At 70.8% G+C, this 230,686-nt stretch carries 184 protein-coding genes and 4 pseudogenes (1 of these 188 cut by a window edge); 91 read left to right on the top strand and 97 right to left on the bottom strand.

The annotated features are described in order from the left end of the window. Positions 1-1,641, top strand: partial view of a glycosyltransferase gene (locus LX12_RS04565; RefSeq protein ID WP_253653348.1) — the 3' portion only. 813 nt of this gene lie to the left of the window's left edge; the window shows 1,641 of its 2,454 coding nt (coding positions 814-2,454); its start codon lies beyond the left edge, outside the window; its stop codon occupies positions 1,639-1,641. Between the two features lies 1 nt (position 1,642). Further along, positions 1,643-2,419, top strand: coding sequence for a glycosyltransferase family protein (locus tag LX12_RS04560; protein WP_253653347.1), 777 nt, complete (start codon positions 1,643-1,645; stop codon positions 2,417-2,419). 6 nt (positions 2,420-2,425) lie between these two features. On the opposite strand, the gene LX12_RS04555 is transcribed toward LX12_RS04560, so the two are convergent. The 6 genes from LX12_RS04555 to LX12_RS04530 all read right to left on the bottom strand — a co-directional run bounded on the left by LX12_RS04555 (position 2,426) and on the right by LX12_RS04530 (position 16,309). Then, a complete protein-coding gene (locus LX12_RS04555) occupies positions 2,426-4,300 on the bottom strand; it encodes an ABC transporter ATP-binding protein (RefSeq protein WP_253653346.1) in 1,875 nt (624 codons plus the stop codon). Positions 4,301-4,368: 68 nt separating this feature from the next. Further along, positions 4,369-5,322, bottom strand: coding sequence for a cytochrome c oxidase assembly protein (locus LX12_RS04550; RefSeq protein WP_253653345.1), 954 nt, complete (start codon positions 5,320-5,322; stop codon positions 4,369-4,371). A 28-nt stretch (positions 5,323-5,350) separates the two neighbouring features. Then, a complete protein-coding gene (locus tag LX12_RS04545; protein ID WP_253653344.1) occupies positions 5,351-6,061 on the bottom strand; it encodes a hypothetical protein in 711 nt (236 codons plus the stop codon). Positions 6,062-6,167: 106 nt separating this feature from the next. Continuing rightward, positions 6,168-9,545 carry an arabinosyltransferase domain-containing protein gene (locus LX12_RS04540; RefSeq protein ID WP_253653343.1) on the bottom strand — a complete coding sequence of 1,126 codons (3,378 nt, stop codon included), beginning with the start codon at positions 9,543-9,545 and terminating at the stop codon, positions 6,168-6,170. Further along, positions 9,542-12,883 carry an arabinosyltransferase domain-containing protein gene (locus LX12_RS04535; protein ID WP_253653342.1) on the bottom strand — a complete coding sequence of 1,114 codons (3,342 nt, stop codon included), beginning with the start codon at positions 12,881-12,883 and terminating at the stop codon, positions 9,542-9,544. The genes LX12_RS04540 and LX12_RS04535 overlap by 4 nt, the downstream gene beginning before the upstream one ends. A gap of 33 nt (positions 12,884-12,916) precedes the next feature. Further along, the gene (locus LX12_RS04530; protein WP_253653341.1) at positions 12,917-16,309 is read right to left on the bottom strand and encodes an arabinosyltransferase domain-containing protein; all 3,393 of its coding nucleotides are present in this window, start codon (positions 16,307-16,309) and stop codon (positions 12,917-12,919) included. An 85-nt stretch (positions 16,310-16,394) separates the two neighbouring features. Between LX12_RS04530 and aroQ the strand changes: the two genes are divergently transcribed. The 3 genes from aroQ to LX12_RS04515 all read left to right on the top strand — a co-directional run bounded on the left by aroQ (position 16,395) and on the right by LX12_RS04515 (position 19,651). Continuing rightward, positions 16,395-16,841, top strand: a complete 447-nt coding sequence (gene aroQ, locus LX12_RS04525; protein ID WP_253653340.1) for a type II 3-dehydroquinate dehydratase — start codon at positions 16,395-16,397, stop codon at positions 16,839-16,841. A 162-nt stretch (positions 16,842-17,003) separates the two neighbouring features. After that, positions 17,004-18,029, top strand: a complete 1,026-nt coding sequence (locus LX12_RS04520) for a phosphatase PAP2 family protein (RefSeq protein ID WP_253653339.1) — start codon at positions 17,004-17,006, stop codon at positions 18,027-18,029. Next, positions 18,026-19,651: a hypothetical protein gene (locus tag LX12_RS04515; protein WP_253653338.1), complete on the top strand. Its 1,626-nt coding sequence runs from the start codon at positions 18,026-18,028 to the stop codon at positions 19,649-19,651. Before LX12_RS04520 ends, LX12_RS04515 begins: the two co-directional genes overlap by 4 nt. A 91-nt stretch (positions 19,652-19,742) precedes the next feature. Here LX12_RS04515 and LX12_RS04510 read toward each other — a convergent pair whose 3' ends face one another. From LX12_RS04510 to dprE1, 5 genes are all read right to left on the bottom strand, one after another. Further along, positions 19,743-21,029, bottom strand: a complete 1,287-nt coding sequence (locus tag LX12_RS04510; RefSeq protein WP_253653337.1) for an HNH endonuclease — start codon at positions 21,027-21,029, stop codon at positions 19,743-19,745. A 94-nt stretch (positions 21,030-21,123) separates the two neighbouring features. Beyond that, complete coding sequence (locus LX12_RS04505) at positions 21,124-21,876, bottom strand: MBL fold metallo-hydrolase (protein WP_253653336.1); 753 nt, start codon at positions 21,874-21,876, stop codon at positions 21,124-21,126. After that, positions 21,873-23,813 carry a galactan 5-O-arabinofuranosyltransferase gene (locus LX12_RS04500; protein WP_372504925.1) on the bottom strand — a complete coding sequence of 647 codons (1,941 nt, stop codon included), beginning with the start codon at positions 23,811-23,813 and terminating at the stop codon, positions 21,873-21,875. Before LX12_RS04500 ends, LX12_RS04505 begins: the two co-directional genes overlap by 4 nt. A gap of 8 nt (positions 23,814-23,821) precedes the next feature. Next, on the bottom strand, positions 23,822-24,583 hold the full coding sequence (gene dprE2 / locus LX12_RS04495) for a decaprenylphospho-beta-D-erythro-pentofuranosid-2-ulose 2-reductase (RefSeq protein ID WP_253653335.1): 762 nt from the start codon (positions 24,581-24,583) through the stop codon (positions 23,822-23,824). A 47-nt stretch (positions 24,584-24,630) separates the two neighbouring features. Then, the gene (gene dprE1, locus LX12_RS04490) at positions 24,631-26,052 is read right to left on the bottom strand and encodes a decaprenylphosphoryl-beta-D-ribose oxidase (RefSeq protein ID WP_253653334.1); all 1,422 of its coding nucleotides are present in this window, start codon (positions 26,050-26,052) and stop codon (positions 24,631-24,633) included. Positions 26,053-26,116: 64 nt separating this feature from the next. Between dprE1 and LX12_RS04485 the strand changes: the two genes are divergently transcribed. Both LX12_RS04485 and LX12_RS04480 read left to right on the top strand, forming a co-directional pair. Further along, positions 26,117-26,917, top strand: coding sequence for an SDR family oxidoreductase (locus tag LX12_RS04485; protein ID WP_253653333.1), 801 nt, complete (start codon positions 26,117-26,119; stop codon positions 26,915-26,917). Then, a complete protein-coding gene (locus LX12_RS04480; RefSeq protein ID WP_253653332.1) occupies positions 26,907-27,335 on the top strand; it encodes an NUDIX hydrolase in 429 nt (142 codons plus the stop codon). The genes LX12_RS04485 and LX12_RS04480 overlap by 11 nt, the downstream gene beginning before the upstream one ends. A 166-nt stretch (positions 27,336-27,501) precedes the next feature. Here LX12_RS04480 and LX12_RS04475 read toward each other — a convergent pair whose 3' ends face one another. Then, positions 27,502-29,028 (bottom strand): phytoene desaturase family protein, encoded by a 1,527-nt coding sequence (locus LX12_RS04475; protein ID WP_253653331.1) that lies wholly within the window; start codon positions 29,026-29,028, stop codon positions 27,502-27,504. A 20-nt stretch (positions 29,029-29,048) separates the two neighbouring features. Beyond that, positions 29,049-29,734: pseudogene (locus LX12_RS04470) on the bottom strand (ZIP family metal transporter). A 34-nt stretch (positions 29,735-29,768) separates the two neighbouring features. Here LX12_RS04470 and LX12_RS04465 point away from each other — a divergent pair. Continuing rightward, positions 29,769-30,770, top strand: coding sequence for an acrylyl-CoA reductase family protein (locus LX12_RS04465; protein WP_253653330.1), 1,002 nt, complete (start codon positions 29,769-29,771; stop codon positions 30,768-30,770). 3 nt (positions 30,771-30,773) lie between these two features. On the opposite strand, the gene LX12_RS04460 is transcribed toward LX12_RS04465, so the two are convergent. Further along, positions 30,774-31,829 carry a 2,3-butanediol dehydrogenase gene (locus tag LX12_RS04460; RefSeq protein WP_253653329.1) on the bottom strand — a complete coding sequence of 352 codons (1,056 nt, stop codon included), beginning with the start codon at positions 31,827-31,829 and terminating at the stop codon, positions 30,774-30,776. A 121-nt stretch (positions 31,830-31,950) separates the two neighbouring features. Between LX12_RS04460 and LX12_RS04455 the strand changes: the two genes are divergently transcribed. The 4 genes from LX12_RS04455 to LX12_RS04440 all read left to right on the top strand — a co-directional run bounded on the left by LX12_RS04455 (position 31,951) and on the right by LX12_RS04440 (position 36,467). Next, the gene (locus LX12_RS04455; RefSeq protein ID WP_308213966.1) at positions 31,951-33,483 is read left to right on the top strand and encodes a protein adenylyltransferase SelO; all 1,533 of its coding nucleotides are present in this window, start codon (positions 31,951-31,953) and stop codon (positions 33,481-33,483) included. A gap of 90 nt (positions 33,484-33,573) precedes the next feature. Further along, positions 33,574-34,230, top strand: a complete 657-nt coding sequence (locus LX12_RS04450) for a TetR/AcrR family transcriptional regulator (RefSeq protein ID WP_253653328.1) — start codon at positions 33,574-33,576, stop codon at positions 34,228-34,230. 3 nt (positions 34,231-34,233) lie between these two features. After that, positions 34,234-35,448 carry an acyl-CoA dehydrogenase family protein gene (locus LX12_RS04445; RefSeq protein WP_253653327.1) on the top strand — a complete coding sequence of 405 codons (1,215 nt, stop codon included), beginning with the start codon at positions 34,234-34,236 and terminating at the stop codon, positions 35,446-35,448. 23 nt (positions 35,449-35,471) lie between these two features. Then, a complete protein-coding gene (locus LX12_RS04440; protein WP_253653858.1) occupies positions 35,472-36,467 on the top strand; it encodes a phosphotransferase family protein in 996 nt (331 codons plus the stop codon). Positions 36,468-36,747: 280 nt separating this feature from the next. On the opposite strand, the gene LX12_RS04435 is transcribed toward LX12_RS04440, so the two are convergent. The 4 genes from LX12_RS04435 to LX12_RS04420 all read right to left on the bottom strand — a co-directional run bounded on the left by LX12_RS04435 (position 36,748) and on the right by LX12_RS04420 (position 40,080). Then, positions 36,748-37,365, bottom strand: a complete 618-nt coding sequence (locus tag LX12_RS04435; protein WP_253653326.1) for a dihydrofolate reductase family protein — start codon at positions 37,363-37,365, stop codon at positions 36,748-36,750. Between the two features lie 60 nt (positions 37,366-37,425). Next, the gene (locus LX12_RS04430; protein ID WP_253653857.1) at positions 37,426-37,824 is read right to left on the bottom strand and encodes a PaaI family thioesterase; all 399 of its coding nucleotides are present in this window, start codon (positions 37,822-37,824) and stop codon (positions 37,426-37,428) included. Between the two features lie 77 nt (positions 37,825-37,901). Next, complete coding sequence (locus LX12_RS04425; RefSeq protein WP_253653325.1) at positions 37,902-38,576, bottom strand: histidine phosphatase family protein; 675 nt, start codon at positions 38,574-38,576, stop codon at positions 37,902-37,904. A 7-nt stretch (positions 38,577-38,583) separates the two neighbouring features. Further along, positions 38,584-40,080 carry an MFS transporter gene (locus tag LX12_RS04420; RefSeq protein ID WP_253653324.1) on the bottom strand — a complete coding sequence of 499 codons (1,497 nt, stop codon included), beginning with the start codon at positions 40,078-40,080 and terminating at the stop codon, positions 38,584-38,586. Positions 40,081-40,175: 95 nt separating this feature from the next. On the opposite strand from LX12_RS04420, the gene LX12_RS04415 reads away from it, so the two are divergent. The 3 genes from LX12_RS04415 (at position 40,176) to LX12_RS04410 (ending at position 41,649) form a co-directional block, all read left to right on the top strand. Continuing rightward, positions 40,176-40,934, top strand: a complete 759-nt coding sequence (locus LX12_RS04415) for a TetR/AcrR family transcriptional regulator (protein ID WP_253653323.1) — start codon at positions 40,176-40,178, stop codon at positions 40,932-40,934. 115 nt (positions 40,935-41,049) lie between these two features. After that, positions 41,050-41,181 (top strand): hypothetical protein, encoded by a 132-nt coding sequence (locus LX12_RS21895; RefSeq protein WP_301284189.1) that lies wholly within the window; start codon positions 41,050-41,052, stop codon positions 41,179-41,181. Positions 41,182-41,316: 135 nt separating this feature from the next. Further along, positions 41,317-41,649 (top strand): helix-turn-helix domain-containing protein, encoded by a 333-nt coding sequence (locus LX12_RS04410; protein ID WP_253653322.1) that lies wholly within the window; start codon positions 41,317-41,319, stop codon positions 41,647-41,649. Here the strand turns inward: LX12_RS04410 and LX12_RS04405 are convergent, their stop codons facing one another. Together LX12_RS04405 and LX12_RS04400 are read right to left on the bottom strand one after the other, a co-directional pair. After that, complete coding sequence (locus LX12_RS04405; protein ID WP_308213965.1) at positions 41,650-42,312, bottom strand: response regulator; 663 nt, start codon at positions 42,310-42,312, stop codon at positions 41,650-41,652. It lies immediately after the preceding gene. Then, positions 42,309-43,565, bottom strand: coding sequence for a sensor histidine kinase (locus tag LX12_RS04400; RefSeq protein WP_253653321.1), 1,257 nt, complete (start codon positions 43,563-43,565; stop codon positions 42,309-42,311). Before LX12_RS04400 ends, LX12_RS04405 begins: the two co-directional genes overlap by 4 nt. Positions 43,566-43,691: 126 nt before the next feature. Here LX12_RS04400 and LX12_RS04395 point away from each other — a divergent pair, with 126 nt between their 5' ends. Continuing rightward, positions 43,692-44,102 carry a VOC family protein gene (locus tag LX12_RS04395; protein ID WP_253653320.1) on the top strand — a complete coding sequence of 137 codons (411 nt, stop codon included), beginning with the start codon at positions 43,692-43,694 and terminating at the stop codon, positions 44,100-44,102. A 4-nt stretch (positions 44,103-44,106) separates the two neighbouring features. On the opposite strand, the gene LX12_RS04390 is transcribed toward LX12_RS04395, so the two are convergent. The 4 genes from LX12_RS04390 to LX12_RS04375 form a co-directional block, all read right to left on the bottom strand. Further along, positions 44,107-45,132: a sigma-70 family RNA polymerase sigma factor gene (locus LX12_RS04390; RefSeq protein ID WP_253653319.1), complete on the bottom strand. Its 1,026-nt coding sequence runs from the start codon at positions 45,130-45,132 to the stop codon at positions 44,107-44,109. A gap of 61 nt (positions 45,133-45,193) precedes the next feature. Beyond that, positions 45,194-45,850: a hypothetical protein gene (locus tag LX12_RS21890; protein ID WP_301284188.1), complete on the bottom strand. Its 657-nt coding sequence runs from the start codon at positions 45,848-45,850 to the stop codon at positions 45,194-45,196. Between the two features lies 1 nt (position 45,851). Next, complete coding sequence (sfnG, locus tag LX12_RS04380) at positions 45,852-46,958, bottom strand: dimethylsulfone monooxygenase SfnG (RefSeq protein ID WP_253653318.1); 1,107 nt, start codon at positions 46,956-46,958, stop codon at positions 45,852-45,854. A 34-nt stretch (positions 46,959-46,992) separates the two neighbouring features. Further along, positions 46,993-48,174: an LLM class flavin-dependent oxidoreductase gene (locus LX12_RS04375; RefSeq protein ID WP_253653317.1), complete on the bottom strand. Its 1,182-nt coding sequence runs from the start codon at positions 48,172-48,174 to the stop codon at positions 46,993-46,995. Positions 48,175-48,682: 508 nt separating this feature from the next. Between LX12_RS04375 and LX12_RS04370 the strand changes: the two genes are divergently transcribed. Then, entirely contained in the window at positions 48,683-49,861 is a 1,179-nt protein-coding gene (locus tag LX12_RS04370; protein WP_253653855.1) for an ROK family transcriptional regulator, read from the top strand. A 19-nt stretch (positions 49,862-49,880) separates the two neighbouring features. On the opposite strand, the gene LX12_RS04365 is transcribed toward LX12_RS04370, so the two are convergent. The 5 genes from LX12_RS04365 to LX12_RS04345 form a co-directional block, all read right to left on the bottom strand. After that, positions 49,881-51,149: an MFS transporter gene (locus tag LX12_RS04365; RefSeq protein WP_253653316.1), complete on the bottom strand. Its 1,269-nt coding sequence runs from the start codon at positions 51,147-51,149 to the stop codon at positions 49,881-49,883. 81 nt (positions 51,150-51,230) lie between these two features. Continuing rightward, entirely contained in the window at positions 51,231-52,079 is an 849-nt protein-coding gene (locus LX12_RS04360; protein WP_253653315.1) for an ABC transporter permease, read from the bottom strand. Continuing rightward, positions 52,076-53,071 (bottom strand): ATP-binding cassette domain-containing protein, encoded by a 996-nt coding sequence (locus tag LX12_RS04355; RefSeq protein ID WP_253653314.1) that lies wholly within the window; start codon positions 53,069-53,071, stop codon positions 52,076-52,078. Before LX12_RS04355 ends, LX12_RS04360 begins: the two co-directional genes overlap by 4 nt. A gap of 165 nt (positions 53,072-53,236) precedes the next feature. Beyond that, positions 53,237-53,521: a hypothetical protein gene (locus LX12_RS04350; protein WP_253653313.1), complete on the bottom strand. Its 285-nt coding sequence runs from the start codon at positions 53,519-53,521 to the stop codon at positions 53,237-53,239. A 10-nt stretch (positions 53,522-53,531) separates the two neighbouring features. After that, a complete protein-coding gene (locus tag LX12_RS04345) occupies positions 53,532-54,227 on the bottom strand; it encodes a hypothetical protein (protein ID WP_253653312.1) in 696 nt (231 codons plus the stop codon). A gap of 129 nt (positions 54,228-54,356) precedes the next feature. On the opposite strand from LX12_RS04345, the gene LX12_RS04340 reads away from it, so the two are divergent. After that, entirely contained in the window at positions 54,357-56,363 is a 2,007-nt protein-coding gene (locus tag LX12_RS04340; protein ID WP_253653311.1) for an SDR family oxidoreductase, read from the top strand. Here the strand turns inward: LX12_RS04340 and surE are convergent. Continuing rightward, on the bottom strand, positions 56,354-57,151 hold the full coding sequence (gene surE, locus LX12_RS04335) for a 5'/3'-nucleotidase SurE (protein WP_253653310.1): 798 nt from the start codon (positions 57,149-57,151) through the stop codon (positions 56,354-56,356). The genes LX12_RS04340 and surE overlap by 10 nt on opposite strands. A gap of 61 nt (positions 57,152-57,212) precedes the next feature. On the opposite strand from surE, the gene LX12_RS04330 reads away from it, so the two are divergent. Beyond that, on the top strand, positions 57,213-58,037 hold the full coding sequence (locus LX12_RS04330; protein ID WP_253653309.1) for a DNA-formamidopyrimidine glycosylase family protein: 825 nt from the start codon (positions 57,213-57,215) through the stop codon (positions 58,035-58,037). Between the two features lie 83 nt (positions 58,038-58,120). Here LX12_RS04330 and LX12_RS04325 read toward each other — a convergent pair. Next, a pseudogene (locus LX12_RS04325) lies at positions 58,121-58,927 on the bottom strand (enoyl-CoA hydratase). 115 nt (positions 58,928-59,042) lie between these two features. Here LX12_RS04325 and LX12_RS04320 point away from each other — a divergent pair. Genes LX12_RS04320 through LX12_RS04305 form a run of 4 tightly spaced genes read left to right on the top strand, consistent with a single transcriptional unit; the run spans position 59,043 to position 62,128 of the window. Further along, a complete protein-coding gene (locus LX12_RS04320; protein WP_253653308.1) occupies positions 59,043-59,468 on the top strand; it encodes a TOBE domain-containing protein in 426 nt (141 codons plus the stop codon). Further along, positions 59,465-60,250 (top strand): molybdate ABC transporter substrate-binding protein, encoded by a 786-nt coding sequence (gene modA, locus LX12_RS04315; RefSeq protein ID WP_253653307.1) that lies wholly within the window; start codon positions 59,465-59,467, stop codon positions 60,248-60,250. Before LX12_RS04320 ends, modA begins: the two co-directional genes overlap by 4 nt. 22 nt (positions 60,251-60,272) lie before the next feature. Further along, positions 60,273-61,067, top strand: a complete 795-nt coding sequence (locus LX12_RS04310) for an ABC transporter permease (RefSeq protein ID WP_253653306.1) — start codon at positions 60,273-60,275, stop codon at positions 61,065-61,067. Further along, positions 61,064-62,128, top strand: coding sequence for a sulfate/molybdate ABC transporter ATP-binding protein (locus LX12_RS04305; protein WP_253653305.1), 1,065 nt, complete (start codon positions 61,064-61,066; stop codon positions 62,126-62,128). Before LX12_RS04310 ends, LX12_RS04305 begins: the two co-directional genes overlap by 4 nt. 3 nt (positions 62,129-62,131) lie before the next feature. Here the strand turns inward: LX12_RS04305 and LX12_RS04300 are convergent, their stop codons facing one another. The 3 genes from LX12_RS04300 to LX12_RS04290 form a co-directional block, all read right to left on the bottom strand. Continuing rightward, positions 62,132-62,701, bottom strand: a complete 570-nt coding sequence (locus LX12_RS04300) for a dihydrofolate reductase family protein (protein ID WP_253653304.1) — start codon at positions 62,699-62,701, stop codon at positions 62,132-62,134. 63 nt (positions 62,702-62,764) lie between these two features. After that, entirely contained in the window at positions 62,765-63,727 is a 963-nt protein-coding gene (locus LX12_RS04295; RefSeq protein WP_253653303.1) for an adenylate/guanylate cyclase domain-containing protein, read from the bottom strand. Continuing rightward, positions 63,724-64,905 carry a TetR/AcrR family transcriptional regulator gene (locus LX12_RS04290; protein WP_253653302.1) on the bottom strand — a complete coding sequence of 394 codons (1,182 nt, stop codon included), beginning with the start codon at positions 64,903-64,905 and terminating at the stop codon, positions 63,724-63,726. The genes LX12_RS04295 and LX12_RS04290 overlap by 4 nt, the downstream gene beginning before the upstream one ends. A gap of 113 nt (positions 64,906-65,018) precedes the next feature. Here LX12_RS04290 and LX12_RS04285 point away from each other — a divergent pair, with 113 nt between their 5' ends. From LX12_RS04285 to LX12_RS04275, 3 genes are all read left to right on the top strand, one after another. Beyond that, entirely contained in the window at positions 65,019-66,227 is a 1,209-nt protein-coding gene (locus LX12_RS04285; protein WP_253653301.1) for an acetyl-CoA C-acetyltransferase, read from the top strand. 31 nt (positions 66,228-66,258) lie between these two features. Continuing rightward, complete coding sequence (locus LX12_RS04280) at positions 66,259-68,433, top strand: 3-hydroxyacyl-CoA dehydrogenase NAD-binding domain-containing protein (protein WP_253653300.1); 2,175 nt, start codon at positions 66,259-66,261, stop codon at positions 68,431-68,433. Between the two features lie 334 nt (positions 68,434-68,767). Continuing rightward, positions 68,768-70,294 carry a flavin-containing monooxygenase gene (locus tag LX12_RS04275; RefSeq protein ID WP_253653299.1) on the top strand — a complete coding sequence of 509 codons (1,527 nt, stop codon included), beginning with the start codon at positions 68,768-68,770 and terminating at the stop codon, positions 70,292-70,294. Between the two features lie 181 nt (positions 70,295-70,475). Here the strand turns inward: LX12_RS04275 and LX12_RS04270 are convergent, their stop codons facing one another. Both LX12_RS04270 and LX12_RS04265 read right to left on the bottom strand, forming a co-directional pair. After that, on the bottom strand, positions 70,476-71,060 hold the full coding sequence (locus LX12_RS04270; RefSeq protein ID WP_372504924.1) for a GNAT family N-acetyltransferase: 585 nt from the start codon (positions 71,058-71,060) through the stop codon (positions 70,476-70,478). Beyond that, positions 71,057-72,043: a beta-carotene 15,15'-dioxygenase, Brp/Blh family gene (locus tag LX12_RS04265; RefSeq protein WP_253653298.1), complete on the bottom strand. Its 987-nt coding sequence runs from the start codon at positions 72,041-72,043 to the stop codon at positions 71,057-71,059. Before LX12_RS04265 ends, LX12_RS04270 begins: the two co-directional genes overlap by 4 nt. A gap of 217 nt (positions 72,044-72,260) precedes the next feature. Between LX12_RS04265 and LX12_RS04260 the strand changes: the two genes are divergently transcribed. Then, complete coding sequence (locus LX12_RS04260) at positions 72,261-73,076, top strand: bacteriorhodopsin-like (protein WP_253653297.1); 816 nt, start codon at positions 72,261-72,263, stop codon at positions 73,074-73,076. Positions 73,077-73,133: 57 nt separating this feature from the next. After that, complete coding sequence (locus tag LX12_RS04255) at positions 73,134-73,991, top strand: alpha/beta fold hydrolase (RefSeq protein WP_253653296.1); 858 nt, start codon at positions 73,134-73,136, stop codon at positions 73,989-73,991. Between the two features lie 7 nt (positions 73,992-73,998). Here LX12_RS04255 and LX12_RS04250 read toward each other — a convergent pair whose 3' ends face one another. The 3 genes from LX12_RS04250 to LX12_RS04240 form a co-directional block, all read right to left on the bottom strand. Next, a complete protein-coding gene (locus tag LX12_RS04250) occupies positions 73,999-74,655 on the bottom strand; it encodes a GAF and ANTAR domain-containing protein (RefSeq protein ID WP_253653853.1) in 657 nt (218 codons plus the stop codon). A gap of 310 nt (positions 74,656-74,965) precedes the next feature. Further along, on the bottom strand, positions 74,966-75,223 hold the full coding sequence (locus LX12_RS04245; protein WP_253653295.1) for a DoxX-related protein: 258 nt from the start codon (positions 75,221-75,223) through the stop codon (positions 74,966-74,968). A gap of 68 nt (positions 75,224-75,291) precedes the next feature. Then, positions 75,292-77,286 (bottom strand): M13 family metallopeptidase, encoded by a 1,995-nt coding sequence (locus LX12_RS04240; RefSeq protein ID WP_253653294.1) that lies wholly within the window; start codon positions 77,284-77,286, stop codon positions 75,292-75,294. A gap of 214 nt (positions 77,287-77,500) precedes the next feature. Between LX12_RS04240 and LX12_RS04235 the strand changes: the two genes are divergently transcribed. Further along, positions 77,501-79,123 carry an NTF2-like N-terminal transpeptidase domain-containing protein gene (locus tag LX12_RS04235; RefSeq protein ID WP_253653293.1) on the top strand — a complete coding sequence of 541 codons (1,623 nt, stop codon included), beginning with the start codon at positions 77,501-77,503 and terminating at the stop codon, positions 79,121-79,123. A gap of 255 nt (positions 79,124-79,378) precedes the next feature. On the opposite strand, the gene LX12_RS22165 is transcribed toward LX12_RS04235, so the two are convergent. The 3 genes from LX12_RS22165 to LX12_RS04220 are packed head-to-tail and all read right to left on the bottom strand — an operon-like array spanning position 79,379 to position 82,576. Beyond that, a complete protein-coding gene (locus tag LX12_RS22165; RefSeq protein ID WP_253653292.1) occupies positions 79,379-80,947 on the bottom strand; it encodes an ABC-F family ATP-binding cassette domain-containing protein in 1,569 nt (522 codons plus the stop codon). Positions 80,948-81,002: 55 nt separating this feature from the next. Further along, positions 81,003-81,422, bottom strand: coding sequence for a DUF3054 domain-containing protein (locus LX12_RS04225; RefSeq protein ID WP_253653291.1), 420 nt, complete (start codon positions 81,420-81,422; stop codon positions 81,003-81,005). Beyond that, positions 81,419-82,576 carry a lysylphosphatidylglycerol synthase transmembrane domain-containing protein gene (locus LX12_RS04220; protein ID WP_253653290.1) on the bottom strand — a complete coding sequence of 386 codons (1,158 nt, stop codon included), beginning with the start codon at positions 82,574-82,576 and terminating at the stop codon, positions 81,419-81,421. Before LX12_RS04220 ends, LX12_RS04225 begins: the two co-directional genes overlap by 4 nt. A 115-nt stretch (positions 82,577-82,691) precedes the next feature. Between LX12_RS04220 and LX12_RS04215 the strand changes: the two genes are divergently transcribed. From LX12_RS04215 to LX12_RS04195, 5 genes are all read left to right on the top strand, one after another. Next, positions 82,692-83,906: a PE-PPE domain-containing protein gene (locus LX12_RS04215; RefSeq protein ID WP_253653289.1), complete on the top strand. Its 1,215-nt coding sequence runs from the start codon at positions 82,692-82,694 to the stop codon at positions 83,904-83,906. Positions 83,907-83,968: 62 nt separating this feature from the next. Next, positions 83,969-85,195 carry an AI-2E family transporter gene (locus tag LX12_RS04210; protein ID WP_253653852.1) on the top strand — a complete coding sequence of 409 codons (1,227 nt, stop codon included), beginning with the start codon at positions 83,969-83,971 and terminating at the stop codon, positions 85,193-85,195. Beyond that, positions 85,192-86,364 (top strand): MacS family sensor histidine kinase, encoded by a 1,173-nt coding sequence (macS, locus tag LX12_RS04205; RefSeq protein ID WP_253653288.1) that lies wholly within the window; start codon positions 85,192-85,194, stop codon positions 86,362-86,364. The genes LX12_RS04210 and macS overlap by 4 nt, the downstream gene beginning before the upstream one ends. Next, on the top strand, positions 86,361-86,999 hold the full coding sequence (locus LX12_RS04200; RefSeq protein ID WP_253653287.1) for a response regulator: 639 nt from the start codon (positions 86,361-86,363) through the stop codon (positions 86,997-86,999). Before macS ends, LX12_RS04200 begins: the two co-directional genes overlap by 4 nt. Before the next feature lie 63 nt (positions 87,000-87,062). Continuing rightward, the gene (locus LX12_RS04195; RefSeq protein ID WP_253653286.1) at positions 87,063-88,769 is read left to right on the top strand and encodes a DUF2339 domain-containing protein; all 1,707 of its coding nucleotides are present in this window, start codon (positions 87,063-87,065) and stop codon (positions 88,767-88,769) included. A 3-nt stretch (positions 88,770-88,772) separates the two neighbouring features. On the opposite strand, the gene LX12_RS04190 is transcribed toward LX12_RS04195, so the two are convergent. The 3 genes from LX12_RS04190 to trmB are packed head-to-tail and all read right to left on the bottom strand — an operon-like array spanning position 88,773 to position 93,300. Then, positions 88,773-91,763, bottom strand: coding sequence for an MMPL family transporter (locus tag LX12_RS04190; protein WP_253653285.1), 2,991 nt, complete (start codon positions 91,761-91,763; stop codon positions 88,773-88,775). Between the two features lie 59 nt (positions 91,764-91,822). After that, on the bottom strand, positions 91,823-92,506 hold the full coding sequence (locus tag LX12_RS04185; RefSeq protein ID WP_253653284.1) for an NYN domain-containing protein: 684 nt from the start codon (positions 92,504-92,506) through the stop codon (positions 91,823-91,825). After that, positions 92,503-93,300: a tRNA (guanosine(46)-N7)-methyltransferase TrmB gene (gene trmB / locus LX12_RS04180; protein ID WP_372504923.1), complete on the bottom strand. Its 798-nt coding sequence runs from the start codon at positions 93,298-93,300 to the stop codon at positions 92,503-92,505. The genes LX12_RS04185 and trmB overlap by 4 nt, the downstream gene beginning before the upstream one ends. A 20-nt stretch (positions 93,301-93,320) precedes the next feature. On the opposite strand from trmB, the gene LX12_RS04175 reads away from it, so the two are divergent. The 8 genes from LX12_RS04175 to LX12_RS04140 all read left to right on the top strand — a co-directional run bounded on the left by LX12_RS04175 (position 93,321) and on the right by LX12_RS04140 (position 103,281). Further along, on the top strand, positions 93,321-94,127 hold the full coding sequence (locus tag LX12_RS04175; protein ID WP_253653282.1) for a hypothetical protein: 807 nt from the start codon (positions 93,321-93,323) through the stop codon (positions 94,125-94,127). Next, on the top strand, positions 94,124-95,407 hold the full coding sequence (locus LX12_RS04170; RefSeq protein ID WP_253653281.1) for a hypothetical protein: 1,284 nt from the start codon (positions 94,124-94,126) through the stop codon (positions 95,405-95,407). Before LX12_RS04175 ends, LX12_RS04170 begins: the two co-directional genes overlap by 4 nt. Next, positions 95,407-95,763, top strand: a complete 357-nt coding sequence (locus LX12_RS04165) for a DUF6802 family protein (protein WP_253653280.1) — start codon at positions 95,407-95,409, stop codon at positions 95,761-95,763. The genes LX12_RS04170 and LX12_RS04165 overlap by 1 nt, the downstream gene beginning before the upstream one ends. A gap of 157 nt (positions 95,764-95,920) precedes the next feature. Then, complete coding sequence (locus tag LX12_RS04160; RefSeq protein WP_253653279.1) at positions 95,921-97,744, top strand: phosphoenolpyruvate carboxykinase (GTP); 1,824 nt, start codon at positions 95,921-95,923, stop codon at positions 97,742-97,744. An 81-nt stretch (positions 97,745-97,825) separates the two neighbouring features. Beyond that, positions 97,826-98,908: an esterase-like activity of phytase family protein gene (locus LX12_RS04155; RefSeq protein WP_253653278.1), complete on the top strand. Its 1,083-nt coding sequence runs from the start codon at positions 97,826-97,828 to the stop codon at positions 98,906-98,908. 130 nt (positions 98,909-99,038) lie between these two features. Next, the gene (locus LX12_RS04150) at positions 99,039-99,824 is read left to right on the top strand and encodes an ABC transporter ATP-binding protein (RefSeq protein WP_253653277.1); all 786 of its coding nucleotides are present in this window, start codon (positions 99,039-99,041) and stop codon (positions 99,822-99,824) included. After that, positions 99,824-102,367, top strand: a complete 2,544-nt coding sequence (locus LX12_RS04145; RefSeq protein WP_253653276.1) for an ABC transporter permease — start codon at positions 99,824-99,826, stop codon at positions 102,365-102,367. Before LX12_RS04150 ends, LX12_RS04145 begins: the two co-directional genes overlap by 1 nt. Before the next feature lie 68 nt (positions 102,368-102,435). After that, positions 102,436-103,281 carry a flagellar basal body-associated FliL family protein gene (locus tag LX12_RS04140; protein ID WP_253653275.1) on the top strand — a complete coding sequence of 282 codons (846 nt, stop codon included), beginning with the start codon at positions 102,436-102,438 and terminating at the stop codon, positions 103,279-103,281. 6 nt (positions 103,282-103,287) lie between these two features. Here the strand turns inward: LX12_RS04140 and LX12_RS04135 are convergent, their stop codons facing one another. From LX12_RS04135 to LX12_RS04125, 3 genes are all read right to left on the bottom strand, one after another. Continuing rightward, entirely contained in the window at positions 103,288-104,136 is an 849-nt protein-coding gene (locus LX12_RS04135; protein WP_253653274.1) for an SDR family oxidoreductase, read from the bottom strand. A gap of 37 nt (positions 104,137-104,173) precedes the next feature. Then, positions 104,174-105,817 (bottom strand): HNH endonuclease signature motif containing protein, encoded by a 1,644-nt coding sequence (locus LX12_RS04130; protein WP_253653273.1) that lies wholly within the window; start codon positions 105,815-105,817, stop codon positions 104,174-104,176. Between the two features lie 247 nt (positions 105,818-106,064). Next, positions 106,065-106,829, bottom strand: a complete 765-nt coding sequence (locus tag LX12_RS04125) for a class I SAM-dependent methyltransferase (RefSeq protein WP_253653272.1) — start codon at positions 106,827-106,829, stop codon at positions 106,065-106,067. Positions 106,830-106,852: 23 nt separating this feature from the next. Between LX12_RS04125 and LX12_RS04120 the strand changes: the two genes are divergently transcribed. Next, a complete protein-coding gene (locus tag LX12_RS04120; protein WP_253653271.1) occupies positions 106,853-108,061 on the top strand; it encodes a glycosyltransferase family 4 protein in 1,209 nt (402 codons plus the stop codon). On the opposite strand, the pseudogene LX12_RS04115 reads toward LX12_RS04120, so the two are convergent. Together LX12_RS04115 and LX12_RS04110 are read right to left on the bottom strand one after the other, a co-directional pair. Next, positions 107,998-108,471 (bottom strand): annotated as a pseudogene (locus LX12_RS04115) (nuclear transport factor 2 family protein); the annotation flags it as partial. The gene LX12_RS04120 and the pseudogene LX12_RS04115 overlap by 64 nt on opposite strands. Next, on the bottom strand, positions 108,458-110,215 hold the full coding sequence (locus tag LX12_RS04110) for an MmpA family trehalose lipid delivery protein (RefSeq protein WP_253653270.1): 1,758 nt from the start codon (positions 110,213-110,215) through the stop codon (positions 108,458-108,460). The gene LX12_RS04110 and the pseudogene LX12_RS04115, both read right to left, overlap by 14 nt. A 38-nt stretch (positions 110,216-110,253) precedes the next feature. Between LX12_RS04110 and LX12_RS04105 the strand changes: the two genes are divergently transcribed. Next, the gene (locus tag LX12_RS04105) at positions 110,254-111,471 is read left to right on the top strand and encodes a lipopolysaccharide biosynthesis protein (RefSeq protein ID WP_253653269.1); all 1,218 of its coding nucleotides are present in this window, start codon (positions 110,254-110,256) and stop codon (positions 111,469-111,471) included. Here LX12_RS04105 and LX12_RS04100 read toward each other — a convergent pair. Continuing rightward, the gene (locus tag LX12_RS04100; protein WP_253653268.1) at positions 111,458-112,288 is read right to left on the bottom strand and encodes a helix-turn-helix transcriptional regulator; all 831 of its coding nucleotides are present in this window, start codon (positions 112,286-112,288) and stop codon (positions 111,458-111,460) included. The two genes, LX12_RS04105 and LX12_RS04100, sit on opposite strands and share 14 nt — an antisense overlap. A gap of 167 nt (positions 112,289-112,455) precedes the next feature. On the opposite strand from LX12_RS04100, the gene LX12_RS04095 reads away from it, so the two are divergent. Genes LX12_RS04095 through LX12_RS04085 form a run of 3 tightly spaced genes read left to right on the top strand, consistent with a single transcriptional unit; the run spans position 112,456 to position 114,916 of the window. Then, positions 112,456-113,196 carry an SDR family oxidoreductase gene (locus LX12_RS04095; RefSeq protein ID WP_253653267.1) on the top strand — a complete coding sequence of 247 codons (741 nt, stop codon included), beginning with the start codon at positions 112,456-112,458 and terminating at the stop codon, positions 113,194-113,196. Between the two features lie 26 nt (positions 113,197-113,222). Continuing rightward, entirely contained in the window at positions 113,223-114,203 is a 981-nt protein-coding gene (locus LX12_RS04090; protein WP_253653266.1) for an LLM class F420-dependent oxidoreductase, read from the top strand. Positions 114,204-114,211: 8 nt separating this feature from the next. Continuing rightward, entirely contained in the window at positions 114,212-114,916 is a 705-nt protein-coding gene (locus LX12_RS04085) for a M24 family metallopeptidase (RefSeq protein ID WP_253653851.1), read from the top strand. A gap of 93 nt (positions 114,917-115,009) precedes the next feature. On the opposite strand, the gene LX12_RS04080 is transcribed toward LX12_RS04085, so the two are convergent. From LX12_RS04080 to pgfA, 6 genes are all read right to left on the bottom strand, one after another. Further along, positions 115,010-115,705: a hypothetical protein gene (locus LX12_RS04080; RefSeq protein ID WP_253653265.1), complete on the bottom strand. Its 696-nt coding sequence runs from the start codon at positions 115,703-115,705 to the stop codon at positions 115,010-115,012. A gap of 189 nt (positions 115,706-115,894) precedes the next feature. Further along, positions 115,895-117,109: an NAD(P)/FAD-dependent oxidoreductase gene (locus LX12_RS04075; RefSeq protein WP_253653264.1), complete on the bottom strand. Its 1,215-nt coding sequence runs from the start codon at positions 117,107-117,109 to the stop codon at positions 115,895-115,897. Positions 117,110-117,117: 8 nt separating this feature from the next. Further along, a complete protein-coding gene (locus LX12_RS04070) occupies positions 117,118-117,579 on the bottom strand; it encodes an SRPBCC family protein (RefSeq protein WP_253653263.1) in 462 nt (153 codons plus the stop codon). Positions 117,580-117,688: 109 nt separating this feature from the next. Beyond that, positions 117,689-118,315, bottom strand: coding sequence for a TetR/AcrR family transcriptional regulator (locus LX12_RS04065; protein WP_253653262.1), 627 nt, complete (start codon positions 118,313-118,315; stop codon positions 117,689-117,691). Positions 118,316-118,321: 6 nt separating this feature from the next. Further along, complete coding sequence (locus LX12_RS04060) at positions 118,322-120,541, bottom strand: MMPL family transporter (RefSeq protein WP_253653261.1); 2,220 nt, start codon at positions 120,539-120,541, stop codon at positions 118,322-118,324. Positions 120,542-120,717: 176 nt separating this feature from the next. After that, on the bottom strand, positions 120,718-122,211 hold the full coding sequence (gene pgfA, locus LX12_RS04055; RefSeq protein ID WP_253653260.1) for a cell envelope lipid trafficking protein PgfA: 1,494 nt from the start codon (positions 122,209-122,211) through the stop codon (positions 120,718-120,720). A 103-nt stretch (positions 122,212-122,314) separates the two neighbouring features. Here pgfA and LX12_RS04050 point away from each other — a divergent pair, with 103 nt between their 5' ends. Further along, positions 122,315-123,583 carry an acyltransferase family protein gene (locus LX12_RS04050; RefSeq protein ID WP_372504922.1) on the top strand — a complete coding sequence of 423 codons (1,269 nt, stop codon included), beginning with the start codon at positions 122,315-122,317 and terminating at the stop codon, positions 123,581-123,583. 824 nt (positions 123,584-124,407) lie between these two features. Here LX12_RS04050 and LX12_RS22380 read toward each other — a convergent pair. From LX12_RS22380 to LX12_RS04035, 3 genes and pseudogenes are all read right to left on the bottom strand, one after another. After that, positions 124,408-127,653 (bottom strand): annotated as a pseudogene (locus LX12_RS22380) (alpha-(1->3)-arabinofuranosyltransferase domain-containing protein); the annotation flags it as partial. 114 nt (positions 127,654-127,767) lie between these two features. Next, on the bottom strand, positions 127,768-127,968 hold the full coding sequence (locus tag LX12_RS04040) for a DUF2613 domain-containing protein (protein ID WP_253646884.1): 201 nt from the start codon (positions 127,966-127,968) through the stop codon (positions 127,768-127,770). Beyond that, entirely contained in the window at positions 127,965-128,501 is a 537-nt protein-coding gene (locus LX12_RS04035; RefSeq protein ID WP_253653258.1) for a universal stress protein, read from the bottom strand. Before LX12_RS04035 ends, LX12_RS04040 begins: the two co-directional genes overlap by 4 nt. Before the next feature lie 94 nt (positions 128,502-128,595). On the opposite strand from LX12_RS04035, the gene LX12_RS04030 reads away from it, so the two are divergent. The 3 genes from LX12_RS04030 (at position 128,596) to LX12_RS04020 (ending at position 131,507) form a co-directional block, all read left to right on the top strand. Beyond that, positions 128,596-129,786 carry a glycoside hydrolase family 3 N-terminal domain-containing protein gene (locus LX12_RS04030; protein ID WP_253653257.1) on the top strand — a complete coding sequence of 397 codons (1,191 nt, stop codon included), beginning with the start codon at positions 128,596-128,598 and terminating at the stop codon, positions 129,784-129,786. Positions 129,787-130,178: 392 nt separating this feature from the next. Then, positions 130,179-130,796 carry a TetR/AcrR family transcriptional regulator gene (locus LX12_RS04025; RefSeq protein ID WP_253653256.1) on the top strand — a complete coding sequence of 206 codons (618 nt, stop codon included), beginning with the start codon at positions 130,179-130,181 and terminating at the stop codon, positions 130,794-130,796. Between the two features lie 93 nt (positions 130,797-130,889). Then, positions 130,890-131,507, top strand: coding sequence for a TetR/AcrR family transcriptional regulator (locus LX12_RS04020; RefSeq protein ID WP_253653255.1), 618 nt, complete (start codon positions 130,890-130,892; stop codon positions 131,505-131,507). Positions 131,508-131,516: 9 nt separating this feature from the next. On the opposite strand, the gene LX12_RS04015 is transcribed toward LX12_RS04020, so the two are convergent. Both LX12_RS04015 and LX12_RS04010 read right to left on the bottom strand, forming a co-directional pair. Further along, positions 131,517-132,329, bottom strand: coding sequence for an SDR family oxidoreductase (locus LX12_RS04015; protein WP_253653254.1), 813 nt, complete (start codon positions 132,327-132,329; stop codon positions 131,517-131,519). 5 nt (positions 132,330-132,334) lie between these two features. After that, complete coding sequence (locus LX12_RS04010; RefSeq protein ID WP_253653253.1) at positions 132,335-134,434, bottom strand: MMPL family transporter; 2,100 nt, start codon at positions 134,432-134,434, stop codon at positions 132,335-132,337. Between the two features lie 97 nt (positions 134,435-134,531). Between LX12_RS04010 and LX12_RS04005 the strand changes: the two genes are divergently transcribed. Then, positions 134,532-134,972 carry a MarR family winged helix-turn-helix transcriptional regulator gene (locus LX12_RS04005; RefSeq protein ID WP_253653850.1) on the top strand — a complete coding sequence of 147 codons (441 nt, stop codon included), beginning with the start codon at positions 134,532-134,534 and terminating at the stop codon, positions 134,970-134,972. A gap of 13 nt (positions 134,973-134,985) precedes the next feature. Here LX12_RS04005 and LX12_RS04000 read toward each other — a convergent pair whose 3' ends face one another. From LX12_RS04000 to LX12_RS03975, 6 genes are all read right to left on the bottom strand, one after another. Then, complete coding sequence (locus LX12_RS04000) at positions 134,986-135,396, bottom strand: VOC family protein (RefSeq protein WP_253653252.1); 411 nt, start codon at positions 135,394-135,396, stop codon at positions 134,986-134,988. Positions 135,397-135,406: 10 nt separating this feature from the next. Continuing rightward, positions 135,407-135,835, bottom strand: a complete 429-nt coding sequence (locus LX12_RS03995) for a helix-turn-helix transcriptional regulator (RefSeq protein WP_253653251.1) — start codon at positions 135,833-135,835, stop codon at positions 135,407-135,409. Beyond that, on the bottom strand, positions 135,828-136,736 hold the full coding sequence (locus LX12_RS03990) for a glycosyltransferase family 2 protein (protein WP_253653250.1): 909 nt from the start codon (positions 136,734-136,736) through the stop codon (positions 135,828-135,830). The genes LX12_RS03995 and LX12_RS03990 overlap by 8 nt, the downstream gene beginning before the upstream one ends. 90 nt (positions 136,737-136,826) lie before the next feature. Continuing rightward, a complete protein-coding gene (locus LX12_RS22160; RefSeq protein ID WP_308213964.1) occupies positions 136,827-137,390 on the bottom strand; it encodes a hypothetical protein in 564 nt (187 codons plus the stop codon). 390 nt (positions 137,391-137,780) lie between these two features. Beyond that, positions 137,781-138,659, bottom strand: a complete 879-nt coding sequence (locus LX12_RS03980; RefSeq protein WP_253653249.1) for a MaoC family dehydratase — start codon at positions 138,657-138,659, stop codon at positions 137,781-137,783. A gap of 1 nt (position 138,660) precedes the next feature. Continuing rightward, the gene (locus LX12_RS03975; protein ID WP_253653248.1) at positions 138,661-140,019 is read right to left on the bottom strand and encodes a 3-oxoacyl-ACP reductase; all 1,359 of its coding nucleotides are present in this window, start codon (positions 140,017-140,019) and stop codon (positions 138,661-138,663) included. 142 nt (positions 140,020-140,161) lie between these two features. On the opposite strand from LX12_RS03975, the gene LX12_RS03970 reads away from it, so the two are divergent. From LX12_RS03970 to sigJ, 8 genes are all read left to right on the top strand, one after another. Continuing rightward, positions 140,162-141,526 (top strand): acetyl-CoA C-acetyltransferase, encoded by a 1,365-nt coding sequence (locus LX12_RS03970; protein WP_308213963.1) that lies wholly within the window; start codon positions 140,162-140,164, stop codon positions 141,524-141,526. 201 nt (positions 141,527-141,727) lie between these two features. Further along, entirely contained in the window at positions 141,728-142,606 is an 879-nt protein-coding gene (locus LX12_RS03965) for a siderophore-interacting protein (RefSeq protein WP_253653247.1), read from the top strand. A 14-nt stretch (positions 142,607-142,620) separates the two neighbouring features. Further along, the gene (locus tag LX12_RS03960; protein ID WP_253653246.1) at positions 142,621-143,682 is read left to right on the top strand and encodes a FecCD family ABC transporter permease; all 1,062 of its coding nucleotides are present in this window, start codon (positions 142,621-142,623) and stop codon (positions 143,680-143,682) included. Then, a complete protein-coding gene (locus tag LX12_RS03955; protein ID WP_372504921.1) occupies positions 143,679-144,776 on the top strand; it encodes a FecCD family ABC transporter permease in 1,098 nt (365 codons plus the stop codon). Before LX12_RS03960 ends, LX12_RS03955 begins: the two co-directional genes overlap by 4 nt. Next, positions 144,773-145,567: an ABC transporter ATP-binding protein gene (locus LX12_RS03950; RefSeq protein WP_253653245.1), complete on the top strand. Its 795-nt coding sequence runs from the start codon at positions 144,773-144,775 to the stop codon at positions 145,565-145,567. The genes LX12_RS03955 and LX12_RS03950 overlap by 4 nt, the downstream gene beginning before the upstream one ends. A gap of 44 nt (positions 145,568-145,611) precedes the next feature. Further along, positions 145,612-145,959, top strand: coding sequence for a TraR/DksA family transcriptional regulator (locus LX12_RS03945; protein ID WP_253653244.1), 348 nt, complete (start codon positions 145,612-145,614; stop codon positions 145,957-145,959). Between the two features lie 71 nt (positions 145,960-146,030). Continuing rightward, entirely contained in the window at positions 146,031-146,771 is a 741-nt protein-coding gene (locus tag LX12_RS03940; protein ID WP_253653243.1) for an SDR family oxidoreductase, read from the top strand. Beyond that, a complete protein-coding gene (gene sigJ, locus LX12_RS03935) occupies positions 146,747-147,646 on the top strand; it encodes an RNA polymerase sigma factor SigJ (protein ID WP_253653242.1) in 900 nt (299 codons plus the stop codon). Before LX12_RS03940 ends, sigJ begins: the two co-directional genes overlap by 25 nt. 24 nt (positions 147,647-147,670) lie before the next feature. Here sigJ and LX12_RS03930 read toward each other — a convergent pair whose 3' ends face one another. Together LX12_RS03930 and LX12_RS03925 are read right to left on the bottom strand one after the other, a co-directional pair. After that, positions 147,671-149,143, bottom strand: coding sequence for an MFS transporter (locus tag LX12_RS03930; RefSeq protein ID WP_253653241.1), 1,473 nt, complete (start codon positions 149,141-149,143; stop codon positions 147,671-147,673). Next, entirely contained in the window at positions 149,136-149,777 is a 642-nt protein-coding gene (locus LX12_RS03925; protein ID WP_253653240.1) for a TetR/AcrR family transcriptional regulator, read from the bottom strand. The genes LX12_RS03930 and LX12_RS03925 overlap by 8 nt, the downstream gene beginning before the upstream one ends. A gap of 106 nt (positions 149,778-149,883) precedes the next feature. Between LX12_RS03925 and LX12_RS03920 the strand changes: the two genes are divergently transcribed. From LX12_RS03920 to LX12_RS03910, 3 genes are all read left to right on the top strand, one after another. Further along, positions 149,884-150,213 (top strand): PLDc N-terminal domain-containing protein, encoded by a 330-nt coding sequence (locus LX12_RS03920; RefSeq protein ID WP_253653239.1) that lies wholly within the window; start codon positions 149,884-149,886, stop codon positions 150,211-150,213. 589 nt (positions 150,214-150,802) lie between these two features. Then, on the top strand, positions 150,803-151,183 hold the full coding sequence (locus LX12_RS03915) for a PLDc N-terminal domain-containing protein (protein ID WP_253653238.1): 381 nt from the start codon (positions 150,803-150,805) through the stop codon (positions 151,181-151,183). Then, entirely contained in the window at positions 151,180-151,602 is a 423-nt protein-coding gene (locus LX12_RS03910; protein WP_253653237.1) for a hypothetical protein, read from the top strand. Before LX12_RS03915 ends, LX12_RS03910 begins: the two co-directional genes overlap by 4 nt. Here the strand turns inward: LX12_RS03910 and LX12_RS03905 are convergent. Further along, positions 151,586-152,530 carry a methionyl-tRNA formyltransferase gene (locus LX12_RS03905; RefSeq protein ID WP_253653236.1) on the bottom strand — a complete coding sequence of 315 codons (945 nt, stop codon included), beginning with the start codon at positions 152,528-152,530 and terminating at the stop codon, positions 151,586-151,588. The two genes, LX12_RS03910 and LX12_RS03905, sit on opposite strands and share 17 nt — an antisense overlap. Before the next feature lie 129 nt (positions 152,531-152,659). On the opposite strand from LX12_RS03905, the gene LX12_RS03900 reads away from it, so the two are divergent. From LX12_RS03900 to LX12_RS03885, 4 genes are read left to right on the top strand one after another with little or no spacing between them, the layout of a single operon-like run. After that, complete coding sequence (locus LX12_RS03900; RefSeq protein WP_253653235.1) at positions 152,660-152,881, top strand: MbtH family protein; 222 nt, start codon at positions 152,660-152,662, stop codon at positions 152,879-152,881. Continuing rightward, on the top strand, positions 152,878-154,629 hold the full coding sequence (locus tag LX12_RS03895) for an ABC transporter transmembrane domain-containing protein (RefSeq protein ID WP_253653234.1): 1,752 nt from the start codon (positions 152,878-152,880) through the stop codon (positions 154,627-154,629). Before LX12_RS03900 ends, LX12_RS03895 begins: the two co-directional genes overlap by 4 nt. Next, the gene (locus tag LX12_RS03890; protein WP_253653233.1) at positions 154,626-156,401 is read left to right on the top strand and encodes an ABC transporter ATP-binding protein; all 1,776 of its coding nucleotides are present in this window, start codon (positions 154,626-154,628) and stop codon (positions 156,399-156,401) included. The genes LX12_RS03895 and LX12_RS03890 overlap by 4 nt, the downstream gene beginning before the upstream one ends. A gap of 20 nt (positions 156,402-156,421) precedes the next feature. Further along, positions 156,422-179,164 carry a non-ribosomal peptide synthetase gene (locus tag LX12_RS03885; RefSeq protein WP_253653232.1) on the top strand — a complete coding sequence of 7,581 codons (22,743 nt, stop codon included), beginning with the start codon at positions 156,422-156,424 and terminating at the stop codon, positions 179,162-179,164. A 67-nt stretch (positions 179,165-179,231) separates the two neighbouring features. Here LX12_RS03885 and LX12_RS03880 read toward each other — a convergent pair whose 3' ends face one another. After that, positions 179,232-180,248 (bottom strand): ABC transporter substrate-binding protein, encoded by a 1,017-nt coding sequence (locus LX12_RS03880; RefSeq protein ID WP_253653231.1) that lies wholly within the window; start codon positions 180,246-180,248, stop codon positions 179,232-179,234. Between the two features lie 104 nt (positions 180,249-180,352). Between LX12_RS03880 and panD the strand changes: the two genes are divergently transcribed. Together panD and LX12_RS03870 are read left to right on the top strand one after the other, a co-directional pair. Beyond that, complete coding sequence (gene panD / locus LX12_RS03875; RefSeq protein ID WP_253653230.1) at positions 180,353-180,799, top strand: aspartate 1-decarboxylase; 447 nt, start codon at positions 180,353-180,355, stop codon at positions 180,797-180,799. Then, positions 180,796-182,124 (top strand): lysine N(6)-hydroxylase/L-ornithine N(5)-oxygenase family protein, encoded by a 1,329-nt coding sequence (locus tag LX12_RS03870; protein WP_253653229.1) that lies wholly within the window; start codon positions 180,796-180,798, stop codon positions 182,122-182,124. The genes panD and LX12_RS03870 overlap by 4 nt, the downstream gene beginning before the upstream one ends. 16 nt (positions 182,125-182,140) lie before the next feature. On the opposite strand, the gene LX12_RS03865 is transcribed toward LX12_RS03870, so the two are convergent. Both LX12_RS03865 and LX12_RS03860 read right to left on the bottom strand, forming a co-directional pair. Continuing rightward, positions 182,141-182,785, bottom strand: a complete 645-nt coding sequence (locus tag LX12_RS03865; protein WP_253653228.1) for a vWA domain-containing protein — start codon at positions 182,783-182,785, stop codon at positions 182,141-182,143. Between the two features lie 87 nt (positions 182,786-182,872). After that, the gene (locus LX12_RS03860; protein WP_253653227.1) at positions 182,873-184,747 is read right to left on the bottom strand and encodes a glycosyltransferase; all 1,875 of its coding nucleotides are present in this window, start codon (positions 184,745-184,747) and stop codon (positions 182,873-182,875) included. A gap of 55 nt (positions 184,748-184,802) precedes the next feature. Here LX12_RS03860 and LX12_RS03855 point away from each other — a divergent pair, with 55 nt between their 5' ends. Next, on the top strand, positions 184,803-185,687 hold the full coding sequence (locus tag LX12_RS03855; protein WP_253653226.1) for a polysaccharide deacetylase family protein: 885 nt from the start codon (positions 184,803-184,805) through the stop codon (positions 185,685-185,687). Between the two features lie 7 nt (positions 185,688-185,694). Here LX12_RS03855 and LX12_RS03850 read toward each other — a convergent pair whose 3' ends face one another. After that, a complete protein-coding gene (locus tag LX12_RS03850) occupies positions 185,695-185,910 on the bottom strand; it encodes a hypothetical protein (RefSeq protein ID WP_253653225.1) in 216 nt (71 codons plus the stop codon). Between the two features lie 74 nt (positions 185,911-185,984). Between LX12_RS03850 and LX12_RS03845 the strand changes: the two genes are divergently transcribed. Both LX12_RS03845 and LX12_RS03840 read left to right on the top strand, forming a co-directional pair. Further along, positions 185,985-186,815 (top strand): S-methyl-5'-thioadenosine phosphorylase, encoded by an 831-nt coding sequence (locus tag LX12_RS03845; RefSeq protein ID WP_253653224.1) that lies wholly within the window; start codon positions 185,985-185,987, stop codon positions 186,813-186,815. Then, the gene (locus tag LX12_RS03840; protein ID WP_253653223.1) at positions 186,815-187,840 is read left to right on the top strand and encodes an NAD-dependent epimerase/dehydratase family protein; all 1,026 of its coding nucleotides are present in this window, start codon (positions 186,815-186,817) and stop codon (positions 187,838-187,840) included. The genes LX12_RS03845 and LX12_RS03840 overlap by 1 nt, the downstream gene beginning before the upstream one ends. A 6-nt stretch (positions 187,841-187,846) precedes the next feature. Here the strand turns inward: LX12_RS03840 and LX12_RS03835 are convergent, their stop codons facing one another. After that, positions 187,847-189,202 (bottom strand): hypothetical protein, encoded by a 1,356-nt coding sequence (locus tag LX12_RS03835; protein WP_372504942.1) that lies wholly within the window; start codon positions 189,200-189,202, stop codon positions 187,847-187,849. Between the two features lie 172 nt (positions 189,203-189,374). Between LX12_RS03835 and LX12_RS03830 the strand changes: the two genes are divergently transcribed. The 5 genes from LX12_RS03830 to LX12_RS03810 all read left to right on the top strand — a co-directional run bounded on the left by LX12_RS03830 (position 189,375) and on the right by LX12_RS03810 (position 192,738). After that, positions 189,375-190,043, top strand: coding sequence for a glycosyltransferase family 2 protein (locus LX12_RS03830; RefSeq protein WP_253653221.1), 669 nt, complete (start codon positions 189,375-189,377; stop codon positions 190,041-190,043). Continuing rightward, on the top strand, positions 190,040-190,720 hold the full coding sequence (locus tag LX12_RS03825) for a TIGR04282 family arsenosugar biosynthesis glycosyltransferase (RefSeq protein ID WP_253653220.1): 681 nt from the start codon (positions 190,040-190,042) through the stop codon (positions 190,718-190,720). The genes LX12_RS03830 and LX12_RS03825 overlap by 4 nt, the downstream gene beginning before the upstream one ends. Beyond that, positions 190,717-191,406: a class I SAM-dependent methyltransferase gene (locus tag LX12_RS03820; protein WP_253653219.1), complete on the top strand. Its 690-nt coding sequence runs from the start codon at positions 190,717-190,719 to the stop codon at positions 191,404-191,406. The genes LX12_RS03825 and LX12_RS03820 overlap by 4 nt, the downstream gene beginning before the upstream one ends. 66 nt (positions 191,407-191,472) lie before the next feature. After that, positions 191,473-192,249: an SDR family NAD(P)-dependent oxidoreductase gene (locus LX12_RS03815; RefSeq protein ID WP_253653218.1), complete on the top strand. Its 777-nt coding sequence runs from the start codon at positions 191,473-191,475 to the stop codon at positions 192,247-192,249. 114 nt (positions 192,250-192,363) lie between these two features. Further along, complete coding sequence (locus tag LX12_RS03810; RefSeq protein ID WP_253653217.1) at positions 192,364-192,738, top strand: DUF1330 domain-containing protein; 375 nt, start codon at positions 192,364-192,366, stop codon at positions 192,736-192,738. Between the two features lie 34 nt (positions 192,739-192,772). On the opposite strand, the gene LX12_RS03805 is transcribed toward LX12_RS03810, so the two are convergent. The 5 genes from LX12_RS03805 to feoB all read right to left on the bottom strand — a co-directional run bounded on the left by LX12_RS03805 (position 192,773) and on the right by feoB (position 198,748). Next, positions 192,773-193,162 carry a PPOX class F420-dependent oxidoreductase gene (locus tag LX12_RS03805; RefSeq protein WP_253653216.1) on the bottom strand — a complete coding sequence of 130 codons (390 nt, stop codon included), beginning with the start codon at positions 193,160-193,162 and terminating at the stop codon, positions 192,773-192,775. Positions 193,163-193,212: 50 nt separating this feature from the next. Continuing rightward, on the bottom strand, positions 193,213-194,004 hold the full coding sequence (locus LX12_RS03800) for an alpha/beta fold hydrolase (RefSeq protein WP_253653215.1): 792 nt from the start codon (positions 194,002-194,004) through the stop codon (positions 193,213-193,215). A 167-nt stretch (positions 194,005-194,171) separates the two neighbouring features. Next, on the bottom strand, positions 194,172-196,004 hold the full coding sequence (locus LX12_RS03795; RefSeq protein ID WP_253653214.1) for an acyl-CoA dehydrogenase: 1,833 nt from the start codon (positions 196,002-196,004) through the stop codon (positions 194,172-194,174). A gap of 201 nt (positions 196,005-196,205) precedes the next feature. Next, positions 196,206-196,781, bottom strand: coding sequence for a NifU family protein (locus tag LX12_RS03790; RefSeq protein WP_253653213.1), 576 nt, complete (start codon positions 196,779-196,781; stop codon positions 196,206-196,208). Positions 196,782-196,783: 2 nt separating this feature from the next. Further along, the gene (gene feoB, locus LX12_RS03785) at positions 196,784-198,748 is read right to left on the bottom strand and encodes a ferrous iron transporter B (RefSeq protein WP_253653212.1); all 1,965 of its coding nucleotides are present in this window, start codon (positions 198,746-198,748) and stop codon (positions 196,784-196,786) included. A gap of 168 nt (positions 198,749-198,916) precedes the next feature. Here feoB and LX12_RS03780 point away from each other — a divergent pair, with 168 nt between their 5' ends. After that, complete coding sequence (locus tag LX12_RS03780; RefSeq protein WP_253653211.1) at positions 198,917-199,987, top strand: metallophosphoesterase; 1,071 nt, start codon at positions 198,917-198,919, stop codon at positions 199,985-199,987. A 9-nt stretch (positions 199,988-199,996) separates the two neighbouring features. Here LX12_RS03780 and LX12_RS03775 read toward each other — a convergent pair whose 3' ends face one another. Both LX12_RS03775 and LX12_RS03770 read right to left on the bottom strand, forming a co-directional pair. Beyond that, on the bottom strand, positions 199,997-200,287 hold the full coding sequence (locus tag LX12_RS03775; RefSeq protein ID WP_253653210.1) for a FeoA family protein: 291 nt from the start codon (positions 200,285-200,287) through the stop codon (positions 199,997-199,999). 99 nt (positions 200,288-200,386) lie between these two features. Beyond that, positions 200,387-201,163 (bottom strand): deoxyribonuclease IV, encoded by a 777-nt coding sequence (locus tag LX12_RS03770; protein WP_253653209.1) that lies wholly within the window; start codon positions 201,161-201,163, stop codon positions 200,387-200,389. Positions 201,164-201,278: 115 nt separating this feature from the next. On the opposite strand from LX12_RS03770, the gene LX12_RS03765 reads away from it, so the two are divergent. Beyond that, on the top strand, positions 201,279-202,685 hold the full coding sequence (locus LX12_RS03765) for a WS/DGAT/MGAT family O-acyltransferase (RefSeq protein ID WP_253653208.1): 1,407 nt from the start codon (positions 201,279-201,281) through the stop codon (positions 202,683-202,685). A 99-nt stretch (positions 202,686-202,784) separates the two neighbouring features. Beyond that, complete coding sequence (locus LX12_RS03760) at positions 202,785-205,232, top strand: cytochrome P450/oxidoreductase (protein WP_253653207.1); 2,448 nt, start codon at positions 202,785-202,787, stop codon at positions 205,230-205,232. A gap of 17 nt (positions 205,233-205,249) precedes the next feature. Here LX12_RS03760 and LX12_RS03755 read toward each other — a convergent pair whose 3' ends face one another. From LX12_RS03755 to LX12_RS03745, 3 genes are read right to left on the bottom strand one after another with little or no spacing between them, the layout of a single operon-like run. After that, positions 205,250-205,807, bottom strand: a complete 558-nt coding sequence (locus LX12_RS03755) for a TetR/AcrR family transcriptional regulator (protein ID WP_253653206.1) — start codon at positions 205,805-205,807, stop codon at positions 205,250-205,252. 58 nt (positions 205,808-205,865) lie between these two features. After that, positions 205,866-207,476: a GMC family oxidoreductase gene (locus tag LX12_RS03750; protein WP_253653205.1), complete on the bottom strand. Its 1,611-nt coding sequence runs from the start codon at positions 207,474-207,476 to the stop codon at positions 205,866-205,868. 10 nt (positions 207,477-207,486) lie between these two features. Then, on the bottom strand, positions 207,487-208,425 hold the full coding sequence (locus LX12_RS03745) for an alpha/beta fold hydrolase (protein ID WP_253653204.1): 939 nt from the start codon (positions 208,423-208,425) through the stop codon (positions 207,487-207,489). Positions 208,426-208,550: 125 nt separating this feature from the next. Here LX12_RS03745 and LX12_RS03740 point away from each other — a divergent pair, with 125 nt between their 5' ends. Next, positions 208,551-209,684 carry a phosphatase PAP2 family protein gene (locus LX12_RS03740; RefSeq protein ID WP_372504917.1) on the top strand — a complete coding sequence of 378 codons (1,134 nt, stop codon included), beginning with the start codon at positions 208,551-208,553 and terminating at the stop codon, positions 209,682-209,684. On the opposite strand, the gene LX12_RS03735 is transcribed toward LX12_RS03740, so the two are convergent. Together LX12_RS03735 and LX12_RS03730 are read right to left on the bottom strand one after the other, a co-directional pair. Continuing rightward, positions 209,639-210,718: a glycoside hydrolase family 183 protein gene (locus LX12_RS03735; RefSeq protein ID WP_253653203.1), complete on the bottom strand. Its 1,080-nt coding sequence runs from the start codon at positions 210,716-210,718 to the stop codon at positions 209,639-209,641. The genes LX12_RS03740 and LX12_RS03735 overlap by 46 nt on opposite strands. A 153-nt stretch (positions 210,719-210,871) precedes the next feature. Next, positions 210,872-211,900 carry a DMT family transporter gene (locus LX12_RS03730; protein ID WP_253653202.1) on the bottom strand — a complete coding sequence of 343 codons (1,029 nt, stop codon included), beginning with the start codon at positions 211,898-211,900 and terminating at the stop codon, positions 210,872-210,874. A 137-nt stretch (positions 211,901-212,037) separates the two neighbouring features. On the opposite strand from LX12_RS03730, the gene LX12_RS03725 reads away from it, so the two are divergent. After that, positions 212,038-213,210: an ATP-grasp domain-containing protein gene (locus LX12_RS03725; protein WP_253653201.1), complete on the top strand. Its 1,173-nt coding sequence runs from the start codon at positions 212,038-212,040 to the stop codon at positions 213,208-213,210. Positions 213,211-213,435: 225 nt separating this feature from the next. Here LX12_RS03725 and LX12_RS03720 read toward each other — a convergent pair whose 3' ends face one another. The 3 genes from LX12_RS03720 to LX12_RS03710 are packed head-to-tail and all read right to left on the bottom strand — an operon-like array spanning position 213,436 to position 216,337. After that, the gene (locus LX12_RS03720) at positions 213,436-214,281 is read right to left on the bottom strand and encodes an alpha/beta fold hydrolase (RefSeq protein WP_253653200.1); all 846 of its coding nucleotides are present in this window, start codon (positions 214,279-214,281) and stop codon (positions 213,436-213,438) included. Then, positions 214,278-215,069 (bottom strand): acyl-CoA thioesterase domain-containing protein, encoded by a 792-nt coding sequence (locus LX12_RS03715; RefSeq protein WP_253653199.1) that lies wholly within the window; start codon positions 215,067-215,069, stop codon positions 214,278-214,280. Before LX12_RS03715 ends, LX12_RS03720 begins: the two co-directional genes overlap by 4 nt. Then, positions 215,066-216,337 (bottom strand): MFS transporter, encoded by a 1,272-nt coding sequence (locus tag LX12_RS03710; protein WP_425581013.1) that lies wholly within the window; start codon positions 216,335-216,337, stop codon positions 215,066-215,068. The genes LX12_RS03715 and LX12_RS03710 overlap by 4 nt, the downstream gene beginning before the upstream one ends. A 74-nt stretch (positions 216,338-216,411) precedes the next feature. Between LX12_RS03710 and LX12_RS03705 the strand changes: the two genes are divergently transcribed. Next, positions 216,412-216,849 carry a GNAT family N-acetyltransferase gene (locus tag LX12_RS03705; RefSeq protein WP_253653198.1) on the top strand — a complete coding sequence of 146 codons (438 nt, stop codon included), beginning with the start codon at positions 216,412-216,414 and terminating at the stop codon, positions 216,847-216,849. A 6-nt stretch (positions 216,850-216,855) separates the two neighbouring features. Here LX12_RS03705 and LX12_RS03700 read toward each other — a convergent pair whose 3' ends face one another. Continuing rightward, on the bottom strand, positions 216,856-217,383 hold the full coding sequence (locus tag LX12_RS03700; RefSeq protein WP_253653197.1) for a hypothetical protein: 528 nt from the start codon (positions 217,381-217,383) through the stop codon (positions 216,856-216,858). A 182-nt stretch (positions 217,384-217,565) separates the two neighbouring features. Here LX12_RS03700 and LX12_RS03695 point away from each other — a divergent pair, with 182 nt between their 5' ends. Beyond that, on the top strand, positions 217,566-218,891 hold the full coding sequence (locus tag LX12_RS03695) for a YibE/F family protein (protein WP_253653845.1): 1,326 nt from the start codon (positions 217,566-217,568) through the stop codon (positions 218,889-218,891). Between the two features lie 79 nt (positions 218,892-218,970). Here the strand turns inward: LX12_RS03695 and LX12_RS03690 are convergent, their stop codons facing one another. Together LX12_RS03690 and LX12_RS03685 are read right to left on the bottom strand one after the other, a co-directional pair. Next, positions 218,971-219,387 (bottom strand): PPOX class F420-dependent oxidoreductase, encoded by a 417-nt coding sequence (locus tag LX12_RS03690; RefSeq protein ID WP_253653196.1) that lies wholly within the window; start codon positions 219,385-219,387, stop codon positions 218,971-218,973. A gap of 11 nt (positions 219,388-219,398) precedes the next feature. Then, a complete protein-coding gene (locus LX12_RS03685; RefSeq protein WP_253653195.1) occupies positions 219,399-219,602 on the bottom strand; it encodes a hypervirulence associated TUDOR domain-containing protein in 204 nt (67 codons plus the stop codon). A 42-nt stretch (positions 219,603-219,644) separates the two neighbouring features. Here LX12_RS03685 and LX12_RS03680 point away from each other — a divergent pair, with 42 nt between their 5' ends. From LX12_RS03680 to LX12_RS03665, 4 genes are read left to right on the top strand one after another with little or no spacing between them, the layout of a single operon-like run. Then, complete coding sequence (locus LX12_RS03680) at positions 219,645-220,538, top strand: aldo/keto reductase (RefSeq protein ID WP_253653194.1); 894 nt, start codon at positions 219,645-219,647, stop codon at positions 220,536-220,538. Continuing rightward, entirely contained in the window at positions 220,538-221,074 is a 537-nt protein-coding gene (locus tag LX12_RS03675) for an SRPBCC family protein (RefSeq protein WP_253653193.1), read from the top strand. Before LX12_RS03680 ends, LX12_RS03675 begins: the two co-directional genes overlap by 1 nt. A gap of 10 nt (positions 221,075-221,084) precedes the next feature. Beyond that, positions 221,085-221,642 (top strand): HdeD family acid-resistance protein, encoded by a 558-nt coding sequence (locus LX12_RS03670; protein WP_253653192.1) that lies wholly within the window; start codon positions 221,085-221,087, stop codon positions 221,640-221,642. 7 nt (positions 221,643-221,649) lie between these two features. Beyond that, on the top strand, positions 221,650-221,979 hold the full coding sequence (locus LX12_RS03665) for a YnfA family protein (RefSeq protein ID WP_253653191.1): 330 nt from the start codon (positions 221,650-221,652) through the stop codon (positions 221,977-221,979). A 4-nt stretch (positions 221,980-221,983) separates the two neighbouring features. On the opposite strand, the gene LX12_RS03660 is transcribed toward LX12_RS03665, so the two are convergent. Beyond that, a complete protein-coding gene (locus tag LX12_RS03660; RefSeq protein ID WP_253653190.1) occupies positions 221,984-223,015 on the bottom strand; it encodes an alpha/beta hydrolase in 1,032 nt (343 codons plus the stop codon). Between the two features lie 425 nt (positions 223,016-223,440). Between LX12_RS03660 and LX12_RS03655 the strand changes: the two genes are divergently transcribed. Beyond that, a complete protein-coding gene (locus LX12_RS03655) occupies positions 223,441-225,102 on the top strand; it encodes a beta-galactosidase (protein WP_253653189.1) in 1,662 nt (553 codons plus the stop codon). 139 nt (positions 225,103-225,241) lie between these two features. On the opposite strand, the gene LX12_RS03650 is transcribed toward LX12_RS03655, so the two are convergent. Further along, positions 225,242-226,621 (bottom strand): cation:dicarboxylate symporter family transporter, encoded by a 1,380-nt coding sequence (locus LX12_RS03650; RefSeq protein WP_253653188.1) that lies wholly within the window; start codon positions 226,619-226,621, stop codon positions 225,242-225,244. Positions 226,622-226,723: 102 nt separating this feature from the next. On the opposite strand from LX12_RS03650, the gene LX12_RS03645 reads away from it, so the two are divergent. Continuing rightward, on the top strand, positions 226,724-228,328 hold the full coding sequence (locus tag LX12_RS03645; protein WP_253653187.1) for a sensor histidine kinase: 1,605 nt from the start codon (positions 226,724-226,726) through the stop codon (positions 228,326-228,328). Beyond that, positions 228,325-229,032 carry a response regulator gene (locus tag LX12_RS03640; protein ID WP_253653186.1) on the top strand — a complete coding sequence of 236 codons (708 nt, stop codon included), beginning with the start codon at positions 228,325-228,327 and terminating at the stop codon, positions 229,030-229,032. Before LX12_RS03645 ends, LX12_RS03640 begins: the two co-directional genes overlap by 4 nt. 128 nt (positions 229,033-229,160) lie before the next feature. On the opposite strand, the gene LX12_RS03635 is transcribed toward LX12_RS03640, so the two are convergent. After that, positions 229,161-230,450, bottom strand: coding sequence for a lipase family protein (locus LX12_RS03635; RefSeq protein WP_253653185.1), 1,290 nt, complete (start codon positions 230,448-230,450; stop codon positions 229,161-229,163). Between the last annotated feature and the right edge of the window lie 236 nt (positions 230,451-230,686).

The following is a 230,686-nucleotide window of genomic DNA, read 5'->3' as shown; positions in this document are numbered from 1 at the left end:
CCGGGTGAACGGGTCGTGGCCCACATCCCGAAGGTGCTCTATCACTGGCGGACCGCCGCCGGGTCGACCGCGGCGGTGTTCGAGGACAAGCCGTACGTCCGGGAGGCGGGGCGGCGCGCCCTCGAGCGCGCCCTCGACGAGCGGGGCATGGTCGGCCAGGTCCGGCCGATCGAGGGGATGCCCGGTTGGTACGACGTCACGCCGGGCCTGCGGACCGCGACCACCGCGCTCCTCGTCGTGGTCGGCGACCGGGCCGACGAGAGGGCGACGGCGCTGCTTCGCGCCACCGACACCTCGCCGTTCCGGACGGTCACGCCGGTCGGGGTCGGTGCGGACGACGAGATCGACGCTCACGTGAGCGGACTGGACCCGTACGACGTCGTCGCCGTGGTCCGTCGCGACGTCGTCCCCGACGACCCGTCGTGGCTGCAGGTGCTCGCCGGGGCGGCCCAGATGGAGGACGTCCGCGCGGTGGCACCGAAGATCGTCGGCGCGAGCGGGCGTGTGGAGGACATGGGCGTCGTCGAGGACGCCGAGGGGCGGCGACACCGGCTGTTCGAGGGCGCTCGCACCGACGCCTACGCCGACCACGGCAGCGCCGCCTGGATCAGGGATGTCGACGCGCTGTCCGGTGCCGTGACCGTGTCGACGGTCGGTCGGCGGAGCGAGACGGCGACCGGGTACGACGTGGTGTGGTCGCCGGTGACCGTGACCGCCCGCGACCGCGAAGACCGGCCGCGACTCTCGGTCTGTGTCCCCCTCTACCGCAACGCCTCGACCGTCGAGCGCTGTCTGCGGAGCATCCTCGACCAGGACCTCGACGACGCGGAGGTCGTCGTCGTGGACGACGCGTCGGACGACGAGGGGGCGTCCCGCGCGCAGGCCATGCTGCGGCCCGGTGACCGGGTCGTGGTGAACCCCGTTCGTCTGGGCGCCGCCGGGAACCACAACCGCTGCCTCGACCTGGCACGGGGCGAGTTCGTCCAGTTCGTCCACGGGGACGACGAGCTCCTCCCCGGCGCGCTCACCGACCTCGTCTCCGCCTTCGACGACGACACCGGCATGGTGTTCGCCCGTCGTCGGGTGGTCGACGCCAGCGGCGAGGCGGTCGACGGCGCCGACGTGCACACCGGTTTCCGTGCCCTGTCCGCGGAGAACGCCGGCGACGACCTCGTCGAGGACATGGTGTTCCGCGGCGTGATGCGCAACTGGTTCGGCGAGCCGTCGAACGTGATGATCCGGCTGTCGGATGCTCGCGACGTGGGTGGGTTCCGGCCCGAACTGGCGCAGACCTTCGACCTCGACCTGTGGCTGCGGCTCAGCGTCGGGCGGCGCGTGGCGTTCGTCGACCGCGAGGTCTGTGTACGCCACGACGACGGCAACACGCTCTCGGCGCACAATGAGAGGTCCGGGCGCGGATGGCTGGACCACACGCGTCTGATGTGGGGCCTGGCGGTCGACCCGCGCGTGACCACGCGGGCTCGTCGTCACGCCGCGGCGTGGCTCCTCCTCGCCCAGCCGCCGACCGTCGGCCGCGCCGTCCGGGGCACATCGCGCTGGTCCCGGCTGCTCGACGTGGTGGCGCTGCCGTTCACCGAGATCGAGCGCACCAAGCGCATCACCCGTACCGGAGGTCGCTGACATGTCCATGCTGGTCGGAGTACCCGTCTACGGGCAGCAGGAGCTCACCCACGACGTCGTCCACGACCTGACGCGCGAGCGGATGGACTTCGTCATCGTCGACAACCGCGGCGACTACGAACCGGTCGGTGACGAGAAGGTGGTCACGCCGCCCCGGAACCTGGGGTGGGCGGGCGGTTCCAATCTCGCTCTGCGCCTGGCGTTCGCGGAGGGCTACGACTGGGCGATGACCCTGAACAACGACGTCCGCCTGTCCCGGGGATTCGTCGACGGGGTGCTGCCCGAGGGACTCCCGGACGACGCCGGTGTCGTCGCCCCTGTCTACGACGACCGCGCCCACCTCGCCGTGCTCAGCGACTACGCCGGCCCGGCGGAGGAGTACACGCCCCGCGACGTGTACCGCGTGACGCCGATCGTCGACGGCACGGCGATGGCCATCAGCCGCGACGCGTGGCGGGACGTCGGGGAGCTCGACGAGCGGAGCTTCGGGTCCTATGCGTGGGGCGCGAACCTGGACCTGTGCCTGCGCGCCCAGGACGCGGGATACGGGGTGTACGGCACCGAGACGAGCTTCATCAACCATCTCGGCCGTCGGACGGTCCGCGAGATGGACGGGAGATACGTTCGGCGGGCGATGAAGTCGATGACCCGGGCGATGAAGACGCTCTACGGCCGCAACTGGCGGTCACGAGCCTTCCCCCCGGTCATCGAGCGGCGCGAGCTCGGCACGCACCGCGTCGTCGACACGTTGGTGCGGACCCCCGACCAACACGGCTGACCCGGGTCAGTTCTCCCCGTGGGCGACGCGTCGGTGCCGTCCCAGCCGGTGGGGGACATCGACCGGCGTCAGCCGGGCGACGGACCCGTCGCCGGACTCCGTCGGGATCCGCAACGCCGACAACAGATCCCGGTACAGCGGGCTGGAGTCGAGCAGTTCGTCGTGGGTGCCCTGGGCGATCAGGTGGCCGTCCTGCAGGACGACGATCATGTCGGCGTCCACCACGGTCGACAGTCGGTGGGCGATCGTGATGACGAGCCCGGTGCGGGCGTGGTCGACGATGGCGTCGTGGATCGCGTTCTCGGTCAACGCATCCACCTGGGCCGTGGCCTCGTCGAGGAGCAGGACCGGGCGGTGCGCGAGCAGGGCGCGGGCCACCGCGACGCGCTGACGCTGTCCCCCCGACAGCGACGTCGAGGAGATCTCGGCGTCCAGGCCGCCGGGGAGGTCTCGGACCATGCCGCTCAACGAGAGACGGTCGAGCACCTCGTACATCTCGGCGTCCGTCGCCTCGGTGTTGATGAGCCGCAGGTTCTCCCGCAGCGTGCCGGGGATCAGGGGTGATTCCTGCTCCACGTAGGCGAAGTGGTTCCTGGTGCTGGACGCGGGGACCTCGTGGTACGCGGTCGTCCCCAGCCGCAGCTCACCGCTGTCCGGGTCGAGGAAGCGCAGCAGCAGCGACAGCAGCGTCGTCTTGCCCGCGCCCGACGGGCCGATGAGGGCGACGTGCCCCCGGTTGGGCATGCGCAGGTCGATCCCGTTGAGGACCGGGTCGCCGCCCGGGTACGCGGCGTGCACGCCCCGCAGCAGCATCCCGGAGCCGTCCCCGACCGGATGGTCCGCATCGTTCATCGACGGGACCTGCGGACCGAGCGCGGTGGGTCGCTCCGACTCCGAGGGGATCGCGTCGATCTGGCGGATCCGCCGGGCCGCGGCGAGACCGGCCTGCAGGCCGGTCAGGCTGGTGCTGAGCTGTCCGATGGGGTCGCCGATCTGGAAGGCGTAGAGCAGGAAGGCGACGAGCGTCGAGACCGTCATCGCGCCGTCGGCCACGCGGACGGCGCCGACGGCGAGGATCACCAGAACTGCGGCCTGCACCCCCGTCCACGAGGTCGTGATGGCGAGAGCCTGGCGACGGACCGCCTTCATGTTGAGATCCCTGGACCGCTCGGCGATCTCGTCGAGACGCGACCGCACGCGCTCCTCGGCGGTCGCGGCCTTGATGGACTTGATGGCACGCAGGCTGCCGTCGAGCTCGGCGCCGAGCTCACCGACCGCGGCCTGGGCCTGCTCCTGCGACTGCGCGATCGCCGGGAGCAGCAGGCCGAACAGGATGACCACCACGATGACCGCACCGATGGTGACCGCGACCAGCGTCAGGTCGAGGATCGCCATCATCACCAGTGCGCCGAACAGCATCACGATCCCGTTCACGCCGCCGACGATGCTCGACGAGGCGGCGTCGCGGAGCAGCAGCGAATCGGAGGTGACGCGGGTGACGAGCTCGCCGACGGGGCTCTTCTGCAGCGGGGTGAGCCGCGCGTAGAGGAACCGCAGGTTCATCCGGCGGCGGGCGTCGTAGACGACGCCTTCGGAGAGACGGCCGAGCGTCACCATCTGCCACCACTGCGCGACGGCACCGACCGCGACCAGTGCGACGAGGATGCTCAGCGGTCCGGTCATGGTCGCCTTGCCGTTGACCGAGTCGAGGATGTGCTTGGTGGCGAGCGGGGTGCCGAGGCGGGCCCCGGTGGCGATCAGTCCGGCCAGCGTCGCCAGTGCGAACAGCGGGAGGCGGGGCCGGATGAGTTCCCAGAGCAGGCGCGTGCGGGGCTCGTCGGAGTCCGGTGCCGCAGCCTTTCCCGTGGTTCCCCTGCCCATGACTCGACAGTGTTCCAGACGCCGTGGGCAGCGGCTCGGTGCGTGGCGTGGGCCACGATCGGTCGCGGTCAGCCTCGACGGTCGAGACCGTGCAGTTCGCGCAGACGGGCGTTGTACGCGGCGAGCGCGGCCTCGTCGTCGTCGAGATCGGAGTCCGGACCGCCGGAACCGTCACCGATCGTGGCCTCGCGCCGGGCGCTGTCGAGCCACGAGGTGCGTCGTGGCTCCGACGGGTCCCGCGTGCGGTCGCTGCGGATCCACTGGGCCGCGACGACGAGGAGCAGACACATCATCAGACCGTCGCCGCCGAACCACATGATGGCGCCGGCCAGCGACTGGTCGGCGAGCGGATCAGGACCCCAGCCCATCCGCGACGCGGCGTACGCGGGGGCGATCTCGGTGCCGGTCAGCATCAGCACCACGCCGACGAGCGTGTCGGGACCCATCGCGATCAGCAGGGTGACGAAGCGGACCGGGTGCGACAGCTCGTGGCCGCTGATCTCGGTGCCGATGCAGGGCAGGAGGAACAGGTACCCGGACACCAGGTAGAGGACCGTCTCCGCCTCGTGGACGGCCATGTTCTCGCTCATCAGCTGCTGGAAGCCGGTGAGGTGGGTGCCGACGAGGACCGCGGCGTACAGCGGGACGGTGAACGCCGGGGAGGTGAGGAACCGGGTCACCGGGAAGCCCAGGACGGCGCGAATCCGACGGGCACCGGCCTCCGACGAGGCCTCCACCGCGAGTCGGATGGGCTGCGCGAGCACCAACAGCAGCGGGATCACCATGATCAGCAGCAGGTGCACGATCATGTGGACCGAGAACAGGTGGTGGGCGAACGCCGCGACGGGCGAGTTCAGCACGACCACCAGCAGGACGACCGCGGCCGCGAGCGCTGCGATGCGCCCGACCGGCCAGCGGCGCACCCGGACGACTCCGACGGCGTACCCGACCACGGCGACCGCGATGACGGCCCACCACACCCAGGTGACGGTCCAGTCCGTGAGGAGGTCGGGGCGCTGCATCGACATCACGCTCCCAGTATGCGCCCGCTCAGGGTGTGTCTGATCCGCCCGTTTCGCCGGATTGCGCTGCGCCGGAACCGGTCTGGTCGACCGCGGGCGGGGTGTCCGGGGTGACCGGCGGGGTGGGGGTGGTCGGCGACGGCTCGACCGGTGTCGGGACGGCCGGGTCGGTCGTGGGGACGGGCACCGGCGGCGGGGTCGATGCCGGCGTCGTCGTCCGTGGTGGGGGTGGGGTGGCGGCCGGACCACCGCCGGACCGCGCCGGTGCCGGCGCCGCAACCACCGGTGCCGGGCTGACGTTCTCGGCCGGAGCCACGGTCTGCCACGTCTCGGGTCCACCCCGGGCGGTCGGTGTGTCGACGACGACGCTGCCGCCGACGGTTGTCGTGCTCACCGGGCCGACCACGACCTGCACCCATCCGCCGCCGGGCGCCGGCACCGTCACCAGCTGTATCGGCCCCACGGTGGCCAGTGCCGGGAGTGAACCCGGCCTGGGGGCTGCAGGCCCGCTGACAGATCGCGCATCCGACGTGATGGCGGTCGATCGCACCGAACCGCCCGCCGCCGCCCACCAGGAGCCGACGACGACAGCGCTCGCTACGGCCGCGAGCGCCGCGGTGGTCGCGACACGGTGACGCAGCAGAACCGCGCCTGCGGGCGTCCGCGGGGTGGTCGAGCGGCGGGCCACCTGCTCCCGCAGTGCCGCGCGGGCGGTCTCGAAATCCCAGTCGTCCGCCATCTCCACCTCACTTCCGACGAACCGATGTCTCGATTCGATCACGGAAGATAGCAGACAGCTGATCGTGAGTGGTGGTCATTACCGCAGGTCACAGGTGGTGCGTGCGTCAATATCCGATCGATCGCATGGGGGCGGGGTCCCACAGACCGGACCGTGTGGCCGTCCCCAGGTCGAGCCGGGCCGTCGACGCCGGCTCGATCTGCGAGAAGCGCTGCAACGAGCCCCAGTCGTTGCCCCAGTTGTTGCGGAGGTAGGTCGCGAGCAGCTGCGGACGCAGCATCGCCTCGGTCAGGCCGAGAGGACCGCCGGCCTTGCCCGACATCCACGTCTGGCTGTTCTGCCGCGTGGCCCCGGCGTCGGGGAGGATGCGCCACAGCGGTACCTGCGCGACACCGTCGTGGACCCCCATCGGCTTCTGGCACGGGAAGACGAACGCCGGGACCCAGTCGATGAGGACGGGGTCGGTGCGTCCGACGACCTTCTCCAGCGTCGTCAGCGTGCTGATCCGGGGCGGGGTGACCGCGACCCACTGGTCGGTGCCGCCCCCGGCGTCGGCGACGACGAGGCGCGCCACCGAGGCGCCGGCCGGTGCGTCAGACAGCGGGAACCGCAGGTTCCGCCATGTCGGGGCCTCGCCGACGTCGATCGGGGTGCGCTGCCCGATCGGGACGACGGTGCCGTCGGCGTCGACGCGCCCGTACTGGACGCGGACCGTCTGCCCCGCCGAGGTGATGCCGAGCCCGTTGACCGCCTGGACCGATCCGGCGACCGACACCGTCAGCAGCGGGGCGTCGGAGGTGCGCGGCGGCATCTGGTACCAGTCGGTGGAGAACGACCCGCCCGGTCCGCCGTAGCTGCCCAAGACGGGCGTGCGGTCGGGCGACAACCCGAACGGCAACCGCACCGTCGACCCGTTCACGCCGCGGGCGCCCTGGCCGCCACCGGTTCCCGCCTCGCTGGACTCGTCGGCACCGGAGTCCGACGACCCGGCCGAGCCCGCGGTGGTGTTCGTGGAGCTGCTCGTCGTCGAGCCGGTGCTGTCGCTGCTCTGGGTGGTGTCGACCGACAGGTCGTTCGGCACGCCGTTCGGGGTGAACCCCGACGCGCCGGACCCGGCGAGCGCGTCGCCGGGGGACGTCGTCGGTGACTGGCCGGCGACGCGTGCCGGGGACAACAACCCGGCGTTCGGGTCGGTCTCGACGAGGACGTCGTCGGCCATGCCGCAGATGTCACCGGTCAGCGCGCGGGCGTTGGAGCTGGCCCAGGAGAAGCTGTCCCGTTGCGCGACGGCGCCCTTCACCATCGTCAGCACCTCGAAGATCACGACGAGCCCGATGAGCGTGGGGATTACCGCGCCCGCGAGGCGGGTCCGCGTCGTCGAGCCGGCGTCGCCTGTGCGGACGGCGTCGGCGACGTGGTCGTCGCGCAGGTGTCGCCAGAGGCCGACGAGCGCGGCCACCACCGAGAGCGCGAGCAGGACCCAGTAGAGGCGGATGCCCGCGATGGCCGGTGGGCGGTCACGCCACGGCACCCCGTAGGTGCCGACGAACCACCAGCCGTTGATCCCGGCGAACGCGATGCCCATGACGAAGAACAACCCCGCGACGAGGAACGCCCGGTTGCGACGGCGTCGCAGGACCGCGGGGGCGGCCATCGCGCCCGCCGCGGCGGCCAGGCCGGCCGCGATGCCGGCGTAGACGCCGAGGTGGTGGGTCCATTTCGTGGGGGTGAACGAGATGATGAAGACGGTGCCGAGGATGACCGCGATGAGGCGCCATACGGGTCCTCGCGCGATGCCCTTCGGCGACCGCCGACGCAGCATCATCAGCATCACGAACACCAGCAGCAGGAACATCGTCAGGATGCCGAACCGGCGGGCGAGTGAGGCGTCGACCTGGTTGGGCAGCAGCAGGTAGTAGTAGCGGACCGGTTCCTGCCACCACTCGAGGGTCGGGCCGACCGCGCTCGCGACCTTCGAGCTCGTGATGACGCCCGACAGCGTGTTGTCGGCGAATATCTCGAACAGGACCGCCGTCCCGGCGGCAAGGATCGGCGCGAGGATGGGCAGCAGGCCGTCGCGGCGGCGTCGGCGGGCGAGCCGTTTCACCAGCGGTCGGATGCCGGCGACCAGTGCCGCGACGGCCATGAGACCACCGGGCGCGATGGCGAGGGTGAACGCGGCGATGACCGTCGCGGTGGCCAGCGGCAGGAAGCGTCCGGTCGCGATCGCCCGGTCCACCGCGCACCAGGTGAGCAGGGCGCCGACGGCCAGCGCGGGTTCGGGACGGAGACCGTTGTTGAACGGCAGCCAGATGGCCAGGAACACCGCGGCGCAGGTCCACACCGCCGGCGTCGAGTGCCGCACGGTCCGACCCAGGCGGGGGATGACCTCGCGGCTGAGCAGCCACCAGCCGAGGAGGCCGAGGAGGAAGGCGGGCAGTCGCATCCACGGCGCGGCCAGGCTGACGTGAGTCATGGCCCGGATCACCTGATAGTGCCAGCCGAACGGGTCCTGCGGCACGCCGAAGTAGCGGTAGTAGTTGATCGGGTAGCCGGCCTCGTCCGCGACGCGGCCGACGGTGAAGTTGTAGCCGTCGTCGGAGGTGTTGCCGCCGAGGAACCACCACAGGGCCAGCGTCACCACGACGACACCGTCGACGGGTCGCAGCGTCCACCACCCGGCGGGCAGGAAGCGGCGGTGCCGGCGTCCGTCGCCGGCGTCGAGGATGCCCAGCGAGATCAGCGACACCAGCGTCATGGCGATGCCGAGCACGATCGCGGTGAACTTCAGCGTGGTCGGCGTCGTGACGAATCGCGTGTCGATGGTGGCGCGCACCGACAGTCCGGTCGTCGGGGTCGACTGGGGCAGGTCGGTGTAGATGCCGACGATCTGCGGGCGCAGGTTCGGGTCGCCGACGGAGAAGGTCAGCTGCCCCTGCGCCGAGTCGGGGAGACCGACGATCTGCGCGCGGGTGCCGGTGCCCGTCAGCTGCATCTCGATCCGGCAGTCCGGGTTCGACTGCGCGGCGGCGCGCGGCGTGTTGACCAGCACGACGTTGCGGTCGGTGACCTGTATCTGGTCGGAGGTCACGGACACGAACAGGCCGCGGGCGTAGGCGTCGGAGCCGGCCGGCGGGATGGTCGACAGCAGGTTGCCGCCGTACGACGGCAGACGCGATGCCGTCGAGCAGGGGACCGCCACCTCGGCGTCTATGGGCACGAACGACACCAGCGGTGCGGCGACGGCGTTCACGCCCTGCTGCGGCCAGGTGAGCTGGGCGGTGGTCTGGTTGACCGGCAACAGCGGTGTCGCGATCGCGAGCAACGCCCCGAGCAGACCCGTCACCACCGCGACGAGACGCACGATGCGCAGACGTCGCGCGGACGTCGGCGGCGCCGGCGGTCTCTCGGTGGTGGTCACAGTGCGTCCCTCGGTGTTCTCAGGGGTGGTCGCGGCGTCGCCGTCGGGCTCGGGGGTGCTCATGAGTCGTCGGACCTCACGACACGCAGCGATCCCTCGCGCGTCCAGCCCCACCGGTTCTGCTCACCGAGGGTGGGCACGGCGGTCGGGGCGTCGGGTGCGAGCGGGGTGAGTCGTTCCAGCGACCCCCAGTCGCGGTACCAGTCGTCCCGCAGGTAGGTCGGCACCGTCGTCGGGGTGGTGGTCCCCTCCGAGATGCCCAGCACGCCACCGTCGTCGGACGACATCCACGTCTTCGACTGGGAGAGCGCGGTGATGCGGTCCGGCAGGATGCGCCAGCGCGGCACCTGGGTGATGCCGTGCCGTGACTCGATCGGCCGCTGGCACGGGAACTGCTGGGCGACGGTGAAGTCGACGAGAGTCGGGGTGTTGCTGCCCACCACGTCCTGCAGCGTCCGCAGCTGGGCGGCACGCGGCGGGGTGATCGCCAGCCACTGGTCCGAGGTGAGGTTGTCGTCGACGGCGACCAGTCGCATCACGTCGGCCCGGGGCGGGATGACCGCGGTGGGCACGCGCAGGTTGCGCCAGGGGCGATTCGGCGGTTCGGGTCCGGGGTCGATCGGCATGAACGGGGCGCCCACCTGCGTGAACTGCCCGTCGGGTCCGGTGGTGCCGAACTGGACCTGCAGCGACCGGCCGAACTCGCCGACGCCGTCGACGTCGACAGACGCGATGGCGCCGGCCGCGGTCACGACGATGAGCGGCGTGCTGCCGCGGGCGGGCAGTCGGTACCAGTCGGTGGTGAGCGAGGCCTTGCCCGAGTCGAAGCCGAAGCTGCCGAGCACGGGTGTGCGCGCCGGGTCGAGACCGAACGGGAGCGCGGCCGTCGACCCGTTCACCGTGCGCGGACCGTTGCCGCCGAGCGTCCCCGGCGATCCGCCGAGCACCGTGTAAGGGTTCTGCACGATGCCCGCGACGTTCATCTGTCCCGGCCGCGACTGCGATCCCTCGGGCGAGAGGTCGGAGGCGACCCCGTTCGGGGTGAAGCCGACCGGGTCGGTGCCGGCGAGTGCCTGCGACGCCGACCGGCCGTCGGCGGGCACGAGGGTGCCGGCGTTCGCGTCGGGCTCGACGAGCACGTCGTCGGCCATCGCGCAGGTGTTGCCGCGCAGCGCGTCGAGGTTGGCGGAGACGACGGTGAAGGACGGCCGGGCGACAGCGGCCTTCGCGAAGACGGCGAGCTCGGCGACGACCATGACGATCGCGATCACGGCGATGGGCGACGACGCGAGGACCAGACGACGGCGGTCGGCGCGCGAGGCGGTGTCGACCGGGGCGTCCACCGTGGACGAGGAGTCGTGGACCATGCCGCGATGCGTGGTGAAGTCGAGCCGGAGGTGCAGGTAGACGGCCACGGCCGATGCGACCACGGCGAGCACCAGCAGGATGCTCGAGACCTGGATGCCGGCGAGGACGGGTGCGCGGTCGAACCAGGAGATCCCGAAGTCGTACGCCCACGGCCATGCGTTCTTGCCCGCCATCGACGCGGCCAGCGCGAAGAGGAGACCGGCGACCAGCGCCATCAGGTTGCGCGACGACCGCGCAGCCGACTGGGCGATCGCGACGGTCGCGACGGCGGCCAGCGCCGCGGCGATCCCGGCGAAGATGCCGAACTGGATGGTCCACTTCGTCGGCGTGAACACCCAGAGGATCAGCGTCACCCCGACGGCGCCGATGCCGCGCCACACCGGGCCCGGGTCGATCCCACGGATCCGCCTGCGGCGCAACATGACCGCCAGGACGATGAACAGCGAGGCCAGCAGCAGCAGGACGGGGACGCGGCGGGTCAGCGCCCCGTCGTCGGTGCTCACCGTGAGGAAGAAGTAGCGGAAGTACTCCTCGTGCCAGCTCAGCGACGGTCCGACGGTGAACCGGATGCGCACGGCGTCGTACACGGTGGCCAGGGTCTGGTCGCGGAACACGACGACGAGGGTGAGCAGGCCGGCGGCCACGATCGGGAAGACCAGTGCGGCCCAGCCGACCTCGCGCCGGCGGCGCAGCACCACCGACACCATGGGTCGCGCGCCGACGATCAGGACGGCGACCGCGATCACGCCGTGCGGGGCGAGCGCGAGTGTGAGTCCCGCGGCGAAGGTCGCCAGCGCGGCGGGCAGCAGCCGTCGGGTGCCGATGGCCTGCTCCACGCCCCACCAGGTCAGCAGGGAGCCCGTCACGATGATCGGTTCGCTGCGCAGGCCGCTGTCGAAGGGCAGCCAGAACGCGACGAACAGCGCCGCGGCGGCCCAGATGGCCCAGCCGCTGCGGCGGACCGCGGCTCCCATGCGCGGGAGCAGCACCCGGCTGAGCACGAACCACGACACGAGCGCGGCGATCAACTGCGGCAGGTGCATCCACAGCCCGGCGGTCGAGACCGACGACCAGTGACCGAGGAAGCTGTAGTACCAGTCGAACGGCGCCTCGGGGATGTCGAACCAGCGGTAGTAGTCGCCGAGGTAGCCGGCGGCGCCCGCGGTGCGGCCCATCGTCAGGATGTAGCCGTCGTCGGGCGTCCCGGCCCCGAGGAACAGCCACACGATCATGACGGCGGTGACGGCCATGTCGCTGGCGCGCGGCGCGAGCACCCGCCGCCAGGACCGTAGACCGACGCGTCGGTGGTGGCCGCCGAGCCAGTCGAGGCGGGCGAGCGCGATCGACGCCAGGGCGACCGCGACGATCCCGACGATCATCACCAGGAGCTTGAGGACCGTCGGCGTGCTCGCGAAGCGGCTGTCGACGCCGACGTCGACGCGGAGACCCTGGGCGACGGCGGCCTGCACGCGGGGCGTGCTCAGCGTGGAGTAGATGCCCGAGACCTGCGGACGCTTGTCCGGGGTGACGGTGGTCGCCGGCCCCAGCCCGACGAACTGTGCGCCGGTACGGGTGGGGGACACGACAATCTGCAGCGATCGGCACTGCGGGCTCGCGATCGCGGCGCGGGACGCCGACGCGGCGACCTCACCGCGGAAGGAGACCGTCGCCGTCTGCGCGGTCGCCGACACGACGAGCGACTTCTGCGCCGCGCCGTCCGCGCCCGTCGGCATGGTGGCCAGCAGCGTGCCCGACGAGCCCAGGGACGAGAACAGCGAGCACGGGATGGTCGCGGTGAGTGTCTGCGGGGTCTGTGCGGTGAGCGGTGCGACGACCGACGGGGTGTCGGCGGCGAGCTGCTGACCCTGCGGCCACGAGATCGACGAGGTGGTCGTGGTGACCGGCAGCAGCGGCGTCAGTGCGCAGGCGACGATGCCGACGAGTCCGGCAACCACCGCCACCAGGCGTGCGGTGCGCGCGGAACGGATCCCGCCCGTGCTGGGGGACCCGTCGTCGGACGGTCGGGCGGTCATCGGCACGAGGACCGATGGTAGGCGACAGGGTTCTCAGTACCGGATGGGTGCAGGGCTCCACAGCCCGCTCCGTGTCGCGGTACCCAGTTCCAGCCGAGCCGGTTCGACCGATTCGTCGTACGGCGTGTAGCGGATGAGCGCTCCCCAGTCCCGGCCGATGTCGTCCTGCAGGTAGGACGGGACGGTCGTCGAGTCGAGGGTGACCTCGATCCACCCGAGCGGGCCGCCGCCGGAGGCGTCCATCCATGCCGAGACCGCCGCGGAGAGGTCGGAACCGGGCATGATGCGCCACTTCGGGACCTCGGCGACACCGTCGCGGTGGTCGAACGGACGCTGGCACGGGAACGCCAGGCCCGAGGTCCAGTCGATCTGGACCGGGTCGCGGCTGCCGACGTAGGACTGCAGGGTCTGCACACGCGGCGCCCGGGGCGGGCTGAACACCATGAAGCTGTCGCTGGCGAGGTTGTCGTCGACGGCCACGATGCGGATCGCGGTCGCGTCGGCGGGCAGCGAGCTGCGGTAGATGCGCAGGTTGCGCCACGACGGGCTGGGCCCGGGGTCGATCATGCCGACCGATCCAGCGGCGACGAGGTCGCCGTCGCGGCTGCCGGTGCTGCGCGTGTACTGCAGTTCCATCTTCGTGATGTCGAACGACCCGGCGACGGCCATCGCGATGAACGGCCGGTCGGGGCTCTTCGCGGGCAGTCGGTACCAGGCCGACGTCAGCGAGGCCGGAGCCTGGTCGTTCTGGCTGTAGCTGCCGAGCACCGGGGTGCGGTCGGGGTCGAGCCCGAAGGGCAGCTTGGCGAACGAGCCGTTGACGCCGGGCTTCTCCATCTCGCCGCCGCCGGTGCCGCCGGAGCTGCTGGTGAGGACGTCCGACGACGCCGTCACGTTGGTGGCGAGCACACCCAGCGACTGCTCGCTGGCCTCGGAGTCCAGGGACATGGGGAGTCCGTTGGGCGTGAAGTTCGTCGTCACCGACGGCTGGGGCTTGTCCGAGCCGTCCTCCTCGTCGGTGCCGGACCCGCCGGTGACGGTCCCCGAACCGGCCAGGGGGTTGCGCAGTGTCGGGTCGACCGGCGTCAGCAGGTTCGCGCTCGGGTCGGGCTCGACCATCACCTTGTCAGCCATCGCACACGGCTTGCCGAGCAGCGCGTCGACGTTCGACGACGGCACCGAGAACGAGCCGCTCTGGTTGACGCCGGACAGCACCGCGGTGACGAGTTCGAACGTGACGATCGCGGTGGCGATCACGAGGATCGGCGCACCCCCCGCACGGCGGGCCGCGGTGGTACCCACGCGAATCACCGTGCGGGGCTTGCGCGTCGACGTGGGCGCATCCGCATCTGCATCTGCATCCGGTTGCGCGGTCGCGGAACAGGGTGCCCGCAGGTGGAACCAGCCGGCGACCGCCAGGGCGGCGAAACTGAGGTAGAGGAGGAGGTTGCCGAGGTCGAGGACGACCTTCACCGTGTGCGTGCCGTACGGCATCCCCCAGTTGGAGATGTAGTAGTAGGCGTTGGGGCCGGTGAAGGACAGGCCGGTCACGAAGAGCACCAGAGCGGTGACGAGCATGCGGTTGCGCGGCGAGCGCATCGCCCTCCCGGTCACCGCGATCGCCGCGATGGCGGCCAACGCCGCAGCGAGCCCGGCGAAGACGCCGAAGTGGTGCGTCCACTTGGTCGGCGTGAACATGAGGAACACCAACGAGGCGAACGTGATCCCGACGATGCGTCGTGTCGGTCCCATCGCGGTGCCGGGGATCCTGCTCTTGCGGAACAACATCGCCCCGGACACCACTAGCCCGACGAGCATGAGCAGCACCGCGAAGCGGCGGCCGATCGAACCGTCGGCGGAGAACGCGAACAGCGACGAGTAGCGGTTGATCTCGTTGTACCAGTGCAGCGACGGCCCCAGTGCGGTCTTCATCTTCGACGACTGCAGGAACGCGGTCAGCGTCAGATTGGAGAAGACGACGTAGATGACGAACGTCCCTGCGGCGAGGATCGGTGCCACCATCGCCAGCAGCGCGACCGAGCGCCGTCCGTCGCCGCGGATCACCCGCGACCGCTTCAGGATCGACATGATCATCGGCCGACCGCCGGCCACGAGCGCGGCGACGGCCAGCAGACCGGTGGGTCCGGCGGCGAGGCTGAACGCGCCCAGGGTGCAGGCGACCGCGGCGGGGAGTGTGCGGCCGGTGGCGATGGCGCGTTCCACCGAGCACCACGTGAGCAGGGCGCCCAGGCAGATGATCGGTTCCGGTCGGAGGCCGTTGTCGAACGGGAACCACGAGGCCAGGAACACCACCGCCGCGGTCCACGGGACGACGCGGTTGGTGATGGCGGCGCGGCCGAGGCGGGGCAGGATCTCGTGGGACACGATGAGCCACACAGCGATCCCGCAGACCAGCGCGGGCAGACGCACCAGGGGACTGGCCGTGCTGATGTGCGCCAGCCAGCCGAAGACGCTGTAGTACCAACCGAACGGCGCCTCGGGCGCCCCGAACCACCGGTAGTAGTTGGCGGTGTAGTGCGCATGTTCGGCCACCCGCGACATGGTCAGGAGGTAGCCGTCGTCGGAGGTGTTCGCGCCGACCACGTGCCACACCAGGAGTCCTGCGATGACAACCCCGTCGCGCGGGTTCAACCGCCACCAGCGGGCGGGGAAGATGCGGCGGTGCCGGCGGCCGTCGGTGCCGTCGAGCACGGCGAGCGCGACGAGCGACACCAGCGTCATGACGACGCCGACACCGATCGCGGTCCACTTCAGCGCGGTCGACGCCGTCGAGTAGCGGGAGTCGATGGTGGCGTGGACCGTCAGGCCGTCGAGCTGAGAGCGGGGTGCGGTGAGATCGGTGTAGACGCCGGTCAACTGGGGGCGTTGGTCCCCGTCGGAAGTGCTGCCCTCCAACGGTTGTCCGTCGCTGCCGGTCATGCCGACGAACTGGGCGGTCACCTCGTCGGACGTCGCGCGGACCTCGATCGACCGGCAGCCCTGCTCGCGCATCTGGGCGATCGTCGCGCTCACCAGCGGGTTGTTGCGGACGACGACCTCGACCGTGCGGGAGTCGAGCGCGTCGCTGCTGCGGCCCGAGAGCCGTACGAAGAGGCCGCGTTCCACGGCTTTGTCCGCCGCCTTGGGTGTCGTCGAGACCAGGACGGACTGTCCCTGTGCGCCGAGGAGGGTCGCGGCCGAGCACGGCACCGATATCTCGATGTCGACGGGCACGTAGCTGACCAACGGTGCGACGACCGACCGAACCGGGTCGTTCGCGGCGGTCGCCGCGGACTGCGACGACTGTGAGGTCTGCGGCCAGTCGATCTGCGCGGTCGTCTGTCGGACCGGGAGCAGCGGGGTGGCGAGCGCGAGTACGAAACCGAGCAGCCCGGCGACCACGGCGACGACCTTGGCGATCCTCACGCGGTCGCCCGTCGGTCGTCGAGATGGGCGGTCATCAGGCACAAGAGGTGATCGTAACCAGACGGCGGGGCCCTACAGTTGTGCCATGTCCGCACCGACCGTCCTGCTGCTGAACGGGCCGAACCTCAACATGCTCGGCACGCGTCAACCGGAGGTCTACGGCACCGCGACGCTGGCGGACGCGGTGGCCGTCGCCGAGCGCGCCGCCCGCGACGTCGGTGTGGAGCTCACCGCACGCCAGACCAACCACGAGGGCCAGATGATCGACTGGGTCCACGAGGCCCGGGGGACGGTCGCGGGGATCGTGGTGAACCCGGGCGGGTGGACCCACACCTCGGTGGCGCTCGCCGACGCCCTGGTGATCCCGGAGGTGCCCGTCGTCGAGGTCCACCTGTCGAACGTCGCCGCGCGCGAGCCGTTCCGGCACCACTCGTACGTGTCGCCCATCGCCACCGCGGTCATCGCCGGATGCGGGATCCTCGGGTACGACTTCGCGATCCGGACTCTGGCCGAGCGCCTTTCGAACCGGTGACGTAGATCACAGGTCGTCGCCGTCGCGGCTGGCCTGACCTGTGTTCGCGCAGCCGTGCCGCTCTCGTTCACCCGCTGTACCCCTGCGCGTGGGGGATGGGACGCCCCTGCGCCTCCGTTAGTATTCCTCGCAATGTTCACAGGGTCGCGACGGAGGGACGCCATGTCGGGTGCACGTCCCTCCCGCGACAAGCGCAGCACGCGTGATGTTGCGGAGCCCGTCGACGACCGCCTGCACGATGTCGAGGCGTCGTTGACCCGTTCCCGGTTCCGCGTCCTCTCCGCGCTCCTGACCTACTTCTCCCGCCCGCGGTGGTGGGTGGAGATCGCCGTCATCGGCGCGCTGTACGCCATCTACTCAGCGATCCGGAACAGCGTGGGCGAGGTCGCTGCCACGGCCTATCGCAACGCCGGCTCCATCCTCGCCTTCGAGGACCGGTGGCACGCCGCGATCGAGCGGCCGCTCAACGACTGGGTCCACAAGACCCCGGTCGTGGCCGACGTCGTCGCACTGCAGTACGCCTCCCTGCACTTCATCGTCACGCCCGCGGTGCTGGTCTGGCTGTTCTTCCGGCGCTCGGCGTACTACCGGCGCGTCAGTGCGGTTCTGATCCTCACCACCTGCCTGGCCCTGATCGGCTTCTACTGGTATCCGACTGCGCCGCCGCGGCTGCTGCGTCACGAGGGCTTCGTCGACGTCATGAGTCAGACGTCGTCGTGGGGGTGGTGGCCTGAGTCGGGTGCTCCCGGGTCCGACGCGATCTCCAACCAGTTCGCGGCCATGCCGTCGCTGCACTGCGCGTGGGCTGCCTGGTGTGGGCTCGCGCTCGTCTTCCTCGCCCGTCGTCGCTGGGTGAAGGTGCTCGGCGGCATCTACCCGTTCACGACGTTCTTCGTCGTGATGGGGTCGGGGAACCACTTCGTCCTCGACGTTCTCGCGGGCCTCGGCACGCTGGCGATCGCGGCCGGGATCGTGTTCGGCGTGCGCCGTCTGTGGGCGGCGCGGGTCAGCGGTCGACTCGCCGCGCTGCGGGAGGAGGCCGGTCTGCCGACCGAACCCGCCCCCGTCGAGACCACCGGCACCGATACCCTCGACGCGTGCGCCCCGCAGGACCCGTCGGATCGACTCGACGGAACACCCCGCCCGGTGCCGGCGACCCCGACGGTCCCGCCGACGCAGCTCGGATGACGACCGGGGGCACGATCCCCCGTCGAACGCTGTCCGACCCCCCGGCCTGGACGCGCGCGCTGCCGTTCCTCGTGGCCGTCGTCGCGGCCGTCGCTCTCGTCGTGGTGCGACCGACCCTCGGCGACCTGCAGGCCGCGATCGCGCGTGAGGAGGCGGCGCGTTCCGGTGTCGGCCTCGGCTACTGGTTCGGCTGGTACGGCGGCGTCAGCCCCGGTAGCTATTCGCTGATCGTCCCCGCCCTGTCGGCGCTGGTGGGATCACTGGCCCTGTTGGCCATCGCGACGCTGGTGATCGCCCTGCTCGCGCACCCGATCGCCCACCTCCGACCCGGTGCGACCTCCGCGGCCCTGTCCGCCCGCCCGACGATGACGACGTGGGCCATCGTGGTCGCCGCGATCCTCAACATGATGTCGGGTCGCGTGGCCTTCTCGGTGGGCGCCGCGATCGCGCTGGCCGCGGTGCTCGCGTACGGGCACGGCCGGAGCCTGCTCGCCGCGGTCCTGCTGGTGGTGGCAGGCCTGGCGAGTCCGCTCGCGCCCGCGTTCGTCGGGCTCGCAGCGGTGGCGTTCCTCCTCGGCCCCGACCGCCGGTCCCGCGACCTGTGGTCACTGCTCGTCGGCGCGGGCCTCGGTGTGCTGGTGCCGTTCGCGCTCTTCGGCGCGCCCGGCGCCCAGGGTTTCCCGTGGACGACGCTGTTCTGGGTCGTGCTGATCGGTGTCGGCAGCGGCATCGCCCTCACCGCGACGCCGCACCGCTACATCGCGCCCATCGCGATCGCCGTGGCGGTCGTCGTGTTCGCGATCCCGAACGGCGTCGGCTCCAACCTCAGTCGGTTCTTCTGTCTCGTGCTGCCCTGCCTGGTCTTGTTCTTCTCGCGACGATCGCTGGTGATCGTCCTCGTGGCGCTCGTGCCGGCGGTGTCGTACGCGGGTTTCGTCGCCGTCGCCGATCAGGTCGCCGTCGCCGACTCGGGCGACTCCGAGAGCGACTACGCCCCGCTGCGGCTCGCGCTGCTTCAGCGACCCGGCCTCATCAACCACCGGGTCGAGCTGATCGACGCCGGCACCCACGCCGGTTCTCACGAGCTCGGGTCCCTGGTGAAACTGGCACGCGGATGGGAGAACCAGAGCGACGCCCGCTTCAACCCCATTTTCTACGCCGAGGGTGCGTTGACCCCGCTGTCGTACCGACAGTGGTTGACGGAGAACGCGGTGTCGTGGGTCGCGGTGTCCGACAAGCCATTACGGCAGGCCGAGAAGGAAGCGGCGCTGGTCCGCCGTGGTCTGCCCTACCTGTCGGAGACCTGGAGGGGCGACGGCTGGACGCTCTACCGCGTGGCGAACGCGGCGTCGGTGGTGCCGGCCCCGTTGCGCCTGATCACCGAGACCCCCTCGGAGATGGTGGTCGACGTGCCCGACACCGGGACGCATCCCATCCAGATCCGGCCCAATCGCTACCTGGTGGCCCGTAGCGTCGAGGACCCCACGCGCACAGCGTGTCTGGCGTCGACGTCGGACGAGTGGGTGACCATCCGTGCGTCCGAGCCCGGTCGCTACACCCTGCAGGGAGCGCTGTCCGTCCGGGGCGTGCTCGCCGAACTGTCCCCCAGCTGTACCTCGTGACCGCGGCGGTCCACTCTGTGGAGTTGTCAAAGTACTGATGCGGTCCTGACGTTCGGTCAGGTGCGGAAAATGTAGTGTCGCTGAGTCGTTGTCAGGCGGCCATGGTGTCGAGGCGCAGTGTTCGCCGACTGTAGGCGGGTTGCAGTTCGCGTCGGGGGTCGACGGTGGCTGGTGGCCGGATCCAGGGGTGGCGGTCGGGTCCCATGACGATCTCCCAGCCGTGCTGGTGGACCGCGACGTGGCAGGTGCGGCACAGCAGGCACCCGTTGTCACAGGTCGTCGCCCCGCCCTGCGAGAACGGCAGAATGTGGTGGACATCGGTCCACGAGGCGGGGTTGCCGCACATCACGCACGACTGGTCACGGGCGACGATGGCTTTGCGGGTGCGCCCGGTGAACAACCTGGCCTTCGGGGAGATGTCGATCGGCGCGGCGTCGACATCCACAGCGATGCGGGTGACCGAGGCATCGCACGACAGCAACGACACCGCCTCGTCGGAGACGCTGCCCATCCACTGCAGATGCGCCGGACCCGCCGGGGTGACCCCGCAGCACTCGTCGTGGGTGGCGGGCACGGTCAGCAGGATCTCGGTCTTCGCCGACCCGACCAGCCCATCGACCCCGAGGGCGCGGGACGCCGCCTCGACAACTTGCACGAACGCATCCGCCCGCCGCTGATTCGCCGACCGCGGATCGGGTGTCCCGTCCGGTAGCGGCCGCGGCCGTGACGCGGTGTCGATGCAGGAGATCAGTCGTTCGCCGGCGACGACGTCGAGGTCGAACGACCCCGCCAGCCGACCGTCGTCGCGCTGCGCCCACGACACCTCGTTCAGAGCGGTGTCTTCAGCAATCGGAGTCGCCGCCTCCTCGTCGTGCACCTCGGGTTGGCGCTGAAGCGCGATTGCCCGCGCCCGGTCGTCGATCTCCACCGGCGACCGCCCGGCCAGGGCGTGCCCAATCAGCACCGTTTCGGTCTCGGTCGCGAGTTCCGACCCGAGCGGTGACCTGGTGCGCGTGCGTACGTGGCGGACTCCGCGGGCGACGGCGTCGGCGTACTCGCCCGACATCGACCCATCCCGCAGATGCCTTGCCAGCGCCGGCAGGTGCGCGACCGCACGCCCGAGCCGGATCGCCCGGGATGCCACCGCAGGCACACATCCGTGTCGGCGCAACAGCTCCCGCACTGACATCCCCACCCGCTTCGCCGTCCCGTGGCACTCGATCTCCCCGGTCACCCGGGCCAGCAACCCGTCCGCAGCGTTCCGGGCAGCGACCGCGGCCCGTAGCCCTGCCAGCAGCGCGTCATCGTCCGCGGGCGGTTCGCACTCGCGGACGGCATCGGCGAGACGATCAGCCGCCTCGACAACCTTCTCGAACATGTGTGCGATGTTATCGGCGCTGCCCGACAGCCGCAGCCGCGGTCAGGCAGGGACCCCCGCAACTTGTGGAACCGGCGAGATCTGTGGACAACCCCTACGCGAGGGCCGTCGCCACCGCGTCCGCGATCGGCCCGTGGAAGGCGGGTCCGTGTCCGGGCAGGATCACATCGACGTCGAGTGCGGCGAGGGCCTGCACCGAGGCACGGTTCGTGGCCAGGTCGTGGTGGAAGGCCTTGTGCAGGCACTGCGGTCCGTGCAGGGCAGTGGTGCCGTGAGCCGTGATGAGCGCGTCGCCGGACACCAGCACGTGCCCGTCGCCGACCAGATAGGTGCTGTGGCCACTGGTGTGGCCGGGACACGCCACCGGTCGCGGGCGTCCCGGCAAGGGCAATTCTCCCGCGGTCGGGAACGCCTGTGCGTCATCGATCCCGCTGCGGTCGAGTACGCCCAACCGGGAGACCTCGAGAAGCCACAGCGCGACGCGTGGGCGCCATGCGAGCGGCGCGAGGTCGGCGGGACCCGCCTGTTCGAGGTACTCACGTCGGACGTGGTGGACCTCCACGGGATCGGCGTAGACGGGGAACCCGTGGCGCTCGGCGAGCACCCGGAGGCCCCCGATGTGGTCGACGTGGGCGTGGGTGACCAGGGCGCCGCGGATGTCCGCCGGCGACGCGCCGACCTCCCGAAGCGAGGCCTCCACCGCGTCGACCTGTTTCGGATAGCCGCCGTCGATCAGCGTGACGCCCGAATGGTCCTGCAGCACGACCCAGTTCACGTGGTCGGTGTGGACGAAGTGGACGTGGCCGCCCCGTCCGTCGTCGAGGGTCTCGATCGTGGAACCGGTCATCGTCGCACCACCAGGACGAACGGGCCGACCTCGGTCACGGTGAACCGGGGGTCGGCGAATGCGGCGGCCGCGAACGTGACGGTGTACCGCTTCACGTTCGGGTCGTTGGGGTAGACGTCCGCGGCGAGACGCAGTGCGTAACCGTCGGCGCTGTAGCGGAACAGGAACACCGTGGGCGGGTCCCACGGGGAGGCGTCGAGTGCCGCGATCATCTCCTGCGGCGTCGAGATCTTCGACCACCGTTCGATGGTCTGCGCACGCTTGTCGAACTCCGCCAGGGGGTTCGCGTAGTGCGAGGTCAGGCCCTGGAATCCCCAGTAGGGATAGATCGACAGGAAGCCGTAGTCGGCGGTGAGGACGACGGTGTCGTCCCGCGGGCGCCCGGTCTGCTGCCGGACCAGCTCGTCGATACGGGGGAAGTACGACTCCGCGCCCGGTGGCCGCTTGTCGGCGCGGACCCCGTACCCGTCGGTGTCGGTGTAGGCGGTGGTGATCTCGTTCGACAGGTGCGACGGGATCCCCTGCGCGAGCCCGATCGCGCCGACGGCCCCGAGGACGGCGATCCCGAGGCGCACGTCGCCGAGGCGGTCGACCACGAGGTGGGCGAGTTCGATCACGCCGAACACGCCTGCGGCACCCAGGATCACCGCGAGCACCGGCTCGAGACGGAACGCGAGCAGCGTCGTCCCGATCGCGGTGACCGCCATCGACAGCAGGCAGAACAGATAGATGGCGACGGTGGTGATCCCCAGCGCCAGAGCGACGCTGCGGGTACGGACCCGGAGGACCATCCACACCAGGCCGACGGCGCACAGCAGTCCGATGAGGTTCAGCTGCAGCATCGGCGCGGGCAGCGTCGCGCCGCCACTGGGCAGATAGTGCTCGGCGGTGCCACCGCTGGCCGGCTCGGATCGCAGACGCGCCAGCAGATACGGCGCCCACACGAGCAGGGCGACCAGTCCGGACAACACCCCCATGCCGACCAGACGCGCCACGACAGCGAGCGTCGTGCGGACGCGGTCGCGGCGGATCTCCGTCGGTGCGACGGCCGCGTTCGACGACGATCGCAGCGCGTCCAGGATCAGCCAGGCCGCCATCAGAACGGCTGCGAGGGCGAACAATCCGGTGAAGAGCGTGTAGAACGTCGCGCTGACGCCGAGGAACAGTCCACCCGCCACGAGCGCGGGGACGCTGCCCGACCGCAGCGCGTGCAGGATCACGACGAGCATCGGTGCGCCGACCAGGATGAGTACGGCCGCATAGGGTTCCGGGCCCGCGTAGTAGATCGTGAGAGCGGTCGTCGCGAGGGTGACGGCGATCGCGAGGTCGGTACGGATCATCCGCGACCACAGGGCGAGGGCGATCGCCGCGGCGACCGCGATCGTCAGGATCGACCAGGGCTTGAAGGCCTCCCACGCGGGCTGCCCGACGGCGTTGGCGTAGCGGCCACCCAGCCAGAACCATCCGGCGGGGTAGTAGGGCGCCAGGCCCCGGTAGGTCATGTCCGCCAACCCATGGGTGTCGGTCAGCCGGGTGAGGTACTCGGTGCGGAACTGCTGGTCGACGGAGATCCCGAACAGGTACAACTTCGTCGCCCCGAGCGGCATCGCGAGCGTCACCGTCGCGAACCCCGAGATCCCGACCCACCCCAGCAACGGCACGAGGCGACCGGCCCGCCCCGCCCGCCACAGCAGCGCCGCCACCAGAAGCAGCACGACGGCGACCGTCTGGCCCAGCGTGGTCAGCGCGCCGGTGACGTTGGAGGAGTTGAAGGCCGGCCACTGGACCTGTCCGATCGCGACCAGGGCGACGGACGCGACGACGGCCGCGGTGACTGCGGCACCGGCGATCGCAGCGGCACCACGCAGATGCGCAGCCCGAGGACGGCGCGGTCCGCCCGGCACGACGGTGGGGCGACGGGTGTCCGCGACGGTCACGGCGCGACTCAGATGGGGAGGCGGCGGAAGATCGGCCGCGGGACGTGCCGCAGCGCCATCATGATGAACCGGAACGGCGGCGGCGCCCAGACGATCTCCTTGCCGGCGTCGGCGGCGCGGACGGCGAGCTGGGCCACGTCCTCCTTGTTCACCGTCAGCGGGGCCTCCTCGACGTGCGCCGAGAGCCGGGTGCGGACCTGTCCGGGGCGGATGACGAGAACGCGGACCCCGTACTCGCGCAACGCCTCCCCGAGTCCGAGGTAGAAGCCGTCGAGACCGGCCTTGGTGGAGCCGTAGACGAAGTTCGACCGGCGGACGCGCTCGCCGGCGACCGAGCTCATCGCGATGATCTGGCCGTGCCGTTGTTCCCGGAGCTTCTCGCCGACGAGGACGCCGACGGACACCGCTGCGGTGTAGTTGATCTGGGCGGTGAAGACGGCCTTGCGCTGGTCCTGCCACAGCTCCTCGTCGACACCCTGCACGCCGAACGCGACGATTGCGACGTCGATGTCGCGCTCCGAGAACGCGTCGTCGATCACCGCGGCGTGGGTCTCGGGCTTCAGGGCGTCGAAGTCGATGCGCCGCACCGACGCGGCACCGGCGGCCGTCATCTTCTCGATGGCCGCGTCGCCTGCCGGGTCGCCGGGCACGGTGGCGAGCACGACGTGCATCGGTCCCTTGCGGAGGTACTCCTCGCAGATGGCGAGACCGATCTCCGACGAGCCACCGAGCAGCAGCAGCGATTGCGGGACGCCGACGGCGTTGATCATGGGGTCCTCTCCCGGGAGCGGTGGTGTGTGGCGAGCGTCGGTGCGGCTCAGCCGAGTTCGAGGCGGCGCGCCATGTCCGACATGAAGACGCCGTCGGGGTCGATCCGACGGCGGACGGCGATCCACTCGTCGATCTTCGGGTACATCGAGTGGAACGACTCCGCGCTGGTGCGGGAGTCCTTGGCGGTGTATAGACGCCCACCCATGGCCATCACCCGACGGTCGAGGTCGTCGAGGAACTCGGCGAGACCACGTTTGACGGGGAAGTCGAGGCAGACGTTCCAGCCCTTGAAGGGGAACGAGAGTGGCGCCTGGTTGCCCTCACCGAACAGCTTGATGACGTTGAGGAAGCTGACGTGCCCCGACGCCTGGACGAATTCGATCGTCCGGGTGAACTCCGCCTCGTTCCCGGTCGGGACGATGAACTGGTACTGGCAGAACCCGCCGCCGCGTCCGTAGGCGTTGTTCCAGTCACCGAACACGTCGAGCATGTGATAGAAGCCGGCGAGGTTCTTGACCTTGCCCTCGCTGGGCGGACCGATGCGGTAGTACGCCTCACCGACAAGCGAGAAGCTCGCCTTGTTGGCCAGGCCGCGCGGGAAGATGTCGGGGAACCGGACCAGCGGCTTGTTGTTGAACGACAGCGGGTCCTTCTGCAGCTTCTCCGGCAGCTCGTCGACGCGGGCGAGGTTGCCGCGCGAGAAGGTGCCGCGGCCGAGCTTCGGCGGTGCGCTGATGGAGTCGAACCAGCCCGACGCGTACTCGTACCCGTCCTCGAAGCCGTCGGCGAGGTGCAGGTCGATGGTCTCCTGCAGGGAGTTGGTCCGCGCGGTGTCGGCGATGAAGTAGGCGCTCTCGGTCCGCTTCATCTGGATCTTGGCCCGCAGGATGATGCCGGTGAGGCCGATGCCCGCGACGGTGGCCCAGAAGATCGAGCCGTCGGGGTCGTCGGGCGTGCCGGTGGGCGTCAGCGTGAGGACGCGGCCGTCGGCGACGAGCAGGGTCATCTCGACCACGTGGTTGCCGAAACTGCCCTGGCTGTGGTGGTTCTTGCCGTGGATGTCGTGGGCGATCGCCCCGCCGATGGTGACCTGACGGGTACCCGGCAGCACGGGGACCCACAGTCCGAACGGCAGCGCGACCTGCATCAGCGCGTCGAGGCTGACGCCCGCGTCCACGTCGACGATGCCCGTCGCCTCGTCGATCGAGTGGATCCTGCGGATCCGGGTCATGTCGACGGTGAGGCCACCCGAGTTCTGGCCCGACTCGTTGTAGGACCGGCCCAGCCCGCGCGCGATGACGCCGCGCCGCAGGTAGGAGGGCTTGTCGGCCTGGTCGTCGGCGACGCGCGCGACCGCTTGCGCGACCACCTCGACGTCGGGGGTGGAGAGGACGTCACCCAGGATGGGGGTGGTCCGGCTCCAGCCGACGAGTCGACGGCTCTCGATGGGCAGATCGGTGGTGGACATCGCCGCACAGCCTAACGCGCGCACACCTTGGCATCTGACACGCGCTCGTGTGAGAATGCGGCGCATGGCCTCGACGAAGAGCGTGTTCATCACCGGTGCGGCGGCGGGTATCGGCCGTAAGACGGCCCTCTCCTTCGCGAAGAAGGGCTACACCGTCGGCGGCTACGACATCGACGAGGTGGGTCTGAAGTCGCTCAAGGACGAGATCGAGGACCTCGGTGCGACCGCGGTCGTCGGTCACCTCGATGTCACCGACTTCGACGAGTTCTCCGAGCGCCTGAAGGAGTTCACCGACACCACCGGTGGTCGGCTCGACGTGATGCTCAACAACGCGGGCATCCTCATCGCCGGCAAGTTCGAGGAGATCAAGGTGTCGACCCTCCACAAGGAGATCGACATCAACTGCAAGGGCGTGGTGAACGGCCTGCACGCGGCGTTCCCGTACCTGAAGGCGACGAAGAACTCGGTCGCGATCAACCTCGCGTCGGCGTCGGCGATCTACGGCCAGGCCGAGCTCGCGAACTACAGCTCGACCAAGCACTTCGTCCGGTCGATCACCGAGGCACTGGACATCGAGTGGGGTGGCCACGGCATCCGTGTCGTCGCCATCTGGCCGCTGTACGTGCAGACCGCGATGACCGCCAACATCAAGACCGGCACCACCGACCGCCTGGGCATCAAGCTCGGACCCCAGGACGTGGCCGACCGCATCCTCGAGGCGGCCGAGCCCAACCTCTTCAGCAAGCTGATCCACCAGGTGCACTACACGGTGGGCACGCAGACCCGCGTCCTGCAGGCCGGGTCGCGGTTCTCGCCGATCTTCCTGACCCGCCTGGTGAACAAAAACCTCGCCGGTGGCCACTGATCCCATCGTCGTCAGCGCCGCGATCATCCGCGACGCGACGGGACGGATCCTGCTCGTCCGCAAGCGGGGGACCAGCCGGTACATGATGCCGGGCGGCAAGCCCGAGTCCGGTGAGACCCCGCTCGACACCGTGGTCCGCGAGATCGACGAAGAGGTCGGGATCGTGCTGGACCCCGGGTCGCTGACCCCGTGGGGTCGCATCGAGACGGCCGCGGCCAACGAGGCCGACACCGTGCTGCTGGCCGACGTCTTCGACTGCGGGACGGTGGACGGGGACGGATCACACGTCAGGGTCGCCGCGGAGATCGACGAACTGCGCTGGCACGACGTCACCGACGACGACCGCGACGACCTCGCGCCGCTCTTCGTCGACCACGTCCTACCGGTCCTGCGGCGCCACACCGGCGGCTCTTCCTGACCCGACCGTCTGTTGGGCGGTTGGAACCGTCTGGTGGGCGTCCGGCGCACCTCGCGAGGTCCCAACCGCCCAACGAACGGCTCCTACCGCCCAACGAACGGCTCCGGCTGCCCAACGAACGGCTCCTACCGCCCAACGAACGGCTCAAACTGCCCGACGAACGGGGTCACTGCAGGGCCCAGCGGGCGGAGTTGTGGCCGGGGATGCCGCTGACCCCTCCGCCACGGCGGGCGCCCGCCCCGGCGATGCTCACCCGCGGATGACGTGTCTCGACGCCCCATGTCCCGATCTCGTCGTCGGACTCGGCCCACGGCCACTGCAGCGAGCGGTGGAAGATGTGGCCGCCCGGCAGGCCCGGCGACTGCTCGAGGTCCCGCGGGGTGCGCACCTCGATGCACGGGTTGCCGGCACCGTCGCGCGCGACGACCTCCATCACCGGCTCGGCGAGCACGGAGTCGAGTGATCGCAGCGTCGCGGCGAGGGCCTCGTCCCTCGCGTCTGTCCGGTCGAACAGTTCGGGCGGCATGTGCAGCCCGAAGAGCGTGAGCGTCTGCATCCCGTCCGTGCCCGGACCGAGGATGCTGCGGTCGGACAGGGTGTGGCAGTAGATCTCGCACGGAGGCACGTCGGGGACACGCCCCTGCGACGCCCGCGTCCACGCGGTGTGGAGCTGGTCGAAACCCTCGTTGACGTGGAAGGTGCCGGAGAATGCGGCGACCGGGTCGACGGTGGGGTCGGCGAGGCGGGGGAGTCGCGTCAGCACCAGGTTCACCTTGAGCTGCGCACCCCGCGGATCCGGTTCCGTGGCAACGGGTTCGTCGAGCATCGTGTTCAGCACCGCGGGCGCGCAGGCAGCGTGGATGCACGGCGCACGCGCCTCGTCACCGCCGGCGGTCGTCCGCCAGGACACGCTGCCGTCGGCGGGATCCACGCCGACGACCTCGGCGCCGGTGAGGATCTCGGCCCCGGCGTCGAGCGCCGCCCGGGCCATCGCCCCCGTCACCGCACCCATGCCCCCGACAGGCACGTCCCAGTCGCCCGTGCCGTTGCCGATCAGGTGGTAGAGCAGGCAGATGTTCTGCCGCAGCGACGGGTCGTCGAGATCCGCGAAGGTGCCGATCAGGGCGTCGGTCGCGACGATCCCGCGCACGGTGTCGTCGGCGAACTCCCGCCGGAGCCAGTCGCCGAGTGGCCGTTCGACGAGGTCGGCCCAGACGTCGCCGACGAGGTCGCGTGCCGTGGACAGCGACGGCAGGGGCTGCGTCATCGTCGGGAACAGGCGCTGCGCCACCTCGCCCATCGCGGTGTAGAACCGTTGCCACGCATCGTGATCGGCGTCGGAGCCGGTGACCGATCGGAACGCGGCGCGCGTCGCTTCCTCGTCCCCGCCGTCGACGAGGATCCCGCGTTCCGGGGCGCCGGGCACCGGCGTGTAGGACGAGAACCGTCGTCGCACCAGCCGGAGGTCGAGGTCGAGGTCGCTGATGACGTGCCGCGGCAGCAGCGACACCAGGTAGGAGTACCGCGACAGTCGTGCTGCGACACCGGGGAACACGTCGGCCGAGATCGCCGCGCCACCGACGTGATCCGACCGCTCGAGCACCACCACGCGACGTCCGGCGCGCGCGAGGTAGGCGGCCGCGGTGAGCCCGTTGTGGCCGGCGCCGATCACGATGTCGTCGTAGCTGCGCACAAGGCGACGGTAGCCCTCCCTCACCCCAGGACGAAGGCGACGAGGAACCCCCCGGCCGTGCAGATGCCCACCCACCAGCCGCCGTCGCGATACGCCTCGGGCATCAGCGAGTCGGCGAGCACCGCGAGGGTCGCGCCGCCGGCGAACGCCTGCACGAGGCTGATGCCGGTCTGCGGGATGACATCGGACAGGGCGTAGCCGGCGACGGTGACCGCGACGAGGACGGCTGCCGTCACCGACCACAGGGTCATGGCCCGCGCGGCGGTGAACCGGTGGGCCGTACGCATCAGCGCGGCTCCGCTGACGGCCTCGGGCACGTTGCCGACCGCCACCGCGACGACCAGGACCAGACCCCCACCGGTCGTGAGGGACACACCCAGCGCCGTGTTCTCGGGTACCCGTCGAGGATCGACCCCAGCATCAGCGCCGGACCGATCGCGGCGGGGCCCAGGCGCTGCTCGATGAGACGGTTGGCGACGACGTAGAGGGCGGCGCCCGCGAACAACGCGGCACCGGCGATGGTCGGACCCGCCTGCCGGAAGGCGGGTTCGAACAACTCCGACGACACCGCGGCGATCATGGTCCCGGCGCCGAAGGCCATGAGGCCGGCCAGCAACCACCGGGGAAGCGTCCAGCGCAGCCCGATCGCCGCCCCGGCCGCCAACGGCAGAGCGGTCGCGAGTCCGTAGAGCACCGCGGTGATCACACCGTCGCTGTACCCGTGATTACGCTCGGCAACCGTGAGCACCTTCTCCGCGCGCGTGGCCCGCGAATCCGACGGCGACATCACCCTGCACACCGAGACCGTCGACGACGACTTCCTGCCCGAGGGTGGGGTCCGCATCGACGTGACCCACTCGTCGGTCAACTACAAGGACGCCCTGGCGATCACGCCGAAGGGCGGTGTCGTGCGGAACTACCCGATCGTCCCCGGCATCGACCTCGCCGGCACGGTCGCGTCCAGCGACGACCCGTCGTTCTCGCCGGGCGACCCGGTCCTGCTGCACGGATACGAGACCGGGGTGTCCCGGCACGGTGGCTACGCCGAGCGGGCTGCCGGCCCCGCCGACCAGATCGTCCCGCTCGGTGACGGACTGAGCCCCGCCGAGGCCGCGACGATCGGCACCGCCGGGTTCACCGCGGCGATGAGCGTCGCCGCCCTCGTCGACCGCGGCCTGCGACCGGAGGACGGCAAGGTCCTCGTGACCGGCGCGTCCGGCGGCGTCGGGATCGTGGCGGTCGACCTCCTCGCGGGACTCGGCTACGAGGTCGTGGCCTCCAGCGGCAAGGAGCACGCCCGCGACCTGCTGAGCGAACTCGGCGCCGCCGAGGTGATCGGCCGTGTCCCGGAGGACCCCGACGCGAAGATCAAGCCCCTGGGCAGCGAGACGTGGGCGGCGGCCGTCGACTGCGTCGGCGGACCCACGCTCGCCTGGGTGCTGTCGACCATCCGCTACGGCGGGGCCGTCGCGGCCAGTGGCCTCACCGGCGGCGCAGGCCTGCCGACGACGGTGATGCCGTTCATCCTGCGCGGGGTCGCGCTCCTCGGCATCGACTCGGTCCAGGCGCCCATCGACACCCGCCGCGCCCTGTGGGCCCGGCTCGCCGACGACCTCCGCCCGCCCCACCTCGATCGCATCACCACCGAGGTGGCGGTCGGCGACGTCGACTCCGCGCTGGCGGAGATCACGCGGGGCGAGCGCATCGGCCGCACCCTCGTGCGTGTCGCCGGCGGCTTATGAGGACTACGCCGACGGGCTGACGAGGATCTTCACCGCGGTGTCGGTGTGGTCGATGAGGGTGTGCAGACCCTCGTCGACGAGATCGTCGAGGGCGATGCGCCCGGTGATGAACGGCGCGAGGTCGACGGTCCCGTCCTGGACGAGGGCGATCGCCGCCGCGTGGTCGCGCACGTAGGCGATCGTCCCGCGCAGGTCGATCTCCTTGAGCACCAGCTTCTGCATGTCGACGGTCGCCGGTGCACCCCAGATCGACACGTTCACGACGACTCCGGCCGGGCGGACCGCGTCGAGCACGTCGTCGAGGACCGCGTTCACGCCGGCGCACTCGAAGCCCAGGTCGGCGCCGAGGCCGTCGGTCAGCTCGCGCACCCGGTCACCGATGGACCCGTCGCGCGGGTTGAGGACGTGATCGGCGACGGCCTGCGCGCGCTCGATCCGCGCCGAACTGACCTCGGACACGATCACCGTCACCCCCATGCCGCGCAGCACCGCCGCGACGAGCAGGCCGATCGGGCCGGACCCGCCCACGATCGCCGTCTGGCCGGACCGTGCGCCGCTGCGCTCGACGGCGTGGTGCGCCACCGACAGCGGCTCGATGAGCGCCGCCTGGTCGAGCGGCATGTCGCCGACGGGATGCACCCAGCGCCGGGGCACGACGACCTTCTCGCTCAGCCCACCGCCGCCCCCGGCGAGACCGATGAACCCCATCCGGGTGCACAGGTGGTAGTTGCCCTCGCGGCACGGCGGGCACTCGTCGCAGACGACATAGGGCTCGACCACGACGCCGTCCCCGACGGCGAGGTCGTCGACACCCTCGCCGACCGCCGACACGGTCCCCGAGAACTCGTGGCCCATCGTGACCGGGGTGTCCTCACCGGTCAGCGGATGCGGGTGGCCGTGGGCGGGGATGAAGATCGGGCCCTCGAGGTACTCGTGCAGATCGGTGCCGCAGATGCCGCACCACGCGACGTCGATCGCGACCGTGCCCGGACGCAGTTCGGGCTCGGCCACGTCCTCGATGCGGATGTCCTTGCGGCCGTGGAAACGCGCTGCCCTCATCAGTCCTCCTGCGGTGGTGGTGTGAGCGGACCGTAGGCGCGGCGAGAACGGGATCGACAGCGTTGCACGGCGTTGCAGCGGTGCGGTTTCGTCGCAGGTCGTGGTGGCTACCCTGGTCAAGGTGAGTGCACCCACCGCCCTCCGCGGGCTCGTCGATCTCGACACGAGCTTCGTGCGCGACCTCGAGGGCATGTACGTGCCGTGGTCCGGCGACGTCGTCCCCGATCCCGAGATCGTCGTCCTCAACGAGCCGCTCGCACGGGAACTCGGACTCGACCCCGAGCGGCTGCGCAGCGCCGACGGAGCCGCCCTGCTGGCCGGATCGGCACCTCCCGCCGACACCACCACCGTCGCGATGGCGTACTCGGGCCACCAGTTCGGCAACTTTTCGCCGCTCCTCGGCGACGGCCGGGCGCTGCTCCTCGGGGAGCTCGTCGCCCCCGACGGCACCCGACGCGACCTGCATCTCAAGGGATCCGGGCGTACGCCGTTCGCGCGCGGTGGCGACGGCAAGGCCGTCCTCGGACCGATGCTGCGCGAGTACCTGGTGTCCGAGGCGATGCACGCGCTGGGGATCCCGACGACGCGATCGCTGGCCGTGACGTCGACGGGACAGTCGGTGCAGCGCGAGCAGCCCGAGCCGGGCGCGGTGCTCGCGCGCATCGCGTCGAGCCATCTCCGGGTCGGCAGCTTCGAGTTCGCGGTCCGTCGTGGCCCGCTCGTCGTCGACCTGACCCACTACGCCATCGCGCGCCATCACCCCGACCTGCTGGAGATCGACGACGTGCCCGATCGCGTCGTCGCCTTCTTCGAACGCGTCCTCGACGCGCAGGCGTCGCTGATCGCGCAGTACATGGGCGTCGGATTCATCCACGGCGTGCTCAACACCGACAACACCACGATCTCCGGAGAGAGCATCGACTACGGGCCGTGCGCCTTCCTCGACGCCCACGACCCGACGACGGTGTTCAGTTCCATCGACACCATCGGGCGCTACGCGTTCGGCAACCAGCCGGCCGTCATCGGCTGGAACCTGGCCCGTCTCGCGGAGGCGCTCATCCCGCTCGTCGGCGCTCGGGACGACGGGGAGGTCGACGCCGATGCGGCGATCGCCCGCTTGACGGACTCGCTGTCGACCTATGCGGCGCGGTACGAGCATCACCAGGCCGCGGTGACCGCGCGCAAGATCGGACTGCGCGGCGCAGGCGATCCCTCGCCGCTCGACGACGACGAGTCGTCCCTCCTCACCGATCTCGAGACGGTGATGCGCGAGCAGCGGGTCGACCACACCGGGTTCTTCCGCGCACTCTCGGTGGATCTGTGGGCGCACGCCTCCGGACACGAGCCGACGGAGACCGCGGCCCTCGCCCCGAACCCCGGCACCCGGGAATGGCTCGAGCGCTGGTTCGCCGTCCTGGGCGATCGCGCCACCACCGCGACCGCGGACGGGATGGACGCCGTGAACCCGGTCGTCGTCCCGCGCAACCACCTCGTGGACGAGGCGCTGCGCGCCGGCGAGGCGGGTGACATGGGCCCCTTCCATGCACTGTTCGCCGCGGTGACGCACCCGTTCGACGCTCCCTCGGACCCGCGGTTCGCACTCCCTGCGCCCGACGGCTTCTCCGACGGGTTCCGGACCTTCTGCGGAACCTGACGCGCAGGTCACGCGCGTGACCGCGCTCCCGTCCGAACGCTCGGTAGGGTGCATGATCGTGAAGGAACGGTGCGGGGCTAGGTTGAAGCCATGACCGACGAGCCGCGCACGACCGTGACGGAGCCGTGGCGGGACTACGAGCGGTCGGAGTTGTCGGCCCCACTGACCGCCGCGCTCGCCGCCTTCGAGGAGCAGGGCTATCACGGGACGTCGGTCCGGGAGATCGCCGGTCGGGCGGGCCTGTCGGTGCCGGGGCTCTATCACCACTACCCGTCGAAGCAGTCACTCCTGCAGGGGCTGCTCGAGATGACGATGAACGACCTCACCTGGCGGACCGAGAGCGCGCTCGCCGCGACCGGTGACGATCCGGTCGACCGCTACGACGCCGTCGTCGAGGTGCTGCTGCAGTTCCACATCCACCGTCGCGCGCAGGCGTTCATCGGGTCGTCGGAGATCCGCAGCCTGGAGCCCGACTACCGGCCCGTCTACACGCAGAAGCGACGCAAGTTGCAGGGCATCGTCGACGACCTCATCCGCGACGGCGTCCGTGCCGGGGTGTTCCACACCGGTGACCCGAAGGACACGGGCCGGGCGATCACGACGATGTGCGTGGGCGTGTCGACCTGGTACCGCCCGGACGGTCGGCTCTCCGCCGACGAGATCGTGGCCCGGTTCGGACGGATCGCCCGCGCGGCCGTCGGATACACCGGCGACGCCGACACATCACCCGCCGACGAAGGGATCTGACCCATGGCAGTGGACTTGCGCTACGACGACGAGGTGCAGAAGACGATCGCCGCGACGGAGGCGTTCGTCGCCGACGTCGTCCTGCCGCTGGAGGACGAGTTCGCGGGCGACTTCGAGAAGGCCGGCGGGGAGCACCTGCGGATCGAACTGCAGGAGAAGGCCAAGGCCGCAGGCGTGTTCGCGCCGCACGCCCCGGTCGAGTACGGCGGCCTCGGACTGAACATGTCCGATCGCGCGCCGGTCTTCGAGGCCGGGGGACGGTCGGTGTTCGGTCCGATCGCGCTGAACATCGGTGCGCCCGACGAGGGCAACGTGCACATGCTCGCCCACATCGCGTCGCCGGCGCAGAAGGAGCAGTTCCTGGCCCCGCTGGCGCACGGTGACGTGCGGTCGGCGTTCGCGATGACCGAGCCGGAACCCGGTGCGGGATCGGATCCGTCGGCCCTGACGACGGCGGCCACGCGGGTTCCCGGTGGGTGGTCGATAACGGGCCACAAGTGGTTCATCACCGGCGCGGACGGTGCGGGGTTCTTCATCATCATGGCGCGCACGTCGGGCTCGCCCGGTGAGAGCGGCGGAGCCACGATGTTCCTCGCGCCGGCGCCCGACGACGGCATCGAGATCGTGCGGCACATGGGGACCACCGACCGTGCGGGACTGGGCGGTCACTGCGAGATCCGGTTCCGTGAGCTGTTCGTTCCCGACGAGAACGTCCTGGGCGAGGTCGACGAGGGCTTCCGGTACGCGCAGGTCCGGCTCGGACCGGCGCGCATGACGCACGTCATGCGGTGGTTGGGTGTCGCGGTCCGCGCGCACGAGGTCGCCGTCGACTACGTCGCGCGTCGTCGGGCGTTCGGCGGCCGGCTCGGCGATCTCGGCATGATCCAGCAGATGGTGGCCGACAACGAGATCGACCTCGCCGCATCGAGGGCACTGCTCGTGAAGGCCTGCCACGAACTGGATCTCGGCCGCCACGCCAGCAACGAGACGTCGATCGCGAAGACTTTCGCCGCCGAGGCGTACTCGCGCGTCGTCGATCGCGCCATCCAGATGTGCGGTGGTTCGGGCGTCACCGACGACCTGCCGCTCGCGCGTCTGCAGGCCGAGCTCAGGCCGTTCCGCATCTACGACGGCGCCTCCGAGGTGCATCGCTGGGCGATCGCCAAGCGTGCCGTGGGGCGGGCGGCGAAGAAGCAGCAGTCGCAGGCGGCGCAGTGACCTCCACGACGTCGCTGCCGGGCATGGATCCGGTTGCGCTGCGGTCGTTCCTGGCGGATTCGGGCGTCGAGGTCGCGGGTGATCTCGACGTCCACCTCATCTCCGGTGGCCGGTCGAACCTCACGTTCGGAGTCACCGACGGCGCGACGAAGTGGGTCGTGCGTCGTCCGCCGACGTCGGGTCTGACGCCGTCTGCGCACGACATGAACCGGGAGTGGACGGTGACCCGGGCGTTGCAGGGCACAGCTGTACCGGTGGCGCGGACGGTCGCGTTCGACGCCGAGGGCACCGTCCTCGGTGCGCCGTGCACCGTCGTCGAGTTCGTCGAGGGCACGGTGATCCGCAGTGCGTCGGAGCTCGACGCCCTCGACGACGCCGCCGTGGACCGCAACGTCGACGCGTTGATCCGGACCCTGGCCGATCTGCACGCCGTGGATCACGAGGCGGTCGGGCTCGGCGAGTTCGGTCGGCCGGAGGGATTCGTCGCACGCCAGGTGAAGACGTGGACGCGGCAGTGGGGGATCGTGAAGACCCGCGAGCTGCCGGACGTGGAGAAGCTCGCTGGTCTGCTGGCCGACAACATCCCGACCGATTCCGCGAACGCGATCGTGCACGGGGACTTCCGCGTGGACAACACGATCCTCGACGCCGACGACCCGGGAGTCGTTCGTGCCGTGGTGGACTGGGAGATGTCGACCCTGGGTGACCCGATCACCGACGTCGCCCTCATGTGCGTCTACCGCCAGCCCATCTTCGACCGGGTGCTCGGCCTGTCGGCCGCGTGGACCAGCGACCGCTACCCCGACACCGACGACCTCGCGCAGCGCTACGCGACCGCGGCCGGGGTCGAGATGGCGCACTGGGGTTTCTACCTCGCGCTCGCGAACTTCAAGCTCGGCGTGATCGGTGAGGGCATCGCCTACCGCGCGCTGCAGGGGTCGTCGTCGGGTGAGGGTGCGGAGAAGGCCGCCGAGGCGACCCAGGAGTTCATGGCCGCCGGCCTGCGCGCCCTGAGCTAGATGTAATGACCCGAGACCCGTTCGTTGGGCAGCAGAAACCGTTCGTTGGGCAGCAGGAACCGTTCGTTGGGCAGCCGGGGCACCACATTCGTCCCAACCGCCCAACCGATGGTCCCAACCGCCCAACCGATGGTCCCGACCGCCCAACCGATGGTCCCGACCGCCCAACCGATGGTCCCGACCGCCCAACCGATGGTCCCAACCGCCCAACCGACGGTCCCAACCGCCCAACCGACGGTCCCAACCGCCCAACCGATGGTCCCGACCGCCCAACCGACGGTCAGCGAACTACGCGGTAGCGGAGATGGACCGTGTTCGGTGGTGCCTCGAGAACCCGGGTGAGCTCGAGTCGCGGTGTGCCCGGGGCGAAGCCGTCGAACAGGCGCTCGCCGCCGCCGAGGATCTCGCCGCTCACCTGCAGGTCGATCTCGTCGACGATGCCGGCCGCGATGGCCTGCCGCGCACACGACGCCCCGCCCGCGATGGAGATCGACTGCCCGTCGGCGGCGTCGACGGCCCGGCGGTACGCGGACTCGATGCCGTCGGTGACGAAGTGGAAGGTGGTGCCGCCCGACATCTCGATCGGGTCGTGCGCGAAGTGGGTCAGGACGAACACGGGACAGTGGTACGGCGGCTCGTCACCCCACCACCCTCGCCAGTCCGAGTCGCCCCAGTCGCCGCGGACCGGGCCGAACATGTTGCGACCCATGATGGTCGCGCCCATCCCGTCGAGCATGTCCGACATGACCTGCCTGTTCACGGGGTGGTCGGCGTCGGGTCCGATGTGCCAGCGGTGCAGCGCCGGCCCGCCCACCCCGAGCGGGTTGTCCGCGCTCTGGTCGGGGCCGGCGACGTAGCCGTCCGCCGAGATGGACATCGACAGGTTCGTCCTGCTCATGAGGTCACTCCCGTTCGCGGTGATGGTGTCGGAGATACGGACCGTCGACGGCCGCGGAACTCATCGCCCGGCGGCCTTCTCGCCCCGCAGGGTGAGGACGGTGCTGGTCGCCGTCGCGACCGTCTTGCCGTCGTCGCGCGTGATGTCGCAGGCGTAGTGCTGCACCGTCGACCCGATGTGCGTGGGGTGTGCCCGAGCCGTCAGCGTGCCGGCCCACATCGGGCGGAGGAACGTGATGCGCAGGTCGATGCTCGTGAACGACTCGCCCTGCGCGATCGTCGTCGACCGCGCGGTCCCGATCGCCGCGTCGGCGAGTTCGCTGATGAACCCGCCGTGCACGGTGCCCTGTTGATTGCTGTGCAGCTCGGGGTCGGTGACGACGGTCAGGGTGGCGGTCCCCGCGTCGACCTCGGTGATCTCGAACCCGAGGAGTCGGGAGATCGCGGTGGGGTAGCGCAGGAAGGTGCGGTCGTCGGGACCGAGCGTTCCCGCCACGTGCCGCCGCAGGTACTCGAGGACCGGCAGTGTGGTGTCGCTCATCGGAACGTCATCACGTCCCGGTCGTCGACGAGGTCGACGTGGGCGTGGTCGTTCACCGACACGACCGACAACCCGGTGCGGCCGGCGATCAGCTTTGTGACGGAGGTGTTGATCATCGTCCGTGCGACGGTCAACCATCGCTCGTCGTCCAGGCCCCACAGCGTCGCGAGGACGGCGGCGATGGTGCCCGCCGACGACACCGCCACCACGGTCCGGCCCGACCCGGCCCGGGCCGCGAGGTCGCGCGCCGCCGATTCCGCCCGGTCCCGGTAATCGCGGTAGGACTCGCTGCCGACCGACGTCCCGGCGACCCAGCGCCGGAGGTCGTCGTCGAGCTCCGCCTGGAAGCCTGCGCCGTGGACGTTCTTCCCGGCCTCGCCCCCGGTCGCGATCGCACCCAGGTCGTACTCGTCCCATCGGGCGTCGGTCTCGGGCTCGGGCGCCCCGTCGACCGCGTCGAGGACGTGTCGCAGCGTCTGCTGCTGACGCGCCAGCGATCCCGCGACGGCATGGTCGATTCGACCGGCTCGCCTCGCCAGCGCGATCCCGGCTCGGCGGGCCTGGTCGTGTCCGAGCTCGGTCAGACCGCCGGCCTCGGACTGTGCCTCGGCGAGCGACCCGTAGGCCTGCGCGTGCGCCTGTCCGTGACGGACGAGGTAGACGACTCCCATGCGCCCATCATGGCCGAGAGTCCACCGGTTCCGACGTCCGCTCGCGGACCGCAAGGGTGAGGAGTGCGGTGACGAGCAGCAGTGCGGCCGCGCATGTCGCCGCGACGTGCAGTCCGTCGACGTAGGCGACGCGTGCGGCGTCGAGCACCGCGCGCCCCGCGTCGCCGCCGAGTCGAGACGCCGCCGCGACCGCCCCGCCGAGCCCGACGGCGGCGGGACCGGAGACGCCGGGCACCGATGTGTCGACGGACGCGCGGTAGACCGCGGTCAGAACGCTGCCGAGCACCGCGATCCCGATTCCGCCCCCGAGCTCGCTGCTGGTCTCGAGCATTCCTGCGGCGGCACCGGCACGGCCGGTCGGAGCCACGCCGACGACATGGTCGGCGACGACGGTCGCGACGGCGACGAGGCCGCCGGCGATCAGGGTGCTCGCGGCGAGCATCGGCCACAGTGACGACACGCCGGCCGCCCACGTCGACGCGAAACCGCCTGCTGCGACGACGAGTCCGGCCGCCATCACCGCCGGGCCACCCCACCGGGCTGCGAGCGTCGTCGACATCGGCGCGACCGCGGCGACGACCACCGTCGGTGCCAGACTCCACAGGGCTGCGGCCAATGGGTCATAGCCGAGCACCGACTGCAGATACTGCGTGACGAGGATCGCGTTGCCGACGATGCCGACCATGGCGACGAGGTTCACCGCGACGGACACGGCGAGCCGGCTGTCGGAGAACAGGCGCAGATCCATCAGCGGATGGGTCAGGGACACCTGCCGCTGGACGAACACGACGCCCAGGGCGACGCCTGCGGTGAGGACGGCCAGCGCTGTGGGGGTGAGGCCGTCGGTGCCCATCGCCTTGATGGCGCCGACCGTCGGCAACACCGCGCCCAACGCCAGGGCGGCGCTGACGACGTCTATCCGTCGCGTCCGGTCACCCGTTCCGCCGGGGAGTAGAGCAGGTGCGGCGACCAGGAGCGCGATCATCACCGGGACGTTGATCAGGAAGACCGATCCCCACCAGAAGTGCTCCAGCAGAGCCCCGCTCACGATCGGTCCGACGGCGACACCGCCCGCCATCACCGCCGACCAGGCGCCGATCGCCTTCGCCCGCGCGGCATCGTCGGTGAACATGTGCCGGATGAGCGCGAGCGTCGACGGCATCAGGGTCGCTCCCGCCACCGCGAGCACGGCCCGCGCGCCGATCAGCATCTCGGCGCTCGTCGAGAACGCGGCCAGCACCGACGCGGCCGAGAAGGTGGCCGCGCCGATCAGGAGCACTCGCCTGTGCCCGACGCGATCGGCCACCGCCCCCATCGTCAGCAGCAGACCGGCGAGGACGAGGCCGTAGACGTCGAAGATCCAGAGTTGCTGGGCGGGCGAGGGGTGGAGATCGGCCGCGATGTCCGGGACGGCGAAGAAGAGCACCGACACGTCCATCGAGACGATCAGCATCGGCAGGCACAGGACCAGGAGACCCCACCAGGGGGAACGTGTGGTGTGCATCGGTGGTCCCATCTGTGTACGTAGCAGACTGTTTATACCGTACGCACATTAGGGATGAACTGCGTACCGCGCAAGCAGTTTGTTACGCTGGCCCGGTGAGCAGCGACGACGCGACGATGCCCCGGTATCTCGCCGCGCTGTGGGAGCGTCCGTCCGGGACGCGTCGCGGCCCGAAACCCGCAGTCGGGATCCGCGACATCGGCGGCGCCGGAGTGCGGGTCGCCGACCGCGGCGGGGCGGACGCCATCTCGATGAAGGCGGTCGCGACCGAACTCGGGATGACGACCATGTCGCTGTACCGGTACGTCGACAGCAAGGACGAGTTGCTCGCCGTCGTGCTGGACGAGGCCTACGGCCCGTGCCGGCCGGGCACCGTGCGCGGAGGTACGTGGCGGGAGCGCGTCGAGTCGTGGACACGAGCGATCGCCGCGGCGCTCACGCGACGGTCGTGGATCGTCGACATACCGCTGGCTTCTCCGCCCGCCACCCCGAACGTGCTCGGCTGGACCGACGCGGGCGTCGCCGCGTTCGACGGGACGGGTCTGCCCGCACGGTCGGTGCTCAGCTCGCTGCTCGTCCTCGACGGATTCGTGCGCAACCACGTCCGTCAGTCGACGCAGCTCGGCGCTCTGCGGCCCGACGGGGGCCCGGCGCCCGACGACCGGTCCTACGAGAGCGGGATCCTGGATCTCGTGGGGGACACCGGACGGCTCCCGGCGCTGGCCGCCGCGGCGGCCGAGATCGCCCGCGGCGAGGCGTCGGACTTCTACACCGACGAGCTCGACTACGGGATCGCGGTGCTGCTCGACGGGCTCGCCCACCGCGTGGAGGCGGCGCAGTCCGCGGCGCTGTGAACGCACAGGCCGAGCGGTGCCTGCTACGTCGAATCGGTTGTCGAGCAACCGGATCACCGGGATAATCGGGCGTGATTCTCGGATGTCGGCCCGGAGCGTTGTCAGAGGAGGAGTCATGTCACGGGTGAAGTCGTTGGCCCGTAGTCGGGTGGCGCTGTGGTCCGCCGGATGGGTCGGCCTGTACATCGGGTGCACGGCCTTCGCCTTCATCCGGCTCGCCGCGGACGAGCGGTCTCAGTCGACCTGACGTCGTGCCCGTCGCCCGTCGCGCTCCGCTGTGAGCGAAACGCGGTGTCGCGCGCGGCGCAGCCCGGGTGCGCACCACTACGGTGGCGGGAAGGTCCCTGCTCGGGACGGACGCGCACGGGAGAAGGAGGCACCGATGACCGACCTGCATGTGGTCCCCGCGGACGAGGACGTCGCACCGGTCGCCGCCCCGCTGCTCCGCGAGCTCCTCGGTGCCACCCTCCGCGCGGCGCGACAGCGTCAGCAGCGCACCCTCAAGGACGTCGCCGACCGCGCGGGTGTGTCGATGACCTACCTCTCCGAGGTCGAACGCGGTCGCAAGGAGGCCTCGTCGGAGGTCGTCGGGGCCGTCACCCGTGCCCTCGGTGGCGAACTGGTCGACCTGCTCACGGAGATGGCCGGCGCCGTGGCCCGGCCCGCGCCCGCTGCCGCGCCGGCGCGCACGACGGCGATCCGCGCCGTCGCCTGATCACCGGTCGGTCGCGTCGCGGCCGGCGTCGTGGACCACCAGCGCGATCTGCACCCGGTTGCTGAGCTGCAGCTTCTCCAGGATGTGCGAGATGTGGCTCTTCACCGTCGCCACGGTGACGAACAGTTCCCGGGCGATGTCCGCGTTCGACAGTCCCTGAGCGAGCGCCCGCGCGACGCGCAGCTCCCCGGCGGTCAACGCGGCGAGCTGCTCGCGCGCGGTCGCCGCCCGCTCGTCCCGCTCGGGGCCCGTCACCCGGTCGATGAGGCGACGGGTGACCGTGGGGGACAGGATGGGGTCGCCTGCGTGCACCGCACGGATCGCGGCGATCAGATCCGCGGGCGGCGTGTCCTTCACCAGGAAGCCGGATGCACCGGCGCGCAGCGCCCGCACGACGAGGTCGTCGGCGTCGAAGGTCGTCAGGACGACGACATGCGGTGCATCCGGGACCGCACGCAGCGCAGCGGTCGCGTCGATCCCGTTCACGTGCGGCATCCGCAGGTCCATGAGCACGACGTCGGCGCGGGTCTCCCCGACGAGGTCGACGACGCCTGATCCGTCGGCGGCTTCTCCGACCACCTCGATGTCCGGCTCGGCGCCGAGCATGGTGCGGATCCCGGCGCGGACCAACCACTCGTCGTCGACGAGGAGCACACGGATCACGAGAGGGCCCCGGTCTGCCACGGCAGCCGCGCGTCGAGGACGAAGCGGTGTTCGACCACACCGTGCGTCAACGCACCGCCGGCGAGCGTCACCCGTTCCTCGAGCCCGGTCAGTCCCGTCCCCGTCCCGGGGATCGGTCGGTGGTCGGCGGACCGGTTGAGGGGTTGGCTCACGGTCACGCGCAGGCCGCGTCCGGGCCCGCCGACGACGTCGACGGACACGGGGACCGGCCCGGCGTGCTTGCGCGCGTTGGTCAGACCCTCCTGGACCACGCGGTAGGCGGCGCGGCCGACGACGCCCGGGATGCGGCCCGGCTCGTCGATCTCGATGTGCGGCGTGATCGTGGCGCCGGAACCGCGGCACTCGGCGAGAAGGTCCTCGACGTCGGCGAGGGACTGCGGCTCCGCCACCAGGTCGTCGGTCTCCCGGAGCATCGTGATCACGTCGCGGAGGTCCTCCAGCATCTGATGGACCCCACCGCGGATCACGCCCGCCGCCCGGGCGATGTCCTCCGGGGGTGCGTCCGGCCGGTACTCCAGCGCGCCCGCGTGTACCGACAGCAGGCTCATCCGATGCGCGAGGACGTCGTGCATCTCGCGGGCGAGGCGCTCACGCTCGGCGGCCCGCGCCGCGGCCAGTCGTTCCCGCTGCTCCGACTCGGCGCGATTCGCCCTCTCCGCCAGCGAGATCAACAGCTGTCGACGACTGCGGACCGACGTGCCCCACCCGATAGCGCCGCCGGTCAGGAGGACGCTGAACGCCAGCGTGATCCAGAACTGCGTCCCGTCGATGTCGGCGACGAGCACCAGGTTGAGCTGTGCGGCGACGAGCCCGAGCACGCCGACGGGGATCGCGTACCGGAGCGGGCGGTGCACGGCGAGCGAGAACGAGGCGAGATAGGCAGCCCCGGCCACGGCGGTGAAGGGGATGCAGATGAGGTTGGTGACGACCGCGATGGGCACGGGCCACCGCCGCCGCCACACGAGGGCCGCGCAGGACAGGGCCCCGACGACGAGGTCGGGCCACAGCGAGAGGGTGCTGCCGCCCACCCCGGGGACCGCCGCGAGCACACCGATCGTCGCGGCGAGGACGACCACGAGTGCGTCGACGAGGATGTCGCGGGCGGTCCGACGACCGTGCAGCGGTCGCGGATCGCCGTCGAGTTCCGCCTGCACGGCGCCCGGCAACCAGGGACGGCGCACGCGGACGGGGTCCGGCGCCGGGGTGCTCGGATAGGGCAGCGGCAGGGTCATGACCCGGCCATCGTCGCCCATCCCGGCCGCCCCGCGCATCAGGCGGAAGTCGGAGGTCGCGATGAGTTCCGGGCACGGCGGGTGTCAGTACGGGCGACCGCACCACTCACCGCAAGGAGAACCCCGATGTGCCGCATGCTGTTCGTCAACCTCCCCGTCGCCGACGTCACCGCGTCGCGGACGTTCTTCACCGGACTCGGGTTCGAGATCAACGAGACCTTCTCCGACGAGACCACGATCAGTGTCGTCATCAACGACCAGACGACGGTGATGATGCTGCAGACCGAGCGCTTCCGGTCGTTCCTCACCCGGGGCGGGATCGCCGACACCTCCACCGGCCGTGAGGCGCTCTTCGCACTGTCGGCCGATTCCCGCGAGGAGGCGGACTCGTTCGTGGACGCGGCACTCGCGGCCGGCGGGTCGCACTGGGACGAACCCCAGGACCACGGGTTCATGTACGGACGCAGCTTCGTCGACCTCGACGGTCACGCCTGGGAGGTCGTCTGGATGGACCCGGCGCAGATGCCGGGGCAGTGACCCCTCAGGCCTGCATGGTCGCCGACGCCGGCGGCCGTGCGGGCAGGCCGAAGCGCGCGAACAGTGCCTCGGTGTCGTCGTCGAAGAAGACCACCGCGTGGTCGACGGTGCGGCCGTCGGCGGACAGCTCGAGGACCTGCAGCTGGAACGGCAGGTGTTCGCCGGAGTCCTTGTCGAGCATGTAGAGCCCGAACGCCTGCTGGCCGTTGGCGACGGTCGGCAGCAGGATCTGGTCGCCGGCCTTCTCCGCGGGGCAGTTCTTCCGGATGAGGGTGCCGATGGCCTCCCCGCCCTCGTACCAGCCGGTGAACGGGGGCATCTCCCAGATGGACCTCGCCGTGAACATCTCGACGATCGCGTCGACGTCGTAGTCCTGGAACGCGGCGACGTAGCGCGCGAGCGTCTCCCGCTGGATCGTGTCGTCGGGCTCGCGCGTGGAATCCCTCTGCGGTGCCGTGTCTTTGACCTGCTGGCGCGCGCGTTGGAGCAGGCTGTTGACGGTGGCGACTGTCAGGTCGAGCGTCGACGCGACCTCGGCGGCGCGCCACTGCAGCACGTCGCGCAGGATCAGCACGGCCCGTTGGCGTTCCGGCAGGTGCTGCAGTGCCGCGATGAACGCGAGCCGGATGGACTCACGCGAGTCGACGACGGTCGCCGGGTCGGCCGTGTCCGCCGGCGACACCTCATCGGTGCCGGCCCACGGTTCGAGCCACGGCACCTCCTTGTCGACGACGAGGGTGTCGCTCGGGTCGTCGGCGTCGCCACCGAGTCCCGACGGCAGCGGCCGCTTCTTCTTGCTCTCCAGGGCGGTGAGACAGGTGTTGGTGGCGATCTTGTGCAACCACGTGCGGACCGACGCGCGCTGGTCGTACCCGGCGTAACCCCGCCAGGCGCGGATGTACGTCTCCTGGACAAGGTCCTCGGCGTCGTGGTGACTGCCCATCATCCGGTAGCAGTGCGCCATGATCTCGCGCCGATAGGGCTCGGTGATCTGCAGGAACTCGGCATCGGTCGACATCGAGGTCGTCATGCCTGAGGAGCCTAGAACAGGGATCGGACATCCGGCAGGGTTCGCGACCCGGCCGCCCCGGTCAGGGCGAGATACGACCGGTGAGGGCCAACCCGCCGAGGACGTCGAGGTCGGTGTCGGCGTCGGAGACGCCGGACGCACCGAGGTCGACGAGGGCGTGCGAGGTGTCGGCCGCGGCGCGGGAGGCCAGGACCGAGGCCGTGGACACGGCGGCGACGGCCTCGTCGCGCAACAGCGCGGGCTCGTCGGCGCAGGTGCGCACGGCGTCGACGGCGGATCCCGCGGCGGCCAGGGTGGCCTCGGCGGCGGACACCGCCACCGACAGCTCGCCGAGGCGGCGCCGGGCAGAGCTGTCACGACGACCGTCCCGGACGGTGGCGACGGCACCGTGGAGCGCCGCGGCGGCGGATCCCGCCTCGAGCGCGATGTCGAGCAGACGGGCGACGAGGTCGTCGCCGACGGCGTGGTCGTTGGCGAGCAGCGACCGCCGCACCCGGCGGGCGAGGTCGAGATGGGACACCGCGACGACGCGGACCACCTCGGCGGCCGTCGACGGCGCGATGCCCCCGTCGGCCGGCAGCACCGTCAGGTCGAGCAGTCCCGACTCCTGCAGCCGCACCGACGCCCCGGGACCACGACACCCGCCGAGGACGCGCGCGACGTCCACGGGCTCCAGGGGTGCGTCGGTCCGGGTCGTCGGTGCGGCTGCGAGAATCATGTCAGGCCGGGACCTTCTGCGAGGCCTCGATCTCGCGGACGAGCGGCAGGACCTTCTCGCCGAAGTACTCGATCTCCTCCTGGAAGTGCAGGAAGCCACCGAGGATGAGGTCGACGCCGAGACGCTTGTAGGCGACGATCCGCTCGGCGATCTGCTCCGGGGTGCCGATCAGCTGCGTCTTGAAACCGTCGTTGTACTGGACGAGGTCCTCGAACTTCGAGTCCGCCCACATGCCCTTGCCGTCCGAGGTCGACTTGCCGGCCTGCTGCACCGAGTCCCGGAAGCCCTCCACCGCAGGCTTGTTCGCCTTCTCGATGATCTCGCGCAGGGTGTCGTGGGCTTCCTTCTCGGTGTCGCGGGCGATGATGAAGCCGTTGAGACCGAACTTCGTCGAGCGGTTGTGCGCCTGCGCGACCGACCGCAGGTCCTCGATCTGCTCGGTGACGCCGTCGAAGTCCTTGCCATTGGAGAAGTACCAGTCCGCGAACTGCCCACCGTTGCGGCGGGCCGCGGTCGAGTTGCCGCCCTGGAACAGCTCGGGGTTCGGACGCTCGGGCGTGTTCAGCGGCTTCGGCTTCAGCGTGAAGTCCCGGATCCGGTAGAAGTCGCCGGCGAACTCGACGTTGTCCTCGGTCCAGATCTTGCGGATCACCTCGAGGAACTCCGCGCTGCGGCGGTAGCGCTCGTCGTGCTCGAGCCACGGCTCGCCGAGGGCCTTGAACTCACCGGAGAACCAGCCGGAGACGACGTTGATGGCGAAGCGCCCGTTGGACAGGTGGTCGGCGGTGGCGCCGAACTTCGCGAGGACGGCCGGGTGCCACAGGCCGGGGTGGATGGCCGCGATCACCTTCAGCTTCTCGGTCGCCATCAGCAGCGCCAGCGAGAACGACGTCGACTCGTGCTGGAACTCCGCGCCGTAGGAGGCCATGTAGCGCACCTGCGAGAGCGCGTACTCGAACCCGACGCGCTCGGCCGTCTGAGCGAGCTTCTTGTTGTACTCGAACTCCCAGTTGGTCCGCTGCTCGATGTCGCTGGTGACCAGCCCACCGCTCACGTTGGGAACCCAATAGGCGAACTTGATCTCGTCGGCGATGCCATCGGTGCTCATGTGTGTCTTCCTTGTCGGTGATTCGGAACGGGTCTCAGGACGCGCTCGCGGGCTCCAGGGACGAGAGGAAAGCCGTTCCCGTGCGCCCGGTCTCGGGGGCGGGGTCGTCGTCGAGTAGTCCCCGTCGGGCCAGTGCCGGTCGGACACCCTCCCCGACGTGGTACGCCTCCTCCAGGTGGGGGTATCCCGAGAGGATGAAGTGGTCGAGACCGAGAGCCGCGTATTCGGCGATGCTGTCGGCGACCTCATCGTACGAGCCGACCAGCGCGGTTCCCGCTCCGCCGCGGACCAGGCCGACCCCCGACCACAGGCCCGGGTGGATCTCGAGCGACCGCGCGTCGCGGGACGTCACGAAGTCGTCGCCACCGCCGTGCAGTTCCCGCATCCGACGCTGGCCCTCGGATTCCGAACGGGCCAGCGACGCCTGCGCCTGCCGCACGACCGCGGGGTCGAGGGCGTGGAGGAGCCGATCGGCCTCGGCCCACGCCGCCTCCGACGTCTCCCGCGCGATCACGTGCAGACGGATGCCGAACGTCGGGGAGCGACCGACCTCGTGTGCGAGGTCGCGGATCCAGCCGATCTTGGCGGCGACCGCGGCCGGCGGCTCACCCCACGTGAGGTAGGTGTCGGCGTGACGCGCCGCGACAACGCCGGCGGCGGGTGACGAGCCACCGAAGAAGATGGGCGGCGCCGGGTCGGGGCGGCGCGGGATGTCGGCGTTCTCGACGCGGATGTGGTTGCCGTTCAGCGTGACCGGCTCGGAACCGGTCCACAGTCGGTGCAGCACCTCGAGGAACTCGCCGGTCCTCTCGTACCGGGCGTCCTTGGTCAGGAAGTCGCCGTAGGCACGCTGCTCCGAGCTCTCGCCGCCGGTGACGACGTTGATCAGCAGGCGCCCCTTCGACTGCCACTGCAGCGTCGCGGCCATCTGCGCGGTCAGCGTGGGGCTGACGAGTCCGGGGCGCGCGGCGACCAGGAACTTCAGCGTGTCCGTGGCGTCGGCGAGCAGTGCCGCGGTCAGCCACGCGTCCTCGCACCACTGACCGGTCGGGATCAGGACAGAGGAGAAGCCGTTGATCTCGGCCGCGCCGGCCAGTTGTTTGAGGTACTTCAGGTCGGCCGGGCGGTCGCCGCGCATGCCGCTGCCGTGGCCGCCGGCGATGAGGTCGCGGGAGTCCCCATAGGTCGGCAGGAACCAGTGCAGGTCCACGGGCACGCGGCATCCTTCCGTCGTCGGGTCGAGGTCGCCGTCCAGTGTGGCGTGCGGCTTCTCGCAGATGCCGACTTTTACGCGCCGTGAGCGAAACCCCACCGCGCTGACCTGCGACATCCCGCCTTTGCCGCCCCTGGTTCGCCTTGCTAGATTCAGCGACATGCCGAGCACGACGTCGTCCATCCCGGAGGTCACCTACGTGATCACCGCGCTGGGCTGCCGTCTGCCGTTCGCACGTCTTCTCTGTCGCACGAATCTCTGAACCCGCCCCGGTCCGTCCGCATCCCGCGTGACGCCGGTTGTCAGACATTCGCGTTCACATCCCTGCACGTCGCGCAGGATGTGGCACATTCGACAGGACATCTCCATGACCGCATCGCTCGACCACGTCACCACCCGCCGCCGGCCCGCCGGCCCCCGTCCGCTCTACGCCGGAGCGCGGACGCGACCGGGATCCCGACCACTGGCCATCGGCGCGGCCGGGGGCCCGCTGACGACGAGGACACCGGTCATCCACATCGCGACGCCACAGCTGCAGCTGTCGACGAAACCGTCGGCGGTCGTCCTGCGCATCGCCCGTCTGCAGGGCCCGATCTTCCGCGACGACGCCGCGGCCCAGTCCGGGTTGTCCATCTCGACGGTGAACCGGCAGGTCAGCGCATTGCTGAAGGCGGGCATCGTCCGTGAGCGCGCCGACCTCGCGCCGGCCGGCGCCATCGGCCGTCCGCGACTGCCGTTCGAGGTCAACACGATCGACTTCCTCACCGTGGGCATCCACATCGGACTGAAGGTCACCGCGATCACCACCCACGACCTGCAGCACCGCGTGGTCGGGGCCATCCAGATCCCCACCCCGGTCGGTGACACCCCGGAGCAGACCCTGACGGCGATCGGGCTGTCGGCGCGACGGTTCGCGTCGCGGTGGCCGTCGCAGCGCGTGCTGTGGACCGGTGTCGCCATCGGCGGTCGCGTCGCCGAGGGCGGCCTCGTCGACCATCCCCGGCTGGGCTGGTCGGGCGCGCCGGTCGGTCCCGTGCTGTCGCAGACCATCGGCCTGCCCGTGTCGGTGGCCTCGCACGTGGAGGCGATGGCCGCGGCCGAACTGCTCGTCAACCCCGAATCCCTCTCCGACGGGGACGGTCCGGGCAGCTTCCTGTACTTCTACGCCCGCGAGATGGTCGGCATCGCGTTCACCGTCGGCGGCACCGTCTACACCCCGACCGCCGGCCCGCCGGTCATCGGACACTTCCCGATCGGCGCGACCACCTGGCTCGACCCGGACAAGACCGGGCGCCTCGAGCCCGCGGTCAGCGACACCGGCATCGTCGACGCCGCCCGCGCGGCCGGACTGGCGGCCGAGCAGGTCGAGGACGTGCACGCCGCGGCGGCGTCGGGCAACGAGGCCGCGTCGGCGATCCTCCTGGAGCGTGCCGAGGTCCTCGGCCGCACCGTGTCGCTGATCGCCGACATGTTCAACCCCGACCACGTCATCCTCGGCGGGCAGGCGTTCACCGACGCTCCGTCGACGCTGCCCGCGGTGGCCAAGGCCGTCCGGTCGACGCCCGCGGCGGCCAACCGGGACGTCCGTGTCACCCGCGCCGGTGCGTCGGTGCAGCAGCAGGCGGCCGGGGCGGTGTCGCTCGACGCGGTGTACAGCGACCCGCTCGCCGCCCTCGCGCTGACCGCCTGATCGGGCGGAGACGGGCGCGTCAGACCAGGTCGGGTGCGCGTTCCGACGTGGCGGCGGTGAAATCGACGGCGGTGGCCTGCGATCCCACCGCCGTCAGCACCGCCACCGCGACGGCAGCGAGGGCCACGGTGGTCGCGAGTGCGGCCGGATAACCCCAGGTCGACGAGAGCTGCTGTTGCAGTGGCAGGTTCAGCGCTGCGATCACGTTGCCGAGCTGGTAGGTCACCCCGGGGTAGAACCCGCGGATGGCGTTCGGCGACATCTCCGACAGGTGCGCCGGCACCGCGGCCCACGCGCCTTGCGTCGTCGCCTGGACGAGGAACGCGCCGAGACACAGCATCCCGGCCGACCGGGAGTAGGCGAAGACCGGGATGATCGGCAACGTCAGGAGCGCGCCGACGATGATGGCGCCCTTGCGCCCGATGCGGTCGGACGCCCATCCGAGGATCAGGCCTCCGATGATCGCGCCGACGTTGTAGATCACGGCGATCCACGTGGCCGTCGTCGCGTCGAAGCCCGCACCACGGTTCTCCGTCGACTTGAGGAATGTCGGATAGATGTCCTGGGTGCCGTGGGAGAGGAAGTTGAACGCGGCCATGAGGATGACGAGGTAGACGAACCGCCGGAGGATCGTCGGGTCGAGGAAGACCGTCCGGACCGACGTGTTGTGGCGGGCGAGGGTCTCCTTCGTGGTCACCCACACCTCCGACTCGGACACGCCGAGCCGGATGATCAGGCTGACCAGCGCGGGCAGCAGGGAGAAGGCGAAGATCCACCGCCAGCTGAGGTCCAGCCAGGAGTGCACGAGCAGGTAGGCCAGGGACGCGAGGAGGTATCCGCCCGCGTACCCGCCCTGCAGCACACCGGAGAAGAACCCGCGGCGGTGCGCCGGCACCTTCTCCATCGACAGCGCCGCGCCCAGTCCCCACTCGCCGCCCATCCCGATGCCGTAGAGCAGTCGCAGCACGAACAGGAACCAGTAGTTCGGCGCGAACGCGCAGAGGAACCCGACGACGGAGTAGAAGCAGACGTCGACGATGAGCGGTGTCCTGCGACCGATCTTGTCGGCCCAGATGCCGAAGAGGTACGCACCCACCGGGCGCATCACGAGGGTGACCGTCGTCAGGAACGCCATCTTCTCCAGGGAGACCCCGAAGTCGTCGGCGATCTCCTTGTAGACGAGGACGAGGATGAAGTAGTCGAACGCGTCCATCGTCCAACCGAGGTAGCTGGCGGCGAACGCGGACCGCTGATCCCTGTCGAGCTTGTCGCCTGCCGTGGCCCGCATCAGACGGGCTTACCGCACGAAACCCGGTGCACACCAGCGTGTGCACCGGGTTCGTCCGCTATGCGCGGATTGTCGCGACGGTCAGTCCGAGGTGCGCTTGGTGTACGCGCGCAACGCGAACGGGGCGATGACGAGGGTGAGGGCGACCGACCACAGGACGGTCGCCAGCACCGGGTGGTGCAGCGGCAGCGCGGCGCCGGGTGCGGCGTCGGGGCCGTTGCCCCACAGCACCCGCAGGGCCTGCACGAGCGACGAGATCGGGTTCCATTCCGCGATGGTGCGCAGCCAGGTCGGCATCGGCCCGGTGGGGACGAAGGTGTTGGCCACGAACGTGATCGGGAACAGGATCGTGAACATCACCCCGTTGACGGCCTCGACCGAGCGCATCAGCGAGCCGACGAAGATGCCCCACCAGATCATCGCGAACCCGAACACCACGATGAGCGCGAAGGCCAGGATCGCCTCGCCGACGTTGCCGCGGATGCGCCACCCGATGAGCAGACCCGTCAGCGCCATGACGGCGATGCCGATGGACGAGTGGAGCAGCCCGGCGATGCTGCGTCCGATGAGCACCGACGACCGGTTGATGGGCAGCGACCGGAAGCGGTCGATGATGCCCTTCTCCAGGTCCCCGCAGATGCCGGTCGCGACGATGAACGCCGAGAACACGATGGTCTGGCCCATGATGCCGGGGAGCAGGAACTCCTTGTAGTCGACGCCACCGGTCTGGGTGATCGACGCGCCGAACACGTAGGCGAACAGCACGACGAACATGATCGGCTGCACCGTCACGTCGGCGAGCATCTCCGGCATGCGCTTGGTGTGGATCAGGTTGCGCTTGACCATGATCCAGGACTGCTGGAGCACGGTGGTGCGACGGATCTCGGGCGCGGCGAGGGACAACGCGGGGGGTGTGACGGTGGCGGTCATGCCGGGACCTCCTGCTGGGCGTCGGTGGTGGGTTCGGCACGGTGACCGGTGAGGGAGAGGAACACGTCGTCGAGGCTGGGTCGCGACAGCCCGATGTCGTCGACGGCGATGCCGCTGTCGGTGAACCAGCCGATGACACGGTTCATGTCGGCGAGACCGTCGGCCGGTGCGGTGAGACGACGAGCCCCGGTGTCGACGAAGACGTCGCCGCCGGTCTTGCGCAGCAACGCCTCCGCGGCCGGGATGTCGTCGGCATGCGACACGGTGAGCACGAGGCTCGCCTTGCCGGCCTGCTCCTTGAGGTGCAGCGGGGAGCCCTGCGCGATGACCTTGCCCTTGTTGATGACGACGATGTCGTCGGCGAGCTGGTCGGCCTCCTCGAGGTACTGCGTGGTGAGCAGCAGCGTGGTGCCCTGCGCGACGAGGCCGCGGAGCACGTCCCACAGCTCGGAGCGGCTGCGCGGGTCGAGGCCGGTGGTCGGCTCGTCGAGGAAGAGGACCGGCGGGGCGGTGAGCAGGCTGACGGCCAGGTCGATGCGGCGGCGCATGCCCCCGGAGTACGACTTCACCGGTCGGTCGGCGGCGTCGCTGAGCGAGAACTGCTCGAGGAGCTGGTCGGAGATGCGGCGCAGGTCGCGACGCCGGATCCCGTAGAGGCCGCCGATCATCGACAGGTTCTCGCGGCCGGTGAGCAGTTCGTCGACGGTGGCGGCCTGGCCGGTGAGACCCATGGTGCGGCGGACCGCGTGGGGCTCGGCGACGACGTCGTGGCCGGCGATGCGGGCGGTCCCCGACGTCGGTGCCGTGAGGGTGGTCATCATGCGGACGGTCGTGGTCTTGCCGGCGCCGTTGGGGCCGAGCAGGCCCAGCACGCTGCCCCGCGGCACGGAGAAGCTGACGTCGTCGACGGCGACGGCGTCACCGAACTTCTTGACCAGGCCGATCGCCTCGATGGCGGGGGTGTCGGTCGCGGTCGGGGCAGGGGTCGACATGGCGGTCAGGGTATCGACGGAGTCGGACAAATCGCCATCGGTTTTCGTGCGGGGTGGGGTCATCGGGAACCTCTCGGACTTCGCGGGCGTCACGGGTTCTGACCGGTGCCGGGATCGGAACTCATCGGTGATGTCGTCGCGGGTGTCCGATTTCCGTCGGTCCGCTCAGCGGTCGAGGTAGAACTGCGCGATCTCGGTGCCGACGGCCGCGACGTCGGCCGCGGTCGTCGCGTCGACGCCGTCTCGTTCGATGAGTGCCGCGGCCAGCTCGTCCCCGCGGATCCCGTCCTCGCGGATGAGGCCCCACGCCCGCTCCATCAGCCGCACCGATGTCGGGTGGTCCAGGTCGGGCCGGGTGGACCGCAGGGCGGTCGCGGCCCAGTCGGCGTCGAAGGTCCCCCGAGGCGGCCCGAACACCCGCTCACCCGAGGAGTAGCTCTGCGGTTCCACCCTGTCGACGCTAGCGGGTCGAGGGACCCGCCGGCGATCGCAGCATCAGCACGCCGAGCGCGAGGACCGCGACGCCGCGGGGTGCCTCGTAGACGAACCCGGACAGGAACTGGGTGGCCGGGATCGGGAGGAAGAAGCCGAGCATCCCGAGGGTCGTCAGCACACCGATCCAGCGCGGGACGATCCGCGACCGCAGCAGTCCGACACCGAACGCGGCCATCCCCGCGAGCATCACGACCCCGCCGACCCCGTTGACCGCGCCAAAGGCGGAGGTGCCGAGCATGGAGTCGTCGTCGGCGATGAGCCCGGCGGTCGCCGGATCGGCGGCGAGGGGGTGCGCGACGAACACCTCGACGACGAGGTGAGCCCCCGCGGACACCAGGTTCCCCAGCAGGTAGGCGACGAGCCCGACCGATCCGAGACGACCGATGCGGCCGGACAGCCAGGCGTGCAGCACCGGTAGTCCGAGGATCAGCAGGACCGTCCCGACGGCCAGCAGCACCTGGGCGCCGGGGGACAGCGGGGCGGTGAGGGCGTCGACGGAGTGGGACCGCCCGTCGACGATGGGGTGAAGTGTCCCGCCGGCGATGCAGAGGGCGCCGCCCGCGATCAGCGCTGCGCCGCCGGCGCGGACGCGGGTCGTCGGGTGGAACCCCTGGCGGTCCGGGAGGTCGGTGGTCACGACAGCCTGTGCGATCGATGTCATGTCCGGAGTCTCACCAGGATCACTGGGAAGCCGCTGGGACGGCGCCCCGATCTCGGCAACCGCCTGTGAGCGGGGTGTCGGGTGGGCGACGATGGAGGGCAACTGATGCCCGCACGACACGGAGGTGTGATGTCCACCTACATAGTCACCGGCGCGACGGGGTTCCTGGGTCGACGGGTCGTGGCCCGCCTGCTGGAACGGGAACCCGACGCGACGATCCACGCCCTGGTCCGCGCCTCGTCGGTCCCGCGCATCGAGCGTATGGCGGCGGACTGGATCGGTGGCGATCGCGTGACACCGCTGGTGGGTGACCTGACGCAACCGGAGCTCGGACTCGGTGACGACGCACCCGAGGCCGACCACGTCGTGCACCTGGGCGCGGTGTACGACATGACGGCCAGCGCCGCCGAGTCGGAGGCCGCCAACGTCGCCGGCACGAGTGCCGTCATCGACCTCGCCCGTCGACTCGACGCGACGCTGCATCACATCTCGTCGGTCGCGGTCGCCGGCGATCACCGCGGCCGGTTCACCGAGGACGACTTCGATCTCGGCCAGGGACTGCCGTCGCCGTACCACGAGACGAAGTTCATGGCGGAGAAGATGGTCCGCGAGGCGGTCGGGCTGCGGTGGCGCGTCTATCGGCCTGCGATCGTCGTCGGCGACTCCGAGACCGGCGAGATGGACAAGATCGACGGCCCGTACTACTTCTTCACCGCGCTGCGGCTCTTGGCCCAGCTGCCTCATCTGCTGCCGACGCTCGTCCCGAACATCGGCGACACCAACATCGTGCCGGTCGACTACGTGGCCGGCGCCATGGTCGAGCTGATCCACGGTTCCTCCGATCTCGACGGTCGCGCCTTCCACCTGGTGAACCCGCGGCCACAACCGGCGACGGAGATCTTCGGTGCGCTCGCCCGGGCCGCGGGTGCGCCGACGGTCGTCGGGGCCATCCCCGAGGCCATCTCCACGCGTGCGCTCGCGGCGACCGAGCTGCCCGGGATCAAGATCGCCCGTGATCTCTTCCTGGACCAGATCGGCATCCCGCCGGTGATCCTCGAGCACATGGCGTTCCCGTCGGTGTTCGACTCGTCGGCGACGCAGCGCGAGCTGGCCGGGACGGGGCTGACGGTGCCGGAGTTCTCCACCTACGCCGACGTGCTGTGGGACTACTGGTTGCACCACCTCGACCCGAACCGCGCCCGTCGTCCCAGCGCCGAGGGTGAGCTCGCGGGACGGCGCGTGATGATCACGGGCGGGTCGTCGGGCATCGGTCTGGCGACAGCGCACAAGGCCGCGCGGCGCGGTGCGCGTGTCATCCTGATCGCCCGGGGCGCCGAGGATCTCGAGGCCGCGGTCGAGGAGATCCGGAAGGCCGGAGGCGACGCGTACGGCTACCCGTGCGACATCACCGACGACGAGTCCGTCGACATCACCGTCAAGCGTGTGCTCGACGAGCACGACCACGTCGACTTCCTCGTCAACAACGCGGGCCGGTCCATCCGCCGTGGCGTGGTGCACTCGACCGAGCGCATGCACGACTTCGAACGGACCATGAGCGTCAACTACTTCGGGGCGGTGCGCCTCGTGCTCGCGCTGTTGCCGAGCATGCGCGAGCGACGGTTCGGACACATCGTCAACGTGTCGTCGATCGGCGTGCAGACGAAGGTCCCGCGGTTCTCGGCCTACGTCGCCAGCAAGGCCGCGCTCGACGCGTTCAGCGACGTGATCTCCTCGGAGCTGCACGACGACGGCATCACCTTCACCTCGATCAAGATGCCGCTGGTGCGGACCCCGATGATCGCGCCGACCACGATCTATCAGTCGCTGCCGACGTCGTCCCCGGACGACGCGGCGGACATGGTGATCCGTGCGCTCGAGAAGCGGCCGGTCCGCATCGAGACCCCGGTCGGCACGATCGCCGAGTTCACCGGCATCTTCGCCCCGCGCTTCAAGAACCTGCTGCTGCACCAGGCCTACCGGCTGTTCCCGGAGTCGGCCGCGGCGAAGGGGGAGAAGCCGCCGGTCGAGAGCGCACCGTCGAAGAAGGGGTCCCGCCCGCCGGTGCCGGTGCCGAACGCGACCCTCCCGGAGTCGGCGAAGCGGATCGCGCGCTTGATCCCGGGTGTCTACTGGTGAGCGGCGATCCGGTCGGTGAGATCGGTCGCGACCGCGGCGAGATGGTCTGCGGCTGAGGGTGTCCCGACAACCGGGACCACCGACAGGCTGATCCGTCCCGAGCGCAGGACCGCGGTGTCGGTGCCGGGTGCGGGCTCGGGTCCCGGCTCGAACGCGAGCTGGTACTCGGGGCCGTCGCCGGCGTAGCCCATCCGTCCCATCGGCAGGTGGTCGGCGCGCGCCGCGGCGGCGGTGAGCGGTCGCGGCGCGTCGGCGTCGGGGATGTTGATGTTCAGCACCGCCCCGTCGGGGACGACGTCGGCCGGCGTCCGACCGTGGAGCAGGGCGACCACGGCGACGACCGTGTCGTCGAAGAGTTCGGTCGTGGGCGTGGTGTCCCACGCCATCAGGGTCGACACCGCGATCGCCGGTGTGCCGAACCCGGTGGCGCACACCGCGGCCCCGACGGTCCCGGAGAAGTGCACGGCCTGACCGGCGTTCGCCCCGGCGTTCGCGCCGGAGACCACGAGGTCGGGGCGTCCGCCCAGCGTGGTCTCGAAGACGTGAGTGAGACCGAAGATCACGGAGTCCGCCGGTGAGCCGCCCACCGCCCACACCGGGTCGTCACCGCGCGGGCGGGTGACGGTGAGCTTCCCGGTCGGCGAGATCCGGGCGCTCGCCCCGCTCTGGTTGTCCGCGGGGGCGACCACGACGACCTCGTGACCCGCGGCGCGCAGACCGTCGGCCATCGCCGAGATGCCGGGCGCCTCCCAGCCGTCGTCGTTGGTCAGCAGGATGCGCAGGCTCATGTGCTCGACGCTATCGGGCGGTCGGGGGCGTCGCTGGCCTCGGGGCGGGCACGATGGTGACGTGCCCGAAGGTGACAGCGTCTACGTCGCCGCCCGCAAGCTCGACGTCCTCGTCGGCCGGACGGTGACCCGCGGAGAGCTCCGCGTCCCCGCGCACGCCACCGCGGACCTCTCGGATCACACGGTCCTCGGCCTCGACACCCACGGCAAGCACCTGCTGACTCGGTTCTCCGACGGGCTGACGCTGCACACCCACATGCTCATGACCGGCAGTTGGACCGTGTCGCGCCAGGGCAAGTGGTTGCCGCGGGACATGATGCTCGACGTCCGCGTGCTCCTGCGGACCGCGGGACCGGGCGGTCGCGACGGCCCGGCGGCCTACGGGGTGACGATGCCGATCGTCGAGCTCATCCGCACCGCCGACGAGCACACCGTCATCGGGTACCTCGGGCCCGACCCGCTGCGTGCGGACTGGGATCCCGACGAGGCCGTGCGGAGGATGACCGCCGAGCCCGACCGTGCCGTGTCTGCGGTCCTGCTCGACCAGCGGTGCGTCGCCGGGTTCGGCAATCTCTGGGTCAACGAGCTGTGCTTCCTGCGGGGACTCAACCCGTGGACGCCGATCGGCGACGTGGACGTCCCCGCGCTGCTGCGTCTGGGCCGCAAGGCCATCCACCACTCGGCGACGGTCCCCGGGGCGTACCAGGTCACGACGGGCAACACCCGTCGCGGAGAACAACACTGGGTCGCGGGCCGTAAGGCGAAACCCTGCCTGCGCTGCGGCACGCCGATCCGTGTCGTCGACGAGGTCCCGAACGATCCCGAACGCCGTCGCACCTGGTGGTGTCCGCACTGTCAGCCGGGACCGGACGGACCGCCCGGCTGATCGTCAACTCGTCAGAAACGTCTGACATACGTGGCTGGAGGGCATATTGCCCTCTGCTCGCCTCATGCGGACGTTTGTGACGGTCAGTCCTGGAAGACCGCCGGACGCTTCTGTTTCCGCGCCTTGACGGCCTCCTGGAAGTTCCCGGTGAGCAGTCGGATGAACAGCTGGCCGACGCCCTCGGCGTGCATGTGCGAGGTGAGCGACGAGGCGTCGAGACCGGCCCACAACGTCTTCTTGGTGAGCTCGATGCCCGGGCGGCTCCAGCCGGCGATGGTCTGTCCCTAACCGACGGCTTCGGCGACGACGTCCGCCTCGTCGACGACCCGGGACACGAGCCCGATGCGGTCGGCCTCGGCGGCGTCGACGTCTCGGCCGGTCAGCATGATCTCGAACGCCCGTGACGATCCGATCGCACGCGGCAGCAGGTAGCTCAACCCGAGCTCGGATGCGCTGAGCCCATTGTTGATGCCGGCGGCGCGAAAGTACGCACCGGTGGCCGCGACGCGGATGTCGCACGCCAGCGCGAGACACAGCCCACCGCCGATCGCCGCGCCGTTCACGGCCGCGATCACCGGCTGGTGCATCCCCCGCAGCGTGGTGACCAGGTCGTCGAGGAGTTCCATCATCCGCAGGGCGATCGTCGGCGTGGTGAGGCCGCCGATGTGCGGGACGTCCGGGACGTCGCCACTCTGGTCGGCGCCGGAACAGAAGCCCTTCCCGGCGCCGGTGAGGACCACCGCGCGGACCGACGTGTCGTCGCTGAGGCTCCGCAGGGTGTCGCGCAGCGGGATCATCACCTCGAACGCCATCGAGTTCATCCGCTCGGGGCGGTTCAGAGTCACCACGGCGACGTCCGGGACGGGGCGGCCGACGAGCACGAAGTCCATGCCCAATGAGAACACGTTCTCGTTTTGGCGGGAACGTTTGATCTCGCCAACGGTCAGTAGACCGCATCTGCGGATCGATACGGTTTGTGTACCCGCATCTGCGTAGGATCTCTTTGTGGCACCCATTCGCGTCCGACGCGCAGCCGAGCTGCTCGGCGTCAGCGACGACACACTGCGCCGGTGGATCGCGCACGGTGACGTCGCGTCGGACACCGACGACGCGGGAAGGACCGTCGTCGACGGCGCCGACCTCGCCCGGTTGGCGAGCCGCCGGGCGCCCGAGCCGCCGACGGACGGCACCGGCGTGGGGCGATCGGCGCGCAACCGGTTCGTCGGCCTCGTCACCGACGTCCGGTCCGACACGGTGATGTCGCAGGTGACCATGCAGTGCGGTCCGTTCGAGGTGACGTCGCTGATGAGCACCGACGCCGTGCGCGACCTGCGTCTCGAGATCGGTGTCGTCGCCACCGCCGTCGTCAAGGCCACCACCGTCATCGTCGAACGACCCGAACCCATCCGCCCCGGCGAAGAGGACTCATGATCACTCGCTCCACCTCCCGCATCGCCGCCGCGATGGCTGTCGTCGCGCTCGGCGCGGGCGCCTGCTCGTCGGGCGGTTCAGAGCCGGCGGCGACCTCGTCGTCGGCGGACGCGCCGGTGACCCTCACGGTGTTCGCGGCCGCGTCGCTGAAGAAGGGCTTCACCGAGATCGCCGCCGACTTCCAGAAAGCGCACCCGAACGTCACGGTGAAGACCACCTTCGACGGCTCCTCGGCCCTGGTCACCCAGATCAAGCAGGGGGCGACCGCCGACGTGATCGCGACTGCCGACGAGAAGACGATGGCCTCGCTCGGCGACACCGCCCTGAACCCGACGACGTTCACCCGCAACGTCCTCACGATCATCACCGCATCGGGCAACCCGAAGCGCATCGAGTCGGTCCGGGACCTCGCCCGGTCCGGGGTGACGACCGTCCTCTGCGCACCCCAGGTCCCCTGCGGCAACGCCGCGGCCACCGTCGAGCGCAACACCGGCGTCGACATCCGCCCGGCCAGCGAGGAGACGTCGGTCTCCGGTGTCGTCACCAAGGTGACCACCGGCCAGGCCGACGCCGGACTCGTCTACACCTCCGATGCGAAGGCGGCCGGATCCGCGGTCACCGCTGTGAACGACCCCGCGTTCGCCGCGGTGGTCAACGAGTACCCGATCGCGACGGTCAAGGGATCGCAGCACGCAGGCGAAGCCCGCCAGTTCATCGACCTGGTCACCGGGAGCACCGGTCAAGACGTGTTGCGAGAGTTGGGCTTTGGCGGAGGGCGGTGACGCGTCACCGGGGCGCGGCGCGGTGAGGCCGGCGCGCGGCGTCCCGGGATGGCTGTACCTGCCGGCGCTCGTGGGATTCGCGCTCGTCGTGATCCCGCCGATCGCTCTGACGCAGCGGCTGCCGTGGCGTGACTTCTGGTCGTCGATCACCTCCGAGTCGTCGCTGCAGGCGCTCGAGCTGAGTCTGCGGACCGCCGTGATCAGCACGGTGCTCTGCCTGCTGATCGGTGTACCGATGGCGATCGTGTTCGCGCGCAGCGACGGCGTCGCGCTGCGCGTGGTGCGCGCGCTCGTCCTCCTGCCCCTGGTCCTGCCGCCCGTCGTCGGCGGCATCGCGCTGCTCTACGCGTTCGGCCGTCGCGGGCTGATCGGTGAGCACCTGACCGTCCTCGGTGTCGACATCGCCTTCTCGACGACCGCGGTGGTCCTCGCGCAGACGTTCGTGGCGCTGCCGTTCCTCGTGATCAGTGTCGAAGGCGCACTGCGGGTCTCGGGGTCCTCCTATGAGCAGGTCGCGGCGACGCTGGGTGCGGGGCCGACACGGACACTGGTCCGCGTCACCATCCCCCTCGTGGCCCCGGCATTGCTCAGTGGCCTGGTCCTCGCGTTCGCGCGGGCGATGGGGGAGTTCGGCGCGACGATCACGTTCGCGGGCAACGCACCCGGGGTCACGCAGACCGCGCCGCTGAAGATCTACGTCGACGAGATCAACGACCCGCAGCAGGCGCTGCCCCTGTCGTTCGTCCTCATCGTCGTCGCGCTGGTCGTGGTGGTCGCCGTGCACCTGCGCCGCCCCGGACGACAGCCCGTCCTGTGACCGGACTGTCCGTCCGGGCGACGATGGTCGCGCCCGACCTCGACGTCGACGTCTCGGTGCCGGACGGGACGACGGTCGCCGTGCTCGGACGCAACGGGGCGGGCAAGAGCAGTCTGTTGCATGTGGTCGCCGGGCTCCTCCGGCCGACCTCCGGGCGGGTCGCCGTCGGGGAGAGGGTCCTCGTCGACGCGTCGACGTTCGTCGCGCCCCACCGACGGTCGGTCGCGCTCCTCGGGCAGCAGCCGAGACTGTTCCCGCACATGACCGTCGCCCAGAACATCGCGTTCGCACCGGCCGCCGCCCACCGACCGCGGGCCGAGGTCCGTCGCCGCGTCGCGGAGTGGGCGGAGGCCGTCGACGTCGCAGACCTCCTGCGGCGCAGACCCCATCAGCTCTCGGGCGGACAGGCGCAACGGGTCGCCGTCGCGCGGGCTCTCGCCGCCGACCCCGACGTCCTCCTCCTCGACGAGCCGTTCGCCGCGCTGGACGTCGACGTCGCCGCGCGGCTGCGCGCGCTGGTGGGCCGTGTCCTCGCCGACCGCGGGCGGGTGGCGCTCCTCGTCACCCACGACCTCGTCGACGCGGTCACGCTCGCCGACGAGGCCCTCGTGCTCACGGACGGCCGGGTGACCGCACACGGGCCGGTTCGGGAGGTGTTGTCCAGGCCCACGGACGATTTCGCGGCACGTCTGGCCGGACTGAACCTGGTGTCGGGCACCTGGGACGGCGAGGCCGCTGTCGACGGTGACGTGCGCGTCGTCGGCACGCCGGAGGACACGGTGCGGGCCGGGGCCCCGGTCGTCGCCGTCTTCGACCCGTCGGCGGTCGCGGTCTACACCGAGCGCCCCGGCGTCGGCAGCCCCCGCACGGTGCTCGCCGCACGCGTCGTCGAGGTCGCGCCGGTGGGGTCGCGGGTGGCGGTTCGCTGCGCTGTCGCCGACCGTGAGATCACCGCCGAGGTGACCTGGGGTGCGGTCGCCGAACTCGGTCTCGCGGCCGGCGCCGCGGTGTGGGTGACGGTGAAAGCCGGTGAGGTGCAGGTGCACCCGACCGCACGATGATCCTCAGTCCGCGTGGACGACGTCGAACACCTGCTTCTGCACGCCGTTGCCGTAGACGGCGTGCTCGACGAGCGTCAGGCGCTCCATGTCCTTGTCGGCCGAACTGAACAGTCGCTTGCCCACACCGAGCAGAACCGGGAACACCAGCAGGTGGTAGCGGTCGACGAGGCCGGCGTCGGCCAGCGAGGCACCCAGGGTCGCGCTGCCCTGCACCAGGATCGGTCCGCCGTCGGTGTCCTTGAGGCGGGCGACGTCGTCGAGCGAGCGCAGGATGGTCGCCGGCCAGCCGTCGTCGTCGGTCTCGAGGGTCGTCGAGACCACGTACCGGGGCAGGGTGTTCATGTGGGCGAAGTCGTCGATGGTCGGCCACACCGGGGCGAACGCCTCGTAGGACGTGCGCCCGAACAGCAGGATCTCCGCCTCCTGCTGTTCACGGCCCTTGATCTCGTAGGCGGCCGGGTCGAACTCGACGGACTGCATCGTCCACCCCGAGTTGCGGTAGCCGGGTTCACCGCCGGGCGCCTCCATGACGCCGTCGAGCGAGACGAACGCGGTGACGATGAGCTGTCGCATGGGAACTCCTCCGAAGAGCCGGGTGTGTCTGTCAGTGGAGTAGACCGGGTCCGGCGGGAGAACTCATCGCGTGGTGTCGGCGGGTACGTGGTCGCGGTTGAACTCGATCACGCGGGCCTTGAGGTGCCGGTAGCCGCGGACGCTCAGCGTGCCGATCGACTTGAAGAAGAACCGGTCGTCCTCGACGACGTCGGCCAGGGCGGCATCACACAGCGACGTCCCGGGGCGCGCGGACCCGGTGAGCCGCGCCGCGATGTTGACCGGTTCGCCGAACACGTCGCCGAACCGCGTGAGCACCCGCCCGTAGGCGAGACCCACACGCAACGGCGGGATGTCGTCGATCTCGGAGATGCTGTGCAGTTCGAGTCCGATCTCGACCGCGGAGGCCGCGTCGTCGACGGCGAACATCACGGCGTCGCCCAGGGTCTTGATCACCTGGCCGCCGTGCTCGGTGACGATCTCGCTGGCCTTCACCTCGAACGTCTCGAGGAGGGTGTTCAGCTCCTCCATGCCGATCTTCCGCGACAGGCTCGTGTAGCCGACGATGTCGCAGAATCCGATGGTGAGGTCGTGGCGTTCGTCGCCGTTCGCGCCGCGGTCGGCGGAGAGGTTGCGCAGCGCGGCCGCCAGGTGACGTCGCCAGATGAGGGTCTGCACGCGTCCCATGGCTCGGGCCATCTGCGGCATGCTGATGTCGTTGTCCGGGTCGTTCGCGAGCTCGTGCAGGCGGTAGGCCTGCCAGTCGGCGAGGCGGGACATGGTCTGTCCGATCGACCGCGCCGCGGCGACGGTGGTGCCCTCCGGGGCCGACGCGTAGGCCGCGATCACAGTGCCCATCGCGGCGAGGTCGTCCTCGGTGAAGATGGCCTCGTCCCGGTCGTCGTGGGCGAACCCGAAGGCCCGCCAGAGCTCGTGGGCGAAGTCGGCGTCGACACCCAGTTCGCCGATCGCCTGGTCCCGGGTGAACACCGGTGGTCCGCCGAGCAGTGCCTCCTCGATGTCGGAGAACGATTCGCCCACGCTCACAGTCCCAGGACACCTCTCATCAGACAGGCGAGCTGCGCGGGCAGCTCGGGCCGCATCCGACCGCGGCGCATCCGCACGGCATCGTTGACGATGCTGAGCGCGGCGTGCACGGTGACCGCGGCCTCCGCCGGGGCGAGACCGGGCTCGATCTCCGTCACCAGCGTGACCCAGCGTCGCACGTAGTGGTGCTGCACCGCGAGGAGATCCTGCGCGTCGGTCTCCCGCAGGACGGGACCGTTGTTGAACGCCACGGACAGGTCCGGCGTCTGACCGATCACCGTCACATAGGACTCGACCAGGGCGCCCAGGAACTCCGCCGGCGTCTCCGTGACCGCCCGTGCCGCCATCGCGCCCGCCTCGAGCCGCGCCGCGCTGCGTCGACCGATGTCGACGAGGATCGCGACCTTGCTCGGGAAGTGCTTGTAGACACTCGGACCGGTGATGCCGACGGCCTCGCCGATCTCGTCGACGCCGACATGGCCGTAACCACGGCGCTCGAACAGATCCGACGCGGCGTCGAGGATCTCCTCCCGACGGCTGTCGGCGGGGGTCCCGGGCAGTGTGGTGTGGGTGAGCGCCGGCGCGTCGCCCAGCGGCACCGCGACGGTGCGCCGGACCAACTCGACCAGGCGCGCCTGCGCCCGACCGACGGGGATCCGTGTGCTGTGCGCCGACGTGCTTCCGACGATCGACAGCACCGCCCACGCGATGAGGCGGGTCGCCCGGGCGTCGAGATCGTCGCGGTCGAACGTGAGGGCGGCGGCCCAGCGGTCGAGGATCTCCCCGGTCCGTCGACGGACGTGGGCGTTCTGTTCGTCGGAGAGGAACACGCCGTTCCAGCGCCAGAGGATCGCGGCGTCGGGCCGGTGCAGGCCCATCCGACAGGCCGCCTCGATCAGTGCGTCCCGCTGCGCCTGCGGATCCGTCGCCGGCACCGACAGGGCGCCGTCGGTGCAGGCCTGCAGGTCGTCGACGCGCGCCATCACCGTCTCGGCCAGCAACGCCTGCTTGTCGGCGAAGTGGCGGTAGACGCCGGGGGCGGTCACACCCGCCGCGCGGGCGACGTCGGCCACCGACACCCGCGCGTAGCCGCGCTCGGCGAACAGCGCCGCCGCCGCGTCCAACAGGACGCGGCGGCGGTCGGGGTGTCGGCGTGACCGAGCGGGCGCGGCAGTCATGGTGAACCGACACTAGCGCACGGCGAACAGTCGGCGAACCTTGTGAGCACCGGCTATGGCGGCGTAAGTTATCGCGCGTTAGCCTACGGGCACCGATGTGAAAGGACCCGTCCATGAGTGACGCATTCATCTACGAGGCGATCCGTACGCCCCGTGGCAAGCAGCGCGGTGGTTCGCTGCACGGCACCAAGCCCGTCGACCTCGTCGTCGGACTGATCAAGGAACTCCGGACCCGCTTCCCCGACATGGACCCGGCCGACATCGACGACGTCGTGCTCGGTGTCGTGTCGCCCGTCGGCGAGCAGGGCGCTGTCATCTCCCGCACCGCGGCGCTTGTCGCGGGCCTGCCGGACACCGTTCCCGGCACCCAGATCAACCGCTTCTGCGCCTCCGGTCTCGAGGCCAGCAACCTCGCCGCCCAGAAGGTCGCCTCCGGCTGGGACCAGCTGGTCATCGCCGGTGGTGTCGAGTCCATGTCGCGCGTCCCGATGGGCTCCGACGGCGGCGCGATGTTCCAGGACCCGGCCACCGCCTACGACCTGTACATCGCCCCGCAGGGCATCGGCGCCGACCTGATCGCCACCCTCGAGGGCTTCAGCCGCGACGACGTCGACGCCTACGCCGTCGAGTCGCAGAACCGCGCCGAGGCCGCCTGGTCCGCCGGGTACTTCGCCAAGTCGGTCGTGCCCGTGCGCGACATGAACGGCGTCCTCGTGCTCGACCACGACGAGCACCGTCGTCCGGGCACCACGGTCGAGCAGCTCGCCAAGCTCAAGCCCGCGTTCGCGGGGATCGCCGAGATGGCCGGGTTCGACGAGGTCGCGAAGCAGAAGTACTACAGCGTCGAGAAGGTCAACCACGTCCACACCGGTGGCAACAGCTCCGGCATCGTCGACGGCGCCGGCCTGGTCCTCATCGGCAGCGAGGAGGCGGGCAAGCGTGCCGGCCTGACCCCGCGCGCCCGCGTCGTCGCGACCGCCCAGACGGGCAGCGACGCGACCATCATGCTCACCGGGCCCACCCCGGCCACCGAGATCGTGCTGAAGAAGGCCGGCCTGACCGTCGACGACATCGACGTGTTCGAGCTGAACGAGGCCTTCGCGTCCGTCGTCCTCAAGTGGATGAAGGACCTGAAGATCCCGCACGAGAAGACCAACGTCAACGGTGGCGCGATCGCGATGGGTCACCCGCTCGGGGCGACCGGCGCGATGATCCTCGGCACCGTCGTCGACGAGCTCGAGCGCACCGGCGGCCGCTACGGCCTCATCACCCTCTGCATCGGTGGCGGCATGGGCGTCGCGACCATCATCGAGCGCGTCTGACGCACGGCCACACAGGAGAATCCGAGAACACATGAGTGACAACATGATCGCGTGGGAGAAGGACGCCGACGGCGTCGTCGTACTCACCATGGACGACCCCAACCAGGGCGCCAACACCATGAACGACCTCTTCCAGAGCTCGCTCAAGGCCACCGTCGAGCGCCTCGAGGCCGAGAAGGACGACATCACCGGTGTCGTGCTCACCTCCGCGAAGAAGACCTTCTTCGCCGGCGGCGACCTCAAGGACATGACCAGCGGCCGCGGTGACAAGGACAAGGTCGAGATCGCGACCGAGATCACCAACCGCACCAACGAGCTGAAGTCGTACCTGCGCCGGCTGGAGACCTTCGGCAAGCCTGTCGTCTCGGCCATCAACGGCGCGGCGCTCGGCGGCGGTCTCGAGCTGACCCTCGCCACGCAGCACCGCATCGCCGCCGACGTGAAGGGTGCCTCGATCGGCCTGCCCGAGGTCACCCTCGGTCTGCTCCCCGGTGGTGGCGGCGTCGCCCGCACCGTGCGCCTGCTGGGCATCCAGAACGCCCTGATGAACGTGCTGCTGCAGGGCCCGCGGATGAAGCCGGCCCAGGCCCTGGAGACCGGCCTGATCCACGAGGTCGTCGGATCGGTGGAGGAGCTCCTCCCCGCCGCGAAGAAGTGGCTCGCCGAGAACCCCGAGGCCGTGCAGCCGTGGGACGAGAAGGGCTACAAGATCCCCGGCGGCTCGCCGTCGAGTCCCGCTGTCGCGCAGTTCCTCCCGGCCATGCCGGCCATCCTGCGTCGTCAGCTCAAGGGTGCCCCGATGCCCGCGCCGCGCGCGATCCTCGCGGCCGCCGTCGAGGGCGCGATGGTCGACATCGACACCGCCACGCAGATCGAGACCCGCTACTTCGTGTCGCTGGTGACCGGTCAGGTCGCGCAGAACATGATCAAGGCGTTCTTCTTCGACCTGCAGCACATCAACGGTGGCGGTTCGCGTCCCGAGGGCTACGACAAGTACACCGCCAAGAAGGTCGGCGTCATCGGCGCCGGCATGATGGGTGCGGCCATCGCGTACGTCTCGGCCAAGGCCGGGATGGACGTCGTCCTCAAGGACATCGACATCGAGGCGGCCAAGCGCGGCAAGAACTACTCGGAGAAGCTCGAGGAGAAGGCGCTCAAGCGGGGCAAGACCACGCAGGAGAAGTCCGACGAGCTGCTCGCGCGCATCCACCCGACCGTCGACCCGCAGGACTTCGCCGGGGTCGACCTCGTCATCGAGGCCGCGTTCGAGTCGGTCGAGGTGAAGCACAAGGTGTTCCAGGAGATCGAGGACATCGTCGAGCCCGACGCGGTCCTGGGTTCGAACACCTCGACCCTGCCGATCACCTCGCTCGCCGAGGGCGTGAAGCGGGCCGACGACTTCATCGGCATCCACTTCTTCTCGCCGGTCGACAAGATGCCGCTGGTGGAGATCATCCGCGGCGCCAAGACCTCGGATGCGGTGCTGGCGAAGGTCATCGACTACACCCTCGCGATCAAGAAGACCCCGATCGTCGTCAACGACAGCCGCGGCTTCTTCACCTCGCGTGTCATCGGCACGTTCATCAACGAGGCGATCGCCGCTGTCGGTGAGGGTGTCGAGCCGGCGTTCATCGAGCAGGCCGGTCAGCAGGCCGGCTACCCCGCTGCGCCGCTGCAGCTCTCGGACGAGCTGAAGCTCGGCCTGATGCAGAAGATCCGCAACGAGACCGCTGCCGCGGCGAAGGCCGAGGGCAAGGACTACCCCGACCACGGGTCGTTCGCGGTCGTCGACTGGCTGCTCGAGCAGGGCCGTGACGGCAAGACCGCCGGCAAGGGCTTCTACGAGTACGACGAGAACGGCAAGCGTGCCGGTCTCTGGCAGGGCCTGCGTGACCAGTACAAGTCGGGCAGCACGCAGATCCCGTTCCAGGACATGGTGGAGCGCATGCTCTTCGCCGAGGCCCTGGAGACGGTGAAGTGCTTCGACGAGGGCGTCATCACCTCGGTGCCCGACGCCAACATCGGCTCCATCTTCGGGATCGGCTTCCCGGCGTGGACCGGTGGTGTCGTGCAGTACATCAACCAGTACGAGGGTGGCCTGCAGGGCTTCGTCGACCGCGCCCGCGACCTGGCGTCGAAGTACGGCAAGCACTTCGAGCCGCCGCAGTCGCTGGTCGACAAGGCCGCGAAGGGTGAGAAGTACTGATCTGAGCTGACCTCAGACCAGCTGAGCGGCCCGGTTCCCGATGGGAGCCGGGCCGCTTCTGACTGTTGAGCGCAACCGCAGTGCTGACTGGGTGGAAACGACCGTCGAGTGTGCTCGCAGCGAGGGGTGAGATCTGTTGGCGGCTGCGCACACTCGATGTGGCGTTTCCGCCCTGTCAGCGGCTTGTGCCCATGGCCTGTGTTCTGGAGCCGCCGACAGTGCGGAAGCCCGTCGCCGAGTGTGCGTCGTTCGTCTGTCGTGTCGCGAGGCGCCGTCAGCACACTCGGCGACGGTTTCCACACAGTCGGCACCGCAGTCAGGGACACTGTCATCCATGGATGGCACCGCCACGACCCCCGACCACGAGATCGTCATCGTCGGGGGTGGGTTCTCCGGCATCGGCGCAGCGATCCTCCTCGACCGGGCCGGGTTCTCCGACTACCTCCTCGTCGAGGACGGTGACGGGCTCGGCGGGGCGTGGCACTGGAACACCTATCCCGGGGTCGGTGTCGACATCCCGTCGTTCAGTTACCAGTTCTCCTTCGACCAGCGCACCGACTGGTCCCGCATCTATGCGCCGGGTCGCGAGCTGAAGGCATACGCCGACGACGTGGCGCAGCGCTTCCGCGTCACCGACCACACCCGACTGAACACACGCATCGTCGGCGCCGAGTTCGACGAGGCCGCCGATCTCTGGACGCTGACCACCGGCGACGGGGACTCGATCACCGCGCGCCACGTCGTCAGCGCGACCGGTGTTCTCACCCAGCCCAAGCGTCCCGACATAGCAGGGCTCGACGACTTCGCCGGCGAGGTGCTCCACACCGCCCGCTGGGACCACGCGATCGACCTGCGGGGTCGGCGGGTCGCGGTGATCGGCACGGGAGCGTCCGCGGTGCAGGCGATCCCGGAGATCGCGAAGGTCGCCGAGCACCTCACCGTCTTCCAGCGCACACCCATCTGGTGCATGCCCAAGCCCGACGCGCCGATCCCCGGCGTCGTGCAAACCGTGCTGTCGCGGATTCCCGGTGCCAGGCGTCTCGCTCGGACCCTGTCGCAGGCATTCGTCGAGGTGAACTTCCCTCTGCCCGCCCACTTCCACGGCGTCGTGCCCATCGCGGCCGGCGGCGAGAAGGTGGCGCGCGCGTACCTGAAGCGCACGGTGACCGACCCGGTGACGCGCGACAAGCTGACGCCGCGCTACGCGATGGGGTGCAAACGACCGAGCTTCTCCAACGCGTACCTCCCGACGTTCAACCGCCCGAACGTGTCCCTTGAGACGTCGTCCATCGATCGTGTCGAGGCGGACGGCATCCGCACCGCCGACGGCACCCTGCACGAGTGCGACGTGCTGGTGCTCGCCACCGGGTTCAAGGTCTTCGAACGGGGCAACATGCCACCCTTCGACGTCCGCGGTGTCGCCGGCCGGGATCTCGAGGCGTTCTGGTCCGAGAACCGCCTACAGGCGTTCCACGGCGTCAGCGTGCCCGGGTTCCCGAACCTCTTCTCGATCCTCGGCCCGTACGCCTACAACGGGTCGTCCTACTTCAACCTCATCGAGACCCAGAGCCGGCACATCGTCCGGTGTCTGCAGCGCGCACGGTCGGTGGGCGCCACCCGCGTCGAGGTGTCCGAGCATGCGAACGACGACTACATGCGCGCGATGCTGGCCCGTCGCGACAACCAGGTGTTCTTCGCCGGTGGGTGCGGCTCGGCGAACAGCTACTACTTCGACGAGCACGGCGACGTCCCGTTCCGGCCGTCGACGACCCTCGAGACCATGTGGACCAGTCGACGTTTCGATCTCGACGCCTACACCTTCACCCGCGCGACCGATCGCGAGGCGTCTGCCATCCGCTGACCACGCGCGTTCTCGAGCCGCCGACAGTGCGGAAGCCCGTCGCCGAGTGTGCGTCGATCGTCTGTTGTGTCGCGAAGCGCCGTCAGCACACTCGGCGGCGGTTTCCACACAGTCGGCACCGTGGTCGCCAGCACACTCGACGGCGGTTTCCACACAGTCGGCACTGGCTGGCCACCACGGATCAGCCGTCTCGCCACATCGCCCAGAGGGTGGGGCCGTCGTCGGGGAGGGTCATCTCGCCGGTGACGACGAAGCCGTGGCGCTCGTAGAGCGGGACGTTGCGGACGTTGCTGCTCTCGAGGTACGCCGGGCCGGTGATCGACGGCAGTCGATACTGCAGCAGCGCCGACCCGTGTCCGCGTCCCGGTTCGATCGCCCCGAGCTGGGCGAGATACCAGTGTGGTTGCTTCGGACGGTGTTGTTGCATCAGCCGCGTCGCAATGGAGCCGCGCCCCGCGGCGCTCGGGCGCATCGCCGTGAGCAGCGCGGGCACCAGCAGGACACGGTGGATCAGGGACGGACGGAACGACGGCGGGTCCCACAGCGCGGCGCCGACGGCGCGATCGCCCTCGACGCGGAGATCGGCGGCGTCGGGGGAACAGTGCTCGTGCCGGGCGGCCACGCGGAAGTACCGGCCGGCGTCCTCGTCCCGGAAGATCCACCGCACGACGGGATCCTCGACGAACGCCTGCGCGAGGACGTCCGCGACGAGCACGCGCTCGTCCGGTCGGGCCCGTCGGGTCACCGTGGACGGTGGATCGGTCACCCGTCCCAGTCTGCCGAAATGGACCCGCCCCGGGAAGCGATCGGCGCGCGGGCGCGTCGGCGCGCCGAGGCGTCGAGAGCGGCGACGACCAGCATGTGAGGCGCGGTCAGTGCGAGCAGGACCGTCAACGCGGCGGCGACCGCCGCGTACGACGAGCCCGCGGAGAGGACGACACCGACGACGACGCCGAGGGTCACGACAGCCCCGGCGGTTGCCGGCGCCGCGCGACGCACGAGCGATCGGAGCGCGCCGGACGGTGACGCCCCCCGCTCGACGTCGCGGGCGACCAACCGCGCCATGTGCCGCGGGCCGTGCCACACCCCGAACCACAGCGCGAACGCGGTCAGCGGGTCGACGAGTGCGCCGACGGCGCCGACGACCAGGACGTCCGCGACGGCCGACCAGGTCCGCTCTGTCACGGCCAGCGCGACGACGACCGCGGCACCGACCACCCAGAGCCCGACGAGCGACCACCGAACCGCACCGACGGCGAGGACGTCGGCCAGGGACGGGGAGAGGGCGTGCAGGGTGTCGTCCCAGCCGGGACCTCCCCGCGCCAGGGGGAGGATGAGACATCCGGCTCCGGCGAGCATGACGGCGATCTGCCGAACCGGGTTGCGGCGCAACGACAACGACGACACCTCGACCTCGCCCAGGCCGAAGTGCACGATGCTCGCCACGATCATGATCGCCAGGGGGACGGGCCCACCCCACTGCAGTGCGACCCACGCGGCGACGGCGAGCCCGGCGTAGAGGACGGCGGCGGTGACCCGGCGGACGCCGGCCACCTGTGCCGCGATGAGGTGGTCGAGGGCGCCGTGCGGGACCCCGAGCACGATGCCCAGGCCGACGAGCGTCCAGAGGATCGGCGACGGGTCGGGCACGAGTCGGTCGGCGACGACGGCGACGGCCCCGCCGACGGCGAGCGACACGCGCGTCACGAGCGCCGTGCCGGACACGACGGAGACGGGCGTGATCCGCACGGTGCCAACAGTTCTCGTGGTCACCACCGTCGCCAGTATCCGCGCCGGCCGCCGGGTTGTCGCGTCACGAATTGGTCACTATGTCCAGTACTGGTCACGATTCCGCGCCGATGTCCGCGCACCGTTGATCCACTACTGGTCTCGGCGTTCAGTGAGGAAGGGCAGGCGTTCGCCATCGGCGGACGACAAGTCACCCGACACCGAGAAAGGTCGTGTCATGATTCCCGACGAATTGACGAAGGGGCAGTTCGACACCGTCTACAACGTGCTGTCCCTGGCGATCGCCGCACAGTTGTTCACGGCGATCTTCCTGCTCGCAGCGCAACCCCGTGTGCTGCAACGGTATCGACAGGCACTCGTGATCTCCGCGATCGTCTGCGGCATCGCGGCGTACCACTATTTCCGCATCTTCGACTCGTTCAAGAAGGCGTTCGTCTCCGACGCGCCCGGCGGCGAGAGTGTGTACAAGCAGGCCATCGGGGAGTCGTTCAACGAGGGCTACCGCTACGTTGACTGGCTCCTGACGGTGCCGCTGCTCCTGATGGAGCTGGTCGTCGTGCTGGCGCTCGCCCGCAAGCTGCAGGCCTCCCTGCTGTGGCGCCTGATCCCGGCGTCGGCGTTGATGATCGCGTTGGGGTACCCCGGCGAGATCAGCGGCGACACCACCACGCGCCTCATCTGGGGGACGCTGTCGACCATCCCGTTCCTCTACATCCTCTACGTGCTCTTCGTGGAGCTGACCCGCTCGCTCGACCGTCAGTCGCCGACCGTCCGGATGACGGTGTCGCGCATGCGGATCCTGCTGTTCGCCTCGTGGGGTGTCTATCCGATCTCGTATCTGCTGCCCGTCATCGGTGGCGACGGACCGGTCGCCTGGGTGAGCAAGCAGGGCGCCTACTCGGTCGCCGACATCCTGGCCAAGTGCCTGTACGGCCTGCTGATCTACCGCATCGCCCGTCTGAAGTCGTTCTCCGACGAGAAGTCCTTCGCCAAGGACGAGGGCAAGGAGGACCTGGTCGAGGCCAAGCCCTGACCCGTCCGATCGAGACCGTCCACCCCGGCCGGCTAGAACACGTTCTAGTCTGTCGGGGTGGACGTCACCTACGAAGGCACCCGCAGGGAACTTGTCACCGACAAGGGCACACTTCGCTATCACGAGGCCGGTGGGACCGACGCCCCGCCGCTGATCCTGTTGCACGGGTCGGGCCCGGGCGTGACGGGGTGGCGCAACTACCGCGGCAACCTCGGCGTCTTCGCCGAGCACTTCCACACCTACGTCCTGGAGTTCCCGGGCTTCGGCGTCAGCGACGCCTGGGGCGGTATGCCGGTGCTCGACGCGGGGAAGTCCGTGACCGTGTTCATGAAGGAACTCGGGATCCCGTCGGCCGCCGTGATCGGCAACTCCATGGGCGGCGTCGTCGGGGTCAACCTGGCGATCCGCAAGCCCGAGCTGGTGAGCAAGCTGGTGACCATCGGCGGCGTCGGCGCCAACCTGTTCAGCCCTCAGCCGACCGAGGGCCTGCAACTGCTGCAGGAGTTCGCCGACGACCCCGACCGCGATCGGCTGGTCCGCTGGTTGCGCTCGATGGTGTTCGACAAGTCGCTCGTCACCGACGAGTTGATCGAGGAGCGCTGGGAGGCGGCGACGCACCCGGACGCCCGCAAGACCGGCGAGACGATGTACGGGTCGGCGGCTTTCGCGATGCAGCAGCAGTTCCTCGCCGCGTCCGACACCCCGCCCTATTGGGCGATGATGCACAAGGTGTCGTGCCCGACGCTGCTGACGTGGGGCCGAGACGACCGCGTCAGTCCCCCCGACATGGCGCTCGTGCCCATGCGTCTCATCCCCGACGCGCAGCTGCACGTCTTCCCGCGGTGCGGTCACTGGGTGATGATCGAGGCCAAGGAGGCCTTCGAGGCGACGGTTCTCGCCTTCCTGCGGGCCTGAGCGCGGGCTACTCGCCCGGGCCGGCCTGCACCACCTGGGCCGCGACGTCGGCGAGCTTGGTGTTCGAGTCCTGCGACAGCCGGGCCAGCAGCTGGAAGGCGTCGTCGGCGTTCAGCGAATACCGCTCCATGAGCATGCCCTTGGCCTGACCGATGATGTCGCGGTTGGTCAGCGCCGAGCGGATCTGCTCCTTCTCCCGCACCGACGAGAACGCGATCGCGGCGTGTGCGGCGAACAGGCTGCCGATCGACTGCGACTCGTCGTCGAAGGCGTGGGGACGGGTGCTGTGCAGGTTCAGGGCGCCGAAGTTGTTGCCCTCCACGTACAGGCAGAAACACAGCATCGACCGGATGCCGAGCTCGGCCGCGGCGTTGCTGAAGCGCGGCCACCGGTCGTCGTCGAGCATGTCGTCGATGACGATCGTGTCGGCCTGGAGTGCCGAGGTGACGCAGGGGCCCTCCTGCAGCTCGGCCTGCAGCCGGTCGGACTCGGCGGCGAGGTCCCCGATGAGCACAGGGCTGGTGATGGAGGACGACCCCTCGACCAGGGTGATGCTCGCGTACTCGGCGTGCGGGATGGACTCGACCGCCGCCGCACTGATCGCCCGCAGGATCGTCTCGGTGTCGCGGCTCTCCGACCGCAGGCGACGGGCCAGTTCGGCCATCTGGGTCGACAGGTTCGCCAACGTGGGCGCGGTGTCCGAACCGTGGTCGAGCAGGTCCGACGAGGAGTCGACGGAACCGTCCGACGGTGTCGTCATGCGCGCACCGCGGCGACGGGGGTGTCGGGGACGGGACGTGTCAGGTCGTTCATCGCAGCAGCTTCCTTCACCGCTCGACGTCTGGGCCGCTCGGGCCCACCAGCGGACACCTGTGGTCTAGATGTCGGTGGCAGGATTGTAATCACCCGATACCGCACGCGCGGTGGGAGACCGGCAAACCTGGACGTCACCCGGTCGCCCGGGGTCGGCCGACTCAGGCCGTGAGCGTGCGGAACGCGTGGAGTCCCAGGTGGGCGCCGTAGGCCAGCAGTCCGACGCGGGCGAGCGTGCGGGTGGCCGGGACGAGGAGCCCGACACCGAGCGCCGTCTCGATCGCGCCGTGTCGCAGTACCCACGTGCGGGTGTCGTCGGGGAACGCGGTCGCGGTGAACGCCTCGAACTTCTCGGGCGCCACGTAGTGCAGTGGTCCGACCACGGCGAGCGACGCCCCGAGGATCGTTGTTGCGGCCATGGCGGTCCACCTCGCTTCCCGCTCCCGCCCGGTGTGGGCGGGAGGTCGGACTCACCGTAGCGGGGCGGTCACCAGATCCGGACGCGCTGTCCCGGCTCGAGGTACAACTCGTCGCCCTCGGACACGTCGAACGCCTCGTAGAAGGCGTCGATGTTGCGGACGACGCCGTTGCAGCGGAACTCCGGCGGCGAGTGCGGGTCGATGGAGAGCCGTCGGATCGCCTCGGCCTCCCGGGTCTTGGTCCGCCACACCTGTGCCCAGCCGAAGAACACGCGCTGCAGACCGGTCAGCCCGTCGACCACGGGCGGTTCGGTGCCCTCGGTGGCGATCCGGTACGCGGCGAGCGAGATCGACAGACCACCGAGGTCGCCGATGTTCTCGCCGATGGTGAACTCGCCGTTGACCGTGTGCGACGGGTCCAGGCCGGTCGGGGTGAAGGTGTCGTACTGGTCGATCAGCGAGCGGGTGCGCTTGCCGAACTCGGTGCGGTCGTCGTCGGTCCACCAGTCGACGAGGTTGCCGTCGCCGTCGTACTTGGCGCCCTGGTCGTCGAAGCCGTGACCGATCTCGTGCCCGATCACCGCGCCGATGCCACCGTAGTTGGCGGCGTCGTCGGCCTCGGGGTCGAAGAACGGCGGCTGCAGGATCGCAGCCGGGAAGACGATCTCGTTCATCCCGGGGTTGTAGTAGGCGTTGACGGTCTGCGGGGTCATGAACCACTCGTCGCGGTCGACCGGGCCGCCGATCTTGGCGAACTCGCGGTCCTGCTCGAACGCCGACGCCCGGGCGACGTTCCCGACGAGGTCGTCGGGCCGGATCTCGAGTCCGGAGTAGTCGCGCCAGCGCGCCGGGTACCCGATCTTGGGGGTGAACTTGTCGAGCTTGGCCAGCGCCTTCTCGCGGGTGGCCGGACTCATCCAGTCGAGGTCGCTGATGTTGCGGCGGTAGGCCTCGACGAGGTTCGCGATCAGCTCGTCCATGCGGGCCTTGGCGGCGGGCGGGAAATGCCGCTCGACGTAGAGCTTCCCGACGGCGAAGCCGACCGCCGCCTCCACGAGGCCGACGCCACGCTTCCACCGCTCGCGGATCTCCGGCGTCCCGGACAGCGTGCGGCCGTAGAAGGCGAAGTTCTCGTCGACGATCGCCGACGTCAGGTAGGGCGCCGCGGAGTGGACCAGGCGCCACTGCAGCCAGGCGATCCAGTCGGTCAGCGGGCGGTCGGCGACGAGTGCGCCGAGACCCTCCACGAACGACGGCTGGCGCACCACCACCTCGGCGAACACCGCGTCGTCGATGACACCCAGACCGCGCAGCCACGCGGCGACGTCGAAGGCCCCGGCGGACGAGGCCAGCTCTTCGTGGGTGAGGAGGTTGTAGGTGAGGTCGGCGTCGCGGCGCTTGACGACGTCCCAGTGGTGCGAGGCGAGGGCGGTCTCGAGGTCGAGCACGGTCGCCGCGCGGGTGGCCGCGTCGTCGAACCCGACGAGGGTGAACATGCGCTCGATGTGCGCGACGTATCCGCTGCGGGTCTCGGCGTGCTTGTCCTCCCGGTAATACGACTCGTCGGGCAGGCCGATCCCCGACTGTCCGAGGTGCACCAGGTAGCGATCGGACTTCTTCGAGTCGGTGTCGACGTAGAAGCCGATCGCCCCGCCCGACCCGCGACGCTGCAGCTCGCCGATCACCTCGGCGAGCTCCTCGGTCGAGGTGATGCCGGCGACGCGGTCGAGATCGGCACGGATCGGGTCGAGACCGAGCGACTCGATCCGGTCGGTGTCCATGAAGGAGGTGTAGAGGTCCCCGATGCGCTGCGTGTCGGAACCGGGCGCGGCGTCCGCGCCGGCGCACTCGACGACGATGTCACGGACGTCCTCCTCGGCGCGGTCGCGCAGCGTGAGGAACGAGCCGTCGATGGGCCGGTCGGCGGGGATCTCGTGCTCGGCGATCCACACGCCGTTGACGTGCGCGTAGAGGTCGTCCTGGGCGCGGACCCCCGAGTCGACCCACTGGAGGTCGATGCCGGAGGGACGGTCGGTGTCGGTGGGTGCACTCACCCCGCCCATCCTGGCATCGCCTCGCGACGGGCGCACGGATCGCCGCACGCCCACGCCGACGACGGGGTAGTGTGCCGCGGAAAGGCGCTGTGCGGGCGTCGATCTGAGTGGTGGCCCTCGGTGATCCGATCGTGATGTGATCGTGAGCGAACCGAAAACGCCAACGGTGTCATCCGTGACCTGATGCGAGTGGACTCTTCCGGGTGACGGGTTCGGTGTCGTGATGGTCTTCTCCTCCCTGCGTTCGCGCGTGGCCGCGGCCACGGTGGTCAGCGGTGCGCTGGTGCTCGCGTCGTGCGGTGTGTTCTCGGATCCGACCGTCTCCGGGTCGCAGCGCATGCTGGCCGACTTCGGCGCCGCGCTCGACGCCCAGGACGCCGCGCGGGCGGCTGCGCTCACGTCGGCACCGGGACAGGCAGCACCGACCATCGCCGCGACCCTGTCGGGCATGCACGCGGAGTCGGTGTCCGTGCGGGTCACCAAGCCCGTCGAGTACTCCGACGGGACCGCCGACTACGGCCTCGACTACACCTGGGACCTCGGCGACGGCCGCTCGTACTCCACCTCGACGACGGGCACCGCGCGCAAGCTCTCGTCCGGCTGGCGCATCCAGTGGGACCCGACCGTCCTCGCGCCCGGCCTGCAGAACGGCGGTTCGTTGCGACTGGTCCGCACCGACGCGACCCCGGCGCCCGCCGTCCTCGACACCGCCCGCAAGCCCTGGATGACGCCGCAGGGTCTCACCGATGTCGTCTTCGACCCGACCGCGACCGGTGATCGTGCCTCGAGCATCCGGCGCCTCGCCGCAGTCATCGCGCCCATCGCGCCGCTCATCACCGCGCCCGTCATCACGCAGCGGGTTGCTGCCTCGGGTGGCAAGCCGACGACGGTCGTCGCGCTCCGCGACTCGGACATGCAGGTGCTCGACGGGAACCCCGCGTCGGTGCCGGGTGTGTCGGTCAACCGGACCATGGCTTTGTTGACCACCGACCGACGGATCTCGTCGCCCCTGGCCGAGTCGACGGCGGCGTACTGGCAGGCGCTGCGCGACGCCACGTCGGGCTGGGCGGTCCAGCGCGTCGGGGCCGACGGCGGGATCACACGACTCGCCGGGCAGCAGGGTCCGCCCGCCCCCAGCTTCTCCACCACGATCTCGCAGCCGGTGCAGCTCACCGTGAACGCCTCGGTCGTGGACGTCGCCCAGCCGGCGACCATGCTCGTGCTGGACGCCGCGTCGGGCGCGATCGTCGCCGCGGCCAACAACGACGCCGCCGACGCGGCCGGTGCCGACCTCGACAACCTCGTCACGCCGGGATCCACGCTCGACCCGGTGCTCGGGGCGATCTCGGCCACCACGGGCGACGACCGCGGCGCGGGCGAGAAGGCCCTCCACACGCTGGGTCTCGGCGTCGACTACACCGTCCCCGGTGTCACCGCGGCCACCACGAACCGTGCCGCCATCTCCGCCGCCGGCCTCGACTCCGCACCCCAGGTGTCGGCGTTGTCGATGGGCGCGCTCGGCGTGGCGATCGCCCGGATGGCCGGTGTCGCACCGACGTTCGTGCGCGGGACCACGACCACCGTCCGTGGTGGCGATCTCGGCCCGGTCGACCAGGCGCTCGGCGCGCGGATCGCCGCGGCCATGCGTACCACCGCGACCACCGGTGACGCGAGTGACCTCACGGGTGCGCCGGACCTGCGCGCCCTCGTCGGGACGAACGGCCCGCAGGGACCCGGCTGGTTCGTCGGCATCACGCGCGGACAGGTGATCGTCGTGCACTGTGCCGGGGAGAAGTCGGGCTCGGCCGCACTCCAGGTCGTCCAGAAGTACCTGCGTCAGCGCTGACCCACCTGCTCGCAGGCGCTCGAGGCGTCTCACCGCGCGGGTCGCTCCCATTCGGTGGGCAGCCGGAACCGTTCGGTGGGCAGCCGGAACCGTTCGGTGGGCAGCCGGAGCAACTGGTTGGGCAGCAGGAGCGGAACCGCCGTGGGCGTACCGGTTCCAACTGCCCAACAGACGGTTCCTTCTGCCCAACAGGCGGTTCCTACTGCCCACCAGGCGGGGCGCGCTGTGCCGGCCTGCGGCCTGCGCCAGCGCTGATCAGAGACGGTCGAGGTCGATCTCGCGGGTGATCCCGAGCGCGTCGACGAACCGCTCGTCGTGACTGACGACGAGCAGTGCCCCGCGGAAGTCGGCGAGCGCCTGGGCGAGATGCTCGCGGGTGGTGATGTCCACGTTGTTGGTGGGCTCGTCGAGGACGAGCAGACGTGGCGCGGGAGACGACAGCAGCGCGACGGCCATCGCGGCGCGGACCCGCTCACCACCCGACAGTTCGCGCACGGGTCGGTCGGCGTCGCGGCCGCGGAACAGCAGTCGCGCGAGCCCGGCCCGCCTGTCCTCGGCGGTGCGGTCGGGACTCACCGCGGCGACGAGGTCGTAGGGGCTCGCGTCGGGGTCGAGGCCGTCGAGGACCTGGGGGAGCACGCCCACGGGGACCTGCGGCCCGGCGGCGACGAGCTGGTCGATGAGCGTGGTCTTCCCGGCGCCGTTGCGCCCGCGCAGCGCGATCCGCTCCGGTCCGACGATTCCCACCTCGACGGTTCCCGCGGGCACCGTGAACCGGGTCGGCGGGAGGACCACCTGTCCCGGGTGGACCGCGGTGTCGGGCAGGTCGACGCGGACGGTGCGGTCGTCGCGCACGGCGTCGGCCGCGGCGGACGCCTGCTCCCGCGCCTCGTCGAGACGGCGGCGGTGCCCACCCGTCAGTTTCGCTGCGGACTCCTGCGCCGCGCGCTTGCGCTGCTGCATGACGATCTTCGGTTCCCGCTTCTGCGCGTACATCTTCCGGCCGTACCGCTGACGGTGCGCGACCACGGTCTGCGACTCCGTCAGCTCCCGCCTCTGCCGGGCCTCGTCGTTGCGCGCGGCGGCCAGCACCTCGCGGGCACGCTCCTGTTCGGCGGCGAGCACGGCCTCGAAGTGGGCGTAGTCGCCGGCGACCACGCGGATGTCGCCGTCCCGCACCTCCGCGACCGCGTCGACGTGGTCCAGCAGGTCACGGTCGTGGCTGACCGTGACCACCTGGCCGTCGAACCGCTCGATCGCGTCGAGCAGCAGGCGTCGGGCCCGCGGGTCGAGGTTGTTCGTCGGCTCGTCGAGCACGAGCAGTTCCGGTGAGGCGAGGACGGCGCCGATGACCGCGACGAGCGTCGCCTCACCACCGGACAGGGTGTCGACGACGCGGGACAGGTCGGTCGGGGTCGCGACGAGTCGTGCGAGGCCCAGCTGGCCGAACAGGGCGACCGCCCGCTCCTCGACGTCCCAGTTGCCCTCGAGCGCGGCGTGATCGGCGTCGTCGGCCGTCCCGTGCTCGATGCGGTGCAACGCGGCACGGACATCGGCGATCCCGATCAGCTCGTCGATCGCCACCGCCGACCGCACCGTGATGTCCTGCGGCACCAGGGCGATGGACGCGGGGCGGTCGATCGCGCCGGAGGTCGGTGCGAGCTCGCCGGTGAGCAGGCGGACGAAGGTCGTCTTGCCGGCGCCGTTCGCCCCGACGACGCCGACATGGTGTCCGGCGAGGGTGACGGAGACGTCGTCGAACACGACCGTGCCGTCGGGGAGACGGAAGTGGAGGGACGTCGTCGTCACCGAACGGGGAACCACGTCCGGCGACGCTAGGCCGTCGCGGACGGACCCGCCACCGAATTTCGCGCCGTCGTCAGCGCCCCGGGCGGGCGGAGACGAGACGTGTTGCGGGACGGCGCAATCCACGCCAGCCGAGCAGGAACAGGCCCAGGACGATCGTCGCGACGACGATGAAGCTCACCGCGATGCCCTGGCCGAACTGGTCTCGGAGCACCATGCCGATCGCCACGGTGCAGATCCAGGTGATCACGCCGTCGGGGACGACGCGTTCGGGGCGGAAGTGGGGCGCGCCGATCTGGTCGGTGTGCACGTGGGCGACGACGTATCCGACCGACCACCCGACCGCCGTGCCGGCGAGGAACGGCCACAGGGTCGACAGGATGCCGGTGATCGCGAGCCCGTCGTCGTGGTTGATGCGCCCGATGACGACGAACACGAGGACGGCCACGACGTCGGCGAGGGCGGCGAGCGCGACCACCCGTCCCCGCGTCATGTCGGACCCGGTCGCGGGTCGGGCGGATCGGGGTCGTCGGCGACGCCGGCGGGTGGGGCGTCCCCCGTGTGCGCGGTCCCGGGATGCACGTCGGCCTCGAGCTCGTCGTCGGTGTCGGACAGGGCCTGTCGGAACATGACCGCGATGACGACCCAGCCGACGAGGGCGACGAGCAGGTAGCTGATGAGGCGGTAGACGAGCACCGCGGTGACGGCCTCACCCGCACCCATCCCGGCCGAGGTGAGCGCGGGCACGAGGACGGCGTCGACGACGCCGAGGCCACCCGGCAGCAGCGGGAAGGCGGTGCCGACCGCCTTGCCGGCGGCGTAGGCGACGGCCAGGCCCGCGATACCGGGCTCCCCGCCGACGGCGTAGCAGGCGAAGGCGAGGCAGGCGACGTCGGCGACCCAGTTGAACAGCGACCACCCGAACGCGATCGAGGTGTCCTTGCCCGTCAGCTGCACGGCGCGGAGCTGGTCGACGATCTCGTGCCATCGGGCGACGCCGTGCTCGTGGTCCTTGTCGCGCAGGCTGTTCAGCGCGTGCAGCGACCGGGTGCCGATCGTCTTCATCATGTCCGGGTGCGAGGCGACGTACTGCGCCACGATGACGAACGCGAGGAAGCCGCCGATCGAGAAGATGACCGAGAACGGGCTGGTCTTCGCCCCGGCGAGCAGCGCACCGCCGATGCCGAGGACGGCCAGGCCGACGCCCATGAGCAGGCCCGACATGACCACCTGCCACGAGGCGATCACCGGCGTGGCACCCCACTTGCGGGTCTGCCGGTAGGTGAAGGCGGGTGCGAGCACGTTGCCGCCGGGCATCGTCTGGCTGACGGAGTTCGCGGCGAGGACGACGGCCAACGACTTCATCTGCTTCACGCGCACGCCGGCCGACCGGAGGAGCGCGCGCTGGACCTGGGCGAAGCTGTCCATCGAGAACCCGGACGCCACGATGCACGCCAGCACCCACCACCAGTCGAGCGAGCCCATGCTCCGCCAGGCCTCGGTGAGCTTCGGCCACACCAGGACGACCTCGACGGTCAACACCACGACGACGACGGCGAGGGCCACCCAGCGGACCCACCAGAACCGACGACGCGTCGGTGCGGCGGGTACGCCGTCGTCGGCGGCGTCGCCGAACTGGGCCGTCATGAGGCCTCACCCTAGTCACCCCATCGGCCGACATCGCCCCGCCTGTCCGACGCGCCCGTTATCCTTTCCGCGTCGGGCCTGGCTGTGGGGGCGGCCCGAGGGGGAGGCACTCGTGATGTTCCGACGTTCCGTCGTGGGCGCGACAGCCCTGACGATGGCGGCAGCGCTGACGTTCGGGGTGGGGGCGGGGTCGGCGCTCGCCGAGACGCCGCCGTCGACCAGCGGCACCATCCTCGTGCTCGGGGGCAACAGCAACCCGCAGGGCCAGGACATGGAGAAGGAGCTCTCGGGCTACTTCTCGGGTGCACCGGGCACGCCCTACGCCGGGCGGACGTACCGGACGGTGCAGTGGCCGGCGCAGACGCCGTTCACCGCGGGGTGGACCGGACTCACCTACGACCAGTCGCAGCAGGCGGGTGTGTCCGCTCTCGAACTCGCCACGCTCGGGCCGCGGGCTCCGAAGGGGCCGATCCTGGTCGTCGGGTACTCGGCCAGTGCGGGCGTCGTCATGACGTCGCTGCGGAAGTGGCAGCAGATCCGTGACGCGGGCGGCTACGCACCGTCGCCCACCGACACCACGGCGGTCGTCTTCGGCAACCCCAACCGGCCCAACGGCGGTGTCTTCGCGCGGTTCCCGGGCCTGTACGCCGTGCCCTTCGGCATGACGTTCGACGGCGCGGCGCCGACAACCGACTACAAGGTCCTCGACGTCAGCTGGGAGTACGACGGCGTCTCGGACTTCCCCCGCGACCCGTCGAACGGCCTGGCCATGCTCAACGCGGCCTTCGGCTTCCTGATCCACGGCAGCTACAAGACGGTGGACCTCGACGACACGTCCTCGATCGTGCAGGACGTGACCGTCGGCAACACCCGCTACGTCACCGTGCGCGGCGAGTACATCCCGCTGTTGATGCCGTTGAAGCTGCTCGGTGTGCCGAAGCCGGTCCTCGACGCGATGGAGCCGGGACTGCGGGCCCAGATCGAGAAGGCCTACGACCGGTCGGCCGGACCGGGGACGCCGGTGCCCGCGCGCCTGGGCCCGGGGCAGACGCCGCAGGGTGTCGTCGACCGCTACGTGTCGTCGATCGACCAGGCGCGGCAGTCCGTGCAGGCGGCGAGCCCCCAGCGCACGACGACGAGCACCACCACACCGCCGTCGGGAACCCGGGGCGCCACCACGACCACGACCACGTCGACCACGACCAGCACGAGCACGTCGGCGCCTTCAACCACCACATCGACGACCACGACCACACCGACGACAGCGACGACCGCGGTGACCCCGCCGCCCACCTCGGCCGACACACCGACGACCGCCTCGGCGAACTGAGGGGTCCCGCGGGGGCGAGGGGCTGCGCCTCTGCGGGCTAGGGTTGGCGGGTGAGCGACCGTATGCCCGACTCGTCGGGTCGCGCTGATCGGTTCGCCGTGCACCCGCTGGTCCGGGCCGCGGCCGAGTGGTCGTGGCGGCTGCTGGCCATCGGGGTCGCCGTCTACGCGCTGTTCTGGCTGGGCCACAAGTACGAGGCCGTCGCCGTGCCGATCGCGTTGGCGATCCTCGGCACCGCGTTCCTGGTCCCGGTCGTCGACTGGCTCGATCGCCGCGGGTTGCACCGCGGCGTCGCCGTCGCGCTGACGATGATCGTCGCCATCGGTGTCATCGCCGGGATCCTGTCGTTCGTCGTGCAGCAGTTCATCGACGGCCTTCCCGATCTGACGAACCAGGCGACGTCGACGATCGACTCGGTGAAGAGCTGGCTCCTCGACGGGCCGTTCGGGCTGGACCAGGCGCAACTCGACCACGTCGGCGACGACTTCGTCGCCATGCTGCAGCGCAACCAGAGCAAGATCACCACCGGCGCGATCGCCACCGCGGCCACGGTCACCGAGTTCGCGACGGGTGCGCTGCTCCTGCTGTTCCTGATGATCTTCTTCCTCTACGGGGGCGGACAGATCTGGATGTTCGTCACCAAGCTCGTCCCGAGCTCGACGCGCGACCGGGTCCGTGTCGCGGGCCGTGCGGGGTTCGGCACACTCGTCGGCTACGTGCGCGCGACCGTCGCCGTCGCGGCGGTCGACGCGATCGGCATCGGTGTCGGTCTGGCGATCCTGCAGGTGCCGCTCGCGCTGCCGTTGGCCTCACTGGTGTTCATCGGCGCGTTCATCCCGATCGTCGGTGCACTGGTCACCGGCGCGCTCGCGGTGGTGGTCACCCTCGTCACGCAGGGGTGGATCGCGGCGGTCATCGCCCTGGCCGTCGTGGTCGCCGTGATGCAGATCGAGAGTCACGTGCTCCAGCCGTTCCTGCTCGGTCGCAGCGTGCGGGTGCACCCGGTGGCCGTCGTGGTCGGCATCGCCGCGGGCATCGTGACCGCCGGCATCATCGGTGGACTCGTCGCGGTCCCGGTGATCGCCTTTCTCAACACCGCGGTCCGGTCGATCCTCGGCTCCCGGCCGGATCCCGACGCCGACCACTCGACCGTCTCGCCCGACAAGCCCATCTGGGACAGCGCCGACCACCCCGGTATCGACGGCCGGCCCGACGATGACGCGGCCGACCCCGACGACGAAAGCCCTGACACCGACGGCCCCGGCGACGGGGGTGCCCGGACGTCGTGACCGCAGCCGGCGCCGCCGCCACCGCTCGCGACGACGCGGCGGTCGCCGAGTTGTGGCGGGCGGCACAGGTCTTCCGCGCGCTGACGGTGCTGTACGCGGTCGGCTTCGTCGTCGCGGTCCACGACGATCTCGACCACCCCGCGGGCGGCGTCGTGGTCGGCGGGATCGTGGTGCTGTGGTCCGTCGTCTGCGGGTGGGCACTCACGCGCGGACCGGGGCGCACCGTCGGCTGGGTGGTCGCCGACCTCGTCGTCGTGTGTCTGCTGATGCTGTCGACCGTGGCCCTGGCATCCGACGACTGGCGCGCCGACCACCAGTCGATCCCGACCACGCTGTGGGCGGCGAACGCGGTGATCTCGGTGGGTATCCAGCTCGGGGCCGTCAGGGGTGGGGCGGCGGCGATCGCGGTGATCACCTGCAGCACCGTCGCCAAGGGGTTCGTCGTCGTCGACCTCGCCCGGAACGCGGCCGTCGTCATCCTGCTGGCGCTCGGCGTGGTGATCGGACTCGGGGCGAGTGCGCTGCGGCGGGCGTCGGCGCGTCTCGAGGAGGCGACGCGTCTCGCGGCGGCCACCGCCGAACGCGACCGTTTGTCCCGACAGGTCCACGACGGCGTCCTGCAGGTGCTCGCGTTGATCGCCCGCCGCGGACGCGAGATCGGCGGCGCGACCGGTGATCTGGCAGATCTCGCCGCCGACCAGGAGCGGGTGCTGCGCGAGCTGCTCGGACAGGGCACCGCGCGACCCGCCGCCGCCCACCTCGACCTCGCGGATGCCCTGCGGGCCCGCGCCGACGACCGGGTCACGGTGAGCGCCCCCGCCGAACCGGTGATCGGCGACGCCGACCGGGTCACGGAGGTGCTCGCCGCGGTGGACAATGCCCTCGACAACGCGAGGCGGCACGGCGCGGGACCCGACGGGATCGCACCGCGCGTGTTCGTCCTCCTCGAGGATCTGGGCGGGAAGGTGGTGGTCAGCGTGCGCGACGACGGTGTCGGCATCGCGCCGGGGCGGCTGCGCGAAGCTACGGCCGAGGGGCGTCTCGGGATCGGCCAGGCGATCGTCGGTCGGATCGAATCGCTCGGCGGCACAGCCCGTCTCGAGTCCGCGCCGGGCGAGGGCACCGACTGGGAGCTGACCGTCCCCTGGGACGGCGGGGCACGCCGATGACGACGGTGATGGTCGTCGACGACCACCCGATCTGGCGGGACGGGGTCGCCCGGGACCTCACCGACGAGGGTTTCGACGTCGTCGCCACCGCCGACGGCGTGCGCGCGGCCGTGGCGCGGGCCGCGGCCGTCCGTCCGGACGTGGTGCTGATGGACATGCAGCTCCCCGACGGGACCGGTGCGGAGGCGACGGCCGGCGTCGTGGAGGCATCGCCGGACACGCGGGTCCTGGTGCTCTCGGCCTCGGCCGAGCGCGCCGACGTCCTCGACGCCGTGAAAGCCGGTGCGAGTGGCTATCTCGTGAAGAGTGCGTCGCGGTCCGAACTGGTCGACGCGGTCACCGCCACCGCCGCCGGTCAGGCGGTGTTCACGCCGGGACTGGCCGGTCTGGTGCTCGGGGAGTTCCGACGCATCGCCGAGGGCGGCACCGAGCGGTCGACCCCGCCGATCACCGAGCGGGAGACCGAGGTGTTGCGCCTGGTGGCCAAGGGGCTCACCGCCCGCCAGATCGCGACCCGCCTCGGACTGAGTCACCGCACCGTCGAGAACCACGTCCAGTCGACGCTGCGGAAGCTGCAGTTGGGCAACCGCGTCGAGCTGACCCGCTACGCCATCGAGCACGGTCTCGACGAGTAGTCCCCACCCGGTGTAGGTAGTCCCACGCATGTCGGCGTGGCCGGTCGCGACGACGATCGGCGCATGACAGCCCCGTACCCCCACCCCGCCCACCTGCAGCGTCTCGCGCAGGAGTGCGCGCACCTGTCCCACCGCACGTCCCAGATCGCCGCGGAACTGGCGGCGATGCAGGCAGTGCCGCCACCGGCGCCCGTCGCGCCGACTCCCGCGCCGGCATGGACCCCGGCGCCGCCGGCGGTCCAGCCGCCCCCGCCCCGGAGGTCGTGGCTCAGCCGCGCGGCCGAGGACGGGCGGCTCGTCGGGACGGTGCTCGCCGTGACGGGCGTCGCTGTGACCGTCGTCGGCGTCGGGTTGCTGCTGGCGCTCGCCGCGCAGGCCGGCCTGCTGCGGCCCGAGGTCCGCGTCGGCGCCGGGGCGCTGTTCGCGACGTGCCTCGCGGCCCTCGCCGTCCGCTGCCGCGCCCGCGGCGCGGAGGTCGGCGCCGTCGCGCTCGCCGCCACCGGGATCGCCACCGCCTATCTCGACGTCGTCGCGGTGACCCGGCTGTACCACTGGGTCCCGACCGCGGTCGGTCTCGTCCTCGCCGCCGCGGTCGCCGGCGCCGGTGTCGCGTGGGCGCGGGCGTGGCGGTCCGAGCGGCTCGCGTTGATCACCGTCGCGCCCCTGATCGGGGTCGCGCCGCTCGTGGCCGGTGGCGTCGACCTCGGGCTCGTCTGGTTCATGCTCGTCGTCGCGGTCGCCTGCGCCGCGACGTCACACCGCACCCCGTGGGCGGCGCTCCCGGTCGCCGGTGTCGCGGGGTCGTCCCTGTGGGCGATCGCGGCGGTCGTCGCAGCGCACCTCTCCGACCTCGACGGCGGGTCGCTGCTCGCCGTGGCCTGCGCCTCGACAGCGGCGGCCGGCCTCGTGGCGGGTGTCTCGGCGGTGACACGCCGGGTGTCGGAGACGGCCGCGGCACTCGCATCGGCCGTGGGGTGCGCCCCGGCGCTCGTCTGTGGGCTCGCACTCGGGCGAGGCCTCGCCGCGTCGGTGCTCGCCGCCGTCGCGGTCGCGGCGGCGGCACTGGTCGCGTGGGCGGCCCCGTCGGCGGTCCGGACCACGTGGGCCTGTCTCGCGGCGGTCGCGTCGGTGATCGCGATCCCGACGGCGGTCGACGCGCCCGTGGCCGTGCCCGCACTTCTCGCGCTCGCCGCGGTCGTGACCGTCGTCGGGCGGGGCGATCGGGTGGTCGCCGCGGTCGGGACGGGGCTCACAGCGGTCGGGACGATCGCCTACCTCGGGTGGTCGGTGCCGGTCGAGACGCTGGCCACCCCCATCTCCCGAACGGACGGTCAGACGGCGTCGGCGATCGTCGCGAGCCTGCTCCTCATCGGTGCCGCGGCCGCGCAGGGCGGGTTGCACCGTCAGAGGCCGGGGGCGTCGATCGCCGCCGGCGCAGTCGCCCTCTACGGGCTGACCGCGACGCCGGTCACCGTCGGCGTGTCGCTGGGTGGACCGGGCGCCGGGTTCCTCGCCGGCCACATGGCCGCGACCGTGTTGTGGGTCGTCGCGGCGTCGGTGGTCCTCGCGCTCACGGCTCGGATGCCCGCGGGCCCGGCGCGCCGCGCACCGACCGCGGGCGCACTGACGCTCGCCGGTGCGGCGGTCGCCAAGCTCGTCACGTTCGACCTCGCGACGCTCGACGGCGCGTTCCGCGTCGGCGCCTTCGTGGCAGCGGGCCTGGTGTTGCTCGCCGTCGGCGCGCGACAGGCCCGTGTCCGCGCGGTGTGACCGTCAGCCCTGATCGCCGTCGCGGCCAGCGCGGCGGCGCAGCAGTTCCTGCACGCTGATCTGGCTCTCGCCCTCGCGCTTGTGGCGTCGTCCGCCGTCGTCGCGGGCCTCGGGACGCGGGGCGGCCGGCTCGGGACGTCGCGGCGGGGGCGGCGACGCAGGGCGTGGCGCGCCGTTCGACGCCGACCCGCGAGGAGCCGCCCCGTTCGGACTCGCGCCGTTGCCGGTACGGGCGGGAGCGGGCTCGTCACGGATCGCGCTGTTCAGCCGGATCCCGCTGTCGCCGAGGCTCCAGCCGCCGGTGTCGGGACGCGACGACGACCCGGAGGGCGCCGGTCGTGACCCGCCGACGGGCGACCGGTGCGGGCGGCCGACACCCCGCGGGGCGAGGGGTCCGCTGTCCGGCGGCGGTGGTGGGCGTCGCCCCGAGTCGTCCTGTGCGCGGGTGGGTTCCCGACGCGGCTCGGGACGCGGGGCAGGTCGTGCGGCGGGGCGGGCGTCCGGCGGGCCGGCCGGTCGCCCGGGCTCGGGACGCGGGGCGCCGCGTCGGTCGCCGACGACGGGGCCGACCCTCGCGGGATCGACACGGGCGGGTTCGGCGCGACGGGGTGCGTCGGGACCGTCCGGCCGGCGCACGGGTCCCCGCACCGGGGGACGACCGCCCGCGGTGGCGAGTGCGGTCGTCGGGACCTGCGACACGACGGTGCCCGCGTCGCGCGGCGCACCCGGGGCGACGATCCGGCCGGGCTCGTCCTCGAGCACCGTCTCGCCGAGGCCGATCTTGCGCTGGACGGTCTGCATCCAGCGCGGCGCCCACCAGCAGTCGTCGCCGAGGAGCTTCATGACGGCCGGCACGAGCAGCATGCGGATGACGGTGGCGTCGAGGATGAGCGCGGCGATGATGCCGAACGCGATGTACTTCATCATCACGATCTCGGAGAAGCCGAAGGCACCGACGACCACCACGAGGATGGCCGCGGCCGCGGTGATGATGCGACCGGTGTGGGCGGTGCCGCTGCGGATCGCCTCGGTCGTCGTCGCGCCCTGCTGTCGCGCCTCCACCATGCGGGACAACAGGAACACCTCGTAGTCGGTGGACAGGCCATAGATGATCGCGATGATCAGCACGAGCACCGCCGACATGAGCGGTCCGGGCGTGAAGTTGAACAGCCCGGCGCCGTGGCCGTCGATGAAGATCCAGGTCAGGACGCCCAGCGTGGACCCCAGGCCCAGCGCCGACATCAGCGCTGCCTTGATGGGCAACACCACCGACCCGAACTGCAGGAACATCAGCAGGAACGTCACGACGATCAGCAGGACGGCCATCAGCGGGAGGTCGTCGAGCAGGGTGTCGATGGAGTCCTGTGTCAGCGCGGGCGTACCGGCGACGTACATCGTCAGGCCCTGGGTGTCGATGCCGCGCAACGCCTTCACCGCGTCGGCGGTGAGGTCGCGGTTGACCAGGCCGGCCGACATCTGGACCACACCGGTCGACGTGTTCGGGATGGTGCCGGTGAGCGCACCCTGGCTGGAGTCGAGGCTGAACGGCTTGGTGAAGCCGGGGATCTTGTTGGCCTCGTTCGCGATCTGCTGCAGCTTCGCGCCGTCGGACGAGCTGTTCTCGTCGTAGCGGACGACGAGCTTGATCTCCTCGGTCCGCTGCGTCGGGAAGATGCGGTCGAAGTCCTCCTGCGCGGTGCGGAACGCGTTGTCCGGCGGCAGGTACTTCTCGGTGATGCCACCGAACGAGATGTTGCTGAACGGGACGATCAGCACGAGCAGCAGCAGGACCGTCGGGATGGCCGTCTTCAGCGGGTGGCGCATGACCCAGCCCGCGAGACGACCCCACGGCCCGTTCTCGATCTCCTTCTTCGGCTTCGTGCGCCGCAAGAACTTGAAGCCGAGCGCGTCGATCCGGCGTCCCAGGATGGCCAGGATCGCCGGCAGGACGGTGATGGACAGCAGGGCCGCGAGTCCGACGGCGCAGATGGCGCCGTAGGCGACCGACTTGAGGAAGCCCTGTGGGTAGATGAGCACGCAGGCCAGCGCGGCGATGATGATCGTCGCGGAGAAGACGACGGTCTGGCCCGCGGTCATCACCGTGCGTTTCACCGCGAGCGGTGGTGGATAGCCCTCGGCGAGCTCTTCTCGGAACCGGCTGACGATGAACAGGCCGTAGTCGATGGCGATGCCGAGGCCGATGAGCGAGATGACCGGCTGGGCGAAGAAGTTGACCTCGGTGACCTGCGTCAGGCCGTTGAGGATGCCGGTGGCGCCGGCGATGGTGAGGCCACCGATGATGACCGGCAGCACGGCGGCGACGACGCCACCGAAGATGAAGAACAGCATCACGGCCACGAGTGGCAGCGCCACGAGTTCGGCGCGGGAGGTGTCCTTCGCGACGCCGTTGGAGATGGCGCTGGCCACCGGTTGCAGGCCGGCGAGTTGGAACGTCGTGCCCTGTAGGTCGAACCGTCCGGCGATGTTGTCGAAGAACGGTTCGATCGTCTTGAAGTTGTTCAGGATCGTCGTGTCGTCGTCGCCCTTGACGCCGATCGAGATGAACGCGTGTTGCTTCGACGCGTCGAACGTCTGCGCGCGGATCTGCGACTGCGCGGCCAGGGCCGCGGGCCCGGTGGCCGGGGCGAACGGGTCGATGATGCCGGGGTCGTCGCGGTTGACGATGGTCGGATGCGCGGTGATGAGCGCGTCGACGAAGTTCTCGACCTTGGCCCCGAACTGCGCGTTGTCGACCGTGGTCCCGGCCGGTGGGGTGATCAGCAGGACGATGTCGGACTTGTGGTCACGGCCGAAGGTCGAGTCGGCGAGCTGGGAGCCCTTCACCGACTGCGAGCCGTCGTCGAAGAAGCCGCTCTGACTGAGGTTCTTCCCGAGCCCCAGTCCGTACAGCCCGAGTCCACCCATCACCACGATCAGGACGGCGATGACGGCGAAGCGAAGTCGGTAGACGAAGGTGCCGATGGCTCCGAACACCGCTCACGTCCTCTCTCGTCGGTCGGATCGATCGCACCGATTGTCCCACCGGTGCACGTCTACCCCTGGTTACGGCCGCTGAGCAGCGCGGACAGCGGTCGGAACGGGGCGAGCCAGGCGCCCTCGTCCGGCAGCGAGTCGAGATTGATCCGCGGCAACGGCTCGCGGAAGACCCCCGCTATGTCCTCCAGGTCCACGAAGGAGATCACCTCGGAGGTGACCGCCCAACTCGCGTGTTCCCGGAACCCCAGCACCGTCACCGGCACGCCCTCGGCGGCGACGTCCTCGGCCAGGGTACGGAATGCCTGCCCGTCCGCCGAGGCGACGTACAACCCCGCCAGCCCGACGGTGTGTCGACGCAACTCGATGTGGTCGAGCATGTCGGCGTCGACGTCGGAGTCCTCGGTGAGCTTGGGCTTCGCGAAGACGGCGAAGCCGACGTTGCGCAGCGCCTCGACCCAGGGGCGGACCACCTCGGCGCTGCCCGGGGCGATGTTGGTGAACACCGTCGCCTCGGGTTCGACGTCGTGCTCGTCGTCGGGGAGTGTGCGCGAGATCTCAGCCGTCTCGCCGAGCAGCCACCGGCCGAGGGCGTCGAAACGGGGGCGGTGGGCGGCGGTCGGGCGTCCGCCGAGGATCGCGCCGAGCCCCATGTCGAGATTCGGTGCGTCCCACACCAGCAGCACCCGGCGTGCGGTACTGGAGCCGGAGATGGTCTGTGCGACGTTCGGGTTCCCGCTCACGAGTCGCTCCCTGCCTCGTCGCGCGCCACCCGGGACAGCACGAACTCGGTGACCGACCGGCCCTCCCGGTCGGCGCGACCCTCGAACTTCGTGGTCGGCCGGTCGAGGGAGAACGGGGCGTCGCCCTCCAGTGGGACGAAGACGTCCTGGTCGGCGAGTACCTCCGCGATCCACTCCGCGTAGTCGGCGTGGTCGGTGGCGATGTGCAGCACCCCGCCGTCGGCGAGGACCCGTGCCAGCAGGTCGATGGTCCCGGGCTGGATCAGTCGCCGCTTGTGGTGACGGGCCTTCGGCCAGGGGTCGGGGAAGAAGATGCGTACGCCGGTCAGGGACGCGGGGTCGAGCATCTCGCGGAGCACGACGACCGCGTCGCCGCGGATGATCCGGATGTTGCCGATGTCGCCGCGGGCGATCATCCCGACCAGCTGGGCCAGGCCCGGCTTGTAGACCTCGACGGCCAGCACGTCGAACTGCGGCTCGGCGGCCGCCATCGCGGCGGTGGCGGTGCCGGTGCCGCACCCGATCTCCATGATCAGGGGCGCCTGGCGCCCGAACCACGCGGGCAGGTCGAGGGGTTCGCCGGCCGTGTCGGCGGAGGCGCTGACCGTGGCGTCGCGGCCGATGATCGGCCACAATGCTTCCCAGTTCTGCTGCTGGGCCGGCGTCAGCGTCCCGCGCCGCGACCGGAAGCTGGTGACCCGCGGGTAGAGGCGGGCGCGTGCCTCGTGGTCGGCGAGCGCGTCGGCGCCCGCGGTGCGGGTCGTGCCGGTCTCGGGGTTCTCCACGGGAGACATGGTGTCAGAGAGGGGAGTGGGTGGACCCCGTCCTGCTGTCGGCGGTCGACGAGATCCTGCGTCGTCACCCCGACGAGCCCCTCGCCCGACGAGCTCGACGCGTACGCGACGGCCCCGTCCGTGTCGCGGTCCGGGGACGTCCGGGCGCGGGCCGCGACACTCTGGCTCGCGCGCTGCGGGACCGGCTCGGGGTCGCTCCGATCGTGCCCGGCGACGACCTCGACGACGCCGACGTCTGGTGCCACGCCCTCGTCGGGTGGCCGCGGTCGGAGGATGTCGCGGCGCTGCGTCGTCTCCCCGCCGACCGCACGGTCGTGGTCCTCGCGAAGGCCGACACGCTCGGTGATCCCGACGCCGCGCTGGAGCGTGCACGCGAGTGCGCAGCGGTGGTGGGGGTGCCGGTCCACCCGGTGTCGGCGGTCCTGGGGTGTGTCGACCTCTCCGACGACGAGGTGGCCTTCCTGCACGGGATGGTCGACGCGGACGAGCCGGTCCCGTCGATGGCGGCGACCTTCGTCGTCGGCGACGGGGACGAACGGCGCCTGCGGACGGGCCTGCTGCGTCGGCTCGACCAGTACGGACTGCTCGTGGCCACCGACGAGATCGCCGTGGCCCGAGAGGAGGGCCGCCGGCCCGGCGCCCGCGACCTGAACCGGCTGCTGGTCGCGGAGAGCGGGTTCGCGGCCCTGCGACCTGTCCTCGACTCCATGGCCGCCGCTGTCGAGGCCCATCGCCGGGAGGTGGTGGCCGGACTGCTCGACCGCCTCGCCGCTGCCGGCGTGGAACGCGACCCCATCGAGACGACACTCGCGCAGGTGAGCCGGTGACCCGCGTCGTCGTGACCGGTGTCCCGCGCTCCGGTGCGCGGACGCTGGCGCATGCCCTCGCCGCGGTCGACGGCTCGCTGTCGGTCGCGGCCGTGCCCGCGGAGGCCCTCGCCGCCCGGTCCGCGACCGTCGGGTTGCTGGTGCTCGAGCCGTCGGCGCTCGCCGGCGACGACGACCTCGCTGCGATGCGTGCCCTCCGGTCCACGGTGGGGCACGTCGCGATCGTGGTGACCAAGGTCGACGCGTTCTGGGACTGGCCGACGGTCGCCCGTGCGTCGCGGTCGGTGCTGGACCCGTCCGAGGACCTGCCGGTGTTCGCGGTGTCGGCGGCCGCCGCGGTCGCCGGCGCGGTCGACGAGTCCGGCGTCGACGCACTCGCCGCGTGGATCCGCGGGTGTCTGGCCGAGGGCCCGGTGGCCCCTCGCCCCGCCCGGGCCGTCCCGCGTCCGGCGTCGGACGAGATCACCGACCTGCGGCGACAGCGGGCGCGGATCGTGCGGGGTCGGGATCGGGGACGCACGGACCGCCTCGCGGCCGTCCGGAGCGGACTCGCCCGCGTCCGGGCCTCGGCGGCGGCCGACAGCGCCGCCGGGCTGCGGGAGATCACCGCGGAGTCCGACCGTGTGGTCGCCCGGATGGGCGCCCGCCACGTCGCCGACCACCGACGATGGCTCGCCGAGCGCGTGCACCACCTGCAGTCGGAGGTGCTCGAGGCCGTCGACGACGACCTCGACCGGCTGCGCGCGGCGGTCCTGCTCGGGGTCGAACCGTTCCGGCCGGAGCCGACCGCGCCGGCCTCGCCGATCGTCCTGCGTGATCCGCCCCCGGCCGGGGCGCCCACCGAGGAGGTCGTCGGCGCGCTGCTCGGTGCCGCCTCGGGTTTCGCCGTCGCCCGGTTCCTCGTCGAACCGTTCGTCGAGGTGGAGGTCGTCCGTCAGATCAGCACCCCGTTGGCGCTGGTGATCGGGCTGGCGATCGGTCTCGTCATCACCTCGGTGCGACGCCGGTCGGCGCTCCGGACACGGGTGCGCGCGGCGACGACCGCGTCGCTCGCCGAGGCGCGGTCCGTGATCGACCAGGACGTGGCCGTCCGGGTCGCCGACGCCGAGACGGTGATCACCGGTCGGGTGCTGCGCCATGCGGAGCGACGGTCGGGACAGGCGGCGCGGGAGGTGGCCGACATCGACGACCGGATCCGTCGTGCGGCCGGTGGAACCGATCGCCGCGTCGGTGCGTCCAACCCACAGGAGATGTCCGGCGCACGACCCGAGAGGACCTGATGGACGTCCACACCCATCTCGACGGATCCGGCGACCCCGACGACCACGGCGACCCCGTGGTCGAGGTCGCCGCCCACGTCGTCACACCCCTGCCCGATGCCCACGACCATCTCTGGATGGCCGACGGCGACCGCATCTGGGACCTGGGTCCCGCCGAGACCGACACCGACGCCGACGGCGTGGCCGACTCGCTCACCCGCGTCGGACCCGACGGCATGACCGTCTACACCGACACCGATCACGACGGTCGCGTCGACGCGATCACCGAGGTCCACGGCGACGGCGCCGTCGAGACCCACACGCTCGACGGCGCGACCGGCGAGTGGATACGCACCCACGTCGGTCGGCTCGACTGACACCGGCCGCGCACCCGAGCGTGCGATCGCTCACCCGTGTGGATCGGGCCCGCACCCGACCGGTAACCTGGACAAACAGACACTGCGGCGTGTCGGCGGACGGGGAGTCCCGCCCGTCGGCCGCTTGACCGCATTGACGGCCACCAGGAGTAGACGAATGACCTCGGCGACCATCCCCGGACTCGATCCCGACAGTGCCCCGACGAAGCACGCGGAACTGCTCCGCTGGGTGGCCGAGGTCGCCGAGCTGACCCAGCCCGACCGCGTCGTCTGGTCCGACGGCAGCGACGCCGAGTGGGATCGTCTGACCGCCGACCTGCAGGCCGCCGGCACCATCACGAAGCTGAACGAGGAGAAGAAGCCCAACTCGTTCCTGGCCCACTCCGACCCCGCCGACGTCGCCCGTGTGGAGTCCCGGACGTTCATCTGCTCGCACCGCGAGGAGGACGCCGGCCCGACCAACAACTGGGTCGACCCCGCCGAGATGCGCGCGACGATGACCGAGCTGTACCGCGGCTGCATGCGCGGCCGCACGATGTTCGTCATCCCCTTCTGCATGGGCCCGCTGGGCGCCGAGGACCCGAAGCTCGGTGTCGAGATCACCGACTCGGAGTACGTCGTCCTGTCGATGCGCGTCATGACCCGCGTCGGGCCGAAGGTCGTCGAGGCGCTCGGTGAGGACCGGTTCTTCGTCAAGGCGCTGCACTCGCTGGGCGCGCCGCTGGAGGAGGGTCAGGCCGACGTGCCGTGGCCCTGCAACTCGACGAAGTACATCACCCACTTCCCCGAGGAGCGCGAGATCTGGTCCTTCGGGTCGGGATACGGCGGCAACGCTCTCCTCGGCAAGAAGTGTTACTCGCTGCGCATCGCGTCGGCGATGGCCCACGACGAGGGCTGGCTCGCCGAGCACATGCTGATCCTCAAGCTGATCAGCCCCGAGGACAAGGCCTACTACATCGCCGCCGCGTTCCCGAGCGCCTGCGGCAAGACGAACCTCGCGATGATCCAGCCCACCATCCCCGGCTGGCGCGCCGAGACCCTCGGCGACGACATCGCGTGGATGCGGTTCGGCAAGGACGGCCGTCTGTACGCCGTGAACCCGGAGTTCGGGTTCTTCGGTGTCGCGCCCGGCACCAACTGGTCGTCGAACCCGAACGCGATGAAGACCGTCGAGGCCGGCAACACGATCTACACGAACGTCGCGAAGACCGACGACGGTGACGTGTGGTGGGAGGGCCTCGAGGGCGAGCACGACCACCTCATCGACTGGCGCGGACAGGACTGGACGCCCGACTCCGACGGCCCTGCGGCGCACCCGAACTCGCGGTACTGCACCCCGATGAGCCAGTGCCCGATCATGGCGCCCGAGTGGGACGACCCGCAGGGTGTGCCCATCTCGGCCATCCTCTTCGGCGGACGCCGCAAGACGACCGTCCCCCTCGTCACCGAGGCCCGCGACTGGCAGCACGGCGTGTTCATGGGTGCCACCGTCGGGTCCGAGCAGACCGCCGCGGCCGAGGGCAAGGTCGGCACCGTCCGTCGCGACCCGATGGCGATGCTCCCGTTCCTCGGCTACAACGTCGGCGACTACCTGCAGCACTGGATCGACATCGGCAAGAACGCCGACGAGTCGAAGCTGCCGAAGGTGTTCTACGTCAACTGGTTCCGCCGCGGAGACGACAAGCGCTTCCTGTGGCCCGGGTTCGGCGAGAACAGCCGCGTGCTGAAGTGGATCGTCGAGCGCATCGAGGGCAGCGCGTCGGGTGTCGAGACGCCGATCGGTGTCGTCGCCACCCCCGAGGCCCTCGACCTCGACGGGCTCGACGTCGACGTGCAGGACGTCGCCGAGTCGCTCGCGGTGAACGTCGACGAATGGCGCGAGGAGATCCCCTCGATCGAGGAGTGGTTCTCGTTCGTCGGGGACAAGCTCCCCAGCGGCATCGCCGACGAGTTCTCCGCACTCAAGCAGCGTCTGAGCTGATACCGGGTCGGTATCGGCGGCGTCACGTTTGACACCGTTCGCGTCGCGCCGCCGATCCTGCATTCGCTAGCATCGGCCACCATGAGTCTGCGCCGTGTCGGCACACCCCTGCTCCGGGTCGGTTCGCTGCTGACGGCCACGGCCGCGGCCCTGTCGCTCGGTGTCAGCGCCGCTCATGCGGTCCCGGCACCTCCTGCGGCGCGCTACGTCTCCACGATGACGGTGCCCGACAACTTCATCCCGACACCGGTGCGGTGGGGCGGCATCTCGGGTCTGGAGAACATCGGCGGCGGCAACTACGTCGGCATCAGCGACGACCAGGGTCAGTACGGCCCGGCGCGCTACTTCCAGTTCCGGCTTCCGATCGCCGGGAACGGCATGTTCACCGCGCCCACACCGCAGCTGACCGGGGGTGGGACGGTCCTCGCGCCGAACCAGCTGCCGCTGCTGCCCGGTCAGATGGACATGGAGGCGATCCGCCGACTCGGCCCGAACTACGTCATCAGCAGCGAGGGTGCCCGACCGTGGATCCGCGTGGTCAGCCCGCTGGGCGTCTACGTGCGCGACCTGCGTATCCCGTCGGCCTACATCCCCGGCCCGGGCAAGGGCATGGGCGTCAACGACGGCTTCGAGGGCCTCGCCGTCACCCCGAATGGCACCGTCGCCGCGATGACCGAGGACGCGCTGCGGCAGGACGGCGGCGGCCCGACGATCGCCACCGGCACCTCGTCGCGGCTGGCCGTGTTCGGATCGCGCGGGACCAGCGAGTACGTCTACCGCACGGACCCGCTCGCGAAGGGCGCGAGCCGCGGGGCGACGAAGAATGTCTCGGAGATCCTGGCGGTGAACAACACCGACTTCTACGTCCTCGAACGCGGCTATGACCCCGCGACGAACCGCAACGACATCAAGGTCTATCTCGCGACGACCCGCGGCGCGACGCAGGTCGGCGGGAAGTACAAGCTCTCCGGCTCGGAGACCGTGATGCCCAAGCGGCTCATCTTCGACTTCGGCATGCTGCCGCTGCTGCGTCCGGACAACGTCGAGGGCATGGCCTACGGTCCGCGGCTCGCCGATGGTCGGCGCACCCTGGTCCTCGTCAGCGACGACAACTTCGCCACCCCGCGCCAGCACACCAAGTTCCACCTGCTCGCGCTGAGCTGATGCCGGTCTCCGACCGGGGCTGAGATGCGGATCACCGCACCTCAGGGACATTTCTCAGGGTCCGCCCGGATGCCGTGACTACGGTGGTCGGGCGACGATGTCGCGTATGCCCCCGAGAGAGCGAGCCCCCATGAGCACCGACGAGCGCCCGCGTCACGCCGCGTCGACGACGACCATCGCCGCCCGGGCCGACGACGTCCGCAAGGTCTACGGCAGCGGAGACACCACCGTCGAGGCGCTCAAGGGCGTCTCGGTGTCGTTCGCGACCGGAGAGTTCACCGCGATCATGGGGCCGTCCGGCTCCGGCAAGTCGACGCTGATGCACTGCCTCGCCGGCCTCGACTCCGTCTCCGGGGGATCGGTGACCATCGGCGACACCGACCTCACCACCCTGGACGACAAGGCCATGACGCGGCTCCGGCGTGACCGGATCGGCTTCGTCTTCCAGTCCTACAACCTGGTGCCGACGCTCACCGCGCGCGAGAACATCACCCTGCCGCTCGACATCGCCGGGCGCACCCCGGACCAGCAGTGGTTCGACACCGTCACCGAGCGACTCGGCATCACCGCGCGGCTCGACCACCGGCCGAGCGAGCTGTCGGGCGGGCAGCAGCAGCGTGTCGCGTGCGCGCGGGCGCTGGTCGGTCGGCCGCAGATCATCTTCGGCGACGAGCCGACCGGCAACCTGGACTCGCGGTCGTCGGCGGAGGTCATGGGCATCCTGCGTGCCGCGGTCGACGAGTTCGGCCAGACCGTCGTCATCGTCACCCACGATCCGCGCGCGGCGAGCTGGGCCGATCGCGTCGTGTTCCTCGCCGACGGCCGCATCGTGGAGGAGCTCCGATCGCCGTCGGCCGACGACGTGTACGCGTTCCTGCGGGACCTCGACGACCCGGCGCGCGGGGCCTCGTCCTGATGGCCGGCTCTGCGATGCGGCGGGTGTCCCTGCGGAACCTGGCCGCGCACAAGGTCCGTCTCGTCCTCACCGTGCTCTCGGTGGTGCTCGGCACGTCGTTCGTCGCCGGGTCGATCATCTTCACGGCCACCATCTCCTCGGCGTTCTCCACGATCTTCGACGGGGTCGCGCTGGGCGTCGACACCCGCGTCAGCCCGAAGGAGACGCAGGCCAACGGGATCCCCAACTCCGTCCTGGACACGCTGAACGCCGACCGGCAGAAGCTCGGCATCGCGAAGCTCGTGCCGCGCTACTCGGCGCCGGTCACCATCGCCACGGCCGACGGGACAGCGCTGCAGACGGGTGGGGCGCCGAGCATCGGCACCGCGTTCCTGCCGAGCTCGGAATCGTTGTCGCCCACCGACAGCAAGCTCGAGCCCGGCGGACGGGCCCCGCAGGGAACCGGTGAGATCGCACTGAACCAGTCCGCGGCCACCAAGGCAGGGCTGTCGGTCGGGTCGACCACGAAGCTCGTCGTCAGCCGCGGTTCCGCCGCACCCATCACCGTGAAGGTGGTCGGCATCCTCGACCTCCCGCAGGACACCGGCGGCTACGTCAACGTCCAGATGCAGCAGTCCGTCGCACGGGACCTGTTCTCCGACGGCTCGCCGGCGTACGTGGAAGCGTCTGCGGTGCAGGGTGTCTCGTCGGAGCAGTTGACGCAGCGGATCGAGTCGGTGGTCGGGTCCGACTACTCGGTGCAGACCGGCGCGCAGGTCCGGCAGCAGGAGAAGGACCAGGTCAACAAGTTCCTCGACGTCTTCAACTACATCCTGCTCGGGTTCGCCGCGATCGGGCTCGTCGTCGGGACGTTCATCATCTACAACACCTTCTCGATGATCATCGCCCAGCGCGTCCGGGAGTTGGCGCTGCTGCGGGCGATCGGTGCCTCGCGCAGCCAGATCACCCGATCGGTGTTGCTCGAGGCGTTCGTCGTCGGTGTGTTCGGCGGTGTCGTCGGGCTCGGCATCGGGATCGGTCTCGCCGCGCTGCTGCGTGCGATCACGTCGTCCAACTCCGGTCTGCCGTCGGCGTCGTTGGCGATCACGCCGAGCGCGGTGATCGCGTGCATGGCGGTCGGCATCGTCGTCACGATGGTCAGCGCCTACGCGCCGGCCCGGCGCGCAGCCCAGGTGTCGCCGGTCGAGGCGATGCGGGAGAGCCAGACCGACGGTGCCACGTCGCTGAGACGCCGCACATTGATCGGTGCGCTGCTCGCGGTGATCGGTGTGGTGCTCATCGGCGTCGGCACCACCGGCCAGGGTGCGAGCTGGGCCGCGACCGTCGGGGTCGGCGCGTTCGTGATGATCCTCGCGGTGGTGTTCGCCGCGCCGGCGTTGTCGCGGCCTGCGGTCGGGCTGCTCGGCCGCGTCCTGGGACGGCCGTTCGGGAAGATCGGGGTGTTGGCCCGTACCAACGCCGTTCGCAATCCGCGTCGGACGGCCGCGACGGCCTTCGCGCTCACGCTCGGGCTCATCCTGGTCGCCGTCGTCGGCACGTTCGGGTCGAGTCTGAAGGGCTCGATCGACGACACCATCGACAAGAACCTCAGCGCGGATCTCGTCCTGACGACCTCCGATCAGGGTTCGCTGCCGACGTCCGTCGTCGCAGCTGCGACGAACTCGCCGGACGTCGCGACCGCGGTCTCGTTCCGGATCGTCGCCGCGAAGGTGGGAACCGATGCGGTGACCGGCATCTCGCCCGCCGGTGACCTCGAGAAGGTCACGCCGTACGAGATGCGATCGGGGTCGGCGACGATCCCGGCCGACGGGATGATCGTGTCGCAGAAGACGAGTGACGCGAAGGGGTGGAAGCTCGGCGACACCGTCACCTTCACCGGGTACGACGGGACCGTCGTCCCCGTGCGGGTCACGGGTGTCTTCGCCGACAACCAGGTCCTCGATCCCTGGCAGATGGGGTCGGCCGCGTACGAGAAGCTGGTGCCCGCGTCCTACCGGTCCGACCGCCTGATCCTGGTGACGGCGAAAGACGGTGTGTCGGTCGACAAGCTGCGCACGGACCTGACCGCCGCCACGAAGGACTACCTGACGGTGCAGGTGGAGGACCGGGCGGAGTTCGCCGGACAGGCGTCGTCGCAGATCGACCAGATGCTCGCGGTGCTCTACGCGATGCTCGGGTTGGCGTTGGTGATCGCGGTGCTCGGCATCATCAACACGCTGGCGCTGTCGGTGATCGAACGCAAGCGGGAGATCGGAATGCTGCGCGCGATCGGGATGGCGCGGGCGCAGGTGCGGCGGACGATCTACATCGAGTCGGTGCTCATCGCGATCTTCGGTGCCGTGCTGGGGGTGATCCTGGGCAGCGGGTTCGGTGTCGCCGTGGTCCGCACGTTCAAGGACCTCGGGATCACCCGTGCGGTGCTGCCGTACTCGCTGATCGGCATCACGCTGGTCGCCGCGGCGGTCGTCGGGGTGGTCGCGGCGCTGTGGCCCGCGGTCCGTGCCGCGCGGACCAACCCGCTCGAGGCGATCTCCGACGTCTGACGCGAGCGGTTCCGGCACACTGGAGGCGCCTTGATCGTCGAGGCGTCGCACCGTGCAGGAGGCCGCCGATGACCGATCGACCCGACGACCGTCGGCCCGACGACCCGTCGCGGCCCGACGACGGTCAGTGGCGGCCGGTCGACCCGCCGACGGAGGCCGCCGGGCCCTACCAGCCGAACCCGTATCCGCAGCAGAACCCGCCGACGCGGGCGTTCGACCCGTACGCCCCACCGGACCCGTACGCGCAGCAGCCCTACGGTCAGCAGCCGTACGGACAGCCGGACCCGTACGCCACGCAGGGACCGGTGTACGGCGGCCCTGCTTACGGGCCGACCCAGCAGTTCTCGGGCGGTCCGGGCACCCCGCCACCCGGCTATGGGCAGGGGTACGGCGAGTACGCGCCGGCGGGAGGGCCACCGCCGCCGAACGGTGGGTCGTCGCGCACCCTGTGGCTCATCGCCGCGGTCGTGGCGTTGATCCTCGTCGTCGCGCTGGTGGCCGGGTACTTCCTGATCAGCCGGTCGGACTCGTCCGACGACACCGCCGCCGCGGCGTCGAGCACCTCCGAGCCGGCGCCCTCCACAGACAACCTGTTCCCGACCTTCGCCGACCCGTCGACCCCGCAGGACGGCGGTCAGCCGAGCGCGTCCGCCGCACCGGGGCAGGTGCTGTACCAGCTGAGCGGCAACGGTCAGGTGCTCGGCGTGACCTTCGCGTCGGGGACGACGCTGAAGGTGTCGCCGACGCTGATCACCCCGCCCTGGTCGGTGGCCGCGACCGTCGACTCCGACCCGTCGCTCACCGCCGTGGTCCTCAGCGGCTCCGTCACCTGCACCATCTCCCGTGACGGCCAGGTGCTGACGACCGCGACGTCGTCGACCGGTCTGCTGCGGTGCGCGGTGCCCGCGGGCTGATCGGGATCAGCGGCGGGCCTGTCGCCGCCACGTGGCCATCCGGACGAGGTAGCGCGGGACGGCGCGGGGTCGGGGCGGCCGCGGCCAGTCGCGGGCGCGGAACCACGCGTCGGTGCCGCCGTCCACGGTCACGACGCTGCCGACCATGGTGTCCGCGGCCGGCGAGAGCATGAGCAGAACCCACTCCGCGATCTCGGATGCGGTACCGAAGCGCCGGATCGGGATGGGGAACCGGCGGACGTGGCCGCCCGTCGCGCCGTCGAGTTGTCCCTGCAGCAGCGGGGTCTCGACGGCGCCGGGGCAGATCACGTTGAGGCAGACGCCGGCCCCTGCCCATTCCGGCGACGTCGCGTGGGTACGGACCCACTGGGTCACTGCGACCTTCGACGCGGCGTACGTGGTCACCGGCGCGAGCGGCGGGATGCGGCGCAGGATCCGGATGGCGCCGGCGACGTCACCCGCGACCAGTCGCCGTGTCGCGCCGCGGGGGACGAACGGGGTCGTCGTGCTCGAGTTCGAGCCGAACACGACGGCCTTGCCGCGCGTCGCCTGCAGGGCGGGGAGCCACGCGGTGAGCAGATCGGTGACGCCGAGCACGTTGACCTGCGCCACGGTCGCGATCTTCCCGGGCGTCGGGCCCATCCCCGCTGCCATGACCGCGCCGTCGAGACGGTCTCCTGCGGTCGTCAGAACCTCGCGGGCCGCGGCAGACCGACCGTCGGGGGTCGACAGGTCGGCGACGACGTCGGCGTCAGCCCGGTCGACCCCGATCACCCGGTGCCCGTCGGCCCGAAGTCGTTCGGCAACTGCCGCACCCATGCCCGACGCGCTCCCGGTCACCGCGTACACACCCATGGTCGATGGACGTTACGCGCGCGGGTCGCGGTGGAACTCAGAACGGCGGCGGGTTCGCGTCCTCGGCGCGTTCGACGGCGCGCAGGTGTGCGGCGCGTTTCTCGACGCGTCGGGTGGCGAGTGTGGTTCTGGCGGGGTGGTTCTCGGGCTTTGCGGGTGGTCCGAGGGCGGGGAAGATGTCGACGGCGGTGTAGGCGTTGCCGAGGAACATGTGGCCGGTCGGGGAGTGGAAGAACGCCTCACCCAGCGGGGACTGATAGTCCTGCCAGGCTTTGTCGAACGTCTTGATGCGGTGGTGGAACCGGCACAGCGGTTTGAGATTCGATCTCGTTGTCTGCCCGCCACTGTTTGGGTTTCGGTGGTCGAACGGGTCGGTGTGGTCGAGGTCGACTGACCAGGCGGGTGCGGAGCAGCCGGGGAAGGTGCAGCAGAGTTCGCCGGCGCGGACGAGGGCCTGCAGTTTCTTCGACGGCACGTAAGTCGATGCCGATGTCGCGGCGCGGGCGGGGTCGTCGCGGCGGAGGAATTCGCGCTCGGCGTCGGCGAGGAGGGCGCGCATGGTGTCGGCGTCGATGATCCCGCGGCCGTCGAGGTAGCCGGGTTGGTCGTCCAGACCGAGCAGCGTCGACAGGTTGACCACGATGTGGAAGAAGGGCTGCGCCGCCGTGACGGGCGGTGCGATCGGCTGCGGCGCGGACGGCTCACTCATCGGTGCAGGCTCGTCGACGACGGGCGCAAGCTCCACGGTCGCGTCGATGTCCACGTCGTTCTCGACATCGACATCGATGTCGGTGCCGGGATCGATATCGGTCGCGGCGGTGCAGGTGTCGCAGCCGCAGACCAGGTGATCCACTCCGGCGGCGAGGGCGATGAGGGCGTCGGCGCGGCGCTGCGCGCGGGTTCGAGGATCACCGGTGTGTACGGAGGCGGCCATGGCGGTGAGCCGGGCGTCGATGGCGGCGGCGTCGGTCATCGGCAGGGACGCCGACACCCGGGAGGCACCGGGTTGGAAGCGGTCGGGGCGGATGGTGACGTCCCGGTCGGCGGCAGCGCGTTCTTTGCGGCGCAGCAGGGCGTCGGGGTCGATGGTGGCGACGATGGCGTCGACCATCGCGCCGAGGCGTGCCCGGGACAGGGGTGGCCGGTCGAACAGGGCTTGGGCGATGTGGGTGTCGAGGATTTTCACCAGCTCTGGGTCGACGACCAGCTTGGTGCGGGTGCAGATGAGCAGGAACCCGGCCAGGTCGATGCGTCCCACGGCGAGGGCTTGGCCGGTGAAGACCAGCCGGTACCGCGCGGTGTCACCGGCGGTGATGATCTCCCGCGCCTTCGCGGCGGGCACGTTGAGGACGGCACCGACTTCGGCGGTCGCCCGCTCCAACCCGTCGGGGCCGTACTCGGCGCGCGGATCCCGCCCGGCGAGGTGGTCCATCCCCGCGGCCATCAGCTCGTCGACCGAGGCACGTTCACCGGAATCGTGGGCGGCGACCTCGACCAGGTAGTCCTCGCAGCGCTCGTCGTGGATCAGCGACGCAGCACAGATCATCCGATAGTCGGCGGAGGCGGTGATGGACCGGCAATGCGACAACACCTCGACGAGCTCAGCCGCGGAGTGCTTGTCGTCGGCAGCCAGCGACGCCACCACACCGGAGGTGTCGAAGGCGGTGGCCGTGTCGCTCATGCGTTCGATCGTACAGGCGGCCACCGACAAGAACGGAGGCCCGAACTCGCCCTGTGGACAACCAGGCGTTGCGTCGCGCATCGGCGTCACTGCCCCGGCACCGTTGACGCTCCACATATTCGAGGACGCTCCGGATACATCCGGAGCGTCCTCGAAAATCCGGAGCGCGAACCCTGGATGTGGAGCGCGAATCATGAATGTGGAGCGCCGACCCCACAACCGGAGCGGCAACCCTGGATGTGGAGCGTCAGCCGGCTCTACGGAAAACGAGAACGAGGTTGCTGCCCAACAGTTCTCGAAGACCAGGGACGCGCATGACCCACCACATCCAGGACGGCAGGTAGCGCGGGAACGCGCCGATGAGCACAGCCTCCGACGACGGAACCGACCGCGCCCAGCGCAGCCCGTCGGCGGCAGTGACCCGAAAGAGGCTGGTGCCGAAAAGGTTCTTCGGCGGATGACCGTGGCGCCGGGTGTACATCCGCGCTGCACGGTGCCCGCCGAGGTAGTGGGTCAGCCCCATCTCGTGCCCGCCGAACGGGCCGTACCAGAGCGTGTAGCTGATGACCGTCGTGCCGCCGGGCCGCGTCACGCGCAGCATCTCGGCGCACATCCGCCACGGATCGGACACGTGCTCGACGACGTTCGACGAGAACACCACGTCGAACGCGCCGTCCGCGAACGGCAACGCCATGCCGGACGCGCGGACCGTCGCGCGATGCGGGAGCCCCGCCGCGTGCAGCTCGGCCGGATCGGGTTCGGCGGAGACGTAGTGCGCGCCGCGGGCGGCGAACCCGTCGGCGAAGTAGCCGGGACCGCCGCCGACATCGAGCACACCGGCCCCCGACAACCCGTCGGGATGCAGATCGCCGATCAGCTCGACGGAGTCACGGGCGAGTGCCGAGTAGAAGCGGTCGGGGTCGGGCTGCTCGTACCGGAAGTCGTTCAGCAGCCCCGCCGCGCGTCGGAGCGTCGCCCGACGGGCCAGCCGCGCGAGTCCGGGGGCAACCACACGCCACACCCTAGAGTGGGGCCGTGCCGCCCGAACCCACCGTCCGCGACGTGCTGCTGCTGTGCTGGCGCGACACCGGGCACCCGCAGGGCGGCGGCAGCGAGCGGTACCTGGAACGTGTCGGTGCCGAACTGGCCGCTCGTGGCATCCGGGTCACCCTCCGGACCGCCGGCTACCGCGGGGCGGCGCGTGAAGAGGTCCGCGACGGCGTCCGGATCTCCCGGGGCGGCGGCCGCCTGACCGTCTATCCGCGCGCGCTCGTCGCCATCGCCGCCGGTCGCCTCGGGATCGGACCGTTGCGAGGCATACGACCCGACGTCGTGATCGACACCCAGAACGGCATCCCGTTCTTCGCGAAGGTCGTCTCCCGGGCGCCCGTCGTCGTGCTCGTCCACCACTGCCACCGGGCGCAATGGCCGGTGGCGGGTCGGCTCCTCGGGACCGTCGGCTGGTTCGTCGAGTCGTGGTTGTCGCCGCGGGTACACCGGCGCCACCAGTACCTGACGGTCTCGACGCCGTCTGCCGACGACCTGCTGCTGCTCGGCGTCGACCGCGCCCGCGTCGCCGTCGTCCGCGCCGGAGCCGACGACGTGCCCGCCGGCACCCGTGCGCATGCACCGTCGGAGGGCCACCGCCTCTGCGTCGTGTCCCGACTGGTCCCGCACAAGCAGATCGAGGACGCGCTCGGCGCCGTCGCCCGACTGCGCCACGCCATCCCCGACGTGCACCTCGACATCGTCGGTGACGGCTGGTGGGCGCCCAACCTGCGTGCCGTCGCCACCGACCTCGGCATCGGCGACCACGTGACCTTCCACGGACACGTCGACGAGACGACGAAACACCGTGTGCTGGCCCAGGCGCAGGTGCACCTGATGCCGTCGCGGACCGAGGGCTGGGGTCTGGCGGTCATCGAGGCGGCTCAGCACGGGGTCCCGACCATCGGGTACCGCTCGTCGCGCGGCCTCACCGACTCCATCGTCGACGGCGTCACCGGACTCCTCGTCGACGGTCCCGACGACCTCGCCTACGCTGCCCGCGACCTCCTGCTCGACGCGGACCGGCGCGACGCCCTGGGGTCGGCCGGCCGCGACCGCGTCGCCGACTACTCCTGGTCCGCCACCACCGACGCCGTGCTCTCGGTGCTGGCGGCGGCCGCGTCGGGAAGGAGGATCGCCGGCCCTGTCGAGAGGGAGAAGCTCGGCACGTCGGCCAGGGACAGCGTCGCCTCATAGGTGCGCTGGTAGCCGGTCCGACAGATACGCCAGCCCTCCGACGTCCTCCGGTAGGTGTCGTCGTAGAACGCGGCCCCGAACAGCATGAAGTTCATGCTCGCCGCGATCACCCGATCCTGCAGATACCAGCGGCCGGTTGCGGTGTCGCCGTCGACGTCGATCTCGGGGTGACCCGCGTGGTGCTCGGTGATGATGACGTCGGTCCCGAGTGACGACCGCATGAAGTCGACAAGGGTGTCCCGGTTCTCGAACTCCAATGACGCGCCGTACGTCCCGGTCACGTCCGGGGTGAGCGTCTCGGCGAACTCGTCCCAGCGCTTCGTGTCGAGCGTGCGCAGATAGCGGTACTTCAGACGCGTGATCGCGGCGATGTCGTCGGCAGCGGTCGGGGTGGCGTCACGGTCGGGCATCCCGCCATTGGATCAGCCGACGTCGGGTCGCCGTGGCGATTCCGACGACGATCGTCGCGAGCCACGCGAGGTGGGCGGCCCACGTCGTCGTGCGGTCGATGCCGCTCGCCCGGACCACGGTCGGATCGGGGACCCGCAGCAGAGCGAGGTCCGGGCCGTCGTGCACACACTCGAGTCCGGTGACCGGCACGGTCACCGAGCACACCCCGGGCTTCGTCATCAGCATGGTCCCCGGTGGGGCCGCGGTGTACTGCGACTCGACGAGCACCCACCCGACGCCGAGGCGCGCCAGGTCGGCGGCCGTCCCGCCGTCGGTGACGATGCGATCGGCCCGGGCGGCGCGTGAGGTCGGCGGCGGCGCGTCGACCGTCCGACCGTCGACCACGAGGGCACCCCCGGCCACCACGGGAACTCGGAGCAGGCGACTCGCCGGGTCCAGAGAGACCGCGCCGCCGGTGACGTCATAGCGGCGGTTGGTGCCGGTCGGCACCGTGACGACGTCGCCCGATCCGGCGGGGATCTCGTCCGCGACGACGGTCCAGTCGGCGGGGTACCGCACCGTCCGCACGTCGCCGCCCACGCCCCAGGCGAGATCGGGGAGGGGTGCGACGACCAGCAGGATCGCGGCGCCCGCCGCAGCACCGCGCGGAACCCACCGTCCGATCAGCTGGACCGCCGCCGCGGCCGCCACCGCGTAGACCGGGACGGCCAGGGCGACGAACTTCGACGTGTCGCGCAGCAGCCCGGCGCCGGGGACCGTGTCGACGAGACCGCCGAGCACAGACCGCCCGGGACCGGTCGCGGCGAGCGCGCACAGCACCACCGCCACCACACCGACCGCCGACAGCTCGCGAATCAGCGGAAGGCGGCGCCGTCGTCGGAGCAGGACCGGCACCCCTGTTGCCACGACAACCAGGAGGCACGCCGTCGCGACACCTGCCCACCCGATGGTCCGACTGCCCGGCACGGCGTCGGCGTTCCAGATGCCGCCCAGCCCGGCGAGGGTCACCAGCGTGCCGAGACCGGGCTCGGCACGGGCCGCGAACAGGTCGACGGCCCCGGCGTCGGAGGTGGCTGGCGCCGTCGTGAGCAGGGATGCGACGAGCCAGGGCAGGTTCGCGAGCACCACCACTCCGACGGCCACGAGAGTCGGCCGGGCACGCCGCTGCAGCACGGTCGGCACGACGACCACGGCGACGACGATCACCGCGACGAACAGCCCGCCCGTCGGGGTGAACGCCCCGACCGCGCACCACGCGGCCAGCCGCACCCACGACGACCCTCCCCGCGCCCGAGCGTCGAGACCGGCGAGCGCGACCCAGCACAGCGCCGCGAGCCCGATCAGCAGACTCCACTGGCCCTGCAGGAGCCGCTCGGCGACGAACGGGTTCCAGATCGCCACCGCCACGGCGGCCAGCGCCCCGGGCGTCCCGGTGGCGGGCAGCAGACGCTGGGCCAGCCGACCCGCACCGACCCCGGCCAGGACCAGCGCCAGCGTCATCAGCCCGACGACGACGAGCCCGCCGTCGACGACCTGCGACAGCACCGCGACGGCCCAGTCCTGCGGCACCGCGCGCGCCGGGAGGTCACCGAGACCGAGCGCGCTGTCGGTGACGTGGCTGCGCGGCGTCGACACCGCGTCGCGGTACAGCAGGTATTCGCCGGACCACAGCGGGGCGACGACGGCCGCGGACAGGACGACCGACGACGTCCAGATCGCCGCGCCGGCGCCCCTGCGGCCCATGGTCGGCGACCCTAGCGCGACCTGCGAGACTCGACCCCGTGACCACCTGGCTGCGACGACGCCCCCGCGCGGCGGCGTCGGGCTCCCTGGTCTCGTCGGTCGGTCAGGTCGCCGTCGGCTCGATGGTCGCCAACGTCTGCGCCTATTTCGTGCACCTGCCCGCGTCGCGGTGGTTGTCACCCGACCAGTACGGCGAGTTCGCGGTGCTGCTGCAGGCGACGCTGGTGCTCGGTGTGCCCGCGCTCGCGATCCAGGCGGTGACCGCCCGGGAGGTGGTCGCGGGTCGGTCGACGCGGTCGCTGGTGCGGCTCGGTGCGGTGACCGCCGTCGCGGTCGCGGTGATCGCGGCCGTCGCAGTCTGGCCGTTCATGACCATCGCGCACACCGGCCTCCTCGCGACAGCCGCGGCGTTCACCGTCGCGCCGCTGCTGGTGCTCATCTCCGTCGGCCAGGGAATCCTGCAGGGGCATCAGCACTTCCGGGCGCTCGCCTGGGTCATCGGGCTCGTCGGGGTCGCGCGGACCATGCCGCCGCTGGTGGCGCTGGCGCTCGGCGGGCAGGCGGCGTCGGCGCTCGTCGCGACGATGCTCGGCGCGGTCGCGGCCGTGGGACTCGTCGTGACGCAGGTGCGGTCGCTCGTCGTCGACGGCGACGACGTCGGTCTCGGCCGGCTCTCGGCGCGCTCGGTCATGCACGCGTCGCAGGTGCAGCTCGTGCTCGTCACGGCCACGTCCGTGGACCTCCTGCTGAGCCGGGTGGTGCTCAGCGAGAACGACTCCGGCGTCTACGCGCTCGGGACCGTCGCGGCGAAGGTCGCCTACTGGCTGCCGCAGGCCGTCGGTCTCGTCGTGTTCCCCCGACTGGCCGATGCGCAGCGCTCGGCGTCGGCGCTGCGGGGTGCGGTGATCGTGCTGCTGGGGCTGTCCGCGCTCACCTCGGTCGGCGCGGCGATCGGCGGTCCGCTGGTCCCGATCGTCATCGGCGACGACTACCGACCCGTCGCCGGCCTGCTCTGGCTGTTCGCTATCGGTGGCGGCGCGATGGCGGTCCTGCAGGTCGCGCTGCTCGCCGCCATCGCGCGGCACCGCACCCGCGTGGCGGCCATCCCGTGGGCGGTGCTCGTCGTGGAGGTGATCGTGATCCTGACCGTCGCGCACTCCGTCGTCGGGCTGGCGACCGTCGCGGCGGTCTGCGCCGTGGTGTCCGCCGCGGCGGCGACCGTCGCCACCATGCGCCTCCCCGTCAGACCGGGGTGACCGCCGAGAGCATCGCCAGCTTCTCGTGGCTCGGGCTGCCGGGCGTCGCGGTGTACACCAGCAACGACAGGCCCTGATCGGGGTCGATGAGCGTCTGACAGTTCACCTCGACGATCCCCAGCTCGGGGTGGGCGATCCGCTTCGAGCTGGTGTCCAGGGCGACGTCGACGTCGTGCTGCTCCCACAGTGCCCGGAACTCGGCCGACTCGGCGAGGAGGGCACGACTGATCTCCGCGGGGCGCGACCGGTCGCCCTCCACCGCGACCGCGCGTCGCAGACGCGCCGCGTGCGCACGGGAGTGGTGGTCGTGGTCATCGGCGGGGATGTGCGACCGATGCGCGGCATCGCTGAACCAGCGGTAGACGACGCTGCGCTCCAACCCGGTGTGCCGGGTCTCGTCGCCCAACAGGGCCGTCGCCGGTCGCGTCTGCACCAGGGTCTCGCCGGCACTGTTCACCACCATCGCGGGGGTGTCGTCGAGGCGATCGAGGATGCGCAGCAGCCCGGGCGGTACGTGATCGCCGCGGGCGACCCGGTGCGGCGCGGCGTGCCCGCCCAGCGCGAACAGGTGATCACGCTCGGCCAGCGACAGGTGCAACGCCCGTGAGATCGCGGTGAGCATCTGGTCCGACGGTTGCGGCCCGCGCTGCTGCTCGAGGCGGGACAGGTAGTCCGTCGACATCCGGGCCAGCATCGCGACCTCCTCACGGCGCAGGCCCGGCGTCCGGCGACGCTCGCCGCGCGGCAGCCCGACGTCCTCCGGCTGCAGCGCCTCCCGCCTGCGGGTCAGGAACTCGGCCAGTCCGGCGCGGTCCATCTCCCACCTCCCTCGTCACGTGTCGCTCCAGCATGGCCGCTCGCGCGCGTCGGTATCCAGGGACCGACGGTCCCCCGATCGGCGAGGCCTTCCCCGGCCGGTCGGCGACCGGTCGACTGGTGTCACCGCCGGGACGTCGGGTCCCGGCTCGGATCGAGGAGTTCTGAATGGACATCACCGGACGCACCGTGTTCATCCCCGGCGCCACGTCGGGCATCGGCCGCGCGCTGTCGGTGGCCCTGCACGACGCCGGCGCGACCGTGATCGCCGGTGGGCGGCGGCAGGCCCTGCTCGACGACCTCGCCACCGAGCACCCGGGCATCGGGACCGTCGTCGTCGACGTCGCCGATCCCGCGTCGATCAGCGCCGCGGCGGCCGACGTGATCGAGCGCTTCCCCGCCACGGACACGCTGATCACCATGGCCGGCTTTGCCGAGCCCGAGGACCTCACCACCGGCGACTTCGTCGACGCGACCGCCCGGATGGTCACCACCAACATCCTCGGCACCGTGCGGCTGATCGGGGCGTTCACCGAACACCTGCAGAGGATGTCGGGAACGATCATCACGGTGTCGTCGGGGCTCGCGTTCACGCCGCTGGCGCCGATGCCGACCTACTCGGCGACGAAGGCGTTCGTCCACTCGTTCACCGACTCGCTGCGACTGCAGTTGCGCGACAGCGGAGTCCGTGTCCGGGAGATCATCCCTCCCGCCGTGCAGACCGAGTTCGCGCCGGGGCAGTCGACCGCGGAGTGGGCCATGCCGCTCGACTCGTTCATCGCCGAGACGATGGACCTGCTCGGCAAGGACCACGACGAGATCGTCGTCGACCACGCACGGGCGCTGCGTGACTCCGAGGTGAACGGCAACCGAGCAGAACTGATGGATCAGCTGACCCACCTCGACTGATGGACGACGGGCCTATCGTGGATCGGGTGAGCATCCGCCTCGGTTACCAGATCCCCAACTTCACCTACCCCGGCACGGCAGCCGACATCGGTCCGACCGTCATCGCGCAGGCCCGTGAGGCCGAGGCGAACGGCTTCGACACCGTGCTCGTGATGGACCACTTCTACCAATTGCCCGGAATCGGTGCGCCGGAGGAGCCGATGCTCGAGGCGTACACGCTGCTCGGCGCGCTCGCCACGGCGACGTCGACGATCCAGCTGTCGACCCTGGTCACCGGCAACACCTATCGCAACCCCGCGATGCTGGCGAAGACGGTGACTACGCTCGACGTGATGAGCGGCGGGCGCGCGGTGCTGGCGATCGGTGCCGGCTGGTACGAGCTCGAGCACCAGCAGATGGGATACGAGTTCGGCACGTTCACCGACCGATTCGCCCGACTCGAGGAGTCGCTGAGCATCATCGAGCCGATGCTGCGCGGACGGCACCCCGAGGTCGACGGGAAGTGGTACCAGGCGCACGGCACGCTCAACGAGCCGCGTGTCCGCGACGATTTGCCGATCATGCTCGGCGGCGGTGGAGAGAAGAAGACGTTCGGACTGGCGGCGCGCTACGCCGACCACCTCAACGTCATCTGCGGCGACGACGAGATCCCCCGCAAGTTGGAGGCGCTCGCCGCGCGCTGCCAGGAGGCCGGCCGTGATCGCGACAGCCTCGAGACCAGCTACCTGGCGTTCGTCATCATCGACGAGAACGGTGACACCGCACGGGATCTGCAGAAGCAGTTCCTCCGCAAGACCGGCGTGGACCTGGACAGCCTCGACGAGGAAGGCCGGTCGGCGGCCACGGCACGGCACTTCGTCGGCACGCCCGACGACGTCGCCGAGCAGATCCAGCGTCGCGTGCTCGACAAGGGGATCGACGGGATCACCGTCAACCTCGTCGCCAACGGCCACATCCCGGGGATCGTCGAGCTCACCGGCAAGACACTTGCGCCGCTGGTGAAGTGACTCCCGGGATCGAGACCGACGAGGACGAGCGGGTCCGGCGTCTGACCGACGCCGAGGCCCGCGCTCTCGAGCTGTTCGACGCGGTGATGGAACGGGGCATCGTCGCCGCGGGCGTGAGCGAGCGTGCGGCGAGCGACGCCGTCCGTGACCTCGCGGCCGAGATGCTCGGCGTGGACAGGTTCTGGCACAAGCGGATCGTGCGGGCCGGGCCCAACACGCTCCACCCGTACGCCGACAACCCACCCGACCGGGACATCGCCGCCGACGACATCGTGTTCCTCGACTTCGGCCCGGTCCTCGAGGAGTGGGAGGCCGACGTCGGTCGCACCGTCGTCCTCGGCGACGACCCGCACAAGCACGCACTCGCGGATGCGCTGCAGACCGTGTGGGACGGTGCACGTGACCATTTCGTCGCCACGCCCGACATCACCGGCGAACAGCTCTACGCCCACGTCTGCGGCCTCGCGGCGGACGCGGGCTGGGAGTTCGGCGGCTCGATCGCCGGACATCTCGTCGGACAGTTCCCGCACAAACAGATCTCGGGCTCCGAGATCGACTGCTACGTCGCACCGGGGTCACGAGAACCCATGCGCCGGAACGACCGCGCCGGCCTCGCCACCCACTGGATCCTCGAGGTCCACCTCGTCGACCGTGACGCACAGATCGGTGGCTTCACCGAACAACTGCTCGACATCGGACCGAACGCCCGGTGACCTGAGATCGGTTCTCTTGCGAACGCGATCGGCCGCCGGGTGGTCCCCCGACGGCCGATCTCGTCCCACGTCACCGACCGGAGTCGGCGTATGTCACTTGGTGTTGATGGTGATTTTCGCGATGCCCACGAGCAGACCCGCCTTCACCGCGTCGGTGTTGAAGGTCTGGTTCAACAGTCCCGCGGCGGTCGGCGAGATGAGGACACGGGTCCCCTCCAGCACGGCGGTCCCATCGGCGTTGGTCTGCAACGGCTTCAGGGTGCTGCCGTCGAGGTCGAACACGACCGCCTGGGTGGCCGCGACGGTCCCGTCGACGCTGACGTCGGCCATGAGCTTCGAGGTGCCCGGGTCGATGGTCAGGTTGGTGATGTCGACGGTCTTGCCGCCGCCGGTGAGCGAGAAGCCGGCGCCCTTGTGGTCGATGATGCCCTGCACGTACGGCTGGATCGATCCGGGCGTGTAGTACGTGACGTTGCCGCCGGTGATCGGGAAGACGAGCGAGCCGTTCTCGAGCTTCGCGCCGCCGACCACGCCCGGGGTCAGCTTCAGGGTCGTCAGGGCGCCGGTGAAGCCGGAGTCCAGGGCGACGGCGGTGTCGCGGCCGGTGAGGGTGGGGACGGTGGCCACGGGGGCCGGGGTGCTCTGTGTCGCAGAGGATTCCGGGGCCGAGGCCGACGCGGACGTCGAGGAGCCCGAGGACGAGTCGGTGCTGGAGCACGCGGCGGCGGGGAGGATGGCGACGGCGGCTATTGCTGCGCCGACGACGGCCTTCTTGTACGAGATCTTCATGAGAGTTCTTCCTGACGAGAGTGTCTCGCGACAGGTCGCCGCGGACGCCGGCACCCGTGCCCGCTCTTCTCGCGAGGCGACGGTGCCGTCATGTCTCCTTCGGTGCCACCGGCGGTCCGGCTTGGTCGATCGGCGAACTGTCCTGTGCGAACGGTCACAGGCCACCCAGACGACACGGCGGTGGTCGCCTCAGGCCAGCGCGCGCAGGATCAGTCGCCAGTAGATCTGGGGGAGTGCATAGCGGTCGAAAGCCCAGGTGAGGAGACGGGGTTTCAACGGGCTGAGGAACGACGGCAGCGACGACGTCATCCGCCGGGTGCGGTCGAACTCGCCCAGGACGGCGCGATGACGCGACACGGTCACCGGTGCGACCGTGTACCCGTCGTATCGACGAAGGTCGGTCCCGCGCCGTGACGCGACGATGTTGTGCGCGCACACCGGCGCCTGCTTGCGCAGCGCACCACCCGACGGGTCGGTGCCGAGATCAGCGCAGTCGCCGAGTGACCAGACGCGCGGAAACCGCTTGTGTGCGAACGTCTCCGGGTCGACGTCGACCAGACCGGCATGACCGCCGGCCAAGCCCGCGCGCTCGATGTAGCCACCCGCCCGGTAGGGCGGCACGAGGTGCAGCAGGTCGTAGTCGACCGCGTCCTCGACGCCGTCGGCCGTACGGACCCGAAGTCGTCGTGCGTCGGCGTCGACCCCGACGACGGTGGAGTTCGTCCGGACCCGCACGCCCCGATCGCGCAGTGCGTCGAGGATCGTGCGATCGAGCTCGTCGACCCCGATGAGCGTGGGTCGGTCGACGAGCACCGTCGCCCAGACCCCGGATCCCGCACCGTCCCAGTGGTCGAGTGCCATGAACAGGGGTTTGAGCGTGGTCGCCGAGCAGCTGACCGGGGGACGGGGCAGTGTGAACACCGCGTGCCCGCCGCGCTCGCCCAGCCCGCGGATCCCGGCCCACGTCCGCGTCGCCGCGTCGAGGTAGTTGCTCACCACCGTCGGGTGCGTGAGTGCTTCCGCGATCCCGGGCAGCGCGTCGTCGTCGGGCACCAGGCCCGTCGCGACCACCAGGTCCCGACAGGCCAGTCGGGTTCCGTCGGCGCACGCGACCATGTGGTCACCGTCGGGATCCTCGGCGGGCGTGACCGTCTCGACGGACGACCGCACCCAGCGGCATCCTCGTGGCGTGACGGAGGCCTGCGAGCGCTGCGCGGTCGGCAGCGACGCCTCCCCACCGCCGACGTAGGACAGCAGTGGACGGTAGGTGTGCGTCGTCGACGGCTCGACGATCGCGATCCGGTGGACGCCACGACGCCGTAGTTGGGCCGCGACGGCGACACCGGCGTTGCCGCCGCCCAGGACGACGACGTCGACGTGTTCCGGGGAGTTCGCCTCGGGCACTCGCGCGCTCAGGACTTCGGGGAGGCGGGCAGCGCGTCGAGCACCTCGACGAGCTGCTTCTCGGTGTCGTTGCCGAGCTTCTCGAACAGCACCTTGACCACGGGCGACGCGAGCTTCGCCGCACCGGACAGCTCGACGTCGTTGCGGTAGGTGATGGTGCTGCCGGGCGCGCCGTCCTCGGTGGTGTCGGCGACGGTGATCGTCTCGGTCGAGGTGGCGGTCTCGTTGCGGCCCACCAGCACGATCCGGCTGTCGGTCAGCTCGGTGAGCGTGTAGGTCAACTCGGTGCTGACGCCGGCGATCTTCGACTCGTTGTGCCATGAGGAGCCGACCCGGACAGGGCCGTCGTCCTCGCGCGTGCAGCGTTCCGTACCCGGATCCCACTGCTCGGCGTGGGAGAAGTCGGCGAGGTACTCGACGACGGTGTCGCGGGGTGCGGTGGTGGAGAAGGTGCGTTCGACTGTCGGCATGGCGGACTCCAGCTCTGTGTCGACGGATGTGAGCGTCGGACGCCGGGGGCTGTAGCGCCGTCCCCTCCACGTCTACCACCGCATCCCCGCCAGGCGACGGAACCGCCGGTCAGAGCGGGATCCCGCGCTCCAGGAGGTCGAGGACGTCCATCACGGCCTGCATCGCGACGTCGGGTTCGGGGTCCTCCTCCGGATCGATGACCTGGTTGATCGCGCCGGTCACCGCGCCGAGGAAGACGCGCACCCCGAAGTCGTCGAGAGGGCGCCCGAGGTACTCGGCGAGCACCTTGGTGCCCTCGCCGAGCCGACGTTCGAACAGGTCCTGTTGCGCCGCGGTGAGCACCGGGTCCGAGCGGATCAGCCGCACCCGGTCGCGATTGCCGGCCCACTCGTCGTCCGCGGACCACTCGAACAGGTTGCGGACCTCCCACCGCACGAGATCGAAGGCCGACATCCCCGGCGGTGCACCCACGAACATCGGTGGGCGGTCCTCGAGGAGGTCGTCGCTGATGATGACGTCCTCCTTCGACGGGAAGTACCGGAAGAACGTCGTCGCCGAGACCTCCGCCTCGGCGGCGATCTGCTCGACGGTCGTCGCGGCGAAACCCTGCTCCAGGCACAGGCGCAGGGCGGCGGTGCGGATGGCCGCCCGGGTGCGGCGCTTGTGCCGCTCCCGCAGACCGACGGGACGGTCACCGGCCGAGCCGGTGCCGTCCTCGTCGGCCGGAGTGCTCACGGACACCTACGACCCCTGGGTGACCGGCTGGGCCGCACGGGTGTCGGACCCGGTCGGGACGCCGCGGTCGACGACCTTCGTGCCCTCGATGTCGAAGTCGATGACGAAGCGGTCCAACCACTCCGGTAGCGACCACGCGCGATCGCCCAGCAGCGCGATCAGTGCGGGCACCACCATCATGCGGATCACGAAGGCGTCGAACAGGACCGCCGCGGCCAGAGTGAAACCGATCATCTTCGACGTCGTGTCCGGCGCGAGCATGAACGCGGCGAACACGCTGATCATGATGATCGCGGCCGACGTCACCACCCGCGAGCCGTGCCGGTAGCCGGCGATGATCGCCTCCTTCGTCGACAAACCGTGCACGAACTCCTCGCGCATGCGGGTCACCAGGAACACCTGGTAGTCCATCGCGAGACCGAACACCACGCCGATGCCGAAGATCGGGAGGAACGACAGGATCTCGCGCGGATTGCTCACCAGGCCCAACCAGCCCTCCTGGAAGATCGCGACGGTGAGACCGAACGTCGCCGCGACGGAGAAGAGGAAGCCGACGGTGGCGATGAGCGGCACCCACAGCGACCGGAACACACCGATCATCACCAGGAACGCCAGGCCCACCACGACGATCAGGTAGGGGATCAGGGCCGAGTTCAGCTTCGCCGACAGGTCGGACGTGATCGCCGTCTGCCCGCCGACGTGCAGTTCGGCGCCCGACCGTTCCACCGCGGGGGTGAAGTCGCGGATGTTCTCCATCAGCGTGTGGGTGGCCTCCGCGGCGGGCGCGCTGGTCGGGGTGACGGTGATCAGCGCGGTGTCGCCGGCCTGGTTCGGGATCGCCCGCAGCGTCGCGGGATTGGCGACGTCCGGCAGGCCCTTGACGTGGTCGACGGTCTGCTGGGCGATCGTCGCGATCGGCTGCCCGTCGGTCGAGTGCACGACGGCCAGTAGCGGTCCGTTGATCCCCTGTCCGAACCCCTTGGCCAACAGCGCCTGTGCCGGCGCCTCGTCGTCGTTGGACAGTGACAGGCCGAGCTCCATCTTGGTGGCCGGGATCGCCGCGATGGCCAGCACCGCGAGACCCGCGATGACGAACGGGAGCGGACGCTTCACGACCATGCGCCCGAATCGCACGCCCATGGTGTCGACGTCGGCGGCGGGCTCGGCGTGCTTGATCCACGGGATGCGCGGGGTGAACGCGAACCGTCGCACCGCTCCCAGCAACGCCGGGATCAGCGTGAGTGCGCCGAGAACGGCCACGCCGACGGCGATCGCTGCGCCCGAACCCATCTGGGTGATCAGCGGGATGCCGATGACGGTCAGCGCGACGACGGCGATGGCGACGGTGAGACCGGCGAACACGACCGCCGAGCCCGCGGTGCCGACGGCACGACCGACGGCGTCGGCCGGATCACCGCCCTTGCGCAGCTCGGTCCGGTACCGGGACACGATGAACAGCGCGTAGTCGATGGAGACGGCGATGCCGAGCATCGTGACGATGGCCGTGGCCGTCTGGTTGATGGACAGGAACTCCGCGCCCAGCGTCACCAGCATGATCGTCAGGCCGACGCCGACGAGGCCGGTGATCAGCGGGATGAACGACGCCACCAGCGCACCGAACGCGACGATCATGACCACGAACGCGACCGCGAAACCGATGGCCTCGGCCTTGCCCGGGGGCTCCTGTGCCTGCATCAGGGATCCCGTCGCCTCGACGTCGAGACCGCCGCCGCGGTTCTCGGAGAGGATCGACGTCAGCTTCTCCTTGTCGGAGACCTTCAGGTCGGTGACCTCGATGCCCTGTCGGACCTGGATCAGCCCGACGCGACCGTTGTCGCCGAGGACCTGGGTCGCGACGGCCGGGTCGGCCCGCGCCGCGACGACCGGGTTCACGATCGTCTGCGGGTTCGTCAGCTCCGGGAGGCCCTTCAGATCGGCGACCAGCTTGTCGATCTGCGCGGTGTGGTTCGCCAGACCGCCCGGTGCGGCGACGAGGACGCTCGTCGACGCCTGCATCTGCTGCTTCTGCACCTCGGGGAAGTACTTCTCGACCTGCGAGGTCGCCGTGCCCGAGTCGGTGCCGGGGAGGCTGAAGTCCTTGGCGAACGTCGGCTTGAGCACGCCGACCAGCGACGCCAGGACGACGAGGGCCAGCGCCCACGTCGCGATGACCGACCACCGGTGGCGGTAGCAGAACCGTCCCACCCGGAAGAGAAGGGATGCCATGACGAGGCCTTTCGGGCTGAGTCGTTATGCGCCACCAACTGGCGCTCGATCACTAGTGTTAGTGACTACCACTTTGTGGTCAAGGAGCTTGCGGCCGTTGTGAGCGAGGACACCGGGGCGAGACGACACCGCCGCCCGGACCTGGGGTCCGGGCGGCGGTGGGTGGGTGACTCGGGTCAGCTGGTGGGGCGTCGCCAGGGGTCGTCGGGGCGGGTCTCGGACTCGCCGGGACCCTCGGGGTCGTGGCCGGTGTTCGGCCCGTCCGGAGACGACCACCCGACACGCGGCCCGTCGTCGGAGACCCGCGGGAACTGCTGCGTCGCGTCGTCGTCGGAGGGGCCGGACCCCGCCGCGCCGCCGACGGCACCACCCGAGCCCCGCTTCTGCAGGTCCGGCCGGCCTTCGGTCGGCGCATCCGCGTCGGTGAAGCCGTCGTGCTCGCGACGGTCGAACCGACGGGTCTCGTCGTCCTCGTCGGGCGTGGCGACGGGGTAGTACGGGTCGTCACCGGCGACCACGGCTGCCGGGGTGCGCGGCCCGCGGAGCAGCAGGACGATCCCCGCGATCAACGCGAGCGCACCGACGATGCCGAACGCGATGGGCAGCCAACGCCCGTACAACTTGATCGGCGACGACAGGTCCTTCGCGGCCGACGCGCGCGACTGCTGCGTGTTCTGGTCGTAGGCGAAGGTGACGTCGAGGTTGGTGAGCTTGTAGTCGCGCAGCGCCTGCGGGGCGTCACCGCTCACGCCGGAGATCTTGTAGTACTCCTGGATCCGCTCGCGGTCGTTGACGATCGTGCCGCTGTCCGGCTCGACGTACAGGTCACGTGTGGTCTCGCGGTACAGGTCGGCCGGCAGCTTCTGGCGGTTGTCGATGCCCGGGAACCCGCCGTACCAGGACGCCGCCTGCGACAGCTGTGTCCCGGCGGGGGTGGAGTCGTTGGCGTCGCGCAGCTGCGCGAGGTTCGCCGCCGGGACGGTCTGGCGGAAGTGGAGCACCTTCACACCGGCGATCTCGGTCGAGTCCACGTAGGTGAGGGGGTTCGTGGTCCGCGACGCGAGGTCGAAGTAGATGTAGCGCTTCCCCGACGAGGTGTCGAAGGGGAACTTGTACTGCAGGCCGCGACGATCCGGCACCGAGATCGACTTGCTCGACGCGTCGAGCTGGACCTCCGAGCTGCCACCGCCGCCGAGTGCGGCCGCGCCGCTGGTGCGGTTCGTGGTCACACGGTCGACCGTCGCCGACAGCAGGGCACCGAGGCAGCCGCCGCCGCTCGTGGAATCGGCACTGGGGGTGACCGTCTCGCCGGAGATCTGCACCTGGTTGATGCGGGTCGACGTGCCGGCCTGGAACGTGACACGGTCGGCGCCGGCAGGCTTCACGACGACGACGCGCTGCTGCTGCGTCAGCGCCGCGGGTGAGACCTCGGGCCGGGATGCGGTGAGCGAGCAGCGGTTCAGGATCTGCGCCGGCAACGCCGAGCTGTTCGTGCTCCCGTCGGTGCGCTGCGCCGTCGACACCGTCGTGTAGTCGGTGTCCATCGGGGTCTTCTGCAGCTGCCCCACGAGGTAGAACGGCATGGCGATCGCCGCCACCACGAGCAGTGCGCCCAGGAAGATGAGTACGGGACCCAGCAGGTCCCGGGCCGACATCCGGCCTGTCGCCATGGCACGCGCTCCTTCGAGTCGGGGACACCCCTGGCAGGCACGATGCTCCACCCTGCGAGCGAGACTAACAGTCTGCCTGTCCGGATCCGCGGTGCTGCGTGTGATGCCGGAACGGCTCACAGCGCGGGTAGCGTCGTCGCCGATGCACGCCCCGACCTCCTCCTTCCGGCCCCCGCGGTTCATCCCGGCGCTCGAGGGGATGCGTGCGCTCGCCGCGCTCGGGGTGCTCACGACGCACGTGGCGTTCCAGACGCGGTCGGTGGACGGGTCGGTCATGGGTGCGATCTGGGGTCGCCTCGACCTCGCGGTCGCACTGTTCTTCGCGCTGTCCGGATTCCTGCTGTGGCGTCCCCACGCCGACGCGGCCCGGGGCGGTCGGCCGGCGCCCGGCGTCCGACGGTATCTGCGGCACCGGGCGGTGCGGATCCTGCCGGCCTACGTGGTCGTGGTCGTCGTCGTGCTGGCGCTGGTGCCTGCGGCCAGGGGCGCGAACGCGACAGCCTGGTTCGCCAACCTCACCCTGCTGCAGGTCTACGTGCCGTACACCCTCGTCGCCGGCCTGACCCAGATGTGGAGCCTGGCCGTCGAGGTCAGTTTCTACGCGGCGTTGCCGCTGCTCGCCTGGTTCCTCGTGCGGCTGCGTGGGTCGCGCGCCCGGTGGCGGGTGCCGGTGATGCTCGTCGTGGCGGTCGTCTCCCTCGGGTGGGCGTTCGTCGCGCATCGCCTGCCCCTCGCCGACGGTGTCTCGGGGACACTGTGGCTCCCGGGTTACCTGCCGTGGTTCCTGGCGGGCACGATCCTCGCCGAGGTCGCGGTCTCCGACTCCGGGGGTCACGGCCTCGGGGGTCGGCTCCGACGGCTGTCCGCACGACGTGTGCCGATGGCGGTCGTCGCCGTCGTCGTCTATGCCGTCGCGTGCACGCCGGTGGCCGGCCCGTCGGGGCTCGCCGCCGTCAGCGCCCCGCAGTTCGCGGTGAAAACCGCCCTCGGCGCGCTGCTCGGATGGACGCTGCTCGCGCCGCTCGTGCTGGCGCCCGGTCACCACCGGTTCCTCGCCTCGGCCACGATGCAGACACTCGGCCGGTGGTCCTACGCGATCTTCATCTGGCATCTCGCCGTGCTCGCGGTGGTGTTCCCGCTGGTCGGCTTCGCGCTCTTCGGCGGCACCATGTGGTCGGTGTGGCTGGTGACCGTGGTCGTCACCGTCGGCGTGTCCGCGGCGAGTTACGGACTCGTCGAGGAACCCGCCCGCCGCGCCATGCGGGATCGGGAACGTCGTGGCCGGGATCGCGGAGGGGACAGCACCACGGTCGCCAGCGCCGCGACCGCGACGAGCGCGGGAAGCGTGACCCACCAGTCGAACCCGGTGTAGGGATCTCCCGAGGCCCACGGTCCCCACGACAGTCCGGCCACGCCGAGACCGAACGCGCCGGCGACGACCAGCGGGACCGCGCGAGGTCGTCGGCGGCGTAGGAGCAGCGCAGCGGGCGCAACGATCGCGCCGACGGCCACGCCGACCCATCCACCGAACACGACGAGGGCGAGACCGGCGCCGACGGCCCCGAGCACCGGCGCGCGCGGTGCGCCGATCGGTGCGCCGACGTCGCGTCGTCGGCGGTCGGGCCAGAGTGCCGCGACGACCAACGCCGCGACGGCGAGCAGTCCGATCAGCAGGGCGAGCCGATAGGGCTTGTCGAGCGGGTAGTCCAGGCGCAGCGTCCCCGACGTCCCCGCCGGGACGACCCACCCCTGCTGCCACCCGTTGACGACGATCGGTGTCAGGGACCGGCCGTCCAGCGTGGCGTGCCAACCGGTGTTGGTCGACTCGGGGACGACGAACACGCGCTCGGCCGAGGACGGGTCGATGTCGGCGACGCGGGAGTCCGGGCCCCAGGTCCTCGGTGGGACCGGGCGCACCGTGTCCGTCGGCGGGGTGAGGGTTCGCCCTGTCGTCAGGGCCACCGAGTCCACGGTGAACGCCTCCGACGGTGTCACCGTCACCTCCGTGCGTCCGGCCGACATCGGCACCGGGCCGGAGGTGCACGGGGTCGCGGCGACCGCGTCACCCGACCGCAACCGGCGGGCGGTCGTGGTCAGCGACAACGGGACCCGGCGTGTGCCGACGGACATCGCGAGCCCGTCGGAGCACCCGACGGTGACGACACGGTCGGGTGGTGCGGTGGGCATCGGCGCCCCGTCGAGACGGATCTCCGCGATACCGGGCGGAGCGGGGTCGGCGAAGCCGAGGCTGTTGACGTCGACGAGGTCGTCGAACGCGACGACGGACACCGTGATGGTCCCCGTGACGGCCGGGTCGAGGTCGACGTGACCGTCGGCCGGCAGTGTCCGGATCTGCCTCCCGGTGCCCAGGTCGACACCGATGCGCGTCGGACGTGCCGGGTAGCGGCCCTGCGGCACGACGACCGTCAGCCCGGTCACGCGTCGCGGTGAGGGCAGGGTGATGCGGACCGACGCGTCGGCGGCGCCGGGTCTCGTGGAGTCACCCGAGGCGATCCAGGTGGTACCGGGGTCCCCGTCGACGACGGCGTCGGCCGACCCGCGCGGGTCGGTCACCGACGACGTTCCGGTCGCCGCGGCGTACCGCGGGTCGCGCAGCAGGTCGTCGAGCGCGGTGCCCGCCGACGACCGCAGCCACACCCGGGGTGTCACCGACGTCGGAGCCGGCACCGAGATCACGCGTTCGAAGATCCCCGGTTCCTCCGGCGCGAGGCCGAGGCCCGCCGAGCACCGCGTGATGTCGGGGCCCGACGCGCACGCCGTCCGCGACCCGTCCTGGCCCAGCGACCAGCCCGTCACCGGTTGTCCCGCAGCCAGTTCGGGCAGCACCGTCCGGTGGGTGATCGAGAGGTCGCGGCCGGTACCAGTGTCCTTCACGCGCAGCTCGGCGATGGCGAACTGACTGCCGGCGCGGCCGGTCGCGGTCGAGATGGCCCGCACCTGCACCCACCGCGTCGGACCGCTGGGCGCGGTGACCGTGACGGGCTGGCCGGGCGTGATCCCCTGGGCCACCGCGGTTCCCGCCTCCGTCGAGATGAGCAGGCCGGTGACGGCGGGGCCGAGCGACCGGCCCGGGGTGACGGTGACCGACAGGTCGGATCGGGGGCGGGCGAAGTTCACCTGGAGCCACTGCCCGACGGCGGCGTCGAGGTCGCGGCTGATCCACGAGGTGTTCGGGTCGCCGTCGAACGCAGCCGAGGGCGAGTTGGCCGGCGACGTCTGACCGAGCTGGGTCGCGTCGGACGCCGACCCGGACGCGGTCACCGACACCTGGTCGGGCACCCCGTCCAGCAACCACTGTCCGGTCACGGGGTCGGCGCCGTCGACGGGGTAGTCGGGCACGGAGTTCTGCGTCGACCGACGGTCGTCGGGTGCGCGGACCGACGAGCTGTGGTCGTCGACGCGGCCGTAGTCGGTCTCGCGGGACACCGGTGTGTCGGTGACGACGGACGGCACGTCCGCCAGGCCCGCGCGGCGGGCGTCGGCCTCGAGCAGTGCCGGTCCCATCGGGGGTCCCGCCCCGCGGGCGGCCTGGTCCTGCAGGCGCTCCATCGCCTCGGGGCCGCCGATCACGCGGGGCATCGCCGCGACGTCGACGAGTCCCGGCCCGGTGCCGTCGAACCCCTGTCCGGCGACGGCCGGTGTCACCGACCAGATCTCGATCGCGGTCATCGGTGGCGCGAGACCGTCGTCGCCGACGACGCCGCGGATCGTGCGAGGTCCGATCTGCGGTCCGAACGACGCCACCTCCCGCAGGCCCGGTGAGCCGGCGAGGGTCTGCCGCGCGACGATCGGCCGGGCGGACCGGGACGTCGTCGGCGCCAGGTCTGAGCGCAGCACGACGTAGCCGATGCCCTGCTGCGCGAGCGTGGCGGCGAGGCCGGGAGACGGACGGCCCGAGGCGATCTGACGTTGCACCGAGTCCATCGCGCGGATCGCCCCCGGCGGCACCAGCGGGATCGCGTCACGGACCGCCCACGGTGTCGTCGCCAGCGGCTGCAACGGTTCGTCGCGGGTGAAACCCCATGTCTGGTAGGCGAACGGCGCACCCGGGACCACCAGCGCCCGGGAGGGTGTCGACGACGGGCCGGCGTGCTGCTGCAGCCACCGGGCGGCCGCGGGCCAATAACCCGGGATCGACCGGAACGACCCCTGGGGCGCCAGGGATCCGGTCCAGGCCGACGACCCGGCGCCGGCGAGGACGAGCAGGAAGACGATGGTCGCCGACGCCGTCCGCGACCGCTCGGGGTGGACGAACGAGCGCAGTGCCACACGACGATCGACGGTGCCGGGCAACGGCATCCGTGCCAGCAGGTGTGCGATGCCGAGGACCAGCGGCAGGCGGATCATCGGGTCGAGCTTGTGGATGTTGCGCAGCGGGGCGCCCGCGCCGTCGAGGAACGACCGCACGGGTTCGGCCACGGGAGAACCGATCTGCCCCTCGAACCCGGCGCACAGCAGGACGAGCCCGATCGCGCCGACGGTGACGAGGCGACCGCGAGCGGGCATGGAACGCATCGCCAGGCCCGCGAGTCCGGCGGCGGCGACGGCCCCGGTGACGAGCACGGCCGTCGGCGACGAGACCAGCACGGCACCCGCGACACGGTCCGGCGAGACGAACGGCGTCCAGGAACTCGTCCCGCGCAGCACCTCGACGAGCGACGTCCACCGCGTCGTCACCCGCGACGACTCGATGAAGTCGAGGAACGGGGGACTCACCCGCGACAGGATCAGCAGCGGTACGGCCCACCACGCGCAGGCGAGGACCGCCCCCACCGCCCACCACCCGGTGAACACCCGCCACCGTCGGGATCCGGGGCCCCGCAACCGCACATGGCAGGCCCACCAGACGATCGCCGCGCCGCACGCGGCGGCGGTCGCGACGGCGTTGACCGCCCCCATGAGGGCGACGGCGCAGGCGGATCCGAGGGCCAGCCGGCGCATCGAGTGCGGCGGGACCGCGTGGTTCAGCGCGAGGACGACGGGCACCAGCACCCACGGCGCGAGCATCATCGGGAGCGTCTCCGACGAGATCGACCCCAGCGTGGTGAGGACACGGGGACTGATCGCGAACGCGATGCCGGCGATCACCCGGGAGCCGGGCGACCCGATCCGCAGCGCCTCCGCGAGACGGACGACGCCGACCACCCCGACGGTGAGCAGCACCGCCCACCACAGCCGCTGGGTGACCCACGCGGGCAGGCCGATCAGGTCACCGACGAGGAAGAACGCGCCGTGCGGGAAGAGGTAGCCGTACGCCTGGTTCTGCACCTGGCCCATCGGGGCCTCGCTCGACCAGAGATGCAGTGCGCGGGCGAGGAATCCGGCCGGGTCGATCGCGAGGTCGAGCTTGGTGTCGGCCGCGATGCGGCCGGGCGATTGCACGAGGCTCAGGACGAGCGAGACGACGGCGACGACCAGCACGCCACGTCGGGAGAGACGGGAGGAGGCGGGCGGGGCCGCCGGTGCGTCGTCGAGACGATCGGCCACCGAGGTGGCAGAAGTCAGTTCCGAGCTCCGCTCGATGTCACGATGAGCTCAGTTCCGGACGCCGGCGTTGTCGCGGGTGCCGTAGTCGACCGAGCCCTTCACGAACCCGTTGTCGGCGTTGAAGCTGTTGACCGACGTGGACGGCGTGTCGTCGGAGGCGAGGAACCCGCCCAGGAAGACGACCGCAATGGCCACGATGACGCCCATGATCCCGGCCACGGCTCCGGCGATGAGGCGGTTGTCGGTCATGGGGTCAAGCTACCATCCGCCCCTGCCCGCACCGGGTCTCGTCGGTCGGCGCAACTCGCCGGTACCACCAGCACCGGTCGACTGCAGTGACGCAGCACCGCCTCGGCCACGGAGCTGTGCAGCAGCGCCCGCAGGCCCGACGCCCCGCGGGTCCCGGTGACCAGTACCGCGGCGCCGAGATCGTCGGCCGCCTCGACCAGCGCGCCCCACACGGTGGTCGACACCTCGGCGAGGTGCCCGTCGGCGTCGAGTCCGCCCGCCCGGGCGCGCGCCACACCGGCATCCACGATGCGCTGGGCCTCCTCGCGCAGGAGGTCGTCCACCTCGGTGTCGACACCCGCGGCGAACATCGGCTGCATCCCGGCCGCACTCGACAGGCGGGCCGACTGGTGGGTGCCGGTCTCCCAGGCGGTCACGACGACGGCGCGCCGCCCGGCGAGGAAACGGGCGGCGTGATCGATCGCGCGGTCGGCGTTCTCGGACCCGTCGTAGGCGATCATGATCAGGTCGGCGGTCGCATCTCCGGTGCTCATCGCGGGACTCCTCTCGGGCGGCCCCCGGCGCCCAGGATAGTCCGATATGCCCTGCTCGGGGGCGGTTGTCGTGACCCGTGCGAGACTGCTCGGCATGTCCTGGGATCGACGCCGACGTCTGCGGACCGCCGCCCTCTGCCTCGTCGCGATCGCTGCGACCGCGTGCTCGCCGACGCAGCCCGCGGGGGTGGAGAGCACCTCCGCGGCACCGACCGGCACGACGTCGAGCGCGGCGTCATCGACCGCCGCGGCCTCCCCGGTCGCCTCGGCCCGGTGCGCGTCGACGATCGCGGGGATGAGCCTGCGCGACAAGCTGGCGTCGCTGCTCGTCGTCGGTGTCACGGGGCCGTCAGACGCGCTGCGGGTCGTCCGCGACCAACACGTCGGCGGCATCTTCCTGCAGAGCAGCACCGACCCGTCGATCTACGCCGACGGACGCCTGCGGTCGATCGCGCGGTCGGGACCGCGGCCGGTGCTGGTCACCATCGACCAGGAAGGCGGGCGGGTCTCACGCCTGGCCGACCTCGGCATCGACAGCCCCTCTGCGCGTGACCTGGCCCGGACGTCGACGCCGGCAGAGGTCCGCGCGATCGCCCGCCGGACGGGGGAGGGGATGAGGCGACTCGGCATCACCGTCGACCTGGCCCCGGACGCCGACGTCAGCGATCAGCCCGACGACACGGTGATCGGTGACCGGTCCTTCTCCGACGACCCGGCGACGGTGGCGAGGTACGCGGCGGCGTTCGCGAACGGGCTGCGGGACGCCGGGATCATGCCGGTGTTCAAGCACTTCCCCGGTCACGGGCACGGCTCGGGAGACTCGCACACCGGCACGGTGCGGACTCCGCCGCTGTCGCAGCTGCGCACCGACGACCTCGTGCCCTACCGGACCTTGCTGCCGGGGCCCGCGGGTCCGCCGGCGACCGGCGTCATGGTCGGCCATCTGATCGTGCCCGGGCTGACCGGTGACGAACTGCCGGCGAGCATCTCGCCCGCGGCGATGCGCATGCTCCGCACGGGTGTCGGCTACGGCGGTCGGCCGTTCGACGGGCCGATCTTCACCGACGATCTGAGCGGGATGGCGGCGATCTCTGCGCGCTACGGGATCGTCGAGGCGGTCACCCGGGCGATCGAGGCCGGCGCGGACCTGGCCCTCTGGTTGACGACGTCGGCGGTGCCGTCGGTCCTCGACGGGCTGACGACGGCGGTGCGTAGCGGTCGCATCACGACCACGCGTGTCGACGACTCCGTCGAACGCGTCCTGCGCACGACGGGTGGTTGCTGAGTGCCGCGTGGACCCGGTGGTCCGCGCGGGCACTACGCGGTCGACAGCCCCCCGGCTGCCCGACGAACGGAATACCCCACGTAAAAACCGTTCGTCAGTCGCGTAGTGCCCGCGTCTCCGCGGACGCCAAGTCGATCGGCAGAGGCCAGTCGACATGGTTTCCCGCTCCGTCGGGATCCCCCCCCGGGTCCCGAAGGCGCGAGATGACGAGGAGCGTGATCGTGCAGATGGACGTCATCACCGCGACAGACACGACGATCAACACCCACAACACGGCCTCACCCATCGGACTCCCCCATCCGATCGAGAGCGCAGCGCCCCCCGAGACAGGCGACCCCCTGCGCTGCTACTCTCGTCCTCATGCCACGTTACGTTACAGTCTGTAATGTTTGATGGTCAATACCGGCCGGCCTAGAGATTCGTCGATCGACGACGCCATCCTCGACGAGGCGGCGCGGATGGTCGTCGAGAACGGGTACGGCGCCACCACCATCGACGCGGTCGCCCGGGCCGCGGGCACCACACGACCGGCCGTCTATCGCCGGTACGCATCCCTCGCGCAGATCGTCTCCGCGGCCGTCAGTTCCCGACTCGTGTTCGACCCGGTCGTGGACTCGGGGGATCTGCCCACCGACCTGCGCCGCATCCAGCAGGCCCAGGTCGCCTTCTTCACCGATCCGCTCGTCGTCAAGGCGCTGCCCGGGCTCATCGAGGAGAGCTCCCGCAACGACGCCCTGCGGACCCGACTGCTCGACGACGTCATGGCGCCCCGTCGCGCCGCGGTCGCCACCGCCGTGGACCAGGCCGCCGCCCGCGGCGACATCGAGGTGGGCCAGAACGTCGAGCAGGTCGCCGACCTGCTGATCGGGCCCCTGATGCTGCGCACCCTGTTACCGGCGCTGGGCCCGGTCGACGAGGGGATCGTCGCGACGACCGTCGCGGCCGCGCTCAACGCGGTCCATCACCGTGGCGGTCTCCCGCGCGACGCCGGGGTGGGGTCGGCGGACTGATCCGTGCCGTTCTCGCGCCGCTAACTTACTGCCTGGTAAGTTGTAGGTCGGTCCGGTTGCGCCGGGCCGCGAGCGGGTGAGAGGCGGTGGACCATGCCGGGAGGGACGAAGCGGCTGCCCCGCGCAGTCCGTGAGCAGCAGATGCTCGACGCGGCGGTCAAGGTGTTCGCCGAGAAGGGCTTCCGCGAGACGTCGATGGACGCGATCGCGGCCGCGGCGGACATCAGCAAGCCGATGCTGTACCTCTACCACGGGTCGAAGGACGAACTGTTCGCCGCGTGTCTCAACCGCGAGGGCGCCCGCTTCATCGACGCGATGACGATCGGGTTCGACCCGCGCCTGCGCCAGCGGGACCAGGCGCGCACCGTGATCTACGAGTTCCTCCGGTTCGTCGACGCCAACCGTGACTCCTGGCGCGTGCTCTACCGCGTCGCCACCGGGCAGGCCGCGTTCGCCGGTCTCATCGCGGCCAGTCGGGCGCGGCTGATCGAGATGATCGCGGACCTCCTGCGCCGCGGCACCACCGTCGAGCGCGCGACCGACCGCGAGTTCGAGCTGATGGCCGTCGCCCTGGTGGGGGCGGGCGAGGCGGTGGCCGATCGGATCTCCGAGGGCGACATCGACCTCGACACCGCCGCCGACATCATGGTGCAGATGGGGTGGCACGGTCTCGCCGGCGGCAAGCGCATCGACGAGCACGCGTTCGACTGAGCGTCGGGATCAGAGATCCGGCAGGCCGAGGTCCATGTTCGGCTTGATCAGGCCGCCGTCGATCTCGAGGATCTTGCCCGTCGAGTAGGCGCCGGCATCCGAGGCGAGATACACCGCGGCCGCGGCGATCTCGGCCGGGTCGCCGATCCGCTGCAGCGGGGTGGCGCCCTCCAGGGCGGTCCGCATCGTGTCGTCGCCGGTGACGATCTCGAGCGCCGAGGTGGCGATCGATCCCGGCGCGATGCCGTTGACCCGGACCCGCGGCGCGAGATCCTCGGCGGCCAGGCGGGTGTAGTGCGCGAGAGCGGCTTTCGCGGTGCCGTAGGCCGCGTACCCGCGCCCGGGCAGTCGGCCCATCGTCGAGGTGATGTTGATGATCGACCCGCCGGTGTCGTTGCGGAGCATCAACGGTACGGCCGCGCAGGTGAGGGCGTGCGCGGTGGCGACGTTGAACCGGAACGCCTTCTCCAGCGACGACGCGGACGTCTCGAGCAGAGCCCGCGGGAACGTCCCGCCCACGTTGTTCACGACGATGTCGAGGCGACCGAACTCCGCCTCGGCCGTCGCGGCGAGGCCCGCGGTCACCTCCGGGTCGCTCAGGTCGGCGGGGACGGTGACGGCACGACGACCCGTGGCGCGGATCTGCTCGGCCACCTCGTCGAGCTGCTCGGCCGTCCGCGAGGAGATGACGACGTCGGCGCCCGCCTCGGCGAAGGCGACCGCGATCGCCGCCCCGAGACCGCGGCCCGCGCCCGTGACCACCGCGGCACGGCCGTCGAGGCGGAACCGGTCGAGAATAGAACGTGTTCTCGTTTCGCTCATGCGCGTCAGCGTAGCGAGACGGGCTCCCGTGGGGGAGTGGGCCACCAGATCCGTTCACCGACGAGCGTGAACAGGGCGGGGACCACGACGGTCCGCACCACGAAGGTGTCCAGCAGGATGCCGAGCCCGACGATGATGCCGAGCTGCGTCAGCGTGATGAGCGGCAGCACCCCGAGCACCGCGAACACCGCAGCGAGGACGATGCCGGCGCTGGTGATGACACCGCCCGTCGCCGCGACGGCCCGGGTCATCGCCTCCGGGACGCGATGGCGCGCACTCTCCTCGCGGGCCCGGGTGACCAGGAAGATCGTGTAGTCGACACCGAGGGCGACGAGGAACAGGAACGCGAACAGGACGGTGTTGTTGTCGAGGGCGGGGAACCCGAAGACGTGCACGCCGACGAACGTGCCCAGGCCGATGGCCGCGACTGTGGACAAGACCGTCGCGAGGACCAGCAGGATCGGCGCGAGTGCCGACCGCAGCAGGACGTAGAGCACGACGAGCACGACCGCGAGGATCAACGGGATGACCAGCAGGCGGTCGTCGGCGGCCGCGTCGCGGGTGTCGAGGGCACGGGCGTCGCTGCCGCCCACCAGCGCGTCGGTGCCGGGGGTCGCGGCGAGGCGATCGCGCATCGCGCTGATCGAGTCGAACGCCCCGTCGGACGCGGGTGCCGAGGTCAGCACGACACTCCATCGCGTGTAGCCGTCGGGTGACGTGCCGGTCTGTGTCACCGACTGCACGCCGGGCGTGCCACGCAGTGCCGCGGTCACCGATTCGGCCGCCGAGGACCGGGCGACGACGGTGGTCGGATCGGACTGGCCGGCGGGGAAGTGCTCGTCGAGCACGTCGAAGCCCGTCACCGAGTCCGCGGAGACCCGGAACTGCTCGGTCTGGCTGAGGCCGATCGACGTGCCGAGGAAGCCGGTCGCGCAGACGATCAGGACGACGACCGCCGTCGAGAGCGACCGCGTCGGATGGGCCACCACAGCGGCGGCGATGCGATGCCACGCGCCGGTGGCGTGGAGGTCGGCGTCATCCACGGACAGGGACTCGTCGACACGGGGGATGAATGGCCAGAACAGTTTGCGCCCGAACAGGCTCAGCGCCGGCGGCAGGACGACCAGCGCGAACGCCATCGCCAGCAGCAGTCCCGACGCGGCCGCGGCGCCGAGACTGCGGGTGCTCGGCAGAGCGGCGAACAGCAGCGTCAGCAGGGCGAGGACCACCGTCACGTTGCTCGCGAGCACGGCGGGGCCGGCTCGACGGACGGCGTGGCGCAGGGCGTCCCGGTGATCGGTGCGACGGCGCAGTTCCTCGCGGTAGCGGGAGATGATCAGCAGCGCGTAGTTCGTGCCGGCGCCGAACACGAGGACGCTGGTGATCCCCGACGTCGAGCCGTCGAACGCCAGGCCGGTCGCCTCGGCCACCGCGCCGCCCACCGTCGACGCGACGCGGTCGGCGACGGCCACCACGATCAGCGGGACCAGCCACAACACGGGTGACCGGTAGGTGGCGATCAGCAGCAGCGCCACCACGAGCGCGGTCACGGCCAGGAGCGTCACGTTCGCGCCCGAGAAGGAGTTGGCGATGTCGGCGGCGAACGCGGGTCCACCGGTCACGTGCGCGGTGAGGTCGGCGGGGAGGCCCGTGTCGGCGGCGGTGCGCAGGCGGTCGACGGTGTCGCGGAGGGTGAACCCGCTGATCTCCGACGACACCGGCACGGTCGCGATCGCGGCCTGTCCGTCGGGGGAGACGACGAGAGGCGGTCCCGATGCGTCGGCCGACGTCGCGCGGTCGGTGGCGAGCATCCGCTCGCGGGCCTGCGCGACGGCCGTGCGATCGGCCTCGGTGAGCGCGGCGCCGTCGGTCCTGTCGACGACGAGGATCGCCGAGGTGACCTCCGCGTCGGGGAAACGCGACAGGTAGTCGTCGATGCGGGCCGACTGTGCCGAGTCGGGCAGCGAGTTCGGCGAGTCGTCGGACGACGAACTGCTCCCGAGGCCGCCCATCACACCGATGCCGAGGAACAGGACGACGAGCCCGACGATCCACGAACGTCGCCCTGTCACGAGGGCGGAGAAACGATCCCATGCGGCGGCCATGGGCCAACTCTCTCAGAAACTGAATCGTTCAGCAACTGAGATATCGAGGGATCCGACGTAGGCTCTCACCGTGGACAGGGCGGAGCTGGAGTCGGCGATGGCGTCGGACATGCGTGCGCTGTCGGCGGCCTCGGAGCAGATCGGTCGGGCGTTCGCCACGCGGCATGATCTCTCGGCCAACGACTTCCAGGCCCTGCTGCGGATCATGGTCGCCGATGTCGACGGCGATCCGCTGACCGTCGGCAAGCTGGGGGCGTCGCTGGGGATGTCGTCGGCGGCGATGACCTACCTCGTCGAGCGGATGATCGCCTCGGGCCACATCCGGCGCGAGCCGCACCCGACGGACCGTCGTCGCGTGATCCTCCGCTACGACGACCACGGCATGGAGGTGGCCCGGGAGTTCTTCGGGCCGCTCGGTGCCGTGACCCGCGCCGCACTCGCCGACGTCGCCGACGACGACCTGGCCACCGCCCACCGTGTCTTCGGCGTCCTCATCGACGCGATCCGCCGCTACGGGACGGAGCTCGCCGAGGGCTGAGTCGGTTCCGACGTCAGGCCGCGGGCGTCGCCGAGACCCGCACCGTCGTGCCCGACGGGTCGCGGAACGCGCAGTCGCGGGGACCCCACGGCTGGTCCATCGGCTCCTGCAGCACCTCCGCGCCGGACGCGGCGACGCGCTCGAAGAGGCCGTCGAGGTCGTCGGTGGTGAAACCGATCATCGGCAGGGATCCCTTGGCCAACAACTCCTGCAGCGCGCCGGCGTCGTCGGGTCCCCGGCCGGACTCCGGGGTGGACAGGACCACCGTGACCCCGGGCTGTTGCTCGGAGGCGACGGTGACCCACCGTCCGCCCCCTGCCGACACGTCGTTCAGCACGGTCAGGCCGAGTGCGTCGCGGTAGAACGCCAGCGCGGCGTCGACATCGTGCACGGTGAGGTGGGTGAAGGCGAGGGTGAGCGTCATGGCCGGAAAGTTACCGACCGCCGGCCACCGATCCTTCTCGAGATCTGCTCGACATGGGGCGACACGCGACGCGCACCAGACAGCTCGGCATGGCCGCCACCGCGGAGTGGTCACGAGCGCGATAGGCGGTGGGGGTCTCGCCGGTGATCGCGCGGAAGCGCGCGCTGAAGGAACCGAGCGACGTGCACCCGACGGCCATGCACGTGTCCGTGACACTCCATCCGGCGCGCAGCAGCGCCATCGCCCGCTCGACCCGCCGGGTCATCAGATAGCTGTACGGCGTCTCGCCGTAGGCGGCCGTGAACCGACGGGAGAAGTGCGCCGGCGACATGAACGCGCGGGCGGCGATCGTCGGGACGTCGAGCGGCCGCGCGTACTCCCGATCCATCAGGTCACGCGCCCTGCGCAGGTGCGTCAGGGTCCGGACGTCGTCACCCATCGCTGCCGTACCACCCGTCGAGTCGCTTGCCGAGACCGCCGACGGTGACCTTCAGCGAGAAGCGTTGTGCGTGGGGGAACCCTACCGCCGCGTCGCCGGCGAGACGGATCAGTTCGCGTGCGTCGGCGACCTGCTCCGGGGTCGCGCCCGGTCCGCACAGGGCGGGGTAGGCCGAGAACTCGCGCCCGACCACCTCCGCGCAGAGACGGCGGTGCGTGTCGGCGGTGGTGCCGTCCCGTCCGATCGCCGTCTTCCAGCCCTGCTGCGCCGACATCTGTCCCGGGGACCGTCGGTAGAGCACGCCCGGGCGCGCCAGCCGGCGTAGGCGTCCACCGTCGAGGGCCAGACGCATGTAGAGGTCCCAGTCCTCGGACGGCACGGCCCGGTACCCGCCGACCGACCGCATCGCGGCAGTGGTGGCCGCGGTCCCGGAGTGGATGAACGGGCAGTTCAGCAGGAGCTCCCACCGCACCGATTCGGGGTCGGCGGAGAGCATGGGCACCGGCTCGACCGCCCATCGCGACGGTCCGTAGAACCATCCGCTCATGGCGACGAGTTCCGCGTCACCGTCGGCGAGCGTGCGCATCGATCGACCGATGCGGCCGGGGAGGGAGATGTCGTCGGCGTCGATCCGCGCCACCCAGGTGGTGTCCACCTCGTCGAGAAGCGCGTTGGCCGCACCTGCGACGCCGAGCGGTGATCCGGGGTTGGAGATCAGGCGGATCCGCGGATCGGTGGCGGCCATCGACGACACGGCCGCGGCGGTGTCGTCGGTGCTGGCGTCGTCGAGGACGAGGATCCGGCCGTCGGAGGGGAGGGACCGTGCCGTGCTGCGGATGGCGGTGGCGACGGTGCGTGCGGCGTCGTGCGCCGGGATCGTCACGGTCAGCGTCGCGTCCATCGGCTACGACCCTAGGAGCGGGGATGACGGGCCGCAGCACGACTGTGGCCGGTCACCACACGGGATGACCGGCCACAGGGGACGTGTGTGTCAGCGTCGGCGCGCGACGACGATCGCGATCGCCGCGATGACGGCGGCGACGATCGCACCGATCACCGCGGGGTTCTGCGCGGCCTTCTGGACGTCGCGGCTGTCGATGTCCTCGACGGTGCTGCGGATCTGGGAGACCGTCTGCTGGGCCTCCTTCTTCGCACCCTCGGCGACCTCCTTGGCCTGCTCCTTGGCGTCGGAGACAGCGCCCTTGGTGGTGTCGGCGACCTCTTTGGCCTGGTCGGCGACGGAGCTCGCGGCCTCCTTGGCCTTGCCGGCGACGTCCTCGGCGGCGTCTCCGGCCTTGTCCGCGGCCTGCTTCGTCTGCGCCTTCGCCTTGTCGGCGGACCCCTCGGCCTTCAGATCCGAGTCGCCGGTGGCATCGCCTGCGGCCTTCTTCGCCTCACCCCCGGCCTCCTGGGCCTTGTCCTTCGCGGTGTCGGCGGCGTCCTTGGCGGAGTCCGCCACGTCCTGGGCCTTGTCCTTGGCGGTGTCGGCGGCGTCCGAGACGGCGTCCTTCGCCTTGTCGACCAGGTTCTCGGCCTTGTCGGCTGCGTCTGCCATGTCGTTCTCCTCTCGCCACGAGGCGAGTCGCTCTCACCTCGTCGTCATGTGTGTAGTCGAGGCGGGCGTGCAGATTGCACGGTTCGACGCACGTGACGCGGATCACTGGTGGCGGAGTCGATCACACGGCGTCGCCCCGCGTGGCGCTTCACCTGCGGGGAGGGCGCTCCATCCCTTGTGTCCCCGCTCCACCTGCCGGGCGACTCAGCCCGCACGCTCCGCTTATTCGAGGACGCTCCCGATATATCCGGAGCGTCCTCGAACAACCGGAGCGGGAACCCCGGAACCGGAGCGGGAACTCTGAATCCGGAGCGCGACGAGGCCGCAACGACACCGGCCGCCCTGCTCGGGAGAGCGGGGCGGCCGGCGGTCGGTCGGGGCCGGAGAGGATCAGGCGCCGCGCAGCGTTCCCGTGAGGTGCGGGTACCCCTTGGTGCGGTTGAGCACCGAGACGTCCCAGCCGCCGTCGACGGCGTCGACGTAGGCGTTCACCGTGGCAGGCAGCAGGATCGGCTTGCCGAACTTCGCCACGTAGGTGACGTCGTCGGGCAGATGCGGCTCGACGTTCGCCAGCGCCGCCGCCGCGGTCCACATGCCGTGGGCGATGGCCCGCGGGAACCCGAACGCCTTCGCGGTCAGGTTCGCCATGTGGATCGGATTGCGATCGCCGCTGGCCGCCGCGTACGAGCGGATCCGGCCAAGGTCGACGCGCAGTGCGGCGTCGGGGGCGGGCGGTCGGTGATCGCGCGGCGGGGTCGACTTCGGCCCGCCCGACAGGCTCGTCCTCTGCTGCTTGAGCAGTGTCGCGGTCTGCTCCGTCACGAGCTCGTTGCCGACGCGGATCTCGCTGACGATGTCGACGAGCATCCCCTTGCGGTGCTCGCGGAGGTTCTCCGCGTGCGTGGCCACCGACAGCGGCTCACCGAGTTCGATCGGCCGGATGCGGTGGATGCGGTTCTCCAGGTGCACCGAGCCGACCGCGCCGAAGGGGAACGCCCGCGCGACCATCGTCTGCATCATCAGCGGGAACTGCGCCACGAACGGGAACGTCAGCGGCAGGTACCGCCCGTACTGCATCCCGGTCGCGAGGCAGTACTGGTGCAGCTGCTCGGGGTCGGTGCGCAGGTCCGACACCGTGTAGGTGGTGTCGGGCAGCTGCGCGTCGGCGGACACCGATCCCGCCTTGCCGACACCGGGGAGCATCCCGATGACGGCGCTGCGGTAGACGTCGGTGGTCGCGGGCAGCGACTTCAGTGCGACGGTCGCCACGTCACGCCCCCAGCATGGCCTGGCCGCAGACACGCACGACGTTGCCGGTCACCGCGGACGACGCGGGGTTGGCGAAGTACGCGACGGTCTCGGCGACGTCGACGGTCTGACCACCCTGCTGCAGCGTGCTGAGCAGGCGGCCGCCCTCTCGGGTGGCCAGCGGGATGGCCGCGGTCATCTGTGTCTCGATGAAGCCCGGCGCCACCGCGTTGATGGTGATGCCCTTCTCGCCGAGGATCGGCGCGTAGGTGTCGACGAGACCGATGACACCGGCCTTGGAGGCGCCGTAGTTCGTCTGGCCGCGGTTGCCCGCGATGCCCGCGATCGACGAGACGTCGATGACGGCGCCGCCCTTGTTGAGCGCGTCGGCGGCCACGAGGTCCTCGACCAGCTTCTGCGGCGCGATCAGGTTCACCGCGATGACAGAGTTCCAGCGTCCGGCGTCCATGTTCGCGAGCAGCTTGTCGCGCGTGATGCCGGCGTTGTTGACGATGATGTCGAGGCCGCCGTGGCGCTCCTTGACGTGCTCGGCGAGCTTGGTGCCGGCGTCGGGGGCGGTGACGTCGATCGGGAAGGCGGTGCCGTTGACCTTGTTGGCCGTCTTCGACAGCGCCTCACCGGCGGCCGGGATGTCGGCGACGATCACGTGCGCACCGTCGCGGGCCAGGACCTCGGCGATGGTGGCGCCGATGCCGCGGGCGGCGCCGGTCACGACGGCGACCTTGCCCTCGAGCGGCTTGTCCCAGTCGGCGGGCGCGGTGGCGTCACCGGTGCCGACGCGGATGACCTGGGCGTCGACGAACGCCGACTTGGCCGACAGCACGAAGCGCACCGTCGACTCCAGGCCCTTCAGGCCGGTCGGGGCGTCGGGTGCGACGTAGACGAGCTGCGCCGTGGCGCCGCGCTGGGCCTCCTTGGCCAGCGATCGGGTGAAGCCCTCGAGCGCGCGCTGGGCGACGTGCTCGGACGGGTCCTTCACCAACTCCGGCGTCGTGCCGATGACCAGGAAGCGGGCGCAGGGCGCGACCGACCGCATGATCGGGTTGAAGAACTCGAAGAGCTGCTCCAGCTCGGCCGGGGTGGTGATGCCGGTGGCGTCGAAGACGATGCCGCCGAGCTTGTCCGCGCCGCGGCCGGAGGTGTTGTTGGAGATCAGCTCGTAGTCGTCGGTCGAGAGGATCTCGCGCAGCGGCTCCACCAGACGCCCCTGGCCACCGAGCAGCACCGGGCCGGGCAGCGGCGGCTCGGACGGCTTGTAGCGGCGGAGGGTCGGCGGGACGGGGAGGCCGGCCTGCTTGGCGATGAACGATCCGGGCAGCGAGTGGACGAACTGCGAGTACAGGCCTGCGTTGGCTGACACGGGAGTTGCTCCTTTACCGGGTGTGACTCGCACCGATGCGATCGCGCGTGGCACCGCGTGCGAGGCGTTCGAGGTTCGACAAGTAACTTACTCGCGAGTAAGAATACTCCAAAGGTCCGAACGACTCCCGGGGAGATCCGCTGTGGCAACCACATCCAACGCCCGCTCCACGACCAGCGCGCCCAAGCCGCGCTCCAGCTCGTCGAAGTCCTCCGCGAAGGGGTCCGGCGCGAAGTCGCTCCGCCCGGTCGCCATCGTCGGTGGCAACCGGATCCCGTTCGCGCGTCAGGACAAGTCCTACGCGACGGCGAGCAACCAGGACATGTTCACCGCGGCCCTCGACGGTCTGGTCAGCCGTTTCAGCCTGCAGGACGAGCGCCTCGGTCTCGTCGCGGGCGGCGCGGTCCTGAAGCACTCGCGTGACTTCAACCTGATCCGTGAGTCGGTGCTCGGGTCGGCGCTGTCGCCGTACACCCCGGCCATCGACATCCAGCACGCCTGTGGCACCGGCCTCTCGGCCGTCTCGCTCGTCGCCGACGGGATCGCCACCGGGAAGTTCGAGGCCGGCATCGGCGGTGGCGTCGACACCACCTCCGACGCGCCGATCGGTGTCTCCGAGCCGCTGCGTCGCGCACTGCTCGAGGTGAACCGCGCCAAGAGCACCGCCGATCGCGTCCGTGGCGTCCTCGCGCTGCTGCCGAAGCTCGGCATCGACATCCCCAAGAACGGCGAGCCGCGCACCGGCATGTCGATGGGTGAGCACGCCGCCATCACGGCCAAGGAGTTCGGCATCTCGCGTGCCGACCAGGACGCGCTCGCCGCGGCCAGCCACCAGAACATGGCGAAGGCGTACGACGAGGGCTTCTTCGACGACCTGATCACCCCGTTCCTCGGCCTCACCCGCGACGAGAACCTGCGCGCGGACAGCTCGGTCGAGAAGCTCGCCAAGCTCAAGCCGGTCTTCGGTGTCGGGCTCGGCGACGCCACCATGACCGCCGGCAACTCGACCCCGCTCACCGACGGTGCGTCGACCGTCCTGCTGTCGAGCGACGAGTGGGCCGCCGAGAAGAAGCTGCCGGTGCTCGCGCACCTCGTGGACGTCGAGACCGCCGCGGTCGACTACGTCAACGGCCCCGACGGCCTGCTGATGGCACCGACCTACGCGATCCCGCGTCTGCTCGAGCGCAACGGCCTGACGCTGCAGGACTTCGACTTCTACGAGATCCACGAGGCGTTCGCGTCGGTCGTGCTGTGCACGCTCGCGGCCTTCGAGTCGGAGGACTACTGCAAGGGCCGCCTCGGCCTCGACGGTGCGCTCGGGTCGATCGACCGCAGCAAGCTGAACGTGAAGGGCTCGTCGCTCGCGGCAGGTCACCCGTTCGCCGCGACCGGCGGTCGCATCGTCGCCCAGACCGCGAAGCTGCTCCACGAGAACGGCGGCGGCCGCGCACTGGTGTCGATCTGCGCCGCGGGCGGTCAGGGCGTCACCGCGATCATCGAGGGCTGACTCTCTGCCGACCCCGTCGGTGCAGGTCACAGCGGTGAAAAAAAGTTTCCTTCTGCTGTGTAACGCTCCGACGGGGGTCGGCGATATCCCGTATGGCTCCGGCCGAACTGCCAGACCCCCGACCCGGCAGTTCGGCCGGAGTTCTTCGTATCCGGGACACGGTGCTGGTGCGGTGGGCAACTTAGGGTAGCCTTCGTTCACATGGGAACCGTGTTCGGCGCCGTCGTCGCCGTGACCGATCTGTCCCCGCGCCTGCGCCGTCTGGTCTTCGACGTGCCGAAGATCGACGAGTTGCGCCTGCCCGATGCCGGTGACGACGCCGTCGGCATCTACCTGCCCGACGAGCCGCACACGGCGCCGCGGGCGATGGAGTACCGCGACGGCACCTGGGCCTACCACGACGTCGACAGCACCCCGGTCGGTCGCAACTACACGGTCCGCCGTCGCGGACCGGGACCGCGACAGATCACCGTCGACTTCGTCCTGCACGACCACGGCCCGGCCACCACGTTCGCGCGCGACGTGCGCATCGGGGACCAGGTGGTGCTGGCGCACGCCCGCAGTTGGTATCGACCGGGCCCCGGGACCGACTGGTCCCTGCTCGTGGCCGACCTCGCCGGACTGCCCGCGCTGGCCCGCATCGTCGAGGAGCTGCCCGTGGGTGCCCGGGCGACGGCCGTCGTCGAGGTCCTGCACCCGTCCGACCTCGACTGTCTGCCCGCTCGCGACGACGTCGACGTCGTCCCCGTCGTGGGTTCGGGCAACGGCCGGTGCGCGAGCGAGCTGCCCCGTCGGGTCCGTGAGTTCGTGCACCCGGCGGGACGGGGTTACTGCTGGTACGCGGGCGAGTGCGGTGCGACGCGCGAGGTCCGCAAACACCTCCGCACCGACCACGGGTTCACCGCGGACCAGTTCGACATCGTCGGGTACTGGCGCGTCGACTCCGAGGCCTGGGACCGCCGCTTCGCCGAGATCGGTGAGGAGCTGGTCGCCGTCTACACACAGGCGCTGGCCGACGGCAAGGGCGACAAGATCGCCTCGGAGGAGTTCGACCTCGCGCTCGAACGCGCGGGACTGTAGCCCCCGACGTGGCCGTGTCCGCACCCCAGCCGCAGCTGTCGACGCCCGACGTCACCCTCCGGCCCACCGACGTCGGGACTCGGTCTCGCCGTCGTCGCGCGCTCGGTGCCGTCGTGCTGGCGGTCTCTCTCGTCGCGGTGGTGATCGCGAGTCTCGCGATCGGGACGCAGCACACGGACCTCGCGACCGTGTGGCGCGCACTGACGGGCGACACCGGTGGCGACGGCTGGGTGGTGCGCGATCTCCGGGTCCCGCGCACGCTGCTGGGTCTCGTCGTGGGCTTGGCACTCGGACTGTGCGGCGCGGTGATCCAGGGACTCACCCGTAACCCGTTGGCCGACACGCAGATCCTCGGCGTGAACTCCGGGGCGGGGCTGTTCGTCGTGTCGGCGGTCGCGTTCGGTGGTGTCCGGTCGGTGACCGGGTACATCTGGTTCGCGTTCGCCGGCGCCCTGGTCGCGATGGTCGTGGTGCACCTCGTCGGGATGTCGGGGAGGTCGGCGGCCACCCCGGTGCGACTGCTCCTCGCGGGTGTCGCCATCGGTGCCGTTCTCGACGGCATCGGGTACGTCGTCCGGCTGCGCAATCCGCGCGCGTTCGACTCGATGCGGTTCTGGGACGCGGGGGCCCTCGACGGACGTGGTCTCGAGGTCGTCGCGACCGTGACCCCGTTCGTGGTGGTCGGTGCCGCGCTGTGCGTCTGGGTCGGGCGGTCGCTGAACGCCGTGGCGCTCGGTGACGACCTGGCCGCCGCGATGGGGCAGGACGTCGTTCGGACCCGACTCGTCGGCCTCGTCGCCGTGACACTGCTCGCGGGAGCGGCCGTCGCCGCGGCCGGGCCGATCGGGTTCGTCGGTCTGATGGTCCCGCACGCGGTGCGGTGGTTCACCGGACCGGACTGGCGGTGGATCTGCGGCTACAGCGCTCTCGCGGCGCCGGTGTTGCTCCTCGCCGCCGACGTCGTCGGCCGTGTCGTCATCGCGCCCGCGGAACTGCCGGCGGGGATCGTCACCGCGTTCCTCGGTGCGCCCGTGCTGATCTGGTTGATCCGTCGTGTCGGGACGGACCGGCGATGACCGTCTTGGACCGCGCACGGTCACCGCGCCCGGCGTCGCCCGCGGCGGACGGGACGGGTCCGCGCACCCTGCTCATCCGACGCGGCGGCTGGTTGTCGATGCGTGTACGGGCCCGCACGGTGGTCGTGGTCGCCGGCCTCGTCCTGATCGCACTCGTGGCGGCGGTCGTCGCGCTGGGCGTCGGTGAGTACCGGGTGGACCCGGCGACCGTGCTGTCCGTCCTCACCGGCCAGAACACGGGATTCGACTCGGTGGTGGTCCTCGAGTGGCGGATGCCGCGCATCCTGCTCGCGCTCGTGCTCGGGGCGGTGTTGGGGATGTCCGGCGCGATCTTCCAGGCGCTGACCCGCAACCCGCTGGGCAGTCCCGACATCATCGGGTTCGGGATCGGCGCCTACACAGGGGCTCTCGTCGCGCTGGCGGTGTTCGGTGGCGGCTACTACCTGATGGCCGGCGGCGCGATCGTCGGCGGGATGATCACGGCCGTCGCCGTCTACGCGCTGGCCTACCGGTCCGGCGTTGCGGGGTTCCGACTCATCGTCGTGGGCATCGCGGTGAGCGCGGTGCTGAACTCGGTCAACCAGTGGATCGTCATCACGATCGACCTGAAGCAGGCGATCACCGCCTCGGTCTGGTCGCAGGGCACCCTCTCCGGTGTCGAGTGGACGCAGCTCCTGCCGGTGGCCGTGTGCAGTGCGGGGGCGATCGTGGCGGTGTGCGCACTCGGGTCGCAGTTGGCCGTCCTGCAGATGGGCGACGACGCGGCGGGCGCGCTCGGGGTGCGCGTGGAACGCGTCCGGCTGGCCTATCTGGTCGTCGGGGTCGTGCTGGTGGCGGTCGCGACCGCCGCAGCGGGCCCCATCTCGTTCGTGGCACTCGCGGCCCCGCAGCTCGCACGCCGGTTGTCGGGGGCGGCCGGTGTCGGACTGGTCGGCTCGGCGGCGATGGGTGCGGTGCTGCTGCTGGTGAGTGATCTCGTGGCGCAGACGGTCCTCGCCCCGACGCAGCTGCCGGTCGGTGCCGTCACCGTGTGCGTCGGCGGTCTCTACCTGGTGTGGCTGCTGATCACGCAGGTACGGAGAGGACGCGGATGAACGAGAGTGCGCCGACACTGGGCGCCCGGGACCTCGTGCTCGGCTACGGCGGGAGGACCATCGTCGACGGGCTGTCGGTCGACATCGCGCCCGGTGCCGTCACCGCCATCGTCGGCCCGAACGCGTGCGGCAAGTCGACCCTGCTGCGCGGCCTCTCGCGGCTGCTGACCCCGACGCGGGGACAGGTGGTCCTCGATGGCCGCGACATCTCCGCGCTGAAGACCAAGGACGTCGCGCGCCGGCTGGGGTTGCTCCCGCAGACGTCCATCGCCCCCGAGGGCATCACCGTCGCCGACCTGGTCGCGCGCGGACGTTTCCCGCACCAGCGGGTGCTGCGGCAGTTCTCCCGCGACGACGAGCGCGCCGTGACGGACGCCATGGCCGCCACCGGCGTCGACGCACTGGCGGGCCGTCCGGTCGACGAGCTGTCGGGCGGTCAGCGACAACGGGTCTGGGTGGCGATGGTGCTGGCGCAGCAGACGCCCGTCATCCTGCTCGACGAACCGACGACGTTCCTGGACATCGCCCATCAGATCGAGCTCCTCGACCTGTTCGGTCGGCTCAACCGCTCGCAGGGGTCGACGATCGTCGCGGTGCTGCACGACCTCAACCACGCCTGCCGCTTCGCCGACGTCGTCATCGCGATGAAGGACGGCGCGATCGTCGCGCAGGGTGCCCCCGCGGACGTCATCACGGCGGACCTCGTCGAGGACGTATACGGCTTGCCGTGCCGGATCATCGACGACCCGGAGAGCCACACCCCGTTGGTGATCCCCCGCGTCTCCCGCTGATCTCGGGGTTTTCGGTGTCCGAGCGTCCCCGTACGGTGCGACTCATGGACCCCGACATCGTCCGCGGGCTGCTCGACGCCGAGCGCGCCGAGGCGACGGCGCTGCTTGCGTCCATGCGCGCCCGGTTGACCGCCGTCGTCGACGCCGCGGTGGACGAACACGCCGACGACGAACACGACCCGGAGGGCTCGACCCTCGCGTTCGAGCGGGGACAACTCGTGTCCCAGATCGAGCGATCGTCCCGGCGTCTGAGCGAGATCGACGCGGCCGTCGCCCGGCTCGACGACGGGACCTATGGCCGGTGCGTGCGCTGTGAGGGTGAGATCTCCGAGGTGAGGCTCGAGGCGATCCCCGCCACCGAGGTCTGCATCACATGCGCCGGCCGCCGCTGATGTCACACTTCCGGTGACCTGTCTCGTCCTCCCTGTGTAGGTGGACGCTCACGACGAGATGAGGATCGGGAATGCGTGTCGCGGTGGCCGGTGGGACCGGGTTGATCGGACGGATGGTGTGCGACGCGGTCGCCGCCGGTGGTGACGAGGCGGTGGTCCTCGCGCGCTCGGTCGGCGTGGACGTGGTGGGCGGCGACGGGCTCGACGCGGCGCTCGTCGGCGTCGACGCGGTGATCGACGTGACGAACGTGACGACGCTGAAGCGGTCGGAGTCGATCGCGTTCTTCGAGACCGCGACGCGGAATCTGCTCGCCGCGGAGGAACGGGCAGGGGTCGCGCACCACGTGCTTCTCTCGATCGTCGGTGTCGACCGAGTCGACTGGGGCTACTACGCCGGCAAGGTCCGTCAGGAGGAGCTCTGCGCGGCGTCGTCGGTGCCGACGACGGTGCTGCGCGCCACGCAGTTCCACGAGTTCGCCGACCAGATGCTGGCGCGCGGTGGACCGGTCGCGATGGTGCCGAGGATGCGGAGCCAGCCCGTCGCGGCGCGAGAGGTCGCCGCCGAGTTGGTCCGGCTGGCCCGCGGCGAGGCGCGCGGCCTCGTACCGGAGATGGCGGGCCCGGAGGTGCTCGAGATGCCGGACATGGTGCGGCGGCTGCTCCGGGCACGGGGTCGTCGGACGCCGGCCATCGGCATCCGTCTTCCCGGTGCCGCCGGGAAGGGCATGGCGCACGGAGGGCTGCTGCCCGAGCACGACGGCCCGCGGGGGCGGGAGACCTTCGCACAGTGGCTGACCGCGGCGTCGTCGTGACCGATCGGCAGGGCGAGCTCGCCGCGGTCTACGACGCCGTCCGGCCCCGGCTCATCCGTATCGCCTACGCGATCCTCGGCAGCCACGCCGAGGCCGAGGACGTCGTCGCGGACTGCTGGATCCGGCTCGTCGAGTCGGACCGGAAGGAGTCGGTCGCCGACGTCGAGGCGTGGTCGACGGTCGTCGTGTCCCGGGCCGCGTTGGACACCCTGCGGTCGGCGCGACGACGTCGGGAGGAGTACGTCGGGCCGTGGCTGCCGGAACCCGTGGTCACGCACGCGACTCTCGACGACCCCGCTGACCGCGTGACCCTCGACGACCAGGTGAGCTACGCGCTGCTCGTGGTGCTGGAGACGTTGAGCCCGGCCGAACGGACCGTCTGGGTGCTGCACGACCTGTTCGGCATGCCGTTCCCCGAGGTGGCGGAGACGGTCGGGCGGACACCCGCGGCCGTCCGGCAGCTCGCGACGCGAGCGCGAGCACACGTGGCCGCCGGGGCGCCGCGGGTGACGGTCACTGCCGCGCAACATGATTCCGCCGTCCGGGGATTCCTGTCGGCCGCGCTCGAGGGAGACATGGCCGCATGTCTCGCCGCCCTGGACCCGGACGTGGTGCTCACCAGCGACGGTGGCGGCAAGGTCAGCGCAGCCCGCCGGCCCATCGTCGGTGCCGACAAGGTCATGCGTTTCCTCTTCGGGATCCTCGCGACGCGGGTCGCCGCGAACGAGCTGACCCCGATCGCGGTGAACGGCCGGCTCGCCGTGGCCGCGGTCCGCGACGGCAGGGTCGACAGCGTGATCAGCCTGACGCTGGACGGCGACCGCATCACCCGCGTCGACATCGTCCGGGCGCCCGACAAACTCCCCGCCCCGTAGACCCCCCCGCCCCGTACACCAGGGTCACTCCGTCAGCGCGGGCTCCGCGGCCGGGGCCGCGGCGGCACCGACCTTGTTCACGCGGATGAGGGCCAACGACGCGACGAGGGCCAGCGCGACCACCACGATGGCCGCCTGGAACGCGTGTTGCTGTCCGGCGACGAAGATCTCGGCCTGCCCGGCCGCCGTTCGTGCGGCAGGACCCAGGTCGGCGCCGCGCGATTCCGCGGCGTGCGCGAAGACGGTCCCGAAGACGGCGAGACCGATGGCACCGCCGACCTGTTGGCCCGTGTTGAGCAGCGCGGAGGCCAGACCGGTCTCGTGCGGTGCGACGCCGTTGACCGCCGTCATGGTCAGCGGTACGAAGCTGCACCCCATGCCCAGGCCGAGCAGCAGCAGGCAGCCGAGGAACGGCCAGTAGCTGCTGTCGACCCCGAGCCGGGTGAACGCGACCATCGCGACGAGGGCCAGGATCGGACCGACCGTCAGGAACGGACGGACACCGATGCGGGGGATGAGCCGCCGGACCACCACGATCGACATGACCATGATCGTCGTCGGCATGGGCAGGAAGCCGAGGCCGGTCTCGAACGGGGTCCAGCCGTGCACGTTCTGCAGGTACTGGGCCATGAAGTAGAACGTCGTGAACAAGGCCCCCGCGAGGAACAGCATGATGAGGTAGGACCCCGTGCGGTTGCGGTCGGCGAAGACGTGGAACGGCATCAGCGGGTGACTCGTCCGGTGCTCGACGACGACGAAGGTCGCCAGCAGCGCCGCGGCGATCACAAGGGTGACGACGGTGGTCGTCGATCCCCAGCCGTCGTCGGCGGCCTTGGTCAGGCCGTAGACGAGGATCGACATCCCCGCGGTGACCGAGATCGCCCCGGGCAGATCGAGTTTCGTCCCCGAACCCTGCGACTCGGCGAGCACCCGCGGTGCCAGGACGAGGACGAGGATGCCGATCGGTGCGTTGATGAACAGAGCCCACCGCCAGCTGGCGTAGTCCGTCAGCACCCCGCCGAGCAACAGGCCGAGGGCGCCGCCGGACGCGGCCATGGCCGCGAACACCCCGAACGCACGGGCACGCGCCTTCGGTTCGGTGAACGTGGTGGCGAGCAGCGCGAGCGCCGTGGGCGCGGCGATGGCGCCGCCGGCGCCCTGGGCCGCCCGGGCGATGATCAACATGGCCTCGCCGGTGGCGAATCCGCCCACGAGCGATGCCGCCGCGAAGAGCCCGACGCCGATCATGAACATCTTCCGACGCCCGTACAGGTCGCCGATCCGGCCGCCGAAGAGGAGGAGTCCGCCGAAGGCGAGCGAGTACGCGGTGACGACCCAGGTGAGGTTCGCCGCCGAGAAGTCGAGGTCGGTGCGGATGCTGGGCAGCGCGACGTTCACCACGGTGGCGTCGAGCACCACCATGAGTTGTGCGACGCAGATGACGGCGAGGGCGATCCCGCCGTTCCGGTTCGGTGAGGTGTCTGTGGGCTCAGTCATCGGTGTCTTTCGGGTGAGGGGCGGAGGGGCGCGCGGGGAGCCCGAGCACCGGTCGCAGGACGGTGGTGACGATCTGTTCGGCGTAGTCGCGGCCGGCGGGTCGGCCGGTCGTGAGGGCGCGGTGCAGCATCAGTGACGGCAGCAGGCTCGCCGCGATGGCGACGTCGACTCCCGCGTCGAGTTCGCCACGGCGCCGTGCCCGTTCGAGGATCTCGGTCAGTCGCGCGATGCGGGGTTCGGTGAAGCGTGTCCGGAAGGCCTCGAGCAGATCGGGTTCGCGCGACAACGCGGAGCACACGCTGGCCATCACCTCGATCAGCCGCTGCGACTGCGGGCTGCAGGACACGGCGGCCATCTGCTCGATGTCGTCGTCGAGGCTCCCCGTGTCGATGGTGCCGCTGACCGGCTTGAGCGTCGCCATGGCGTCGATGACGAGATCGGCCTTGCCGGCCCACCGTCGATAGACCGTGGCCTTGCCGACGCCTGCTTCGGCGGCGACACCCTCCATGGTCAGACGGTCGTAGCCGGTTCGGACGAGGAGCTCGATCGCCGCATCCATGATCGCTGCGTCACGGCTCGGGTCCCGCGGGCGACCGCGTGGCAGGTCCGTCGACGCGGGGGAGGTGGACGACACCGGGACGACACTACATGAAACGAGACGGGCTCGTATCGTATGGTGGGCTCCCGCCTCGGGGCGTCGACGCCGGCCGGCCCCGTGACATGGCGGTTAGCGTGGAGGGATGCCGTACCTGGGTCTCATCACCGTCCTCGTGATGATCGCTGCGCTGGTCGACATCGTCGGCAGCGACGAGTCCGCCATCCGCGGTCTGCCGCGATCGGGATGGATCCTGCTCGTGGTCGCGGTCCCGCTCGTCGGGTCGGTGGTGTGGGTCATCGCAGGCCGGCCGCGCGCGGCATTCTCGGGTCGGGTCGCCGGTGACGTCCCCGACGAGCCGAAGGGTCGCGTCGAGGACCCGGACGCCGAGGCCGAGTTCCGCCGGCAGGTCCGTGAACGCGCCGAGGAGCAACGTCGCCGCGCCGAGACCGAACGGCGCGACCAGGAGTCCTGATGCACTGTGCCGGCACTTGACCGCCGACGGCCGCCGCTGTTGGCTGACGGAAGGTGACTCGCGCCCGGCCGCTTCGTCGTCCGGTTCCCCAGTGCGCGAGAGATGAGATGGAGATCCACCGCCCGAGAGGGTGAACCCGCACCGGACGCGTCGGCGTCGTGACGACGGCGCCGCACTCAGGTACCTCGCTCTGTGGCGCGCCCACGTCGAACGGACCGAAAACCGTGTGCGTCGGGGCGATCCCGGTCGCCCGTGCGCACCCCTCCGCCTCCGCGAGGGACACACGGACTGTCCCGCGTGTGACGGAGAGCTGCTCGACGACTCGCGCCTTCGGCTCGAGCGTCTCATCCGGAACGGCGGCCGACGGCGGCACCGGCTCGCTGTCGAGGTGCAGCGCCTCGACGAGCGGTACCGCGAGGTCACGACAGAGATCGCCGCCCTCCCCACGCTGCCGTGGTGGAACCGTCGGATGCCGTGGCGCTGACGCCGGACCTGTCGTCGGATTGACGACATCGCCATCATCAGTCGTACGCATGAACAACGACCGGGTTACGCTGTCCGTCGCATTCGTCCGACTGGAGGGGTTCCCGTGCCGTATCTCGGTCTCATCGTCCTGGTGGTCATGATCGCCGCCCTGATCGACATCGTGAGCAGCGACGACGCCCTCGTCCGCGGACTGCCCCGGTGGGCGTGGCTGTTGCTCGTCATCGTCCTGCCGCTCGTCGGCTCGGTGGTGTGGTTCGTCGCCGGTCGGCCCGTCGCCGGGTTCTCGGGACGCGTCGGCCGTGACCGCCCTGGCCAGGCGTCGGCGATGGGCTTCCCCGAGTACGACCACCCGGGCCGCTTCGTCCCGCAGGACCCCGAGGCCGACGCGGCGTTCCTCAAGCAGGTCCGCGAGCGCGCGGAAGCCCAGCGCAGGCAAGGTGAGATCGAACGGCGGCGACGCGTGGAGCGCGAACGCGGGCAGTGATCGCGCGCGCCTCGCGCTCGTGGCTGATCGCGATCCCATGGGGCATCCTGGCGATCGGTGCGGCAGCGATCGTGGGAGCCGCGTCGACCGCCACGATCGGGGCGACGGATCTCGGATGCTCGAAGACCGGGACCACCGGCCACGACGGCTTCTCGTGTGGTGACCCGATCACCGAGCTCGTCGACTGGTGGCCGTTCGTGGTGATGGGTCTGTCGCTTGCCGGCCCACCGTTCGTCGCGGCGGTCGTCCGTCGCCCGTGGGTGTCGTGGGTCTCCGTCGTCGTCCTCGCGGGCGCCGGCGTCTGGGGTGTCGGGCACTGGACGTCGCACTGGCTCACCCTGGTCGTCGGGCTGGCGCTCGCGATCCTCGGTGCCGTGGTCGCAATCGCGCACACGTTGGGGCTCAGGGCGTCGCGGTGAGGTACCCGCCGCCGTGGCCGAACCACTCGAGGGCCTTGTGTTCCACACCGTCGTCGGTGCGGATGACGTCGAGGACCAGACCGGGCGAACCACCGCGGTAGGCGTCGGCGCCGGCGACGATCACCATCCCCCCGTCCTCGGCGATGAAGACCCGGCCCGGGGTCCCGCCGTAGACGCTGCGCGAGACGTGCGACTCGACGATCCGCAGGCGCTCACCGCGGAAGAAGGTGTAGGCGTTGGGATACGGGTCCTGCAACGCCCGCACCGACCGCTCGATCTCCTGCGCCGGCAGACGCCAGTCGACGAGACTGTCCTGCTCGGAACGCTTGTGGAAGAAGGTGCGCTCGGCCAGGTTCTGCGGTGTCGGTGTCGCCGTACCCGATTCGAGTCGGTCGAGCGCGTCGAGCAGGACCTCCGGGATCAGGTCGATGGTGGCGCGGACCAGGCCGGGACCGGTCGACGTGTCGGTGATCGGGACGGCCCGCTGCGAGATGATCCCGCCGGTGTCGAGGTCGTCGTCCATCATGTGCGCGGTCAACCCGGTCTCCGACGCGCCGCTGATGAGCGCCCAGATCACCGGCGAGAAGCCGGTGAACCGGGGGAGCAGCGAGTCGTGCAGGTTGAGGGTGCCGTGGGCCGGGATCGTGAACAACTCGGGCGGCAGCCACGTGCGCCAGTTGTTGGCGACCATCACGTCGGGGGCGAGTTCGGCGACCCGGGCGGTCAACGCCTCGTCGGGACGCTTGGCCAGATGGACGTCCACGCCGGCGTCGCGGGCGAGATCCTCGACAGAATCCGCCCAGATCGACTCGTAGGCATGGTCACTCGGCGGATGCGTCACCACCAGGACGACCTCGTGTCGTGACGCGAGCAGCGTCTCGAGGGTCTTGTGGCCCCAGGTCTGGTAGCCGAGCATGACGACGCGCATGTGTCCCTCCGAGCCCGGGGGCCCCGCGACCCGGTGTTTTGGTTAGGCTTACCTTTGATACCATCGCCACCGTTCGAGGTTCAACCGCGCCCTCCCCGGCCGCGGTCCGCCACACGAGAGGCAAAAGCGATGTCGGGCAACCCCTTCGACGACGCCGACGGCACCTTCGTCGTCCTGGTCAACGACGAGGGGCAGCACTCGCTGTGGCCCACCTTCGCGGACGTCCCGGCCGGATGGACCACGGTGTTCGGGGGTCCGGAGGGCTCGTCGCGCGACGACTGCCTCGAGTACGTGACCACCGCGTGGACCGACCTGCGACCGCGGTCGCTGGTCGAGCAGATGGCCGAGTGACGTCGAACGCCCCGGCCGCGTCGCCGATCACGGGCGGGTGGGTGCTGCGCCGGACGGTCCGCCGCACTGTACGGTGGCTGGTCCCCGGGTCGACGCTGATCGCCGCGCACCAGATGTGCGAGGTCGCCGTCCCCGTCCTCATCGGCATCATCGTCGACCGGGCGGTGACGTCGGGTTCGTACCCGTCGATCGTCACGTGGATCGCCGTCCTCGCCGCCGTCTTCATCGTGCTCACCACCGTGTACCGCCTCGGTGCGCGGATGCTGATGACCGGTATCGCGCAGGAATCGCACTGGCTCCGTGACGAGTTGAGTGCGCGAGCCCTGCACCCGGGTGGTCTGCCGTCCGCGTCGACGACAGGCACCCCGTACAGCGCGGGTGAACTGCTGTCGATCTCCACGACCGACGCCGACAACACCTCGTATGTGATCGATTACGTCCCCCGCGTCACCGGTGCGGTGGTCGCGACCGTCGCGTGCGGTGTCGTGCTGCTCACCATCGACATCCCGCTCGGCGTGATGGTGCTCGTCGGCATCCCGCTGGTGGTCGCGGGGCTGCAGCTGACCGCCCCGATGATCGCGCGACGCGTAGAGGTCCAGCAGGAGACGGTCGGTGCCACATCGGGATTGGCGACAGACCTCGTCAGCGGACTGCGGCCCCTGCAGGGCCTCGGGGCGACCGGTGCGGCGTCGGCCCGTTATCGCCGCTCGTCGCGAGTCGCGCTCGCCGCGGCCCTCCGCGCGGCTCGCATCCAGAGCGTGCACATGGGGTTGTCGGCCGCGGTCGGTGCCCTGGCCGCGATGGCGGTGGCGGTGGTCGCGGTGTTCGTCGCCATCGACGGGGACGCGACCATCGGCGAGCTCATCACGGTGATCGGCCTCGCGCAGTTCCTCATCGAGCCCTTCTCCCTCCTCGCGATCGTCCCGAGCTGGGTCGCCGAGGCACGGGCGAGCGCGAATCGTGTGGCCCAGGTGCTTGCCGTCGACCCGCCCGAGACCACGACGGGCGCGGTGTCGGCGCCCGGATCGGGACAGCGCGGTGGGCTGACCCTGCGCATCGACGACCCGGACCGGGGGATCGACCTCACCGTCGACGCGGCGCCCGGCGAGATGCTCGGGGTGCTCGCACCGTCCGCGCGCGACGCGGTCGCGGTGGTCGACGCGCTGTCCGGCGCAATGGACGGGCCCGGGTACGCCGTCGCGGTCGGCGGCGTCCCGACGGCGTCGATGTCGGTGGGGGAGCGGAGTCGTCGCCTCGTGGTCGCACCGCACGACGCGCACGTGTTCACCGGCACCCTCGGCTCGAACATCGACTGGATGGGCGGCGCGGACGGGCTCGGTGACGCACCCGCGCTCGACGCGGTGCTCGCCGCGTCCGCAGCCGACGACGTTGTCGCCGTGCACCCCGGCGGTCTCGCCCACCCGGTGGCCGAACGCGGGGCGAGCTTGTCTGGCGGCCAGCGGCAACGACTCGCACTGGCGCGTGCCCTGCTCGCCGCTCCCGACGTGCTCGTGCTGCACGACCCGACCACGGCGGTCGACGCGGTCACCGAACACACCATCGCGCAGGGGATCCGGTCGATCCGGTCGGGTGGTGGGGCGACCACCGTCGTCGTCGCCAGCTCGCCTGCACTCCTCGCGGCGGCCGACCGCGTCGTCCTGGTGGTCGACGGCACCGTCGTGGCGTCCTCGACCCACGCCGAACTCGCCACCACCGACGCCCGCTACCGCGAGGCGGTGGCGCGGTGACCGTCCCGGACGTGACCCCCGTCCTGCCCGTCGCGGAGTGGCGGCGGACCCTGCGCTGGTTCACCGACGACCTGCGCCGTCGCCCCGGACTCCTCGCGGCCACCGTCGCCACCGGGTTCGTTGCCGCGGGCCTCTCGGTCGTCCCGGTCTACGTGCTCGGTGTCCTCGTGGACCGTGTCCGCGACGGCGCATCGGCCGGCGAGATCATCGGACCGGCCGTGCTGATCGCGGTGACCGCACTGCTCGGTGGGCTCGGGACGGGGGTGTCGGGCTATCTCGTCCAACGTCTCGGTGAACAGACCCTCGCCGACCTCCGTGAGACCGTTCTCGACCGAGCGCTGCGACTGCCGATCGGTGTCGTCGACGCGGCCGGTCGCGGTGACCTGTTGTCGCGTGTCGGCGCGGACGTCGGCGCGGTGACCCGTGCCGTCTCGCAGGTGTTGCCGACGATGATCAACGCGTTCTTCCTCGGTGTGCTGACGCTGGTCTCGATGACCGGGATCGACTGGCGCCTCGGGCTGGCCGGCGCGCTGAGCGTCCCGGCCTACGTCATGGCGCTGCGCTGGTACCTGCCCCGATCGGCGCCGATGTACCGCGACGAACGCATGGCCATCGCCGCCCGCGCACAGTCGATGGTCGAGTCGCTGCAGGGTCTGCCGACCATCGCCGCCTACGAGCGGCACGACCACCACCGCGACCTGATCCACACGTCGTCCGCCCGTGCCCGCGACATCTCGATCGGTGTGTTCCGACAGTTCACGCGGTTCGTCGGTCGGGTGAACCGCGCCGAGTTCATCGGTCTTACAGCCATCCTCGTCGTCGGGTTCGCGCTCGTCCGTGACGACGCGGTGACGGTCGGAGCGGTCACGGCGGCGGCGCTGCTGTTCCACCGACTGTTCAACCCCATCGGCGCGCTGATGTTCGACTTCGACGAGATCCAGGCGGCCGCGGCCAGCCTGTCGCGCCTCGTCGGTGTGTGCGACATCCCGGACGCGTCGCCGGCCCGGGTGGGCGAACCGAGTGACTCCCGCGTCGTCGTCGACGCGGTCTGCCACTCGTACGTCTCGGGCCGGCCTGTGCTGCACGACATCTCGCTGACACTGGAGCCGGGCACCCGGACGGCGCTGGTCGGGTCGACCGGGGCGGGGAAGACGACACTCGCCGCCGTCGTGGCCGGGACACTGCGCCCCGGGTCGGGGTCGGTGCGGGTCGGCGGTGTGGCGCCGTCGGACCTGCCGCCGGACACGGTGGGACGCCATGTGGTCACGGTGACGCAGGAGGTGCACGTGTTCGCGGGCCCCCTCGTCGACGACCTGGTGCTCGCCGCCCCCGACGCCGACCGCGACGCGGTGTGGCGGGCTCTCGACGTGGTCGGCGCCCGGGAATGGGTCACCGCCCTGCCCGAGGGGCTCGACACCCGTGTCGGCGAGGGCGGACTCGCGCTCACCGCCGCGCAGAGTCAACACATCGCGCTCGCCCGTGTGGTCCTGGCCGACCCGTCGGTGGTCGTCCTCGACGAGGCGACGGCAGAGGCCGGCAGTGCCAGCGCCCGCGAACTCGAGGACGCGGCCCTGGCCGCGACCGAGGGCCGGACCACCCTGGTGGTCGCCCATCGGCTGACGCAGGCGGCTCGCGCGGACGCGATCGCCGTGATGGAGCACGGCCGCATCGTCGAGTACGGGACGCACGCCGAGCTCGCCGACCGCCGAGGCGGTCGCTACGCACGTCTCTGGGCGGCGTGGACCGACCACGGGGTGGCAGCAGGACAGTAAGGATAGGCTAGCCTTACCCCATGCAGATCGCGGATGTGCTGGCCCGTCTCGACGAGTGGAACGACCGGTCGCAGCCGGCGACACGATCGACGGTCCCGGACCTCCTCCGCCGGCAGATCGTGGCCACCCCCGACGCGGTCGCGGTGGTCGACGAGACCCACACCTTGACGTACGCAGACCTGGGTGAGCGGGTCGAGGACCTCGCGGCGCACCTGCGCGCGGCGGGCGTCGGCGCCGAGGACGTCGTCGCGATCGGCATGCACCGCAGCGCCGAGATGGTGGTCGCGGTGCTCGCCACGATGGTCGCCGGGGGTGCGTTCGTCCCCGTCGACGCGAGCTGGCCGCAGCAGCGACGGATGCGCACCGCGAGGGACGCCCGCATCGTGCACGCCCTCGTCGGGCAGCACGACGCCGGGGACTGGGAGGTGTCGACGACCACGGTCGACCTCGCGCACTGGACGATCCGCGAGCGGCCCGCCGAGGATCTAGCGACCGTCGACGGTGCCCGTCTCGCCTACATCGTGTTCACCTCGGGATCCACCGGTACCCCGAAGGGGTCGATGATCCGGCACGAGGCGATCTGCGAACGGCTCCGGTGGCAGCGCGACGAGATCCTGCACTTCGGGACCGACGACGCGTCGCTGTTCAAGGCGCCGTTGGCCTTCGACATCGCGATCAACGAGATCCTGCTGCCGCTCGTGTCGGGGGGACGGGTCGTGGTGGCGCGTCCGGACGGGGAGCGCGACCCCGAGTACCTGCTGGACACGATCGCGCGCCACGGCGTCACGTTCGTCTACCTGGTGTCGTCGATGCTCGACGCGCTGCTCGAACTCGACGGGCCCGCCGGCGGGTCCCCGTCGCTGTCCGGCTCGTCGCTCCGGGGTCTGCGCCACGTCTGGTGCGGCGGGGAGGTGCTCACCCCCGACCTGTTCCGCCGGTTCCGGGCCCACCTCGACACGACGCTCTACCACGGATACGGACCGGCCGAGGCGACGATCGGTGTGTCGCATGTGATCTACCGCGACGTCGCCGAGCGGATCGCGACGTCCATCGGATCGCCGAACCCCCACACGCAGCTCTATGTCCTCGACGAGGACCTCCGCCCGGTCGGCCCCGGTGTGGGTGGTGAGCTGTACGCAGCAGGGTTCCTGCTCGGCCGGGGGTACGTCGGCGCGCCGGGACTCACCGCGTCCCGGTTCGTCGCGAACCCGTTCGACGACACCGGGTCTCGGATGTACCGCACCGGCGACCTCGCGCGGTGGACCGAGGACGGGGCACTGGAGTTCCTCGGGCGGGCGGACAACCAGGTCAAGATCCGTGGCCGCCGGATCGAACTGGAGGAGATCGAGTCGGTCGTCGCCGACCACCCGCAGGTGCGGTCTGCGGCGGTGATCGTGCGGGACTCCACCCTCGTCGCCTTCGTGACGACCACCGCCCGCGGCCCCGCGGACGACGCCGCGGGGATCTCCGCGTGGGCCGCCGACCGGCTCCCGGAGTACATGGTGCCCGGCGAGATCCACCTGCTCGACGCGATGCCGACAACCACGAACGGCAAGGTCGACCGCACAGCACTGACCGCCCGCGCCCGCGAAGCGGGGGGCCGACGGGCCGCACCGGTGGTCGCACCGACGACGGCGCGAGAGTCGGTGCTGTGCCGCGTGTTCGCCGACGTGCTGGACCGGTCCGAGGTCGGGGTCGACGACGACTTCTTCGCCGCCGGCGGCGACAGCATCGTGGCCATCCGGGTGGTCGGGCGATTGCGGGCGCAGGGCTACGCGCTGCGCCCCCGCGAGATGTTCGCCCACCGCACTCCGCGGGCGCTGGCCCCCATGCTGGTCGAACTCGACGTGACCGCCGATCGGCAGGCCGTGCCACAGGAGGGGCCCGTCGGCCCCACTCCCATCACCGCCTGGCTCGACGAGATCGCAGGCGACGCCGACGTCCTGTCGGGCTTCGCCCAGGGGATCGTGCTCACCACCCCGGAGGGGTTGACCGAATCCGACCTCCGGGCAGTCGTGACGGCTGTGGTCGAGCGGCACGGAATGCTGCGCGCGTCGACGGACGGACACGCTGCGGCGATGACGGTGCCGGAGTCCGTCGGCGCCCCCGAGGTCGTCGTGCTCCCGACATCCGCCGCCCCGCACCGTGATGCGGCGGTCCGGTCGGCGTGGGAGGACGCCCGGACCCGTCTCGACCCGACCGTCGGGCGGATGCTCGTCGTCGTCTGGCTGCGAGACCACCAACTGCTCGTCGTCGTCGGGCACCACGTCGTCGTCGACGGCATCGCGCTGCGCGTCGTCGCCGAGGACCTCGCGGCCGCCCACGCCGCCCTCCGCGGCCGCGGCTCCGCCGTCCTCGCGGAGGTCCCTGTCTCCTTCCGTGACTGGGCGGCCCGTCTGCGGACCGCGGCCGCCGACGGCGTGTTCGCGTCGGAGACGGCGCACTGGCAAGCGGTCGCCCGCGGTGCAGAGGAACCGCTCGGCGACCGTCCGCTCGACCCGACGGTCGACACCGTCGCCACCGAACGGCGGCTCGTCGTCGAGCTGGACCCCTCCGACACCGACCGGCTCCTCTCCGTCGTCCCGGACGCGATCCACGGACGCGCCGACGACGCGATGATCGCCGCACTGGCGCTGGCGGTGCTCCGCTGGCGCTCCGAGCGCGGCATCGCCCTCGGTGACGATGAGGTGCTGCTCGAACTCGAGGGGCACGGCCGCGAGGCCGACGCCGTCGACCCCGACGGGGGCATCTCCGGACCCACCGACCTCTCGCGGACCGTCGGGTGGTTCACCACGCTGTTCCCCGCGAGGGTCACCGTGGACAGCGCCGCCGGGATGGGCTCGATTGTCCGCTCGGTGAAGGAGCAGCTCCGCCGGACGCCCTCGCACGGTGTGGGTTACGGCGTTCTCCGACACCTGGCGGGCGCCGACATCGCGTGCGCCCCGCAGGTGTTGTTCAACTACCTCGGTCGTTTCTCTCTCGATGCACCCGACCGGACGCCGTGGTCGATCGTGTCCGTCGACTCCTCCGCGGTGTGGGAGGACCGGGCCGCGACGATGCCGCTCCCGCGGCTGATCGAGGTCAACGCCGAGGCGGTCGACCGTGCCGACGGGCCCCGGCTGCGCGCCGTGATCAGTTGGCCCGCAGGCGCGGTCGGCGCGGGTGCGGTCGAGCGGCTCGCCGAACTGTGGACCCAGGCGCTCCGGGCGATCGCCGCCGACCCCACGGTGACCGGCCACACGCCGTCGGACTTCCCGCTGGTCTCTCTCACCGACGACGACATCCGTGACATCGAGTCACGCTTCCCGGCGGTGCAGACGGTGCTGCCGTTGACCCCGGTGCAGCAGGGGATCTGGTTCCGCTCGACGTACGAGGCCGACCACGACCCCTACGTGGTGCAGCAGATCGTCGACGTCCACGGTGACCTCGACCGGGTCCGGTTCCGTGCCGCGATCGACGGCGTGGTGCGACGCCACCAGGCGTTGTCGATGGCCGTCGTCGCGACCTCGGACGGCACGCCGGTCGCCGTGATCGCCCCCGTCCCGCCGACCGAGGTCCGCTGGATCGACGGCGACGCGGTCACGGACGTCGACGCCGTGGCCGACGAGGAGCGGGATCGCGGCTTCGTGCTCGAGAAGGCGCCGCTCATGCGGTTCGCGATGGTCTCCCACACCCCCGAGCGGCACACGATGGTGCAGACGGTCCACCACATCGTCGCCGACGGGTGGTCCGTACCGATCGTCCTCGACGACATCGCCGCCGCCTACCGCGACGGGTCGACGGGGGTGTCCCCGGCGCGCATCGACCGCCACCTGGAGTGGCTCGGCCGTCGGGACGTCCCCGCCGACCGCGCGGCGTGGGCGCAGTACCTCGACGGTCTGGACGCGCCCACACGCATCGCCTCCGCCGACGGGCCCGGCGTCGAGCCGAACCGGGGCGACGAACGCCACGGCCGTCGCACGGTGCGGTTCGACGGGGACGTCGCCGGGACGGCGCGGTCCGTCGGGGTCACCCCGAGTGCGATCGTCACGGCCGCCTGGGCGATCGTCCTGGGCCGTGTCAGCGGGACCGCCGACGTCACGTTCGCGTCGGCGGTGTCCGGGCGTGGTGGCGACCTCGCCGGCGTCGACGACATCGTCGGCATGCTGGTGAGCACGGTGATCACCCGCGTCCGGGTCGATCCCGGGACGTCCGTCGCGGACACGGCGCGTGCTCACGCGGCCGCCGAGCTCACGGTGATCGACCACCAACACATCCCCCTCGCCGAGGTGGCTCAGATCATCGGTGAAAGGGGCGATCTCGTCGACTCCCTGCTGGTGATCGAGAACCTCCCCGGTCGTCGGGACGACGAGATCGACGGCGACGGAACGCCGTCGGAGGACATCCGTCTCGGTGCGGTGCGTGTCGTCGAGGCCCCGCACTACCCGCTCACCGTGATGGTGTCGGTGCACTCCGACATCCGCGTCACCGTCACCAACGACCGCACCGTCGTGTCCGACGGTCTGGCGGACCACGTCGCATCCGCGGTGGTCGCGACACTGGCCGCCGTCGTCGCCGACCCGGGGACCACCCCGGCCCGGATCCGTGCCCTGCCCGCGACCGCACCCGCGGCCGTCGGAGCCGTCGACGCGACCCTGCTGCCGGTGGCGCTCGCCGACGCGGCAGCCGCACATCCCGACACGGTCGCCGTCGTCCAGGGTGACCTGCGGTGGACGCACACCGACCTCGCCGCGCGCGCCGGCGAGATCGCGGCGGCGCTGCGGTCCGCGGGTGCCGGTCGCGGGTCGGTCGTCGCGGTGATGCTCCCACGCACCCCGGACGCGATCGCCGCGATGTGCGCCGTGACCGCCGTCGGCGCCGCCATCATGCCGGTCGACATAACCTACCCCGCCGACCGTATCCGCCTCATGGTCGACACTGCCGAGCCGCGGGTGATCGTCACGACCGCCGCTGTGTCGGTACCGGATTCGGCCGCCACCGTTCTCGACATCGACGCGTGTGCGGACCCCGGCGTCGACGTCGGGTCCGTGACCACGTCGCCGGTCGACCTGACCCGGGAGGACGCGGCACTCGTCGTCTTCACCTCCGGGTCGACCGGGACACCGCGGGCCGTGGTGCTGCCGCACGGCGCGCTGGCCGACCGGCTGGCCTGGGGTCGACGCCGCTGGGCGGCATCGACATGGCTGGCGAAGAGTTCCTGGGCGTTCATCGACGGCGCCACCGAACTGCTGACCCCGCTCACCTCCGGCGCGACCGTGGTCCTCGCCGACGACGACCGACGCCGGGACGGCGCCGATCTCGCCCGCCTCGTGGAGGACACCGCGGCCGATCAACTCGTCGCCGTCGGGTCGTTGGCACGCGTGCTGGCAGGGGAATTCGGCGACCGCCTCACGACCGTCCGACGGTGGATCCTGAGCGGCGAGGCACTCGAGCCGTCCACCGTCGAGGCGATCGCGGCGGGCACGCCGTCCGCGGTGATCGTCAACTCATACGGCTCGTCCGAGGTCGCCGGCGACGTGCTGGTGACCGAGATCGACGACGCCGACGACATCACCCTGGGCACCCCGGTGCCGGGCAGCGACGTGGTCGTCCTCGATCACCTGTTGTCCGAGGCGCCCCCTGGCGTCATCGGTGACATCGTCGTCGCCGGTGGGCAACTCGCCCGCGGCTACCTCGGTGACCCGGCCGCGACGGCGACCCGATTCGTGGCCGACCCTCGACCGGGCGCGGCACCCGGCACGCTGCTGTACCGCACCGGCGACCGCGGGTGGGTCGACGCGAGCGGACGCGTGGTCTTCACCGGCCGTGACGACGACCAGATCTCGATCCGCGGGTTCCGCGTCGAGCCGCGTGAGGTGGAGGCGGCCCTGTGCCGCGTCGACGGTGTGCGTGAGGCGGTGGTGCTCGCGACACCGGCGCTCGAGGCGGTGGTAGTCGGCGACGTACACCCGTCGGGTGTCCGCGCGTCCGTCGCGGAGACACTGCCGGCACACGCCGTGCCGACGGCTGTCGCGGTCACCGACTCGATCCCTCTGCTGCCGAACGGCAAACGCGATCGCACCGCGCTGGTGGCGCTGCTCGCCGCGGCCCGCGACGCCCGGACGAGCAAGACGTACGTCGCCCCCACGGGCGATGCCGAGTGCGACGTCGCCGAGGTCGTCGCCGGCGTCCTCGGTCTGCCGTCGGTCTCCGCGACCGCGGAGTTCCTGGAGCTCGGCGGCGACAGCATCGTCGCGGTGCGGGTGATCGGCCACCTCACGCGCCGGGGATGGGCGGCCACCGGGGAGGACGTCTTCCGGGGGCGCACCGTCGCCGGCATCGCCGCCCGCCTCACCCGGGCGGAGCGGACGGCCGACGGGGACGTCGCACCGTTCGCGACCGTCACCCTCCCCGATGCCGACCGCGAGCGATTGACGGCCGCGGTGTCGTTCGCCCTCGACGACCTCTGGGCGCTGACGCCGCTGCAGCGCGGCGTCTACACCGAGTGCGTTGCGGCCGGGCCAGACGACACGACGTACCTGACGCAGAACGTCTTCACCCTGAACCGTCGCGTCGATGTCGACGCCCTGCGGTCGGCGTTGTCCGACATGGTCGCGGCACTCCCGCAGCTCCGCGTGTCGTTCCACCCGACCCGGTCCGACGACCCCGCCGCGACCCCCGTCGTCGCCGTGGTGGCCGGCTCCGCGGCGGTGGTCGTCGCCGAGCACGACCTCGCCGGCCTGGAATCCGCGCGCGCGGACTCCGCGCTCCGCAGCGTCGTCGACGCCGACCGCGCCCGGCCGTTCGCACTCGACGTCCCCCCGCTGATCCGGGCCGCGGTCGTCGCGATGCCCGACGGCACGGACCGTCTGCTGCTGACCTACCACTTCCTGCTCTTCGACGGCTGGTCCCGGGAGCTCGTACTGCGAGACCTGTTCTCCCGATACGAGTCCCACCTCGACGGCGCACCCGCACCCGCCTCGGACGCCGTGGTCCCCGCACCCTTCCCGCGGTACCTGCAATGGCTGCAGCAGCGCGACGACGACGGTGCACGCACCGCCTGGCGCGATCTGCTGGGGTCGGTGGCGGAGCCAACCCTCGCCGCGCACGACCACGGTCCGGACGGTGATCCCCGCCAGCTCTTCGCGACGATCGACGCGGAGCTGTCCGCGGCTGTCGCCGCCAGCGCCCGCGACCTCGGTGTGACCGAGAACGCCGTCCTGACCGCCGCACTGGCCGTCGTGACCGGACTGCACGCCGGGACGTCGGACGTGGTCATCGGCGTGACGGTCGCGGGGCGGCCCGGCGATGTCACCGGTGTCGAGCACACTGTCGGACCGTTCCTCACCACGGTGCCCGCGCGACTCGACGTGCGCGCGGGCCGCGCCGTCGCGGACGTGATCGTCGACGCCGCCGACCAGCGCATCGCGATGATGGCCCACGACCACATCGGACTCGCCGAGATCACCCGCGCCGCCGCGGGCGACGCCGGTGCGACGCTGTTCGACTCGCTCTTCGTGCTGCAGAACTTCCTCGCCGACGACACGTTCACCGATCTGGAGTCGCGACACGGCATCGTCGACGTCGACTACCGCGACACCACCGCGTTCCCGATCACGTGGGTCCTCACCCCCGGGGCGCGGATCGGCGTGAAGCTCGAGTACCGGCCGGGTTCGGTCGCGCCCGACACGGCGGCACGCATGGTCCGCGCACTGCAGCTCGCTCTGACGCAGATGACCGCCGACACCGCGCGCGCGGTCGGCGCAGTACGACTGCAGGACGACGACACAGACGTCCGGCCACCGCAGCACGACATCGAACCGGTGACGATCGCCGAGATGCTCGGCGCCCGTGCGGCACTCGTCCCCGACGTCACCGCGCTGGTCGCCGGGGACGAGCGGATCGACTACCGCGAGCTCGACGCCCGCGTTACGCGGATGGCGCGGATGTTGCTCGCGTGCGGCGCCGGGCCCGAGGTGGTCGTCGCGCTCGACCTGCCGCGGACCACCGACATGGTGGTCGCGCTGTTCGCGGTGTTGCGGACCGGGGCCGCCTACCTCCCGCTCGAACGCGATCATCCCGTCACCCGTCTGAGGACGATCGTCGACGACGCGGCCCCGCGCATCATCGTGACCGACTCCGCGGAGCGCCCGGTCGTCCTGGCGGCGGGCGAGTCCGGCTGCCACATCGTCGATCTCGGCGACGATGCGGTGACGGTGACGCTCGAACGTCTCGACGACTCACCGATCCGGGCCGACGAACTCGGCACGTTCGCGTCGGGGCGGGACCGTCTGGAGCACCCCGCCTACCTGATCTACACGTCCGGGTCCACGGGGACGCCGAAGGGTGTGGTGACGCCGTACGTCGGCCTCACCAACATGTACGCCAACCACGACGAGGCGATCTTCACACCGACCGTCGCGCGCTCGGGCCGGGACGTGCTCGCGGTCGCCCACACGGTCTCGTTCTCGTTCGACATGTCGTGGGAGGAACTGTTCTGGCTGGTCGCGGGGCACACCGTCCACATCTGCGACGAGGAACTGCGCCGCGACGCCCCCGGGCTGGTCCGGTATTGCACGGACAACCTGGTCGACGTCATCAACGTGACGCCCACCTACGCCCACCACCTCATCGAGGAGGGACTGCTGACCGGGACGCACGTGCCGTCCCTGGTGCTCCTCGGTGGCGAGGCGGTCACCGATGCCGTCTGGGATGCGCTGCGCGACACCGACGGGGTTGTCGGGTACAACCTGTACGGCCCGACCGAGTACACGATCAACACCCTCGGTGCGGGAACGGACGAGAGCGTCACCCCGACCGTGGGACGTCCCATCCACAACACCGCGGCCCGCGTCCTCGACTGCGCGTTGCGCGCCGTCCCCGACGGTGTCGTCGGCGAGCTGTACATCGCCGGTGCCGGACTGGCACGCGGGTACCACGGCCGGCCCGATCTGACCGCGGCGGCGATGGTCGCGGACCCCCTCGGGTCCGGCGGCCGCATGTACCGCACCGGTGACCTCGTCCGGCGCCGTCCCGACGGCATCATCGACTACCTCGGCCGCGCGGACGACCAGGTGAAGATCCGGGGCTACCGGGTGGAGCTCGGCGAGATCGAGTCGGTGATCGCGGCGCTCGACGGGGTCCGTCGCTGCGCCGTCGTCGCCCGCGCCGACGCGGAGGTCCCCGGTCGGAAGACGGTGGTCGCCTACGTCATCCCCACGTCGGCCCCCGCGCCGGGGGAGAACGCCGACGTCATCACACGGATCCGGGACGCGGTGGCGGCGACGCTGCCGTCATACATGGTGCCCGCGCGGTACGGGATCGTCGACGACCTGTCGCTCACCGTGAACGGCAAACTCGACGTCGCCGCACTGCCGGAGCCCGTCGCCCCTGTCCGAGGTGATCTCCGCGCGCCGCGAACCGAGGCCGAACGCGTCGTCGCCGAGGTCGTCGCGCAGGTGCTCGGCACCGGCGCGGTGGGCCTCGACGACGACTTCTTCGCCCTCGGGGGCGACAGCATCTCGTCCATCACGCTGGCCAGTCGGGCCGCGGCCCGTGGTGTGCGCGTCACGCCCCGGGACGTCTTCCGTCGCCGCACCGTGCTGGCCATCGCTGCCGCGTCGGTGTCGGTCGACGCTGTGGAATCGGTGGACGACCCGGGCACCGGAACCATCCCGGCCACACCGATGCTCGCCGAGACCGTGCACGCCCGAACGGTTCTCGACTCCTTCTATCAGTCGATGGTGCTGCGGACACCGATCGGGATGGACCACGACGACCTCGTCGCGGTGCTCGGCGCGCTGCGAGATCGTCACCCGCTGCTGCGTGCGCGAGTCGTCGGGGGAGACGACTGGACCCTCGTCGTCGACGAGGTCCCCGGGCAGTCCGCACCCGTCGACGTCCGGACGGTGGCCGAGGACTTCGGAGGAGGGCGACTCGACGCCGCGATCGCCGAGCGCGCGGCCGCGCTCGACCCTCGCGGCGGGCGCATGCTCACCGCGGCGTGGTACCCGTCGACCGAGACCGACGCAGGACAACTGTTGCTCGTCGTCCACCACGTCGTCGTCGACGGCGTCTCGTGGCGCATCATCGTCGATCACCTCGCCCGTGCCTGGGAGGCCCTGCGCGACAGCGGTACCGCGCATCTGGAGGTGACCGGTACCTCCTTTCGCCGCTGGGCGGAACTCCTGACCGACGCCCTCCGGCCGGAGGTCGTGACCGATCAGGCGGCGGGGTGGCAGCGCGTGCTCGCCCCGGCTGTCCCGTTCGGCGACAGGCCGGTGGATCCGGCGCGGGACACGATCGCGACGACGCGGACTGTCCGGGTCAGCCTCGACAGCGCAGCAACGGCCGACCTCGTCGGCCGTGTGCCCGCCGCCGTCAACGGCACCGTGGACGACCTGCTGCTGGCGGGCCTGTCCCTGGCGGTGCGGGCGTGGCGCACGCAGCGAACCGGTGACACCGACGGCCGCCTGCTGGTCAATCTCGAGGGGCACGGGCGACGCCCCGAGGCGCTGGGTGACACCGGCACGGGTGTCGATCTCGCCGAGACGATCGGCTGGTTCACCGCGATCCACCCCGTCGCGGTGGACGCGGGTGACGTCGACTGGCCGGAGGTGATCGACGCCGACGCGGCCCTCGACCGCGCAGTGAAGTCGGTGAAGGAACAGATCCGCTCGACCCCGGGCACCGGCGGAGGCGTCGGGGTCCTGGGGTACGGCATGCTGCGGCACGTTCATCGGCACCCCGCACTGCAGGGCCCGGCGCCGGAGATCCTCATGAACTACCTCGGACGGCTCGACGGGTCGTCCGGTACCGGTGGCGACTGGGCACCGGTCGACGGGATCGGCGCACTGCGGGAGGGTGTCGACCCGTCGAATCCCTCGGCGGCGCTGGAGATCACGGCCCAGATCGGGGTGGACGGCCGGCTCGTCGTCGACCTGATGTGGCCCGACGGGATCCTGGACGGTGACACAGCCGAGGGCGAGGCGGCGATGGCCGATCTCGGCGAGCGGTGGATGACCGCGCTGCGGGCACTCGTCCGTGCCCCCATCGGGGGCGCGACGCCATCGGACTTCCCGCTGGTGTCGCTCAGCGCCGGCGACCTCTCCGCCCTCGCCGGCGAGGGCGGAGCGCCGGTGGCCGTGCTCCCGATGCTCCCGCTGCAGGCGGGCATGTACGCGCACTCGATGCTGCTGGCCGACGGCGACACGGTCACCACGCCGGGCGACCCGTACGTCGTGCAGCAGACCGCGCACCTCGTCGGCGCGGTGGACGTCGCCCGTCTGCGTCGCGCCCTCACCGCGGTCGTGGCACGCCACGACGCGCTGCGTACCCGGTTCGTCGCGACGGAACGGGGGGCGGTCGTCCAGGTCGTGGACCCGGCGGACACCGTCGATCTCGACCACCACGACCTGCGCGGCACCCCCGACAATGACACCGCCCCTGCCACTGCCGCCGACAGGATCGCGGCGGCGGAGCTGCGTCGCCCGCTCGACCTCGCCGCCCGACCGCCCGTCCGGTTCACCCTCGTGTCGCTGAGCGACACCGAGCACCGACTCGTCCAGACGATGCACCACGCGCTCGCGGACGGGTGGTCGTACCCGCTCGTCTTCGCCGACCTCGTCGAGGCATACCGCCTCGACGAGGCGTTGCCCCGGCCCGCCGTCGGATGGCCCGATCACGTCGAGACCGTCGCGGCCGGCGATCCGGACAGCGCCCGCGAGACATGGCGGACGGTCCTCACCGACGTCCTCGGCCCGCAGGCCGCACCGACTCTCCTCGCGCCGGCCCTGCCGCGCACGACGCACGGAGAGAACGGCTTCCGGAGCGTCTCGACGACGGCGCCGTCGGCCGCGCTGACCGCAGCGGCGCGCAGTCGTGGCGTGACACTCGGCGCGGTGGTCCATGCCGCGTGGGCCGTCGTGCTCGGTCGCCTCACCGGGCAGGACACCGTCGTGTTCGGCTCGACCGTGTCCGGGCGGGCGGGGACGACCCTCGACGTCACCGGCGTCGTCGGTCTGCTCATCAACACCAACCCGCTGCCCGTGGCGGTGCCGGCGTCGGCGCGACTCGGTGACGTGGTCCGTGCCGTCGCCGACACCCAGACCGAGGTCATGGACGCCCAGCAGATCGGTCTGGCCGACATCGGCCGGATCGTCGGTCAGACGTCTCTGTTCGACTCCATGGTGGTCGTCGAGAACTTCCCGGACGTGGACCCTGCGGGAGGCGGTGACGATCCGGATGCGCTGTCGGTGACGGGCTTCACCGGTGTCGACACCCCGCACTACCCGGTGTCGCTGGTCGTGTTCCCCGGCGAGTCGACGACCTACGAGATCAAGTACGACGCCGCCGTCGTGTCGGAGACGACGGCGCGGTCGCTCGCCGACGCGGTCACCGTGGTCGTCGACGACTGGATCGCGATGCCGGACAGGCGACTCGCCGACGTCGCACTCACCCGTGACGACGCGTCGATGATCGGCGGTCGGGCGACGCGTGCCCCGTCGACTGTGGTCGACGCATTCCTGTCGGCGGTGAACACGGTCCCCGACACCGTTGCCCTCACCGACGGTACGGAGTCATTGACCTACCGCGACCTCGACCGTCGCAGTGCGGCATTCGCGTCCGCGCTGCGTTCGGTCGGTGCACGCCCGGGTGGACGCGTCGCCGTCGCGATGCCGCGCGGTGTCGATCTCGTGGTCGCCATGGTGGCCGTCGCCCGCAGCGGCGCGGCGGCGGTGCCCCTGGACATCGAGTCACCGGCGGATCGCCTGCGGTACATCGTCACCGACGCCGCACCCGACGTCCTGGTGGTCACCGAGGGCACGCGGTCGCGCGTCCCGGTTCCCGGCGGTGTGGCGGTGTACGTCGCGGGGGCAGGGGTGTCAGAGTCGTCCGGTGCATCGGATCCCGGCGGCCTGCCGGCACCGGTGTGCCCGCTACCGGACTCGCCTGCGTACCTCATCTACACCTCGGGGTCGACCGGGAGGCCGAAGGCGGTCGAGATGGCGCACGCGTCGGTGACGGCGATGTTCGCCTCCGCCGCGGAGCACGTCGACCTCGACGGACAGGTGTGGACCCTGTTCCACAGCATCGCGTTCGACTTCTCCGTGTGGGAGGTCTGGGGTGCGCTGGCGCACCGCGGACGGCTCGTGGTGGTCGACGGCGACGACCGCCGTGACCCGGAGAGGCTGGCCGCGCTGATCCGCGAGCAGGGCGTCACGCTGCTGAGCCACACACCGTCGGCGTTCCACGCCCTGGCCGGGACCGTGGACGTGGCAACGCTTCCCGTTCGGACCGTGGTCTTCGGCGGCGAGGCGCTCGACGCACGCCGACTGCCGGCTCTCCCCGGGACCCGACTGGTCAACATGTACGGCATCACCGAGACCTGCGTGCACGTCACGGCGCATCACGTCACCGACGACCAGACGGGCCCGGCGGCCACCGCCGGTGTCGGCGTGATCGGTCGGCCGCTCGCGGGTCTGGACGTCGCACTCCTCGACCATGTGCTGCGCCCCGTCCCCGCCGGCGTGATCGGTGAGATCTACGTCTCGGGAGACCAACTGGCGATCGGGTACTCGGGTCGGCCCGACCTGACCGCCACCCGCTTCGTCGCGGGCCCGGCGGGGGAGCGGATGTACCGCAGCGGCGACCTCGCGTACCGCGACCACGCCGGTGACCTCGTGTACGTGGGCCGGTCCGATCAGCAGGTCTCGGTGCGCGGGTACCGCGTGGAACTCGGCGAGGTCGACCACGCGCTCTGCGCGGTCGACGGTGTCGTCGACGCGGCGGCGGCCGTCGGCCCGGACACCACGGGTCGCGACGTGCTCGTCGCCGCCGTCGTCACCCACCGTGCGGTGACCGACGACGAGATCCGCGACGCCGCAAAACCTCTCGTCCCCGGGTACATGATCCCGGTCCGGTATGCGCGGGTGGAGTCGATACCCCTCACCGGGAACGGGAAGGTCGACCGGGCGGCCGTACTGGCCTCCGCGATCGACACCGCCGTGGTCGACACCGCCGTGCTCGACTCCTCCGCAGAGCCACCGGTCCCGGACGGTCCGACGGCCGACGTCGACCCCGTCTCGAGGCTGGTCGCCGTCGTGTCCGAGTTGGTGGGACGTGGCGACGTCGGTCCCGACGACGACTTCTTCTCGCTCGGCGGGGACAGCATCGTCGCCATCTCCCTCGTCAACCGGGCGAAGGCGTTCGGACTGAGCATCACTCCCAAGGATGTCTTCCGTCTGCGCACCGCGCGTGCGCTCGCGGCGACGAAGGACACCGGGACCGCCGTCGCGCCCGCACAGCCCGTGGTCGACGCGTCGGGGGAGTCGGATCCGGGGGAGGTGCTCCTCACCCCGATCGTCCACCGGCTCTCCGAGCTCGGCGGGGACATCCGTCGGTTCTGTCAGGCGGTGGTGGTGCAGACCCCCGCCGGTGCGGACGCGGAGCGGGTGCGTGCGTGCGTCGCCGGCCTCATCCGGCGCCACGACGCGCTGCGTCAGCGGCTCCACCGGCCGAACGCCTTCCTGTGGTCGCTCGAGGTGACGCCACACGGCGGCGTCGACGAGACGGCCACGACGCTGCCGTGGACGGTCGAATCGATCCGGGGCGCGACCGATGACGAGCGCGAGGCGGCGGTGGCGCAGGCATCGGACACGGCGGCCGACGGGCTGGACCCCGACGCGGGCGTCATGGTGTCCGCGGCGTTCCTCGACGCCGGGGACCTGCCGGGACGTCTCGTGCTCGCCGTCCACCACCTGGCGGTCGACGCCGTGACGTGGCGGATCCTGCTCGACGATCTCGTCGACGCCTGGGCGGGTGTGACACCACCGCCCGCGACGACGTCGCTGCGGCGCTACGCGTCGGCGCTCACCGAACAGTCGGCGAGCCCCGCACGTCTTGCCGAGTTCGACCACTGGTCGGCGCAGGTCGCGCCGGGCGCGGAACTCGTCCCGGGCGCCGCGACGGTGGCGCTGACCCTCGGCGACACCGTCGAGCACGAGGTCGTGCTCGACGTGGCCACGACCGACCGCTTCCTGAGCACGGCCACGGCCGCCTTCGACGTGGACGCCACCGAGTTGCTGGTCGCCTCCGTCGCCCTCGCCGCCTCGCGGGTCCGCGGCCCCGGCGACCTGTCGATCGACGTCGAGCGGCACGGGCGAGACCTCCAGGAAGTCGACCTCAGCAGGACCGCGGGATGGTGCACGTCCATCGCGCCGGTGCGCCTGCCGGGTGCGGCGCTCGCGGCTGGCGACGACTCCTCGGTGCGCGACATCGCCCACGTCCTCCGGGCGGTGCCGGGCGACGGCCTGGGACACGGGTTGCTGCGGTACTGCAACCCGCGCACCGCCGGTGTGCTCGCCCGCGGATCGGCTCCGCAGGTGATGGTGAACTATCTCGGACGAGGCCACGCGGGCGTCGACCGCGACTGGGCGCCCACCGACGAGACGGTGCGCGCCGAGCCGGACCCGGGTCTCGGCACGCCGTACCTGCTCGAGGTCAACGCGTGGTGCCGATCGCACGCGGAGGGCACCCGTCTCCACATCGCGATCCGCGTCCCGCGGCCGGGCACCGTCCGGGGCGGCGACGTCGACGACGTCATCGGGGGCTTCGACGACGCCCTGACGGCGGTGATCGACGACATCGGCCTCGCGACGACCGGCGCCCGGCGGACGCAGGCGGAGCTGTCGGGGTCCGATCTCGACGCACTGGTGGCGACCCATGGCGACGACCTCCTCGACGTGTGGGACCTGTCGCCCCTGCAACAGGGCCTGTGGTTCCAGGCGACGGCGAACAGCGCCGACGTGTACGTCGCGGCGAACGCGTTCGACCTCGACCGGCGGCTCGACGCCTCGGCGCTGGGCGCCGCGATGGGTGACGTGATGGACGTGCACCCGGCGATGCGGGTCGGGGTGGTGACGCTGCCGTCCGCCGACCGCCAGGTCGCGGTGGTCGTCGACCGGTCCGTCCCGGTGACCGAGATCGACCTGACGGGCGTCGCGCCGGCCGCACTCGACGACCGTCTGCGGGCACTCGGCGACGCCGACCGCACGACGCCCTTCGACCTCGACCGGCCGCCCCTCATCCGGCTCACCCTCGTCCACCTCCCCGGCGGTCGCGACCGGTTGCTGTTCACCTATCACCTGCTGCTGTGGGACGGGTGGTCGCGAGAACTAGTGCTCACGGCCCTGTTCGACGCCTACACCCGGCGGATCGGTGGCAATGCACCCGAGCTCGCCCGGCCGACGGCGACCGTGCCCGACCACCTGCGGTGGCTGGCCGCCCAGGACACCGCGGCGTCGGAGTCGGTGTGGCGCGGGCTGTTGGAGGATCTCGAGGAACCGTCGCTGCTGTTCCCCGAGGCCCGCGGGGCCGACCCGGCCCTGGCGCGACGCGTCGACGTCGAACTCACCGAGGACGAGACCACGGCGCTGACCCGGGGCGCGCGGGCGGCCGGTGTCACGCTGCACGCACTGGTCAGCACGGCGCTGGCCGTGGTGCTGGGTCGTCGCCTCGGACGCGACGACGTCGTCCTCGGGACGACCGTGGCGGGACGCCCGACCGACATCGACGGCCTCGACGACGTGGTCGGCGTCTTCCTCAACACCGTGCCGCTGCGGGTGCGGCTCGCCCCCGGGGCCACCGCCGCCGAGATCATGCGGGCCGTCACCGACGACCGTGTCACCACCATGGACCACGAGTACCTCGGACTCGGTGACATCCAGCGGGCGGTCGGGCGGGGGCCTCTGTTCGACAGCCTCTACGTCCTGCAGAACTTCCTCGACGACGACACCTTCGCCGATCTCGAGGCGCGGCAGGGGATCACGGCGGTCGACGCCGTCGACGCGACCCACTACCCCCTCACGTGGGTCGTGATGCCGGGACGTCGTCTGTGGTGCAAGCTCGAGTACCGGCCCGACGTCGTGGACGCCGAGACCGCGCGTGCCCTCCTGGCGGATCTGCACGCCACCCTGCTGGCCGTCGCGGCCGCACCCCGACGCCCGCTGGCCGCGTCCGCGGGTGCGGCGGTGGTCCCGTCGTGCATCGCCGGCGACCGGGTCGACGTCGGCGACGAGACCATCGCGGACCTGCTGTTCGCTCAGGCGCGCCGAACGCCGGACCGCCCTGCGCTCACCTGTGCCGGGGACACCGTCACCTATGTCGAGCTGGCGCAACGGATCTCCGACGCCGCCGCCCAGCTCGCAGCTGCCGGGGCCGGACCCGAACGCGTCGTAGGACTGGCGCTGCCCCGGTCGACCGAGATGGTGGTGGCGCTGTTCGCGGTGCTGACCACCGGGGCGGCCTATCTCCCGCTGGACCTGACCGCGCCCGACGACCGCATCGCCGACATCGTCGCCGACGCGCAACCCACGCTGGTCGTCGTCGACGACACCTCCCGGGATCGCCTTGCGCCCTGTGACGTTCCCGTGGTGACCCTCGGGTCCGACGTGCCCGCGGTGGCCGACGGCGTGTCCGTCCGGCCGATGCGGTCGCTCGACCATCCGGCGTACCTGATCTACACGTCGGGCTCGACCGGGCGGCCCAAGGGCGTGGTGACGCCGTACCGCGGCCTGACGAACATGCAGATCAACCACCGCCGCGCCATCTTCGAGCCGGTGGTGGCACGACTGCGGGCGCAGCACGGCCCGGACGCGACGGTGACCGTGGCGCACACGGTCTCGTTCGCGTTCGACATGAGCTGGGAGGAACTGCTCTGGCTCGTCGAGGGACATCACGTCCACGTCTGCGACGAGGACCTGCGCCGCGATGCGGCCGAGCTCGTCCGCTACTGCGCCGAGCACGAGGTCGACGTCATCAACGTCACGCCCACGTACGCGACGCATCTCGTCGACGAGGGGTTGCTGCGCGGACCGCACGTCCCGCGGTTGGTCCTGCTCGGCGGTGAGGCCGTGACGGATCGCCTGTGGGAGGAGTTCCGCACGACGCCGGATCTGCTCGCCTACAACCTGTACGGCCCGACCGAGTACACGATCAACACCCTGGGGATCGGGACCGACGACACCGACCGGGCAGCGGTCGGGCTGCCGATCACCAACACGGACTGCGTCGTCCTCGACGCCTGGCTGCGCCCTGTGCCGCGTGGCGTCGCGGGCGAGCTGTACATCCGTGGGGTCGGCCTCGCCCGGGGGTATCACCGCCGCCCCGATCTCACGGCCGCATCGTTCGTCGCCGACATCGACGGTGGCCGCCTCTACCGCACCGGTGACCTGGTGCGACAGCGGCCCGACGGCGTCCTCGACTACCTCGGTCGCACCGACGACCAGGTGAAGATCCGCGGGCACCGCGTCGAACCGGCCGAGGTCACCGCCGCGCTGCTCGATGTCCCGGGTGTCCGCGGTGGTGCAGTGGTCGCGATCGACGGAAACAGCGTCGGCCAGGGAAAGCGACTGGCTGCGTTCGTCATCCCGGTGGGGGACACGGGCGGAGAGTTCCTCACACGGGTCCGCTCGGCGCTCGTCGACCGGCTGCCGAGCCATCTCGTGCCGTCCGTCTACGCCGTCGTCGACGCGCTTCCGCTGACGGTCAACGGCAAGCTCGACGTCCGCGCGCTCCCGGAACCGCGCCCGGTGTCGGGGTCGTCGCGAGCGGCGACGTCGGAGACCGAGCGCCGGATGTGCGCGGTGTTCGCGACGGCACTCGGATTGGACGACGAGGACACCGACGAGCGGGTGGGCCCCGAGGACGACTTCTTCGCGCTGGGTGGTCACTCACTCCTCGCGACGCGTCTGCTGGCACTGGTCGGGGAGCGGTGCGGCGTGCGGTTGCGGCTGCGCGATCTCTTCGACGCGCCGACTCCGGAGCGGCTGTCCCGCAGGGTGTCCGAGCTCGGCGCCGGCGCGGACGGCGGCGAGGTCGGCATCGGCCCGACCGCTCTCGTCCATCGGGCGGACGTCGAGGAGCACCCGCTGTCCCCCGCGCAGCGTCAGCTGTGGCTGAGCTGGCAACTCGACCCGGCGGACACCGCCTACCTCTATCCGATCGCCGTCCGGGTGCAGCGCCGACTCGATCATGACGCCCTGCGTCGCGCCGTCGTCGCGGTGATGACCCGCCACGCGCCGCTGCGCAGCGTCGTCGCCGACCGCGACGGGACGGCTCTGGCCGTCCCCCTCGACCCGGTGGACGCCGCGGCCCGTGTCGAGATCCGGACGATCGAGTCGGAGGACGTGGCGTCCGTCGTCGACACAGAGTTGTCGCGACCGTTCGACCTCACCCGTGACCTGCCGCTTCGGGTGACCCAGATCGACTGCGGCACCGGGTCCGTCCTGCTGGTGACGATGCACCACATCGTGGCCGACGAGTGGTCGGACGCGGTGCTGCTCGGTGACCTCGACCGTGCCTACCGCGGCGAGGAACTGGGGTCGCTCGCCCTCACCTACGGCGACTGGGCCGACTGGGCGACGCGCGAGCTGGCGAGGTCCGTGGGCGGCGCCACCCGCGCCGACGCGCAGATCGCCTGGTGGCGCGACCATCTCGCTGGCGTCCCCGACGAGGTGACCGTCAGTCCCGACCTGGTCCGACCCGAAGCGACCTCCCGCCCCGCGGCGACGGTCACCACCCGTCTCGACGCCCGGGCGGCCGACGCGGTGCGCGCACTGGCCGCGCAGCGGTCGGCGACCACGGGGATGGCGCTGCACGCTGCACTCGCCGTGGTGCTGCGCGCGTTCGGGGCGGGCGACGACATAGTCGTCGGCACACCGCGATCGGGACGCGCCGACGACCGCCTCACCGACGTCGTGGGGTACTTCGCCTCCACCCTGGTCACCCGGGTCGATCTCGTGGACCGGCCGCGGGTCGGCGCACTCATCGACCGTGTGCGCGACATCGACCTCGCCGCCCACGATCACGCCGACGTTCCGTTCGCCGAGGTCGTGGCCGCGGTCAACCCCGGTCGCGTCGCCGGCCGGACACCGCTCTTCTCGGTCATGCTGGGGTACTTCCGGTCGGATCGCGGCGGCGACACGGGGGACACGCTGTTCGGGTCCCCGGTGTCGGACGTCGACGCCGGACCCCGTGAGGTCAAGGTCGACGTGAACGTCACCTGCGTCGACCACGGCGCCGGGGCGGACATCGACGTGATCGTCGAGTACGACGCCGACCGCTACTCGCCGTCACTCATGGAGTCGCTGGCATCGGCGATCACACGGGTCGCGACGGCCATGCCCGACGCCCCGGACGCCTCGATCGCAACGCTCGACGCCGTCGACCCGCCCGTGGTGCGGATCCCGCGCGTCGAGGTGTCACGGGGGTGGGTGGGCGACATGGAGGCCGTCGCCGCCGCGCACCCCGGAACCGTCGCGGTGACGGTCGGTGACGACGCCGTCACCTACCGCGACCTCGCCGCGCGGGTCCGCGCACTCGCCGACCGGCTCACCGGTCTGGGGGTCGCGCCAGGAGACGTCGTCGCCGTCGCGGCCCGTCGCGACGTCGGTCTCGTCGTGGCCCTGGCGGCCGTGAACCGTGTGGGTGCGGCCTATCTGCCGCTGGACACCGCGGTCCCCGCCGAACGTCTGCGCCACATCGTCGACGACGCGCAGCCGGCGGTGGTGCTCGCCGACGCGGAGGTCGACTGGTCGTCGGCGCCGGTCCGGCTGCTCGGCGAGCAGGAGTGGTCGCCGGTGGCGCGCGCGGACGACCGGGCGCGCCGGGGTGCCGGGACCGCGGCCTATCTGATCTACACCTCCGGGTCGACCGGCCGGCCCAAGGGCGTGGTGATCTCGCACCGGGCACTCGACGCGTTCCGCGACGGTGTTGCCCGCCGGTTCCCGATCCGTGCCGACGACCGCGTGCTCGCGACGACCACGGTGTCGTTCGACATCGCCGTCCTGGAGATCCTGGTGCCGCTGTCGGTCGGGGCGACGGTCGTGATGGCCCGGCGCGACGAGGTCGTCGATCCCGAGCTGCTGGCCGGGGTGATCGCCCGGGGCCAGGTCACCGTCGCGCAGGCCACACCGTCGCTGTGGTCGTCGGTCACCCGCTTCCGCGACCGAGAGGGCCGCGGCGTCGATCTCGCGGGGATCCGGGTGGCCGTGGGAGGTGAGGCCCTGCCCGCCGACCTCGCCGGCGAGCTCGCGGGGCGTGCGGCACAGGTGGTCAACATGTACGGGCCCACCGAGGCGACCGTGTGGGCCACCTCCGCCGAGATCGAGACCGGCACAGGCGAACCGTCGATCGGCACCGCGTGGCACACGGTCACCGCCGTCGTGCTCGACGACGATCTCCGGCCCGTCCCCGACGGTGTCGTCGGCGAGCTCTACCTGGGCGGTCCGCAGCTCGCCGACGGTTACCACCGCCGTCCCGACCTGACGGCCGCGCGGTTCGTCGCCCACCCGCTCGCCGGACCCGGCGGGCGGCTGTACCGGACGGGTGACGTGGTGCGTCGGCGGACAGACGGGCTCCTCGAGTACCGCGGTCGCTCCGACCACCAGGTCAAGATCCGCGGGCACCGGGTCGAGCCCGATGAGGTCACGGCCGCGCTTCGTCGTCTCGACGGCGTCGACGACGCGGTCGTCGTCGCGCGCATCGCGGACGGCTCGGTGCGTCTCGACGCCTACGTGGTCGGCTCCGACATCGACACCGCCGCTGTCCGAGGGGATCTGGGCGAGGTCCTCCCGTCCTACATGGTCCCGTCGACGGTCACCGTCCTCGACGCACTGCCACTCACCCCCAACGGGAAGACCGACCGCGCCGCGTTGCCGGAACCCGAGGGCGCAGGCGACGCGGTCCCGTCGGACGCACTGTCCGGGACGCGACGGGAGGTCGCCGAGGTGATCGGCCGCGTACTGGGGGTCACGCCCTCCTCACCCACCGACGACTTCTTCGCGCTCGGTGGTCACTCGTTGTCGCTCGTGCGACTCCACGACCAGCTGCGCGATGTCCTCGGTGTCGACATCGGGGTCCGGGTCCTGCTGGCGTCACCGTCGGTCGCCGACATCGCGGATGCCGTCGACGCGGCACGACAGGGTCTGTCCGGCGCGACGGCGGATGCCCTCGCACCGGTCGTGCGATGGAACACGGCGGGGACCGCGACGCCCGTGGTGTGCCTGCCACCGGCGAGCGGGATGTGCTGGGAATACGCGGGGTTGGCGCGGTCACTGGGACCAGGCACCCCGGTCGTCGGACTGCAGTCGAGGAGTCTCACCGACCCGGCCGCGCTGGGCGGGGACTTCGCGGACGTGGTGGCGGAGACGGTCGACCGCCTCGACGACTCCGTGGGGGACGGTCCGGTCGTCGTCGTGGGGTGGTCCTTCGGTGGTGTCCTCGCCCCGGCCGTCGTCGCGGAATGCGTGCGGCGTGGTCGCGTCGTGGAGCGCCTCGTCGTCCTCGACGCGCACGCCCCGGGATCCCCGGTCCCGACGACCGTGGCCGCCGATCCCCTGGCGGTGCTGCTCCGGGAGCTCGGGGTGCCGCCGGCCGAGATCGAATCCGCGACGACAAACACCACGCTGTCGACGGACGACGCGGCGCGGGTGCTCGCCGGCCACGACGACGTGCTCCGCTCGCTGGGGTCGGACGCGATCGCCGCGGTGATCCGCACCTACCTCGACAGCGACCGGCTGATCGCGCAGGCACAGCTGCCGGTCGTCGACGACGTCCCGGTCGACTTCCTCGAGGCGGGTTCGGTGGAGCCGGGATTCGACGCGAGCAGCGCGTCGGGGTGGCATGGGGTGTTCCCCCGGATGCGTGTCACCGTCGTGCCGGAGGGGCATTCGCAGATGCTGACCGGCGCCGCCCTCGGCCGCCTGGCGGACCTCCTGCGGTGACGGACACGACGAAGGGCGGCCGATCCGGGGATCGGCCGCCCTTCGTCGGTGGGTGACGGGGGGTGGCTCAGGCCATCGCGAGGTCGGCCACGGGGCGGCCGGACAGTGCGTTGGACAGCTGCGGGACGAGGACGTCGAGGGCGTACATCAGTGCGTTCGGTCCGCTGTAGGCCAGTGCGCCCGACAGGGGCGAGTCGAACGTGGTGTAGAGCGTGCGGTCCTCGCGGACCACGGCCAGCCGGCTGAAGGCGGGCGAGGCCGACATCTGCTGCTTCGTCGCGCCGTTGACGAAGAGGATGTCCCGGTCGAGCAGGGAGAGCTTCTCCTCGGAGAGATCACCGACGGTGTCCTGCGCGCGGAAACCCAACGCGTCGAACAGTGTTCGGCGGGGGTCGTTGGCGCCGATGAGGTAGTGCCCGCCGTTCTCGGGACCGAAGTCCTCCACGAGGGTCTTGCCGGCGAACTCCGGGTGCGCCGCCTTCGCGGCGTCGATCTTGCCGCGGACCTCCGTCACCAACGCCTGAGCCCGGTCCTGCTTGCCCAGTGCCTGTCCGGTCAGCAGGAGCTGTGCGTCCCAGGGTGTCTCCTCGTCCTTGTACTGACCGGGCTGGACGACGGTGGGGGCGATCTGCGAGAGACGGTCGTAGGTCTTGCGGTCGACCGTGTCGTAGATGTCGAGGATGAGGTCGGGCTTCGCAGCCGCGATGGCCTCGAAGTCGGCGCTGTCGCCCTGCATGGACGCAACCCCCTTGCCGTCGGTGGCCTCCTTGACCCACGGCATGGAGTTGTACGAGTCGTACCAGGCTCGGGTGGTGATCGGGACCACGCCCAGCGCCAGGACGAAGTCCTGATCGTTGTAGCCCACCGTCACAACCCTTTTCGGATCGGCGGGGACCTTTGTGCTGCCGAACTTGTGGTCGACGGTGACGGTGGGGCCGGACGACGAGCTGTCGGCGTCGGACCCACAGGCGGCCACGAGGCCGATCCCGAGGGCGGCAACCGCGGCGACGACGCCGAGGCGCAGCAGCCGGGTCGAGCGGGAGCGGCGAGTCGCCGCCCGGGGTGAGGTCAGAGGGTGTGACATGCGGGTTAGGGTATCATTACCTAATTCGCGTTATATAGGTTAGCCTGTGCTCAGTTCTGGACGTCCGCGTCCGCGGCGTCACGCGAATACGGAATGAGGGCTTCATGCGCCGAACCATGTTGGGCGGCAAAATACATCGGGCGACGGTGACACAGGCCGACCTGCACTACGTCGGATCGATCACCGTGGACACGGACCTGATGGTCGCCGCCGACATCGTCGACGGCGAGCAGGTGCAGGTCGTCGACATCACCAACGGCGCCCGGCTCACCACCTATGTGATCCCCGGGCCGGCGGGATCCGGTGTCATCGGGATCAACGGCGCCGCAGCGCATCTCGTCGAGCCAGGAGACCTGGTCATCATCATGTCCTTCCGGGACGTCGAGGAATCCGAACTCGCCTCTCACCGCGCCCGCGTGGTGCACGTCGACGCGGACAACAGCATCGTGGCGCTCGGCGACGATCCCGCCGAACCCGTCCCCGGCGCCGACGATCAGTGGCGGTCCGACGTGGACGCGGTCGCGACGTCCGGACGGGTCGGTGTCCGATGACCCTCACGGACGACGAGATCACCACGCGCGCAATGGGTGACGACGAGGCGGTGCTCGACGTCGTCGGCGTCGGCTTCGGCCCGTCCAACCTGGGTCTGGCGATCGCCATCGAGGAGTACAACGCCGTCCATGACCCGTCCGGGCGCATCGATGCCGCCTTCGTCGAGGCGCAGGAGCGCTTCGGGTGGCACACCGGCATGCTCATCCCCGGGACGACGATGCAGATCTCGTTCCTCAAGGACCTCGCGACCCAGCGGAACGTCCGCAGCCGCTACAGCTTCCTCGCCTACCTGACGGCGCGCGGACGTCTCACCGAGTTCATCAACCACCAGACGTTCTTCCCGACACGGCTCGAGTTCCACGACTACCTCGAGTGGGCGGCGTCGACGGTCCGGGCACATGTCGACTACGGCACCCGCGCGGTGGGTGTGCGCGAGGAGGACGACCACCTCGTCGTCGAGACAGAACAGCGCGGGCGTCGGTCGCAGGTGCGGGCACGCTCCGTGGTCCTGGCCGGCGGGCTCCACCCCCGGTTGCCCGCCGGGGTCGTCGAGTCGTCGCGTCAGTTCCACAACCACCGTCTGTTGGACCGGCTGGCCCAGCTGCCCGCACCGACCCAGCAACGGTTCGTCGTGGTGGGTGCCGGGCAGAGTGCGGCCGAGGTGGCCGACCATCTGCACAGCACCTACCCGGACGCCGAGGTCCACGGGGTGTTCGCCAAGTACGGGTACAGCCCCGCCGACGACAGTCCCTACGCGAACCGGGTGTTCGACCCGACCGCCGTCGACGACTTCTACGTCGCCGAGCCGACCGTCCGCCGTCAGCTGCTCGACTACCACCGCGGCACCAACTACTCCTGCGTGGACCTGCCGCTCATCGAGGAGCTGTACACGCGCGAGTACGCCGAGCGGGTCGCCGGGCACCGTCGACTGTTCTTCCGCGGGGCGTCGAGCGTGCGCGAGGCCGTCGAGTTCGGTGACGACCGGGTCGGGGGTGTCCGGGTCGCGGTGGAACACCACCCGACGCGCACGGTCGAGGAGTTGACGTGCGACGCGGTCGTGTACGCCACCGGGTTCACGCCGATGCCGCTCGACATCCTCGGCGATCTGTCGGACGACGTCCTGCGCGAGGCGCCCGGGTCCGATCAGCCGTCGGTGTCGCGCGACTACCGGCTGCGGACGCGACGCCCGCTGAGCGGCCCGGTGTTCCTGCAGGGCGGCACCGAGCACACCCACGGGTTGACCTCGTCGCTCCTCAGCAACATCGCCATCCGGAGCGGAGAGATCGTCGAGTCGATCGTGCGGGAGGTCGGCGTCCGGGCCTGAGTCGGTCGCCGGCGCGTCACCGGGGCGCGGTGCTGTCGCGCTCGCCCGTGGTGAAACCCTCGACCGGTCGGCCCGCGCGGCGGGACTCCCGGCCGCGTGCTTGCAGGTTCGACACCGCGTGATAGGCCTTGCGCACCTGGTCCGGGGCGGCGGCGTAGGTCAGCGACCGGTCGGCCGAGAAGCCCATGGAGGTGCCCACGTCGACGGCGTCCATGTTCGCGCCGAGGAACACGAACGTCCACGCGTACTGCTCCTCCTGCTGTCGGATCAGTGCGCGGACGGCGTCGACGGTCCATTCGCGGCTGGAGTTCTCCATCCCGTCGGTCATCACCAGCACGGTCACCGCGCCGGGACGCTCCTCCTCGGGCCGGGCCGCGAGATCGGTGCCGATCTCGGTGACGAACCGCCCGATCGCGTCGAGCAGGGCGGTCCCGCCCCGCGGCTGGAGGTCGAGCGGAGGCACGTCGACGATCGGCCGGTGGGTGTAGACCTGCTCGTACTCGGTGTCGAACTGCGCCAGCGAGACGACGGTCTCCACGTCGGCGGAACGCTCCGTCGCGATGAACGCGTCGAAGCCACCGCAGGTGTCGTCGACGATCGACTGCATGGAGCCCGACCGGTCGAGCAGTGCGGCGACCAGGGACAGGTTCGGATCGGTCATGGTGGGCTCCTTCGGCGAGTCGGGCGGGGAGGCCCGACCGTACAGCCGTCCACCGACAGGTCCGTCCCGCGGCGGATGCCCGCACGCTCAGTCGACCGGTGCGTCGATCCCGTAGAGCCGAGCCCAGTTGTCGACGCTGGTCAGCGTCGGCATGGCATCGCGGTAGGCGGCGGCCACCCCCGGCGCCTCACGCCGGAGACGCAGGCTGATGCGGACGAGTCGCTCGCTCAGCTGGCGCGCGGTGTCGCGGTCGTAGCGGCGTTCACGGCATCCGTGCTGCGAGGCGTCGGTGACGAAGACGTGGTCGAACTGACCGACGTGCCACCACTGCGCGTCCTCGTAGGAGATCGCGACGGGACCGCGGATGAGCCGACCGCGCGCGTGGGCGACGGTGCGCTTGGCGAGGACGGCGTCCTCCCAGCCGGGCTTCGGCGGTGGGGCCGCACGTCGGATCGGGACCGACGGCCCGATGGCCGACACGGGCACCACCTGCGTGTCGGCGTAGGCGCGCCGCTCGGCGTTGATCTCCCGCAGCGCGGCCGCGCCACCGTCGTCGAGGATCGACGGCCCGGCGAGGAAGTCCTCGAGGGCGCGCAACTGCGTGTGCGCCAGGCCGTACTGCAGGCTGACGATCGACCGGGCGATCGCCCGCCCCATCTCCTTCGCGACGGCGTCGGGCGCGAATCCCGGTTCCAGTGCGGCGGTGATCAACCCGTTCCGGGTGGCGAAGTAGTGGCCGAACCCGTCGACGTCCTTCCAGTAGAAGTCGGCGTGCCACACGCCGGCGCCCGGGAGGGTGACCGTCGGAATCCCCGCGCGGGCGGCACGGAGGCCGTATTCGACGTCGTCCCACTGGAAGAACACCGGCAGCGGCATGCCGATGGTGGTGATCACCTCGGCCGGGATGAGGCACGTCCACCAGCCGTTGTACTGCGCCTCCGCCCGACGGTCGGAGATCTTCTTCAGCATGTTCTTGTTCTGCTGCACGTACCTGTCGTCGGTGACGCCCCGCCGCAGGCTCACCAGGTCGACCTTCTCGGCGGTCGCCAACAGATGGGTCGGGTTGTGCAGGAACAACATCTGCGCGCCGACGATCGACGGGCCGGACGTCATCGCCGCGAACGCGGCCAGACGCAGGACGGTCTCGGGCTCGCACAGGATGTCGTCGTCCATGAGGACGACGTCGCCGTGCGGAGTGCGCTGGGCCGCCTCGTACATGCCGCGGCTGAACCCGCCCGCACCACCGAGATTGGCCTGTCGGAGGTAGTGCAGCGTGTCGCCGAGCTCCCCGCGGACGCGGTCGAAGAGCGGGTGCTCCTCCACCGGGGTGTCGCCCTGGTCGACCACCCAGATCGCGTCGACGACGGACAACGCGTCGGGATCCGACGCGAGCGCGGCGACGGTCTCGGCACAGTGCCGGACGCGGTTGTGGGTGCAGATGGCGATCGACACCGGCCGCGGGGCCTCGGCGGTCTCCACCGACCACGCGATGTCGGTGATCCGCGCCGTCCCGTCGATGGCCTGGAACGACAACCACATCGCCCCGCCGTCGGCGAAGGCCGTCAGGGGCGCGGTCATCTCGACGGTCTCGTCGCCGACCACCTCGGTCGCGTCGACGATGCGGCGGTGGCTGCCGATGTCGGAGGCCCACAGCACGAGACGCAGGTGTGCCGACGTCGCGACCGTGACGGTGACCGTCACCGACGACGCGGTGGTCCATCGCTGCCAGTAGCTCGCGGGAAACCGCCCGAAGAAGGTGTTCATGTCCGCGTGGGCGCCGCGCTCGAGGTGCAGCCCGGTCCGGGTGCGGCTCGCGCTGCCCTTCTCCATGACGGCGTAGAGCGCCTCGTTCGCGACGGGTGAGGTGCCCGTGAACAGGCCGCGGGCGACGACGCGCCGACCGGCGGTCGATCCGTCGCCCCGGTCCGGCCCCGCGGTCGTGGCCGTGTCAGCGGAAGTCACGGTGGTGAGGGTATCGCGCCGACGTGCGGCCACCTGCGCCACGCATGATGGGGAGATGGCCCTCCCCACGCACGGCAGGTTCGATCACTCCGCCATCACCGACCGCCCCGGTTTCGACTGGCCCGGGGGAGCCCGGCTGGCGGTCTACGTCGCCGTGAACTGCGAACACTTCGCCTACGACGACGGCTCGACCGACCTCGGGTTCACGCCGGGCATGAGCCAACCGGACTCGTACAACTACGGCTGGCGTGAGTACGGCAACCGTGTCGGGGCGTTCCGCGTCGCCGAGACCCTGGAACGGGTGGGCATCCGACCGACCGCGCTGGTCAACTCCGAGATCTACGAGCACGCCCCGGCTGTCCCGGCCGCGTTCCGTGCGCTCGGGGCGGAGTTCGTGGCGCACGGACGGACCAACTCGGCGACACCGAACTCGCTGACTGGTGAGGCCGAACGGGAGACGATCGACCTCGTCCGCCGTGCCATCACCGACGGCGAGGGGGCACCCCCGCGTGGGTGGATGAGCCCGGGTGCGGCCCCCAGTCGCATCACCGAGGACCTGCTGGCCGAGCAGGGGTTCACCTACACCCTCGACTGGCCGATCGACGACCAGCCGGTCTGGCTCACGACGCGCAGCGGACCGCTGCTGTCGGTGCCCTACCCGCACGAGGTCAACGACCTGCCGGTCTTCGTACACCACCACCACACGGCGGAGACGTTCGCGCGCATGATCACCGACTCGTTCGACGAGCTGCGCGAGAACGCCGAACGCCAGCCGGTGGTGTTGTCGGTCTCGCTGCACACGTTCCTCGCCGGCCAGCCCTACCGGCTGCGGCAGGTGCGCGCCGCACTCGAGCACATGACGTCGCACGCCGACGGCGTCTGGTTCACCACGCCCGGCGAGATCGCCGATCACTACGCGTCGGTGGTGCCGGCGCCCTGACCCACGGTCACGGGATGCCGATGTCCTGCACCTGCTCCGCGGCGGCGCGGACCGCGGCGCTGAGGGTCGCGGGATCGACACGCCGCGCGCGCTCCCACTTCCGGTGCACCGGGCAGCGCTGCAGACGGGTGTCCCCGAGCCGGACCGCCTTGAACGAGGCCATCGGGATCCAGATGGTCGAGTACAGGGCGCCGGACTGGCACCGCACGATCGTGCGCTCCACACCGTCGATCATTCGCCGGAGCAACGGTCGTGGCAAGGGTCGGGCGCAGGCGCGGACCACCTACTGTTGGCCCGGTGAGCGCACCCCTGGACGACGCCCCGACGATCGGGGTCATCGGCGGCACCGGCTTCTACTCCTTCTTCGACGACGAGGCGCGCGACGTCGTCGTCGACACCCCGTTCGGGGCGCCGAGCGCTCCGATCTCGGTCGGGACGGTGAACGGCGTGCGGGTGGCGTTCGTGCCGAGGCACGGACGCAGCCACGAGTACCCGCCGCACCGCGTCCCGTACCGGGCGACGATGTGGGCGCTGCGGTCGCTCGGGGTGCGACGTGTGCTGGCACCGTGCGCCGTCGGGAGCCTCACACCCGACATCGGTCCGGGTGCCGTCGTCATCCCCGACCAACTCGTCGACCGCACCTCGGGCCGCGAGCACACCGTCTTCGACACCAGCGCAGTCCACGTGAGCTTCGCCGACCCCTACTGTCCGACGCTGCGCGGCCACGCCTCGCAGGCCGCGCGGTCGGCGCCCGCGCAGCCGCCCGTCGTCGACGGCGGCACGATGGTCGTCGTCGAGGGTCCGCGGTTCTCCACCCGCGCGGAGAGTCGCTGGTTCGCCGCGCAGGGGTGGACGCTGGTCAACATGACCGGCCACCCCGAGGCGGTGCTCGCCCGCGAGCTGCAGATGTGTTACGCGGCAGTGGCCCTGGTGACCGATCTGGACGCCGGTGTGGCCGAGGGCGAGGGTGTGTCGGAGACCGAGGTGTATGCGGTCTTCGAACGCAGCCTGCAGATGCTCAAAGGCTTGCTGTCGCACGCCGTTGCGCTCGTCGACACCGATCCTGCGGCGGCCGAGTGTGATTGCGCTGCCGGCGGTCATGATCTCGACGCGCTGATGGCCCGCTGATGCGCGTCCTGCTCACCGGCGCAGCCGGGTTCATCGGCACCGCGATCCGCCGACAGCTCGTCGAGCGGGACCACGACGTCGTCTGCGTCGACGGCATGATCCCCGCCGCGCACGGCCCCGGTGCGGTGGCGCCCGAGGGTGTTCTCGTGGAGCAGTTGCGCGACACCGACATCGACGCCCTGCTCGACGGTGTCGACGTCGTGTGCCATCAGGCGGCTCGGGTGGGTGCCGGTGTCGACGCCAACGACGCGCCGGACTACGCCGCCGACAACGACCTCGTGAGCGCGCGCCTGCTCGCCGCGATGTACCGGCGCGGGGTCACCCGATTGGTGTTCGCGTCGTCGATGGTGGTCTACGGCGACGGCACCTACGTCGACGTCAGCGGGACCGTCGTCGATCCGCCCGAGCGGACCCGAGAAGCGCTGGAGGCGGGCCGGTTCGAGCGATACCTGGCCGACGGTGCGGTCGCCCGCTGGACACTGACCCCGGAGGAGGCGGCCCTCGCACCGCGCAGCTACTACGCGGCGAGCAAGGCCGCCCAGGAAGGTTTCGCGAAGGCGTGGGTCCTGGAGACCGGCGGGTCGGTGACCGCGCTGCGCTACCACAACGTCTACGGCCCGAACATGCCGAAGGACACCCCGTATGCCGGTGTCGCGGCGATCTTCCGATCCCAACTCGAGGCAGGCACCGCGCCGACCGTCTTCGAGGACGGTGGCCAGATGCGGGACTTCGTCCACGTCGACGACATCGCCCGCGCCAACGTGGCGGCGATCGAGGACACGCCGGCCGGTTTCGTCCCGCTGAACGTGTGCTCGGGACAACCGATCTCGATCGGCGAGGTCGCGGCGACGCTGAGTCGGACGGTGGGGGGCGACGCCCCGGTGGTCACCGGACGGTTCCGCCCGGGCGACGTCCGGCACATCGTCGCCGACCCGGCGCGGGCCCGCGAGATCCTGGGCTTCGAGGCGACGATCCTGCCGTCCGAGGGTCTCGCCGAGTTCGCGACGGCGCCGCTGCGCGACTGACGCGTCCTACCAGTGCGTCCGCACGATGCTGTTGATCAGCAGTGCGGTGAGGACCTGGGCGGCGAGCCAGAACCGCGCGTGCTTCGGCGGGAGCAACGCGGTCGTGGTGAGGATCCATGCGCCGAACGGCAGCCAGATGCGTTCGGTCTCGGCCTTGCTCAGACCCGAGAGGTCGGCGAGAGCCATTGCTGCGAGGCCTGCGAGGCCCAGGATCACGACGGCCTCGCGCCGACGGATGGCGCCCCAGCGGAGGGTGCGCCCGAGTCCGACGACGGCTGCCGGGCCGACCGCGCACATCGACGCGGCGAAGTTCGCCCACACCCAGTAGGAGTAGGGCCGCTTGCTCGCGATGCCCTGGTAGTAGCGCTCGTAGACGAGGTGATAGCCGTCGAGCCACCAGAAGCCGGCGAGCGCGAACGCGCCCACCACGACGATCGCGGCGGGGACCGCCCACAGCAACGGCTTCCATCTCCGGGCGACGACGAGGGTGGCGACCGCGACGACGCCCATGAGGGTGAGCCCGTAGTTGCAGAAGATCCCCCAGGCGAGCAACGCACCGGCGCCGACACCGGCGATCGCGCGGACCCTCGGGGCATCGGTGGTCGCCGAGATCGCGAGCAGCGCGATGCCCCAGGCGACGACACCGAGGAAGTAGCCGTCGGCGGAGACCCCGATCCACACCGCGGCCGGGGTGACCGCCGCGAACGGTGCGATCCGTCGCGCGGTGTCCTGGCCGGCGAGGCGTCCCACCGCGACGAGGATCGCCATCGCGGCGCTCGTCCCGACCACGATGCAGAACACGCCGGCGCGGGTGCCGGTGCCCAGGCCGACACGGTCGAGCAAGACGAAGCTGAGCAGCGCACCGGCAGGGTGGCCGGACACGTGCGTCGGCCACGAGTTCGGCTGGAAGTCGAGGATGCGCGAGTCGAACGTCTGGAGCATCCGACCGATGTCGGAGACACCGCGCGCCGTCGGCATGTACTCGTCGGGACGGTCGAGCTGCACCGAGATGCCGCGCGTCCAGCCGTCGATGAGGGCGAGGCTCAGCGTCCAGGCCATCGCGACGACCCAGGTGACGACGACGAGAGGCCCCCACCGCAGGGCGCGCGCCGCCCACGGTCCGATCGCGATCACCAGCAGACCGATCGCGACGGCGACGGCGGTGCTGTAGTTGCCGTGCGGGTCGACGTCCCCGAACAGCGGGGGTGCGAGCACGAAGATGTTCAGCTTCAGCTCCGGCGAGCCGTAGAACGGCACCAGGATCGCGGTCACCAGCAGCGCGGCCGCGACGAGGATCGCGGCGGTGTCGCGGAACCACCGCGGGGCGCCCGGTGGGGACGCGGCGACCGGCTCGTCCGAGATGTCCGACTGCTGGTCCGGCGCTGTCTGCGTCTCCGTCACGGGCACCACGGTAGGCACATCGTCGCCACGGGAGTTGTCGACCCGCTCCGGCGTTGCGCAGGCCACGATCCGGCTAGGGTTTCGCTCATGAGGATCACGCCATGCCTGCGCGGGAGAGCACTCGGCGCCGCCCGTGGCTGACGACACCCCGCCGATCGGGGTCACCGTCGTGATCCCGTGTCGCGACGAGGCGCAGGCACTCCCGGGAGTGCTCGCCCGCATCCCCGACGGCTTCCGAGCGCTCGTCGTCGACAACGGCAGCACCGACGGCACCGGTGATGTCGCGCGTGCCCACGGCGCGACCGTGGTCGAGGAGTCGGTGCCCGGTTACGGCAGCGCCGTCGACGCGGGTGTCCGTGCGGCGTCCGACGAGATCGTCTGCACCATCGACGGCGACGGGTCCATGGACCCGTCCGACCTCGTCCCCCTCGTCGACGAGGTCCGTCGTGGAGCCGATCTCGCCGTGGGACGTCGGCGTCCGTCGCGTCGCGGGGTGTGGCCGCTGCACGCGCGCGTCGGCAGCGAACTGATCGCCCGCCGCATCCGACGACTCCACGGCGTCGACGTCCACGACATCGGTCCGATGCGCGCCGCCCGCCGTGAGCGACTGCTCGAACTGCCGGTCCAGGACATGCGCTTCGGCTATCCCGTCGAGCTGCTCGTCCGGGCCGGCCAGGCCGGCTGGCGCGTCGTCGAACACGACGTCGTCTACAACCCCCGCGCCGCGGGGGAGTCGAAGGTCTCGGGATCGGTGATGGGGTCGGTGCGCGCGACCCGCGACTTCCTGGTGGCCCTGCGATGAGCCGCACCGGTGTGCTCGTCGTGGCCAAGGCGCCGGTACCGGGGCTGGTCAAGACTCGCCTGATGACCCGGTTCTCGGCCGAGGACGCGGCCGCGCTCGCGTCGGCGGCCCTCCTCGACACCCTCGACACGGCGCTGTCGGTGCCGGGCGCGTCGGTCGTCGTCTCGCTCGCCGGTGTGATCGACGACGCCGTCGGGGCCGACGATCTGCGCGAGCGTCTGTCCCGAACCACGGTGATGGAGCAACACGGGGACACACTCGGCGACCGGCTCGACAGTGCCCACCGGGATGCCGTCGCGACGATCGGCGACGACGCCGTGGTGATGCAGGTCGGGATGGACACGCCCCATGTGACCGTCGAGCACCTGCAGGCGGGGATCGACGCCGTCACCGCCGACGGTGGGGCCGCACTGGGACCCGCGGCCGACGGCGGCTGGTGGGGTCTCGCGCTGCGCGGCGCACGGGGCTCGGACACCCTGCCGGGCGTCCCGATGTCCCGCGAGGACACCGGCGCGCGCACGGAACAGGCCCTGCGCGATGCCGGCCTGACCGTGCACCGTCTGCCGGACCTCTCCGACGTCGATCATCCCGAGGACGTCCCCGCCGCTGCGGCTCTGTGCGCCCCGTCGAGTGCCTTCGCGCGCCTCGCCGCCCGACTCGTCCCGGCGGTCTCATGAGTGCCCCCGAGGGCGTCGGGTCCGACACCGATCTCGCCGACGACGGGACGCACTTCGACGAGGCGTTCCTCGACGCCCTGCGCGGCCAGAACAGCTGGTTGCGACTCGCGGACGGGACACGGACACGACTGCCGGTCACGCGGTGGATGGGCACCAGCGGGGAGACCGACGACGCGGCGTTCGACCGTCACGTCGCGACACTGTGCAGCGGACCCACCGTCGATCTCGGGTGCGGACCCGGTCGGCTGGTCAGCGAACTCATCGACCACGGCGTCTGCGCACTCGGCGTCGACCGCAGCGCCCACGCGGTCGACATGACCCGGCGACGGGGCGGTATCGCGCTGCGACGCAGCATCTTCGACGAGCTGCCCGCCGAGGGGCAGTGGGACCACGCCCTTCTCATCGACGGCAACGTCGGGATCGGCGGTGACCCGTTCGCGACGGTCGCGCGGGCCGCGCGGCTGGTCGCGCCCGGTGGCACGGTCGTCGTGGAGCTGGAGTCCGGCTTGCACGGAGTGTGGGCGGGGTCGGTGCGCGTCGAGTCGCGCGCTGTCATCGGGCCGTGGTTCCCCTGGGCCCGGGCCGGCGTGGGCGCCGCCCGTGAGATCGCCGATCAGACGGGCCTCGAGGTGGGCACCGCGCACGTCATCTCCGGTCGCCACCTGCTCGAGCTGCACCGCCGCTGACCCGGGTCCGCGGTCGGCATCACGGTCTACCGAACGCTCACTCGGTGGGTTGTTAGGCTGCGAGTCGTGGACATCACCGGAGCAAGTGCAATCGTCACGGGGGCCGCGTCGGGCATCGGCGCCGCCGTCGCCCGTCAGCTGGCCGCCAAGGGCGCCAAGGTCGTCGTCGCGGACCTGCAGGAGGACAAGGGGACCGAGCTCGCGACCGAGATCGGCGGCGCGTTCGTCAAGGTCGACGTCACCGACACCGCGCAGATCACCGCCGCGGTCGACAAGGCCCTGGAGCTCGGACCGCTGCGCGTGCTGGTGAACTCCGCCGGCATCGGCTCGGCGCAGCGCACCATCGGGCGCGACGGCTCCTACGACTCGGCGTTCAACCTCGACGTGTACAAGAAGGTCATCGCGATCAACCTGATCGGCACCTTCGACGCGATCCGCCTGGCCGCGACCGCGATGAGCCGCGGCGAGGAGACCGACACCGGAGAGAAGGGCGCGATCGTCAACATGGCGAGCGTCGCGGCGTTCGACGGTCAGATCGGTCAGGTCGCGTACTCGTCGTCCAAGGGCGGCGTCGTCGGCATGACGCTGCCGGTCGCGCGCGACCTCGCGGCCGCGAAGATCCGCGTCAACACCGTCGCGCCGGGCCTCATCGACACCCCGATCTACGGCGAGGGCGAGGACGCCGAGAAGTTCAAGGCGCACCTCGGCCAGTCCGTGCTCTTCCCGAACCGCCTCGGACAGCCCGACGAGCTCGCGTCGATGGTCATCGAGCTGGTCACCAACTCCTACATGAACGCCGAGGTCGTCCGCGTCGACGGCGGCATCCGGATGCCGCCGAAGTAGTCGACACCCGCTCCCGCGACCGAACCCGTCTCCCGCGACCGTCACTCCGGTCGCGAGAGGCGGTTTCGGTCGCGGGAGGCTCAGACGGATCGACGGGTGTGCGAGGCTGGGGTCATGGCTGTCGACCCGCGCGGTGCCGATCTGAAACGCTTCCTGGCGGAGGATCCCGGTGGTCCGGTCGTCATGCTCAACCTCCTCCGCTTCGCCGAGGGTGGTCGCGAACTCTACGAGCGCTACGCCGAGGCGCTGCGCGACAGCTTTCTGCCCCGCTACGGCGGTGAGGTCCTCTACGTCGGCGACGGGGGATCGGCGCTGGTGGCCGAGGACGGGCAGGCGTGGGACACGGTGCTGTTGGTGCGCTACCCGTCACGGCAGGCGTTCTGTGACATGGTCGCCGACCCCGGCTACCACGAGGTGACCGCGTGGCGCACGGACGCGCTCGTCGAGGCCGTGCTGCAGCCGACCACGGAGTGGACGCCGGTCTCCTGACCGACGACGCCGTCGGCCCGCGATTTCGGTCGCGTCAGCCGACGGTGCGCGAGGACACCGTCAGATCGTGCGCCTCGGTGTCCGGCTGGTCGATGCCGAAGCTGATGACCCTGCGCGGGTGGATGCGGATCACCGGCGTCGGGCCGTCGACCGCCTCGGCGGTGCCCCGGATCTCGACGCAGCGCACCCGCCTCGGCGTGACCGAGGCGACGTCGTCGACGACGAATGCGACCTTGCCGTTGTCACGGATGTTGCGGAACTTCTGGCTCGTCTCCAGGTTGTACCCGACGATCACGATGGTGTCGTCGTCCTCGACGCGGAAACCCACCGGACTCACCTGCAGTGTGCCCGAGGGTTGCACCGTCGCCATCCGGCCGAGGCGTTGGCTGCGCAGGTAGGCGAGTTCGCTTGCTGTGAAAGTCATGCGCCCAGCCTCGGATGTCAAGCGCACTCGAGGTCAAGCGGGGACGAAAGTCAGGCGGTGCGGCCGAGGATGAGATCCACCGTCTGCGCCGGCTGATCCCACATCGGGAAGTGTCCGCACTTGTCGAACCAGTGCAGCTCGGAGCCGGGGAACGCCGCGTGCGCCCGCTCAGCCTGTTTCGGCAGCGTGACACGGTCCTGCCGACCCCAGCCGATGGTGACCCGACCGGGTGTCGTCCCCTCCGGTGCGCCCTCCTGCAGCGGACCGTCCACCAGCGCGTCGAGAGCCTGGCGCAGCGACGTCGCCTTCTTGAAGCTGCGCATCTCGTGCAACGCCACCGACGAGGGCAGTTTCCACGGCGCCGCCGAGAACTGCGTGAGCAACGCCGTGCGTCCGACGGGGTTGCCGGTGAGCGCCGGCATCACCGGCTGCAACCCGAGGACCAGCGGCAACGACGCCTTGAGGGCGGTGCTGAAGAAGCGGAGTTCACCGGGACTCCAGAAGCCACCGGGATCCAACGCGACGGTGTCGCCACCGACCCCGCGGCGCGCCAGCTCGAGAACCATGCGTGCGCCCATCGAACTGCCGACGGTGTCGATGCCCGCCAGGTCGTGGGTGGCGATGAAATCCGAGACCGCATCGGTGAGCGAGGCGATCGTCACCTCGCCCGGCAGGGGCGCACTGTCGCCGAATCCGGGGAGATCGATGCTGATCACATCGCGGTGCTGCGCGAGCTGATCGAGGATCGGCGACCACGACGCCCAGCTCGCGCCCAGGCCGTGGACCAGGAGCAGTGGGGTGCCGCTACCGCGGCGGTCGAAATTGAGTGACACGCCTGACATGGCGCACGACCCTTCTGGTGGGAGATCCCGGTGCGACGATGTGTTGTGTCGCCAAGGGCTGTGTCCTCGACGCTACCGGCGATCGGGCTCTGGCGCGTTCTGCCCCGGAAAGCACCCAGCCCGGCCGACCTCGCGGGCGACCGGGCTGAGTGGGTGGATCGGATGGATCAGAAGGCGGCTTCGTCGAGCTCCATGGGATCGTTGTCGATGTTCTCGAGGATGGCGCGGGTCGAGGTGAGGACCGGCAGCATGTTCTTCGCGAAGAACGACGCGACGCCGATCTTGCCCTCGTAGAACGCCTTGTCGGCGTCGGACGTACCGGCGTCGAGCGCGGCGATCGCGATCTCGGCCTGGCGCAGGAGCAGCCAGCCGATGAGCAGGTCGCCGACCGAGAGCAGGAAGCGGACCGAGCCGAGGCCCACCTTGTAGAGCTCGGTGGAGTTCTCCTGCGCACCCATGAGGTAGCCGGTCAGCGTGGCCGCCATGCCCTGGACGTCGTCGAGGGCGGTCTTGAGCAGCTGGCGCTCGGTCTTCAGCCGGCCGTTGCCCGCCTCCGACTCGATGAACGAGCTGATCTGGCCGGCCACGTGTGCGAGCGCCTGACCCTTGTCGCGGATGATCTTCCGGAAGAAGAAGTCCTGGGCCTGGATGGCCGTGGTGCCCTCGTACAGGGTGTCGATCTTCGCGTCGCGGATGTACTGCTCGATCGGGTAGTCCTGCAGGAAGCCGGAGCCACCGAGGGTCTGCAGCGATTCGGTCAGCGTGCCGTAGGCGCGCTCGGAGCCGACGCCCTTGACGATCGGGAGCAGCAGGTCGTTGACCTTGAAGGCCATCTCGGCGTCGGCGCCGGAGACGATCTTCGCCGCGGCCTCGTCCTGGTGCGACGCGGTGTACATGTACACCGCGCGCAGGCCCTCGGCGTACGCCTTCTGCGTGAGCAGGGCGCGACGGACGTCGGGGTGGTGGGTGATGGTGACGCGCGGGGCGGTCTTGTCCGTCATCTGCGTCATGTCGGCACCCTGGACGCGCTGCTTCGCGTAGTCCAGAGCGGTGAGGTAGCCGGCCGACAGCGTCGCGATGGCCTTGGTGCCCACCATCATCCGCGCGTGCTCGATGACGTCGAACATCTGCGCGATGCCGTCGTGCACCTCGCCGACGAGCCAGCCCTTGGCCGGGATGCCGTGCTGGCCGAAGGTGACCTCACAGGTGGCCGAGACCTTCAGGCCCATCTTGTGCTCGACGTTGGTGACGAAGACGCCGTTGCGCTCGCCGAGCTCGCCGGTCTCGTGGTCGAAGTGGAACTTCGGCACGAAGAACAGCGACAGACCCTTGGTGCCGGGACGCGCGCCCTCAGGGCGGGCCAGCACCAGGTGGAAGATGTTCTCGGTCATGTCCTGGTCGGCGGAGGTGATGAAGCGCTTCACCCCGTCGATGTGCCAGGTGCCGTCGTCCTGCTGGACCGCCTTGGTGCGGGCGGCGCCGACGTCCGAACCGGCGTCGGGCTCGGTGAGGACCATGGTGGCGCCCCAGTTGCGCTCGGCGCAGATCTGAGCCCACTTCTTCTGCTCGTCGGTGGCGTTGTCGTAGAAGATCTGCGCGAAGCCCGCGCCGGCGGCGTACATGAACGCGGCGGGGTTGGCACCGAGGATCAGCTCACCGATGGCCCAGTACAGGGTGCGCGGGGCGGGCATGCCGCCCAACTCCTCGGCGATGCCGACCTTGTCCCACCCGGCCTCGATGAGGGCGTTGTAGGACTTCTTGAACGACTCGGGGATGGTGACGCTGTGCTCGTTCGGGTCGAACACGGGCGGGTTGCGGTCGGCGTCGGCGAACGATTCCGCGATCGGACCCTCGGCGAGGGACTTGACCTCACGCAGCATGTCCTGCGCGGTCTCGACGTCGAGGTCGCCGAAGTCGCCGCTGGCCAACACCTCGTCGAGCTTGAACAGCTCGAGGAGGTTGAACTGCAGGTCGCGCAGGTTGCTCTTGTAATGGCCCATGACTGGATTTCCTTTGTCGCCGGGGTGGTGTCGAGCGGGGGCGAGGCCTGCCGTCGACCCGTGAACTTGGCCGCCCGGTAAGTTACTCACCAGTAATAAGACGAATATACCTCGCCGTCGGCTACACGAACAAGCACGCGTTCTCGCGGTGTGACCTGCGCCGCACCGCGGCTCCGGTGTGGCGTGACCTGGCGAGACGCGTCAGGGGATGAGCGGGAGGAGGCGTCGCAGCGGTCCGCGCTCGACGGACCGTTCGGCGGTCCGCACGGTGCGGAGCTGCGGCGCGCGTGCCCGCACGGCGTCGGCGAAACGATCGGTGAGGGTGACGTCGGCGGCGGGGCAGTGGGAGCAGGCGCCGGCCAGGTCGACGGTGATGACGCCGTCGGTCACGTCGACCACGCGCAGTGCGCCACCGTGCGAGGCGACGAAGGCCCCGACGTCGCCGTCGAGCACCTCGTGCGCGGCGGCGCGCAGGACGTCGTCGTCGGTGGTCGGCGCGGCGGCCGACCACGCCGACGGGTCCTCGAGATCGGCGCTGAGCGCGGCGCGCACCCGTGTCCCGACAGCACGCCAGGTGTGGCCGGGTGTCAGCGTCACCAGCACCGCCGACGACTCGACGGTCACGGACTCGACGACGCCGTCGCGGGCGAGGTCGGCCAGCGCCGGCGGCAGCGCGGCGGGCACACCGACGACGGAGAGCAGCCCCGCGGGGACCACCCAGCGGACGGTGGCCGGATCGTTGGCGACAGGTTCGGGGTGGAGGGGGACGGCAGACATCGTCAGACCACCGCGGCGACGATGGTCCGGGCGAGGAACGCCATGCCCCAGGCGATCACGAACAGGTAGCCGAACGCGAGCGCCGGCCACCTCCACGACCCCGACTCGCGGCGGAGCACCGCGATGGTCGACATGCACTGCAGGGCGTAGAGGAAGAACACCAGCAGCGCGGTGATGGTCGGTGCGGTGAAGAGCGGTTGACCCTCCCGCGGACCGTCGGAGACCTTCAGCGACTGCAGCGCCTGCGCCGGGTCGTCGGGATCGGTGGCCGCCGCGACCTGGCCGAGCGTCGCGACGAACGTCTCCCGCGCCGACAACGACGCCAGCACCCCGACGTTGATCCGCCAGTCGAACCCGAGCGGCTCGAAGACCGGCTCGATGAACCGTCCGACGTCGGCCGCCGCACTGTGGTCGATGACGTACGCCGACGTCGCGGTGTTGTCGTTCGGGTCGATCCCGGCGGCGCGGAAGTCCGCGTCCGACCGCGTCGGCAGGTTGAGCAGCAACCACAGCGCGACCGTGGTCAGGAAGATGATCACGAACACCTTGCGCACGAAGCCCTTGCAGGCGTCGTAGACGCTGAGCAGCACCGATCGCACCGACGGCAACCGGTAGGGCGGCATTTCCATGTAGAAGGGCAGGAGCGGTCCCGAACCGCGGCGGAACCGGCTGAACAGCCAGGCACTCACCATGGCCGACACCGCGCCGCCGAGGTACAGGGCGAACATCACCACGCCCTGCGCGCCGAACGGGCCGACCCTGGCGTCGCGGCTCACGAGCAGTCCGACCAGGAGCACGTACACGGTCAGTCGGGCCGAACACGTCATCAACGGCGCCGACATCATGGTGGCGATGCGGTCGCGCATCGACGGCAGCGTGCGGGTGGCCATGATCCCGGGGATCGCGCACGCCAGGGACGACAGCAACGCGACGAACGCGCGCCCCTCGAGACCGGCCGTCGACATCACCTTGTCCATGAGGAACGCGGCGCGCGCCATGTAGCCGACGCCCTCGAGCAGGGCGATGAGGATGAACAGCAACGCGATCTGCGGCAGGAACACCAGCACCGAGCCGACGCCGCCGAGCACCGCGTCGGACAGGAAGCTCGACAACCACCCGACGGTGACGTGCTGCTGCACCTGGTCACCGAGGAACGTGAAGAACGCCTGGACCTGGTCCTGCAGCGGGGTCGCGACGGTGAAGATGATCTGGAAGAACGCGAACATCGTCACGAAGAAGACGAGTGTGCCCCACACGGGGTGCAGCAGGACGGCATCGATCCGCTGCGTCCGGCGGTCGAGTTCGGGCATCCGGTACGACGCGCTCGTGAGAACCGATTCGATCCACCCTCCGACCTCGTCGACCGCGGTCGGCGGGTCCACGACCGGTGCCGACCACGAGGACGGGTCGGCGAGGAGCTCCCGCAGGGGACCCAGCTGCGACCGTCGACCACCGGTGACCGCGACGACGGGGACGCCGAGCGCGCGCGAGAAGGCGCCGATGTCGAGGCCGCCCTGACGTCGGATCAGTTCGTCGGTGAAGGTCAGGACCACGCAGGTCGGCAGACCCGCCCCGACGACCTGCGCGAACATCGCCAGCGACCGACGCAGCGTCGTGGCGTCGAGGGTGACGACCAGCGCATCCGGGGTCTCGAACTCGGTGTGGTCGTGGTCGAGGACGTCGGCGACGATCTGTTCGTCGGGGCTGATCGCGTCGAGGCTGTAGGTGCCCGGCAGGTCCTCGAGGACGACGCCGTCGGTGTCGGCACCCGGCACGCCGTCGAGCGCGACGCGTCCCTCGTAGCGAGCGACGGTGACACCGGGATAGTTGCCGGTCTTCGCCCGCAGGCCGGTCAGTGCGTTGAAGAGTGTCGTTTTGCCCGAGTTGGGACTGCCGACCAGTGCGAGTCTCCGGGTGTCCGGCGGTGCGCCCGCTGTCGCGGGGCCGCCGTGGGGACCGCAGCTCACTGGTGCCTCGACGTCGTCTTTCCTGGATGGGCGATAGGTAAGGCACACCATACTCTTTCGTGACCCGACGGTGTCGACACCGAGGCTTCACGCCCAGGCCGACGACCGTTCATCACCGCGCGGCAGGGTGTCGGGGTCCGTCTCGTGTCCCACGCCCGGAGGTCCTCGATGTCCCGCCTGCGTTCCCACCTGCTCCGATCCGCCTGCCTCGCATCGGCGGCGGTCGCCACGATCGCCGGGGTCGGAACCGCCGGTGCCGCACCGACGTTCGACCTGCCCGGTCTGGGCAGTTCGTCCGGTGTCGGCGGGACGACGTACGCGGTGATCGGCGACGTCCCCTACGGCGCAGCGCAGATCGCGACCTTCCCGAAGTGGATCGACCAGATCAACGCCGACCCGGCGGTGTCGTTCACGTTCCACCTCGGCGACATCAAGAACGGGTCGTCGGTGTGCAGCGACGCCTACTTCGGCCAGATCCGTTCCCAGTTCGACCGCTTCCGGAAGCCGTTCATCTACACCCCCGGCGACAACGAGTGGACCGACTGCCACCGCCCCGACAACGGCGCCTACAACCCGGTGGAGCGCCTCGGGAAGGTGCGGCAGGTGTTCTTCGACCGCCCGGGCCGGACGCTCGGGCAGCAGTCGATCCCGGTCGCCTCGCAGGCCGGCGTCGGCATCCCCGAGAACGTCTCCCTGACCCGCGACGGCGTCGCCATGGCGACGTTGCACGTCGTCGGCAGCAACGACGACCTCAAGCCGTGGACCGGCATCGGGAAGACTGCGGCGACCCCCGAGCAGATCGCGGAGGAGAAGCAGCGGATCGGTGCCGCGATCGCGCTCGTCCGGTCGACGTTCGCACAGGCGCGTCTGCGGAACCAGCGCGCGGTCGCCTTCTACACCCAGGCCGACATGTTCGACCCCACCTACGACGTGACCCAGGCCGACGACTCGGCGTTCACCCCGCTGGTCCGGACGCTGGCGCAGGAGTCGCGGGCGTTCGGCAAGCCGGTGTACCTCTTCAACGGCGACAGCCACGTGTACAACGCCGACAACCCGCTCGCCGCCGGGTCGAAGTGGCTCGCGTTCTACGGGGTCGCGCAGAGTGCCGACAACCTGAAGCGCGTCACCGTCGACGGGTCGTCGAACAACAAGGACTACCTGCGGGTGACGATCGCGCGACCGAAGTCGCCGGAGGTGCTCACCTGGCAGCGGGTGCCGTACACCGTCCAGGCGGGCTGACCGGGTCGGTCAGGCGACCTTGATGCAGCGGGCCTGGTCGCGGCGCAGCGCGATCTCGTAGCCCGCGACGCGGACGACGACCGGTCCGCGCATCGGGGCACGACGGACGACGAGGACCTCGGAACCGGGCACGAAGCCGAGGTCGAAGTAGCGGCGTGCGGTGGCGGCGTCGGCCTCTTCGCAGAGCCGCGCGACCACCACCCGGGAACCGGGGCGCAGGTCGGCGAGGCACACCTCGCGCTGTGCGGGCGGCGCGGTGCCGACGACGCGCGACCCCAGCCGCTCGGTCATCACCGACATGCACTTCTCCTCGCCCGCACGGCAGGTCAGCCCTGCCTCACCTTGGTAAGGCGAGGATAACCACAACCTCGCGGGTCTGGCTACGTCCGATTCGCGTGGTCAGACCGCTTCGCGGAGGTATGCCAGGTCGTCGGCCATCCCCTCGCCGGGGGTCTCGAGGATCACCGGGGCACCCGCGGTCCGGACCACCTCGACGAGCAGGTCGTTGTCGATCTGCCCGTCGGCGAGGTTGGCGTGCCGGTCGCGGGCCGAGTCGAACTCGTCGCGGGAGTTGTTCAGGTGCACCAGGTCGATGCGGCCGGTGATGTCTCTGACCCGCTCGACGATCCCGACCAGGTCCTCGCCACCGGCCCAGGCGTGGCACGTGTCGAGGCAGAACCCGGCGTCGTCGAAGTCGCCCACCTGCTCCCACAGGCGCTCGATCGCGTCGAGGTGCCGGGCCATCGCGTTGTCCCCACCGGCGGTGTTCTCGATGAAGATCGGCACGGCGAACCCGCCCTTGTCGGCCTGGCGCTCGAAGAGCTTGCGCCAGTTGAGGAACCCCTCGCCGGCGTCCTCGCCGTCCCGGAGGTGTCCGCCGTGGACCACGAGACCGATCGCGCCGAGGTCGGCGGCGGCCTTCGCCTGCTGCTCGACGGCCTTGCGCGACGGCATCCGCAGTCGGTTGTTCAGGCTCGCCACGTTGATGATGTACGAGGAGTGCACCACCACGTCGATCGGTGACGACCGGATCCGGTCGGCGTCGGGACGGTCCTGCGGGGCGGGCATCTTCCGGTCCTGCGGGTCCACGACGAACATCTGCAGGAGGTCGGCGCCGAGCTCCTCGGCGGCCCCGATCGGATCGCTGTCGCTGCGCACGTGCGCTCCCAGTCGCATGGACCCGACAGTAGTCGGATCGCGGCGTCCGAACGGCTGACGGTTGGCCTGCGGCGGAGGACAGTGAGGGAGTACCCATGAGGGTGGGATCTGGTCTCGAGGACAGGGGCGGGCTGTGGAGCGACTGAGTGGACTGGACGCGTCATTCCTCTACCTGGAGACGCGCTCGATGCTCATGCAGGTGGTCGGGATGATCGAGATCGATCCGTCCACGGTGCCCGGCGGCTGGTCGTTCGACCGCATGTTGCGAGAGATGGACCGGCGCATCACCGCGATGCCCACGTTCCGACGCAGACTGCACGATTCGTTGTTCAACCTCGACCACCCCGTGTGGATCGAGGACAAGGCGTTCGACATCGAGCGGCACGTGCACCGCGTCGCCCTGCCCGATCCGGGCGGCGACGTCGAACTCGCCGACTTCTGCGCCCACATCGCGGGTGTCCCGCTCGATCGCAGCAAGCCGCTGTGGGAGATGTGGGTCATCGAGGGACGCCCCCACGGCACCGTCTCGATCATGCTGCGGATGCACCACGCGAGCGTCGACGGTGTCTCCGCGGCGGACCTGCTCGCGCAGCTGTGTTCGCTCACCCCCGACGACCCCGATCTCGACGACGACAAGGTCGGCGCGTCGGCCGGGACCGCGTCGCTGCCGGCGTTGGTGGCCGACGGGCTGGTGAACTTCGCCGTCCGTCGGCCCATCTCGATCGCGCGCATGCTGCCGCAGACCGCCCGGGTGCCCTTCCAGTGGATCAGCCGGTCACGGCACGACGAGGCGATGCCGGCGCCGTTCAGCGCACCGCGGGTCGCGTTCAACGGGACCATCACCCCGCACCGGTCGATCGCCTTCACGCAGATCTCGCTCGACGACATCAAGACGATCAAGAACCACTTCGACGCCACGGTCAACGACGTGGTGATGGCGGTGTGCGCGGGTGGCCTGCGGCACTACCTCGAGGAGACCGACGACCTCCCCGACAAGCCGCTCGTCGCCGCCGTGCCCGTGTCGACGCACGACGAGGGCGACGACGACCGACTCGTGGTCGCGGGCACCAACAAGGTGACCGCGATGATGATGACGCTGCCGACCGACGTCGCCGACCCCGTCGCGCGCATCGAGGCGATGCGGGAGTCGTCGGCGAAGGCCAAGTCGCACCACAAGGCTCTCGACGCGACGCTGCTGCGGGGGTGGGCCCAGCTCATCCCGCCGATGACCATCGGGGCGCTCGTGCGTCTCTACTCGAATTACCACCTGGCGGACCGTCACCCGGCCGCGGTGAACGTGATCATCTCGAACGTCCCGGGGCCGTCGTTCCCGCTGTACTTCCTCGGGGCACGGATCCGGGCGCTGTTCCCCCTCGGCCCGATCGCCGACGGGATGGGGCTCAACCTCACCGTCATGTCCTGCGACGGGCAGATGAACTTCGGGGCGATCGCCTGCAAGGAGCAGATGCCCGATGCGTGGCCCTTCATGCGTGCGATCGAGGACGAGGTGAAGGCGCTCCTCGCCGAGTGCGCCGGCTGAGCCGGACGCCTGCGACAAAAACGCAGACATTGTCGTCGGTGGCGACTTATGCTTGAGTTGTGTCGCACCCGACCAGCTCGACAGAAAGTGGTGTCCGTGATGAGCGTTCGTGATCAGGTCATCAACAAGGCCCAGGCGACGGTTCCCATGGAGCGTCAGATCCAGGCGCTGCACCTGTTCCAGCGGGCCAAGAAGCTGGTCGTCGGCGACCGTCAGCCGCACTTCTCCGAGTCCGACATCCCGGACGTGTCCGATCTCGACCTGACCGCGATCGACGTCAGCGACCCGTTCCTCTGGCGTCAGGGGCGGTGGGAGGCGTACTTCCGACGCCTGCGCGACGAGGCGCCGGTGCACTTCCGGTCCGACAGCGCGTTCGGTCCGTTCTGGTCGGTGACGCGCTACGACGACATCGTCACGGTGGACAAGGACTTCGAGACCTTCTCCGCCGAGCCGCAGATCATCATCGGTGCGCCGCCCGAGGGTCTCGACATCGAGATGTTCATCGCCATGGACCCCCCGCGCCACGACCAGCAGCGCGGGGCGGTGCAGGGTGTCGTCTCCCCGCAGAACCTCGAGGAGATGGAGGCCCTGATCCGGGAGCGGGTGCAGGAGGTCCTCGACGAACTGCCGGTGGGGGAGCCGTTCGACTGGGTCGACCGGGTCAGCATCGAGTTGACCTCGCGGATGCTCGCGACGCTGCTGGACTTCCCCTACGACGAGCGTCGCAAGCTCGTGGAGTGGACCGATCTGGTGGCCGCCAGCGCGTCGGCGACCGGCGGGTCCACCGACACCGACGCCGCGTACCGGGCGGCGGCCGAGGCCGCCCGGAGCTTCAGCGCTTTGTGGCACGACAAGGCGGCCCGCCTCGCGGCCGGGGAGAAGCCCGGATACGACCTCATCACGCTGATGCAGATGTCCGAGGACACCAAGGATCTGATCGATCGCCCCATGGAGTTCCTGGGCAACATCGTCCTGCTCGTCATCGGCGGCAACGACACCACCCGCAACTCCATGACCGGTGGGCTGCTGGCCCTCAACCAGTTCCCCGACCAGTTCGACCGTCTCCGTGAGGATCCCGGACTGGTGCCGAAGATGGTCCACGAGATCCTGCGGTGGCAGACGCCGCTCGCGTACATGCGCCGGGTCGCCACCCGCGACACCGTCCTGAACGGGCAGTTCATCCGCAAGGGCGACAAGGTCGTGATGTGGTACGCCTCGGCGAACCGTGACGAGCGGACGTTCGACGATCCCGACGCGTTCGTCATCGACCGTCGTAACGCGCGGCACCACTTGGCGTTCGGCATCGGGACACATCGCTGCATGGGCAGTCGACTCGCCGAGCTGCAGCTGCGCATCCTCTGGGAGGAGCTGCTGGAGCGGTTCGACGACATCGAGGTCCTCGCCGAACCCGAACGCGTGCAGTCGAACTTCGTCCGGGGCTACAGCTCGATGATGGTGACGGTCACCCCGAAGGGCGGCGAACGCCGCGCGCACGGGACCTACCGGGCGGAGCAGCGGGAGCGACGCCGGGCGAAGGAGGCCGCGCGGGCGGCCACCACCCCGGCCACACCGGCGCCGCCGCAGCGTCGGCGACGCACGCCGGACTCGACACTCGACGTGACGGTCGCCCGACGACGGACCGTCGCCGACGGTGTCGTCGAGCTGACCCTCACCGCCCCCAGCGGGGATCCGTTGCCCGAGTGGGGTCCCGGCGCGCACGCCGAACTCATCCTCCGCCCCGGGCTGACGCGGCACTACTCACTGTGCGGCGATCCGGCCGACCGGTCGTCGTGGACGGTGGCGGTGCTGCGGGAACAGGACGGGCGCGGCGGATCGGCGTTCGTGCACGACGAGCTGTCGGAGGGTGCGACGCTCCAGGTGACGCACCCGCGCAACCACTTCGCGCTCGTCCCGTCGCCGCGGTACCTGTTCGTCGCCGGTGGGATCGGGATCACCCCGATCCGCGCCATGATCGCGGCTGCCGAGGCCGACGGTGCGGAGTGGGAACTGGTGTACTGCGGGCGATCCCGCGCGACGATGGCGTTCCTCGACGAGTTCGCCGACGACGACCGTGTGACGGTCTGGGCGAAGGACGAGCGCGGCGACCGTCTCGACCTCGACGCCGTCCTCGGCGAACCCCGGCCCGACACCCTCGTCTACTCCTGCGGCCCGGTCGGCTTCCTCGACGCCGTCGAGGAGAAGTGTGCGGCGTGGCCCGACGGGAGTCTGCACCTCGAGCGGTTCGTGGCCAAGACGATCGACGCACCCGCGGGCGCACTGGACTCCTTCGAGGTGGAGTGCGTCGAATCGGGAGTGACGGTCACGGTGTCCGAGGGCACCTCGATGTTCGAGGCCGTCGAGGAGGCCGGTGTCGACGTCATGGGGTCGTGCATGGAGGGCATCTGCGGCACCTGCCAGGCCGACGTCCTCGGCGGCACACCCGATCACCGGGACTCCGTGCTGACGCGGGCGGAACGCGAGCGCGGCGACACGGTCATGCTGTGCGTGTCCCGGTCGCTCTCGCAGAAGCTGACGCTGGACCTGTAGCGAGACCGGCACCGAGGTCAGTCGAACCCGCGCACGACACGATCGATGCGACGGACCGCCTCGTCCACGTCGACCGTCGGCTGCACGAGATGGCTCAGGGTCAGCCTGACCACGGTGTCGACGAGCGCCTCGGACACCGCGCCGTCGAGGAGTGACTCGAGGGCGCTGGTCGCCTGACCCAGGACGGCATCGGGGGTCACCGTCACCAGGGCGAGGAGACCCGAGTCGTGACCCGGCCGGAGGACGGCTGCGAGCGCCGCGTTCGACCGCCCGTGCTCCAGGACGTTCCGCACCGCCGCGGACACACCGTTCTCGAAGTCGTCGGGGTGCTCCGCCAGGCCGGTGCGCACCCGCTCCAGGAAGCGCTCCACCTCGCGGTGCACCACCGCGCTGCCGAGCTCTTCCCGCGTGCCGACCTCCTTGTACAGGCTCTGCCTCGGGACGCCGGAGCGCTTGGCGACAGCGGTCATGCTGAGGCCGTCCCACCCCTGCTCGGTGATGATCTCCACCGACGCGTCGAGCACCCGCTCCAGACGCAGGGCGCGCATCTCCGCGTAGAAATCGGGCGCGCTCATGGGTCACGAGCTTAGGACACCTCGACCACGGCACCCGCGTCACGCGGGCGGCGCCGGTTCAGGCCGAGGCGCGGATGAGGTCGGCGGCCTTCTCGCCGATCATGATCGCCGGGGCGTTGGTGTGGCCGCGGACGATGACCGGCATCACCGACGCGTCGGCGACGCGCAGACCGGTCACGCCGCGGACCCGGAGCTCCGGGTCGACGACGGAGTCGTCGTCGGTGCCCATGCGGCACGTCCCCACCGGGTGATACAGCGTCTGGGTGTCGCTGTTGACCGCGGCGTCGACGACCTCGCCGAGCGACGGTGACCCGTCGAGGGCGGGCCGGAGCCACCGGTCGCCCATCACGTCCGACAACGGCGCGGTCTCGGAGATCCGGATGCACAGCTCGACACCCGCGTTGAGCGTCGCGCGGTCGAGCCCGTCGGGATCCGACAGGTAACGCGGGTCGATGGCCGGCTTGGCGAGGGGGTCGGCTCCGGTCAACCGCACCGTCCCCGTGCTGCGGGGCTGCTGCAGCACGGCGGCGATGGTGATGCCGTCCTCGGCCACCTCCACGAGGCCCTCGCCGAGGAACGACGCCGGGACGAACAGGATCTCGACGTCGGCGAGATCGCTGTCGGCCGCGAGTCCGCTCTGCACGAACCCGTACACCTCGGCCACGTTCGACGTGAGCAGGCCGCGACGACGCAGCAGGTAGTTCGCCAGCGACGGCAGCTTGGTGGCGTGGAACAGGGTGGTCTCGTCGGTGTTCTTCGTGATGCCCGCGGCGAGGTGGTCGCGCATGTGCGACCCGACGTCGGGGCGGTCGGCCACCACGTCGATGCCGAACCCGCGCAGGTGGTCGGCGTCGCCGATGCCCGAGTTCATGAGCACCTGCGGGCTGTTGACCGCGCCGCCGCACAGGACGACCTCGCGGCGTGCGTGGATCTGCCGTCGGGCGCCGTTCTCGACGACCTCGACACCGACCGCACGGTTCCCGTCGAACAGGATGCGGGTCACGTGGGCGTTCGTGTGCAGGTCGAGGTTGTCGCGCTTGGTGGCGGTCTTCAGGTAGGCGTCTGCGGTGCTCCACCGGGCTCCCCGCTTCTGCGTGACCGTGGTGCGTGAGAACCCGTGCGGCACCGCGGTGTTCGGCGGCACGGTGGGGTAGCCGAGGCTGTCGACCGCGGCGAGGAACAGGTCGTCGAGTGGGCTCGGGCTGCGCTGCTGGGAGATCTCCATCGGACCCCCGTGACCGTGATCGGGGTCGGTCGACCACGGCGCGTTCTCGATGCGGCGGTAGTACTCGACGGCCTCGTCGTACGACCACTGCCCGCCTGCCTGCGCGGCCCACGCGTCGTAGTCGGCCTGGAAACCGCGCACCCACATCATCGCGTTCAGCGAGCTCGACCCGCCGAGCGTCTTGCCGCGCGGCCAGTAGATGCCGCGCTGTTTGAGCTCGGGTTGCTCGACGGTGAAGTAGTCCCAGTCGACGTCGGTGCGGAACAGCTGCGCGAATGCGGCCGGGATGTGGATGAACTTGTCCTTGTCGGGGCCGCCCGCCTCGAGGAGCGTGACGTGGGTGCCCGCGTCCTCGGTGAGACGCGCCGCGATCACGGCGCCGGCCGATCCCGCTCCGACGACGATGACATCGGTTGTGGGCGCTGTGGTCTCCGCGGTGCTCATGACCCCGAGACTAGGGCGACGAGACCTCGTCGGGCGTCGAATCGCCGATGCCGCCGGGCGGGATCGGCGTGAGGCCCGCGGCGTGCTCGCACGCACGGACGAACGGTCCCACGAACGCGTCGGGCTCGAGGACGCAGCAGGCGTGGCCGGCGGGGACGTCGACACGTACCGCACCCGGGATCCCGTCGAGCAGGAGCTGCTGGCGGGCCGGGGGCACGACGCGGTCGGCGGTGGTGAGGCAGACGGCGGTGGGGACGGCGATGTCGGACAACCACTCCCGTGAGTCGAAGGCGCCGAGGCCGTCGCCGATCTCGTCCATCCGCGACAACCGTCCGGCGCGGACCTGCCGCAGCGCCCACGCGCCGTCGGCGAGACCCCGCTCGTCGAGTGCCTCGGTGGGCAGGCCGGGCAGTCGGTGCACGAGGTGTCGCGTGACGAGGGTGGTGACGCCGTCGAGCGCGCGGTGTCCGCTGTTGCGGGTGCCGAAGTACGGGCCGGTGGCCGCGAGGACCAGTCCGCGCACGCGGTCCGGATGACGGTGCGCGACGAGTTGCGCGATGCCCCCGCCCATCGAGAAGCCCGCGGCGACGAAGCGGTCGATGCCGAGCACGTCGGCGAGGGCGACGACGTCGTCGGCGCAGTCGTCGAGGAAGAACGTCTCCGACGAGATGCCGCGCCCGTGCCACCGCTGGTCCATGGTGATCGCGCGGAACCGACGCGTGAGGTCGGGGAGGGTGGGGTACCAGGTGAGCAGGCCGGTGGTCATCACCGAGTGCAGCAGCATCACGGGGACGGCGTCGGGGTCGTCGGGGCCGCTGTCGGTGACGAACGTGGAGCCCCCGCGTCCGGGCAGCTCCACGACCGCTCCGGCGGGGACGTCGGCGGTGGGATACGTCGCGAACCGCCGCCCGATCCGGGCCGCGATGCGATCGACCAGCGTCAGCGCCATCGGTCCGATGGTAGCGACGCCCTGCCCGCCGGACGCGTGGCGGACATGACGCGGGCGGCGCCATCGGACAAGATGGGGTGACCGACAGGTGAACAGAGGGCGAATCGCCGACGAAGGGTGCGCGTGTGACGATCTCCGGCGAGCGGAAGACCACCGACGCCGCGATCGTCCCCCCGGCCGACGCCGAGGTCGCCCAGACCGTCGACATCCCCGTCATCCGGCCGTGGTGGCGTACCGCTCGGACGTGGCGTGGTGTCGCCGTCACGCTGTGGCTGGCCGTGATGGTCTGGCAGTTCGCCGTGCACGGCCTCGCGTTCGACCGCACCCGGCTGATCCTGTGGATGTGCCTGGGCCTCGCCGCGGCGAGCATCGGTCGACGCCGCATCACCACCGTGATCGTCGACTGGCTGCCGTTCGCGGCCGTCCTGTTCCTCTACGACCTGACCCGCAACGTCGCGCAGTGGATGGACATGCCGACGCAGTGGCACCTCGCCCCCGACGTCGACCACTGGATCTTCGGCGTGAACCCGACCGTCTGGCTGCAGTCGCACATCAAGGACGCACAGCCACCGTGGTGGGAGATGATCACCAGCGTCGTCTACGTCTCCTACTTCGTCGTGCCCTACGCCGTGGCCGGTGTGCTGTGGCTGCGGGACCGGCAGGCGTGGCGGCGATACGCGGTCGCGTTCGTCGCGACGACCTTCCTCGCCCTCGTCGGGTACACGCTGCTGCCGGCCGCGCCGCCGTGGGCGGCGGCCCGATGCACCGCCGAGCAGGTCGTCGACAACCCGCGGGACCCGCCGTGCATGGCGTCGGAGGTACCTCCGGCGTCGGGTGGTCTGCTCGGTCCGGTCCGCCCCGACGACGCGTCCGCGGCCCCGTACGTCGAGCGCATCTCGGCCCGCGGGTGGGACGTGCTGAACATCAAGGCGGCGTCGGCGCTGCTCACCGTCGGCCAGTCGAAGGCCAACCTGGTGGCCGCCATCCCCTCGCTGCACGCCGGGCTCACCATGCTGCTCGCGCTGTTCATGTGGCCGCGGGTGCGCGCGCTCGGACGGACGCTGTTCCTGGGCTACGCACTGACGATGGCGTTCACCCTCGTCTACACCGGCGAGCACTACGTCTTCGACATCCTGCTCGGCTGGGGACTCGCGGCCTCGGTCATCGCCGTCCAGGCGTGGGTGGTGCGTCGCCGGGCGCGGCGCAGGGCCGCTCAGCGCAGCGCGTCGAGCGGGACCTTCCAGAGCAGCACGTTGTAGATCTGGAACAGCGACGCGGTGAAGTAGAGGTCCTTGCCGGTGGAGAACGGGTGGATGTACGGCGCGTAGGCGCTGGTGATCTCGGCTGGGTCGATCAACGCCCGAGGCGGGCTCCACGGACCCTCCGGTGACGGCGCGGTGCGGGCGACGATGGTGTTGGTCGTCGCCAGCGAGACGTACTTCCCGAGGTAGGCGTTGTAGGCCACGGACATCTCGCCGGTGGGCGCACCGATGATCGGCGTCGCGGCGTTCACGTCCCCGCGCACCCACGTGCCGTTCGAGAAGTACTCGTAGGCGCCGAGATCGGTCAGCTTCGACGACGCGACCCGGGCGAGCCTGACCGCCCCGAACCGCCCCGACGGGGTGCCGTAGACGTAGATCGTGTCGCCGACCTTCAGCAGCGCACTCATCTGGAAGTCGCTGTTGCCCCCGAGGTTCGGTCGGATCGCCTCGGGCGGGCGCACCCAGTTCTGGCCGTCGTCGTCGGAGTAGGCCACGCCCGCACGGTCGGTGACCCATTCGCCCGGTCCGCCCCAGCGCTTCACGGCCATGTAGGTCATGTACTGCCGTCCGTTCGCGGCGATCCCGCCGGTCGGCAGGACCGTGATCTCCCGCCGGTAGTCGGGGACGAGGACCTGCTTGGCGAGACCGGGCGCAGCCATGACGCCGCTGTCGAAGTACATCCCGCGGGAGAGGTCCCGTGTCGTGCTGCGCAGCAGCACGTTGGATCGGAAGCCGTAGAGCTCGCCCCGCAGCAGCGACCGGCCGTCGAAGTTCGCGGTGTCGCCGAACGCGGTGAGCACCCCGCCGCATCCGTCGTCCCACGTCACCCCGAGGTCGGTGCCGACGATGCCGAACCGGTGGACGGTGTCGTTGATGTCGCCGACGCCGGTCTCTTGCGCGACCGGCTGTGCGAGCCCGGTCGACCGCGGCAGACCGATCGAGACGACGGACGGCATCGGCGGTGCCGCCCCCGCGGCGCCGACCCCCGTCAGCGTCGCCCCCACGACGGTCATCGCCACCGCCGCCGTCATCGTCCCGACACGTCGAACTGATTCCCCCCAGAACACGCGGCGAAGCTAACAGGTGAACGGCCGGTGAATGAGGGTCCCGAGCGAGTAAAAGCGCAGCTCACATACCGCGGGAGGGCATCTTGTGAGCCTGCACAAACGATCGCGGAACGTCGATCAACAGTGGTCGATGCCCTCGCGGGAGGTGGCGTCCCGGGCGGTGTCCGGACGGTCGCGTTCGTCCGATGTGGCCTGTGCGTCGGCCTTGCGCCGGGTGTGCGAGCGACGTCGCCACCCGCCCTCGGTCGGTGGTGCCTCGCCGAAGTGGTCGGCGTCGTCGGAGCTGTAGTAGGCGACGAGGACCGCCCCGACGACGGCACCGATGAACCCGACGACGGCGAGCCACTCCAGACCCGGCTCGGCCTTGTCGCCGAGGAAGACCACGCCGATGATCCCCGGGGCGGCGGTCTCACCGACGACGAGGACCGCGGTGACGCCGTTGACCGCACCGAGCTGGAGAGCCACGGTGTGCACGTAGAAGCCGACGGCGCCGGCGATCGCGATCGTCCAGGCGGCGGGATCGCTGAGGATGGTCAGCGGCGAGAAGGGGTCGAAGCCGCGCAGGATGCGCACGGCGATCGCGATGACGCCGAAGAGCAGGCCGGCGGCCGCGCCGGCGAGGATCGAGCCCCGCGCGCCGAGCCGGTAGATCACCAGGACGGCGATCGCGCAGACGACGAGGGTCGCCGCGAGCAGCCCCCAGTGAAAGGTGAACGACTCCGCGGTCTCCGTCGCGTGTCGGCCGGACGCGACGCCGAGCATGCACAGCGAGGCGATGACGGCGACGATCGCGATCCAGTCGCGGGCGTGCAGGCGGACGCCGAGGACCACGGTGCCCAACAGGGCGGTGACGATGAGGTTCGCCGAGACGATCGTCTGCGACAGGAACAGGGGCAGCAGCCGGGCGGCGATGGCGCCACCGCCGAAGCCGAGGACGACCATCGCGGTGCCGACGAGGAACGCGGGGTCGCGCAGGGTCTCCGCCGTGGACTGCATCGAGGGACCGCCCGCGGCGGTGGTCGAGCGTGAGCCCTCCTTCTCGCGGGCGGCGACGGCCGCACGACGTGCACCGAGTGCCCGGAGAACCGAGGAGAGGCCGTAGCCGATCGCGGCGAGCGAGGCGAAGAGGATGCCGATCACGAACATGCCGCTGCACCTCCACCCGCAGGAAAATTGGCCGAACTGCCTGGTCTGGGCGCTGCGCGGCCGATCTGGCGGACCGTTGGTTAGGCTAGCATGTTCGCTGATCAGACCCCGTCTCGCGGTGCTACCTACGGAGATCCATGGCATCCCCCACGCGCAAGCGTGTCCTCATCACGTTCGCCCGGTCGTTCCTGACCCTCGACATCGCGCGGCTGATGGCCGCCGGCGGCCACAGCGTCACCGTCGTCGACAGCATCACGCTGCCCGTCTCGCGCTTCTCCAACGCCGTCGACGCCTACCTGCGTGTCCCCGCCCCGACGTTCGCGCCACGGGAGTACTGCCGGGAGCTGGCCCGCATCGTGCGCGAGCGTGCGATCGACATGGTGATCCCGGTGCACGAGGAGACCGACATCATCGCGCAGATGCGGGAGGAGTTCCCCGACACCTGCGAACTGTTCCTGTCCGACTTCGAGACCGAGAACAACCTGCACAACAAGTACGAGTTCCAGCGTGTGCTCACCGAGATGGGCATCCCCACACTGAAGTTCGCCCAGGTGCGGTCGGCGGAGGACCTGCGCGCGCTCGACTTCGACACCCCGTTCGCGTTGAAGGAGTGCTACTCCCGCGGATCGCAGAAGGTCCGCAAGGTGATCCCGGGGCAGATCCCCGACGACATCGAGTTCTCGCCGACCAACCCCTACATCGCGCAGGAGTGGTTCAAGGGCGAGAAGTTCTGCACCTACTCGGTGTGTCGGGACGGGAAGGTGCTGGCACACACGGTCTATCCGGTCTGGTACGCGATCGACGGCAACTCGTGCATCGCGTTCGAGGCCATCGACCACCCGGCGATCACCGCGTGGGTGGAAGACTTCGTCGGTCGCGTCGGCTTCACCGGTCAGGTCGGGTTCGACTTCATCGTCGGTGACGACGGCGCGCTGTTCACCATCGAGTGCAACCCGCGCGGCACCAGCGGCATCATGATGTTCGAGCCGCACCACCGCGTCGACCGCGCCTTCTTCGGCGACACCGACGAGGTGATCACGCCGGAGCTGGGGTCCCGCAAGATGATCGGCTTCGGGATGGGGCTCTACGGCTGGAAGAAGTCGTCGTTGGAGGGCAACACCTTCCGCGGCTTCCTCCGGGACTTCCGCGCCACCGACGACGTGATCACCAACCGTCACGACCCGCTGCCCGCGGTGATGATGCCGATCGCCTACATCGACATCGCCCGGATGTGCTTCAAGTACAAGGTCGGTCTCGCCGAGGCGTTCATGCACGACCACGAGTGGGACGGCATCCCGATCTCGGGCTGAGCGGGTCGCTCGACTTCTGTACTGACGCTCGACTTCTGTGCCGACGCTCGACTTCTGTGCTGACGCTCCACCTGTGGTGTTCTCGCTCCACGTACAGGGTGCCCCCGGCCGAGGCGCTCCACCTGTTCGAGGACGCTCCGGATACATCCGGAGCGTCCTCGAGTAACTGGAGCGGGAACCCTATGACCGGAGCGGGAACCCCGGAACCGGAGCTGAGCGGGTCGCTCAGACCTGCTCGCGACAGAAGTCGACGACGCGGGCGACCACGTCGGTCTGACCGGTGAAGAACCCGCCGTGGCCGACGCCGTCGACGACCGAGAACCGTGCGCCGGGGATCTGCTCCGCGGCCGCCCGGCACCCCTCCGGCGGGAAGAACAGGTCGTGCTCGAACGCGAGTGCCAGCGTCGGGACGTCGATCGCTGCCAGGCGATCCGGCGTCGGCTCACCGGCGGTGATCCACTCATACGACGCCATCAGGTTGCCGCGCAGGCCGGTGTCGTCGGTCCAGACCTGACCCGACGAGGCGAAGATCTCCGACCACCCACGCACCGACGCCGGGTCCTGGAGCAGGGCGGGGTGCAGCGTGGTGACGAGCTGTTCGAAGGTCATCACGTCGCTCGGGATTGTGCCGTAGGTGTCCAGCAGCCCGATCTCCATGCGACCGACGAGCTCGCCGATCGGTGACGGCTGCAGGCCGGCGACGAGTGCCGTCGCACGGACGCGCCCTGGGTGTCGACGGATCAGTTCCTGGGTGACGTAGCAGCCCATCGAGTACGCGACGACGATCACGTCGTCCAGCTCCAGCGCGTCGAGCAGTGCGGCGGCGTCGTCGGCGAGATCGGCGGCGCGGTAGGGCCCGGGCGGTGCCGACGACGGGGCGACCCCGCGGGCGCTGTGCGCGACGGTCGAGAACCCGGCGGCGGTCAGGGCGGAGACGACACCGGTGTACTCCCAGACCGGGGCCGGTTGTCCGAGACCACCGTTCAGCAGCACCGTGGGCCCGTCGCCGGAGCGGTGCACCTCCACACGCACCCCGTCGCGGATGTCGATCTGGGACACGTCGGTGCTCATCGGCGGGGGACCCCCTGGGAGAAGTCGATCTGCGCGGCCGCGTTCGAGACCGCGGTGACCATGCCGGTCCCGATCGGACCGTCGGCGTCGAAGAGGGTGGCGGTGCCGACCGACAGGCCGTCGGCGGTGATGTGGGTGTCGGCCTGCAGTCCGATGCGATCGCCCCCGGGCAGCCGCGAGATCGCCACGGTGAGATCGCAGTTGATGTACCCGATGCCCTCCGAGCCCCAGTTCGTCACCAGACTCGTGCTCTCCGCGGCCATCACGACCCGGACGTACGGGCTCGGCTCCTCGCCGGCGACGACGGGGATCACCGTGGACCACAGACGTTTCCGGCTGCCGTTCTGGTGCTCGGACATCGTCGTCGTCCATCCGTGCTCGTCGCTGCCGAACCACCGGCGGTGCTCGTCGGGGGCCGGCGGGTCGAAGGGATGCGTCGAATGCCACTCGTCGCCGGGCGGAGGGCTCGAGCGGTGCAGCGCGACCATCGTCGCGCGTGCCACCAGGGCGTCATCCTGGTGCAGGTCGACCTCGGCGACGTGGATCCGGCGCCCACTGCGGACGAGACGGGTCGTCGGCACCAACGGGACGCCCCGGGCCGCCTTGAACAGGTCGATCGTCGTGCGCACGGGGACGAAATCGGCGTGGCCGTGGTCCTTCTCGAGCGCATGGGCGGCGGCGGCGCAGATCGCCGGCCCGTTCAGCATGTCCGGACCCCACCGCCCGAACGCGTACTTCGCCGGGACGTAACCGTCGTCGGTGAGCGTGAACATGTGGACGTCGGTCATCGGGGGATCCTGCTGCTCGGGGTGGTCTCGCCGCGGGCGTCGTCGACGACCGCATCCGGGTCACGGTAGTCGGACAGCACCGCGACGAGGCTCACGACCGCCAGCACGACGCCGGCGGCGAACAGGATGGGATACGTGATCGCGGGCACCGCCCCGTGGATGATCGAGAGCACCACCGGGGCACCGAAGCCCAGGTACGTCAGCGAGTAGAAGACCGCGGTCAGTCCGGCGAGCTCCGACGGCTCGGCGATGCGACCGACCTCCGCGAGGCCCGCGACCAACGCCATGCCGTACCCGGCGCCGAGGACGGCGCCCGCCACCAGCGTCAGCCACGGGTCGAGCACGTGGGCGGCGACGCCCCCGACGGCCATCCCGGCCATCAGCAGGACCGTGGCCACCGCCGAGCCTCGCGCACGGTCGGGCACGTCGATGCGACGTGCCACCGACTGCACCGCGAACCCGGAGGCCAGGGTGACGAGGGTGACCGCGGCGGCGTAGGCGATCCGCACGTCGGCGACGCGGTCGGACATCAGGGTCGGCAGGACCGCGTAGGCGGCGGCCGCGGAGCCGAAGACCCAGGGCGCCACGGGGACCACCACGCGGAGGAACCGTCGGTGCGCGACGGCGCGGATCCTCAGGTCGTCGACGATTCGACGCGGCGCTCGACCCGGCTCGATCGTCTCCGGCGCCGACCACACCCACACCGCGGCGGCCAGACAGAGCACGACGTTCACCAGGTAGGCGAGGGAGTCCTGCAGCGGCGCCCACTGGGCGAGCACCCCCGCGACGGCGGCACCGACGCCGAGTCCGAAGGTCAGGCTCATCGCGGCACGTCGCGCGCCGAGGGTCGGGGACGCGTCCGGGGTCCACGGCGCCCCCGACAGCTCCTTCACCCAGCTGCTGCCGACCGCCATCGCCAGGCCCAGACCGACACCGCTGAGCACACGGCCGACGACGAGCAGCCACACGTGGTCGGCGCCGACGGCCAGGATCACCGACCCGAGCGCGGCGACGAGCGGCGCGGGTCGCATCAGGCGCACGCGCCCGAAGCGGTCGGAGAGCGGACCACCGATCAGCAGCGCCGGCACGATGCCGAGCACGTAGGCGAAGAGGAGCGCGTCGACGACGGTGCCGGGCAGTCCGTGCACCGACTCGTACATCACGAGCAGCGGCGTGAACTCGTTGCCACCCCAGGCGATGGCGGCCATCGCGGCGGCCACACCCCACCACGCGCGGCGGTCGGGGGCGTCGGTTCGGTCAGCACGCACGGCTCCATCCAACACGGGTGATCGTGCTCACCACGGGTCGGGCGGACGTCCGCGAGGGTCGCTAGCCTGCGGCCATGGACTCCCGCTACCGGCTCGTCGACCGCGTCCCACCCCTCGGCGACTACCGCCGCCTCCGCGAGGTGTCGGGCCTGACCCCCGTCAGCGAGGAACAGGGAGCGCCGGCGGTCGCGAACGCGTGGGGCGGCTGCCACGTCGTCGCCGAGGACGGCGCCGTCGTCGCGATGGGCCGGATCCTGGGCGACGGCGGCTGGTACTTCCACATCACCGACATCGCGACCGACCCCGCCCATCAGCAGCGCGGGCTGGGTCGCGCCGTCGTCGAACGCCTGCTCGCCGTCATCGTCGACGCCGCACCGCCGAACCCCTACATCACCCTCATGGCCGACCCGCCGGGCCGGCGGCTCTACGAGTCGCTCGGTTTCGAGACCACCTACTCGGCGGGGATGGTGCAGACGGCGATCCGTCGTGGGGATCCCGGGCCGGGTCGCTGAGACCGGTCAGGCGGGCGCCCGATACCCGTCGATGGTCAGGCAGCCGACCGGGACGGGCAGGTGCACGCGCTGCGCCGCCCGGGTGAGGTCGACGGCGTTGCGGAGGGTGTCGAGGCAGAGGTCCTGACGACGGGCGACGGCGGCCCCGAGCATCGCCAGAGCCTGGTCCTCGTCGCCGCGGCCCCACAGGGCGTCGGCGACGGCGAGGTAGACGGTGATCGCCGGGTCGGTCTTGTCGAGCTGCACCAGCGCCCACGCGTACCGCTTCGCCGCGTCGACGGTCTTCGGTCCGCCGGGGCCGTCGGTGCGCACGTACTTGCCGTAGAGCTCCTTCGCGAGGGGTTCCGTGTCCGACCACCGCTGCAGGTGGCACATGCAGCGCACCGCGTCGTCGAGGTTCGCGAGGTACTTGCGCGAGTACGGGCCGTCCTGGCGGGCACGGATCTCGCGCAGGACGCAGAACTCGGGCAGTGCGTGCGCGTAGTCGCCGGCGGCCAACAAGGCGTCGGCCTCGTGCTGCAGCTCGTCGATCATCGCCTCATGATCGCGCATGCAGGCCCGTCCCACCTGCGGAATCGCCGTGTTCTCCGGTGCGGGCCGGACGTCGCGTCGGGCCCCCGCGCGGGGTGACCCCCTACAGTTGCGGCGTGCACCCCTCGGGCCCGGAGCGCGGGCACAGCCACAGCCCGTCGGCGATCGCCGTGCACCTGCGACCGATGGCCGCCCGGATCGTCGTCGGCGTGCTGGTCGTGTGCGCGATCGCGGTGGCGGTCGGGGCGGTGGTCCTGTGGCCGGGGGAGCGCCCGCACTCGGTCCCGCTGCAGTTCCAGACGGCCGCACCCGACGGCAAGTTGGTCACCCAGACCGGCACGGTCATCGCCCAGGCGCGCTCGGAGTGCCTCAACCGCGCGGCCGGGACGGTGTTCGGCGGCGACGCCCCCGTCACGGCGGAGGCCGACGGGCCGTGCATCGAGAGCACGGTGAGGATCACCTCCGGCAAGGACGCCGACGCGAACACGCTCATCGAGGTGCCGACCAACCGCGCGCAGTCCGGCGAGCAGCCCGGGGTGACGCGGTCCCGGCCGCCCGCGGACCAGCTCGACAAACCACAGCCCGGGCAGCCCGACCTGAAGGTCGGCGACCACATCCGGTTGGTGCTGTCACCGAGCGGCCAGGGGACGTCTGCCTACTCCTTCTACGACTACAGCCGCGGCACGTCGACGATCATCTGGGCGATCGTGTTCGTCCTGGCGATCGCCCTCGTCGCGGCGTGGCGGGGACTGCGGTCGGTCCTCGGCTTGGTGATCGCCTTCGGGGTGCTGCTCGGGTTCACGCTGCCCGCGATCCTCGACGGGAAGTCGCCGGTCGCCGTGGCGATCGTGTCGTCGGCGGCGATCCTCCTGATCGTCATCTACCTCGCCCACGGGGTCAGCCTGCGCACCAGCGCCGCTCTGTTGGGCACGCTGTCGTCGCTGGCGGTGGCGGCGGTGCTGTCCTATCTGTCGGTCCTCACGATGAACATCACCGGGCTCTCAGCGGAGCAGACGACGAACCTGCAGGTCTACCAGAACGGCATCTCCACCAACGGGATCCTGTTGGCGGGCTTCATCATCGGCGCTCTCGGCGTCCTCAACGACGTGACGATCACGCAGGCGTCGGCCGTCTTCGAACTCGCCGCGGGCGGTCGGAGCAGGCGCGCCACGTTCGCCGCGGCGATGCGCGTCGGTCGGGACCACATCGCCAGCACCGTCTACACCCTGGTGTTCGCCTACGCCGGCAGCGCGCTCCCGCTGCTGTTGCTGTTCTCCGTTGCGGGACAGTCGTTCTCGTCGCTCGCGACGACGGACACCGTCGCCGTCGAGCTGGCCCGGTCGTTCGTCGGAGGGATCGCGATCGCGCTCTCGGTCCCGCTCACGACGGCGATCGCGGTCGCCCTCGTCCACAAGCACGAGGTGCCCGACAACCACCGCGCCCCCGCCCGCTCCGCTCCCGGCCGAAGCCCCGGTGCGCGTCCCGGCGGCCGCCATTCCCGCGCCGATTGACGCCGGGTGAGGCGTTTCCGCGCCGTTCTGGTAGATCCGCGTCGGGCACGGCGCGGGAACGCGCGCACGACGCGGGGTGTCAGATGTTCGGCGCGGCGGCGATGCCGATGGTGGAGGACTTGCCCTTGAACAGCGAGCTGGCCGTCGTCGCGAAGCGGCCCACGAGGCCGTACTTGGCGTTGATCGCCTGGCGCACACGTGCCGTGCCCGCGTCGTCGAGCACGCGTGCCGTGCCCTCGACGTGCTCACCGACGTTCTTGCCGACGCGATCGCACGTGGCGAGCGAGACGCGGGAGGTGTTGCGGATGCGCTTGACCTTCCACGACGACGCCTGGGTCCACATGACCAGCTCGCCGGCCTCCGGGCCGGAGTCGACGAAGGCCGCCCAGATCGGGACCGGCTTGGGCCGACCGTCTCTCGTGTAGGTCGTCAGCTCGACGTACTTGGCGGTCGCGATATCACCGAGCGCGCGACGGGACCTTTCCGGATCAGGCATGGCCGCCGGCGTCACTTCTTCTCGAGCGTGGATTCCTTGTGGGCCGCCTTCGACCCGGTCTTGTCCGACTCGACGATCCAGTAGGGCTCGTCGTCGGAGGCCTTGAACTTCTGGCCCTCGAACTCGAACTCCTTCGTGCGCTTCTCCTTCGCCGTGCCCTCGGTCTTCCCCTGCGAGGTGTTCCAACTGACGGTGTCGCCCTTCGAGATTGCCATTTCCCCAACGTACCCCCGTCCCTGACCGATTAGCCTGGTCCCATGACATCCGACCTGCCACGGATCGACCTCAACTCGGGGACGTCCATCCCCCAACTCGGGCTGGGGGTGTGGCAGGCCGACGACGACGAGACCGAGCGCGCCGTCACCCACGCACTCGACGAGGCCGGCTACACGCACATCGACACGGCCGCCGCCTACGGCAACGAGGAGGCCGTCGGTCGTGCCATCGCGGCGGCGTCGGTCGACCGCGACGACATCTTCGTCACCACCAAGCTGTGGAACGCCGACCAGCGTGGGCGCGACGCCGTGCTCGCCGCGTGCGACACGAGCCTGTCGAAGCTCGGCCTCGACCAGGTCGATCTCTACCTCGTCCACTGGCCGCTGCTCGACAGCGACCGGATGAAGCGGACATGGGAGGCGATGCAGGAGATCGCCGAGTCCGGCAAGGCCAAGGCGATCGGCGTCTGCAACTTCGAGCCCCACCACCTCCAGGTGATCATCGGGCACGGCGAGATCGTCCCGGCCGTCGATCAGGTCGAGTGCCACCCGAACCTGCCGCAGAACGACCTGCGCGCCTTCGCCCACGACGGCGGGATCGCGGTCGAGTCGTGGAGCCCGCTCGGTGGCACCCCGAACTCCGGATGGGGCAAGGCGTCGAAGGACAACACCCTGCTGAAGGACGCGACGCTGGGTGACATCGCCGAGAAGCATGGCAAGTCGATCGCGCAGGTCATCATCCGCTGGCACCTGCAGGGCGGGCTGGTCGTGATCCCGAAATCGGTGACACCGGAACGGATCTCGCAGAACATCGACGTCTTCGACTTCTCGCTCGACGACACCGACATGCTCGACATCGCGCGCCTGTCGAACAACCGCCGCGTGGGCGCACACCCCGACGAGATGAACGTCGGCGCCCCTGCCGACGACGAGTAGTGCGTCTCCGCGACCAGCCGACCGTCGAGGTCAGCGCCCGACTGGCCCTCGAGGCCGACCGTGCGTGGGACCTCGTCACCGACATCACGCTGCCGACGCGGGCGGCGGGCGAGCTGCAGTCGGCGTCCTGGGACGTCGGACACGACGCCGTCGTGCCGGGCGCCCGGTTCCGCGGCCACAACAGCAGCGACGATCTCGGCGAGTGGACGACGAGCTGCGAGGTCGTCGACCTCGAGCCCGGACGGCGCTGGGTGTGGGCGGTCTTCGGCATGTGGGACGAACCGGACCCGTCGCCGACGAGCCCGGCTCCGAGCGCTGATCCGATGTCCTGGTGGGGGTTCGAGGTCGATCCGGCCCGCAGCGGCTGCGTCGTCCGCCAGTTCGCGCGGATGGGCCCCGGGCCGTCGGGCATCAGCGCGGCGATCGCCGGCCACCCCGACCTGGAGGGTCGGATCATCGCGAGGCGGCTCGACGCGTGGCGCGCGGCGATGACCGCGAACCTCGACCTGCTGGCCCGGGAGTGCGGGTCGGCCTAGCCTGACCGGCATGACCACCACCGGTTCCGATCGTTCCGAGCGCCTCGCCGCCGCCCGTGCGCGACTGCGCGGCCTGCTCGTCGCCACCGCCGTCCTCGGTGTCGTCGTCGGGCTCATCGCGCTCGTCTGGCCGGGCCCGACCCTGCTCGTCGTGGCCGTCCTGTTCGGCATCTCGCTCGTCGTGACGGGCGCGTACCGGCTCTCGGTGGCGTTTCTCGCGCCCGGTCTGTCGGCGGGGGTGCGTGCGGTGTTCGGGGTCCTCGGGCTCGTCATCCTCGTCGCGGGTGTGCTGTGTCTGGCCGATCCCGCGGAGTCCCTGGTGCTGCTGGCGATCGTGATCGGCGTCAGCTGGATCGTGCAGGGCGTGCACGACCTGGTCTCCCGTCGTGTCGACACCCACGGCGTCCCGCACTGGCTGATGATCGCGTCGGCTGTCGTCTCGATCCTCGCGGGTGTCGTCGTGATCGCGCTCCCCGGTCTCGCGATCAGCACCTTCCTCGTGGTCGGCGCGATCCTGCTCATCGTCGTGAGCGTGATCAACCTGATCACCATCCCGCGTCGCGTCTGACCCACCGGTGGATCTCGCGCGGTCGATCCCGCTCTTCGTCGCCGCCGCAGTCCTCGAGATCGGCGGCGCGTGGCTGGTCTGGCAGGGCATCCGCGACCACCGCGGGTGGCTGTGGATCGGGGCCGGCGTGGTGGCGCTCGGCCTCTACGGCGTGGTCGCGACGCTGCAGCCGGACGCGCAGTTCGGTCGCATCCTCGCCGCCTACGGCGGGGTGTTCGTCGCCGGCTCGCTGATGTGGGGCATGGTCGTCGACGGGTTCCGTCCCGACCGGTTCGACGTGATCGGCGCGCTGATCTGTCTGATCGGCGTCGGCGTCATCATGTACGCCCCGCGGTGACCGCTCAGGAGATGTCGAGCGACCGGGCTATGGTCGGCCACGCCCGCGGCAGGTCCTCGGCCCAGTAGCCCCAGGAGTGCAGACCCGGCCGGTACTCGTAGGTGGCCTTGATCCCCGCACGGGTGGCCTTCTCCTGGAACGACCGTGTGCAGGACAGGACGACGCCCTCGAGGAAACCGCCGACGGGGGACGCCAGTCCCCGCAGCCCGAGACGCGGGTCGGGCAGGCCGTTGCCGCTGGCGATGAAGATGTCGGTGTCCTTCAGTGCGGCCAGACGACGCGTCGGATCGTTCGCCGCCCAGTCGCCGCCGTCGAGCGGTCCCCACATGTTCTCGAAGTTCCCGCCGCGCGTGGCGACGGTGCCGGCGACGGCCTGCCGATACGCCGGCGGCCCGAAGTCGAAGCACCCGCTGAGGGCCATGACGCCGCGGTAGAGGTCGGGGTGCTTGGCCGCGAGCACCATCGCCGACGTCGCGCCCATCGACAGCCCACCGATCGCCGACCGGCCGTTGCCCGCGTACTCCCTCTCGATCAGGGGCGGGAGGTCACGGGTCAGGAAGGTCTCCCACTTGTCCACCCCGAGAACGGGATCCGGGCGTCGCCAGTCGGTGTAGTAGCTGGCGGTGCCACCGATCGGCAGGACGACCGTCACGTCCTTGTCGGCCATGAACCGCTCGATGCCGGTCTGGACGGTCCAGCCGCTGCGCTGGAAACCGGTGTAGACGCCGGCGTCGATGCCGTCCAGCAGATAGAGGGTCGGGCGGGGCGCGGTACCGCGGGGATGAAGGACCTCGAGGCGGACGGTCTGGCGGGTGTCCGGGTCGCGGACGGTGATGATGTCGTGCTGCGGGCCCAGCGCGGTCCGCGTCAGCAGCGTCGCGGTCGGTGCCGGGTCGGGCGCGGGCCGTGCCGCGGCGACCCCGGCGAAGGTGCCCAGCGTCGACACGGCGACGAGTCCCACGACGACCACCCGGGCGATCGCGGAGCGGCCGCGGCGCGGCGACCCTGCGGCGCGATCGAAGACACGACGGAACACGAGAACCCCCCCTCTGCGTTTCAGGGGCGAACTGTAGCGGAGACGGCGGAGCCGTGTGGCCCTCGCCACTGCGGCCCGACCGCCCGCGGCGTCCGGTCGCGGGATGCGACAACGGTGATCATTCGGTCGTTCGAGCGATATTTAACCCAGAAAATTCGCTCGGCGAAATACTCTGACACATCGACGACCGCACGCGTGAACGCGTCGCACCGTCCCGTCATCTCGCGGTGGCGTGAGCGAATTCGTGCCACGTGTAACGGAATTCGAGAACGTCCGCGCCGGTGGGACGGATGTTACGCGCGAGAAAACTTCCTCGTCAGCCGGCCGTTAATTGCCAAACTTTATCTCCCATAAAGTCTGGTCTCATGCTCTAATTACTCCGCCAGGGGGGCTCGGAGAACGGGGTACCACCAATGCGACGTCTCGTGCCTTCCCTCTCGCACACATCGCCGACGGCTCTGGCCGCGGCGGTGTTCGCGCTTCTCATGTTCTGTGCGGTCGCCGGTGCCGCGCTGCTGCCGAACTCCCGCGCGGCGATCGCGATCGTGGACACCGCATCCATCAGCGACTCGTCGACGACGGTGGGCATCTCCGACAACGACATGTACTTCGAGTCGACGGACCCCGCGGAGATCGCCAAGCGCCTCGACGAGATGCAGTCGCTCGGGGTGAAGAACATCCGCCTGGCGATCCCGTGGGCGACGGTCGAGCCGGCGCAGGGCCAGTTCGACTGGACGCCGATCGACAACATGGTCAACGCGGCCGCCGCGCGCGGGATCGGGGTCCTCGGTGTCATCAACACGACGCCCACCTGGGCTCGTGGCACCTACACGAACGTCTACGCCCCGCCGGACGACCCCGCGAACTTCGGTGCGTTCGCCGGAGCACTCGCCGCCCGGTACTCCGGGAAGGTCTCCGCCTACGAGGTGTGGAACGAGCCGAACGCGGCGTTCGCGTACCAGCCGGGCCCGGACCCGGCCGGCTACACCGCCCTGCTGAAGTCGGCGTACACCGCGATCAAGAGTGCCGACCCCCAGGCGCAGGTGATCGGGGCCGTCGTCGGCGCCACCGTGAGCTGGGGATCGTGGACGCTCAACCCCGTCGACTTCGTCCAGCAGATGTACGCCGCCGGTGCGAAGGGCTACTTCGACGCCCTGTCGTTCCACCCGTACCAGTGGACGCTGCCGTTCTCCTCGGGTGCGCTCGTCCCGAACTCGCCGCTCGACCAGGCGAACCGCATCTACCAGCTGATGCAGGCCAACGGTGACGGGACCAAGAAGATCTGGAGCTCGGAGTACGGCGTCCCGACCGGCGTCCCCAACGTCGGCAACCAGGCCTCCATGATCAACGACTTCCTCACGACGTGGAGCAACCTGTCCTACGCCGGTCCGACGTTCCTCTACACGCTGGTCGACCGGGACAGCTCGAACACCTGGGACCCGGAGGCCACGTTCGGTCTGTTCACCGACTCGTGGGTGGCGAAGGCCGCCGCCCAGGTGGTGAAGGACTTCATCGCCGCGCACCCGCAGACCGGTGGGTCCCCGACGCCGCCCCCCACCCCGCCGACGAACCCGTTGGACGCCTGGGCCCAGGCGGTACAGGCGGCCATTCAGGCCTGGCTGAAGTCGATCGCCGACGCGATCGCCGCGGCGTTCGCCCCGGCCCCGCAGGCGACCACCGCGCAGACTCTGGCGGCGGCCGCGACGACGACCACGACCTCGTCGTCGGCCCCGACCACCACGTCGTCCAGCAGCTCCGCCCCGACGACCACCGGTGAGCCGGTGGCGGCAGCGCTGGTCGCCCCGTCCACGACGACGTCGGCCCCGGCCACCACCACGTCGACCGCGACGACGTCCGCCGCGACGCCGACGACGACCTCGGCCCCGCCGGCGACGTCGACGACCTCGGCGCCGACCACGACGTCGTCGGCACCGACGACCACCACGGCCCCGGCGACCTCGTCGACGACCGCGGTCGCGACGACGACGTCGGTCGCCACCTCCACGACCCCGTCGACCGCCGCACCGTCGAGCACCTCGTCGGCGCCGACGACCCAGCAGACACCGGCGACGACCGCGGCGCACTGAGGGGAGACGGGGAACGGCCGGTGCCGCGACTTCGGGGGTCGCAGCACCGGCCGTCTCGTCGTCCGAGGAACAGTGGAGAACGGCCGGTGCCGTGACCTCGAGGGTCGCGACACCGGCCGTCGTCGTGTGACGGTGCGGTCTACTTCGTGACCGACACCGCCGGCTCGTGGGTGTCCTCCACCATCGTCAGTTCGTCGAAGGGGTCGTTCCCGGCGAGGACGTTGTGCATCTTCGCCTTGTCGATGGTGTGGGTCCAGGAGCCGACCAGCAGCGTGGCGACGGCGTTGCCCGAGAAGTTGGTGACCGCACGGGCCTCCGACATGAACCGGTCGATGCCGACGATGAGGCCGACGCCGTCGAGCAGCTCCGGGCGGTGGGCCTGCAGGCCGCCGGCCAGGGTCGCCAGGCCCGCGCCGCTCACGCCGGCCGCGCCCTTCGACGCCACGATCATGAAGACCAGCAGACCGATCTGCTCGCCGATGCTCAGCGGGTCACCGAGCGCCTCGGCGACGAACAGCGACGCCATGGTCAGGTAGATCGCGGTGCCGTCGAGGTTGAACGAGTAGCCCGTCGGGACGACGACGCCGACCGTCGAGCGCTGGACGCCCACGTGCTCCATCTTCGCGATGAGGCGGGGGAGGGCCGACTCCGACGAGGACGTCGCGACGATCAGCAGGTACTCGCGGGCCAGGTAGCGGACGAGCTTGAAGATCGACGCGCCGACCGTGAGCCGCAGCATGGCGCCCAGCACACCGAACACGAAGATCGCGCAGGTCAGGTAGAACGCGAGCATCAGGGCGAGCAGGTGGGTCACCGCGCTCCAGCCGGTTTGACCGACGACGTTCGCGATGGCACCGAACGCGCCGATCGGGGCGATCCACAGGATCATCGACAGGACACGGAAGACCAGCTTCTGGACGTGCCCGATGCCCCGCAGGATGGGCTCACCCGTCGACCCCATCGCCTGGAGGGCGAAGCCGACGAGCAGTGCGACGAACAGGGCCTGCAGGACGCTGCCCGCGGTGAGGGACGACAGCAGCGTGTCGGGGATGATGCCCTGGATGAAGTCCATGGTGCCGCCGGCCTCGTGGGCCTTGCTGGCCAGCTTCTCGCCCTGACCTGCGGCGCCGGAGATGTTCAGGCCGGTGCCCGGCTGGATGAGGTTGCCGACGACCAGACCGATCGCGAGCGCGAACGTCGACATGGCGAGGAAGTAGACGAAGGCCATGCCGCCGACCTTGCCGACGGTCGCGGCCTTCCGGACCGAGCCGATGCCCAGCACGATCGTGCAGAAGATGACCGGCGCGATCATCATCTTGATCAGGCTGACGAACATCGTGCCCAGCACGCCCAGGTCCTTGCCCACGCCCGGGGCGAGGATGCCGACGGCCACGCCGGCGACGACGGCGATGATGACGCCGATGTAGAGCCAGTGGGTGCGGTCGCGCTTGGGCTTCTCGGCCGTCGGCGGCTGCGGCGGTTCCGGCGTGGTGGGCGGCCGGTCGTCGGTGGCGGTCATGGTGTCCTCCGGTTCTCCTGCTACTTCGGTTGTGAAGAATGATGTCGGGAGACTGTGACTCGGGTCACGGTTGTGTTCATTTCGTTCAGGAGGGAGAAGCGGGTGAGACGTCTGGTGCCGCGCTCGCTGGCAGGTCAGGCGTTCGTCCTGCAGTTCGTGGCGATCGTCGTGCTGGTGGTCGCGGCCGGGTCGCTCGCGGCATGGGACGCGCGTCGCGACGAGCAGCGGTCGGCCCGGGACGAGGTGGTCGCGGTCGCGGTGTCCCTGGCCGACGCGCCCTCGACGGCCCAGGCGATCACGTCGGGTGCGGCGACCGCGCGCCTGCAACCGCTCACCGAGCAGGTCCGCGCCGAGACGGGCATGGCCTTCATCACCGTCATGGCGCCCGACCGGACCCGGTTCACCCACACCAACCCGACGCTGATCGGGAAGCCGTTCGTGGGGACCATCGCACCCGCGCTCGACGGTCGTGTGTTCACCGAGACCTACACCGGGACGCTCGGGCCCTCGATCCGTGCGGTCGCGCCCGTCAGGGACTCCGGTGGCCGGATCGTGGGGCTCGTCTCCGCCGGGATCACGTTGTCCACGTTGGCCGATCGCTGGGTGGAGCAGCTGCCGTTGATCGGGTTGGTCGTCCTGGTGCTGCTGGTCGTGTCGGTGGCGGGGACGTGGGCCGTCCGCCGGCGGTTGCTGCGCCAGACCCACGGCCTCGCACCCGACGACCTGCGCGTCATGTACGACCACCACGACGCCGTCTTGCACGCCGTCCGTGAGGGTCTGGTCGTGGTCGAGAAGGGGGAGCCGGTGCTGCTCAACGACGAGGCGCGCCGCCTGCTGCAGGTGGGCGACGGCGCCGACGTCCCCGCCGACCTGCCCTCGTTCGTGACCGAGCGCCGCGAGATCCGCGACGAGGTGCACGTCGTCGGCGACCGCGTGCTCGTCGTCAACCGGGTGCGGGTCCTGCATCGCGACGGTGAGCGCAGCGCGGTCGTCACCCTGCGTGACCGGACCGAATTGCAGGGCGCGTTGGGCGAACTCGACTCGATGCGCGTGTTCGCCGAGTCGCTGCGAGCCGCCGCACACGAGTCGGCCAACCGCCTCCACACGGTCATCGGACTCATCGAGATCGGCCGGGCGGAGGAGGCGGTGCGGTTCGCGACGACCGAACTCGAACTCTCGCAACATCTCGTCGACCGTCTGACCGCGGCGGTCGCCGAACCCGCGCTGGTCGCGCTGCTGCTGGGCAAGGCCGCCCAGGCCGACGAGCGGGGTGTCGCGTTGACGGTGACCGAGGACAGCCGCCTCGACGACGCCGAGCAGGCGCCGCTCTCCGGCCACGAGATGGTCACCGTCGCCGGCAATCTCATCGACAACGCCATCGACGCCTGCGATCGGGACGACCCGTGGGTGGAGGTGACGGTGCGTGAGGAGCAGGGCGGCCTGATGATCCGTGTCGCCGACAGCGGTCCGGGGATGGACGCCGACGAGTTCGCCCGTGCCCGGACACGGGGCTACTCGACGAAGCCGGTCGCCGACGGGTCGCCGGCGGGCGGTCGGGGGCTGGGGCTGGCGCTCATCTCGCAGATCGTCGACCGTCACGGCGGCACCATCACCGCCGAGGTGACCTACGGTTCGGTGGTGACCGTCGTGGTGCCGTCGAGGTCGGATCGTCCGACGCGATCGGGCAGGGAGGCGGTGCGCGCGTGAGCGATCCGATCCGTGTCCTCATCGTCGAGGACGAGCCGCTGATCGCGCAGACCCACGAGGCCTACGTCGAACGGCTGGACGGTTTCGTCGTGGTCGGCACCGCCGGGACCGCGCAGGCCGCACTGCGGGCGGTCGCCCGGTGCGCGGCCGACGACGCCCCGGTCGACGTCGTCCTCCTCGACATCGGTCTGCCCGACGCCAGCGGGATCGAGCTCGCGTCGGCGTTGTCGGGACAGCGACCAGAGCCCGACGTCATCGCCATCACCTCTGAACGCGACCTGTCGGTGGTGCGGTCCGCCGTCGCCCACGGTGTGCTGCTGTACCTGTTGAAGCCGTTCACCTTCGCGGCGTTCCGGGACAAGCTCGAGCGCTACCGCGAGTACCGGGCCGCGCTGCCCGCCGGGACCGACGCCGTCGGCCAGGCCGAGGTCGACCGCGCCATGGCCGTTCTCCGTGGCGCCGACGAGCGCGCCGCCGCGCCGACGGGAACCGCCGCCGCGACCGCGGAACAGATCGGCCGGCGCGTGCAGGACAGCGACGAGGGCCTGACAGCGGGGGAGGCGGCGACCGCCGCCGGGATCTCGCGTGTCACCGCCTGGCGCTACCTCGAACGCCTCGCCGACGACGGGTTACTCACCCGGACAACCGAATACGGCCGCACCGGTCGCCCCCAGGTGCGCTACAGCTGGAAGGCGCGCCGGTAGTCGTCCGTCCGGGTTCGCACGCGTTCTCGCCGCCTCGGTGATCGTGCGGGCGGGGTGTTCTCCCTCCGACAGACCACTGCCCCGACGCGGAGGTCGCGCCGGGGCAGTGGGTCAGATGCGGTGTCGGCTCAGGAGAACGAGCACCCCTGCACCGGGGGCTTGCCGGCGAAGCGGTCGGCGAGCCAGTCGAACGCCCGCTGGAACCCGCTGATGCCGCCGGCGACGTGACCGAACGTCGACGAGCTGATCGGTCGGATGGGGAACGGGATCTCCGCGTACTGCAGGGAGGCCGGCCCCTTCTCGCACCACTTCGAGTACAGCTCGCGACCCTGGAAGACGGGCACCGTCGGGTCGTCCGGGTTCGAGGTCAGCAGCACCGGGACGGTGGGCTTGATGTTGCCCAGATCCTGGTCGTGGACGTACTTGCTCAGCACCGGGTCGGCGACGACGAGCTCGCCGAACGACTTGTGCGACACCGTCCAGTCGCGGGTGCTCGGCTTGCCGCGGGCCGACGTCAGGACGATGCACTCGCCCGACAACTGCGCCATGGTCTGCTTGCCGTAGGGGTTCAGGACGTTCGCGATGCGCGCCTTGAACTCGGGGAATCGGTAGGTCGCACCGTTCAGGGCGTACCCGATGACGCCGCCGAGACGGTTGCCGTCGAGGTAGTTCATCTCGCGCAGCAGGTCGGCGGGGACACCGCCGGCGTAGACGCCGACGACCGGCAGTTCCGGCGCGTAGGTGCCGACGAGTTCGGCGGCGGCCGCGGCGGCGCCACCACCCTGCGAGTAGCCGGTGATCGCGACCTTGGCGTCCGGCGACACCTCGGGGAGCTTCAGCGCCGCGCGGGCGGCGTCGATGATGGCGTGACCCTGGTCGACGCGGATGCCGAAGGTGTGGGTGCCCGGCGTGCCACCACCCATGTAGTCACTCGACACGACGCCGTAGCCCTGGTTGACGAGGTTCAGCGTGACGATCTGCTCGATCTCGGCCATCGGCCCGCCGGGGAAGTCGAGGGTCACGCCCTCCTGCAGCAGCTTCGACGCCGCGCACTGGTCGCCCTGGCCGTGCAGGCCGCCGGCGTAGGCGACGACGGGCCGGGGCCCGGGGCCGGTCCACTTCTTGGTGGGCTGCAGGTAGTAGCCGGTCACCGCGATCGGGGCGCCGTTGGCGTCGATCGAGAGGTACATGATCCGCGTGGCCTTCGCCGGGATGGAACCGGTCGGCGTCGGGATCTGGATGGCCGTCGGCAGCGGCTGCGAGCGGATGATGTCACCCGGCTTGCCCGCCGGGAGCGGGCTCGGCGGTGTGTAGAAGGACTCGTTCACGGCCGACGCGGCAGGCGTCGGTGCAGCCGGAGCCGGTGCGGCGTGCACCGTCCCGACGGTCGCCGTCGCCACCACGGTCGCTGTCGCCACCCCGACGGCGACTGTGCGCAGCCGTCGCATCACTGATCGATCGAAACCCACGATGTCGTGTCCCCCACGGTCGTTGTCCGTTGCTCGCGGGAACTATAGGGGACTTCGTACAGATGCGTGGCGTGGGTCACCTGCGCTTTGTGAGAGTGTCCGACAAACGGATGAGCGGCGTCGTGCGCCGGGCTGTTGTGGAGCCGATGACGGGAATCGAACCCGCGTATTCAGCTTGGGAAGCT

Origin of the sequence: Williamsia serinedens, assembly GCF_024171725.1 — a bacterium.
GTDB lineage: Bacteria > Actinomycetota > Actinomycetes > Mycobacteriales > Mycobacteriaceae > Williamsia_A > Williamsia_A serinedens.
The sequence above is the reverse complement of the archived record's forward strand: the minus strand, read 5'-3'. Positions and strand labels throughout refer to the sequence as shown.

Excerpts from the sequence above, each read along its gene's own strand:
- LX12_RS04450 (WP_253653328.1), top strand. The coding sequence starts at position 33,574 with ATGACCGACGAGCCGCGCACGACCGTGACGGAGCCGTGGCGGGACTAC.
- LX12_RS04200 (WP_253653287.1), top strand. The coding sequence starts at position 86,361 with ATGACGACGGTGATGGTCGTCGACGACCACCCGATCTGGCGGGACGGG.
- LX12_RS04445 (WP_253653327.1), top strand. The coding sequence starts at position 34,234 with ATGGCAGTGGACTTGCGCTACGACGACGAGGTGCAGAAGACGATCGCC.
- LX12_RS04520 (WP_253653339.1), top strand. The coding sequence starts at position 17,004 with ATGTCGGGTGCACGTCCCTCCCGCGACAAGCGCAGCACGCGTGATGTT.
- LX12_RS04070 (WP_253653263.1), bottom strand. The coding sequence starts at position 117,579 with ATGCCGACAGTCGAACGCACCTTCTCCACCACCGCACCCCGCGACACC.
- LX12_RS04340 (WP_253653311.1), top strand. The coding sequence starts at position 54,357 with ATGTCCACCTACATAGTCACCGGCGCGACGGGGTTCCTGGGTCGACGG.
- LX12_RS04050 (WP_372504922.1), top strand. The coding sequence starts at position 122,315 with ATGCCGGAACGGCTCACAGCGCGGGTAGCGTCGTCGCCGATGCACGCC.
- LX12_RS04300 (WP_253653304.1), bottom strand. The coding sequence starts at position 62,701 with ATGCGACAGCTCATCGTCACCGCGTTCGTCTCGCTCGACGGCGTCATG.
- LX12_RS03650 (WP_253653188.1), bottom strand. The coding sequence starts at position 226,621 with ATGACCGCCACCGACGACCGGCCGCCCACCACGCCGGAACCGCCGCAG.
- LX12_RS03690 (WP_253653196.1), bottom strand. The coding sequence starts at position 219,387 with ATGCCTGATCCGGAAAGGTCCCGTCGCGCGCTCGGTGATATCGCGACC.
- panD (WP_253653230.1), top strand. The coding sequence starts at position 180,353 with ATGCGCCGAACCATGTTGGGCGGCAAAATACATCGGGCGACGGTGACA.
- LX12_RS03760 (WP_253653207.1), top strand. The coding sequence starts at position 202,785 with ATGAGCGTTCGTGATCAGGTCATCAACAAGGCCCAGGCGACGGTTCCC.
- LX12_RS04420 (WP_253653324.1), bottom strand. The coding sequence starts at position 40,080 with ATGCACACCACACGTTCCCCCTGGTGGGGTCTCCTGGTCCTGTGCCTG.
- LX12_RS03680 (WP_253653194.1), top strand. The coding sequence starts at position 219,645 with ATGACATCCGACCTGCCACGGATCGACCTCAACTCGGGGACGTCCATC.
- LX12_RS03725 (WP_253653201.1), top strand. The coding sequence starts at position 212,038 with ATGGCATCCCCCACGCGCAAGCGTGTCCTCATCACGTTCGCCCGGTCG.
- LX12_RS04025 (WP_253653256.1), top strand. The coding sequence starts at position 130,179 with ATGGTCAATACCGGCCGGCCTAGAGATTCGTCGATCGACGACGCCATC.
- LX12_RS04505 (WP_253653336.1), bottom strand. The coding sequence starts at position 21,876 with ATGACCGGTTCCACGATCGAGACCCTCGACGACGGACGGGGCGGCCAC.
- LX12_RS04210 (WP_253653852.1), top strand. The coding sequence starts at position 83,969 with ATGCCCGACTCGTCGGGTCGCGCTGATCGGTTCGCCGTGCACCCGCTG.
- LX12_RS04145 (WP_253653276.1), top strand. The coding sequence starts at position 99,824 with ATGGCCGGCTCTGCGATGCGGCGGGTGTCCCTGCGGAACCTGGCCGCG.
- dprE2 (WP_253653335.1), bottom strand. The coding sequence starts at position 24,583 with ATGATCAACGCCGTCGGCGTCCCGCAATCGCTGCTGCTGCTCGGTGGC.
- LX12_RS04365 (WP_253653316.1), bottom strand. The coding sequence starts at position 51,149 with ATGCGGGCCACGGCAGGCGACAAGCTCGACAGGGATCAGCGGTCCGCG.
- LX12_RS04250 (WP_253653853.1), bottom strand. The coding sequence starts at position 74,655 with ATGGCCGAACTGGCCCGTCGCCTGCGGTCGGAGAGCCGCGACACCGAG.
- LX12_RS03755 (WP_253653206.1), bottom strand. The coding sequence starts at position 205,807 with ATGAGCGCGCCCGATTTCTACGCGGAGATGCGCGCCCTGCGTCTGGAG.
- LX12_RS04540 (WP_253653343.1), bottom strand. The coding sequence starts at position 9,545 with ATGAGCACCCCCGAGCCCGACGGCGACGCCGCGACCACCCCTGAGAAC.
- LX12_RS03780 (WP_253653211.1), top strand. The coding sequence starts at position 198,917 with ATGTCCCGCCTGCGTTCCCACCTGCTCCGATCCGCCTGCCTCGCATCG.
- LX12_RS03685 (WP_253653195.1), bottom strand. The coding sequence starts at position 219,602 with ATGGCAATCTCGAAGGGCGACACCGTCAGTTGGAACACCTCGCAGGGG.
- LX12_RS04095 (WP_253653267.1), top strand. The coding sequence starts at position 112,456 with ATGGACATCACCGGACGCACCGTGTTCATCCCCGGCGCCACGTCGGGC.
- LX12_RS03965 (WP_253653247.1), top strand. The coding sequence starts at position 141,728 with ATGGGAACCGTGTTCGGCGCCGTCGTCGCCGTGACCGATCTGTCCCCG.
- trmB (WP_372504923.1), bottom strand. The coding sequence starts at position 93,300 with ATGTCTCCCGTGGAGAACCCCGAGACCGGCACGACCCGCACCGCGGGC.
- LX12_RS03795 (WP_253653214.1), bottom strand. The coding sequence starts at position 196,004 with ATGGGCCATTACAAGAGCAACCTGCGCGACCTGCAGTTCAACCTCCTC.
- LX12_RS04225 (WP_253653291.1), bottom strand. The coding sequence starts at position 81,422 with ATGACGCGGGGACGGGTGGTCGCGCTCGCCGCCCTCGCCGACGTCGTG.
- LX12_RS03950 (WP_253653245.1), top strand. The coding sequence starts at position 144,773 with ATGAACGAGAGTGCGCCGACACTGGGCGCCCGGGACCTCGTGCTCGGC.
- LX12_RS04240 (WP_253653294.1), bottom strand. The coding sequence starts at position 77,286 with ATGGGCGGGGTGAGTGCACCCACCGACACCGACCGTCCCTCCGGCATC.
- LX12_RS04400 (WP_253653321.1), bottom strand. The coding sequence starts at position 43,565 with ATGACCCTGCCGCTGCCCTATCCGAGCACCCCGGCGCCGGACCCCGTC.
- LX12_RS04080 (WP_253653265.1), bottom strand. The coding sequence starts at position 115,705 with ATGAAGATCTCGTACAAGAAGGCCGTCGTCGGCGCAGCAATAGCCGCC.
- LX12_RS22160 (WP_308213964.1), bottom strand. The coding sequence starts at position 137,390 with ATGGCAGACGCAGCCGACAAGGCCGAGAACCTGGTCGACAAGGCGAAG.
- LX12_RS03810 (WP_253653217.1), top strand. The coding sequence starts at position 192,364 with ATGGCTGTCGACCCGCGCGGTGCCGATCTGAAACGCTTCCTGGCGGAG.
- LX12_RS03705 (WP_253653198.1), top strand. The coding sequence starts at position 216,412 with ATGGACTCCCGCTACCGGCTCGTCGACCGCGTCCCACCCCTCGGCGAC.
- LX12_RS04535 (WP_253653342.1), bottom strand. The coding sequence starts at position 12,883 with ATGACCGCCCGACCGTCCGACGACGGGTCCCCCAGCACGGGCGGGATC.
- LX12_RS04005 (WP_253653850.1), top strand. The coding sequence starts at position 134,532 with ATGGCGTCGGACATGCGTGCGCTGTCGGCGGCCTCGGAGCAGATCGGT.
- LX12_RS04015 (WP_253653254.1), bottom strand. The coding sequence starts at position 132,329 with ATGAGCGAAACGAGAACACGTTCTATTCTCGACCGGTTCCGCCTCGAC.
- LX12_RS04140 (WP_253653275.1), top strand. The coding sequence starts at position 102,436 with ATGACCGATCGACCCGACGACCGTCGGCCCGACGACCCGTCGCGGCCC.
- LX12_RS03955 (WP_372504921.1), top strand. The coding sequence starts at position 143,679 with ATGACCGTCTTGGACCGCGCACGGTCACCGCGCCCGGCGTCGCCCGCG.
- LX12_RS03880 (WP_253653231.1), bottom strand. The coding sequence starts at position 180,248 with ATGTCACACCCTCTGACCTCACCCCGGGCGGCGACTCGCCGCTCCCGC.
- LX12_RS04030 (WP_253653257.1), top strand. The coding sequence starts at position 128,596 with ATGTCCTGGGATCGACGCCGACGTCTGCGGACCGCCGCCCTCTGCCTC.
- LX12_RS03715 (WP_253653199.1), bottom strand. The coding sequence starts at position 215,069 with ATGACCGACGTCCACATGTTCACGCTCACCGACGACGGTTACGTCCCG.
- LX12_RS03805 (WP_253653216.1), bottom strand. The coding sequence starts at position 193,162 with ATGACTTTCACAGCAAGCGAACTCGCCTACCTGCGCAGCCAACGCCTC.
- LX12_RS04220 (WP_253653290.1), bottom strand. The coding sequence starts at position 82,576 with ATGACGGCCCAGTTCGGCGACGCCGCCGACGACGGCGTACCCGCCGCA.
- sfnG (WP_253653318.1), bottom strand. The coding sequence starts at position 46,958 with ATGAGCACCGATGGCATCGCCGACGAGATCAAGTTCGCCTATTGGGTT.
- LX12_RS04515 (WP_253653338.1), top strand. The coding sequence starts at position 18,026 with ATGACGACCGGGGGCACGATCCCCCGTCGAACGCTGTCCGACCCCCCG.
- LX12_RS03855 (WP_253653226.1), top strand. The coding sequence starts at position 184,803 with ATGGCCCTCCCCACGCACGGCAGGTTCGATCACTCCGCCATCACCGAC.
- LX12_RS03820 (WP_253653219.1), top strand. The coding sequence starts at position 190,717 with ATGAGTGCCCCCGAGGGCGTCGGGTCCGACACCGATCTCGCCGACGAC.
- LX12_RS03905 (WP_253653236.1), bottom strand. The coding sequence starts at position 152,530 with ATGCGCGTCGTCATGCTCGGCTACCAGACCTGGGGCCACAAGACCCTC.
- LX12_RS03770 (WP_253653209.1), bottom strand. The coding sequence starts at position 201,163 with ATGCGACTGGGAGCGCACGTGCGCAGCGACAGCGATCCGATCGGGGCC.
- LX12_RS04435 (WP_253653326.1), bottom strand. The coding sequence starts at position 37,365 with ATGAGCAGGACGAACCTGTCGATGTCCATCTCGGCGGACGGCTACGTC.
- LX12_RS03735 (WP_253653203.1), bottom strand. The coding sequence starts at position 210,718 with ATGACGGCGGCGGTGGCGATGACCGTCGTGGGGGCGACGCTGACGGGG.
- LX12_RS04440 (WP_253653858.1), top strand. The coding sequence starts at position 35,472 with ATGGATCCGGTTGCGCTGCGGTCGTTCCTGGCGGATTCGGGCGTCGAG.
- LX12_RS04360 (WP_253653315.1), bottom strand. The coding sequence starts at position 52,079 with ATGACCGCCACCGTCACACCCCCCGCGTTGTCCCTCGCCGCGCCCGAG.
- LX12_RS04135 (WP_253653274.1), bottom strand. The coding sequence starts at position 104,136 with ATGGGTGTGTACGCGGTGACCGGGAGCGCGTCGGGCATGGGTGCGGCA.
- LX12_RS04110 (WP_253653270.1), bottom strand. The coding sequence starts at position 110,215 with ATGGGCCGCAGGGGCGCCGGCGCGGCGATCTGGACGTCGTCGGTCGTC.
- LX12_RS03825 (WP_253653220.1), top strand. The coding sequence starts at position 190,040 with ATGAGCCGCACCGGTGTGCTCGTCGTGGCCAAGGCGCCGGTACCGGGG.
- LX12_RS04060 (WP_253653261.1), bottom strand. The coding sequence starts at position 120,541 with ATGGCATCCCTTCTCTTCCGGGTGGGACGGTTCTGCTACCGCCACCGG.
- LX12_RS04485 (WP_253653333.1), top strand. The coding sequence starts at position 26,117 with ATGGCCTCGACGAAGAGCGTGTTCATCACCGGTGCGGCGGCGGGTATC.
- LX12_RS04275 (WP_253653299.1), top strand. The coding sequence starts at position 68,768 with ATGGATGGCACCGCCACGACCCCCGACCACGAGATCGTCATCGTCGGG.
- LX12_RS03790 (WP_253653213.1), bottom strand. The coding sequence starts at position 196,781 with ATGTCTGCCGTCCCCCTCCACCCCGAACCTGTCGCCAACGATCCGGCC.
- LX12_RS04010 (WP_253653253.1), bottom strand. The coding sequence starts at position 134,434 with ATGGCCGCCGCATGGGATCGTTTCTCCGCCCTCGTGACAGGGCGACGT.
- LX12_RS03695 (WP_253653845.1), top strand. The coding sequence starts at position 217,566 with ATGGCCGCCCGGATCGTCGTCGGCGTGCTGGTCGTGTGCGCGATCGCG.
- LX12_RS03840 (WP_253653223.1), top strand. The coding sequence starts at position 186,815 with ATGCGCGTCCTGCTCACCGGCGCAGCCGGGTTCATCGGCACCGCGATC.
- LX12_RS03800 (WP_253653215.1), bottom strand. The coding sequence starts at position 194,004 with ATGTCAGGCGTGTCACTCAATTTCGACCGCCGCGGTAGCGGCACCCCA.
- LX12_RS04100 (WP_253653268.1), bottom strand. The coding sequence starts at position 112,288 with ATGGACCGCGCCGGACTGGCCGAGTTCCTGACCCGCAGGCGGGAGGCG.
- LX12_RS04040 (WP_253646884.1), bottom strand. The coding sequence starts at position 127,968 with ATGACCGACAACCGCCTCATCGCCGGAGCCGTGGCCGGGATCATGGGC.
- LX12_RS03995 (WP_253653251.1), bottom strand. The coding sequence starts at position 135,835 with ATGGGTGACGACGTCCGGACCCTGACGCACCTGCGCAGGGCGCGTGAC.
- LX12_RS04020 (WP_253653255.1), top strand. The coding sequence starts at position 130,890 with ATGCCGGGAGGGACGAAGCGGCTGCCCCGCGCAGTCCGTGAGCAGCAG.
- LX12_RS03900 (WP_253653235.1), top strand. The coding sequence starts at position 152,660 with ATGTCGGGCAACCCCTTCGACGACGCCGACGGCACCTTCGTCGTCCTG.
- LX12_RS03945 (WP_253653244.1), top strand. The coding sequence starts at position 145,612 with ATGGACCCCGACATCGTCCGCGGGCTGCTCGACGCCGAGCGCGCCGAG.
- LX12_RS04285 (WP_253653301.1), top strand. The coding sequence starts at position 65,019 with ATGAGTGACGCATTCATCTACGAGGCGATCCGTACGCCCCGTGGCAAG.
- LX12_RS04260 (WP_253653297.1), top strand. The coding sequence starts at position 72,261 with ATGATTCCCGACGAATTGACGAAGGGGCAGTTCGACACCGTCTACAAC.
- LX12_RS04215 (WP_253653289.1), top strand. The coding sequence starts at position 82,692 with ATGTTCCGACGTTCCGTCGTGGGCGCGACAGCCCTGACGATGGCGGCA.
- LX12_RS04280 (WP_253653300.1), top strand. The coding sequence starts at position 66,259 with ATGAGTGACAACATGATCGCGTGGGAGAAGGACGCCGACGGCGTCGTC.
- LX12_RS03870 (WP_253653229.1), top strand. The coding sequence starts at position 180,796 with ATGACCCTCACGGACGACGAGATCACCACGCGCGCAATGGGTGACGAC.
- LX12_RS03990 (WP_253653250.1), bottom strand. The coding sequence starts at position 136,736 with ATGGACGCGACGCTGACCGTGACGATCCCGGCGCACGACGCCGCACGC.
- LX12_RS03730 (WP_253653202.1), bottom strand. The coding sequence starts at position 211,900 with ATGTTCGTGATCGGCATCCTCTTCGCCTCGCTCGCCGCGATCGGCTAC.
- LX12_RS04130 (WP_253653273.1), bottom strand. The coding sequence starts at position 105,817 with ATGAGCGACACGGCCACCGCCTTCGACACCTCCGGTGTGGTGGCGTCG.
- modA (WP_253653307.1), top strand. The coding sequence starts at position 59,465 with ATGATCACTCGCTCCACCTCCCGCATCGCCGCCGCGATGGCTGTCGTC.
- LX12_RS04355 (WP_253653314.1), bottom strand. The coding sequence starts at position 53,071 with ATGTCGACCCCTGCCCCGACCGCGACCGACACCCCCGCCATCGAGGCG.
- LX12_RS04390 (WP_253653319.1), bottom strand. The coding sequence starts at position 45,132 with ATGACGACCTCGATGTCGACCGATGCCGAGTTCCTGCAGATCACCGAG.
- LX12_RS04410 (WP_253653322.1), top strand. The coding sequence starts at position 41,317 with ATGACCGACCTGCATGTGGTCCCCGCGGACGAGGACGTCGCACCGGTC.
- LX12_RS03750 (WP_253653205.1), bottom strand. The coding sequence starts at position 207,476 with ATGAGCACCGCGGAGACCACAGCGCCCACAACCGATGTCATCGTCGTC.
- LX12_RS03920 (WP_253653239.1), top strand. The coding sequence starts at position 149,884 with ATGCCGTACCTGGGTCTCATCACCGTCCTCGTGATGATCGCTGCGCTG.
- aroQ (WP_253653340.1), top strand. The coding sequence starts at position 16,395 with ATGTCCGCACCGACCGTCCTGCTGCTGAACGGGCCGAACCTCAACATG.
- surE (WP_253653310.1), bottom strand. The coding sequence starts at position 57,151 with ATGAGCCTGCGCATCCTGCTGACCAACGACGACGGCTGGGAGGCGCCC.
- LX12_RS03670 (WP_253653192.1), top strand. The coding sequence starts at position 221,085 with ATGACCACCACCGGTTCCGATCGTTCCGAGCGCCTCGCCGCCGCCCGT.
- LX12_RS03720 (WP_253653200.1), bottom strand. The coding sequence starts at position 214,281 with ATGAGCACCGACGTGTCCCAGATCGACATCCGCGACGGGGTGCGTGTG.
- LX12_RS04165 (WP_253653280.1), top strand. The coding sequence starts at position 95,407 with ATGGACGTCCACACCCATCTCGACGGATCCGGCGACCCCGACGACCAC.
- LX12_RS03775 (WP_253653210.1), bottom strand. The coding sequence starts at position 200,287 with ATGTCGGTGATGACCGAGCGGCTGGGGTCGCGCGTCGTCGGCACCGCG.
- LX12_RS04000 (WP_253653252.1), bottom strand. The coding sequence starts at position 135,396 with ATGACGCTCACCCTCGCCTTCACCCACCTCACCGTGCACGATGTCGAC.
- LX12_RS03745 (WP_253653204.1), bottom strand. The coding sequence starts at position 208,425 with ATGGCGCTGACGCTGGTCGATCGCATCGCGGCCCGGATCGGGCGGCGG.
- LX12_RS04245 (WP_253653295.1), bottom strand. The coding sequence starts at position 75,223 with ATGGCCGCAACAACGATCCTCGGGGCGTCGCTCGCCGTGGTCGGACCA.
- pgfA (WP_253653260.1), bottom strand. The coding sequence starts at position 122,211 with ATGGCGACAGGCCGGATGTCGGCCCGGGACCTGCTGGGTCCCGTACTC.
- LX12_RS04035 (WP_253653258.1), bottom strand. The coding sequence starts at position 128,501 with ATGAGCACCGGAGATGCGACCGCCGACCTGATCATGATCGCCTACGAC.
- LX12_RS21895 (WP_301284189.1), top strand. The coding sequence starts at position 41,050 with ATGTCACGGGTGAAGTCGTTGGCCCGTAGTCGGGTGGCGCTGTGGTCC.
- LX12_RS04425 (WP_253653325.1), bottom strand. The coding sequence starts at position 38,576 with ATGGGAGTCGTCTACCTCGTCCGTCACGGACAGGCGCACGCGCAGGCC.
- LX12_RS03940 (WP_253653243.1), top strand. The coding sequence starts at position 146,031 with ATGCGTGTCGCGGTGGCCGGTGGGACCGGGTTGATCGGACGGATGGTG.
- LX12_RS04545 (WP_253653344.1), bottom strand. The coding sequence starts at position 6,061 with ATGGCGGACGACTGGGATTTCGAGACCGCCCGCGCGGCACTGCGGGAG.
- LX12_RS04460 (WP_253653329.1), bottom strand. The coding sequence starts at position 31,829 with ATGAGGGCAGCGCGTTTCCACGGCCGCAAGGACATCCGCATCGAGGAC.
- LX12_RS03885 (WP_253653232.1), top strand. The coding sequence starts at position 156,422 with ATGCAGATCGCGGATGTGCTGGCCCGTCTCGACGAGTGGAACGACCGG.
- LX12_RS04160 (WP_253653279.1), top strand. The coding sequence starts at position 95,921 with ATGACCTCGGCGACCATCCCCGGACTCGATCCCGACAGTGCCCCGACG.
- LX12_RS03930 (WP_253653241.1), bottom strand. The coding sequence starts at position 149,143 with ATGACTGAGCCCACAGACACCTCACCGAACCGGAACGGCGGGATCGCC.
- LX12_RS04235 (WP_253653293.1), top strand. The coding sequence starts at position 77,501 with ATGGTCTTCTCCTCCCTGCGTTCGCGCGTGGCCGCGGCCACGGTGGTC.
- LX12_RS04150 (WP_253653277.1), top strand. The coding sequence starts at position 99,039 with ATGAGCACCGACGAGCGCCCGCGTCACGCCGCGTCGACGACGACCATC.
- LX12_RS04510 (WP_253653337.1), bottom strand. The coding sequence starts at position 21,029 with ATGTTCGAGAAGGTTGTCGAGGCGGCTGATCGTCTCGCCGATGCCGTC.
- LX12_RS04395 (WP_253653320.1), top strand. The coding sequence starts at position 43,692 with ATGTGCCGCATGCTGTTCGTCAACCTCCCCGTCGCCGACGTCACCGCG.
- LX12_RS04195 (WP_253653286.1), top strand. The coding sequence starts at position 87,063 with ATGACAGCCCCGTACCCCCACCCCGCCCACCTGCAGCGTCTCGCGCAG.
- LX12_RS04560 (WP_253653347.1), top strand. The coding sequence starts at position 1,643 with ATGTCCATGCTGGTCGGAGTACCCGTCTACGGGCAGCAGGAGCTCACC.
- LX12_RS04555 (WP_253653346.1), bottom strand. The coding sequence starts at position 4,300 with ATGGGCAGGGGAACCACGGGAAAGGCTGCGGCACCGGACTCCGACGAG.
- LX12_RS04290 (WP_253653302.1), bottom strand. The coding sequence starts at position 64,905 with ATGACTGCCGCGCCCGCTCGGTCACGCCGACACCCCGACCGCCGCCGC.
- LX12_RS03700 (WP_253653197.1), bottom strand. The coding sequence starts at position 217,383 with ATGATCGACGAGCTGCAGCACGAGGCCGACGCCTTGTTGGCCGCCGGC.
- LX12_RS03865 (WP_253653228.1), bottom strand. The coding sequence starts at position 182,785 with ATGACCGATCCGAACCTGTCCCTGGTCGCCGCACTGCTCGACCGGTCG.
- dprE1 (WP_253653334.1), bottom strand. The coding sequence starts at position 26,052 with ATGTCCACCACCGATCTGCCCATCGAGAGCCGTCGACTCGTCGGCTGG.
- LX12_RS04550 (WP_253653345.1), bottom strand. The coding sequence starts at position 5,322 with ATGCAGCGCCCCGACCTCCTCACGGACTGGACCGTCACCTGGGTGTGG.
- LX12_RS21890 (WP_301284188.1), bottom strand. The coding sequence starts at position 45,850 with ATGATTCTCGCAGCCGCACCGACGACCCGGACCGACGCACCCCTGGAG.
- LX12_RS04345 (WP_253653312.1), bottom strand. The coding sequence starts at position 54,227 with ATGACATCGATCGCACAGGCTGTCGTGACCACCGACCTCCCGGACCGC.
- LX12_RS04155 (WP_253653278.1), top strand. The coding sequence starts at position 97,826 with ATGAGTCTGCGCCGTGTCGGCACACCCCTGCTCCGGGTCGGTTCGCTG.